This is a genomic window from Ralstonia pickettii (assembly GCF_030582395.1).
Classification (GTDB): Bacteria; Pseudomonadota; Gammaproteobacteria; order Burkholderiales; family Burkholderiaceae; genus Ralstonia; species Ralstonia pickettii_D.
Genome location: NZ_CP104383.1, coordinates 57,672 through 281,697, shown reverse-complemented (window position 1 = coordinate 281,697; position 224,026 = coordinate 57,672). Strand labels below are relative to the sequence as shown.

Genomic DNA, 224,026 nt, shown 5'->3' with positions numbered 1-224,026 from the left:
AAGCGTTCTGTTTGCGCCGGACACTGCCTCCATCCCGGAGGAGCCCTCGGCGCGCATCGGGATTGCGACGGCAGTTGCGAGTCAAACCACGGTCGCGAACATCGATCGCGTCCTCGTCTACGCCGACCGCATGCAAGCGGGCGGTGACGGTGACTGCGCAACGATGATGATCAGCGACGCGATCCGCCGTGACGAGTCTATCGTTTCCGTGCCGGCTTTCATTGCAGCGCAATCCGGCTGGATCGGTGCCGCGATGGACGGCCGGTAAACCGGTTCCCTTTCAAGCAGTACATCCCATGCGGCGAGCTTTGGCTCGCCGCTTTTCATTTCAAGAGGCTATTTCCATGAACATCCTCAACGTTCACGAGCGTGTCATGCTCGCATCCCTTGGCATCTCCGTTTGGCGCGCACGTCGCTTCGATACCCGCGCCACGGAAGAGGTGGAAAAGAACCACGCCACCAAAGACATCGGGCGCTTCAACAAGAAGCTCCTGACCGACGATGCCATTTCTTACAAGAGCGTGTGCAGCATCGCCACGCAAGCACGTGCCTTCTTCAATGCGCACACCCTCGAATACGACCAGCTTGGCGTGCGTTTGCTGCCCACGGCTGTTTACCTAAAGGTCGCTGACCGGCTGCGCGAGTTTCAAGACGAGTTCCGTGAAGCCACGTCAGCCTTTCTCGCCGAATACCCAGCGTTGAAGGAGCAGGCCAAGGGTGCTCTCAACGGGCTCTATACCGAGGCGGACTACCCGACCCTCGAAGCGCTGTCGACCAAGTTCGGTATACGCCTGTCTCCCTTGCCGTTTCCGGACGCAAGCCAGTTCGGCATCAACTTGCCGGCCAACGTGCTGGACGGCATCAAGGCGGATATGGACGAGCGGGTGTTCAGCGCGGTCAAGACGGCCAACGAAGACATCGTCGGCCGCCTCTACGACGCTGTGCAGCACTTCGCCAACCGTCTGTACGCGGGACGCAACGTCCGGCTGGGCGTTGTCGACAAGGTGCGCGAACTGTGTGACCTGCTTCCGACGTTGAACTTCACACAGGATCCGGCATTGACGGACATCCTGAACGAGACGCGCAATCACCTGGCTTGCTACACGGGCGCCGAATTGAAGGATTCGGCCGATCTTCGCCAGAAGGTGGCGGAGAAGGCGATGGAGATCGAGGCGCAGATGGCGGTGTACATGACCGGCGCGCTCAGCACGCCGGCAGCACCGGCACTTGGCGATTCGTCTGCGCTCAGTTTCCTCCTTGCCTCGTGAGGTGTGGCCATGCTCGAACGGATCATCAAGCAGCGTGGTCAACTGGTGCTGAACCACCCTTTCTTCGGGGCGCTGGCGCTTCGTCTGAAGCCTGTCGAAGACCCCACGTGCCACACGTTCTGGGTTGACGGCCGGGCGCTTGGCTACAACGCGCAGTTCGTGGCCACCTTGGACGATCTTGAACTGCGTGGGTGTCTCGCTCATGAGGTGCTGCACCCCGCCAGCGGGCATTGCTGGCGGCGTGGCAATCGCGATCAGAAGCTGTGGAACGCGGCCTGTGACTATGCGGTCAATCCGGTTGTGCTCGCTGCCAACTTGAAGCTCCCGAAAGGCGCACTGCTGGAGGAACGCTTCACTGGCAAGTCAGCAGAGGAGATTTATGCGGTGCTCCGCCAGGAACGGCCACCTGAGGCTCCCCAAGAGCCTCAGGCCCAGGGCGCTCGCGGTACGGGCGCTGGGCTGCCATCGCGCGACCCGAACGCATCCGATGCGGCACAAGGGCAGGGCGCTGCCGAAGGTGGCAACGCCGACGGCAGCCCGACGTATGAGCCCGGCGACATCCGCAAGGATCGCGGCAATGACCAGGCCTCGACGGAGACGCAGTGGAAAGTCGCGGCGATGAAGGCTGCGCAGGTGGCCAAGATGCGCGGCAAGTTCGGTGCGGATCTGCAGACCGTGGTTGACCAACTGGTTACGCCGGCGGTCGATTGGCGTGCGGCCCTCGCGCGCTTTGCAAGCGAGTCGGCCCAAGCCGACTACAGCTGGTCGATACCGAACCGCCGCTTCACGCACCTTGGTCTCTATTTGCCGGCGCTTCATAGCCGGCGGGTGGGGGACGCCGTGTTTGTGCGCGATTCGAGTGGCTCGGTGTTCGATGAAACGCAACGCCAGTTCGCATCCGAGATCCACCGCGTTTTCGATGAAGTGAAGCCATCGCGGCTGATCGTCATCGACTGTGACGCGCGTGTCACGCAGGTGCAGGTGTTCGAGCCCGGTGATGCGCTTGAACTGGCGCCTGTGAAAGGCGGCGGCGGTACCTGCTTCGCACCGCCGTTCGAGTGGGTGGAGGAACAGGGCTTTCGGCCGGCGTTTCTCGCCTATCTGACGGACATGTATGGCACGTTCCCCGAAGTGCCGCCGGAGTATCCGGTGCTGTGGGCCTCAACCACACCGTTGCGCAGAATCCATACCCCGCCATTCGGCGATTGCATCGAGGTCATCGTCTGACCATTGCCCCGGGCCATCCCGGGGCATTTCTTTGCTCCGGCATCGGTTGGTGGGTGTTCCGCCCAATTTGACCGCGTGCCGAAATCGATCAAAATTTTTGTGGCACTCGACATATCTAGTCCTGTGCCCGGAGGAGCAACATCATGATGGACAAAGAAGAGCCGATCGACATCGAGTCTCTTCCTCGCGCGGCCGACCTCGGGTGGATTGGCCGCTGGAAACAGGCTGTAGAAGAGGGTGGTACGGATCTCGGGTTTGACGACTGGTTCGAATCCGCACTGATCGGCGCGGCCGGTGGCCGCGATGGCCAGCCGGTGCAGTATCGACAGGGATCAGTGATCTTCGAACTGCAGCACGGCGCGGATTTCGAGATCGAGCAGGGCGGCAGCGCGAAGCGGCGCTTCCACTGCCTCATGGATGGACACGTACCGTTTGTGTCCTTCTATGGTGATGGCGACGCAGAGCGCCGGCCCTGGATCTCGATCAGCCGGCTGTTCACGGCTGAAGAGTTGCACACGCTCATCCTGGTGCCCGGACCAGCGGCCTGATTTGCGCTAGGCATGGCGAAAGGGCTGATGCGCGAAGCGGCTTTCTGTGGATTTATCCTGAACGCGGTAAACGCGTGTGTCAGAACCCACCCGATGGTGGGGGTGCAAACCAAGGGGGCCAAGTGCCCCCTTTTTCTTTTTCTATCCTGAAGAGCAAGTGCGGCAGCGCCCGCCTCAAAGGTACTCACGCCCTCGAGGGCCATAGGGTTTGGGGTCAGGGGAACCCAATACGTCAAGAACTTCACTGTAGTGCGTGACGACCATGGGTGCACCGGCAGGACCATACGGTAGCGGCATCCAGTCGTTGCGTTCACGGCTGAATTGCAGCAAGTACATGCCGCCGGCGGCATTCGGTAGCAACTGCACCACCCAGACCAGGTACTCCTTATAGGGTGTTTCAGGCGGGGAAGGCTTGCGTTCACGACAATCAATCCAGTCGATCAAGGTGCTCACGGGTTCCACGGCGTCTCCAATGATTTGTTCAACACGATATTCCGACTGGCCCTGTTTTCCGAGCAAAAAACGATGCACGGAGCGATGTACGGTGTGTCTTGTAGGACGAGTCCATCCGGCGCCAGGTTGCTACCCGGCCTTGAGCAGGCGTCGATCGCGCTGCCCGCCCGCTTGGCATGTGAGCACATAGGCCGCTGGCGCGCGCGGTTCCCAGACGATCACCGCAGCGGGTCCTTCCGTGCTGATGCGTGCCTCGGGCATGGTGCAACTCACCGGAATCGGATTCACAGGCGTCCCGTGCGCAGTCACGCGGATCGTAGACCCGCGACCGGTCATGAAATTGCCCTGCAGGCCGGCATACAGGAACGTGACAGTGGGTACGAGCGGGGGTTCGAGACCAGATTGGTCATCAGCCTCGTCGTCGGCGAGCGCGTCGATCTTGGCCTGCAGCCAGTGGCGGTCACTGTCGGAGAGATCGTGGCGGCTGAGCAGCGCCACCAGGAACGCGGTGCCAAGCCATCCCGGGCCGCTGCTTTCACGCTCGCGGATAACCTGCGCCAAATGAGCGGAGGGCTGTGCGCCACCTTCCAGCAGACTGCGGCGTGTGCCGCGCGCCCGCGCGCCTGGCGTGCTAGTCTGCGCAAGGCTGTTGGTCGCTGGTCGGTAGGTGCCGGGCTTGCTGGCGCCGGCAGACCGCGAAATGCCTCCGGCACTACGACTTGCTGTCGAGCTACCGCCAGCGCCACCGCGGCCGGCGTCTGCGACCTGTGCCGCGCTCAAAAGCACGAGGGCAACGGTCAGGGTCGAGATCTTGCGCATGGTGGTTCCCCTAGCGCCCAGCGAGAGACAGCACGGTGGGGTCGAGTGCCGCCTGTTCGGCCTGCCGGATCGCCGCCGTGGATAGGCGGCTGCGTAGCGATTCCGCGTTGACCGGGCGGTAGCCGTCATCAGGATGGCACTCGGCTCGGCAGCGTAACGCCCAAAGGTAGGCGTTGTTCAGGTCATGCAACGAATCGTAGAGCTGCGCGTTGTTCGCCGCTGCGGTCGGGTCGCCCGCCAACCAGGCGCGCGCGAACAACTCTGCCGCCTTGTCGGAGCTACGAATCACGTATTTTCCATCGCGCACGATCTGGCCAGCAACACGCAGGAGCCGACTATTGACTGCGGTACCCGTGGAAGCCTGGGCCGCCGCGAGAATGCGGGGCGCCATGTCGTCGCGTAGGGGCAGCATCGAGTCGCCCTCGAAGTATTCCGCCAGCTTTGCCGGCGTGAGCCGGTCCATCGCTTGCTTGATCCGCGCCGTGCGTGCGTCGTCCAGGTTGGCCATGGCTTGCACAATATCGCCACAGACGACTTCGCAACCAGTCAGGGCATCTCGACCACTACCCTGCAGCGGATCGAGCTTGGCCAGAGCAGAAACCGGGTCGGAGATGGTCTTGGTTGTCTCGATCTCCCGGTTGATCTGCTTGGCTGTATCGGTTGTCTTGTCGCTGCAGGCGGCCAAGCCAAGGCAGAGTGCGGCGACCGGAATGAGGGCGGCGTATCTGGATGCAAGGTGCATGATCGACCTGTCAGTTGGGTTTGTTGGTGCGGCTGGTCAGACAGCCAAAGAGCTGGAAGCGCGGCATCTCGTGTCGATCCATCACGCCGTCGGTGATTTTCATGGTGTTTGCGTCGTGTCGATTTCGCATTGCCGCCATGCTGTGGCGAGAGGCCAGCGTCAGGTACTCGATTCGAGCGCATCTTCGACAGGAGGCGCGGGCGCCGCCGCTGAAAGGCGCGGAATGCGCGTGATGCGACCCTCCAGGTTGGCGTGCGGGCCGAGCCGAATCGTGCCGGCGTAGCGGATCTCGCCTTTGACCGCACCTTCCACCTTGAGAGAGACCTGGGCATTGACGTCGCCTTCGACTGCGCCCTGGATCAATACGAACTGCCCGGTGACCGACCCCTTGATGACGGCGGCCGGGCCGATGTGGAGAAGGCCGCCTGACGAGACGACGTTGCCATTGACGAGACCCAGGATGGAGCCGCCATGGTCCATGTCGACATTGCCGTGAATCGCCATGCCCTCGTTGATGATGCTGATTTCCATCTGCTCTTTCATGGTTTGCTCCTCAGAACATCTTCACGTCGCCGGACGGACGATTCGCTTCCGTGGTGCGTGCCGGTGGTGTAGCGGCGCGCGGTGCCGTGGCGGTTGGTTGGGGTGCCGGCGCGGGCCGCGTAACAGGGGCTTGATCGGGTGCGGTGCGCTCGGTACGCCGAGCAGCGGGCTGAGCCGGGGCTGTTTCGACCTTCTCCGGCGCAGGAACGCGCTCGCGGGGCGCCACCTCGGCTGCGGAAAGGGCGGCTCGCTGTGGTTGAGCCACCGGTGCAGTGGGCGCGGCCGTGACAGATGCTGCAACCGGCGCTGAGGGCGTCGAGCTTCCGATGGCTGCCGGCGTGGCTTGGTTTGCGGCGACTGCAGGTTCCGGCGCCGAGGCAGGGGCGGCCGGCGCTTGCGTCTGTACTGCGTGCGTGACTTGCTCGGGCCCGGCCGCTGCCGCCGAACCCGCCCGGCCCTTCTTGGCGTACAGGTCCCCAAGCCCCAGGCCAGCAATCGTGGCCAGCACGATGAACGCGCAGCAGATCGCAGTAACCTTCAAGGCAGGCTTGTGCTGGTCCCACCGGCGCTTGCCGCCGGCGGCGTAGGTAAGGGCCGGTGCGGCCGCATGATCTTCCGCCGTGCCCATGTCGATCGTGACAGGGGAGTGCGAGTACTGCTGGTGCAATCGGTAGATTTCGCGAATATCCATGGCTCTCTCCAGCGGTTGGGGTGAGGGGGGCGCCTGAGAGGTCGTTTATTCGGTCCGCGATGCCTTCGCGCGGGACGACAATCCCCTCTGGCCTTCGTACCGGCCACTGTTTCGGGCGCCGTGTTGGCTGCTAGGTCGGATATGGCGCCATGCCGGCTGCCATCCCGATGGGTGCGTTGGGTGGTGTGGTTGGCTATCCCGCAGGGGTGTCGCCGTCTTGTGCGCCGTCAGCAGCGAAACGGTCGTTGTCGGGGATGCAGCTCTGGTGGATTGAAGCGATCTTGCTGCCGGCCACTTTCATCGTGCCCTCGAATTCGAGCGCCGATATGGAGTTGGCGACGCGGGCGAAGATGGCGAGCGCGAACAGCCTGTCGTGCTGGTTCAGGAGGCGAATGAGGCGCCCAGACAGCGGATGTGTGACCTGGACCTCAACGGTATCGGTCTCGATGGGGATGGGGGTTTGGCTTTTGTTCGCGTGCCACGCGATGGCTTTTTCGAACCAAAGCTCGGCTTCGCGGAATTTTTCGTCGAGCGCTCGGGTCTTGCCTGACCTGGCGACTGAGAACTTGGAAGAGCAGAAGTTGTACGCGGAGCGCAGGAAATCGCGAACGTACACAGAGGAATAGGTGACTTGAGCACTGGCGGCCGTCTCGGGGACGATCCGCTTAATCCTGTTTTCTCCGACCAGCCGCGCGATCGGCTTGAGTCCGGAGTTGGATGTACTCGGCTGTGGCGCGCCTAATGGCGCCTCAAGTTCCTGGGGGTGTTGGGCAGCGACCATGGTTCATGTGTGGTATCTCATCTCTCACTCGAAATTTTCCGGCACATGAACACGGTGGCTGCTTACAAAAGCCACGCTATTTTGGCGAGCTTTCCGGGATTCCTAATGGATTGTCTGGTGCATACTGCAATCACTCCTCGCGTCATCGACGCATCGAACTGACTCCCTAGCGAGTCCATCTCCTTAAAAAAGTCGTGCCTTGCGCATGCGCCGACCAGTTGGCAACTGGTGTGGAAATCCCCCCTTGTGATGAGTGCTTAGCCAGACACTCCCCATCTATCAGCCGTAATACGCGTTCCCGTGTGTATGACCCTAGGTCATGCCTGTGAACACCGTCTGAGCCCCGGAAATGTGTGGTCTCTCTCTCCAGCGCCTCCGGGTGCAGGACGGTTGTCGTCGACTGATCCGTGAACCTGCGGTGGACGAAAGTCCTAAATGGGTTGTTGTGCGGCGTGAACATGCTGCACGAGAACGACTTTACGTTCTCCCCCCTGAGCGAAGTGCATTGGCACGACGCTCCCTGTGAGCCACGCCCCCGAAAGGGGCGTGGCAGCAGGTTTCTCACAAGAAGCCCGCTTCCGGTTACCGGAGCGGGCTTTTTTTGCTTTTAAGTGAGAGACCCCACACGGAGGAGCTGACCATGGCACTCGAAATGACGTTGCAATCCCAGATCAAGGCGCAGATCGCCGAACTGATCCACGCCCGTCGACCGAAGTACAAGGACCAGCCGTACAGCTGGAAAAATTTTTGCGAGGCGGCGCACGTTGCCAGCCTTTCCGACGCCGCGCGAGCGGCATATCTCAACGAAGTAACGACCCAACGCGGGGCCGACGCCGCCCTGCATCTTGGGGACCGTGCTGAGACCCTTCGTTCCAAAGTCGTTCAGTACCTGAACAACAGGAGCGTTTCATGCACGCAATCCCAACCCACCCAGGCTTCGCGACCCCGCGCAGCATAATTGAGGAGCGGCCCCTGCGGCCGCCCGTCATTGGAAAGATCCGCCCTGGCATCAAGGTCCTCACCAAGAAGGCCAGGGAGAATCCCCAAGCCGTCCAGATTCACGACGCGCTTCTCGCCCAAGGGCTCTCGTTCGAGGACATCGGTTCCGAGATCGAACGAAAAACCGGCCTGAGCTACGCCCTCATCCCCCGCAATACGCCGTACTTCACGTGTCGTGGCAGTGATTTCACGAATCCTGCCATCGCGGAAGAGATCCTGACCCGATACGGGGAGGATCGCGGTGACGGCCTCAAGCTCTGGCGCTTTCCGGTCGTCTTTGCGTTCGACGACTGGTTGCGCAACATCCCCAACGAGCTGGCGGTATTCAACGGCACGGGAAAGGTGTTCTGGTCGCAGTACGGGGCGGATGGTCTTCGTCAATGCAAGACGTACGCACCTGTCGAGCGCAGTGACCGCGCCAGGCGTGCAAAGCGCATCTTCGGCGGCCGCACCATCATCCTGCGCCAGGACGACGCCATTCCCGATGGCGTATGCGACCCGCAGGTCTGCCCGCAATACCAGGACCGACACTGCAACCTCACGGCCAGCTTCCTATTTGCGATCCTTGACATTCGAGGCCTTGGCTTGATTGAGTTGCCCACCAATTCGATCTACGTCCTGCAGAAGGCCCATGCGGCCATGCAGACTGTGGCGATTGCGCGCGGCGGCCGTCTGGTCGGCACCAGGTTCTGGCTCTCCAAGCAGGAAGTGGAGATTTCCCGCATCGACGATAACGGCTTGCCGGTACGCCAGAAACAATGGCTCACCACGCTGGATGCCGAAATCGACCTGGGCGCGCTGCTGGATGGCGCTGACCATATTGGTGCTGCGATCGAGGTGGGTACGCAGACGGTTGCCCTGCTGGAGCACCCCACGACCGAGCCGGCCGCCACTGCCACGCCAACGTCAGGCGAGGAGGGTGGTCAGCCAGGAGCGCAGAGCGAGCCGCCTGTCGGCGGCTCTATCGCCGAGCAGTTTGAACGTCTCATCGTGGCGCTGGGCATGGAGGGGCAGGAAACGCGCGAGCATTTGCGCGTGTACGCACACTCCAAGTTTGGCAAGGGCTGGACCAAGCGCGAGCAGGACATGCGAGCGCTGATCGATGAGATGGGTGTGGCTCTCGTGTCTCCTCCCGCCTTCCGCGAGAAGGTGAAAGCGGAGTTCGATGGCAGTCTGTTCTCAGCTTGACCTGCGCCGGCTTGGCGCCTGGTCGTAGCATCAACGTGCGGCGTCGAGAGTTCCCCCGACGCCGTTTTTCTTTTCTGTTGCTGTGACCGTTCTGGTTGCGGCTATTCCATAGGAGGTGAGCATGCCCAACGATGGCGAAAGCCTTCACGTGGGTCATTTTTCCGACCTGCACTATTCGACTGAGCGGTTGGTGGAAGCGGACCGATGCTTCGGTTTCGCCGTGGAAGATGCGGTCGCGCGTGGTTGCCATGTGGGTATCGTTTCCGGTGACGCAACCGATCATCGGCTCGACGCGCACACGCCGGCACTGCGGGTGCTTGCCGAGCGCATTCATGCGCTGTCGGGCCACATGCCGGTCCTCATGCTGCAGGGGACCTTCTCGCATGAGCCGCCGGGCACGCTGGACCTGTTCCGGCTGATCGGTAGCCGCCACCCCGTCTACGTCGCCGATCGCATTCACCAGGTTGCGCTCGTCGGATCGACGTTCCTGCCATCGGCCGGCCCGCTGTTCACCGTCGAAGAGCTGGAAACGCTGCTGCAGGAGGGCACACCCTCTGCTGTGTTCACCTGCGTTCCGACCGTCAACAAGGCTGTGCTGGCGGGCATCGTGGGCGCCATGGATGCGGCAACCGCGGTGGGCGAGCATCTGACGGTATTCCTGGGTGCCGCCGGCAAGGTGAATCGGCTGTTGCGGTCCAAAGGCATCCGAACCATCGGTGTGTCGCATGGAACGGTCAATGGCTGCTACACCGAGCACGGCGTACCGATGGCCGGGTTCGACCATGAGTTCTCGCTCGGCGCGCTGTTCGAAGCCGAGTGCGATGCCTTCATGCTGGGACATATCCATGCGATGCAGTTGTGGGAACGCGAAGGCCGGCTGGTCGGTTACGCCGGTTCCATCGGGTGCTTCCACTACGGCGAAAAGGGCAAGAAGGGCTACCTGAGCTGGCAGATCAAGCCGGGCCGGGCCGAAGCGGTGCAGGTGGAAACGCCGGCGCGCGAAACGGTCTGTGTCGATTTCGACGGCCCGCCGGATATGGAGCGCCTGGCCAACATCGCCGAGCAAACGCAGGACAAGTTCGTGCGCGTTCGCTGGACCATTGACGAGGAGCATCGCCAGCTGGTCGACCGCGAGGCCATCCGCACGCTGTTCGCCGGCGCCGCGGAGCTGAAGCTGGATCCGCGTGTGTTGCCTGCCGTCAGAAGCCGTGCGGAGGGCATCAGCCGCGCGGCGACTCTCGGTGAGAAGGTTCAGCGTTGGTGCGGTTTGACCGACGTGAAGCCGGACGCGTTGCTGGAGCGCCTGTCCATCCTGGAGGCACTGGAGCCGCAAGACATCGCGGATCGAGTGGTCGCCTCGTTGGAGAGCGGGTCTGCTGCCGACAACGGTGAAACGGTGGCGTCCGCCACGGCTGAGCCGGTGACAGTTCAGCCGGCCTGGCAGGACGCTGACCAAGTTCAGAACCAATCGTCGTTGGATTGGCTGACCGATGACCTTTTCGCGGCAGATGCCGCCCAACCCTTGAACGTGTGAGCCACGTTCCGACAGCCTTCGGGGCTGTCGAAACTCGGTTTTCCCCGCGTCTACGACGCATCGACCAGCAGTACCTATTCCTTTGAACCCGGACGGGCGCACAACCCGTTGGGGATGCGCTTCGCCCAATTTTTGGAGTGCATCATGATTCTCTATCCCGCAGGTTCCCAGTGGACCCGTTGCTTTGAAGCCGATCTGCCGGCCTCCGAGTTGGCCGCGCGGTTGGTGGGCAAGCACGAATTCACTCGTGCGATGCTGTTCCAGCCGTTCGGTCATGGTCGTGGCGCGGTGATCGCCACGCGCGGCCACATGCTCGTCATGGCTGTCGAAACGGACGGTGAGCGCACGGTTTTTACCGTGGCGCCCACGGTCCAGGTGCAGAACCTTCTGTGGTCCCTCTCCAACGGCTACACCAGCCAGTGGAGTGAGGCTGAACTCAAGGCCTTGACCGCATGCACCACCTTTCCGGAGGTGCTTGACCTGGCACGGACGCAATTTTTCGCGGCCGTGCGTTCGTTCGAGCGCGCACTAGCCGGCAAGCCGGAAGTCGACGTCGTCGTCACGTATGACGACTCGCGTGAGGTGCTGGAGATCCCCGGCGACTACTACATGACTGGCTTCAGCGGTGAGGGGGCACCATGCGACCTCTCAAACTGACCCTGTCTGGCTTTCGCGGCATCCTGGATGGGATGCACCGCGACAGTGTGACGGTCGACCTGCGCGAGCTGCCGACCGGACTGATCGCCGTGATGGGCCCTAACGGTGCCGGCAAAACGACGATCATGGACAACCTGCATCCGTATCCGCTGATGCCTAGCCATGCATCGAAGATGTCGGCCGATGCGTTTTCGTACTGGGACCACCTCACGGGTACCCGGGCCGAAAAGGATTTGGAATGGGAGCACGATGGCCAGCAATACCGGTCACAGTTCGCGTTTCGTAATTCTGGCAAGACGCGCAAGGCCGAGTACTACCTGTTTGTGCTTGGCTCGGACGGCGTATGGCAACCGGTTCAACTGGCAGACGGATCGCTGTCTGACGGTAAGGCGGAGACGTACAACCGCTGTGTGGAATCGGTCCTCGGATCATCGGAGGCGTTCTTCACCAGTGTCTTCTCTGCCCAGAACCGACGGCCGATTGCTGGCTACCAGACCTCTGAAATCAAGAAGTTGCTTGCTGAGCTGCTTGGTCTGGAGCGGATGCGTGAGCTGTCGGGCAAGGCTATGGACGTGGCGAAGTGCCTCGGCCGTGCTTTGGATGTCGTTCAGCACAACATCACCAGCCTGGTTGGTCGGCGCGATCGTGTTGCACGACTCTCCTTGGAGATCGAGCAGGCGGAGGCCTCGTTGGTTGAGACCCGCCAGGCGCGTGATCGTGAGCTGGAGGCCAATGCGCAGATGGTTCAGGAGCGTGCGACGCTTGCAGCCAAGCAGGCGAGCAGCACCGTAGCAGAAGCGCGCATGCGTGAGCTTGGCCAACAGAAGGTGGCCCAGGAAGCAAGGCGCCGAACGCTTGACAACGACGAACGGGCTGCCGTGCAACGTACCGAGGCGCAAGCCAAGGAACTGGGGGCCGTCATTTCAAGCCGCCGCGCAATCCTGGCCAGCAGCACCGCCATCCTGGCGGCCGCAACCTCGCGTGATGCTTTGCAATTGACCGTCACGCAGCGACAGTCGGAGGCAATTCGGCTGCAAGAGGGGATTGCTCAGCTCGAAAAGGTTGTGCCTGACCAATCGCGCATCATCGGCGAATTGCAAAACATGGCCGGTCAAGGTGAATCGAAGGCTGTCCTTGAAAAGTCGCTGAAGGGCCAGGCCGACGTCATTGAGTCTGTTCCGTGCCGGGACAATCCGATGCACTCGACGTGCCCATTGCTGGCTCAGGCGCGCAGGGCGAGCACGGATCTCACGGAAGTGCGGATCTCGTTGGCAGAGCTTCGAACCGGCTACCGGGACAAGCTCAAGCTCAAGACGGCGCTCGATGAGCAGCTCGCGCCGTTGGCGGGCCAACGTGCTTCACTTCGAGCACTGCAGGGGCAGGTGGCGGCCGACCAACGGGAGTTGCAACGGCTGACCGAACTTGCTGCGCAGAAGCCATTGCTTGACGACGCCCAAGAGACGCTGGCGAAGGCCGAGCGTGATCTGGTCGAGCTGAACGCCGAAGCTGCCGCCCGAAAGGAGCGATACCAGCGCGACGTTGTTGCGACGGACGATCAGTTGGCCACGATCAACCGGGAGGTTACGTCACTGCAAAGTGCCGACGTTACCGGAAAGATCGCGGACTTTGATCGTCAGGTTGCCAGCTCGCGCGAGCGCATTGCCCAGTTCGAAGGCCGGATTGAAGCACTGATCCGGACTCAGACTGCGCTCAGCACCGAGCGGCAGGGCCTCCTGGTTGATCTGGAGGCACTACCCGTTGTGCAGCGTAAGGCAGAGCGGATCTCCGACGAGATTTCGTCGTGGAAGCTGCTCGGCAAGGCCTTGGGCAATGACGGTGTGATTGCGCTGTCGATCGACGATGCAGGCCCTGAAATCACGAAGAAGGTCAACGACCTGCTCCTGGCGTGCTATGGACCCCGATTCACAATCGGTATCCACACGCAAACGGAGCTGGCCAACGGCGATAAGCGTGAGGGGTTTGAGATTCGTGTCCACGACGCTCAGGCTGACAGCGAGAAGGAGTTCGCGGTCATGTCCGGCGGGCAGAAGGTGTGGATCAACGAATGCCTGACGCGTGGTATTGCGCTATATCGCGCGCAGGGCGCCGGCACCGCCTTCCAGACGTTGTTCACGGACGAGGCGGATGGCCCGCTTGATCCGGAGCGCAAGCGCGAGTTCATGAAAATGAAGCGCGAGGTGTTGCGCCAGGGAGGGTATGAGCGGGAGTTCTTCATCTCGCAAACACCCGATCTGGTCGACGAGGCCGATGCTGTCATCGATGTGGTCGCACTGGCCACTCAGTAGGTTCCACCAACCATATTGGTCCGCTCTCACCAGAGGCGGACCATTTTTTTTTTGAGATATCGAAATGACTACGATTCAAATCTCAGCCGTCGATGCTGAACGGCTTCTCCCACAGAAAAAAAGAAGTGCACACGTTCATTCGCAGTCTGGGCTGGATGGGGGCAGACGTGACGCGCGAGAAGGCGCTCGCAGCCTTCAAGGCCTCGGTCCGCGTTGATCTGTCGGATGAAGCGGACATGTTTGATCACCAACTGGTCGTCGCGATGGATGGCCTGCGCACGTTCGTCGAAACCGATCAGCAGGCGCTGGCCACGTTGTTTCCGCAGTTTGCGGGGTAATTGTCCTTTTCGTGCATTTTCTTACGGTTTCCCCGCAGAGCCTTTATTCATAAGGGCCCCAGGTCTCTGCCGACAATTGTCTGCTGCCCTCCAGTGACTTCGGGAGTACGATATTCGCCCGCGATTTCGGATCGCGCCACCTTGACGGGGGCACAAGATGCCGGGCTTGGAATTTCGCTATGTGGGAAGAGACTCCCTACCCACGCGTCTGCCGGAGTTCGACGTCGAGCATTACTTCGCGTTGACCGCTAGCGATGTCGCCGCGATCAACCAGAAGTTCCGACGCGCCAGCCGCCCTGGAGTCGCCATTCAGTTGGTCTTTCTGCGCGCCAGCGGCCGTACGCTGGACCAACTCAACACACTCCCCCGTCAGTTGCTGCGCTATATCGGCGAAAAACTCGCCGTCGAGACACCAACGATCGCCTCGCTGCGCACCATTTACCAGCGATACCCGACGCTGTATGAGCATCAGGTCTGGGCCCTCCAATATCTGGGCCTGACACGCCTCGATGACGAGCAATGGGCCGGACTCGAAGCCTGGATGCGTCAGGACGCCGCCGAATCGCTGACCGTTGAGGAACTGCTTCAGCACGCGCACTACTGGTTGTACGAACGGCGCATTCTGATCCCGTCGACGCGTGCGCTGCAGGATCTGGCCCGCTCCATCTGGGCGGGCATCGAGCGGGATCTGCTGGCCATGATCGACGTGGTGGTCTCGCGCGAGCAGATCCTGCGGGCCGAGGCTGCGGTGTTTGCCCAGCACGCCACATCGGGCACGACGGTGCTGGAATGGCTCAAGACCCCACCCGCGCGCCACAGCCCGTCAACGATGACCGAGATGCTGGCCAAGATCAGCTTCTTGAAGGACCTCGGCGCGCATACCTGGACATTTGACGCGGTCCCCATCGAGAAACAGCGGGCCTACGGCCAACGTATCCAGGCCCGCCGTCCCGCCAAAATCCGCGAACTCAAAGCGTCGACGCGCACGCTCGAACTGGTGTTCTTCCTGCGTGTCACCTTGCTGGAGTTGACTGACGCCATGGTGTACCAAAGCGGGCGCCGTATCTCAGACCTGGTCCGGCAGGCGTACAACAAGACCACGACGAAGCAAGCCCGCTCGGCGATCGAATACCGGCAGCAACTGGTGGAGATCAAGGCCCTGGTGGACGATACCCGCCGCTCGGCCGAGGACCGACTGGCCGACATCGGCAAGCTGCTTAAGGGTCTGTCCAGTCGGCCGCCGGCAAGTCACGCCGCAAGCGTGCGCGAAACCCTTACCGAAGACCACCACCGACTCCGCAACCTCCTGACACCCTTGCGGGCGTTGGAATTCGCCAGTCACGGTAACGATCCTGCCATGCGCCAACTCGATCTCGTTGGCGGTTTGCACGATCGGGGCATGACGGAGTTGCCGCCAGACTGCAATGTGCCAGTGAGCGCCAGTTGGCGCGACCTGGTCGACGGTGAGGACCGCCAGCGCGCGCTGCGTGCCTTGGAGGCCTCTGCTGTAATGAGTTTGCGCAAGGGGCTGCGCCGCGGCACGGTGTGGATCAACCATAGCCTGTCGTTTCGAGAACGAGACCAGTTGCTGATTCCGCCGGCACAGTGGGAGGTCGACCGCGACCGGCATCTGTCTTCGCTCGGCCTGCCAAGCCAAGCGAGGCTCTATCTTGATCGCCTGACCGAGCATTTGAAGGCGGGTCTCGCTGCGCTGGACGAGGCCCGTGAGGCTGGCCACTTTACGATCGACGCGGACGGCATCCTGCATTTGTCGCCATTGGAAGCGCAGACCACGGATACCACGCCTCAACGCACCCGAGATCTGCTGTTCAAGGACATCGGCAGCGCACAGTTTGCCGACATGATTCTGGAGATGGATGCGCGCACCAATTTCAGTGAAGTGCTGTTGGCGCGCAAGGCGCGGGATGCCCACGAACTCGTCTCCCTTTATGCAGCCCTGATCGCGCACGGCACCGAACTGGATGCCAAGGGCGTCGCGGCGATGATCCCGCAGTTGGACCTCGCGCACGTCTCCACCGCGATGCGCTCCCTGGAAATGCCCGGCCGGCTGCGCCGCGCCAACGAACGTGTGGTGGAGTTCCAGCGCACGCACCCGATCACCGATCTATGGGGCACCGGCCAACTCGCCTCCAGCGACTCCATGAGCCTGGACACGTCCCCACATCTGTTCTACGCGCGCGCTGATCCCCGCCGACGCACGCACGCCGCTGGCGTCTATACGCACGTGCTGGATCAGCATGGGATCGTCTACAACCAGCCGATGGTGCTCAACGAGCGCCAAACTGGCGCGGCGATCGAAGGCGTCATGCGTCACAACGAAACCCGCGCTGACGGTGGGCTGCTGCGGCTCGCCGTCGACACCCATGGCTACACGAACGTGGGGATGGCGGTGGCCAAGCTACTTGGCTTTGACCTCTGTCCCTGGCTGCGCAACCTGTCGGAGCGCAAGCTGTACCTGCCGCGTGCCCTGTCGGTGACGGAGGGATTGTCGGCTGCCGTGTCGCACGAGGTCTCCCTCAAGGCGATCCGCGACGGCTGGGATGGCTTGCTACGCCTGGTGGCGTCCATTCACGCGGGGCGCGTGAGCGCGATCGTTGCGCTGCAACGCTTCGGCAGTGCTGCCCAGGGTGACCCGATCCACCGGGCAGCGGATCACCTGGGCAAGCTGCTGCGCACGCTGTTCCTATGCGACTTTTTCAGCAACATCGAGTTTCGTCGCGAGTTGCGCACGCTCCTCAATCGGGGTGAATCCGTGCACCATCTCCAGCGGGCGATTTATATGAGTAAGGTCCAACACGAGCGCGGTCGCCGCCAGGACGAGATGATCGCGATTTCCGGGGCGCTCTCGCTGCTGACCAATCTGGTGATTGCCTGGAATACCGAGCGGATGCAAACGACGGTGGATACGTGGCAGCGCAAGGGGCAACGGATCGACGATGACTGGCTGCGCCGCATGGGGCCGGCACACTTCGCCCATGTGAATTTCCGGGGCGTTTTGAGCTTCAAGATCCACCAATTTCAGGATGCCCTGTTGGAGGCGGCACCTCGCCGGCGTGCGAGCCAAGCATGAAGTCCTGCTTGGCACGGGTCGGCCGCAATCGCGTTTATTAGAGGTTCATGCAAGGTTACTGCGTCAAAGCAATGGCAGAGGTCCGCCAGACCGGACCTGTCAGACTGCAATGCCCGGCCGGGGTGCGACCGACAGCGCTGTTTCGATCCGATGCTGGGCAAATGGGTCGGCCGCGTCGATATAGCGCATGGCCGAGCGTACGTCCTTCCAGCCGACGTATTCCATCAGCATCTTGAGATCCCACTGGTTCGAGTTCGCCCAGGTTGCAAAGCCCCGTCGTAGTGAGTGGCTGCTGTAGCGGTCCGATTGCGGCAGTCCTGCGCGATGGAGCAGCGCGCGCAACAAAGGCACGATGCTGCTGGCCTGCAGTCCATCGGCTGCGATTCGGCTCCAGCGGTCAATCCTGCGGAACGCGGGGCCCTCGGTCAGGCCGGACGCCGCCAACCAGGCCTCGTAGGCGGCGACTGGGCACAAGCGCGACAACGCGGGCGCCTTGTGGGTCGTACCGACATGGTTGCGGTCCGTCTTGGTGCGCGGCAGGAAAATCGTCATGCCCCGGCCGGGCTCCACCGTGATGTGCTCGATCTGCAGCCGACTCAGTTCGTCCGACCGGAAGCCCCGCCAGAAGCCGATCAGCACCAGCGCCTTGTTGCGGGTATGCACCTGGAGTTGATGGGCGTTGCCCTCAGACGAGGCGGTCGCGATCTGCGCATCCAGCGAGGCAACCAGTTGCTCCAACTGGGCGAGCTGCAATGGCTTGGCGCGCCGCTCCTGCGCGGGGTGCAGTGCCTGGATGCCCTTGAGCACCTTGCGGACGTGCGGTGCTCGCGTGGGGTCGGGAAAGCCCTGCGAAACGTGCCACTGCGCGATCGCAGCCAACCGTTGGCGCAGCGTGTTGATGGAAAGCGTCTGTGCGTGCTCAGCCAGATAGCGTGCAACGCTGTCGGCGCTGGCCGGCAGGAAGCCACCCCACTCTTGCTCGAAATGACGGATGGCGGACTGATAGCTGCGCCGTGTGTGATCGCGGGTCGCTGCCTGCAGATACCTGTCGATATCCGCCATTGAACTCTCAAATCAAGGTAGCGACTACGCTTTGCTCGATGCCTTCTGCGATCGGAGGTTATACGCGAAGCTGAGCACAATGATCAGCAAGATCGCCACCTGTGCGATCACCGTCTGCATGGACGGGTAAATCCCCAGCACGTCAATACGCGGCATCGAAATCGGCGTGATGTGCAGAAAACCAACCTTCTGCAACGCCGCAACGCCCTTGCCGATCAGCACCACTGCCAGGACCGCGACCAGAGCCGAGCTGAAGGCAAAGAACTGGCGGATCGGCAGGCGCGCCGAGGAGCGCAGCAGCACGACGGCGATGATCGCCAGGATCGCAATCCCGGAGCCCAAGCCGGCCAGCAGGTAGATGCCGTTCCCTTCGCTCCACAGCGCGGCGTAGAACAGCACGGTCTCGAACACCTCGCGGTACACCGTCACGAATGACAGCACGAACAGCATGATCGCCGAGCGCTTGTTCAGCGCGGAGGACAGCTTCTGCTTCACATAGGCCTGCCAGCGACCGGCCAGGCTCTTCTGGTGCATCCACATGCCCACGCCGAGCAGGACCACGGCCGCAAAGATTGCCGAGAAGCCTTCGGTCATCTCGCGGCTGGCACCGCTCAAATCCACCAGGTAGGTAGCGACGGCCCACGTCAGTCCACCGGCGGCCAGCGCAACAATCCAGCCGGCATGGACGTATGGCAGCACGTCGGTGCGTTCGGCCTTCTTCAGGAAGGCCATCATGGCGACCACGACAAGCAGTGCCTCCAGGCCCTCGCGCAGCAGGATCGTCAAGGCGCCCAGGAACGTCGACAGCGGGTCGTTGGTGCCACCCAGTGCATCCTGGGCTTCAGTCAGCATCGTCTGCAGATGCTGCGCGATGTCCCGTACCTGCTCGGCCTGACCGGTAGTGATCGCGTTGCGATACAGGCCCATCATTTTTTCGATGTCCTGGAACAGCGACTGGTTCTTGGCGGCCAGGGCCGGTTCGACCGGCTCGAAGCCGTCGAGGTAGGCGGAGAGCGCCAGGCGCGAGGCAGTCGCTTTGTCGCCCTGGTCGAAGGCGGCTACGCTCTCTTTGAGCTTGTCCTTGGCGATTGCGAGACTGTCTGCGTTGGAGGCGTTCAGCACATCCGGCGCGCTTCTCAAATAGGCGGTCAATTGCCGCGCGGCATCCGGGCTGATCGTCTTGGCCAGCAACGCTTCTGGCGTCTGGCTGAGCTTGGCGAGCGTCGGCACCGCGCTATGCAGCTCCGGGCGGGATGCCCACAATTTGGCGCCGGCTTGCCGGTCCGCATCGGAATAGGACAAGGTCGACGCAAAATAGGCCAGTGCCCAGCGATCATCGTCAGTGAGCTGCGCGAAGCTCGGCATCGAGGTGCCCTCGACACCGCGCGTGATGATCTGCTGGAGGGCGAAGACGCTGCGCTCCTGGGCGCGCTGATGATCGGCCAGGGCTATGGGGGGCGGGCTCAGCTTGGCGGCCAGCGGACCATCGGCGTGTCCGGTGTTGCCATGGCAGGACGCGCACTGGCTTTGATACAGCGTAGCTCCATGCTTCAGGTCGGGCACCTTGCTGGGCGCCATCGGCACCGGGTAGGCGGCCAGCAAGCTGTCCGCGAGCTTATGCGCCTGTTCACCGACGACGGTGGGTGCGGCCTTGTCGGCGATGAGCGTGCGCAACGCGCCAGCATCCTTGAGCAAGGCTTGCGTCTGTGGCCCCGCCGGCAACTCGGCAATCTGGCGCTGCGCCGCATGCGCAAACTCCTGCATTTCGGCGTACTCATCGGCATTGGCCACCTGGCCGTCCTTGACGGAGCGACCGTAATCGACCGCCAGATAGTCGAGTAATTGCCAGACCTGCTTGGTCTTGTCTTGAGTGGACAGCGTGTCGGCGTACGCGCTTGAAACCGATGTCAGCAGGTAGAACAGGATGAGGGTGACGACGCGCTGCAGTTGCATGAAGAGCCTACCGGCGAAGCGGGAGAAATGGCTTTAAATGAGAATGATTGTAATTCATGTTTCGTGACGCAGATGTCGCGCTGGTCAAAAAACATGCGGCCGAAGGGGTCACATAGCGAACCCGTTCGGCCATTCCCCTTCGTGTCAGCGGTGCGTGCCGTCTCCAGTGCACGTGCCGCTACCTTCGGACAACCCCTGCAGGATTCCGCAAGCTTCTGCAGCTCGCCCGTCGGAACAGGTCTCGCGCAGCGCGCACAAATGGTGCTTTAACACCCCCAGTGCCTCGATACGCCGCTCGACTTCCTCGATGTGCTTGTCCAGGAGGGTGTTCACCGCGCCGCAATCCTCGTCCGGTCGCTCGCGGTAGCGCAGGAGTGTCCGCACGTCGTTCAGCGGCATGTCCAATGACCGGCAGTGGAGGATGAACTGCAGCCGCTCAATGTGCCGCTCGCTGTACAGCCGGAAGTTGCCCGAGCTGCGGTCCGGCGGCGGCAACAGGCCTTCGCGCTCGTAGTACCGGATGGTTTGAATCGGGCAGGCCGTGCGCTTGGCGAATTCACCGATCTGAATGTTCATGATGTCGGGCCGAAGTCCCTTGACTCTATAGTAGCTATAGAGTGTGTACTTGAGTCCAATCCATTTCAAGCGACAAAGGGAGGTGCTGTGAGTGATTGCGGCTCCAAGGGGTGCGGTTGTGCTGCCACCAACGTGGTGACGCCGGCGGACGGCGATGCGGCGGCTGTTGACCTGAAACGATCCCGCTACCGGATCGACAACATGGACTGCCCGACGGAAGAAACGCTCATTCGCAATAAGCTGGCGGCGCTGCCCGGCGTGGTCAACCTTGAGTTCAACCTGATGCAGCGTTCGCTGGCCGTCCAGCACCGGCTGCCATCCCCGGCGCCGATCGAGCAAGCCTTGGCAGCCGTTGGCATGCGAGCGGTTCGCGCCGATGAAAGCCCCGCCGGGCAGAGCACAGTCCTGACCATTCGTCAGATGGACTGCCCGACCGAAGAAACGCTGATTCGCGGCAAGCTGGCGGGCATGGCGGGCGTGTCAGACATGCAGTTCAATCTCGTCCAACGCACACTCGCCGTTCAACACGCTGCCGATGCGCTACCGCAAGTGCTGGCTGCCATTCAGTCGCTTGGCTTCGATGCCGAGGTGCGCGACCGCTCTGCCGCAGCACCGCTTCCCGAACAAGATGCCGCGCCCACCAAATGGTGGCCGCTTGCCATTGCCGGCGCGAACGCCGTCCTGGCGGAAGTGGTGTATTGGCTCAACGGTGGCAACCATTGGGTGGTGGTGATCCTGGCGCTGGCCGCGATCCTGACCGGCGGGCTGTCCACCTACAAGAAAGGCTGGATCGCGCTCAAGAACCGCAACCTGAACATGAACGCCCTCATGTCGATCGCAGTCACTGGGGCGATGGTGATCGGCCATTGGCCGGAAGCGGCGATGGTGATGGTCCTCTTCGCCTTGGCGGAGGTCATCGAAGCCCGTTCGCTGGACCGCGCCCGAGATGCGATCCGGGGGCTGATGGATCTCGCCCCGGAGACAGCCACGGTACAGCGCAGCGACGGCAGTTGGTCCGACGTCGATGCCAAGACCGTGGCCGTTGGCAGCCGTGTGCGGGTCAAGCCGGGCGAGCGCATCGCGCTCGATGGCACGATTCTGCAGGGGCGGTCATCCGTCAATCAGGCGCCGATCACGGGCGAGAGCCTGCCGGTCGAGAAGGCAGCGGGCGACTCCGTGTTCGCCGGCACCATCAACGAATCCGGGTCGTTCGAATATCGCGTCACCGCAGCGGCAAGCGACTCCACACTGGCACGGATCATTCACGCCGTCGAGGCCGCGCAAGGCAGTCGAGCGCCCACGCAGCGCTTCGTTGACCAGTTCGCCCGGCTGTACACGCCCATTGTGTTCGCGGTTGCGCTTGCGGTGGCCATCGTCCCTCCGCTGGTCTTCGGTGCGACTTGGCTGGACTGGATCTACAAGGCCCTAGTTCTTCTCGTGATTGCTTGCCCCTGCGCGCTCGTGATCTCGACGCCGGTGAGCATTGTGAGCGGCCTGGCGGCCGCCGCGAAGCGCGGCATCCTCATCAAGGGCGGCGTCTATCTGGAAGAGGGACGCAAGCTGAAATGGTTGGCGCTCGACAAGACCGGCACGATCACGCACGGCAAGCCAGCGCAGACGGACGTCGTGGCCTGGAACGGTGCGGACGCGTCCGCCGCCCAGATCCTGGCAGCTAGCCTGGCTGCCCGCTCCGACCATCCCGTCTCCCTGGCCGTGGCCCGCGCGGCGCAGGACCAAGGCCTAGCCCTGCGCGACGTCACCGATTTTGCGGCCTTGCCCGGACGCGGCGTCCGGGGCCATGTCAACGGTGCGCTCTATCACCTGGGCAATCATCGTCTGGTCGAGGAACTGGGCGTGTGTTCGCCGGCATTGGAAGCACAGCTTGCCGTGCTGGAAACCCAGGGCAAAACGGTCGTGATGCTGATCGGCCAGGACGGCGTACGCGCGTTGTTCGGTGTGGCGGACACCATCAAGGACAGCAGTCGCCAAGCGATCAAGGAATTGCACGCACTGGGCATCAAGACTTTGATGCTGAGCGGCGACAATCCGCACACCGCAGAGGCGATTGCGCAGCAGGTCGGTATCGACGAGGCTCGCGGTAATCTGCTGCCGGAAGACAAGCAGCGCGAAATCGAGCGCCGATCCGCACAAGGAACCATCGGCATGGTCGGCGATGGCATCAACGATGCGCCGGCGCTGGCACGGGCCGATATTGGATTCGCAATGGGCGCGGCCGGGACGGACACGGCGATCGAAACGGCCGACGTTGCGCTGATGGACGACGATCTGCGCAAGCTCCCGGCGTTTGTACGACTATCCCGGTCCACGGCCGGGGTGCTGAAGCAGAACATTGCGCTGGCGCTCGGCATCAAGGTCGTGTTCCTGGCACTGACCTTTACAGGCCAGGCCACCATGTGGATGGCGGTGTTTGCCGACATGGGCGCCAGCCTGCTGGTGGTCGGCAACGGGCTGAGGTTGCTGCGCAAATGAATTGGAAGTTCCTCGTGTACGACTGGGGCGGCTGGAACGTCGCGCTATTCCACGCCATCAACTCGGGGATGCCAAGCGCCCTGGACCCGGTGGCGTGGTGCTTTAGCCTGATTGGCAACTACTGGACTGCGCCGCTCTTGCTGCTGGGGCTCTGGCGGTGGTCGATATCAGCGTCGAATCCAGCGCGCGCGTGCGCTGTCAGGCAACGCCTCGTCACGTTTGGGTTGGCCTTCGCGCTTGCCCTGCTGGCCGCTTCCGCCTTGAAGTGGTGGCTGGATTTCCCACGGCCACCGGCGGTACTCGGCCACCTCGTGCACGTCATTGGTGAGCCGGAACTGCACTACAGCCTGCCGAGCGGGCACTCGACGTTCGCAGCGCTTGTGGTCGGGGCACTCTGGCCCTTGGTGGGTTTTCGGGGGCGTCTCGCGTTGGTGTTCTACGCCGCGTTGGTCGGGTGGTCGCGTGTTGCCGCCGGGATGCATTTCCCGGCGGATGTGGTCGCCGGCTGGATGCTCGGGGCTAGCAGCGTCGCTATAGCAGGGTTGTTGCGCTCAGCATTGATGTCACGACAAGGCGCCCTCGTGAAGGGACTTTCTGGCTGATTCCGCAGCATGCAGCGGCGCACGACCGATGGGCCGTGCGCCGCCGAGGGTTTACTTGCTCCGCAAATCGACGACGGTCGGCTGACCGTCGACCATATCAAAGACGGCCCACACCGCTTGGCCCTCCTTGAAGTGCTGCAGTGATGCCTTGTCCTTGACGGCAAACGTCATCGTCATGGCGCCCATGCCGAGATTGTCGATGGCGCCGTGCTTAAGCGTGACCTTGCCGGTGTCGAGGTAGATCTTGCGGACCTCTGCTGCCACGGGCTTGGGCGCCTGCTTGGTTTGACCAGCAGGCTTCATGTCCATACCTTCCATCGGCGTGGCCGCAAAGGCGGCTGGAGTCGACGCCAGCGTCAGGGCGAATACAACAGCGGAAACGTAGTTCATCGTGAGACCTTGTCATGAGAGGGTGGTTGGGGAATGGATTGCCCGCTGCCACGCCTGCGCAGCAGCAGGTAGACAGCAGGAACGACAAACAGGGACAGCAACGGCGCGGTGATCATGCCGCCGACCATCGGCGCGGCAATGCGCTGCATGACTTCGGAGCCTGTGCCGTCCGACCACATGATCGGGAGCAGGCCAGCCAGGATGACGGCCACCGTCATGGCCTTGGGGCGTACACGCAGCACGGCGCCTTCCTGAATCGCTTCCAGTAGCGCTTGGGTAGAAGTTTGACCGTTTTCCTGCCGCTCGGTCCAAGCGTGTTTGAGATAGAGCAGCATGATCACGCCGAATTCGGCCGCCACCCCGGCGAGCGCAATGAAGCCGACGACTCCGGCCACCGACAGGTTATAGCCGAGCAGATACAGCAGCCAGAACCCGCCGATCAGTGCGAGCGGCAGCGTGCCCATGATGAGCAGCGCCTCGTCGATACGGCCGAACACGAGGTACAGCAGCACGAAGATGATCAGCAAGGTGAATGGTACGACCACCTGCAGCTTGGCACTCGCACGCTCCAGGTACTCGAACTGCCCTGACCAGCTCAGCGCGTAGCCCGCCGGCATCGGCACCGCCTTGGTCACTGCTGCCTGCATGTCCTTCACCGCCGAGCGCAGGTCGCGCCCCCGGATATCGACATAGATCCAACCCGAGAGCCGGGCATTCTCGCTGCGCAGCATCGGCGGGCCCTGCACGACGCGGATGTCCGCGACGTCGGACAACACAATCTGCTGGCCCCGGTCAGTGACAATCGGCAAACGCCGCAACTGCTCCACGGAATCCCGATAATCGCGCGGATAGCGGAGGTTGATCGGGAAGCGGGCCAGGCCGTCAACCACCTCACCGACATTATCGCCACCGATGGCGGATGACACGATGCTTTGCACGTCGTCGATGTTCAGGCCGTATCGGCCGGCGGCCTGTCGGTTGATGTCCACGTCGATGTATCGTCCGCCGGACAACCGCTCCGCTAGCGCAGAGGTGACACCCGGCACGGTTTTGACGGTCTCCTCGATCCGAGTGGTCAGTCGATCGATCTCCTTCAAGTCCGTGCCCGCCACCTTGATGCCGACCGGGCTCTTGATGCCGGTGGCGAGCATGTCGATGCGGTTGCGGATCGGTGGCACCCAGATGTTGGACAGCCCCGGCACCTTGACCACGCGGTCGAGTTCTTCCACCAGTTTGTCGGTCGTCATACCGGGGCGCCACTGGTCGTGCGGCTTGAACTGGATGGTGGTCTCGAACATCTCGATCGGCGCCGGGTCCGTTGCGCTGTCCGCGCGCCCAGCCTTGCCGTACACGCTGGCCACTTCGGGAACCGTCTTGATGAGGCGGTCGGTCTGCTGCAGGAGCTGAGCCGCCTTGCCGGCCGACAACCCAGGCAATGCTGACGGCATATACAGCAGATCGCCCTCATCCAGCGGCGGCATGAATTCGCCGCCTGTGCGCAGGATCGGCCAGGCCGTTGCCCCCAGCAGCACAATGGCGATAGCGACCGTCGCCTTGGGATACGCCAGCACCTTGGACAGCATTGGCTGGTAGAGGCGGATCAGCCAGCGGCTGAGCGGGTTCGATTGCTCGCTCGGGATACGCCCGCGGATCAGGTAGCCCATCAGCACAGGCACCAGCGTGACCGACAACCCAGCCGCTGCCGCCATCGAATACGTCTTGGTGAACGCCAGCGGCGAGAACAGGCGGCCCTCCTGCGCCTCCAGCGTGAACACGGGGATGAACGACAGCGTGATGATCAGCAGCGAGAAGAACAGCGCCGGCCCCACTTCTGCCGCCGATTCCCCGATCACGTTCCAGCGCTCGTGGCCTGTGAGTTCGCGGCCGGGGTTGTCCTCGAGCCAATGCTCCAGATGTTTGTGCGCGTTCTCGATCATCACCACGGCCGCGTCGACCATGGCGCCGACGGCGATGGCGATGCCACCCAGCGACATGATGTTGGCGTTGACGCCCTGGTATCGCATCACCAGGAAGGCCGCCAGGACGCCCAGCGGCAGCGAGACGATTGCCACCAGTGCCGAGCGCAGATGGAACAGGAACACCAGGCACACGACAGCGACGACGATGAATTCCTCGATCAGCTTGTGCGTCAGGTTGTCCACCGCGCGCTTGATCAAACCGGACCGGTCGTAGACAGGAACGATCTCCACGCCTTCGGGCAGACTGGTGCGCAGCGTGGCGAGCTTGGCCTTGACGGCTTCGATCGTCTCCAGGGCATTCTTGCCTGAACGCAGGATGACGACGCCACCTGCCACCTCGCCCTGACCGTTCAGTTCCGCGATGCCACGGCGCATCTCGGGCCCGAGTTGGACGGTGGCGACATCGCCCAAATGCACGGCGATGCCCGCATCGTTCGTCATCAGGGGAATCTGCCGGAAGTCGTCGAGCGTCTTCAGGTAGCCGCTGGCGCGGACCATGTACTCGGCTTCGCCCAGTTCCAGCACGGAGCCACCGGTCTCCTGGTTGGCACCCTTGAGCGCTGCCAGCACCTTGGCCTGTGTCAGGTTGAACGCACGCAGCCGGTCCGGCTGCAACACCACCTGGAACTGCTTGACCATGCCGCCGACGGAAGCGACCTCCGCGACGTTCGGCAGGGCCTTCAACTCGAAGCGCAGGAACCAGTCCTGCAACGCCCGCAGTTGGGCCAAGTCGTGCCGGCCGGTCTTATCGACCAGCGCGTATTCGTAGATCCAGCCCACGCCGGTGGCATCCGGGCCCAGCGCCGGTTTGGCCGCCGCAGGCAGGCGGGACTGCACCTGGTTCAAGTACTCCAGCACGCGCGAGCGTGCCCAATACAGGTCAGTCCCGTCCTCGAACAGCACATAGACGAACGAATCGCCGAAGAACGAGTAGCCGCGCACCGTCTTGGCGCCCGGCACCGACAGCATGGTGGTGGTCAGCGGATACGTGACCTGGTTTTCCACGATCTGCGGCGCTTGGCCAGGGAACGGCGTGCGGATGATGACCTGTACGTCCGACAGGTCGGGCAGCGCATCGAGCGGCGTGCTGCGCGCGGCCCACAGACCCCAGGCCGTCAGCATGACGGTCGCTAGCAGCACCAGGAAGCGGTTGCGGATGGACGCGAGAATCAGCCGTGCGATCATGGCTTGCCCCCCTGATCCGCGCCGGCCGGCTCGACCGAGGACAGGACTGCCATGCCATCGTCATGCAGTTGGAACCGGAAGCGCACACGGTCCCCAGGCTTGAAGCGCTTTGGCAGGCCGGAGGGCGGTGCGGCAAAATCCATTGTCATCGCGCTCCAGTGCGCGGACGGAATCGCGCCATGTGAGATCGTCAGGCCTTCGCTGGTGACAGCCTCAATGCGGCCGACGCCTTCATGCTCGATGGCGGCCGCTGCGGGCGCGGAGGCCGCAGGTGGCGATGCCATGCGTTGGGCGGTGCCGCGCAGGCTAGCTTCCGAATCAATCAGGAACTGCCCGGAAACCACCACCTTCTGTCCCGCGCTCAAACCGTCGGTCACTTCGGTCTGCCCATTGGCTTCGGCTCCGGTCTTGACTTCGATGGGGTTGAAGCCGCCATTGCCGGCGTCCACCATGACGATCGTGCGCGTACCGGTGCGAATCAACGCCTCCGTGGGGACCAGCAGCTTGTCCGGGCCGGCTTGCGCGCCAAACCGCACGTTGGCGAACATGCCGGGCAAGAGGCGGCGGTCCCGGTTCTGGAGTTCGACGCGCACCTTGACGGTTCGCGTATTGGCATTGACGTCGGGCAGGATGGCATCCACCTTGCCGGTCAGCGCGTGTCCAGCGATTGCCGTCGCCGTGGCCGTCACCGCCTGGCCCGGGCGGATGGCCGATGCTTGGCTCTCGGGAATCTCCGCCAAGACCCACACGGTGGACAAGTCGGCAATCTTGAAGAGCGTCATGCCGGGTGCGACAGCCATGCCGTCCCGGACCCCGACCTCGGTGATGACGCCATCGATGTCGCTGGAAATCGCCAGCCGTGGCTGTGGCTTGCCGGTGGATTCGACCAGCCGGATCTGCGCCTCCGTCATGCCGGCCTGGCGCATGCGCAGCAACGCTGCGCTGCGCAGGTCCCCCTGCAGGGCGTTGGCCGTACGCGAAACGGCCAGGTACTCCTCTTGTGCGGCGACCCATTCCGGCGCGTAGACGACGATCAGCGGTTGCCCGCGCTTGACCGGGTCTAACGTGGTTTTCGCGTACGCCCGTTCGACAAAGCCGGCGGCGCGCGCTTGAATGATCTCGATGCCGCGCTCGTTGATGGCGATATTGCCGGGCACTTCCAGCATGGCGTCCAGCCGGCCGGTCTTGACCTCAGCCGTGCGCACAGCAAGATTCTGTGCCACACGGCCATCAACCGTGACGGCGGCGCTCCCGCCGGCGCCATTCTCGTAGACGGGGGCAAGCGGCATGTCCATGAAAGGTGATTTGCCTGGTTTGTCGAAACGCTGGCCAGGTGCCATGGGGTCTTGCCAATAGAGAATCCGCTTGCCCGTCTTGGGATCGATGTCGCCCGCTTTGAGCGGGGCATCGGCGGCTTGGGCAGATGCTGCCGCCTGCGTGGGCGCGCTCCGCTGTCCCTGCCTCACGCCAAGGTAGTAGGTGGCGCCCATGCCAAGGCTCGCCAACACCAGACTGGCTGCAATGCGCGCAAAGATGGTTCGGTTCATGGTTGAACTCCAACGTTGGAGGTCGGCTGGTTTGCCGTGGGGAGCGGTTTGAGGAAGGCGAGCTCGGCCCAGAGTTGGGCCGTCGACGCTTCGAGCTTGAGACGTTCCAGCGCAAGGTCGAGTGCCTTGCGGCTTGCCTCGGCGACCGCGGCGAGCGAACCGCTTCCAGTCCGGTAGGACGTTAGCGCTGCCTCGGTTTGCGCGCGCGCTAGCGGGACGGTCGTGGTTTGATAGCGATCCAGGCGGCGTTGGTTCAGTCGCAACGTCTCGCGCTTGCCCAGAATCTGGCCCACCATGTTGCGCCGCAAGACTTCTGCTTGAGCGCGCGCGGCATTGGCTTGCGCCAGCTTGGCCGAGACCTCGCGGTCCTGGCGGTTCTTCTGATCCCAGGGAATCGGCAGGGAGACGTTCAACGACACCATGTTGGCGTAAGCCGGTCCGCGCTGGCTATACATCAGCTCCACCGTCACGTCGGGTGTCTTGGCCGCACGAGAGACACGTCCTTCAGCGTCCGCCATGGCGGCTTGCGCGCTGGCAGCGGCCACATCGGGCAGGGTATCGATGGCCGCGTCGTCCAGCGCGTCGAGCCACTGCGGGACGTCGAACCTGGGGGGCGCGGCGGGCGGGCGGCTGGATGCGTCGCCTACCCAGCGCCGCAGCATGGCCTTGGCAGACGCTTCCGTCGCCCGGGCCTCGTCGGTCCGGTCTTGCAACTGCTGCCGTTCAAGGCGTGCAGCTACGATGTCGGCGCGTGAGCCGCGATTGCCGCGATAGGCCGCCTCGGCTGCCTCGACCTGCAAGGCGACAGAGGCTGTTTGTTCCGCCAGCAGTTGAACGGTACGTGCGGCATACCAGCGGTCAAGCCAGGCTTGCGCTGTGCTGCGCTGGACGGCTGCCAGCGCGGCGACACGCTGTGTTTCGGCCGCGGAGGCCTCGGCGTTGAAACGTTCCGCACGGGCACGGCGCTTCTCGGTCCGCGTGAGCTCTTGCATCACGCTGACCGAGCGCATGGTCATGAAATCGGTGCCGATGGAGAACCGGTCGCTGCCATCGGCGGGAACATTGTTCACGCCGAATTTGAGGACAGGGTCGGGCAGTTGGGCTGCCGCCACGGCCATGTCGAGCGCCGACTGTACACCGGCGCGGGAGGTTTCCGCGTCGGCGGAGCGGGACGATGCCAAGCCGATCGCTTCCTGCAAGGAGAGCGCATCGGTCTGGCTATACGCCAGATGACTGCTTAAAAGCAGCAGGACGGCGAGCGCGAGCAAGCGCCCACCGCGTGGGGGAAAACGCAAAAGCATAAAGCCTCCGGAAAGCAACGACCACCTTGCCGGTTAGGCGGCAAGGCGTGAGAGATACGTCGCTTCGGAGGCTACGTGCGGAAACAGCAGTTCAGGATGGGAATCGGGGGTGGTGGTGCACGGGGCGCCACATCGGCGAGCAAGACCGATTGGCCGTCCGCCATGATGACTGGCTCGGCCGTGATCATCCGGATCAGGACGGGCAGGAAGATGGGAATCTGCGGCGATACGTGATTGGCCGACTTGGTGCCGCTCTGGCAGTGCTCAAGACAGAGGCCGTCATGCTGGTGCACATCCTGCTGCGCCTGCATGGCCATCTCGGGGCACGACTGCACCATGGCACCGGCGTCGGTCGCATCGGCCATGGTGGGCATGACCTCCGCTGAGCCGCGGCTTGCCGCACAGGCGTATGCTGCCGCTGCCAGTTGAACTGTCAGGAAAGCGATGACTAGGAATCCGGCGAACCACGGCCGGCGAAGCGATGCGCGCACGTTCTGCAGATGATGTGATTGGATCGAATGGTAACAGCGGCTACGCGCGATGTGCACGCGGACGCGGCTTATGATCGAACGGGTTGATCTGCCGCAAACGTGCCATCGCGCGATGGGCGTCCTGCCGATAATGCAGAACGCCCCACCGTGTTATTTCGGCGCTTGAATCATGTCTTGGCAGGGCTGCGGCATCGCAGGCATGCCAGCGCTTTTCTGCGCTTGCGCTGCGCGGATCTGCGCAAGTTTCGCGTTGCGAGCTTTCTCGATGACCTGCCAGTCTGGCCCGGCAATGGCCGTCAACGATGTCAAAACAGCCGCCAAGCCGACAGCGGAAAGAATGACCTTCTTCATGGTGATGCTCCAGTGATTTCACGCGGGGCCGGCATGAATGCCGGCTTAGCAATTTGCGTGGCGTATTCGCTTACGCCGCTATACGGATGCCGCACTGCAAAAAGGCGCGATCCGTAAAGCTAAATGGAGCGGGCTCGGGGTGGCCGTTCGAGCGGCACAGGAACTGCGGAAATATAGACAGGCTCCTGGGCGGGAACCAGGATGTGCATCCCCTTGGCGCCGAGCGGCATCGCTGGGCTGGAAAGCGCCCCGATCACAGCGCAGAAAGACACGCAAGGAGCGGTGTCCGTGCAGTCGGAACCACTCTGGGCATGGCCGTCACCGGTGATATGGCAGGGGTGTCCTTTCTCGGCTTGTACGACATCATGCGCTGTCGACAGCCCTGGCAGACCCACAGCGCCGTGCATCTGCATTGATGCCATGGGGAGCCCGCGCGCAGGCAACGCCACGGCAAGCAGCACGATCATCAGCATGCGCCAAAGGGGATTCATCGCGCGCGGATTTTTGTCAGATGTTGCGTAGGTTCAAGCTAACGGTCAGCAGGTATGCGTCACGCACGCCTGTTGACCAATTCTGGGCAGTATTCACCTTCCCACAATGGCAACGTCAAGGTTTCTTTGATGGTTCCTGCTGTTTGAGCATCTGGTCCATCATCATCTGCATCATGTCCATGCGGTTTTCCATCATGTTCATGCGCTGCTCCATGGGCATGCCCGAGCCGCCCATCATCGGCGCCGCACCGCCGGCCCCCATCCCTTGACCGCCCATCATGTCCATCATCATCGGGCCGCCCATACCGTGCATTGTCTGCATCGTGTCCTGCATGGCCTGCATGTGCTCGGCCATCAGACGTTGCCGTTCCTTCGGGTCCTTGGTCTGATGGATCTTGTCCATCTGGGCCTGCATCTTCTTCATCTGCTGACGGGCTTGCTCGAAGCGCTTTTCCGTATCCGCAGAGTTTGCCGTGGCAGGGGCAGTCTTCGCTGGGGTTGCCGCACTAGGCTGGCTCGCTGCGGCGGGGTGGTGCTCGTCAACGGCCCAGACCGATGCACTGGCGATCAGCAGCGCGCCTGCTACAAGAAAGCCAACATGCTTGTTGTTCGTCATGGTGCTGCCTCCTGAAATGATGGGATTTCATTTTGATATGCGATCGGTGGTCGCCAGTTGACGTATCACAACGAATTGCTCTCGCTTGACCCGTATCAACCTCCCGTTCCGGGCGTGGAACACACTGCAATCGTAGTTGTGCCCAGACCTAATCAAGTTAAACAATCAGCACATCCGAGGTTGGCATGCCAAGCGATTCCATCGGACACCATCGTGGCGATCAAGTGGTCGGTCGGCAGAGCGCGCTGCGCATCGCTCAACCGGTCGTCGATGCCGGTCGCGTGCGCGATCCGGTTTGCGGTATGGAGATTTCCCCTGCGCAGGCAGCAGCCAGCACGGAAGTCGGGCATCAGCGCTATTGGTTCTGTTCTCGGCACTGTGAGAAGACTTTTCTCGCTGATCCGGCGCGATATCTCTCGCATGACGCGCATGACGCGCATGACCACGACGGCGCGGCCCATGATCACGCGCCAACCGGAGTTGCTGCGGTGTCCGCAAGCACGAAGCAACTGGCCAAGGACCCCATCTGCGGAATGATGGTTGACAAGGCCACTGCCTTGTCCGCAGAGCGAGGAGGGCGAAAGTACTACTTCTGCAGCGAGAGCTGTCTGCACACGTTTGAGTCGCCGGAGTCCGAACTGAAGGCGATGAAGACGCGCGTCACCATTGCCTTGACCGGTGTGCTGGCGTTGGCGGTGTTACGCGCCGGGGCGTTTCTGGCCTTGGCTGCAGGTGCGACCCTGCTGACTTGGGCGCCCATTCCGGCGCTGCCTTGGTTCACATGGGGAATATGGCTGTTCCTGCTGGTGACCCCCGTACAGTTCATTGGAGGTTGGAGCTTCTACAAAGGCGCGTGGAACGCGGTCCGCACGCGCAACATCAACATGGATTTCCTGATCGCGCTGGGTACGTCGGTAGCGTACTTCTACAGCGTGGTCGTGTTGTTCTTCCCATCCTGGTTGCCGGTGAAGGTGGCCGAACGCGATGTCTACTTCGAGGTGTCCGCGGTCATCATCGCTTTTGTGCTGCTGGGCAAGTACATGGAGGAGATCATCAAAAAGAAGTCCTCCGCCGCAGTCCGTCGCCTGCTTGACCTCAAGCCCGCTGTGGCGCACGTGATTCGCGATGGCAAGGAAGTCGAGATTCCCGCCGAAAGCATCATGGTCTCGGAGCTGGTAGTGGTCCGCCCCGGCGAGAAGATTCCAACCGATGGCAAGGTGACGGACGGGCAAACCAGCGTGGACGAATCGATGCTGACCGGGGAGTCGATGCCAGTTGACAAGAAGCCTGGGGCAACGGTGATCGGCGGTACGCTGAACCGGTCAGGCGCCTTTACGTTCCAGGCGACCCGCATCGGTGCGGATACGGCGCTGGCGCAGATCATCAAGATGGTAGAAGACGCGCAGGCAAGCTCGGCACAGATTCAGCGGCTGGCCGACCAGGTGACCGGCTATTTTGTGCCGGCGGTCGTGGGCGTTGCACTGCTGGCTGTCATCGGATGGACGCTCGCGGGGCATTTCCCGCAGGGGCTGCTCGCCTTTATTGCCGTGCTTATCATCTCCTGCCCGTGCGCTCTGGGTGTAGCGACGCCTGCCGCCTTGATGGTCGGCGTGGGAAAAGGCGCGGACGCCGGCATCCTGATCCGCGGCGGCGAAGTGCTCGAACGCGCTGAGAAATTGACCACCGTTGTCTTTGACAAGACGGGCACGATTACGCGCGGCGAACCGACCGTGACCGATATCCTGCCGCTTGGGACACACCAGGAAGCCGAGCTGCTCAGTATTGCTGCAGCGGTCGAGTCCGGCTCGGAGCATCCGCTGGGCGAAGCGATCGTCCGTGCCGCACAGCATCGTGAGCTGGCGACGCGTAAGGCGAACAACATCCAGGCGCTGTCGGGGATGGGTATTCAGGGGGCCATCGACGGCCAGCAGGCCTGGCTAGGAAACCGGCGCATGCTCGCGCAGCAGGCCATCTCAGTCGATACGATTGAAGCGACGCTGGCCGGGCTGGAGGCTGATGGCAAGACAGCGATGCTGGCGGGGATCGGGCATGAACTGCTTGGCATCATCGCCGTGGCCGATACGGTCAAGCCAGAGGCGTCAGAGGCCATTGCCATGCTCAAGTCGCGCGGCATCAAGGTGGTTCTGCTCAGTGGGGATAACCAGCGCACCGCGCAAGCTATCGGGCGGCAGGTCGGCATCGAGCGCGTAATCGCAGAGGTCATGCCGGAAGACAAGGTCAAGACCATCCAGGGCTTGCAGAAGGACGGCGAGGTGGTTGCCATGGTCGGCGATGGGGTCAACGACGCGCCCGCGCTCGCTGCGGCGGATATCGGCGTCGCTATCGGCTCGGGCTCGGATGTGGCCAAGGAGACCGGCAGCATCATCCTGATCCGCAATGACGTACGCGACGTGGCGGCTTCCATCGAGTTGTCCCGCGCCACGATGCGCAAGATCAAGCAGAACCTGTTTTGGGCCTTCTTCTACAACACCATCGGCATTCCGGTGGCGGCTTTCGGCCTGCTCAATCCCATCCTGGCGGCGGCGGCGATGTCGCTGTCCTCGCTTAGCGTGGTGGCGAATTCGGCCATGCTCAAGCGCGTGCGGCTGACAAGTAAGGCGCAGGAGGTGCCGGCATGAAACCCGCTGTCTGGTTCTGTGCCGCCGTGGCGACGGCGCTGGCCGCCGCCATCCTCTATTGGTACGGAATCTCACTGTTCTCGGTGCTGGTTGCGCTGATTCTCCTGGCCTGTCCGGTCTGGGTGATCTGGATGAGTTTGCGTCTTTCACGGCAAACCAGACGAGAGGTTGAGGCGGCAGTGGAGCGGGAACTGAAATCGCGTAGGAAGTCGTAAGACGGAGGTGGAAAATGACCTGGCTTTCGCAAAACCTGATCTGGATCGTGCTGGGCGGATTGGTGGTGGTGTTCCTTTGGCGCAGCCAAGCGATGCGCTCCAGAGGCGGCGAGGGTGCCGGCATGATGCACGGCGCTCCAGATGCAAACAGTGACCCAGTGACCGGAAACCGGGTTGACCCGACCCACGCCATCACGGCCAATTTTGAAGGGAAGACGTTCTACTTCGAGTCTGAGCAATCTCGCGCGGTCTTTCAGCAGAATCCTTCACGTTTCGTCCACCAACACCATCGCCATCACGGCGGGTGCTGCTAGCCAGCCTTTTTTCAAGCCGATTGCCTGTGGACGAGGAGGCTCGCATGAATGATCAAATGAACCCTGAAGATGGGCCGCACGCGGCGCACAGGACAGTCTTCAGGTCCAGGTGGGTTTTGATAGGCTTCCTGCTTGTGATCGCCTATTTCCTGTTCACGGAACATCGGGCACACGTGATCCCGTTCCTGCCCTTCCTGTTGCTCGCTACTTGCCCGTTGATGCACCTGTTCATGCACCACGGCCACCAAGACGAAGGGGGCGAGCCGTCAACGCACGTACATCCAAAGGGAGAGTAACGATGCAGCACGACACACAATCCGGCTACGGGCTCTGGTCGTTGGTCATCATCAACTCGGCCATCTTCATCATCTTCGCTTTCAGCTTCACCAAGCCAAAGACCTCGCGTGACTGGCGGTCCTTCGGGGCCTTCTCGGCGTTTCTCGTGGCGCTGTTTACGGAGATGTACGGGTTCCCACTGACGATCTACTTGTTGCTGCCCTGGTTGAGCAAGCATTTTCCCGGTATCGATTTCCTCTCTCACGACGCGGGGCATTTGCTGGAGGTGATGTTCGGCTGGCGCGCTAATCCGCATTTCGGGCCGTTCCACATCCTAAGCAACCTGCTGATCTTCGGTGGTTTCATCATGCTCGCTTCCGCCTGGCGGGTGCTGTATCTGGCGCAGCAGCAGCACCGTCTGGCCACCGGTGGACTCTATACCCGCATGCGCCATCCGCAATATGTGGCGTTTGTCCTGATCATGCTCGGCTTCCTGCTGCAGTGGCCGACGTTGCTCACGCTGATCATGTTTCCAGTGCTGGTCTGGATGTATGTTCATCTCGCGCTGACTGAGGAGCGAGATGCGCTGGCCGAGTTCGGCCGGGCATACGAAGCGTATTGTGAGCGCACACCACGTTTCATCCCCCGTTGGAGCAGTGGTGCGTCGAAGGCGTCGTCTCATTGATCACGACATCCTCGGCAGGAGGCAACCCTTCGCAGCCGCTGTAACAGAGTCCGCCACTCTGATCCTCTTCTCCACGTAATGCACGTTGGCTTGGCTGGCGGCGCCCGAACCTTTCGTGGATTTCATGGGCACGCTTTTCCATGGCGTAGATTTCAAGCATCTGCCGGCCAACTGCTCACGTGATGGTCCCTTCTGTATCCCGCCATCATGTTTGTAGTACGGTTCTTTGCGGCGGGCGCCTTCTTTTAGTCGCCGCACAACGGCCAGTTAGGTCAAAGAGAAAGCGCTGCCCGCTGAGGCTCGCGTTGCTAGTGCGCTTGGCCGGCAAATTCGAGCGCCCGTTGATTGGGCCATTGCCCATGTCTGGATCATCACAACCGCCCATTGGATATGCAGCTAAGAGTCGCCGGAAACCTCACCGCACGTCAGTGTCGCAAGCGCTGCAAGCTTGGCGAACCGTTGCTTCTCCAACGTCGCAGTCACGATGGTCTGATGCCGGAATATAAGACTGCGCAAACGAGTAGGGCCAAGATGGCCCGTAAAGCCACTGGAATGCCGTCTCGGCCACCAAGTCGCGCACTGACCGACCTGTCTCAAGTGTGTGTGTCAGCGTGGCGCTAAGCGCTTCTTCCGAAGCGCGCCAGATATTGTCTTCCCCGGCTTTTCGCCTGGAGGCCCTCACGCCCGCAGCCATGGCGGCTACGAGCAACAGCCATGGTTGGAACCGCTCGGACCATGCATAGCGCGTCCAGCGCATCGGATGGCTCCATTTCAGCCATTCAGCGCTCCACGGCGTTGCCAGCGCGCGCACGGTTGGGCTCCAGAACTGGTCATACAGCCGTTCGTTGATTTCCGAGACGGCGCGCACATGCTCGAACAGGGCACGCGGGTATGGGAATTGAATGTCTTCGACGCGACGCGGCTCAAACGTGACCCCGCGTTGGGAGTTGTTCTGTGGCGGCGCATCGGAGTGTTCCGACAGCTTCATCTCGTACAAGCCGGGCGGCAGCGCCTCAATCGCATCGAGGCTTTGCAGGATCGCGCGATGCTCGTGACGCGCCACGCTTGCGGAGACGAAAATGCCGAGGTGTCCGACATGCGGGTTGGTGAGATACACGATTCGCTGGCCGGCGGCGACCAGAGCTTCCGTACTTTCGTACACGACGGGAATCCAGCCGAGCGCCTGGTGCGGTGGCGTGATGTTGTCGCCGTACGAGGCAAAGATGACGATCGGTTTGCAAATGCGCCGTAAGTCGACCGTGCACTTACCGTCGACATGCACTTCGCCGGTTTCCAACTTGTTGCCGACAAAAAGATCCTGGATGGTTGCGACCAGTTCTTCCCGGCTGAGAAAGTAAAAGCCATTCCACCAGCGCTCGAATTCCAAAAACCGGTCACCTTCACCATCCGGATCGGCGAAGACAGTGTAGAGCTTGGTCCAGAGCGCGGACTCAGGCTTGAGTGCCTCGAAGTTCTGTACCAGCCATGCACCGTCAAAACGGCCGTTGCCCAGATCGGCAAGAAAGTTTGCTGACCACACGCCGCCGGTGAACGCCCCGAGCAGGCGCATCGGGTTGACGCCTGCTTCGCCGGACCAGTACGAGAGCGGGGAGCCGTTGAGCACCGCAGGGCAGGCGACGCGCTCGCAGCAGTGGGCAGACAGGAGCATCACTTCCCAGCCGGCCTGGCAGTTGCCGTAGAGCACCGGCGCCTGCCCGTCATGCCGTCGCGCGACCTCCTCGACGAAGGTACGAAGCGCGTTCAGGACGTCGCCAAGGGTCTGTCCGCGGCAGGGGGCCGGGAAGAAGCTGACAAAGTAGACAGGATGGCCTTCGGCGAGGGCCATGCCGACTTCCGAATCGCGCTTGAAGCCCCCAATGCCCGGTCCGTGACCGGCACGCGGGTCGATGACGATGACGGGGGTTGCATCCGCCCGAACCTGTCGCTCCAGGTGGTCGGTGCCACAGCGCGTGATACGGAGCAGGGCATAGTTGGCCGGGCGCTCGAAGGTTCGCGCATCCAGTAGCAATTCGTAGTCGAAATGCAGCGGTGGCGGCAGGCCGGCCTCCTCATGGGCCAACATATTGTTGGCGCGTTGCCGCAGGATATCGATGAACAGAATCCACCGCTGCGTGACATCCACCCAGTAGTCCCACCCTTGCTCAAGAGGGGGCTCGGCAGGTGCCGGCTGTGGCTCGGCCTGGTGGTCCGGTTCGCTAACCAACCGCAGCGCCGGGGCTGCTACACCCGGCGCCGATCGGGCCGGACGTCGTTTGCGCTGTACCGTACGGTCTGTCATCACACCACCTCATCACTTCCTGTGAAAGTCGTGATGTCCGTCACCAGACAGTGCGGACACGGGCTGCAAATCATGCGGTGCAACTGCATGGGCCTTGTAGGCCAGCTTAGCCGCATCGGGCCGAACTTCGTTGTCGCAGGTCAGGTGAATTGAAGCGCGGGCTCTTTTCTGAGCCCGCGCGCAGACTTACTTGGTATCGGGATGGAAATGCTTGGACTTGTCCCTGCCCTTGGTGTCCTCGGCGGGGGCGGCCGCCGGCGCGCTGGCGGCGGAAGCGCCAGCTTTCTCGGCGACGTGCGAATGCGGTTTCATTTTGTGCGCGCCGGAGGCTTCGGATGCCATGGGCATGTCGTTGTCCGTGGCAAATACGCCGGCCGACATGGATGCGGCGGTTGCAAGCAGCAGTGCGGAAAGGATGGTTTTGCGGTTCACGTTGTGTCTCCTAGCGATAAAAGTTGGCGGTTCAGTTTTGCAGTCCATTCTGGGTGATGAGGGGCCACTATTGCACTGACTCCTGCTGGATAGCGACCGTGGCTTGATCCATGTCAAGCCGGATCGGCGCTCCATGTCTCATTTCACCCAGCCAATAGCAGGATGTTTGGTCTCGTACGCCATGCCCCAATGCTCTTGGGCAGGGGCGGTGGGTGCGGGGATGGTTTCCATGAGCGGGGTATCGGCAGTCTGCCAACTGCTTCCCGATGGGAAGCTGACCGGAAGGTGACTTTTCTGTCATGCATTCCAGTTGCTTGATCTTCAGGTGCATGTTTCTGGCACATGGGGGCTGAAATGGCGACGGGTAAGCTATTACCTGCTACGCAATTGGATCGAATATGCCTTGATCCAGGTAAAGCGATGCCGCCCATAAAGGTGTAACGTGAATTGTGCTTGGGGTTACACCTTGGGTTTCACGAGGAGGTGCACGATGATGGTTCACGGGTTCGACATGGCCGGCTATGGTCTCGCTCACTGGATCACGTTTGCCGTCATGGCGGTGGTATTGCTGTATCCCATCGGCCGAATCCTGATGCGGATCGGGTTGTCGCCTTTTTGGGCCATTCTGGTGCTGGTGCCATTCTTCAACCTGATCGGGCTTTGGGTGCTGGCATTTGTCGAATGGCCACGGCAAGGGTCTGGCCGTCCTGGCTAGTCGGATGCCATGAAATCGTTCAGCTGCCCGGATGGCACCATGGTTCGCAAGGCCATTCCCTCTCTGGTGTCCGCGTGCCTTGTGGCGTTTGCTGCCGCATGCATGGTGGGTGGGGCTTGGGCTGAGGAACCAGACGGCCGCACGCTCGTCGATCGCGTCGATACCCTGCTGTGGGGCAAGACGCTGCAAGGCGAGTTCCAGATGACGATCACCACACCGCGCTGGCAGCGCGCGCTTGACCTGCGCGCCTGGATGGAGCGGCCGCGGCGCTCGTTCATCCGCGTTCTGGCGCCGGCCAAGGAGGCCGGTATTGGGTCGCTGCGTATCGGCTCGGAGATGTGGAACTACCTGCCCAACATCGAGCGCACCATCAAGATTCCGCCGTCGATGATGCTGCAGCCCTGGATGGGCTCCGACTTCACCAACGACGACTTGGTCAAGCAAAGCAGCGCCGTGGATGACTACACGCATCGGGTTCTCCGCACGGAGGTGCTGAACGGCGCCGCGTCTTACGTGATTGAATCGATTCCCAAGCCGGATGCCGCCGTCGTGTGGGGAAAGATTCTCTACTGGATTCGGCAAGCGGATACGATTCCGCTCAAGCAGTATTACTACAACGAGCGCAACGAACTGGTGCGGGTCCTGACGTTCTCCGACGTTGGCCCGATGGGTGGCCGCACCATTCCGACCAAATGGGAAATGCGCCCCGTGAATGATCCAGGCCACGCAACCGTGATCGTCGTCAAGGCCGCGCGCTACGACCAGCCGATTGACGACGAACGCTTTACGCAGCGCAATCTGCAAAAGCCATGAATGCTGCAGCCGATACAGTCGTCAAGCTCGTAGGTGTCTCCAGGCTGTATCGGCAAGGTGCCAGCGTCGTGCATGCGCTGCAGCATATCAATCTGGAAATCCGCAAAGGCGACTTTGCGGTGCTGGTAGGGCCGTCCGGCTCGGGCAAGACAACGCTCCTGAACGTGATCGGTGGCTTGGACTCACCCACCGAAGGCCATGTCTGGGTCGACGGCAGCGAGATCGGGACACTGGGTAAAGCCGCGCTTTCGGACATCCGCTTGCGCAAGATCGGCTTCGTCTTCCAGGAGTTCAATCTGATTCCCGTTCTTTCCGCGCTAGAAAACGTGGAATTCGTGATGCTGTTGCAGGGGGTGCCAGAGATGCAGCGCCGGGACCGCGCCATGACGCTGCTCAAGGAACTGGGATTGGAAGGGATGGAGCACAGGCGTCCGCAGCAACTCTCCGGTGGGCAGCAGCAGCGCGTGGCGGTGGCGCGCGCCATCGCGGCCGAGCCGATCATCGTGCTGCCCGATGAGCCGACCGCCAATCTGGATTCCAAAGCCGGCGCCGCGCTCATGGACATGATGAAGGCCATGAATGAACGGCGCGGCGTGACGTTCGTGTTCTCCACCCACGACCCGATGGTGGTCGAACGCGCGCGGCGGGTCATTCGCCTGCGTGACGGCCGGATCGAAGCCGATGAGCGCCGACCGCCATGATGCTGCTGCCACTCGCCGTGCGCAATGTGCTGCGCAACCGCAGGCGTTCCGCCATCACCATCTCGTCGATCGCCATCGGCCTAGCGGCGATGATCTTCAACTGGGGATTCACCGCTGGCATGAACCGCGAGATGGTCGAGAACACCACGCGGTATTTCGCCGGCGATGCGCAGGTGCATCTCAAGGGCTACCACGACGATCCGATCCTTGATCTCGCCATGCCAGACTCGGCCCCCATCCTGCATGCCGTGCGCAACGAGGCTGGGGTGGCAGCCGCCAGCATCCGCCTGGAAACCAAAGCGCTGGCCAGCCGGGGCGACAAGTCGCGCGGCCTCATGCTCGTCGGCGTCGAGCCGGCAGACGAGGCGCAGGTGACGATGCTCTCGGACGCCATCGTGGCCGGGCAGCCGCTGACGACCGGCGCGCCCGGCGTGCTGATCGGGGAGATGCTTGCTGAAGCGCTCGCGGTGCGGCCCGGGCAGAACATCGTGTTCGTGGGGCAGGGCTACGACGGCTCGATATCGAGCGGAAAGTATCCGGTGCGCGGCATCTTCCGCAGCAAGATCGACGATCTCGACGGCTACGTCGCCGTGATGCCGCTGCCTGTTGTGCGGGAGTTTCTCTCCGCGCCCGGTGGCGCCACCGCCATCGCCCTGCGGCTGCGCGAGCGCTCGCGCCTGGAGCCGGTCAGCGCGGGGCTCGCCGAGCGCCTGGGAGATCGTTACGAAGTCGTGGGGTGGCCACGGCTGCTACCGATGGTAGCGGTCAGTTCGCGCTTTCACGAGGTCACGACCTACGTGGTGCTGTTGGTGTTCTTCGTGGTGGTCGTCTTCGCGGTGGCGAATCCTGTGCTGATGTCCGTGATGGAGCGCACGCGCGAATTCGGCATCATGCTTGCCGTCGGCATGAGCCGCACGCGCGTGCTTCGGCTGGTCCTGTATGAATCGATCCTTCTGGGCATCGTTGGCCTGATCGTCGGCAACGCCGTCGGCTGGACAGTGACGGCGTATTTCGCGCGCGCGGGTATCCATCTGCACGGTTTTGAAGCCGGGCTGCGCACGATGCCCGGGCTGTCCGACGTCGTCTATCCGGTGGTGAGCGCCGAGCGTGGCGTCGTGCTGTCAGTGGCGGTCTTCGTCATTGCCGGGCTGGCGGCACTGTATCCCGCTGCCAAGGCCGTGCAGTTGCGGCCCATCGAGGCGATTCGCGGGCTACCCGCTGCCATGCGGGTGTCGTCACGAAACACGGGCGATTCCCGCTTGCCGGTGTTCGTGCTGCTCGCACTGCGCAACCTGCTGCGCAATCCACGCCGCACGGCCCTCATGGCCGCAGGCGCTGCCTTCGGCATCGTGGGCTTTGTCTTCATCCTGGGGTTTTTCGACGGATTCTTCGACCAGACGATCGAGAACTCCACGCGTTATCTGACGGGGCACATCCAGGTCGAACGCAAGGGCTTTCGCAAGGATTATGCCCCCGAGCTTGCCATCGACGATGCCGTCTCGCTGCTGCAAGCCGTCCGGGGCACGCCTGGCGTGATTGCGGCTGCGCCGCGCACCCAGGTCCAGGCGTTGGCCAGCACGGCCTCGAAATCCGAAGGCATCATGCTCATCGGCATCGATCCGGTGGCGGAGGCTAAGGTCACGTTCATTTCCCGCACGGTTGTCCAGGGACGGGCGCTCATACCTGGCGCCGATCGCGAAGTCATGATTGGCCGCAGGCTCGCCGACAAGCTCGGTGTCCGCCTGGGCGAGAAGATCGTCGTCATGGCCCAGGCCGCCAACGGCGAGCTCGGCACGGCAGCCTACGGGGTGGGGGGCATTTTCTCGACGGAAAGTGCCAGTTTCGATGGCGCATTTGCTTTTGTCACGCTGCCAGCGGCGCAGTCGTTGCTTGCGCTCGGTTCACGCGTTTCCACCATCAATGTCCGGCTGGAGGATCGCGCGCACGTGTCCGCTGCCGTTGCCCTGCTACGCGCGCGTATCGGTGGCACCGACGTGACGCTGATACCGTGGCAGGAACTCTTGCCGCAGCTCGAAGACATGGTCCGGCTCCTGCGCGTGGTGAGCAGTATCATCCTGGCGGTGCTGCTTCTGGTGATTACCACGTCGGTCATCAATACCGTGTTCATGGCCGTCACCGAGCGCACGCGCGAGTTTGGCGTGATGCTGGCGCTTGGCACGTCGCCCGCCGCCTTGAGGCGCATGGTCGTATATGAGTCCATCGCCTTGCTGTTGATCGCGTCTGCCGTCGGGTATGGCGCCGGCATTGCGCTGGTGCTGTATCTTGGGCATGCCGGTATGGACCTGTCGAGCTTCTTCGCCGGATATTCCGCCATCCCCGGGTTGACCGGCATCGTTTATCCGCGCATTTTCGGTGCGACGGTGGTCCCGCCGGGTATTGCGCTGTTGATTGCCGGCGTGCTGGTTTCGCTCTATCCCGCGGCCAAGGCGGCGCGGCTCGATCCAGTGCAAGCGATACGCCATGTTTAAGCAAGCCGTGCCGTTCGGACTTCTGGCGGCTCTGGCCTTCGGAGCCTCGGCGCAGGAGACGTCGCAGTCCGGGTTGAAATTTTCCGGTTACTACAAGAGCTTGCTGGAGGAATCGGAAACCATCGTGCCCGGCGGGCAACGCTATCTGCTCGATCTCAATCGCCTGCGGCTGCAGTTGCAGGGCAAGCTCTCCGAGCACGTCGCCGTGGATCTGCAGTACGACAACGAATTGCTGTTCGGCAGCTACCTGCACACCGCACAGTTCGCAAGCCAGAGCAGTCTCGCGCCGGATCAGTACCTGGATCTCGACGGCAATTACCTGCGTGGCGGCTCGTACTACGGCCAGCACCGGCTGTATCGCGGCAACGTCACCCTGTCATCGGGCGACACCGATGTGCGCATCGGGCGGCAGCGCATCGCATGGGGAACGGGCCGTTTCTGGAGCCCGCTCGACCTGCTGAACCCCCTGAACCCGACTGCCATCGAGCGCGAGGAGCGCGTGGGTGTCGACGCGGTGCTGGCCGAGCACAAGCTGGGGCCCATCTCCCGCATCAGCGCTGTGTACGCGCCGGGGCACGGTGGCGCGGACTCCAGCGCGGCATTCAATTGGCACGCCAACACGCATGGCGTGGACTATTCCATTGTCGGCGGGCGCTTCGGCAATGAGCAGGTCGCCGGCTTCGATCTCGCGGGGCAGATCGGCACGGCGGGCATTCGTGGTGAGTTCACGCAAGTGCGTGCCAAGACTGGCTCGACCTATCAACGTGCCGTTCTCGCGCTCGATTATGCGTTTGCGAACACGCTCACGCTTAGCGCCGAGCTCTACTACAACGGCGCCGGCACGACCAATGCCGCCGCGTACGATTTCACGTCGCTGTTGACCGGCAAGATTCGCAGCGTTGCCAAGCACTATGCTGGTGGCTACATGAGCTACGAAATCACGCCGCTGCTCAAGTGGGAGGGCTATGTGGTGGTCAATTTGGACGACCATAGCCGTTTCGTTTCGCCCCTGCTGACCTATTCGATCAAGACGAATCTCGACTGGCAGATCGGCGCCCAGTTCTTTATGGGCAGCAGTGGCAGTGAGTTTGGACATTTCCATCACATCTACTACACGCAGATACAGTGGTTCTTCTAAAACGATAGTGCTTGCCGGCTGTCGACGTCCGGAAAGCTGGGCTCGGATGCGTGCATGGCGCGGCAATGGGGAAGGTGGGCAACGAGGAGAAGGAACATGGGCGTCATAACGCATGCGAATCCCGAACCAGCGGTGCGCGAGCGGGTGCCCGCTGAACTGCCACGGCTCTTGTACATCCTGCGCGCATTGGCCGGGGCAGGGTGGGCGCATTATGTGGAGCGGCTACGGATTGGCCGTGACGCACTCGAAGCTTCAGTTGAGGCGGTGCAAGCGACCGATCAGGATGCAAAGCGGCTGAGAGCTACGCTCGAAGGGCTGGGGCCCGCGTTCGTCAAGTTTGGCCAGCTTCTGAGCCTGCGGCGCGATATGTTGCCGGAGGTCTATATCGAGGAGCTGCAACGGCTCCAGGATGATGTCGCTGTTTTCCCTGGCGAGCAGGCGCGTGAGATTGTCGAGCGTGAACTGGGCAAATCCGTTCACGCGTTGTTCACCAGTTTCGATGAGACGCCCCTGGCTGCCGCGTCGATCGGCCAGGTCCATACGGCGCAGTTGATTGACGGCACCAGCGTGGTGGTCAAGGTGCAGCGCCCCGGCATCGAGCCCATCATTCATGCCGATGTCAGGATCATGCGCTTCTTGGCCCGTCAACTGGAGCGGTATGTGCCGGAGAGTCGCCGATTTGGCCCGGGCGATCTGGTGGAAGAGTTTGCCCGGCTCATCAACGAAGAATTGGACTATCAAGTCGAGGCGCGCAACGGCGATCTCCTGAGGGAGAATTTGCAGGATGATAAGCACGTCTTCGTGCCCCGCATCTTTTGGGAGCAGACCAGCCGACGTGTCTTGACCATGGAGCGCAGTTTCGGCAAGAAGCTTACGCATATTCCGTCGTCCGAACAGGAGAGCCGACGGCGCGTGGCGCAGGCGCTGATGGCATCGTTCTTGAAGCAGGTCTTCGAGGACGGCTTCTTTCACGGCGACCCGCATCCGGGCAACGTATTTTTGCTGGAGGACGGCCGGCTTTGCTTTCATGACTTTGGCATCATGGGACGGCTGTCCGCCTATGATCAGGAAGCCTTGGCCCAGTTGATTCTCGCCGTCAGTTCCGGCGAGGTGTCATGGATGGTGGATGCCTATTTCGAGATGGGGGTGGCGACCGAGGGGGTGGATCGTGAGGCATTTACCCGCGATGCTTCGCAGGCACTTGACGCATACTACGAAGCCGCCGGGAAAGGCTATTCGTTCGGCGAAATTGTCCGCCAGTTTGCGCTGCTCAGCCAGCGCCATCGGATCAAACTGCCGCGCCAGTTTCTGCTGGTCTCGAAAGCGTTCATGCTGGTCGAATCGCAAGCGTTGACGCTCGCCCCGGACTTCAACGCACTCGCGTCCTTGCGGGAATATGCGCCGCATTTGCTCGGCCGCAAACTATTGCAGGGGGCGAATGTACAGACCGAGTTCAGCAGGGGATTCCGCACCTTGCGCGCGCTGCATCACGCCGCCGCCTTGCTGCCCGACATTCTGAACCGCACGGTGGAGGCGCTCAGCAGCGGTAAGGCGACGCTGCATATCAAACACGACCAGTTGCAAGGATTGGAAGCGCATATCGACCGTGCAAGCAACCGGCTGAGCTTGAGCTTGATTATTGCGAGCGTCGTGATTGGCTCCTCAATCGTCATGGCGTTCCACAGCGGTCCGCACTATGCGGGCATTCCAGTGCTGGGGCTTCTGGGTTTCGTCGTCGCCAGCGTGATGGGCCTCGCTTGGGCGGTTGCGATCCTGCGATCAGGAAAGTTCTAGAGGCGCCGCTACAAGCAATGGGGCCTCGAAAGCAACGATGCAGCGCTCCGCTAAAAGACGGCGATGGCACCCGTGGCCAACTCCCGTATCAGCGCTGGAAGCGCCGCCAAATGCTGCGCGGTCAGCTCGCGAACTTGCCGCTGCCGCGCAGCGGAGAACCCACCCGCCGCTGCAAGGTCGATCGCCACCAACTGAGGCTGGTCGACCGGGTGGCCGATTGCCGAGAGCAGCCTGACCGTCACTTCATCCACGCCTTCGATGTCGGCATGAATGCTCGCCGCCAATCGATGTGCCAGCACGTTGTAGAGCTTGCCGACATGCGCGGCCGGATTCTTTCCCGCTGCCGCTTCCAATGACATCGGGCGGTACGGCGTGATCAAGCCGTTGACGCGATTGCCGCGGCCGACCTCGCCATCGTCGCCGTGCTCCGCACTTAACCCGGTCACGGTCAGGTAAATTCCGCTCTCGTCAAGCGTAGCTGGGTCATCCAGGGTGTTGATCCCGATATGGCACGCCGTCGGCAGACACCCAGCCAGGTACGCTGCCAATCGGCCCTTGAGTGTGAAATAGTCTTCAATACTTCCCACGTCTCGGTCGACGAGTGCGAGCGCCACGGTAAGGCCGAAGTGCGCGCCCAGCCGGTGCCCCATGATCTTAAAATCCGCCCCAGCCGCATCAAAGGCGCTGCGAAATTCGTTGGAGCGCAGGACGCGCGCAGCGCAAAGGACCGTGTCTTCGAGTCGGGAGCGGGGTGCGTACCCGACGCCGAAGGAGGTGTCGTTGGCCAGCGGAAGCGCCGCCTGCTGGATAACACGCTGAAGATTCGGCGCCGAAGGCCTCAAAACAAGCTCGATGCCGATGTCATTGCCTGCCTTTCCCAAGGTTGCCACCAGGTATTCGCGGATGGATTGCTCGACGAGTGACGTGGCCGAAGCCGACGGCAACTCGGTCACGGGGCCGCAGACGATCAGCCGCGCGGGACGCAGAACTTTGCCGCCGCCGAACCGTGGCTGGCTGATGCCTCCGATTAACAGCGCCTTATCCAGGTTGAAGTGCTGAATCGCTCCGTATGCTTGCAGATAGGCTCGGGATAGGGCGCAGGCTGCCGCCTCGACGGCGCCATCGCACAGGCTGTCCGGATGGCCGAAGCCCTTGTGCTCGGCAATTTCGGTTTGTGTGGCTTCCAGCGTCGACGTGGTCGAGATGGAGAGTGCAATTTCGCCGACAGTCCGCATGATAAGACGCTCCTGCCCAAATCCGATTGGGTCATTCTATTCACTGGCAGTCCAGTTTGGTATTAAGACCGTCCCCTCGGGGGTCGCGATTGTGGGCCTTGAGCGACATCAACAAATTCGCCGCCCGAGTGACTAGCATGGAAACAGGACACCCGGAGCGGCATGGGCTCTTGTGTGGCAGGAACGGCATGGTTGGCCCATGCGCGGTGTTCCCATGCCTCCGGGGCTAAGAATCTCGAAAATGGAGGTGTCTGATGCGAGCAGCATGGTCAGTCGTTGTTGCGGTAATTTTGGCAATCAGCCTCTCGGGGTGCGGCTATAACACCATTCAAGCGCAGGATGAACAGGTCAAGGCAGGCTGGTCTGAAGTCGTGAACCAATACCAGCGGCGCGCCGACCTGGTACCGAACCTGGTCAACACGGTCAAGGGTTACGCAAGTCATGAGAAAGAGGTGTTGACGGAGGTGACTGAGGCTCGCGCGCGTGTCGGCGCCATCCAAGCCTCGCCTGCGTTGCTCAATGATCCGCAGGCGTTTGCCCGATTCCAGTCGGCGCAGCAGCAGTTGACCGGATCGCTGTCCCGACTCCTTGCCGTGTCGGAGAACTACCCGCAGTTGAAGGCAGATGCTGGGTTTCGCGATCTGCAAGCACAGCTTGAGGGGACCGAGAACCGGATCACCATTGCACGAAATCGGTACATCCAATCGGTACAGAGCTACAACGTGACCGTGCGCTCATTTCCATCGAATCTGACCGCGAAGGCCTTCGGCTATCAGGAGAAGCCCAATTTCACCGTTGCCAACGAGACGGCCATTGCCAAGCCGCCCCAGGTGGAATTCGGTTCGCCGTCCGCCAGTGCGCCGGGGAGCTCCAAGTGAACCTCCTCAAAATCGCGCGTGGCTTGCTTGTGGCAGCGGCTGCGCTCGTCTCTTTTGGGGCGGTTGCCGAAGTTGCCGTGCCACCCTTGACGGCGCGGGTGACTGACCAGACCGGCACACTCACGCCTGGGCAACTAGCAGAGCTAGAACAGACGCTGCAAGCCTTCGAAAACAAAAAGGGCGTGCAGATCGCTGTACTGATCGTGCCCAGCACACTGCCCGAAGCCATCGAACAGTATTCGCTGCGCGTGGTCGAGCAATGGAAGTTGGGGCGAAAGCGCGTCGACGACGGCGCACTGCTGATCATCGCTAAAGACGACCGCACACTTCGCATTGAAGTCGGGTACGGGTTGGAAGGTGTCCTAACCGATGCGACAAGCAAGCGCATCATTAGCGAAGTCATCTCGCCGCGGTTCAAGACTGGCGATTTTTATGGCGGCGTGAAAGACGGTGTTCAGAGTATGCAAGCCGTGATTGAGGGTGAAGCACTGCCGCCCCCCTCACGGTCGACGCGCGACGGAGGCGTATCCGTTCGGTCCTATATGCCTGTCATTCTGGTGTTGACGTTGGTGTTTGGCGGCGCGCTGCGAGACTTCCTTGGCCGTTTTCCGGGGGCGGTTGCAGCGGGCGGCGCCGTCGCCCTAGTCGCTTGGTTGCTTTCGGGCGCCATTTTTGTCGCGTTTACGGCGGGAGTGATCGCGCTCATCTATACGCTATTGGGTCCGGGCATGGTTGGGCACGGAGGCTCTTGGTCTACAGGCTCACGCTCGGGCCGCGGGGGATTCGGCGGTGGCAGCGGCGGTTTCGGCGGTGGCAGCGGCGGTTTCGGTGGAGGCGGCGGTGGTTTCGGTGGTGGTGGTGCCTCGGGAAAATGGTGATGGAAAACATCAAGCGAATTCTTTCCCATCTACTGACGACGCACTGGCGCGTCAGGCGAGCGTTCCCGCGCAAGGCGATGCGGGCCATCGGGCAAGCGATCGCTCAAAGCGAGTCGTCCCATGTCGGGCATCTGTGCTTTGCCGTGGAAGGCGCGTTGAGCTTCTCTGCGCTATGGAAGGGGGTGACGGCGCGGGAACGGGCTCTTGAAGTCTTTTCGCAACTGCGTGTGTGGGACACAGAGCAGAACAACGGCGTCCTGATTTATCTATTGCTGGCGGACCGCAGTGTCGAGATCGTTGCCGACCGTGGCATTCACGCGCGGGTTGGTGCTCAAGGATGGCAGGCGATCTGCAGCCAGATGGAAGCCGCGTGTCGGCGCGCCGAATATGAGCGCGGTGTGATCGACGGGATACGATCCATCACGCTGCGCCTGACGCAGCATTTCCCGGCGCGCGACCGGCGCGAGCAGAGGTTGCCCGGCAAGCCGGTCATCCTGTGAAGACGCAGAAATCTCTGTTTGATATTTGCGAAGTCGCGGTAGGAGGTGAATATGTTGTCTCTGCGCTCATTTGTTCCCTACGCTGCGGTGATTTGTGTCTTGGCGCTGCCGTCGGTGGAAACGCTCGCGCAAGCGCGGCTCGAACGTGAGGGCGTCGTCCTCTACTGGGGGTTGATTCCCGCCGCCATCGCCTCGGAAAGGCTCGACTTGGAGGAGTCGCATGGCGCACCTTCACCGGGAGGCGGCCGCCCTCACCACTTGCTAGTGGCGTTGTTTCGTGCCGACGGCTCCCGTATCACAGATGCCGTGGTGCGTGCGCAACTCAAGGAAGTCGGGATCGTTGATTCGCCGCCGAAGTATCTGACGCCCATGGTTATCAACGGCCAGGTTTCCTACGGCCAGGTGTTCACCTCGGTGCTGAGTGGGCGCGTGTATTTCCGCGTACTGGTGAAACTTGTTGACCGAACGAATGACATCGAATATCGGATTTCGGTCTCGCCTCCGCACATCGGCGGAAGTGAACCTTGATACCGGATGGAGCATGGCCGATACTGTGCCGACCAATGCATCTCGGCGGATTCGCCAAGCCTGTAAGACGATGATTGGACGTCGAAAAGGTCAGCAGCGACCAAGACCTGTCAACTCAGGTTGAGGGCCATGATCGCGTAGACATTTCGTAATGCCTCAACTCGACGAGCCACCGGTGGCCGGATAGCGCGTGTCGCCCGTCCATGCGCCGTCCGAGTAGATCTCAAACTTTCCAGCCTTGGCGCCATCAGTGTACGGATCGCGCGCGTCAGCAGCCCGCGCCCCGTCGGTGTAGACGTCGCGCTGAGCGAGGGCCCCGTTGCTGGAGGTTGCTGCGCTGGAAATGTTCGCGCCGAGAGAAATCAGCGCGGCTGCGATCAAGACGGTCTTCTTGGTGTGGTTCATTGCATTCTCCTGAAGTGGTTGGACTCAAAGGACTTGCTATGGGAGCCACTATAAGAATCCGCCCCTGACCGAGCGATGACGACCACATTACGAGAGCGTCATTCGGGCAAAGGATCGCGCAATAGTCGCGCTGATCCATGTCCTCCTGAATTCGACCATACATCGGAGGGCGCTTGACTCACATCAACCGCGCAAAATTGGCAGGTGCTTAAGCTTGTTCACCCGTTCGTAGGTTCAAAATGTGGTTGTCTGCCCATTTGAGCGTTTCGTAACAACGAAACCGCCATACGGCTGATGACGCTCTGGAGCGTTACTCCCGTTTCCATAGCCAACGCCGGAGGTGCGCATATGGCAAAAGGCAAGTCGAAGAAAAAGACCACTTCATCGGACGCCGAACACGTAACTGGCTTATCGTCCAGCCAGGCGCGAGTCGATGCTGCCAAAGGAGTCCAGGGTCGCGAGGACTACGAGGCGCAACTGCACCTGCTGCAAATTGAATTGGTCAAGCTTCAACGGCATTTCATCGGGTGTGGTGACCGCATCCTTGTCCTGCTGGAGGGGCGGGATGCGGCAGGCAAAGACGGCAGCATCAAACGCATTATCGAATTTCTCAGCCCCCGCGAGACGAGGGTGGTAGCGCTGGGTAAGCCGTCAGATCGCGAGCGCACCGGCTGGTATTTCCAGCGCTACGTGCCCCATCTTCCTCTCGCCGAAGAGTTTGTCCTCTTCAACCGCAGCTGGTACAACCGGGCAGGCGTTGAGAGCGTGATGGGCTTCTGCACTGCTGAGCAGTATGACGAGTTCATGTACTCCGTGCCCCACTTCGAGGAAATGCTCGTCAATTCCGGTATCAAGCTGCTTAAGTACTACCTCGACATCAGCAAAGCCGAGCAAGCTCGCCGACTTGCCGAGCGGCGCCGCGATCCGCTCAAGCAGTGGAAGACGAGCCCGGTCGACGCCGTGGCGTTGAAGCATTGGGATGCCTATACGACGGCACGCAACGCCATGCTGATGCATACGCACACGGCTGCCGCGCCATGGCACATCGTGCTCGCCGACGACAAGCGCACGGCCAGGCTCAACTTGATTCGTCACATCCTGTCGCGGCTGCACTACGCGGGCAAGAAGAACAAGCTGGTCGCTCCCGATCCTGAGGTCGTGTTCGAATTTTCGAAGGAGTGCCTCGATGCGAAACGTCTCGCATCCTGATGCTATCCAGCAGACGCAATCGATAAGGAGGAGACGCTTGAAGGTCGTCTGCGTGAGCGATGAAGGCAACTGAGCAATGCTACGCCTGAGCCTGCAGTCCGGTCTGCTCCGTGCCCTAACCCGGCGGGCCGACTCGCGCGCGTTCCCACTGGTGGTTGCCGGGGCAGCACTGGCGGCGGAACTGTCGATGTCGGTTCCATTTGCCAGCCTGCTGATGGCCGCAGTCCTGTTGGCGCCGCGCCGCTGGGTGTCCATCGCGACTTTGGCCAGCCTGGGGGCCGCTGTTGGCGCTCTCGTGCTGTACCTCGTCTTTCATCACCTGGGGTGGAACCGGTTGTTCGCTGCCTACCCGGACGTGGTGCGATCCACCGCGTGGCGTGATGCGACCCACTGGCTCGAACACTACGGCGTCGTATCGCTTTCGGTCATTGCCGCATTACCGGTGCCTCTCACCCCCGCTCTCATGTTTGCGGCGATCTCGCGACTTCCGGTCGCAGAGGTCATCGCCGCACTGTGGCTCGGCAAGTTGGCGAAATACCATGTTTACGCCTGGCTCGCCTCGCGATTTCCGGATCGGCTTGTGCGCCACGGCCGGCGCCATGTCGATACGTTGCGGGCAGTGCTCGGCAACGGCACGAAGGCTGACGGTGGCACAACCCCCACGCGGGGAGGGCGTCGGTAGCTCAATACACCATCGGGGCGCCTGTCTCACGTGGTGAACGCATTGATTGCCGGCAGCCGGCCGCGCTTTGGCGTGGTTGCGTTCTTGGCATGCCATGGCATCAATCTTCGCTCTATGTGCCTTGCGTTTTTTGGTCCGGTTTCCCCGTTGCAGTTGACTCCTCGATATTCGCGACGGGCTTGGGCGGAGGCATTGGCGTCACCTTCGCTGACAAAAACATGTCCAGGTCTTGGCGGTCAACCACTTCCTTCTCGAGAAGTAATTGGGCCAGAGCATCGAGCTTGGTCCGCTGTCCTTCCAGCGTCGCTTGTACGCGATGACTTGCTTCTGCCAATAGCTTACGGACTTCAGCATCAATCATCTGTGCGGTGCTCTCGCTGTATTCATTGCGTTCGCGCTGCATTAGCCCCGTCCCAGCAAAGAGCGGGTTCGGCATATTCTCGTACGTGGCCAGGCCCAGCTGGTCGCTCATGCCAAACTGGGTAATCATCTGCCGAGCCATGTCGGTTGCGCGCTGCAGGTCGTTCTGTGCGCCCGTGGATACGTCGCCGAAAATGAGCTGTTCCGCAATACGGCCACCGAGCAAGACATCGAGCCGGTCAAGCAGTTCGCTGCGCTTGAGCAGGTAGCGGTCCTCGGTTGGGGTCTGTTGCGTGTAACCCAACGCCGCAACGCCCCGCGGAATGATGGAAACTTTGGAGACACGGTCAGCCAGCGGCCGATGCTCCGCGACGATGGCATGTCCTGCCTCGTGGAATGCGATAGTTTCCTTCTCCTTCGGATTCATCACGCGGTTCTTTTTTTCCAGGCCGCCGACGATCCGGTCAAGCGCCTCGTCGAAATCTGCCATCTCGACCATTTGCTTGCTCTTGCGCGCGGCAAGGAGCGCGGCTTCGTTAACCAAGTTGGCAAGATCGGCACCTGCGAACCCCGGGGTCCGTCCGGCGAGTTTAGTCAGGTCGACCTCAGGAGCGAGGACAACGCCCTTGACGTGAACTTTGAGAATCTGCTCCCGTCCCTTGAGGTCAGGCCGGTCCAGTGCGACGTGGCGGTCAAAGCGACCGGGGCGAAGCAGGGCGGGGTCCAGTATCTCGGGTCGGTTTGTGGCGGCCATGATGATGACGCCTTTGTTGCTATCAAAACCGTCCATCTCGACCAGAAGCTGGTTCAGTGTTTGTTCGCGCTCCTCGTTGCCGCCGACCGCATTCAGTGCTCGCGTCTTTCCGAGTGCGTCAAGCTCATCAATGAAGATGATGCAGGGGGCTTTGGTTTCGGCTTGCTTAAAGAGATCGCGGACCCGTGCTGCACCCACACCAACGAACATCTCGACGAAGTCGGAGCCGCTCATGCTGAAGAATGGCACGCCGGCTTCGCCTGCCACGGCCTTTGCCAATAAGGTCTTGCCAGTGCCCGGGGCCCCAACCAGCAGCACGCCCTTGGGAATTTTTCCGCCCAGGCGCTGGTACCGCTGAGGATCTTTCAGGAAGCTAACAATCTCCGACAGCTCCTCCTTGGCTTCGTCGATTCCAGCCACGTCGGCAAAAGTCACGCCGGTCTCCTTTTGCATGTAGACCTTTGCCTTGCTCTTGCCAATTTCCATCATGCTGCCGGCGGCGCCGCCCACGCGCTTGATGAGAAAGCTCCAGATACCGAAAAAGATGACGGCCGGCACAACCCACGAGAGGATCGTGCTCAGCCATTTGTTGTCGGGCTGCCCGACGAAGCGCACCTTTGCCGCTTCGAGCTCCTGCACCAGCTCAGGATCGGCCACTCGAAGCGTGGAGAAGGCGTGGTCGCCCTTTGCCTCTCGGCGGATTTCCTCGATCTGCTGCTTGGCAAGGAGATTGTCGATACCTTCTGTCGAGAAGGTTCCGCTGATAGCCTGCTCACCAATAGCCACGTCCTTGAGCTTGCCAGCCTTCAGTAGGACCTTGAAATCGCTGTATGGGATCGTCTCGACATGCCCCGACACGAAGAGCGTCTGGATTGCAAGCATGGCCAGTATGGTCACGAGCACGTACCAGAGGGAGAACTGTTGCTGTCGCGGTTCCATGGGATTCTTCTCCAAGTCGACCTTATTGAAAGTGAGTCTGGTCTCCAATGCTGGGAAGGTTGGTGGGCGGCCTGGGTAGGCGCCGGACAACCGCGCATTGGTATGCGTTCCCAGTATTGACGCTTGGAAATCGCCGAGGTTGACCTTCATCAACCCGCGACATTGGGGCCGCGCGCGCGGGCGCAAGCGCCGTGGCTTCTCCATGGTTGTGCCCAGCCGATAGGGGATGTGTCGCGGAAAGCAAACATGACAAATCCATTACGGCGGCATGAGACTCAACAGCAACTTGCGCTGGCGCAAAGTATCGATCGCATACCCACCTAAAGTATTCCCAAGTCGCGTTGCTCATTGAGCATCCACACAGAATCAGAGGATTCCATGGCTGAGGTAACGAAGAACGAGCACCGTAGCGCATACCTGGTTGGCAGCGGCATTGCGTCATTGTCGGCTGCCGTGCTGCTGATTCGCGACGCAGGCTTCAAGGGGGAGAACATCCACATCTTGGAGGAACAGCAGGTGGCCGGTGGTGCGCTCGATGGCTCCGGTGATCCGCACAAAGGCTATGTAACTCGGGGCGGTCGCATGTTCACCGAAGAGACTTATGTCTGTCTGTGGAACGTGCTCGACAGCATTCCGTCGCTGGATGATCCGAAAATCAGTGTCAAGCAGCAGGCCTGGGCCTTCAACGCCGAATGGCGCTCGGATTCACACGCCCGGCTGATCGACGGGCAACGCCGTATCCTCGACGCTGCCGATCTGGGTTTCAACCTCCATGACCGGTTGGAGATCATGCGATTGCTGGCCACGCCAGAAGGGCTGCTGCATACGCTTCGCATTGAGGACTGTTTCTCGCCGCACTTCTTCGAGACCAACTTCTGGGCCATGTGGCGTACGACCTTCGCCTTCCAGAACTGGCACAGCGCGATCGAACTCAAACGCTATATGTTGCGCTTCTTGCAGGAGTTCCCGCGTATCCACACGTTGGCCGGCGTACGGCGCACGCCGCTGAACCAGTATGACGCGATCGTGCGGCCGATGGAGCAATGGCTGAAACAGCAGGGTGTGGTGTTCGAATATGGCACAAAGGTGGAGGATGTCGACTTTGTTGAAACCGGTGACGGCCGGCGAATTGGACTGCTGCGCGTGGTGCGCGGCGGACAGCCGATGGCCTATGACGTGCGGCAAGAGGATCTGGTGCTCATCACCATCGGCTCGATGACCGCCGACGCGTCTTATGGGGACGACCACCATGCACCGGAACTGGTGCGCGACAAACGCGATGGCGCCTGGACTCTGTGGGAGACCATGGCCCGTAAGGAACCTGGGCTCGGGCGGCCGAATGCGTTCTGTGGCAACGTCGACGAAAGCAAGTGGGAGTCGTTCACCTTGACGATGCGCAGCCCGGCGCTTGTGCACCGGATTGAGACCTTTACCGGCAATGCGCCAGGCACCGGCGGTCTGATGACGTTCAAGGATTCGAGTTGGCTGATGTCGATCGTCGTGCCTCACGCGCCGCACTTCGCCGGACAGCCGAAAGACATGTACACCCTGTGGGGCTACGGGCTCTTCGTGGACAACAAGGGCGATTACATCGACAAGACGATGGCCCAGGCAACCGGCCAGGAAATCCTCACCGAGCTGCTGCACCATTTGCATTGCGAGGACATTCTTGACGAGGTCTGTCGTACCACCACTGTGATCCCGGTGATGATGCCGTACATCACCAGCGAATTTGAGCGCCGCGAGCCTTCGGATCGGCCGCCAGTGATCCCGCACGGAGCGAAGAACTTCGCGCTGCTTGGGCAGTATGTTGAGATCCCTCAGGACGTAGTGTTCACCGTCGAATATTCGGTTCGCGGCGCGATGCACGCGGTTTATGGGCTGCTGGGCTTGAAGAACGAGATCCCGGCCATTTACCACGGGATTGCTGACCCAGGCGCTGCGTTTGCGGGCCTGAAGACGTTGTTGAGTTGAACCGTCGGACGGTTTACGGTTGATTTGTATCAACCGGAGGTTGGACATCCGCGCCTAGGCTGACTCTGTGTGACCGTTCCTCTCTTTGGGCAGAAATCATGTTCTTCCACTCCCGACATCTACGCCGCTGGGCAGCTCAAATGCTACTGGTGTGGCTGTTGGGTCTGGCCGTCGGCATCGCAAACGCGTGCGCTGTCGCGGATGCAGGTAAGGCCGCAGCGCCGGCATCTGGCCACGTGTCAGCCCACAGTCATGGACACCATGCGGATGCCGACGATGATGGCTGTGACGATAGCGGCAAGATTGCCTGCCACAGCTTCTGCGAAAAGTCCTCAACCAGCATTCCCCGTGTGCTGTCGGATCATGACAAGCCTCTCATTCCGGTGGCCGTGCCATTACCGATGAGCATGGCATCCACGCCGGAGGTGGACCGCTGCAGTGTGCACCGTCAGTCCAATCCCCGGCCAGCGGACAAGTTCGCGTCTATACCAATCGTCTTCCTCCGGTTGACGCTATAGCGCTCTGTCGCTGTTTGGCAGTGCGCGGCTTTGTCTTACGTATCGCCTTGACGCGCATCCAGTGCGGACACCGCCAAAGGTGCGTTGCAACACGCCGTTCCATCGTCAATGCACTGAACAAAAGCGGCCTTGGTCGGCATTCGCCCCGAGCGTCTCGATTGCGTTCTTTCTCTACTGCCGGAAAGTGTCTGGCGCTGTGTTGAACGCAGTCGCAGTGAGATTTTCAACGTCACCTCCTAAAAGGATTTCTTCCATGGACACTATCGAACTGAAGATCAAGGGCATGAGCTGCGGCTCCTGCGTCTCGTCGGTTACTCATGCACTGCAGCGAGTGCCTGGTGTGGATGCCGTCGACGTGGATCTGGCGCGCGGTATCGCGCGCGTCAGCGGTAACGCCCAGGCCGCGCCCGCAATGCTGGCCGCGCTGGCAGCAGCCGGTTACGAAGCCGAGTCGCTTAGCACTGGCGCCGGAGCGAAGACGGAGCATGCCCACCATGGTGACGTCCCAACCGGCACTGCTCACAAGAGCGGTGGATGCTGCCACTGATAGACCGCTAGGAGGGGCGGCCGGGCAGTGCACCGATCGGCGTCCCTAACCTTGACCTTGCGAAGGAGTTCTCATGTCGTCGCTTCGATCTCTCTCCAGGCACCGCCAGTCGGGCCGCATCGGTTCAGGGGCCATCTTCATTGCGTTTGCGTTGATTGCCCTGTTCTTCCTGTTCACCGAGCACCGGGCACATCTGTTCGGCTGGTTGCCGTTTCTTCTACTGCTGGCTTGTCCGCTGCTGCACCTCTTCCACGGGCACGGTGGCCATGGAGGGCACGCAGGTCACGAGGACCAGCCGCGCGGTTCCGATTCCGGAAGTAGCCGCCCATCGGGGTCGACGGCCAGCGAACAACCGCCCGTTCAGGGCGCTCAGCATCACCACCACTAAGTTCTTCTCAGAGGAGCGCCATCATGGACCAATCGACACCTCCCGCCTATGGCTTATGGTCGCTGGTAATCATCAATTCCCTCGTTTTCATCATCTTCGCGTTCAGCTTCGCCAAGCCACAAAGCCCGCGCGACTGGCGTTCGTTTGGCGCGTTCTCTGCGTTCCTGGTGGCGCTATTCACCGAGATGTACGGCTTCCCGCTGACGATCTACCTCCTGTCGGGTTGGCTGAGCGCGAAGTTCCCCGGCGTGAATTTCATGTCGCATGACGCTGGCCACCTGCTGGAGGTGATGTTCGGCTGGCGCGCCAATCCGCATTTCGGGCCGTTCCATCTGCTGAGCGCTATCTTCATCGGCGGTGGCTTTTGGCTATTGTCGGCCGCTTGGGCGGTGCTTTACCACAACCAGCGGAGCCATACGCTGGCGACCACCGGCGCCTACTCCCGTATCCGGCATCCGCAGTATGTGGGCTTCGTTTTGATCATGTTCGGTTTTCTACTGCAGTGGCCGACCATCCTGACACTGCTGATGTTCCCAGTGCTGGTGGTCATGTACGTGCGTTTGGCCATTACGGAAGAGAAGTGGGCGGAGCGCGAATTTGGGGAGGAGTGGGCGCACTATGCGTCGCACACCCCGCGGTTCATCCCGAATTTTGGCGACAAGCAAGCGGATCGCCACCACCACGCATGACAAAAAGGGGGAGGCGATGAAGCTCAGTTTTCACGGTGCGGCCGGCACAGTGACCGGCTCAAAGTATTTGGTGGAGCATCAGGGGCAGCGCCTGCTGGTTGATTGCGGGTTGTTCCAGGGCTACAAGCAGTTGCGATTGCTGAACTGGGAGCCGTTGCCGTTCAGCGCCGCCGACATCGATGCGGTGGTGCTGACACACTCCCATCTGGACCATGCCGGTGCGTTACCGTTGCTCGTGAAACAGGGCTTCCGGGGCCGGATTCTGGCGACGCCCTCGACAATCGAACTATGCGGTCTGCTGTTGCCCGACAGCGGGAGAATCCAGGAGGAGGACGCCGCCTATGCGAACCGGCATCACACCTCCAAGCACGCCACGGCTTTGCCGCTGTACACGGAGGACGACGCACGTCGCGCAATGGAACAGTTGCACCGATTGCCTTTCGACCAGTGTGTGGACGTCGTCCCCGACGTTACGGTGACCTTGCGCCCGGCTGGGCATATTCTCGGCGCGGCCTCGGCCGAACTGACAGCGGGGCAGACGACAGTGCTGTTCTCCGGAGACGTTGGCCGCCCCGACGACCCGGTGATGCGTGCGCCTGCGCCGGCTCCCAAGGCAGACTACATCGTTGTCGAATCGACTTATGGGGACCGGCTACACGAACCGGTACCCAATGCGCAGGCCGTGCTCGGTGAGGCGATTGCTCGCACAGCACACCGTGGCGGCATGGTCGTGATTCCGGCGTTTGCGGTGGGGCGTGCACAGTTGCTGCTGCATTTGATCCACAAGCTGAAGCAACAGGGCGCGATTCCAGACCTGCCTGTTTTTCTCGACAGCCCGATGGCAATAGATGCAACCGAGATCTATCACCGCCATCACGCCGAACATAAGCTGTCGCTCGAAGATTGCCTCGGGATGTACAAAGCTGCGCGCATGATCAGGACCCCGGAGGAATCGCGGGCGCTGGCTGGGCTGGCCCTCCCGGCTGTGATCATCTCGGCCAGCGGCATGGCCACCGGCGGCCGCGTGCTGCACCATCTGAAGCATCTGGCGCCGGACCGGCGCAACACCATCATCCTGGCCGGTTATCAGGCTGGGGGGACACGCGGCGCGCGGCTGCAGGCTGGTGAGCGAAGCCTGCGCATTCACGGTGAGGACGTCGCCGTGCGTGCCGAAGTGATTTCACTGCAGGGCATGTCGGCGCATGCCGATGCAAGCCAATTGATCGAGTGGCTGGGCAGTGCGCCAGCGGCGCCGCGCTCGGTGTTCGTCACCCATGGCGAGCCGGGGCCGGCTGATGCGATGCGCCAGCGCATCGAGCGGGAACTTGGGTGGTCCGCCAGCGTTCCGTTGTTGGGACAGCACGTGGAGTTCGATGTATGAGGAACCCTCGCCACAGGGCAAGTCTTGCCGTGCGTCGGATGGGCATCGAGACGCAGCAGGAATATGTCGTCTACATGCATCGAGACTGCCATGTTTGCCGCTCCGAGGGTTTCGAGGCGCAGACGCGAGTACTGATTAGCCTGAACGGACGCTCGATCATCGCCACGCTGAACGTTGTCGATCCGACCTTGCTGGAGTTGGGGGAGGCGGCGCTTTCGAACAGCGCGTGGCGAGCGCTGGCGCCCGCGCCGGGCGACCGGATCACGATCTCGCATGCCCCGACGCTGGACTCAATGAGCCAGGTGCGGGCGAAGATCTACGGCCACAGGCTCGACGCGTCGGCTCTGGACTCGATCATTAGTGACGTCGCCGCTGGCAGCTACCCTGGGACACATATCGCCGCTTTTCTAAGCGCCTGCGCCGGCGGGCGGATGGATTTGCAGGAGACGATCGATCTGACGCGAGCGATGCTGGCCGCGGGCAAGCGGCTCGACTGGGGGCATGCACCGATCGCGGACAAGCACTGTGTGGGTGGATTGCCGGGAAACCGCACGACGCCGATTGTCGTGTCGATCATCACCGCGGCCGGGCTCACGATGCCGAAGACGTCGTCAAGGGCCATTACCTCGCCGGCTGGCACCGCCGACGTGATCGAAACGATGACGCCGGTGGCGCTCGATTTGGAGCAGATGCGCCGCGTTGTCCAACGCGAGGGCGGCTGCTTTGTCTGGGGAGGCTCGCTGGCGCTCAGCCCGGCCGACGACATGTTGATCCGCGTCGAGCGCCCGCTGGACCTCGACAGCGACGCGCAGCTCGTGGCATCTGTGCTGTCGAAGAAGATCGCTGCCGGCGCTACCCACTCCGTGATCGATGTGCCGGTCGGGCCGACCGCCAAGGTGCGCAGTGACGCAGACTACGAGTGCCTGAAGCAAATGCTGGAGCAGGTAGCGCAGGCCTTTGATTTGCACTTGCAGGTAGTGCGTACGGACGGGACGCAGCCGGTGGGCCGTGGCATTGGTCCCTCACTGGAGGCGCACGACGTGCTGGCAGTCCTTCAGCGTGCCGAGCGCGCGCCCGAGGATCTGAGCGTGCGCGCTGTCGCATTGGCTGGACAACTGTTGGAATTTTGCGGTCACAGCGAGCCGGGTACTGGCGTCTTGGTCGCTCAGCGGTTGCTTGATAGCGGCGCCGCGTGGGCCAAATTCCAGGCGATCTGCAAAGCGCAAGGGGGCTTACGCGAGCCGCAGCGGGCGCGGCTACGCGAGCCTGTGCTGGCCGAACGTGACGGGATGGTACGTGAGATCGACAGCCGGCGGTTGGCTCGCGTGGCCAAGCTCGCCGGGGCACCGAAGGCACCCGCTGCCGGGCTCGAACTGCATGTCAAGCTGGGGGATCGCGTCGAGCGAGGTATGCCGCTGTTCACCGTGCATGCCGAAGCGCTCGGCGAGTTGGACTACGCGTTCGACTACCTGGAGGCTCACCCGCTGATCGATGTGGGAGATTCGAGATGACGCCACTGATTTTTGCCATGCCGGGCAATGAAGCGATGGCAGAGAAGCTGGCTTCGGCGTTGGGCGCAGAGCGCGGGACTACGACGGTGCGGCGCTTTCCGGATGGAGAGTCGTATGTGCGGGTGGAGTCTGCCGTGGAGGGGCGGCGGGTCGCCATCGTCTGCACGCTAGACCGGCCGGACGACAAGCTGATTCCGTTGCTGCTGTTGGCGGCGGCCGCCCGGGAGAACGGTGCGACCGACGTTGGTCTGGTCGCACCTTACCTCGCCTACATGCGACAGGATAGTTGCTTCCAGCCGGGTGAGACGGTGAGTGCACGGCATTTTGCAGCCTGGTTGTCGCGTGGATTTGATTGGCTGGCAACAGTCGATCCCCACTTGCACCGCATCACCAAGTTGTCGCAGGTCTATGTAATCCCAACGCGTCACGTCCACGCGGCGCCGGCTGTGGCGGCATGGCTGCGCGCCCATGTGACACGCCCGGCGCTTGTGGGCCCTGACGAGGAGAGCAACCAATGGGTGGCCGATGTCGCAAGCAGGGCGGACGCGCCCATGGTGGTGCTGCACAAGGTCCGCAAAGGTGACCGGGATGTCGAGGTTTCGGTGCCGGATGTGGAGCGCTGGCGCGACCACACGCCGGTGCTGGTCGATGACATTGTCTCCACCGGTCGCACGATGGCCGAGACCATTGGTCATCTGCGGCGCGCGGGCTTGGCCGCGCCTGTGTGCATCGCGATTCACGCGGTGTTTTCAGGCAACGCGGTTCAGGATTTGGAGTCCACTGGGGCCGGGCTGGTGGTGAGCTGCGACACGGTTGTCCATCCCACCAATGGAATCTCCGTTGCCCCGGACCTAGCGTCCGCGGTTCGTGAACTCATGCAAGACCCCGGGGGTGCCACATGAGTGCCAAGACTCCGCACGTTCACTTCGAGATAGATCTGGCCGGATTTTGCAAAGCCGCGATTCCGATGTCGGGTTGGCGCTTCATCGTGTCAATTGGCGGAGAGGACCGCGACGAGCCATCAACCCAACGGGAGGGCAAGAGATGAACAGCACCAAGGCATTTATTGGCAGCGTTCCTTCGACCGACACCGAGCCGGCGCTACGCATCCTGCGTCGGTTGCTCGCTGGGATGGAGAAGCCGCCCGCACTGCGGCTGTGGAACGACACGCTGCACGGGCACGATACGGCGGTCGATTTCACGTTGGTGGTGCGGGACCCCAGCCTGTTGCGTCAGTTGGTGGTGGCGCGCAGTCCCCTTTTATTGGCTGACGCGTACTTTCGGGGCGTGCTCGACATCGAGGGAGACCTGTACGGCGCGCTCCGGTTGAAGAACCATTTCGAGTCGATCCAGTTGTCGTGGCGCGACAAGCTCGCGCTGTTAAAGGACGCGTTAATGCTGCCCGCTCCGGACCTGGGTGAGATCAAACCGGATGCGGGCTTCGCATCCCGGGTCGCCCGGCGCTTCGCGCACCGGCATTCGCGCCACAGCGATCGCGCCGCGATCTCGTTCCACTATGACGTGTCCAACAAGTTCTATGGGTTGTGGCTGGACGAGGAGCGGGTGTACTCCTGCGCCTACTTCGAGCAGCCCTCCGATTCGCTGGACACGGCGCAGCGCAACAAGCTTGAGCACGTTTGCCGCAAGCTGCGCCTGCGGCCCGGCGAACGGCTGCTGGATATCGGCTGCGGCTGGGGGGCGCTCGTATGTTGGGCCGCGCGCGAGCACGGTGTGCACGCCCACGGCATCACCCTAAGCGAGCGACAGCTCGAATACGCCCGCGAGCGCATTCGGATCGAAGGGTTACAGGATCGCGTCACGGTGGAGTTGCGCGATTACCGTGATCTGGAAGGCGAGGGTGTCTACGACAAGGTTTCCAGCATCGGGATGTTCGAGCACGTCGGCCTGCGCAACCTGCCGGCCTACTATGCGGTGGTGCGTCGGATGCTCAAGCCGGGCGGCCTATTCTTGAACCACGGCATCACGCACGACGAGGAAGGGTGGAACAAGACAGCTGCCACCGAGTTCATCAATCGCTATGTATTTCCCGACGGCGAGCTTGATTGCATCAGCAACATCCAACTCGGCATGGAGCGCGCGGGCTTTGAGATCCATGACGTCGAGGGACTGCGCCCGCACTACGCGATGACCTTACGGCACTGGGTGCATCGCCTGGAGGCTCAGCGCGATGCGGCGATCGCTGAAGTTGGAGAAGCCGCCTATCGCGTCTGGCGCCTGTACATGGCGGCCTGCGCGTTGGAGTTCGAGGCCGGTGGCTCCGGCATCTATCAAATCCTGGCGTCCAATCGCCACCCGGGTAAATGGCCTGTGCCGATGACACGGCGTGATCTGTACCGCAGTCGACCGCATTGGGATTGGGGGAACTAGCGCTATGTGCTTTTCCGCGACGGCCAGCTTTGGCTCCGGCACGCTACTGCTGGCAATCGGCACCGTGACGCTGCGTATGGCGCGCTGCCCGGCGGAGCGCCCTTATGCCGCCATCCCATTGCTGTTTGCGATCCAGCAGCTTGTCGAGGGGGTGGTCTGGCTCAGTTTTGGTGGCCCCGCTTGGCTTAACTTTGTTGCTACGCAGGTGTACTCATTTTTCTCCCACGTACTGTGGCCGGTGTACGTCCCCTTAGCGGCATGGCTGCTAGAGCCCCGGGGTCCGCGCCGCCGAGGGTTGTTGGCCTTTGTGGTTATGGGTCTGGCTGTGGGTGCATACCTGTTGTACAGCCTGGTGGTCAACCCGATTCAGGCGCGCCCGATGGCAGGCCATGTGGACTACCAGTCCCCGCATTTCTACATTGTCGCGTCGATGACGCTGTACCTGCTTTCCACGACGGTGAGCCTGTTGCTCTCCAGCCATGTTTGGGTCAAGGTGTTCGGGGCGCTCACGCTGGCCGCTTCGTTCACCGCCTACGTTTTCTATGCCCATTGGTTCATTTCGGTGTGGTGCTTCTTCGCCGCGCTGCTGAGTGGCGCTGTCGCACTGCACTTCATCGCACTGCGTTCGATTCCCCAACAACGGATTCCCTCATGAGCACAACCAACACATTCGAGGTGGCAGGGCTACTATCGCCGCTGGCAGCGCGCGGCGTCGAAAAGCACCTAGCGCAGATGCCGGGCATTGAGCATGTCTCGGTCAACGCGGTGGCCGGATCGGCCACGGTGACGTACGACCAGGGGCGCATTGATCCGGAACGCATCCGGGCGGCAATCCAGGACTGCGGGTACCACTGTGCGGGCGAAATGTTGCCCCGGCACATGTGCGGGCCGATGGAGCATGCTGTGGCGCCGGCACACGCGCACGGCCATATTCAGCACGAGCATCCTGAGCGGCACGTACATGCCGCTGGTGGGCCGGCCACAGCGGAGGCGCCCGTCGCGCACGACCACGCCGCGATGGCTCACGGTGGCATGGATGCAATGGCCCACGAGATGGGCCATGGCCCCGGTATGGATGCCAAGGGGATGGCGCGCGACATGCGCAACCGTTTCTGGGTCTGCCTGGCGTTTACGGTGCCGATCTTCCTGTATGCCCCGATGGGCATGGATTTCATCAAGCTGAAGCCACCGTTCGGCTTGGATTTGGGGCTGTGGCTGTTCCTGCTCGCCACCGCTGCGGTGATCTACCCCGCGTGGCCGTTCTTCGTCGCCGCCGCGCGTGCGTTGCGCAATGGCGTGCTCAACATGGCGGTGTTGGTGGTGCTGAGCGTCGGCACCGGCTACGTCTTCAGTGTCGGCAGCACCTTCATTTTCGGCGGTGCGCAGTTCTATGAGGCTGTGTCGGTGTTGCTGGTGTTCATTCTGCTGGGCCACTGGCTGGAGATGCGCGCGCGCGCAGGAGCGTCGGAAGCCATCCGCGCGCTGATGGATTTGGCCCCGCCAAAGGCCACTGTCTTGCGCGCCGGCAAGGAAGTGACTGTGGCGACCGCCGAAGTGCTGCTCGACGACATCGTCCTGGTGCGTCCTGGCGACAAGATTCCGGTTGACGGCGAGGTGCTCGAGGGCGGTTCTCAGGTGGACGAATCGATGCTCACCGGCGAGTCGATGCCGGTGAAGAAGATGGTGGGCGACAAGGTGATTGGCGCGACGATCAACAAGAGCGGCAGCTTCCGTTATCGTGCGACCAAGGTGGGTGCCGACACCGCGTTGGCGCAGATCGTCAAACTGGTGCAGGAGGCGCAGAATTCCAAAGCGCCAGCGCAGTTGCTGGCCGACCAGGCCTCACAATGGCTGGTCGTGATCGCCTTCCTGATCGGTGTGGCCACTTTCGCTGTCTGGTACTTCGTGCTCGGGCAGCCGGTACTGCTGGCACTGACACTCACGATCACGGTGTTTGTGATTGCCTGCCCAGATGCACTGGGGTTGGCGACGCCGATGGCGGTGATGGTGGGTACCGGCCTGGGCGCGATGAACGGCATCTTGTTCAAGAATGCTGCGGCGCTGGAGGACGCGACACGGCTAAATGTGGTGATCTTCGACAAGACCGGCACCCTGACGCTTGGCGAGCCGGAAGTGGTCGATATAGCGGTGGCCCGGGACGTAACGCCAGACGACCTGCTGCGCGTTTCAGGCTCGGTCGAAAAGCTCTCCGAACACCCGCTTGCGGTCGCGATCCTCAAGCGTGCCGGCGCACTGGCCTCCGAAGCGGTGACGGATTTCACCAACATCGATGGGCAGGGCACGCAGGCGGTGGTGGCCGGTCGGCTGGCCCTGCTCGGTAATCGGCGGTTGATGGAGGCCAATGGCGTTGACCTTGGCGCGCTCAAGGCAGATGCCGACCGTCTGCAGGGCCAAGGCCGCACCGTGGTGCACGTCGCACACGGCGGTCGCCTGATCGGTTTGATCGCGATCGCCGACGCAGTGAGGCCGTCTTCGGCCGAGACGATCAAGGCACTGCATGGCCGCGGGGTGCAGGTCGCAATGCTAACCGGTGACAACCGTTCGACCGCTGAGCGCATTGCGAAGGAATTGGGCATCGACATCGTGCTGGCCGACGTGCTGCCGGGCGACAAGGCCGCAAAGGTCAAGGAACTGCAGGGGCAGGGCAAGAAGGTCGGCATGGTGGGCGATGGCGTCAATGATGCTCCGGCGCTGACGCAAGCCGACGTGGGCTTCGCGATCGGTGCGGGCACCGATGTCGCGATGGAGAGTGCCGATGTGGTCCTGATGAAAAGCGATCCGCTGGATGTGGTCGGTGCGATTGAACTGTCCCGCGCGACCTTGCGAAAGATGCATCAGAACCTGTGGTGGGCGATCGCCTATAACGTAGTGGCGTTCCCGTTGGCGGCCGGCGTACTCTACCCATTCACGATCAGCCCCGAGGTGGCGGCGATTACCATGTCGGGCAGCTCTGCGCTAGTGGCGATTAACGCGCTAATGCTCAAGCGAACCCGGCTGACTGGAATCCGACGCGCAAGCGCGGCGACGGTCCACAACGGCGTGACCGCTCCGGTGGCCGCTCACGGCGCGGGCTGAAGGCATCATGCTTAATCAATCGTCCGCCACTCCCGCACCCCTCGATGCGCGGGCCGTCAGGCCAGCGTTGGTCGTGCTGCTTGCTCTGGTATTTGTTGTCTCTCTCGGCTATGGAGTCGGGCTGCCGTTGCTGCAGTTGTATCTGGCGCAGTACCTGCCTGGTGCGACGCGGCAAACGCTGGCGTGGCACGTTGGCATGCTGGGAGGAATCTACACGCTCGCGCTGTTCATCTTTGCGCCGTGGTGGGGCCGCCAGTCGGATCATCGTGGGCGGGCGGCGGCGCTGACTACCGGCTTCGCTATGTTTGTGCTGGGAACCGCGATGGTCGCGCTAATACCCAGTCTCATGGCGATCTATGGCGGTCGATTGATCGCCGGGGCGGGGGCAGCGGCTATCGTGCCCGGTGCCCAGGCCTATGTGACCGACATCAGCAATACCGAGGACAGGAGTCGGCGCTTTGTGCTGATCGGTAGTGCATCGTTCGTTGGCTTTCTCGCGGGCCCCGCGTTCGGTAGTTGGCTTGCCGGGCCGCTGATGGGCATGCCTGCAGGCCAGATGCCCAGTATGGTCAACTGGCCCGCGTTGGTGGTCGCATCGGTCGGACTGCCACTTCTGTTGGCGGTTCGCCGCTGCCTGAGCACGACCAAGCCGATCTTGCTCGACAGCGGCTCGGTGCAGATGACCCGGCAGCGCAAGCGCTTCGTTGCTGTATCGATGCTGTTAGCCCTGCTGGCGTCCTTTGCCGCAGGTACCTTCGAAGTCGGCTTCAGCCTGTTTGGTGGCCAGACACTGCGCCTACCCAACTCGATGATTGCGGTGATGTTTGTCACGTGCAGCCTGGCGATGCTCGCCGCGCAGGCTTTGCTGCTGCTTCCGGCAGTGCGCAAGCATATCGACCATCGCTGGGTTGCCGGCGCATTTGCCGGCTCAGCGGTGGCACTGGGCTTTGCCGCACTGGTGCCCGATGCCGCCGCGCTTGGGCTGCTAATCGCCGTGGTGGCTACCGGCGTCGGCATGATTGGACCGGTGCTGTCTTATGAGTTGCTGGAAGGTGACCGTAGTTTCGCTGGGTCGCTGTTGGCAAGGCAGGCAGCCGCAGGCAACCTGGGGCAGGCACTAGGTTCGGTGAGTGCCGGTACCCTGTTTGGATGGAATACGTTCGCTCCATTTTGGGCAGCGGCGGCTGTGTTGCTGCTTGGTAGTGTGGCTGCACTGCGTTGGTGGGGCGCGGCGCGGCAGGCTGAACGTCAGCCAGAGCAGCGCAGCTTTCAAGCAGAAGGAGAAAGGCAGACGAGGGAAGGGCGGGGCGCATGAACAACAATGAAAATTCCTCGTGCTATGTGCGCGCATTGTGCTTTTGAGGCCGCTTTCCAATGGCAGCGCACCGAACCGGCAATTCGTGGATGGTGTAACACGTGACGGCGGATGTGACCTATCAGCGCCATTTGCTCCTTCCAATTGAACTGGGGTTCAAAGCCGTTATTGCATAGCTCGACAGGCTTGCGCGCATTCCTCACACGCACGTGCGCAAGTTTGACAGTGGTCGTGTGCATGCTTCGCGCACTCTGCGCCGCATTTCTGACAGATGGTTGCGCATAATACGCAAACGGCTTTGGCTTGGCTGCTGCCGCGTGCCATATAACCAACGGCAGTCTGGCACAACTCCGCGCAATCGAGATCCAGGCGAATACAGTCGGCAAGTTCCGCCGGGCTTGGCTCGTTGAGGCAAGCCACAGCACAGTGCAAGCATGTGACCTGACACGCGTTACAGGCGTCGAGACATTCTTGATAGGTTTGGTGAGACATCGTCGTTCTCCTGGGTGGTTGGCGTACCGACATGGCATGCGCACCCACGAGAAAGCAAGGACGGCGCCTTGTGCCAAAGAGGCGGGGCACGTTGAGTCGCAAATGGCCAGATCTGTCCGAACCGTAATCGGACCGCCATGTGGCGGTCATGTGCGCTTTCCGCCAGTGGCCCATGGTGAACCGAAGTGTTCGCGCTCTCGGCGGAATGCGGTCGGCACGTGGAGACGCGCGTGCGCCACGACGACCACAAGGCCATGTCGCGGGGGTGTGCCGGATCGCATTGGGCAGCAAATCACCAACGTAGCAGCGCCACAGCAAAGTGGTCTAGAACTAGCCTCTGGTGGACGGTGTCGAGCCGGTGCCGAACCCGTACACCTCTATGCGTCGTGACATCACCCAGCGGGCGCTACCGCGCGCACCAACAACTTCGGTACGCATTGCCATATCGTGCTGTTTTGGGACACCGATTACCATCTCATCGCACGCTAGTTGCTCGTGGGTGGTCTGACCTGCATCAACAGGCTCCGTGTGCAACGACTTAAGCTAAATGCACATTCCCAAGAAACGGAGGTGCGCCATGTCCGCAAGTCGCCGCGCATTGCGAGGCTCAGTCACCGTCCTGTTCGCGATTCTGAGCGAGATCGCTCTCGGCCATCCAAAGCTGGTTTCATCGAGACCAGCGAACAATTCTGAAGTGGCCGCCCCAAAGCGAATCGAATTGAGATTTTCAGAGGAACTTGTATTCCCGCCTTCGGGAGGTAATCTAGTTATGGCGTGGCTGCCGGGCCGGGCGCTTCACGGGCCGATGAAGATTCCGGCTGAAGTATCGCGTGGCGGAGACGCCAAGACGGTCGTTATTCAGCCGACTCAACCTCTCATGGCTGGTTCCTATCGCGTTGACTGGCAAGCGGTCTCATCCGATGGGCATCCTGTCAATGGCAGGATCGTATTCCGAGTACGATGAAGCGCCGATCCTCATCGTTTGAGTCCATCGGAGTGGCGCGCGAAACCGGCGGCTGTTTCGGTTTGCGACCCAAAATGCCCGCCAAGCCCGGCTTGGCAGTAGTCGCCGCAGTGTGCAAAGAACTATACAGACAATATTGCGGCATCGATGCAACGCGGTAGGCGGATAGAGAACCGTGTGCGCCCGTCAATGCGCGCAACGGTGATGGTGCCGCCGTGCGCCGCAACGATCGCTTTGGTGATGGCCAAGCCAAGGCCGGCACTTTCCGACTCGGGCCGCGCGCGCGATTTGTCCGCCCGGAAAAAGCGCTCGAAGATAAATGGCAGCAGCTGCGGCGCGATCTCGCTGCCGTCGTTGTCTACCGAAACCGTCATGCCGTCGCGATCATCACTGACCGAGACGACCACGCGGCCATGTCGCGGGGTGTGCCGGATGGCGTTGGAGAGCAGGTTGCTCAACGCACGGCGCAGCATGAGCCGGTCTCCTGTGACGTGTCCATCGCCCCGCGTTTCGAGCAGGACAGCCTTGTCTTCTGCAAGCGCGTCATAGAAATCGAACAACGCGCGGATTTCGTCAGCGATGCGGATGTCTTCGGCGCTTGGCAGCGTCAGGCTGTGCTCCATCTTGGCGAGGTACAGCATGTCGGACACCATGCGTGCCAGGCGCTGCAGTTCCTCCGCATTGGAGGTCAGCACATCGCGATACTTCGTGCCCTCGCGCGGCTGGGATAGCACGACCTCCGTCTGCGTGAGCAGGTTCGTGATAGGCGTACGCAGTTCATGGGCGATGTCGGTCGAGAAGTCCGACAAGCGGCGGAAATCGTTCTGCAGGCGCTCCAACATGCCGTTCAGGGTCGCGGCAAGGTCCGCCACTTCGACTGGCACGGTATCAACAGGCATGCGTTCATCGAGCTTGTCGGCAGTCACCGTGCGCGCCCGCGAGGCCATGGTGCGCAAAGGCGCCAGGCCTCGGCGTGCAGCCCACCAGCCGAATAGGCCCGTGGCCAGCGCTGCGACGGCGATATAGAAAGCGAGCGTCCCGCGGAAGGTGTGGAGGAAGTGGGCGTGAATGTCCGTGTTGATCCCCAGCAGGACATCAAGCTCGCCCGATGATCCATCTCGCAGTGGGATGGCCGCGTGCATGCCCCGATATTGCTGACCGCCTTGCGCCCAAACGAGGGTTTCGCTGGTATGCCGCAACTGCGCCAGCGCTTGCGTTGCCGCTTGAAAATCGAAATCCTGGGTTACGTACAGCATGTGCCCGTCCGAACCCTGGATACGAGCTACGAGATCGGTGCGATGTTGGATTGCCTCGCGGATGCGTTCGGGGACCTGTTCGGCGGGACTCGATTCGACAATCTTTTCAATGACGCTGACGTTCTCGCGCAGCGCGGTGTAGTCCTCCACCGCAAAGTGCTGATCCATGGCCAGCGCAATCACCACGCCCAGGCCCAGCAAGACGGCTGCCGAACACAGCGAGAAATACGCGGTGAGCCGAGTGGTCAGGGAGAACTGCCCCATCAGGCCGCGTCCTCGGGCGCTTCCAGTACATAACCCATGCCGCGTACCGTTTGGATCAGCTTCGGCTCGAAGTGGTCGTCGATCTTGGCGCGCAACCGGCGAATGGCGACGTCGATCACATTGGTATCACTGTCGAAGTTCATGTCCCAGACCTGCGAGGCGATCAGGGAGCGAGGCAAGACCTCGCCACGGCGGCGGACCAGCAGCTCCAGCAGGGAGAACTCCTTGCTCGTCAGCGGGATCTTCTGGCCTCCGCGTGAGGCACGACGGCGAGCCAAATCCAGCACAAGGTCGGCCACTTGGATTCGGTCGGACGAGACGGCACCGGTTCCCCGGCGCAGCAGCGTGCGGACCCGGGCTAGCAACTCAGCAAACGCGAATGGCTTCACCAAGTAGTCGTCGGCGCCCATTTCAAGGCCTTTGACGCGGTCGGCCACGCTGTCGCGGGCGGTCAAGAACAACACCGGCACCGCCTGTTCCGCAGCGCGCAACGATTGGACGATCTGCCAGCCATCCACGTCAGGCAGCATCACGTCCAGCAACAGCAAGTCGTAGTCGCCCGACATGGCCAGATGGCGGCCGTCAGTACCGTTGCGTGCCAGATCTACCACAAAGCCGGCTTCGGTCAGGCCTTGCTGCAGATACTCTCCGGTTTTGGGCTCGTCCTCGACGACCAACAGTTTCATATCGCGCCTGAATCACTTCCTATGATTTATGGGCTGTAGAGTACCGCGCTGCAGGCGGCATCACACCAAGATGACGGATTTGTAATGTTTCAGTCAGGTCGGGGTAGCCTGGCGCTGGGTAGCCTGCACCCACCTTTCAGAGTCGGACATTTTGTTAAGGAAATCTCGATCATGCGCAGCAATCGTGCATCCGGCCTCGTGCTACCGAACCTGCCGCGGCGGCGGTTTGTGCAAGGTTTGGCTGCCGGCGGTGTCATCGCCGGTTTGGGCCTGGGTGGTTTCACTTCGGCGGCATCCGCTGCGTCCACCGCGCTGGGGACCGCACCAGTGCTGCGCGGCACCGAATTCGACTTGGTGATCGACGAGACGCCGGTCAACTTCACGGGCAAGCCGGCTATGGCCACGACCATCAATGGCATGCTCCCGGGGCCCACGCTGCGCTGGCGCGAGGGTGACACCGTCACCTTGCGCGTGACCAATCGCCTGCGCGAGCCGACGTCAATCCACTGGCACGGCATTGTCCTGCCGTTCGAGATGGATGGCGTACCGGGCATCAGCTTCCACGGCATTCCGCCCGGCGAGACCTTTACCTACCGCTTCAAGGTGCGACAAAGCGGCAGCTACTGGTACCACTCGCATTCGGGCTTCCAGGAGATGACCGGGGTCTATGGCGCCCTCATCATCGATGCCGCCGGCGGTGACGCGATCCGGGCCGACCGCGATTACAGCGTGCTGCTGTCGGACTGGACCGACGAAGATCCGATGCGCGTCCTCTCCAAGCTCAAGACGCAGGGCGACTACTACAACTACCACCAGCCTACGGTGGTGGACTTCTTCCGCGACGTTTCCAACGATGGCTGGAAGGCGGCCATGGAAAAGCGGGCCATGTGGAACCAGATGCGCATGAACCCGACCGATCTGGCCGATCTCTCCAGTGCAACGCTCACCTATCTGACCAACGGCGTCACGCCGGCCGGCAATTGGACGGGCCTGTTTACGCCGGGCGAGACTGTGCGGTTGCGCTTCATTAACGGCTCCGGCAACACGTTCTACGACGTGCGCATCCCGGGGCTGAAACTCAAGGTGGTTCAGGTCGATGGGCAGAACATCGAGCCGGTCACGGTGGACGAATTCCGCTTCGGCCCCGGCGAGACTTGCGATGTGCTGGTCGCGCCCAAGGACGACGCCTACACCATCTTCTCGCAGTCGATGGACCGTACTGGTTATGCACGTGGCACGCTGGCTGTCTGCCGGGGCTTGCAGGCTGCAGTGCCTGCGCTCGACAAGGTGGAATGGCTGTCCATGGCTGACATGATGGGTGACATGGGCGGTATGGGTGGCATGAGCCACGGTGGCATGTCGGGCATGGACCATGGTGCGATGTCCGGTATGAACCACGGCGGCATGCCCGGTATGGATCATGGCGACATGCAGATGATGGACGACACTGGCATGACCATGATGGACTCCGGCGGCATGCAGATGATGGACCACAGCCAGCATGCGGAATCCGGCGGAGCGGCTAACAGCTTGAAGGTGCCGAGCAAGACAGCACGGCACGCGCGCACGGAATACGGTCCGAGCACCGATATGCACGTCGACATGGCGCGCACCAACCTGGACGATCCCGGCGTCGGTCTGCGCAACAACGGGCGCCGCGTTCTGGTGCTCGCCGACATGCATACCATCGGCGGTCCGATGGATAAGCGCGGTCCGGAGCGCGAGGTGGAACTGCACCTCACCGGCAACATGGAGCGCTACACGTGGTCGTTCGACGGCGTGGAGTTCGGCAAATCGACACCTGTGCACTTCCGTTATGGCGAACGGCTGCGCGTCATCCTCCACAACGACACGATGATGACGCACCCCATGCACCTGCATGGTATGTGGAGCGAACTGGAAGCGCCGGACGGTACGTTCCTCGCGCGCCGGCATACCATCCCCGTCCAGCCCGCCCAACGGATCAGCTTTCTCGTCACAGCGGACGCGCTGGGTCGCTGGGCCTGGCATTGCCACCTGATGTTGCACATGGATGCGGGTATGTTCCGCGAAGTGGTGGTGGTCTGATGCTCGACTTTCACAGCGGATTGATCATGCACAAGCACGTAAGAACACTGTTGACTGTGGCGCTGGCTGCCGCCGGCATCGGCGTTGCCTCGGCCCAGGAAATCCAACTGATGAACGGGGAGACAACCCCGGCGTCCCAATCTGGCGCTCAGAATACTGGCAGCTCAATGCAGGGGATGGACCACGGCTCGATGCAAGGCATGGACCACGGCAGCATGAAGATGCAGGATGGTTCGGCGCCGCCCGACGCACGCGATCCCGATGCTTACTCGGGCGGATACCAGCTCGGCACCGGCAAATACGCACTGGGCGATCCCCGCCACATGATGATGATGGCGGACGCGCACAACTTTGGCTCAGTGCTGGTTGACCGGCTGGAGTGGGTGCACGGTAACGATGCCAATGCAACCGCCTACGAATTGCAAGCCCGGTTCGGCAGCGTGTACAACAAAGCGGTCCTAAAAGCCGAAGGCGATGTCTCAAAGGGGCGCTTCGAAGAGGCGCGCACCGAGTTGCTGTGGAGCCATGCCGTCACAACGTTCTGGGATACCCAGCTCGGTGTGCGGAATGACACGGGTTTCGGCCGACCCACACGCAACTGGGTGGCCTTCGGCGTGCAAGGTCTGGCTCCATACTGGTTCGATGTCGAGGCCACCGCCTATGTGGGCAATAGTGGACGCACGGCATTGCGTCTGTCCAGCGAATACGAGCTGTTGCTGACCCAGCGGCTGATCCTGCAGCCGCGCATCGAAGCCAACTTCTATGGCAAGCGCGATCCCGATCTCGCCGTTGGCAGCGGGCTTTCCAACGCGACGGTGGGCTTGCGGCTGCGCTATGAGTTCAGCCGCCAGTTTGCGCCCTATATCGGCGTCGAACGCAGTCAGGCATTTGGCGGTACCGCCAACATGATCGAAGCGGCCGGTGGGCGCCGCGGCGACACCCGTTTTGTTGCGGGTGTGCGCCTCTGGTTCTAGTTTTCTCAACTCCCAACCACAAGGGTGTTTCTATGTTCACGTCTCGTTTTGCCACCAAGGCCATCATTGGCACGTCCTTGGCGCTTCTGGCTTCGGCCGCGTTCGCGCATCCCAAACTGGTCTCTTCGACGCCCGCCGATCAGGCGGAAGTGACTGCGCCGACGAAGATCGAGCTGAAGTTCTCGGAGACCCTCACGACACAATTCTCCGGGGCCAATCTCGTCATGACGGAGATGCCCGGCATGTCGGGGCATAACCCGATGAAGGTTGGCGCAAAAGTCTCCGCCGGCGACGACGCCAAGACGATGGTCATCACGCCCGCACAACCGCTGACGACCGGGACGTACAAGGTGGAGTGGCGCGCGGTCTCGTCGGATACCCACCCGATGACGGGGAATTTCACGTTCAAGGTGAAGTAAGGCCATGGCGGACGATTGGCTCAATATCGCCCTGCGCTTTGGGCTGTACCTGGACTTGACGATCCTTTTCGGGGTCTCGCTGTTCGGGGTCCAGGCGTTGCGACCCGATCACCGGGCCACGGCGATTGCGCGCCGATACGTCCGTGCCGTCGGAGTCACTGCCGCATTGGGCATCGTGCTGTCGCTCTGGAGCTTCGTTGTCATGGCCAAGGCGATGACGGGGGCCACCGAGTACGCTGAACTCACCAGCCATGTCTTCAGCATGATGCTGACCACCACCGCGGTTGGCCTGGCCTGGATGGCGCGATTGGTGGCCCTGGCCGGATGCTTGGTCGCCGTTGCGCGTTTGCGGAAGCACCCAGCGCCTCACTTCGGCGTGTGCGCCGGGCTGGGTGCGGTGGCTCTGCTAACGGTCACTTGGGCCGGGCATGGGGCGATGGACGACGGTGTGAAGGGATACCTTCATCTCACATTTGATATCGCGCACGTTTTGGCCGCGGGCGCCTGGGTTGGCGCATTGGCAGCGTTTGTGCTGCTGGCGTCGACAAGACAAGCGGCCTCATCGGAAACGGTGGAAATCCTTAGTCACACATCCAATGGCTTCGCGCGTCTTGGGACGCTGATTGTTGCCACGCTGTTTGCGACAGGGACGTTCAACTATTTTTTGATCGTTGGGCCGACGATTAACGGGTTGTTCACCACGCCATACGGGCGCTTATTGTTGATCAAGCTGGCTTTGTTCGCGCTGATGCTCGGACTGGCCGCAGCCAATCGTTATCGGCTGAGCCCACGGCTTGCGGCGGCGGTTAGGGCCGCAGACCACGTCCACGCGGTGATAGCACTGGGGGTCGATTTGTTTTCGTTGTCAAAAGTGACGGTAGGAGATCGAGCACTGGCGTAGGGGTGGTCTGATAAGCCCTTGATTTCATTGGTTTTCCTGTTCACTTTTTCAGGCGTATTGTGTCTGCCCCAATCACCGGAGACACAAGATGCAAAGCTGGCACACAACCTACCTTGGCCTGCGAGAGCTGCCAAGGGAAATCAGCACCTTCGAGCTTCAGTCGTTTTTCACGTACAGCCGTACTGAGCGCGAGCTCATCAACGCCCGCCGAAGCAACGCCCACAAGCTGGGTCTGGCACTGCACATAGGTTTCTTGCGCTTGAGCGGGCGCCTGCTGAATTCGGTGCGCATCGTTCCGACAACCCTGTGGCGCCATCTGGGTGACGAAATCGGCATCACTGCTGTTGAACTGGCATCCCTGCGAGCCCTGTATGTTCGCGGTCGAACCCTCTTTGACCATCAACAACTGGCCTGTGATGTCCTGGGGTTTCATTGGATGACGGAGCACCAACGTCGCGCCCTGGTACGCACCCTGCGCGATGAGGTGGCCCGCTGCGCCGATCGGGATCAATTGCTCGTATTCGCTCGGCGCTGGTTGTATCAAAGCAAGATCCTGATCCTGCGCGACCGTGACATCCGTGTCCTGGTCACAGCGGCGCTGGGACAACTCGAAGAAGAAACAGCCAAAACGATTGCGGCATCTGTGCTGCCCGAACAACTGGTGCGCTGGCGGGATGCCATGGCCGCATTGCGCCCGGATGGGCAAACCCAGCAGAGCTGGTTGTGGTCGGCACCGGCCAAACACTCAACCAAACAAATTGGCGAGGTGTTCGAGCGAATCGAACTGCTGTACGCCCTGAATGTCCACAAACACCTGGACGACCTGTCCGGTCTCATTGTGCGGCGCTATGCACGCCGCCTGGCTTCAAGGCCTCCCTCGGTGGGGGCCAGGATCAAAGAACCCGCTCGCACAGTGGAGGTTGGCTGCTTTTTACGGCACTGCCTGTTTACCAGCACAGACCAAGCTATCTTGATGGTTCAGCGGCGCGTTGCCGATCTTTGGCGCACGGTCGCAGCAGGTGTCACGGAGACGGTCAATTGGGCTGACCTGTACAAGACATTGCTGGCAGAGCTGGCTGGTTTGGTCGCCCAGGGTGAACTTCAAGACGCGGAGTTGCGGGCTCGAATTGTTGCCCTGCTCAGTGCCAGCCAGCAAGGCAAACCACCCAGCCGGGCCTCGGTGGTGCGTGAGCGTTTGTTTGACGCCATACGTCCCGTGCGCTCTTTGCTGGCCGAAATCACCAAGCTGCCCTGGCAGGCCAATAGCGAGCACCCGGTGACCACAGCCTTGGCCCAATTGACGAAACTGTACGCGGGCAAACTTCGCGAACTACCTGCTGATGTCAGCGCCCCTCGCTTGGGTTCGGTCTGGAGCGGCGCGATTGCGGGTGCCGACCGGGAGCGCGCGTTTCGGGCCTTGGAGGTGGCCACCCTGTTTTCATTGCGACGTGCCGTGCGCAACGGTTCGGTGTGGATTGAGCACAGCCTGAGCTTTCGTGGCCGCGCACGCCTGTTCTTCACTGATGCGCGCTGGCAGGAAGAAGCCAAACGGCACTATGCCCGACTGTCACTGCCAGCCAATGCATCCACACTTTTGAAGCCGTTGCTGGCCAAGGTACGCGCCGGCGTGGAGGCAGTGGCCGTCGCCGCGCGCAGCGGTGTGCTGCGCGTGGACGAAGAACTCCACCTTTCAGTATTGCCGGCAGAGGATGAAGATCCAGAGGTGATTAAGTTGAGGGCCAAACTTGACCTGAGGATCGGTGAGGTGCAACTCCCAGAAGTGATCCTGGCCGTTGACGCTCAGGTACGTTTCAGCTGGATCATGCTTGGCCGCGAGCCACGTTCGACAGAAGAGCTGCTGATGGTCTACGCCGGCATCATGGCCCACGGCACCAGTCTGACGGCGGCCGAATGCGCCCGTATGATTCCGCAGTTGTCTGCCACCAGCATCCGTCAGGCCATGCGTTGGGCCGGGGACGAGCGTCGCTTGAGTCAAGCCTGCCACGCGGTGCTGGAGTTCATGCAACGGCACCCCATTGCAGCGACATGGGGTCGCACGGACCTGGCGTCGTCCGACATGATGAGCATGGAAACCACCCAACGGGTGTGGCAGGCCCGACAGGATCCAAGACGCAACACGTCCTCGATTGGCATCTACTCCCATGTGCGTGACCGATGGGGGATCTTCTACGCGCAGCCTTTTGTGCTCAATGAGCGCCAGGCAGGGGTCGCCATTGAGGGTGTCGTGCGCCAAGAATCCATCGAGACCAGCCAGTTGGCGGTGGACACCCACGGCTACACCGACTTTGCCATGGCGTTGGCCCGGCTACTGGGGTTCGATCTATGCCCACGACTGAAGGAATTGAAGCAGCGTCATCTGTACGTGCCGCGTGGCACGATCATTCCACCGGAGATCGCAGCAGTTTGCGAGGCTACCGTCGATACCGCTTTGATTGAGAAGCACTGGGACACCTTGGTCCATTTGGCAGCCTCGGTGATGAGCGGCAACGCCAGCGCAGTTGCAGCGCTGGCCAGATTTGGATCGGCGGCGCGGGGAGACCCCATCTACGAAGCGGGTGTTCAGTTGGGGCGCTTGCTGCGAACTGCGTTCCTGGCCGACTACTTTGTCAAAGACGCCTTCAGGAATGAGCTGCGTCGGGTACTCAACCGGGGTGAGGCGGTCAATGCCTTGAAGCGGGCGATTTATACCGGCAGAGTGAGCCCGGCTCAGGCCAAGCGGGCCGAGGAAATGCAGGCGGTGGCTGACGCCTTGAGTCTGTTGGCCAACATCATCATGGCCTGGAACACAACCCAGATGCAGGCCGTTCTGGACCGCTGGGCCAACCGGCGTCAGGTCATCCCGGCGGAGCTCACGGGGAAAATTGCGCCGACGCGGCTGCAAGGTATCAATTTGAGGGGCGTATTCCGCTTTCCAGTGGAGCGTTATGCCAGTGAAATCCTGCCGTCACAGACCACGCCGAAAACCGGGACCGGCGGTTGAAACCGAGCACGCTTTTGCGCCCTCAAACGGCGATCAAAAAAATCAACAGGAAACCCAATGAAATCAATGGCTTGGCAGGCCACCCCTACGCCAGTGCTCGATCTCCTACCGTCACTTTTGACAACGAAAACAAATCGACCCCCACTGCGCCGCAGTCTGGTCATGGAAACCAGCCTTGCCATACTGATTTTGGCGTTGGTCGCTTGGCTTGGTGTGCTTTCGCCGCCTGGAACCTGATACTGCTTACCTGTTTGCCGGAGGAACCATGATGATGAAATCGCCGACTGCCAAGCCCGTGTCCGCGACAAGACGGTCCCTGATTGCAGGTCTGTTACTGCTGCCTGCCGTAGCCCTGGCGCAAAAGGCCGGATCGAAACCCGTGATCCAGGTGTGGAAAACGCCGGGTTGCGGCTGCTGCAAGGATTGGCTTGCCCACTTGCGGGACAACGGGTTCGACGTGGTTGCACATGACGTCGAGGAAACGGTGGAAGCCAGGCGAAAGGCTGGCATGCCAGAGCGCTATGCCTCTTGTCACACGGGCATCGTGCAGGACTATGCGCTGGAAGGCCATGTTCCGGCACGCGAAATCAAGCGTCTGCTGCAGGAGCGCCCGAAAGCGATCGGGCTGGCGGTCCCCAGCATGCCGCTCGGCGCCCCTGGCATGGATGGGCCGGCATACGGTAATCGGCGCATGCCATACAACGTCCTGCTGATCGGATTGGACGGACAGGCCACCGTGTTCCGCGCATACAGCTGATGGGGTGTGACCGTCTCCTTGGCACCCGCAATCGTGCCACCGGTCAGAGCGTTTTGGCGATGGCTTCAATCGGCTTGATACCTGCGCCGAACCGGGCCATGGTTTCCCGGTGCTCGGTGAGGCTGGTGTAGGGCACATATCGGATGCCAAGTTCCGATACGCGGCTGAAGGCGGGGCGTGCAAGTTGAGCGCGCACGTCGGCCTCTCGTCCATCCGGCGCAACCAGGAACAGGTGTTTCTTCGCCGGCTGTTCTGTGCCCAGGGCTAAATCAAGCAGTCGCACGATGCCTGAGTAGATCGAAGTGGTGTGTTCGACCTCGAAGGCGGCTTCCACCTCCAGCGAAGCAGCGTTCAGCCAAACGACGTCGATAAGGGGCACGGTGTCGGCACCCGCTACCAACAGCGAGTTCGGCAACGTTGCCAGGCAGCCATCGCTGAGCACGCCGCCGTTGTAAGGGCGGCTACGGTCGTTGGTTGCCACCCATACTGCGAAGCCCAGTGCCTTGCCGAGATCGCGCAACCAGCCTTGCACCTCTGTATGGGAGGCATCGTCGGTTCGTCCCGCCTGAAGTTGTTTGGCGAAGGAGGCCGCTTCCTCGCGCGCCTTGGCCAGATTGCTCTCCCACTCAGCGATCGTGGCAGCATCGCCTTCTCGCGGCGGCGCCGGATAGCGCTCCATTCCGATATCGAACAGCAGTCCGGCAACTGCGCCCAAATCGTTGGACAGGAGGTCGCGGTAGCGACCATTCAGGGACAGCACACCCTCGCGCATGGCCAGGTAGTGGTCCCATTTCCCGAGCTTGACGCGAGAACCCGTCAGCGCGTTGTATCCGTTGACGATCGCGGTGTTGAAGGGAACCGCCAGCGTCGGGTGAATGAAGTACAGCAGGTTGGCGACGGCCGGGCCCAGCCCCTTGATGCCGTGTTGGTTCAACTGCTGAATCGCTTGAACCAGTTCTTGTTCGGTGTCGCAGCAATTGCACGTATGCAGCAGCCTGGCGAACGCTCGCTGATGATCGGCATTCTCATAGATGTCCGGGATGCGCAGTTTGGGCTTCCAGAGGAAGGCATGGTCCGCCCCCTTGAAGATCTGGCGCTGCTCTGCAATCGAGGAGACCACGGTTTCGAGGGGGGACCCGCGATAGGCGTTGCCGAATGTCCCAGCTTGAATCTCATTGACGACCGCGCCGATGCCGCGCCGAATGGAGCGGAAGTTCTTGAGGCGCTCCGGCCAGAGAAACCACGTCTGATATGTCCCGTCCCTGTCAGCTTTCCATCGCTCAATGAGCGTTCTTGTCAAATCGGTCATGCACGCCAGTGTTCTTCAAAAGATCGGAGTCTATCTTCTCAAAGAATGCGTTCAATTTGTCGCTCGTATGCGCGTCTTGTTTCGATAACCAGCGTGCTGGTGCCGGGAATGCTGTATGGGCGCAAACTGATTTCGGCGGACACCCTGGAACGTGCACCGCAGGCGTCAGGTGATACCAGTGTGGCTCACTGAGAGCAGGGTCGGTGGCCGTACGGCCAATTGCGAAGGTGTATGTTTTTGAAGTGTACGTTGCCCCTTGAATCCATAGAGGCGCGCTCCACCGCTTGATCCTATGACCTATTTTCTTTTCAAATCAGCACCTTAGATCGGATGTGGCGGATTTTTTACAAATCCCGGCCATCCCTCGCCCTGGCGTCGACGTTCCAGGTCAAGGTGTTGTCCGGTCGAGCCCTGCCGAGTTTTCCCGGCACTCACGGCGATTGCAGTACCGATCTCAAACTGCGGCCTGCCATTGCGTATCGTCGCAAGCTGTTCAAGGCGATCGAGAAGGCTGGTGTTCCGGAGCTTGTTACGTGCATCGGGACGCGATTTGATGAGAGCGCCCGACGGGCGGCCAACATGACCGCTCGCGGCGAGTCTCATGAGCATCCGGTCAGAAACAAGGAAGGCGAGCTGGTGCTCAGTCCGATCTCGGATTGGTCGACCGAAGACGTTTGGGAGGCGATTGCGCTGTACAGCAGCGGGGAGCTGCCCGGCTACTCCGACTTCGAAGACACGAAGCGCATCTACGCCCACTCCGTGGGTACAAGCTGTGCAGTGGTTGCGGACGCCATTCTTGAGGGAAGTGCGCGCAAGCAGGGCAAGTGCGGCGCTCGCCTTGGATGTCACGTCTGCCAAATGGCTGAAGACAAGAGCCTGGCCAACATGGTGGAGTACGACGAGCGGTATGCCTATGCGGCCGGCTTGCAGCGCCTCAACAGGTTCATCCGCAATACTCGGTTTGACTGGAGCCGCAGGCATTGGATAGGCCTGAACGATCAGGGCTGGCTACATCAAGGTCCAACCGGATACCTACCATCCACGGATGCTGCGTGAGATGTTCCGGTACATGCTCCAACTGGACTTCGACGAGCAACAGCGTTCGCGCCGCGCCGGCGAGCCACCGAAGTTCCAGCTTTTGACCAGTGAGATGATCATCGCGATTGATGCAATGCAGTCTCTCAATGGGCTGGCCAAACCGTTTGCTGCATGGGCCGATTTTCGAGACGTGTTTGAGCGTGGCGTTCGCTACGACATCCCCGATGTTGCACCGGTGCCCGCCACTGCGATACCCGAGGCCAAGTTCCTCTTCGTCGGGGTCTCCTCGTTTTCAGTGCAATAAGTGACGGTACGAAAAGCTAGCACTGGCGCGGAGGTGGTGTTGGTAGATCGTTGATTTCATTGACTTTCCTGTTCACTTTCAAATCTGCGATTCGTGGCGTCAAACCGTGGTCGGTTTCATCCATTGGTGCCAGTTATCGATGCATTTGGCCGCGAAGGCAGGATTTGGTCAGCATAGCGGTCAACCGGGAAGCGAAACACACCCCGCAAGTTGATGCTCTCCAGCCTGGTGGGCGCAATCTTCCCGATCAGTTCCGGTGGAATGACCTGGCGGCGGTTCGACCAGCGATCCAGGACCGCCTGCATCTGTGAGGTATTCCACGCCATCACGATGTTGGCCATCAGGCTCAACGCATCGGCCACAGCCTGCATTTCATCGACACGTTTGGCCTGCGCCGGGCTGATCCGGCCGGTATAAATGGCGCGCTTGAGGGCGTTAACAGCCTCGCCCCGATTGAGCACCCGGCGCAACTCGTTCCTGAAAGCGTCCTTGACAAAGTAGTCAGCCAAAAACGCCGTACGCAGCAACCGCCCCAATTGCACGCCAGCCTCATAGATTGGATCGCCCTGGGCGGCAGAACCGAACCGCGCAAGAGCTGCCACCGCACTGGCATGTCCGCTCATGACCGAGGCTGCCAGGTGCACCAGACTATCCCAATGCTTTTCGATCAAAGCGACGTCGACATTGGCTTCGCACACCGCAGCGATTTCTGCGGGCACTTTGGTGCCGCGTGGCACAAAGAGGTGGCGCTGTTTGAGTTCCTTCAACCGCGGGCAAAGATCAAAACCAAGCAAACGGGCATGTGACATGGCAAAGTCGGTGTAGCCATGGGTATCCACAGCAAGCTGGCTGGTCTCCAGCTTTTCTTGGCGGATGACACCTTCAATGGCCACGCCCGCCTGGCGCTCATTGAGCACAAAGGGCTGCGCATGGAAGATGCCCCACCGGTCTTTTACATGGGAGTAGATTCCAATGGAAGGTGTGTTGCGCCGAGGATCAAGCCGGGCTTGCCACACCCGTTTGGTGGTCTCCATGCTCATCATGTCAGAAGATGCCAAATCGGACCGCCCCCAGGTGGCGGCAATCGGGTGTCGCTGCATGAATTCCAGCACAGCCTGGCAGGCCTGGCTCAGACGCCGTTCGTCCCGCGCCCAGCGCATGGCCTGGCGAATGCTGGTGGCAGACAATTGCGGAATCATGCGCGCGCATTCGACCGCAGTCAGACTGGTGCCGTGGGCCATGATGCCGGCATAGACCATCAGCAGCTCGTCGGTAGAGCGCGGCTCACGTCCGAGCATGATCCAGCTAAAGCGCACCTGGGCGTCAACGGCCAGAATCACTTCCGGCAATTGAACCTCACCGATGCGGTGATCCAAAGCCGCGCGCAGCTTGGTCACTTCTGGGTCTTCGTCCTCTGCGGGCAATGGCGACAAATGGAGTTCATCATCCACGCGCAGTACGCCACTGCGGGCTGCAGCGGCCACCGCATCGACACCGGCAGTTACTCTGGCCAGCAAAGGCTTCAAGAAAGTGGCAGCCTTGCTGGGTAACGATAGACGGGCATAGTGTTTCTTGGACTCTGCCTGCCAACGCTCGTCCGTGAAGAACAAGCGCGCACGACCCCGAAAGCTCAGGCTGTGCTCAATCCAGACCGAGCCATTGCGCACCGCGCGGCGCAGGGCAAACAGGGTGGCCACCTCCAACGCCTGAAACGCCCGTTCCCGGTCTGGGCTGGAGATCGAAACCTGCCAGATCATTCCCAGACTTGGTGCCACCACTTCAACTGGCAGCTTTCTGGATCCTTTGAGATATAAAGCTTGCAGCTTGGCAAGGTACTCGATGGCAGGATGCTCGCCGGTGGCCTGCCAGGGCAGCTTTGCAATGGCGACGAGCAACGACCGCACGGGGCGAATTCCATCAATCAATCCCTCGCGGACCAGGGAGGCCCTGCTCGGTGGTTTGCGTTTCTGGGTTTCGGTGATCAAGGCTTCAAGACGGGCACGCAACTCAGCATCTGGCACCGCACCTTGCGCGCTCAAGGCAACAAGTTCGCCGAGCAGCGTTTTGTACATTGCGGCCCAATTGACGGTAGCGGGGACATCGGCGGCAGCCTGACGCCACAGATCGGCGATCCGGCGCTGCACCATAAGGATCAACTGGTCTGTGGTGGTGAACAGGCAATACCGAAGAAAGCATGCGACCTCCACGGTGCGCGCTGGCTCTTTGATCTTGGCTCCGGCTGAGGGCGGCCTGGAGACAAGTCGGCGCGCGTAGCGGCGCAAGATGAGATCGGGGATGTCTGCCAGGTGCTTATGAACGTCCAGCGTGTAAAGCAGGTCGATGCGCTCCAGTACCTCGCTGATTTGGCGGGTTGAGTGTTTCGCCGGTGCAGCCCATAGCCAACTCTGCTGGGTTTGTCCATCTGGGCGCAGCTCTGAAACTGAGGCTCGCCAGCGATCAAGTGTTGCTGGATCAACGCTGGCGGCGATGGCGGTGCCTGTTTCAACTTCAAGCTGGGCAAGTGCCGCCGCAATCAGTGTCCGAATTGCCCGCTCGTGCACGATCACCAGCTTGTTCTTGTACAGCCATTGACGCGCCCGCACGAGTAGCTGATCGCGGTCGGCGCAGCGCGCCACTTCGTCGCGCAGTTCACGTACCAGTGAGCGGCGCTGGTGCTCGCTCATCCACTGGAATCCAAGGACCGTGCAGGCTACTTGTTGGTGATCGAATAGCGTGCGCCCGCGTTCATACATGGCTCTCAGCGAGGCGACTTCTGGTGCTGCAATGCCAAGCTCGTTGCCAAGGTGGCGCCACAAGGCTACTGGAATTACCCGAAAGGCACCGAGCAAACGCCCACTCATGCGCAGGAAACCAATATGGAGCGCCAGACCAAGCTTGTGGGAATCACCTCGGCGTGCATTGATTGCGTCGCGCTCGGCACCATCGAAGGTGAAAAATGCCTTCATCTCGAAGTCGCTGATATCGCGGGGGAGCCCACGCATCCCCAAAAACGTTGTGTGCCAACCCTGCATCGTGAACCTCAAAAGTGGGAGGCCACCATACCCGTTTACAAAGCGAACAGGAAAGTCAATGAAATCAACGGTCTACCCAGACCACCCCCGCGCCAGTGCTAGCTTTGCGTACCGTCACTTATTGCACTGAAAACGAGGAGACCCCAAGACATGCTGGGCTACAAACACAGCGGCTTCTCGGTGGATGCCGGGGTGTGCATTGAATCCCACGACCGTCCAGGCCTTGAGCGGCTCTTGCGCTATTGCGCCCGCCCACCCTTTGCGATGGACAGGCTGCGCAAAGAGGGAAGCAAACTGGTGTACCGCTGCGGCAAGCAGCGCAGCGAACCCACCAGCGACAAGCGCGGTGCCAAGGTTGATGAGCTGCACCTCACACCGCTGGAGCTGATCGACCGCATCGCCGCGCTGGTTCCCCCGCCACGCACCCACCGGCACCGCTACTTTGGTGTGCTGGCACCAAACTCGCCGCTGAGAGCGGCGGTAACGGCGCTGGCTCAGCCTGCTGCGTCGCAACCAGCCACGGTGGAGACTGCACAACCTGGCGCGGGCGTACCTGGGGTGGCGGTGCCGGGCAACGCGGCCACACCCACACCCGAACCTGAAGCACGCCCGAAGCGAGCGGCGCATTACTTGTGGGCGGTGCTGATTGCCCGCATCTACGAGGCATTTCCGCTGCTGTGCCCCATGTGCGGTGGGCAGATGCGCATCATTGCCTTCATCACCCACAGCGCCGAAATCCGCCACATCCTGAACCACATCGGGGTGGAGTCTGCCCCCCCGCACATCACCCCGGCACGCGGGCCACCGCTGTGGGAGGGCTGCGACGCGCCGGTGGATGATGGTGCGCAAGGCGAGCCGGATTGGGATCTGGCAGCTCAACCCGACGAGGTAGACCAGCGCGTCAATTGGTGACCCAGTGAAGCGGCGGTATCCATCGCTGCGGGGAAGCAGCTGCGCGCGCGCCAGGCCCAAATGCATACTGCCTCCCAAGCTCTTGCCATTGAGCGGCAAGCGAGCGCTCAACCTTCCTTGGCCGAACGTGTTTCGAGGCCCAAAACTCGTGCCATACTTGGCCTCATGCGGTTGAATTTCCTATCCGTAAAATCATTGTCCGGTTTTTTTTGTGGTTGAGAGTAGGGGTGAAGCATGCGATTCGATGAGTACCGGCAGCATGATGCCGTAGCGTTGGCGGAGCTGGTGGCGAGAAAAGAGACGACGCCTGAAGAGTTGCTGATGTGTGCCCTGGCGCGGGCGGAGGCGATAAATCCTGATCTCAATGCCATCGTGATCCCGATGCATGACATTGCCCGTGCCAGGGTGAATGACAAGCTGTCCGGTCCGCTGGCAGGCGTGCCGTTCCTGATCAAGGATATTGCCCAGGATTATGCCGGTGTGCCGGCCACATCGGGCAGCCGGGCCTTGCGCAATCATGTGCCATCGACGCATGCCGAGTATGTGGTGCGGGCACTGGCGGCAGGGCTGGTGATCTTTGGCAAGACCAATACGCCTGAGTTTGCCCTCAAGGGAACGACGGAGCCGGAATACTGGGGTGTCACGCGAAACCCCTGGAACCGCCTGCATACCACTGGCGGTTCTTCGGGTGGTGCTGCCGCTGCAGTGGCAGCCGGCATTGTGCCGATGGCGGGGGCCAGTGATGGCGGTGGCTCCATCCGTATTCCGGCGTCATGTTGTGGGCTGTTCGGTTTGCGCCCGTCCCGTGGTCGTGTGCCGGCAGGGCCTCGTTTTGCCGAGTTCTGGCATGGCGCCTCCAGTGAGCATGTCATTACGCGCAGCGTGCGTGACAGTGCGGTAATGCTGGATGCCTTGCATGGTGCTGATGTCGGTGCTCCTTTCCAGATTCGTCCGCCGGTACGGCCATACCGGGACGAGGTGGGGCGTGACCCCGGTCGCTTGCGTATAGGCTATTCCACCCGCTCTCCGCTGGGACTGGGGGTTGATCCGGCGTGCGTGAGTGCGGTGGAGTCCAGCGTGGCCTTGCTGCGCAGTCTGGGGCATGAGGTCGAGGAGGCAGAGCCGGCCATTGACGGTCAGGCGCTGGCCGAGTGCTTTCTGACGATGTACATGGGGCAGACGGCGGCCAACATGGCCGAAGCGCAACGGCTGACGGGGGCCGGTGAAGGCGAGTTCGAGCTGGATACGCGGGCGCTGGCGCTGCTGGGGCGTGCACTCTCGGCCGGGGAGTACACACGGTCCCTGTTCCGGTGGAACGATTTTGCCCGTGCCCTTGGCGCTTTTCACCGCACCTATGACCTTTATCTGACCCCGACCGTTGCGACACCACCAGCCCGTATTGGCGAGCAGGACACGCCAGCCTGGCAACAGGCCGCACTGAAGCCGCTGCTGACGCTGGGGCTGGGCAAGTTGCTGCTGCACAGTGGCCAGGTCGAGAAGATGGCCAGTGAGAGCCTGCGGCGCGTGCCCTTTACCCAGCTGTCCAACCTGACCGGAACCCCTTCGATGTCGGTGCCCTTGCACTGGACGGCGGACGGACTGCCGGTGGGTGTGCAGTTTGTGGCGTCATTTGGTGATGAGTCCACGCTGTTCAGGCTGGCGGCGCAACTGGAGCAGGCCCGGCCATGGTTTGATCGCGTGCCTGCCTGACCGGGCCACTTGTATGTAGCGGGCGCCGGGATTAGTCTTGTACTGTCCTTAAGGCCAGTACTGCGTCATGCCACCGAGTGAATCTCATCCTGTTCGCCGCATCGCCCATCTCGACATGGATGCCTTCTATGCCTCGGTGGAGCTGTTGCGCTATCCGCAGCTGAAGGGCTTGCCGGTGGTTATCGGGGGGAGCCGGCGCAGCGAGGACGAGGTGCTGGTGAGGGCAGCCGAGGCAGGCACCCGTGACCGCATTCCCCTGGAGGAGTTTCCGCGTATCAGGGATTACGTGGGGCGCGGGGTCATTACTACCGCCACCTATGCGGCACGGCAGTTCGGGGTTGGCTCTGCCATGGGCATCATGAAGGCCGCCAGGCTGTGCCCCGATGCCATCATGCTTCCGGTTGATTTTGACGAGTACCGCACGTACTCCCGCCTGTTCAAGGAGCAGATTCTGAGGCAGGATTTGGTCAGCATAGCGGTCAACCGGGAAGCGAAACACACCCCGCAAGTTGATGCTCTCCAGCCTGGTGGGCGCAATCTTCCCGATCAGTTCCGGTTGGGCGTCAACGGCCAGAATCACTTCCGGCAATTGAACCTCACCGATGCGGTGATCCAAAGCCGCGCGCAGCTTGGTCACTTCTGGGTCTTCGTCCTCTGCGGGCAATGGCGACAAATGGAGTTCATCATCCACGCGCAGTACGCCACTGCGGGCTGCAGCGGCCACCGCATCGACACCGGCAGTTACTCTGGCCAGCAAAGGCTTCAAGAAAGTGGCAGCCTTGCTGGGTAACGATAGACGGGCATAGTGTTTCTTGGACTCTGCCTGCCAACGCTCGTCCGTGAAGAACAAGCGCGCACGACCCCGAAAGCTCAGGCTGTGCTCAATCCAGACCGAGCCATTGCGCACCGCGCGGCGCAGGGCAAACAGGGTGGCCACCTCCAACGCCTGAAACGCCCGTTCCCGGTCTGGGCTGGAGATCGAAACCTGCCAGATCATTCCCAGACTTGGTGCCACCACTTCAACTGGCAGCTTTCTGGATCCTTTGAGATATAAAGCTTGCAGCTTGGCAAGGTACTCGATGGCAGGATGCTCGCCGGTGGCCTGCCAGGGCAGCTTTGCAATGGCGACGAGCAACGACCGCACGGGGCGAATTCCATCAATCAATCCCTCGCGGACCAGGGAGGCCCTGCTCGGTGGTTTGCGTTTCTGGGTTTCGGTGATCAAGGCTTCAAGACGGGCACGCAACTCAGCATCTGGCACCGCACCTTGCGCGCTCAAGGCAACAAGTTCGCCGAGCAGCGTTTTGTACATTGCGGCCCAATTGACGGTAGCGGGGACATCGGCGGCAGCCTGACGCCACAGATCGGCGATCCGGCGCTGCACCATAAGGATCAACTGGTCTGTGGTGGTGAACAGGCAATACCGAAGAAAGCATGCGACCTCCACGGTGCGCGCTGGCTCTTTGATCTTGGCTCCGGCTGAGGGCGGCCTGGAGACAAGTCGGCGCGCGTAGCGGCGCAAGATGAGATCGGGGATGTCTGCCAGGTGCTTATGAACGTCCAGCGTGTAAAGCAGGTCGATGCGCTCCAGTACCTCGCTGATTTGGCGGGTTGAGTGTTTCGCCGGTGCAGCCCATAGCCAACTCTGCTGGGTTTGTCCATCTGGGCGCAGCTCTGAAACTGAGGCTCGCCAGCGATCAAGTGTTGCTGGATCAACGCTGGCGGCGATGGCGGTGCCTGTTTCAACTTCAAGCTGGGCAAGTGCCGCCGCAATCAGTGTCCGAATTGCCCGCTCGTGCACGATCACCAGCTTGTTCTTGTACAGCCATTGACGCGCCCGCACGAGTAGCTGATCGCGGTCGGCGCAGCGCGCCACTTCGTCGCGCAGTTCACGTACCAGTGAGCGGCGCTGGTGCTCGCTCATCCACTGGAATCCAAGGACCGTGCAGGCTACTTGTTGGTGATCGAATAGCGTGCGCCCGCGTTCATACATGGCTCTCAGCGAGGCGACTTCTGGTGCTGCAATGCCAAGCTCGTTGCCAAGGTGGCGCCACAAGGCTACTGGAATTACCCGAAAGGCACCGAGCAAACGCCCACTCATGCGCAGGAAACCAATATGGAGCGCCAGACCAAGCTTGTGGGAATCACCTCGGCGTGCATTGATTGCGTCGCGCTCGGCACCATCGAAGGTGAAAAATGCCTTCATCTCGAAGTCGCTGATATCGCGGGGGAGCCCACGCATCCCCAAAAACGTTGTGTGCCAACCCTGCATCGTGAACCTCAAAAGTGGGAGGCCACCATACCCGTTTACAAAGCGAACAGGAAAGTCAATGAAATCAACGGTCTACCCAGACCACCCCCGCGCCAGTGCTAGCTTTGCGTACCGTCACTTATTGCACTGAAAACGAGGAGACCCCTCGTCGGCGACGACTGGGATGCTTCGGCTAACAGGAGCGAATGGTCAGGTTTGCGAGACCCGTATGTCGCAGCGCTCACAGAGGGAGCCGCATGTGAGCCACAGCTCGTGATCGACGCAAAGGGGCGGCATATCCTTGACGCTGTCACAGCGTCGCAATTTGGTGTTGACGCAGAAAGCGCAGCTCTCATCGAGGATTTCGAACTGGACCGTTTGTTGCAGATGCACGATGCAGGTGTGGCGCCAGGCCAAGTGATTGCTGGTTACCGCTGGTACCGGCAGTACGGCTGCCTGCAACTCTCACACTCGCAGCGCGCAGAGCACGATGAAATTGCTCGCCGAACCGCGTTCAAGGATCGGCGGGGATGGACTCTTGAGTACGACATACAGACCGTGCTTTCATCGTCGGTGGCGTATGGCGTGCTGCCGGTTGCTGCGAAAGAGGCGTGGCGACATGCCGGCAAGGCCCAACAAGAGCTTGAACTTGCTGCTGCTTGAACGGAATAGCCTCAGTTGCGAAAGAGCCCCGAACTTCGGGGCTCTTTTTTTTCGAGCCTACATTGCGCGTAGCTTGCGAGACCAACTGGTTTGACCGCTGGAAGCGGAGCCAGAAGCTTCAAGACTGGGTCAAGAGCATCTAAGAGCCGTCAGCGCTCCATCAGCCTTCTGACATCCAGTAGAACTCACCGCCATCGTCATCTTCATCCGGTGCGCGTGTCCTCGGCTCTCCATGCTGTTCGACCGAAGCAAGAGCTCCATTCCCGTACATTCGTCGGCCGACTTTGGGATACTCCACGATAGCGATCACCGGTACCGCGAGCGATTCTTCCTGATTGAATGCGTAGACTTCCCCTTCAACATCAAATCTCAGACTATCCGGAACGTCATTCTCGGCGGAATGACAGCGGCAAGCAGTTGCCCTTTGGCCGTCTGGAAAACCAGCCAATCGCTTCATGTCATGTAGCCGAGAATCGAACGTGTCTTCGAAGGTGAGTTCTGCGGCACGGTGCATGCCACTTATCGTCGTCAGCCAAAACGGAGAAATACCGCTTGGACGAAGCGCCATTGTGGCCTCTCGCCACAGCGCTTGAGACACAGGAAGTCCGAGGTCTGTCGCTCGGGCAAGCCCCGCATCTTCGTCGAACAGGACATAGAGCGGCCGCGTTTGATTCAGGGTCGCGAGATCTGCAGCGCGCAAAGACGCGTAGGTTCGATGGCCAACACAGGCAGCGAGAAGCTGATGCACTTGGCCGAGCTTGATTTTGGGTACGTGCTTGACGAGGAGCGCGTGCGCGACGCCGCTCCAGCGGGAGAACTGGTCCATGGTTGTCTCTCAGAGCACAGCGAACGTTGAGCGTTTAGCGTCCGCCGCCTTGACAATCATGCGACGCGGAAAGAAGAGGTGAATGCGTACCAGTTTAAGCCGCTCAAAACTTGGGCTGGGAGCCCAGGCGGCGATGCGCGCCCACGACGATTCTGCCATCGGGTCGTACCAAACGCAAACGGTGGGCACGCGATCAACGCGCGAACCGGAATCAACCGCTACACGCGGATGCGTTTGGGTATTGTGGCCGCCTACCGGGGCGTGCAGATCAGATGATCAACGCAGGTTTGGCTAGCTGCCGTCGACTCCGATCGGCGACTGACGCGTTACTGCCGCGCAGAAGCACCTCAACGGGGAATTCGGTGAGCGTTTTGACAGCCGCCCGCACAGCTTCAACCGTGCACTTGCCCCTGGATGTCGCATCATCCGGCACGACATCACGCTTGAGCACAGTGTGGACCGCCCGCAGCGCTGGCACTCGCGCAGTGGAGTCGCTTTCGGGGCGAAGGCTGATGCCGGCCGTGGCGTGACAGACCAGACCCGACCCGAGCGCGGTGGAGTCGTACTCGACGACGATCACCAGATCGGCGGCGTCTAGCACCTGGCCGAGGTCATTGGGGATCAGATCAGCGACGGTATCGGCGGTGTTTGCAATCGAGTTGTCGCCGTAGGACGCAACAGTAATGCCACTGGAGGCGCCGGCGGCGAGCATGAGAATAAGAGCGGCTGCAAATCGCTTCATGGGCATCCTGGTTACAAGGGTGGGGGCACGGAGCGCCTTCGTTCCGTTGCCTGTCTGACCTATTCTGACAAGAGCAATCGGTTGTCAATGCGCCGTGCTTTAGCCCCAAAGCCGCCTCGTGTCAGCACGCTTTCGCAGCTTGGCCATGTCCAACTTCCGTCTGTTTATTGCGCTCGATCCCACGCCCGAGACGGTTGCGGTCTTGCGGCGCGCGCAGGTCTGTCTGCGGGACGTTCACTGGAGTGGGGCGCGTTGGCTACCCCCGGAACAATGGCACGCAACGCTACGCTTCTTGGGGGCAACGCCTGAGGATCAGGTGCAGCACTGGAAGCGCACGCTGCAGCAGTTCGACGTGCTCGCCCGGGATGCAGCGCCACTGCCGATCGACGGCGTTGCAATCTGGCCAGCGCCAGCGCACCCCCGTGTGATCGTGGTCACCGCGAAGTACGCCATATGGGCGCAGGATATGGCGACGCGCTTGGAGGCCCGCGCGCGCGCGGCCGGCTATCGCGCGGAAACTCGAGCATTTCACCCGCATGTCACGCTCGCGAGAGTTGGCGTACATGGGGTAATCGTACTTCTCGTGCAAAATCTGGCGGTTTCCCGGCAAAGCCTTTTTTCATAAGGCTTTCCAGGTGATTCCGACTATTGTCTGCTGCCTTCCGGCGTCTTCGGGAGTACGATGTCCGCCCCGCGATTTCGGATCGCGTCACCTGAACGGGGGCGGAAGATGTCGGACTTGCAATTTCGCTATGTGGGAAAGGACTGCTTACCGGCCCGCTTATCCGAGTTCGATATCGATCATTACTTTGCCTTGACCGGCAGCGATATCGCCGCGATTAACAACAAGTTCCGACGGGACGGGCGAGCCGGCGCCGCCATTCAGCTGGTTTTCCTGCGTGCTAGCGGCCGCACCCTCGACCAGCTCAATACCCTACCCCGGCAGTTGCTGCGCTACGTCGGCGACAAGCTCGGCTTGCCAACCCCGACCATTGCGTCACTACGCACAATCTACCAACGCTACAAGACGCTTTACGAGCATCAGGTCTGGGCTTGCGATTACCTCGGCCTGAGGCGGCTGGATGAAGACCAGTGGACGGGCCTCGAAGCCTGGATGCGGCAGGACGCCACCGAATCGCTGTCGCTGGACGAGCTGGTCCAGCACGCCAACTACTGGCTGTACGAACGGCGGATTCTGATCCCTTCCACGCGCGCGTTGCAGGACTTGGCGCGTTCCATTTGGGCGAGCATCGAGCGTGACCTGCTGGCCACGATTGAAGCGGTCGTGCCCATGGAGCAGGTTGCGCGGGCTGAGGCCGCTGTATTTGCCCAGCATGCGGCCTCCAGTTCGACCGTGCTGGAATGGCTCAAGACGCCGCCCGCACGCCACAGCCCGTCCACCATGAGCGAGACGCTGGACAAAATCCGCTTTCTCAAAGGACTGGGCGCGCATACCTGGGCGTTGGATGGCATCCCGATCGAGAAACAACGCGCCTATGGCCAGCGCGTCCAGGCCCGCCGTCCTGCCAAGATCCGCGAACTGAAAACGTCCACGCGCACCATCGAACTGTTGTTCTTCCTGCGTGTGACCCTGCTGGAGTTGACGGACGCGATGGCCTACCAGGCCGGACGCCGCGTCTCCGATCTCATCAGGCAGGCCTACAACAAGACCACTACGAAGCAAGCGCGCTCGGCGCTCCAATACCGGCAGCAACTGGTCGAGATCAAGGGGCTGGTTGACGACGACAGTCGCTCGGCCGAAGCGCGCCTGGCAGACATCGGCCAGCTGCTCGAAGGCCTGTCTGCCAAGCCCACCGCAAGCCATGCCGCGAGCGTGCGCGAAACACTCACAGAAGATCACCACCGCATCCGCAACCTGCTGGCGCCCCTGCGGGAATTGGAGCTGGCCGGAAACGGCAACGAGCCGGTCATGCGGCAGCTTGAGGTCATCGGCAAGCTGTACGAACATGGTGCGACGGAACTGCCGCCCGATTGCAATGTGCCGGTGAGCGCAAGCTGGCGTGATTTGGTCGATGGCGAAGATCGTAAGCGCGCGCTGCGCGCGATGGAAGCCTGCGCGATCACGGGCTTGCGCAAAGCTCTGCGCCGCGGCACGGTCTGGATCAGCCACAGCCTGTCGTTCCGGGAGCGCGATCAGTTGCTGATCCCGCCGACACAGTGGGAATCGGAGCGGGACCGGTATCTGTCCTCGATCGGTTTGCCGAACCAGGCTGACACCTACCTCAACCGCCTCACGGATCATCTGAAGGCAGGTCTTGCGGCGCTGGACGAGGCCCGCGAGGCGGGTCACTTCACGATGGATGCGAACGGTGTGTTGCATCTGTCGCCGCTGGACGCGGCCCCAACCGACGGTGTACCCACGCGTACACGTGATCTGCTCTTCAAGGACATTGGCAGCGCGCAGTTTGCCGACATGATCCTGGAGATGGATGCCCGTACGAATTTCAGCGAGGTGCTGCTCGCACGCAAGGCGCGCGATGCGCACGAGTTGATCTCGCTCTACGCTGCATTGATCGCCCACGGTACCGAACTGGATGCCAAGGGTGTGGCGGCCATGATCCCGCAATTGGACACGGCGCACGTCTCTACTGCGATGCGCGCGTTGGAGATGCCGGGGCGGCTGCGCCGCGCGAATGAGCGCGTGGTGGAGTTCCAACGCACGCACGCGATCACCGAGCTGTGGGGAACCGGTCAGCAGGCGTCGAGCGACTCGATGAGCCTGGATACCTCACCCCACTTGTTTTACGCACGCGCCGATCCGCGCCGGCGCACCCATGCGGTTGGCATCTACACCCACGTGCTGGACCAGCACGGTATCGCGTACAACCAGCCCATGGTGCTCAACGAGCGGCAGACCGGCGTAGCGATCGAAGGCGTGCTGCGCCACAACGAGACCCGTACCGGCGGCGGGCTCCTCCGGCTCGCGGTCGATACGCACGGCTATACGAACGTGGGGATGGCGGTGGCCAAATTGCTCGGCTTTGACCTGTGCCCATGGCTTCGCAACCTGTCCGAGCGCAAGCTGTACGTGCCGCGTGGGCTGCTAGTGAGCGACGGCTTGTCGGCCGCAGCGTCTCACGAGATCTCGCTCAAGACTATTCGTGAGGGCTGGGATGGGTTGCTGCGCTTGGTGGCGTCAATCTATTCGGGACGCGTGAGTGCGATTGTCGCGCTGCAGCGCTTCGGCAGCGCCGCCCAAGGCGACCCCATCCACAAAGCTGCGGATCACCTGGGCAAACTGCTGCGCACGCTGTTCCTGTGCGACTTCTTCAGCAATGCGGAGTTTCGCCGCGAGTTGCGCACCCTGCTCAATCGGGGTGAGTCGGTCCACCAGCTTCAGCGGGCCATCTATTCCAGCAAGGTGGCACATGACCGCGGGCGCCGTCAGGACGAAATGATCGCGATTTCCGGATCGCTGACCCTACTGACGAACCTGGTGATTGCCTGGAACACGCAGCGTATGCAGGCCACGGTCGATGCGTGGCGCCGCAAGGGGCTGCGCGTCGAAGACGACTGGCTGCGCCGCATGGGCCCGGCCCACTTCGCGCATGTGAATTTCCGGGGCATCCTGAGTTTCCCGATCCACCAGTACCAGGACACCCTGCTGGAGGCAGCGCCTCGCCGGCGTGCGGGATAATGGCAATTCGCAAGTCCCAGGCTGATTAGCTCCAGTGGGTATCGGTCACCGGATCGTGCAGCGTCACCTCGACAAAGCAGTTGCACAGGTCCGCCTGGTCGTGCATCTCCGCAATCAGTTCCGCGATGGCCTGTTCCAGTTCGGGGCCAGCGGCAAACGGCATCACGATCTCGTATTCGGTGCGGGGGCCCTCCAGCGGCCGCATTTGGTACTGGGCCAAGCAGCACTGCTCAATCCAGCGACGCGCCTTGGACTTGCCGCGCACGAACTTGCTGTTGCGCTCGATATAGAGGCGCACGATCAAGCGCGTCTGAGCCACGGGCTTGGGCACAGCCATGGGGCGCTGCTCCGTCGATGCGGGTGGGATGGCCCGCGGTGGCATAGGTGCTGCAGGCGGCGCCAGCGCCGATTCGATACGGTGTTGTGCGAATGGGTCTGCCGCGTCAATGTAGCGCATGGCGGAGCGGACATCCTTCCAGCCGACGTACTCCATCAGCATCTTGAGATCCCACTGGTTCGCGTTGGCCCAGGAGGCAAAGCCGCGCCGCAGCGAGTGACTGCTATAGCGAGCCGCCTCGGGCAGGCCGGCTTCCTGGAACAACGTTCGCAACAAGGGCACGACGCTGGCGGCCTGCAGCCCGGCGTCGGCGATCTTCCCCCAGCGATCGATGCGCCGAAAAACCGGACCCCGCGTCAAGCCGGATGCGGCCAGCCATGCCTCGTAGGCCGCCACCGGGCACAGACGCGACAAGGCCGGTGCCCGGTGCGTCGTACCAACGTGGTCTGTCTTGGTGCGCGGCAGGAAGATGGTCATGCCGCGCCCAGGTTCGACGGTGATGTGCTCGATCTGCAGCCGGCTCAGTTCGTCCGATCGGAAACCCCGCCAGAAGCCGATCAGCACCAGCGCCTTGTTACGGGTGTGGACCTGGAGTTGACGGCCCGCATTTGCCACCGTAGCTGTGGCGATCTGGGCATCGAGCCACGCGACCAATCGCTCCAGTTGCATGAGTTGCAGCGGTTTGGCGCGCCGCTCCTGGGCAGGGTGCAGTGCCTGGATGCCCTTGAGCACCTTCCGCACGTGTGGCGCCCGGGTCGGGTCGGGGAAACCCTGTGAAACGTGCCACTGCCCGATCGCAGCAAGGCGCTGACGCAGCGTGTTGATGGCAAGCGTCTGCGCGTGGTCGGCCAGGTAGCGCGCAATGCTGTCGGCGCTCGCCGGCAGGAAGCCTCCCCACTCGACCTCGAAATGCCGAATGGCCGATTGGTAGCTGCGCCGCGTGTTATCGCGGGTCGCGGCTTCGAGATAGCGGTCAATATCCGGCATCGCGCCCTAGTGCGTATGACGATGGTGGATGTCCGGATAATGCGGGTGTTTGTGGACCAGCACCTCATGCTTGTGCGCATGCACGTGTGGCTCCTTGCCATCCCACGGGAAATCGTGCTCATGCTGGTGGTGCTCGTCGTGTCGATGCGCATGCATGTGCTCCATGGGCTCGTGCACGTGCTCATGCTCGTGCCGCTCGCGCAGATGCAGCCAGACCCCTAGCGCCATCAGCGCCGCAGCGATCCAGAACAGAATGCCGGGAACCTCAGGCCAGATGAGGAATGAAATCACGACGCCGAACAGCGGCGCGACCGAGAAGTACGCTCCGGTGCGCGCGGTGCCCAGATGTCGCAGCGCGACCACGAATAGCGCCAGGCTAATCCCATAGCCAGCAAAGCCGACCACCATGGCCGCGACAAGAGGCAACGCAGCCGGCAGCGCATTGCCGGCCACCAGTGCGAAGCCAGTATTGCAGGTGCCGGCCACCAAGCCTTTCAGGCAGGCGATCAACACCGCATCGTTGGACGAGACGTTACGCGTCAGATTGTTGTCGATCGCCCAGCAGGCACAGGCGGCAACGATCAACAAGGCGCCCGGTGACAGGCTCGCCGCATCGGGTTGCCACGACAGCAGCACGCCGCCCGCGACGATGGCGACCATCCCGAGAACGATTTGCCGGTCGGCGTTTTCCTTGAATATGATCCACGCCACCAGCGCGGTGAAAACCCCTTCGACGTTCAGCAATAGCGACGCGGGCGCGGCGCCCGTGTGAGTCAACCCCGTCATCAGGAGTGCTGGCCCCGCCACGCCGCCGGCGACAATCGCGCCCAGCAGCCAGGGAATCTCACCCCGAGGAATGGCAGGCCCAGGCTGTGCCGCCTCGCTGGCTGTCCTGGTCAGCCGCCTGAATAGCAGAACACCCGCCAAGCCAAGGCCACTTCCCAGATAGAGCAGTCCCGCCAGCAGGATCGGTGAAACCGCGCCAGTCAGGGTCTTAGCCAAGGGCGTGCTTGCGCCGAACAGCAGTGCGGCTGCCAGGGCTGGGGTTGCGGAGCGGAGGGACATGTCGACAATCGTGGTTGAGCGCGGGCTCGACTATTGTCGCGCGTTCGGCGTGCGTCAGGTGTCGGGCTTCAAGACACGCATCACCGGATGATGGTCGATGTCCGGCAGGGGAAGATAAATCTCATGCGTGGCGGGATCGATCGCCAAGCTGTGCGCATTCGGCCCCACCCAACCTTCGCCGATCTTGGCCACTCCGGCTGCCTCAACCTTAAAGGGGTCGTCTCAGAAAACGGAAAATAAAGCACGCTAAGGCATAGCCGAACCTGCCAAGCTTGCTCCACCCTGTAGTGACGCGATCAGCGGGCAGGAAACGTTCCCCCTTCGCGCATGGCAGGCGCACACCAACTCAGACAGCACGGCCTCCATGCGCGCCAGGTCAGCCATTTTCTCGCGCACGTCCTTGAGCTTGTGCTCGGCCAGACTGCTGGCTTCCTCGCAATGGGTGCCATCCTCCAGCCGCAGCAGCTCGGCGATCTCATCCAGGCTGAAGCCCAGCCGCTGGGCTGATTTCACGAAGCGCACCCGCGTTACATCCGCCTCGCCATAGCGGCGGATGCTGCCATAGGGCTTGTCAGGCTCCAGCAACAAGCCCTTGCGCTGATAGAAACGGATGGTCTCCACATTGACCCCGGCCGCCTTGGCGAAAACGCCAATGGTCAGGTTCTCCAAATTGTTTTCCATATCGCTTGACTCCGTACATGAGTACGGAAGTAAGGTTACGCTATCCAATTTCAATTCGAAAGGACAAGCGCATGTCTGAACCAAAAACCGGGCGCGGCGCGCTCTTCACTGGAGGGCTTGCCGCCATCCTCGCCTCGGCTTGCTGCCTCGGGCCGTTGGTTCTGATCGCCTTGGGGTTCAGCGGCGCTTGGATCGGCAACTTGGCGGTGTTGGAACCCTATCGCCCCATCTTTATCGGCGTGGCGCTGGTGGCGTTGTTCTTCGCCTGGCGGCGCATCTACCGGCAGGCAGCGGCCTGCAAACCGGGTGAGGTCTGCGCGATTCCCCAAGTGCGAGCTACTTACAAGCTCATTTTCTGGATCGTGGCCGCGCTGGTTCTGGTCGCGCTCGGATTTCCCTACGTCATGCCATTTTTCTACTGATCGGAGTTCACCATGAAGAAACTGTTTGCCTCCCTCGCCCTCGCCGCCGTTGTTGCCCCCGTCTGGGCCGCCACCCAGACCGTCACGCTGTCCGTACCGGGCATGACCTGCTCCGCCTGCCCGATCACTGTCAAGAAGGCGATTTCCAAGGTCGAAGGCGTCAGCAAAGTTGACGTGACTTTCGAGACACGCCAAGCGGTCGTCACCTTCGACGATGCCAAGACCAGCGTGCAGAAGCTGACCAAGGCAACCGCAGACGCGGGCTATCCGTCCAGCGTCAAGCAGTGAGTCACTGAAAACGGCACCGCAGCACAACGGACGTCATTGTCTGGCGCCACAAACGATAAAGGATCTGTTGCATGACCCATCTAAAAATCACCGGCATGACTTGCGACTCGTGCGCGGCGCACGTCAAGGAAGCGCTGGAAAAAGTGCCAGGCGTGCAGTCGGCGCTGGTGTCCTATCCGAAGGGCACAGCGCAACTCGCCATCGTGCCGGGCACATCGCCGGACGCGCTGACTGCCGCCGTGGCCGGACTGGGCTACAAGGCAACGCTAGCCGATGCGCCACTGGCGGACAACCGCGTCGGACTGCTCGACAAGGTGCGGGGATGGATGGCCGCCGCCGAAAAGCACAGTGGCAACGAGCCCCCGGTGCAGGTAGCGGTCATTGGCAGCGGTGGAGCCGCGATGGCGGCGGCGCTGAAGGCCGTCGAGCAAGGCGCGCAGGTCACGCTGATCGAGCGCGGCACCATCGGCGGCACCTGCGTCAATGTCGGCTGTGTGCCGTCCAAGATCATGATCCGCGCCGCCCACATCGCCCATCTGCGCCGGGAAAGCCCGTTCGATGGCGGTATTGCGGCAACTGTGCCTACGATTGACCGCAGTAAGCTGCTGGCCCAGCAGCAGGCCCGCGTCGACGAACTGCGGCACGCCAAGTACGAAGGCATCCTGGGCGGTAATCCGGCCATCACCGTTGTGCACGGTGAGGCGCGCTTCAAGGACGACCAGAGCCTTACCGTCCGTTTGAACGAGGGTGGCGAGCGCGTCGTGATGTTCGACCGCTGCCTGGTCGCCACGGGTGCCAGCCCGGCGGTCCCGCCGATTCCGGGCTTGAAAGAGTCACCCTACTGGACTTCCACCGAGGCCCTGGCGAGCGACACCATTCCCGAACGCCTTGCCGTAATCGGCTCGTCGGTGGTGGCGCTGGAGCTGGCGCAAGCCTTTGCCCGGCTGGGCAGCAAGGTCACGGTCCTGGCGCGCAATACCTTGTTCTTCCGTGAAGACCCGGCCATCGGCGAGGCGGTGACAGCCGCTTTCCGTGCCGAGGGCATCGAGGTGCTGGAGCACACGCAAGCCAGCCAGGTCGCCCATATGGACGGTGAATTCGTGCTGACCACCACGCACGGTGAATTGCGCGCCGACAAACTGCTGGTTGCCACCGGTCGGACACCGAACACGCGCAGCCTCGCGCTGGACGCAGCGGGGGTCACTGTCAATGCGCAAGGTGCCATCGTCATCGACCAAGGCATGCGCACGAGCAACCCGAACATCTACGCGGCCGGCGACTGCACCGACCAGCCGCAGTTCGTCTATGTGGCGGCAGCGGCCGGCACCCGTGCCGCGATCAACATGACCGGCGGCGATGCGGCGCTCGACCTGACCGCAATGCCGGCCGTGGTGTTCACCGATCCGCAAGTGGCGACCGTGGGCTACAGCGAGGCGGAAGCCCACCACGACGGGATCGAGACCGACAGCCGCACCTTGACCTTGGACAACGTGCCGCGTGCGCTCGCCAACTTCGACACACGCGGCTTCATCAAGTTGGTTATCGAGGAAGGCAGCCATCGGCTGATCGGCGTACAGGCGGTCGCGCCGGAAGCGGGTGAACTGATCCAGACGGCGGCTCTGGCCATTCGCAACCGCATGACGGTGCAGGAACTGGCCGACCAGTTGTTCCCCTACCTGACGATGGTCGAGGGGTTGAAGCTCGCGGCGCAGACCTTCAACAAGGATGTGAAGCAGCTTTCCTGCTGCGCCGGGTGAGAAAAAGGAGGTGTTCAATGAACGCCTACACGGTGTCCCGGCTGGCTCTTGATGCCGGGGTGAGCGTGCATATCGTGCGCGACTACCTGCTGCGCGGATTGCTGCGCCCGGTGGCGTGCACACCAGGCGGCTACGGCTTGTTCGATGACGCCGCCTTGCAACGGCTGTGCTTCGTGCGGGCGGCCTTCGAGGCGGGCATCGGCCTCGACGCGCTGGCGCGGCTGTGCCGGGCGCTGGATGCGGCGGACGGCGACGAAGCGGCCGCGCAGCTTGCCCTGCTGCGTCAGTTCGTCGAGCGTCGGCGCGAAGCGTTGGCCGATCTGGAAGTGCAGTTGGCCACCCTGCCGACCGAGCCGGCACAGCACGCGGAGAGTCTGCCATGAACAACCCCGAGCGCTTGCCGTCCGAGACGCACAAACCGATCACCGGCTACCTGTGGGGCGGACTGGCTGTGCTGACTTGCCCCTGCCACCTGCCCATCCTCGCTGTCGTGCTGGCCGGCACAACCGCCGGTGCTTTCCTCGGCGAGCATTGGGTCATCGCGGCGCTCGGTTTGACCGGCCTGTTCCTTCTGTCCCTGTCGCGGGCGTTGCGGGCATTCAGGGAAAGAGAATGAGCGCTTTCCGGCCGGATGGATGGACGACGCCGGAACTGGCCCAAGCGGTCGAGCGCGGGCAGCTTGAACTGCACTACCAGCCCGTCGTCGATCTGCGCAGTGGTGGGATTGTCGGCGCGGAAGCCCTGTTGCGCTGGCGTCATCCGACGCTTGGACTATTGCCACCGGGCCAGTTCCTGCCCGTGGTCGAATCGTCCGGCCTGATGCCTGAAATCGGCGCTTGGGTGCTGGGCGAAGCCTGCCGCCAGATGCGTGACTGGCGAATGCTGGCATGGCGACCGTTCCGGCTGGCCGTCAATGTTTCGGCGAGCCAAGTGGGACCGGACTTCGACGGGTGGGTAAAGGGCGTGCTGGCTGATGCCGAGTTGCCCGCCGAGTATCTCGAAATCGAGCTGACCGAATCGGTCGCGTTTGGTGATCCGGCGATCTTCCCCGCCCTGGACGCCTCGCGGCAGATCGGTGTGCGCTTCGCCGCCGATGACTTCGGGACGGGGTATTCCTGTCTGCAACATCTGAAGTGCTGCCCAATCAGCACGCTCAAGATCGACCAATCGTTTGTCGCCGGGCTCGCCAACGACCGCCGCGACCAAACCATCGTGCACACCGTGATTCAGCTTGCGCACGGGCTGGGCATGGATGTGGTGGCTGAAGGCGTGGAAACATCGGCGAGTCTTGATCTATTGCGACAAGCGGACTGCGACACAGGACAAGGCTTCCTGTTCGCGAAGCCAATGCCGGCGGCGGCATTCGCCGTCTTCGTCAGTCAATGGAGGGGTGCCACCATGAATGCAAGTGACTCGACCACCACCAGTTGCTGCGTGTGCTGCAAGGAAATCCCGCTCGATGCCGCCTTCACCCCGGAAGGCGCGGAATACGTCGAGCACTTCTGCGGGTTGGAGTGTTATCAACGCTTCGAAGCGCGTGCCAAGACAGGGAACGAAACCGATGCCGATCCGAACGCCTGCGACTCGCTACCGTCAGATTGAGGCATACCCTAACTTGGCGTCAGACCATCCGGCGCTAAATCGTCAGAATAGAGTTGCCTTCCGAATTGATTGACATGCGCCGTCAAGGGTCATAGATTTCTTCCTGACACATTTCCCTCAGGAGGATACCTTGCACGGTCAGCGCATCGGTTACGTCCGCGTCAGCAGCTTCGACCAGAACCCAGAACGGCAGCTCGAACAGATCCAGGTGGATAAAGTGTTCACCGACAAGGCGTCGGGCAAGGACACACGGCGGCCCGAACTGGAACGGCTGCTCGCCTTCGTGCGCGAAGGCGACACGGTCGTGGTGCACAGCATGGATCGTCTGGCGCGCAACCTCGACGACCTGCGCCGCCTGGTGCAGGGCCTCACCCAGCGCGGCGTACGCATCGAGTTCCTTAAGGAGCATTTGACCTTCACCGGCGAGGACTCGCCGATGGCGAACCTGATGCTGTCGGTAATGGGCGCGTTCGCCGAGTTCGAACGCGCCTTGATCCGCGAGCGGCAGCGCGAGGGCATCGCGCTCGCCAAGCAGCGCGGGGCCTACCGTGGCAGGAAGAAATCCCTGTCGTCTGAGCGTATTGCCGAACTGCGCCAACGTGTCGAGGCTGGCGAGCAAAAGACCAAGCTGGCTCGTGAATTCGGAATCAGTCGCGAAACCCTGTATCAATACTTGAGAACGGATCAGTAAATATGCCACGTCGTTCAATCCTGTCCGCCGCCGAGCGCGAAAGCCTGCTGGCGTTGCCGGACACCAAGGATGAGTTGATCCGTCACTACACGTTCAGCGAAAGCGACCTCTCCATCATCCGGCAGCGGCGCGGCCCGGCCAATCGGCTGGGCTTCGCGGTGCAGCTCTGCTACCTGCGCTTTCCCGGCGTCATCCTTGGCGCTGATGAGCCACCGTTCCCGCCATTGCTGAGACTGGTCGCCAACCAGCTCAAGGTCGGCATCGAAAGCTGGGACGAGTACGGGCAGCGTGAGCAGACCCGACGCGAGCACCTGGTCGAGCTGCAAACGGTGTTCGGCTTCCAGCCGTTCACGATTGGCCACTACCGGCAGGCTGTCCAGTTGCTGACCGAGCTGGCCATGCAAACCGACAAGGGCATCGTGCTGGCCAGAGCCTTGATCGAGCACCTGCGGCGGCAGTCGGTCATTGTGCCCGCCCTCAACGCCGTCGAGCGGGCGAGCGCCGAAGCGATTACCCGCGCCAACCGGCGTCTCTACGACGCCTTGGCTGAGCCGCTGACGGACGTGCATCGCCGTCGCCTCGACGATCTGCTCAAGCGCCGCGACAACGGCAAGACGACGTGGCTGGCCTGGCTGCGGCAATCCCCGGTCAAACCGAACTCGCGGCACATGCTGGAACACATCGAACGCCTCAAGGCGTGGCAGGCGCTCGACCTGCCCTCCGGCATCGAGCGGCTGGTTCACCAGAACCGGCTGCTCAAGATCGCCCGCGAGGGCGGCCAGATGACGCCCGCCGACCTGGCGAAGTTCGAGCCGCAGCGGCGTTACGCGACCCTGGTGGCGCTCGCCATCGAGGGCATGGCCACCGTCACCGACGAAATCATCGACCTGCATGACCGCATCCTGGGCAAGCTGTTCAATGCCGCCAAGAACAAGCATCAGCAGCAGTTCCAGGCATCCGGCAAGGCGATCAATGCCAAGGTGCGGCTGTTCGGGCGCATCGGCCAGGCGCTGATCGAGGCCAAGCAAGCGGGCCGCGATCCGTTCGCCGCCATCGAGGCCGTCATGTCCTGGGATGCTTTCGCCGAGAGCGTCACCGAAGCGCAGCGGCTCGCGCAACCCGAGGACTTCGATTTCCTGCACCGCATCGGCGAGAGCTACGCCACGCTGCGCCGCTACGCGCCGGAATTTCTCGACGTGCTCAAGTTGCGGGCCGCGCCCGCCGCCAAGGACGTACTCGACGCCATCGAGGTGCTGCGCAGCATGAACAGCGACAACGCCCGCAAGGTGCCCACCGACGCGCCGACCGAGTTCATCAAGCCGCGCTGGCAGAAGCTGGTGATGACCGACACCGGCATCGACCGGCGCTACTACGAACTGTGCGCGCTGTCGGAGCTGAAGAACGCGCTGCGCTCCGGCGACATCTGGGTGCAAGGCTCGCGCCAGTTCAAGGACTTCGAGGACTACCTGGTGCCGCCCGCGAAATTCGCCAGCCTCAAGCAGGCCAGCGAATTGCCGCTGGCCGTGGCCACCGATTGCGACCAGTACCTGCATGACCGGCTGACGCTGCTGGAAACGCAGCTCGCCACCGTCAACCGCATGGCGCTGGCCAACGAGCTGCCGGACGCCATCATCACGGAGTCGGGCCTGAAGATCACGCCGCTCGATGCGGCGGTGCCCGATACCGCACAGGCCCTGATCGACCAGACGGCGATGATCCTACCGCACGTCAAGATCACCGAATTGCTGCTGGAGGTAGACGAATGGACGGGCTTCACCCGGCACTTCGCCCACCTGAAGTCAGGCGACCTGGCCAAGGACAAAAACCTGTTGCTGACCACGATCCTCGCCGACGCGATCAACCTGGGCCTGACCAAGATGGCGGAATCGTGCCCCGGCACGACCTACGCCAAGCTGGCCTGGCTGCAAGCCTGGCACATCCGCGACGAAACCTACGGGGCGGCACTGGCCGAGCTGGTCAACGCGCAGTTCCGACATCCCTTCGCCGAGCATTGGGGCGACGGCACCACGTCATCGTCGGACGGCCAGAACTTCCGCACCGGCAGCAAGGCCGAGAGCACCGGCCACATCAATCCGAAATACGGCAGCAGCCCAGGGCGGACGTTCTACACCCATATCTCCGACCAGTACGCGCCGTTCCACACCAAGGTCGTGAACGTCGGCGTGCGCGACTCGACCTACGTGCTCGACGGCCTGCTGTATCACGAATCCGACCTGCGGATCGAGGAGCACTACACCGACACGGCAGGGTTCACGGACCACGTCTTCGCGTTGATGCACCTGCTGGGCTTCCGCTTCGCCCCGCGCATTCGTGACCTGGGCGACACCAAGCTCTACATCCCGAAGGGCGATGCCACCTACGAGGCGTTGAAACCGATGATCGGCGGCACGCTCAACATCAAGCACGTCCGCGCCCATTGGGATGAAATCCTGCGGATGGCCACCTCGATCAAGCAGGGCACGGCGACGGCCTCGCTGATGCTCAGGAAGCTTGGCAGCTACCCGCGCCAGAACGGCCTGGCCGTCGCCCTGCGTGAGCTGGGACGCATCGAGCGCACACTGTTCATCCTGGACTGGCTGCAAAGCGTCGAGCTGCGCCGCCGCGTGCATGCCGGGCTGAACAAAGGCGAGGCGCGCAACGCGCTGGCCCGCGCCGTGTTCTTCAACCGCCTGGGGGAAATCCGCGACCGCAGCTTCGAGCAGCAGCGCTACCGGGCCAGCGGCCTCAACCTGGTGACGGCGGCCATCGTGCTATGGAACACGGTCTATCTGGAGCGGGCCGCGAACGCCTTGCGTGGCCACGGTCAAGCCGTCGATGACGGCCTGTTGCAGTACCTGTCGCCGCTCGGCTGGGAGCACATCAACCTGACCGGCGATTACCTCTGGCGCAGCAGCGCCAAGATCGGCGCGGGCAAGTTCAGGCCGCTACGGCCGCTGCAACCGGCTTAGCGTGCTTTATTTTCCGTTTTCTGAGACGACCCCCACAAGAGGGAGAAGGGCCACCGCCCCTGCCGCGAGCAACATCAGACTCGATAGAACTTTTTTCATGAATTTTTCGTGGCTACTTCGTGCCGAAAACATACGTTCCGACGACAATGACCACCAACCCAATCAGCTTCCATTTGGCCGGCAGCGAATAGATTGCGCTTCGAATGATTGAGCGCTCAGCTTCGTTGACGACTTGCTTTTCATCAAGCATGTAACCTTCCCTACTCGGCAAAAACTTCCTGCAACGTATTCAAGACGCTCATCAAGGTCTTATCGACCACTACGCCCTCTTTCTTGACCAGGCGCACCTTGTCCACCGCGCGAATCTGGTCCAGCAAAATCAGCCCGCTCTTCTTCATGAACGTGATAGGCACGCGGAACGGCGCTGACCGACCCTTCGTCGTCATCGGCGCGACGATCACCGTGCGCAGATGGTCGTGCATTTCGGGCGGCGAGACGACCACGCACGGCCGCGTCTTCTGAATCTCACTGCCTTTCGTCGGGTCCAGGGCGACCAGCCAAATCTCACCGCGCGCTACCACACCAGCTCCGCGTCGTCAGCGTTGGGGAACTCACCCATCACCAGCGCATCGTCGCCGGCCGCCGCCACCGCTTGGCTGGCCTCGGCCCAGCCCTCGCGAGCCTTCTTCTGCGGTTTGCGAATCACCAGCGCGTCGTCCTCGACAGACATGTCCACTTCATCCTCCAAACCAAGTTGGGCCAGGATCGGCTTGGGGATCAGCACCCCTTGCGAATTGCCCATCCTGCGTATCGTCGCTCTCATAGCATCACCGTAAGCACAATGTTATACCCTCGCGCAGCGAATGGCAACACAATGTTATTACATCTTCCTCGTTGTGTCCTCCCGCTCTTGACTCGGGCTCGTTCGCACGACTACTGTACAAAAACACAGTATTGAGCAAGCCATGAAAGTGCACGTAACACCGCTCAAAATCAAGGGCGTCTTCAAGCAAAAGTGGATGCGCGCCATGGGCAATGCGCGCGGCGTGCTCTATGTGGGCGACCGGCGCGACACCATCAACCAGCGCAGCACCATCGTGGCCGAGCTGCGCGAGACCGACGATCCGGCAAAGAAGGAGTGGATGCTCTTCGACGCCCGCCTGGTGTGGGCAAAGGAATCGATGTTCTTGCTGGCGGGCTATGAGCGACGCATCGAGTCGATTGATACCATCACCGACTATGCCCAGACCTGGCTCGTCAGAATACCCACGCGGGGTGACGGTGAAGTCGATTACGCCACCGATGAGGCTGCCGCGCCTACCGAGCAGCAGGTCGAGGCGGTGCTGGCCGAGGCCGGCGTATGATGGGTCTCCCTGCCTGATCTGGAGGCCACATCATGTGCTACTCGGCCATGGTCCGCGCCAACTACCGCGAGTTTTGTCGCATGTTCGGCGCGACGATCTCGATCCGCGAGTTCGTCGAGCTGTATGTCGAGCGCGCCGACGATGCGAAGCTGCGGCTGCCCAAGGCGATGTCGGCCGCGTTCCTGGACGCGCCGGCTACGGAGGAGGAACGGCGGATTGCCGAGTTGATCCGCGCCTACGATGCCGCGCAAGAGTCGGCGCTGCAGCAGGAGTTGTTCAAGCAGACCAAGCGCCTGGCCGATGCCGAGCGCGCCCTGCAGATCAAGGTCACCAAGAAGGCGAGCGAAGACCAGCGCATTGCCGGCGGCAAGATCGATACGCTCAAGGCCAAGCTGGCGGATCTCGCGCGCACCGAGCTGAAGCCACGCGACGCCCGGATCTTCCCCGGCTGGTATGCGCCCGTGCTGATCGTCGAGAACGGCCAGCGCGTCATCAAGCCGATGCGCTACCAGTGCCGCCCGGCCGGCAAGCCGGCCTTCTACGACGACAAATACCCCGGCACCTATAACGCGCGCCGCGACAATCTGCGCGGCTTCTGGAAGGGCCAGTATGGACACACGCATGGCCTGATCCTGGTCGACAGGTTTTACGAGAACGTGACCGGCGAAGACGGGAAGAACAAAGTCTTGGAGTTCGAGCCGAACCCGGCCCAACTGATGCTGGTCGCGTGCTTGTGGTCGCACTGGAGCACACCCGGCCAACAGGATCTGTGGTCGTTTGCGGCGATCACGGACGAGCCGCCGCCCGAGGTCGCCGCGGCTGGCCACGACCGCTGCATCGTGCCGATCAAGCCCGAGCACGTGGATGCGTGGTTGAACCCGGAGTCGCAAGGCCTGGACGCACTCGATGCGATTCTGGACGACCGGATGCCGGCGTACTACGAGCACCGGATGGCGGCATAGATCAGGGGACGAGCATGGCATCCAAGCCAGCACACGCCTCGTAAAGGTCCTGACGCGACACCTGCAGATACGGCGCGACATGGTCAAGCTCCGCGTGGCCAAGCAGCAGTTGAACGGTCTCGATGGAATGCCCCTGCGCGAGTAGGCGACTGGCGAACGTTCGCCGGCCCGAATGACTACTGAAGCCTGTCCCAAGACCTGCAGCGCGATAGAGCCCAGTGATGTAGCTCTGCAGGCTATCGGCCGCCAGATAGGCCGCCTCTGTCATATCCATCATTTCTCTCTCCGCAATATCCGGCGACATGCCGGTTTCCCCAATAGGGGGTAGTCGTACTTTTCGTGCAAAAACTGGCGGTTTCCCAACAAAGCCTTTATCCATAAGGGCTCCAGGTCTTTGCCGACAATTGTCTGCTGCCCCCAAGTGACTTCAGGAGTACGATATTCGCCCGCGATTTCGGATCGCACCACCTGAACGGGGGCAGAAGATGCCGGGCTTGGAATTTCGCTATGTGGGAAAGGACTCTTTACCCACTCGCCTGTCGGAGTTCGATGTCGAGCACTACTTCGCGCTGACCGACAGCGACGTTGCAGCGATCAACGAGAAATTCCGGCGTGACGGGCGTGCCGGAGCCGCCATCCAGTTGGTGTTTCTGCGTGCAAGCGGCCGCACCCTCGACCAACTGAACACCCTTCCCCGGCAGTTGCTGAGGTACATCGGCGCAAGGCTAGGCACGCCGACCCCGACCATTGCTTCGCTTCGCACGATTTACCAGCGATACAAGACCCTCTATGAACACCAGATCTGGGCCTGCGACTATCTGGGCCTGACGCGGCTTGATGGGGATCAGTGGACCGGGCTCGAAGCCTGGATGCGACAGGACGCCGCTGAATCTCTGACGATCGAGGAACTGCTCCAGCACGCGCACTTCTGGTTGTTTGAACGTCGGATTCTGATCCCTGCCTCGCGGGCGTTGCAGGACTTGGCTCGCTCCATCTGGGCCGGCATCGAGGGGGATTTGCGGGCCGCGATTGAGGCGGTTGTGCCGCTGGCACAGATCGCACAAGCGGAAGCGGCAGTGTTCGCTCAGCACGCAACATCAGGCACGACCGTCCTCGAATGGCTCAAAACCCCGCCAGCGCGGCACAGCCCGTCAACCATGAGCGAGACGCTGGCCAAGATCCGCTTCCTGAAGGATCTCGGCGCGGACCGCTGGGCGTTCGATGCCATCCCTATCGAAAAACAGCGCGCCTACGGGCAGCGCATCCAGGCCCGCCGCCCTGCCAAAGTCCGCGAACTGAAGACCTCCACGCGCACGATCGAGCTGGTGTTCTTCCTGCGCGTGACCTTGCTGGAGCTGACGGACGCGATGGCCTACCAATCTGGGCGGCGCGTGTCCGACCTGGTCCGGCGAGCCTACAACAGGACCACGGCCAAGCAAGTGCGCTCGGCGGTCGAATACCGTCAGCAGTTGGTCGACATCAAGGCGCTGGTTGACGATGCCCGCCGCCCGGCGGAAGACCGCCTGGCCGACATCGGTAAGCTGCTGGATGGCTTCTCTGCCAAACCTCCTGCGAGCCACGCGGCCAGCGTGCGCGAGACGCTCACGGAAGACCAACACCGCATCCGCAATCTCCTCACTGCCCTTCGGGGATTGGAATTCGCCAGCAACGGCTCCGATCCTGCTGTGCAGCAGCTTGAGCTCGTCGGCAGCTTGCACGATCAAGGGGCGACAGAGTTGCCGCCCGATTGCCATGTGCCGGTCAGTGCCAGTTGGCGAGATCTGGTCAACGGCGAAGACCGGCAGCGCGCGATGCGTGCAATGGAAGCCAGCGCCATGATGGGCTTGCGCAGAGGGTTGCGTCGCGGAACAGTGTGGATCAAACACAGCCTCTCTTTCCGGGAGCGCGACCAATTGCTGATCCCGCCAGCGCAATGGGACGCCGAGCGCGACCGGTATCTGTCCTCGCTGGGATTGCCGAACCAGGCGGACACCTATCTCAACCCGCTGATGGAGCACCTGAAAGCCGGCCTGGCGGCGCTGGACGAGGCCCGCGAAGCCGGTCACTTCACCATTGATGCGAGTGGCACGCTGCATCAATCGCCGCTCGATGCAGCGGACACCGACGCCACCCCCGCACGCACCAGAGACCTACTCTTCAAGGATATCGGCAACGCGCAGTTTGCCGACATGATCCTGGAGATGGATGCGCGTACCAATTTCAGCGAAGTATTGCTGGCCCGCAGGGCCAGAGACTCGCACGAGCTGATCGCACTGTACGCCGGGCTCATTGCCCATGGAACCGAACTGGACGCCAAGGGTGTGGCGGCCATGATCCCGCAACTCGACCCCGCGCACGTCTCCACCGCGATGCGCGCTCTGGAGATGCCAGGGCGGCTGCGCCGCGCGAACGAACGGGTGGTGGAATTCCAGCGCACGCACCCTATCACCGAGCTGTGGGGGACGGGCCAACTGGCATCGAGCGACTCGATGAGCCTGGATACCTCGCCCCACCTGTTCTACGCCCGCGCCGACCCACGCCGCCGCACCCATGCGGTTGGCATCTATACGCATGTGCTGGACCAGCACGGGATCGTCTACAACCAGCCCATGGTGCTCAACGAACGCCAGACCGGCGTCGCGATCGAAGGCGTCATGCGCCACAACGAGACCCGCGCGGACGGTGGGTTGCTCAGGCTTGCCGTTGATACCCATGGATACACGAACGTAGGGATGACGGTGGCCAAGTTCCTTGGCTTTGACCTGTGCCCCTGGCTACGCAACCTGTCGGAGCGCAAGCTCTACCTGCCGCGCGGCCTGGAGGTGCCAGACGGTTTGGCAAGTGCCGTCTCGCTCGACATCTCGCTCAAGGCGATCCGGGAAGGCTGGGATGGCTTGCTGCGCTTGGTGGCCTCCATTCACTCCGGGCGAGTGTGCGCCATCGTGGCACTACAGCGCTTCGGCAGCGCGGCCCAAGGTGATCCGATCCACCGGGCGGCCGACCACCTGGGCAAGTTGCTGCGCACGCTGTTCCTGTGCGATTTCTTCAGCAACGCTGAGTTTCGGCGGGAGCTGCGCACGCTGCTCAACCGTGGCGAGTCCGTGCACCAGCTCCAGCGAGCCATCTATTCCAGCAAGGTCCAGCACGATCGCGGCCGGCGCCAGGACGAGATGATCGCGATTTCCGGGTCGCTCACGCTGCTGACGAACCTGGTGATTGGCTGGAATACCCAGCGCATGCAAGCGACGGTTGATGCTTGGCGCGGCAAAGGGCAGCGGGTCGAGGATGACTGGCTGCGCCGCATGGGACCGGCGCACTTCGCGCACGTGAATTTCCGGGGCATCTTGAGCTTTCCAATCCACCAGTACCAAGACACCTTGCTGGAGACGGCGCCGCGCCGGCGTGCGGGCTAGCGCAAATCCGGCAATCCACCGATCGAAGATCATGACGCTGAACACCGATGCCATCGACGAGGTCGTGCTGGCGCTTCTGTTCCTGAACTTGAGCGACGGCAATCACGCCTGGAAAAGCCTGGACTGGGACGCGCTGAACCGCTTGCACGCCAAGGGCCTCATCGGCGATCCGGTTAGCCGGGCAAAATCCGTTGTGCTGACCGAAGCCGGTCTGCGCGAAGCCGAGCGGCTGTGTACCGAGCACTTTGTTCGCCCCGACGGCAAAACCATGCCTCAGGCGCCAGGTTGATCAGCTCCAGTAGGTATCGGTCAGCGGATCGTGCAGCGTCACCTCGATGAAGCAATTGCAAAGGTCCGCGTTTTCGTGCATCTCCGAGATCAGTTCCTCGATGGCATGCTCCAACTCGGGGCCGGCAGCAAACGGCATGACGATTTCGTAGCGGGGGCGCCGCTTCTCGAACACGCGCATCTGGTACGGGGACAAGCAGAACTGCTCGATCCAGCGGCGGGCCTTGGACATGCCGCGCACGAATTTGCTGTTGCGCTCGATGTAGATGTCCACCGTTAACCGCGTTTCCTGCGCGGGCTTGGGCGCGACCGCGAGTGGTAGCGCTGGCGGCGCCACCGGCATGGTGGTGGGTGGTTGTGGCGGTGCTGGCGTCGGCGGTGGTGTCACCGATAGTGCCGTTTCAATGCGATGCTGCGCGAACGGATCGGCTGCGTCGATGTAGCGCATGGCGGAGCGCACGTCCTTCCAGCCGACGTATTCCATCAGCATCTTGAGATCCCACTGGTTCGCGTTGGCCCAGGTCGCGAAGCCGCGCCGCAGCGAGTGGCTGCTGTAGCTGTCGGGCGCCGGCAGTTCTGCTGCGCGGAAAAGCGAGCGTAGCAACGGCACGAAGCTGCTGACGTGGAGCGCTTCGTCGCCAACATTTCCCCATCGGTCGATGCGGCGAAATACCGGCCCCTGCTTCAACCCAGACGCGGTGATCCATGTCTCGAAGGCCGCCACCGGGCACAGGCGCGAGAGCGCTGGCACCTTGAACGTAGTGCCGTGTTGAGCACGGTCTGCCTTGGTCCGCGGCAGAAACACGGTCATGCCGCGGCCTGCCTCGACCTCGATGTGTTCGACGCGCATCCGGTTCAATTCATCAGACCGAAAACCCCGCCAGAAGCCGATCAGCACGAGCGCCTTGTCACGGGCGTGTGTTGCATAGGTCCGCACGTCGCCAGTGGCGCCGGCATGCGCAAGCCGCGCATCCAGCCAAGCGACCAGTTGTTCAAGCTGCACGAGCTGCAACGGCTTGGCGCGCTTTTCGGTCGCGGGGTGCAGCGCGGCAATGCCCTTGAGGACCTTGCGCACGTGCGGCGCTTTGGTCGGATCGGGAAACCCCTGGCTCTGGTGCCATTGTCCGAGCGCTGCCAGGCGTGCACGCAACGTGTTGAGCGACAGAGATTCGGCGTGCTCGGCGAGGTAGCGTGCAACCGCGTCGGCGCTCGCCGGCAGGAAACCGCCCCATTCGACTTCGAAGTGGCGGATAGCGGACTGGTAGCTACGTCGCGTGTTGTAGCGAGTAGCTGCTTCCAAGTACCGGTCGATATCTGTCATGGAACGCCTGCGCAAATGCTGTTGCGCCTGTATTGTCGCTGCTTTGGCGAACCGAAGTTGATGTCCCAGTTGGCATTTGCGCACCGCCGCACGGCGCGATGCTTTGCTGGTCTGCACAACACAAAACTCCTGCCCGAGCGGCCGATCCCTTGCATTCAAGGAAGTGGTGAACTACAAAACATATCTATATCTATAGAAATATCGAGCCTTCAGGCAAACGATATGCCCCCGCGCCGCATGACGCAGGCCCGCTGACGGACGCTGGCAAGGCCACTCTTCCAAACGAAGGGGGAGACCCATGTCCCTGTCTCGCAGGCAGTTTCTGAAGGCCACCGGGGGCGCAGCCGCCACTGTTGGCGCTACCGGCAACATCGCTACGGCGGCCCCCACCACGCAGCCAGTTGCTGATGTGGGGCGGACCACACTGCCATACCCCGCCAAGACGGTCGCGCGCGCTTCTCAGTTGCGCGTCAACGAGCCGGTCGCGTTTCTTTATCCTGACGCCTCTTCTCCGTGCGCGTTGATGAAGATGGGAGCGCCTGTGCCGGGCGGTGTCGGCCCTGACAAGGACATCGTAGCCTTCAGCACGCTGTGCACACATATGGGCTGCCCGGTCGCCTACGATGCCGCCGCACGCGCGTTCAAATGCCCGTGCCACTTCAGCATTTTCGATCCCGAGAAGGCCGGTCAAATGGTCACGGGACAGGCCACCGAGAATTTGCCGAGGATCGTTCTGGACTACAGCGCCAAAGACGGTTCGATCAAGGCCGTGGCCGTCGATGGACTCATCTACGGGCGTCAAGCCAACTTGCTGTGAAAGGAGGCGACTGCCATGGCGACCAATAAGGATCGGGTGGCCCTGCCGCCCGTGAATGCACAGAAAACCAACCTGACGTGCCATTTCTGCATCGTTGGGTGCGGATACCACGTCTTCAAATGGCCCGAGGACACCGAAGGTGGCCGCGCTCCCACCCAGAATGCCCTGGGCCTGGATTTCCGCAAGCAGCTGCCGCCGCTCTCGGTGGTGATGACCCCCAATATGCAGAACACCATCACCGACAAGGATGGCCGGCGCTACAACATCCTGATCGTGCCGGACAAGCAATGCTCGGTGAACCAGGGCTTGTCGTCGACGCGCGGTGGGCAACTGGCCAAGGTGATGTACAACCCCGAGGGCGTGGCCAAGGACCGGCTGCGCAGTCCTCGAGTGTATGTGGCCGACCAGTGGGTTGATACCAGTTGGGATGACGCGCTAGCGCTATATGCCGGGTTGACCAAGCGGATTCTCGATCGCGATGGTCCCGACGGACTGGCGTTCGACTGCTTCGACCACGGCGGCGCAGGTGGCGGTTTCGAGAACACCTGGGGAACCGGCAAGCTGATGTTTACTGCCCTCAAGACACCTCTAGTACGGATTCACAATCGTCCTGCCTACAACTCTGAGTGCCATGCGACGCGCGAGATGGGTATCGGCGAGTTGAACAACAGCTATGAGGACGCTGAGCTAGCCGACGTCATCATGGCCATCGGCTGCAATTCCTACGAGACGCAAACCAACTACTTCCTAGCGCATTGGTTGCCTAACCTGCGGGGCCAGACCGTCGACAAGCGCAAGCAACGCTTCCCCGGCGAGACACCGGTTGCCGCCAAGGTGATCTTCGTCGATCCGCGCCGCACTGCGACCATCGCTGTGGCCGAGCAGGCGGCAGGCAAGGCAAACGTCCTGCACCTGGACATCGAGCCGGGCACCGACATTGCGCTGTTCGACGGGTTGCTGACCTATGTGGTGGACCAAGGCTGGCATGACAAGCAGTTCATCGCCACCTACACGAAAGGCTTTGATCAAGCACTGGCGGCCAACCGGATGTCGCTCGAAGAAACGAGTCGCGTCACAGGCGTACCGGTCGACAAACTGCGCCAAGCCGCCGAGTGGGCGTACAAGCCCAACGCTGCTGGGCAACGGCCTCGCACCATGCACGCGTACGAGAAGGGCATCATCTGGGGCAACGATAACTACTTGATCCAATCTGCCCTGGTCGACCTCGTGCTGGCCACGCATAACGTCGGCCGGCGCGGCACGGGCGTCGTGCGGATGGGCGGCCACCAGGAGGGCTATGCACGTCCGCCGTATCCGGGCAAGGACAAGATCTACGTAGATCAGGAAATCATTCACGGCAAGGGCCTGATGTACACGGCTTGGGGCGCCAATCCGTTCCAGACCACGTTGAACGCCGAGGAGCACCGCGCCGTCATCCTGCGCCGGGCCAACATCGTCAAGGAAGCAATGGCGAAAGTGCGCGGGGTACCTGCTCCGCAAATGGTCGATGTGGTCTATGACGCAGTGCGGAACAAGGGCGGCCTATTTGTCACCAACATCAACCTCTATCCCACCAAGCTGGCGGAAGCCGCGCATCTGATGCTGCCGGCCACGCATCCGGGCGAGATGAATCTGACCTCGATGAACGGCGAGCGCCGCATGCGCCTGTCTGAGCGGTTCATGGACCCGCCGGGAACCGCCCGGCCGGATTGCTTGATTGCCGCCGATATCGCCAACACGCTTAAGAACATGTACGAACTTGAGGGCAAGCGCGACATGGCGGCACGGTTCAGCGGCTTCGATTGGAAGACCGAGGAGGATGCCTTCAACGATGGATTCCGCCAAGCTGGTCAACCCGGCGCTGGCCACATCGACAGCCAGGGCGGCAATTCCGGCAATCTGGTCACCTTCGAGCGGCTACACGCCATGGGCAACAACGGCGTGCAGTTGCCGGTCAAGGAATACCGGGACGGCAAACTGATCGGCACTGAGATGCTCTACACGGACGGCAAGTTCGACACCGCTGACGGCAAGGCCGAATTCAAGCCCGCCACATGGCCAGGCTTACCGAAACCGGTGGCCGACCAGAAAGCCAAGTACCGCTTCTGGATCAACAACGGCCGCGTCAATGAAGTGTGGCAAACGCTCTATCACGACCAGTACAACGAGTTCGTGCGCGGGCGTGTGCCCATGGCCTTCCTGGAGATCAATCCCGACGATGCGCGCTCGCTGGGTATCAGTTCAGGCGACGTGGTGGAGGTCTACAACGACTATGGCTCTACCTATGCGATGGCGTATCTGGAGCCCGACATCAAGCGGAACCAGACCTTCATGCAGTTCGGACACTTCAACGGCGTCATGGGCAACGTGACCACGCCGTGGACCGATCGCAACGTGGTGCCTTACTACAAGGGAACCTGGGCGAACCTGCGCCGCGTGGGCACGGTCCAGGACTTCAAGGAGACTGTGAGTTTCAAGAGTCGCCGAAGCGAAGCGACTTGACTATTCCCGACTGATGCAGCGCGGCGCGACGGCGATTCGATCTCGATCAATCAGCTGTTCGATGTCGCGACGCTGGGCGTCCATCTATTACGTCCATCGGAGCAGGTGCTCGACATGCCGCCCCACGATTCCCATCGCCGGGCGGCACGTGCTACGCGCTTGATTCTCTTAATGCGTCAGAGCCTTCGATGCCACGTCCTTGATTGCGCTGATGACGCTCTCGACGCTGGCACTCGGGTGCGGGCGGGTGATCACGAACAATGTTTGCTCGATCTTGCCGTCACTCGGGATGACGCGTACGTCGGCGCGTTGGCTCGCCGGCAGAGCGGAGCTCATGAAGCCGATGGCGCCCGGTGTTGCCGCGACGACACCAGGAATCTGGTTGGCGAGCTCGATAGTCTTGATGTCGGTCGGGAAGTCCTTTCCGCCGAGCAGGTGGCGGCTGATCTCAGTGCGCATGGCGCCGGTGCCCGCTTCAGAGATGATGACGACGGGCTGATCTTCCCCGCCAACTTCCTTCCAGTTCTTGATCGTGCCGGTCAGCAAGCCGGTGAGTTGGGCTTTCGTGAGATGAGACACCTTGTTGGAGGCGTTCACGACGAAGAGAACTTCCGCGTGACCGAGATTCACCACATTGAACTCACGCTGGTCAATCTTCAGCCCTTTCAGATTGGGGGTCTTGGCGAGTTGGTCAGCAACGTCCTTGAACGGAGCGGAGGTCATGGCGACATCGGAGGAGAAGCCAATGAGGTCAGTCAGGCCCTCGCCGGAGTTGCTGGGGCTGACCTTCAGCTTTTGACCCGACAAGCGCTCAATATCCGCCATGTAGGGCGTGATCAGGACGCTGTTGACGGTCGTCGAGCCGCGGACATCGATCGTATCGGCAAGGGCAGAAAGCGACTGCATGGCAACCAGAGCGATGGCTGCGGTGGCAACAAAACGCTTGAGACGCATGAGCTGAGCTCCAAAGTGGCTAAGAATTGTTCCGGACCTGGGGCGACCCGGCCCGGTGAAATGCTGCGATACTTGCAGCATTCAATTAGTATTGAATTGTTTCGTGAAGGAAATATGTCTTAACTGTTGCGTCACGAGAGGCTTGCGGCTGAGAAGGAATTTCCTCGCATCGAACGAACGCTCGATTAGCATTACGCCCCATGGATAAAAGTACTGCGACCTCCGTCTTCGAGTCCCTCTCGTCAGGTGTCCGGCTGGACGTGTTCCGCTTGCTCGTGAAGATGGGGCAGGAAGGTATGGTCGCAGGCGACATCCGCGACACGCTGGATATCCCCCCGACAAATTTGTCGTTCCACCTCAAGTCCATGGCCCACGCGGGCTTGGTCAGTGCAACGCAGGAAGGGCGTTTTCTGCGCTACCGCGCCAACCTCCCCATGATGCTTGACCTGGTCGCCTATCTCACCGACGAGTGTTGCGGCGGTCAACCGGAGCTCTGTGGGGACCTTGATGCTCAATCCATCTGCCCCGAGTGCGAGGGCCAGCAAGCGCCAGGTTGAAGTCTCTGCCCATCCACTGACATGCGGTGGGGCGTGCTGCGCGGCACCTTTGGGCCACGGCAACGAAATAGGCACCGTATCTACCTTTCCAACTTGCAAGCGGGATCAGGAACGTGAGCGTCACCATCTACCACAACCCGGCATGCGGCACGTCCCGCAACACGCTGGCCATGATCCGCAATGCGGGTATTGAGCCCACCGTCATCGAATACCTGGTAACACCGCCTGCGCGCGAAGAGCTGATCTCGCTCATTCAACGTGCAGGACTCACCGTGCGCGGAGCCCTGCGCGAAAAAGGTACCCCGTACGCCGAACTCGGCTTAGGCAATCCCGAGCTGACAGACGATGCGTTGCTCGATGCGATGATGGCGCACCCGATCCTCATCAACCGGCCGTTTGTGGTGACCCCGCTGGGTGTGCGACTGTGCCGTCCGTCTGAAGTCGTGTTGGACATCCTTCCCCAGCCTCAACAAGGCGCATTCACAAAGGAAGATGGGGAGGTGGTGGTCGACGCGCAAGGCCGCCGCGTGAAGTAAGGCATAGCCTCTGGCCGGGCTCGTTGCAGGAGCCCGGCGAGGCGATAGAGCGCGACGCGTTGACGCTGTAGCGAACCGTCATGTTCACGCAGCAATCAGTCCACTTGGTGTTCGCCAGACGACTCGATGACGTTGGGGTGGTCTCGACGCACCAGGCGTGGTTCCAGCATGCGATGCAGCATCAACCCGATGGCGGCACCAACGCATTGCGCGATGACGAAGCCCGGCACACTCGCCGGTGCGATGCCGGCAAAGCTGTTGCTGAACATCCGCCCGAATGCCGCTGCCGGGTTGGCAAACGACGTGGACGCCGTGAACCAATAGGCCGCGCCAATGTAGGCCGCCACCATAGAAGACGCGCGGCCGCTTGGCGCCCGCAGAATCACCAACAGTAGGCCCGCGGTTGCCACCGCTTCGGCGATCCACTGGCCAGTCCCGCTGCGCACTTTGGTGGAGAACTGCAGGATCGTCATGTCGAACATGGCATGGGCGAGCCATGCGCCCAGCATGGCTCCCACAAGCTGCGCAGCGATGTATGGCACCAACGCCGCCCCCGGTAGCTCACCCTGAGCCACCATGACCGCGCTAACCGCTGGATTGAAGTGCGCGCCACTGACGGGGCCGAACACTTCGATCAGGATATACAAGCCGCCCACTGTGGCCGCGGTGTTGGCCAGCAGCGCCACCGCGACGTTACCGCCCGCAAGGCGTTCGGCCATGATGCCGGAGCCGATAACCACCGCCAGCAGCAACGCCGTTCCCAGGACTTCGGCGGCAAGCCTGTTTCGCAAATCGACCATGGTGCTCAGTCTTGCGAGATGCGTTCGAGCTCGGCCTGCAGTTCGGCATTGCTCAGGGACTCAAGTGGCAGCGCCAACAATTGCAGCATGCGATAGCCGATCGCCTGGCGGGTCAGCTCGAAGGCCTGTCGCTTGCCTTCGTCACCGCCCGGTGCATTGGACGGATCGGTATAGCCCCAGTGCACTTTGACCGGACTGCCCGGCCAGTAGGGGCAGGTTTCCGCAGCGGCGCTGTCGCATACGGTGATGACGATGCGCATCTGAGGTGCGCCGTCCGCAACGAACTCGTCCCAACTCTTGCTACGGTAGTCCGCGGTGTCAATGTCGGCATTGGTAAGTGCTTCCAACGCGAACGGGTTGAGGCGGCCGCTCGGCGCGCTGCCGGCGCTGTAGGCGCGCACGTCTTTGCCGAGCTTCTGCGCCCAGTGGTTCAACATGCCTTCACTCAGGACACTGCGCGCGGAGTTATGGGTACAGAGGATGAGTACGTTGGTGGTCATGGAACAGATGAGGTTATTGCTTGCCGATGTCGCGCACGGCCTTTTGCAGCGCCGCGGCATCGAGCTTCGGAAGCGGTAGCGACAGGAACAACTCGATACGGCGCTTCAGCACGAGCGCAGTTTCTCGGACGGCGTGCTGCTTGTGTTCGTCGCTCCCTTCGACCGCAGCAGGGTCGGCCACCCCCCAGTGCGCGGTCATCGGCTGCCCCGGCCATACGGGGCACACTTCGCCGGCGGCCTTGTCGCAGACCGTGAAGACGAAGTCGAGCTCGGGGGCGCCTGCCTGCGAGAACTCGTTCCAGCTCTTGCTGCGAAACCCATCCGTCGGGATGCCGAACTGCTGCAGGGTCCGAAGGGCAAACGGGTTCACTTGCCCCGTGGGGTGGCTGCCTGCGGAAAAGGCCTTGAAGCGCCCATCCCCCAGGTGGTTCAGCAGACCCTCGGCAAGAATCGACCGGGCTGAGTTGCCCGTGCACAGGAACAGCACGTTGTATTGAGGTTGCTCTACCACTGGATCTCTCCAGGTTGGCCGCAGAAGCAGCGTTGATGTATCGATATCTCTAATATATTGGAAATATTATATCGCAGCAAGCGAGCTTCGAAGCCACTGTAGCGTTAGAGCTGCCCGACCCAAGGCCGTCACAAAAATTTCATCTGCACGCTTCCTTGTCACGGAACAGTCACGACCTAGACTTAGTATCCCGTTATTCATCACATATCTAGATTTATCGAATTGTGGTCACTAACCGAGGTCGATGATGAAAGCGCGGTTTATGCATGCAGTGGCGGGTGGGGTTGCAATGATGGTGGTTTCCATGGCAGCCCAGGCTGTTGAAATCACTGGAGCGGGTTCGACTTTCGTCTATCCGGTCCTCTCGAAGTGGTCTTCGTCCTACAACGAAGCGTCGGGCAACAAGGTCAACTATCAGTCGATCGGCTCTGGCGGCGGTATCGCGCAGATCAAGGCGGCGACCGTTGACTTCGGCGCGAGCGACATGCCGATGTCGGCCGACGAGCTCAAATCCAAGGGGCTGGGCCAGTTCCCCTCAGTGATCGGTGGCGTGGTGCCGGTGGTCAATATCGATGGTGTCGCCCCGGGCAAGATTCGCTTTACCGGCCCGCTGCTGGCCGATATCTATCTGGGCAAGGTTCGCAAGTGGAGCGATCCGGCCATCGCCAAGGTCAACCCGGGCTTGAAGCTGCCTGACGCCAACATCACGGTCGTGCACCGTTCAGATGGTTCGGGCACGACGTTCAACTGGGTCAACTACCTGTCCAAGGTCAGCCCGGAATGGAAGTCGAAGGTGGGCGAAGGCACGTCGGTCGCTTGGCCGTCGGGCGTCGGTGGCAAGGGCAACGAAGGCGTCGCCGCTTACGTCAACCGCCTGAAGAACTCGATTGGCTACGTCGAGTACGCGTACGTCCTGCAGAACAAGATGAACTACGGCTCGATCCAGAACAAGGCCGGTAACTTCGTGGCGCCGAATGCCAAGACATTCCAGGCCGCCGCCGCAACTGCGGACTGGTCCAAAGCGCAGGACTTCGACCTCGTGATGACCGACGCGAACGGCCCGGACGCTTACCCCGTGACGGCGACCGTCTTTATCATCATGTACAAGCAGCCGAAGACGCCGGCCCAGTCCAAGGCCGCGCTCGACTTCTTCAAGTGGACCCTGGAAAAGGGCCAGTCGCAAGCGCAATCCCTGGACTATGTGCCGCTGCCTGACCCGCTCGTCAAGCAAATCGAGACGTACTGGTCGAACAACTTCAAGTTTTAAGCCCACGGTACCAGCCGGGAGGCGCCATTGGCGTCTCCCCGACAGGATCGCACATGCGCACTACCGCTCAAGAGATGCAAGACGATCTATCCGCGGTTCGCCGCACCGAGGCAAGCGGGGCTCATTTAATCCGCCGGGCGCGCATGCGGTTGCTGCCGGATGAACTGGCGGACCGGCTGTTCAAATACGCTGCGGCAGGCGCGGCAATCTTTGTGTTCGTGATCCTGCTTGGCGCTGCGCTGTCGATGCTCTGGGGCGGCCGGCTCGCATTCCAGACCTTCGGCTGGGGCTTTTTCACCAGCACGGACTGGGATGCGGTCGCGCACAAGTTCGGCGCCCTGGTACCTATCTACGGCACACTGGTCAGCTCCTTCCTGGCACTGGTGATCGCGGTACCGATCAGTTTTGGTATCGCAATGTTCCTGACCGAGATCGCGCCTGGCTGGATGCGCGGCCCTGTCAGCACGGCAATTGAGCTTCTCGCCGCCATCCCCAGCATCATCTACGGTATGTGGGGCCTGTTTGTCTTTGCCCCGGTTCTTGCGGACCACGTTGAGCCATGGTTGATCGACAACCTCGGCTCGGCATGGTTGATCGGACCGCTGTTCTCAGGCGCCCCCATTGGGCTGGGCATGCTGCCTGCGGGGCTGATCCTCGGCATCATGATCATTCCCTTCATCACCGCTGTGATGCGCGACGTCTTTGCTGCCACGCCGCAGATGCTCAAGGAGTCGGCATTCGCTCTGGGCGCTACCCGCTGGGAAGTCATGCGTAGTGTGGTTCTGCCGTACACCCGCTCTGCCGTGATTGGCGCGATTTTCTTGGGTCTGGGTCGCGCACTTGGCGAGACCATGGCAGTCACGTTCGTGCTGGGCAATGCGCACGAGTTGGGTATGTCGCTGCTGGACCCGAGCAACTCGATCGCGGCAACGCTGGCCAACGAATTCACGGAAGCCGACTCACCGATCTACCTGTCCTCGTTGATCGCCTTGGGCTTTGTCCTGTTCATCGTCACGTTCATTGTGCTCGCGTTCGCCAAGCTGCTGCTGCTCAGACTCAACCGGATGGAAGGAGCCAAGTAATGTCGACTTTCGACATGCGCAAGTTTCGCCAGCGTCGCATCACGAACAACCTCGTCTTCATCTTCTCGATCCTGTCGACGGCGTTCGGACTGTTCTGGCTGTTCTGGATTCTGGCGACCACCATCTCCAACGGTTTCAGCGCGCTGTCGCCTGCGCTGATCACCAAGATGACGCCGCCACCGGGCGAAGACGGAGGCCTGCTCAACGCGCTGTATGGCAGCTTCCTGATGATCGGCATCGCCACGGCCATTGGCGTACCGCTGGGCCTGATGGCGGGCACTTATCTGGCTGAGTATGCGCGGCGCACCCCCTTGGGGGGCGCTATCCGCTTCGTGAACGATATCTTGCTCAGTGCGCCATCGATCGTCATCGGTCTCTTCACGTATGAGTTGATCGTCCGTCAGGTCGGCCACTTCTCCGGCTGGGCCGGTGCAGTGGCCCTTGCCATCATCATGCTGCCAGTCGTCATCCGTACCACCGACGAGATGCTGCAACTGATCCCGGACAGCATGCGCGAAGCTGCACTCTCCCTTGGGTTGCCGCGTTGGAAAATCAATTCGCGCCTGCTCATGCGGGCGGCGAGCGCGGGCATCGTTACCGGAGCGCTTCTAGCGATCGCTCGCATTAGCGGGGAGACGGCGCCGTTGCTCTTCACTGCGCTGAACAACCAGTACTGGTCAACGACTCCCCATGGTCCGCTTGCGAACATTCCCGTGGTGATATTCCAGTTCGCGATGAGTCCGTATGAGCAGTGGCACGCCCTTGCGTGGGCGGGCGCCTTCATCATGACCCTCTTCGTGCTGGCCTTGGCCATCTTCTCCCGCATGCTCTTGAATCGTGCACATGGCAACCGATAACAGGCTGATACCGCCGCCGGCCAAGACCCGCATCAGCGTGCGGGGGTTGAATTTCCACTACGGAGCGCGGCAGGCACTCTTCGATGTCAACATCGACTTTCCCGAGAAGCAGGTGACCGCCATCATCGGTCCCTCCGGCTGCGGCAAGTCGACGCTGCTGCGCGTGCTCAACCGGATGTACTCAATCTATCCGGAGCAGAAGGCGACAGGCCGCGTCGAGCTCGATGGCGATGACATCCTGGCGAGCCACTACAAGCTCAGCAAACTGCGCCTGCGGGTCGGCATGGTGTTCCAGAAGCCGACCCCGTTCACCATGTCGATCTACGACAACATCGCTCTGGCGATCAGCCATCATGAGTCGTTGAGCCGCGCTGAACTGGACGAACGCATCGAGTTCGCGCTGCGCCAGGCAGCGTTGTGGGATGAGGTCAAACAAAAGCTGCATCAAAGTGCACTGGCGCTCTCCGGTGGTCAACAGCAGCGCCTGTGTATCGCGCGCGCCATTGCGATCGAGCCGGAAGTGCTGTTGCTTGATGAGCCAACTTCTGCGCTGGACCCGGTGGCCACAGCCAAGATTGAAGAGTTGCTGCATACGCTACGCAACCGCTACACCATCATTATCGTCACGCACAACATGCAACAGGCGGCTCGCGCTTCCGAGCACACAGCCTTCATGAACATGGGGCGCCTGGTGGAGGCGGGGCCGACCGAGCGCATTTTCTCGAAGCCGACACAAAAGGCGACCGAGGACTACATCACTGGCCGATTCGGCTAGGAGCGGCAGATGTCCGACAAGCATTTTTCCAGTCAGTATGACAGCGAACTCAGCGAGCTCTCAGGCAAGCTGCTGGAGATGGGCGGGCTCGTTGAAGCGCAGTTGGCGCGTGCGGTGGATCTGCTCGCCCAGTATGAGCCGCGTCTTGTCGATGAAGTGCTGGCCAACGAGAAGACAGTCAATGCGATGGAAGTTGCGATGGACCAGGCGATCAGCAATGTCATCGCCCGGCGCCAGCCCGCGGCCCGCGATCTGCGGCTGCTGATGGCGCTGTCCAAGAGCACGACCAACCTGGAGCGCGCTGGGGATGAGGCGCGCAAGATTGCGAAGAAGGCGCGGCGCATTGCCGAGGATGGACCGGAGCATGCCATCAACATCGCCGAAATCAAGCTCGCTGCCGAGCAGGCTTCGCGCATGCTCTATCGCGCCCTGAACGCCTTTGCTCGCCTCGATGCGGCTGCGGCGGCCCAAGTCATTCGCGACGACCTTGCCATCGACAATGAGTTTCGTACGTTCGTGCGCAAGCTGATCACCTACATGATGGAAGACGCACGAGCCATCGCTGTTGGCCTTGACTATCTCTTCATCGCCAAGGCGATCGAACGCATTGGGGACCATGCAACGAATATCGCGGAGTTGGCGGTCTTCGTAGCACGCGGCACCGACGTGCGTCATATCTCGCTCGAGGACCTGGCGCGGGAAATCTCGGACCCCGACAACTGACGAGGAACGCATGCCCGCCAGTGTATTGGTTGTTGAAGACGAACCGGCAATCGCGGAGCTGCTGACTGTTACGCTGCAGTACGGCGGCTACTATCCCCTGCACGCGCCAGACGCGCAGGTAGCGTCCACGCTCGTTGCCGAAGTCTTGCCGGATTTGATCGTGTTGGACCGTGCTCTGCCGGGAAACTCGGGCATCGAGTTTCTGCGGGCCTTGCGGAGCACCGAGCGCGGCGGCGAGGTGCCCGTGATCATGCTGTCCGCGTTTGGCTCGGAAGAGGATCGTGTCGAAGGTCTGGAGGCTGGAGCCGACGACTACCTGCCCAAGCCGTTCTCACCCAAGGAGCTGCTCGCGCGCATCAAGGCAGTGCTGCGCCGGCGAGCCCCGCAATTGGCTGATGAGGTCGTCAGCGTCCATGGGTTGACGCTGGATTCCGCCAGGCACCGCGTCTACGTCGCGAACGGCAGCCACGAAATTCCGCTGAAGATTGCGCCTACCGAGTTCAAGCTGCTGCATTATTTCCTAACACACCCTGAGCGGGTCCACAGCCGGGCCATGCTGCTGGACGAAGTCTGGGGTGACCACGTCTTTGTCGAAGAGCGGACGGTTGACGTGCACATCAAGCGCTTGCGCACCGTGCTCAAGCCTGCCGGATACGAGTCCATCATCGAGACCGTTCGTGGCAGCGGCTATCGGTTGTCTGCGCAAGGCATGATCGATGCGATCAGGCAAGCCGAGAAAGCGTCACTTCTCAGGGCCCGTGTATCAGCGGCGCCCACTATGTCGCCGTAATGTCATGTCGATGACGTTAGAATCATAGATTCGACCTGACTGTCCTGCCGTCCAATGAAGGAAAAAGACGCCATCAAAGTTCTGTCGGCGCTGGCCCAGTCCACGCGCCTGAGCATTTTCCGCCGTCTGGTGGTCGCTGGCCCGGAAGGTCTGAGCGTTGGTGTCATTCAGGAAGAGCTCGACCTAGCGAGCGCGACGTTGTCCTTTCACCTCAAGGAGCTGACGCACGCCGGGCTGGTGTCTTCACGCCAGGAAGGACGCTTTGTGTATTACGCGCCTGAAATCGAGCACATGAATTCGCTGATCGATTTCCTGACCGAAAATTGCTGCCAAGGCGCCGATACGGCCGCATGCAAGCCCGCCAAGAAGGTCAAGTGCAAGCCGGTCGCCGCCTGAGCGTCTCCGGCTCGCATTCCCCAGAGAATTAGCAGCAGGCGGCTTTGCGCTTGATCACGGCCGGGACTGGCACGGCGGGCGCGCAGCACGCGCTGGCTTCCCCGGCTGGTTCGCGCTGGGCGGCGTCCGCTCCGAAGAGCGGGATTTCTCCAAGCGTGTGGTAGGTCTCCCACGGCACTCCCGCCGGATCTTGTGTCCAGTACTTGTTCGACGATGCGTAGCAGCACTGGGCATCGGGCTGATCCATCACGGGGACGCTGGCAGCAGCCACCTGGGCGCGCAGTTGCGCCAGCTCTTCGTCGCTATCCACCTGGAAGCCCAGGTGGTCAACCCCGACCTCGCCGCCACGCGCAGAGATGGCGAAGTTGATGCGGGGATCCTCCAGCATCCATTTGGCATAGTCGTCTTTCTGGACCGTCGGCGGCGCCCCGAACAAGCCGCTATAGAACCGCACGCTCTCGCTGAGCTCGGGAACGACCACATGCACGTGGAACCGTTTCATTTATGCCTCCATATCGATGGGGGTGGTTGAGCACGCGCGTCCCGCCGCACAGCAGTTTTCCATCAGAAAGCTGACAAGCGAGTTCATGCACGTGTAGTTGGCGCGGTAGAAGATGTGGCGCCCCTGGTTATGGCCGTCGATCAGGCCCGCTTGAGAGAGCTCTTTCAAGTGGAACGACAGCGTGGGAGCGGGAAGCCCGATTTGCTCTGCAATAGCTCCGGGGCTCATGCCGTCCGGACCGGCGGTGACCAGCAAACGAAAGACCGAAAGGCGCCGGTCGTGCGCCAGCGCTGCAAGTGCCTTGACCGCTCGCGTTGCGTCTATCGATTCCATACGGCTCTCCGTTATTGGGCCGGCACTTGCGTTGTCGTCGCCTCCTGATCGGCGATCACCCGCGCAGCCAGCTCACGCACGGGGCTCAGCGGACGGGATTCCTCCAGGCGTTCGCTATACCGGTCAACCAGATAGTCGGCCTTGCCGCGAAGCAGCAAGGTGAACTTGACCAGTTCCTCTATGACATCAACCAGGCGCTCGTAATAGGAAGATGGCTTCATACGCCCGGCCTCGTCGAATTCTTCATAGGCCTTGGCCACTGAGGATTGGTTCGGGATGGTGAACATCCGCATCCATCGGCCGAGCTGCCGGAGTTGATTGACCGAGTTGAACGACTGCGAACCGCCGCTGACTTGCATCACAGCAAGCGTTCGGCCTTGCGTCGGGCGGACACCACCGGCAGACAGCGGCAGATGGTCGATCTGCGTTTTGATGACCCCGGTGATCGTGCCGTGCCGCTCGGGGCTACACCACACCTGACCCTCAGACCAGAGCGACAGCTGCAGCAGTTCCTTCACCTTCGGGTGCTGATTGCCTTCGACTTCGTCGACCAGCGGCAAGCCGCGCGGATCAAAGATCCTGATGTCCGCGCCAAATCGCTGCAACAGGCGCGCGGCCTCTTCCACGAGGAAGCGTGAGTAGGAGCGCTCGCGCAGCGAGCCATACAGCAGCAGGATGCGAACCGGGGGCTCGCCCTGCATGCCCAGGCGTGCGGCGATATCCGTGTCGAGAAACGCTTCCTGTGCTGCTGGCAGCGTGATGCCTTCGCTTATCGAGGCTGCGTGATTTGTAGCGGTCATGATCGTGCGGTAACGTGACATCCTTGATATACATCATATTTCCGGTATTATGGAAATGTCAAATGGAATCGAAGTGCGCCCATGCAGTCCTCCAATCTGCCGTTCGTCGATGCATCGCCAACACCGGTCCCGCTGTCACAGCAGGAGCCGCATGATCTGCTGAAGACGTGGTCGTTGGCCCTTGCTCAACTGGTGTCGTGGGGAACGGTCTACTACTCCTTCTCCCTGTTCGTCGTGCCGATGGAGCATGCAATGGGCTGGAGTCGCGCGTCGTTGAATGCTGCGCTGTCGCTTGGTCTTCTTGTGAGCGGTTTTGCCGCACTGCCGGTAGGGCGTTGGATTGATGCCGGCTACGGGCGGCGGGTGATGGTGGTCGGATCAGCGTTGTCAGGGGCAATGCTGCTGTTGTGGGCCTACGTGAACTGGTTGCCTATCTTGTTTGTCGTGTGGTTCGGACTCGGCCTCTCCATGTCGGCAACCCTTTACGACCCGGTTTTTGCTGTCATCACGCACCGCTATCCGCTGACCTACCGGGCCAAAATAACACTCATCACGCTGGTGGCGGGCTTTGCCAGCACCGTGTTCATTCCGTTGACAGGGTGGTTGGTGAATGTTTGGGGCTGGCGAGCGACGCTAATTGTGCTTGCGGTCGCGAACCTCACTGTTTGTCTGCCGATCCACGCGGCTGCTATGCCGTCCTCGCGTGGCGCGGGCGCCCGCAAGTCGGCCGAGGTGGATCACAAATCGACGGATGCAGTTTCGATAGCGCGAGCACTGAGGTCAATCACCTTCTGGGCGCTCTTGATCTGTTTCACGGCGTACTACGCGGTGTTTGCCGGCATGACGTTTCACCTCGTTCCGCTGCTGAAAGAGCGTGGCGTGCCCACAGCTGTTATGTTGACCGTGATGGCGATGGTAGGCCCAGCGCAGGTTGTCGCGCGCGCGGCGTGGTATGTCTTCGGACGTGCATTGCCCATGACCACCTTGGGCATCATCGTTGTTCTGGCGTTGCCCTTGTCCGTTCTGCTGCTGATGGCTGTTAGTACCTCGGCTTGGGGGCTGATGGGCTTCGCGCTTCTGTACGGCGCTGCCAACGGCATGATGACCATCCTGCGCGGCACGGCGATCCAGGAGCTGCTTTGGACGCAGGGCTATGGGGCGCTGAGCGGCATGCTCTCGATGCCCTCAAACCTTGCCAAAGGGCTAGCGCCTATAGCTGTTGCAGGCGTATGGAGCATCACGATGACGTATGGACCAGCCGAATATGTCTTCCTTCTCCTCGCCCTTGTGGCCACAGCCGCATTCGCGATCGCCGCGCGCTACAGCGGGCGCGAAGTACAGCTTCCCTCGCTTCACCCGACTCGCGATGATGCAGCTCCGCACGCTTGAGCTGTGGCGAGCGCACGGATAGCTTCCCGAATAACCTCGAACCCTCTGCGCAACATAAGGTGGATTAGTGGAGCATGCCCATGGATACCCTTAACTTTCGACCTGCACGCCCCGACGACTATCTTGCCATCCGCTTGCTGCTCATCGAGGAGGGGCTGCCAAGCGAGGATGTTGCGATCGGGCAAGCCAGCCGTTTCCACTTGGCCATACAAGATGACAGCCTTCTGGCCTGTGCCGGATTGGAGCTCTACGGATCAGATGCGCTGCTTCGGTCGGTGGCTGTCGACAAGCGTGCGCGTCGACACGGCCTAGGCCGCATCCTGGTGGACATTGCGGAGCGGGATGCCCGCGCCACTGGCGCGCACCGACTCTTTCTGTTGACCACGACTGCCGCCAGCTATTTCGAGAAACTTGGCTACGCCACTGTCGATCGCAGTGCCGCGCCGACATTGCTCCAGGCGTCGACTCAATTCGCCTCTCTTTGTCCGGCATCGGCGATCTGCCTCAGCAAACAGGTGTGATTGGAGGAAAGGGCTACGCGTTGCCGGGCGCCACTGCGCCAGGCAAGCTCGCGACTTTCAGAGTCCATACCCAGGGATTCTGGCGCCAAGGCGAGTTTGGATAGGTTGCATCCCAAGCCTCGCGAAAGCTATTCAGGGCGATTTTTCCCGGGACGCTAACGTACCCCTGGGCGCGTGCATCGTTTCCTGTCATGGCGTGCAAGCGCACCACGCCCCTGGATTGCACGGCTAGCTGGAGCCGACTCGCGGACCGAGGCATGCTGGCCGCGCCATTCCATGCTGTATCTGCGTCCTGAGCATCATCATCGCTCCCACGCACGCGGTAGCAGAACGAGCCGTCCGGCACCTGAGTCCAATCCTCGCGAACCCATAGGACATCGCCGGGGTTCCCGAATGGACACCGGCAGGTCATTCCGATGGTTGCATCGCTGGGCATGCTGACAAAGAAATCCCCATTTAGCTCGCCGCGAGCGTCGACACACGCATAGGCAAACCGAGGATTGCCCTGCACCGGAAACCGCAACTGGCTGACCGTGCCGTTGAGCAGGCTGCGAACAGTTTCGCTTGGCAGACAAATCGGGATCTCTCGGACCTCTCCCGCGCGCGAGGCGGTGTCCGTGTATGGAACCTTCAAAGCCATGCGCTACGCGTCTTTGCCAGCATCCGGACGGATCAGCTTGGTCAGATCCGGCAGGCGCTTGGCGATCGCGCGCTCGGCATCGCGTTCGATGGCGCGGTACACCTTCAGCACCTGCTTGCCGGTCTCGGTCAGGTGTGCGCCTCCGCCGGCAGTCCCACCGCGTTGCTTAACGACGAGCGGCTCCACAAAGTCCTGATTCAGGGCGGCAACCAACGACCAAACGCGCTGGTAGCTCATGCCGAGCCGTCGGCCCGTCTCGGCGATCGAGCCGGTTTCGGCAATGCCCTCCAGGACATCGGCTTTGCCCGGTCCGATGGCCACCGCGTGCTTGATCTGCACGCGAAAGCGCATGCGTTCGTTGTCGAGGGGGGATGTAGTCAACGTTGGCTTCATGGTGATACCGGTTATCACGGTGGGTGCGCTTCGCTATACTGCACAGGCGATATCTTCCGCGTTAGATATCGGATCCACAACCCCTCAGACTCAAACATCACCATGTTGCGTCGCCGATTCGCCTCGTGGCTCGCCGGAGCTATTGCTGCTGCCGCCCTCAGTTCGCCTTCGTTGGCCCAGACGCCACCGACAGTCGCGGCAGCCGCCGATCTGAAGTTCGCCCTCGAAGAGGTTGCTGCCCAGTTCGAGCGTGAGACCGGTCAGAAGATGCGTCTGGTGTTCGGCTCTTCTGGCAACTTCTACTCGCAGATCGTGCAGGGGGCACCATTCCACCTGTATATGTCGGCCGACGAAGCGTTTGTGTTCAAGCTGGCCGACGCCGGCAAGACGATGGATCGAGGGCGTCTATACGCCGTCGGCCGCATTGGCGTCATCGTGCCGCAAGGCTCGCCTCTCAAGGCGGACGGGCAACTGGCCGACCTGGCGGCTGCGATCAAGGATGGGCGCTTGCAGAAGTTCGCCATTGCCAATCCCGAGCACGCCCCCTATGGAGCGCGAGCCCGTGAGGCGTTGCAGCACGCGGGCCTGTGGGACGCTATCCAGCCCAAGCTGGTGCTCGGCGAGAACATTTCGCAGACGGCCCAGTTCGCCACGTCGGGCGCGACGCAGGGCGGCATCATTGCGCTGTCGCTGGCCAAGGCCCCGGCGATGGCCAAGCTCGGCGACTTTGCGCTGATCCCGGAGAGCTGGCACCAACCTCTGAAACAACGGATGGTGCTGCTCAAGGACGCGCCGCCCGCCGCCCGCGCCTTCTACGAATACCTGTCGACCCCGCCCGCGCAGGAAATCATGGTGCACTACGGCTTCGCCATGCCCAAGGATCGCTAACGGCACGTACCGGCATGGATTGGCAAGCGCTGTCCGTCTCTCTGCAACTCGCCGGCGTCACGCTGGTGATACTCCTGCCGGCAGGCCTGGTGGTGGGCCGCTGGCTTGCTTATACGACATTGGCGGGCAAGGCCTGGATCGAAGCCCTGGTCCTCCTGCCGCTGGTTTTGCCGCCCACGGTGCTGGGGTACTACCTCCTCTCGTCGCTGGGCAGTGCGTCGCTGCTGGGCGGCTGGTTTGCGCGGGCATTCAACGTCCACCTGACTTTCAATTTCCTGGGGTTAGTGCTCGCCTCCATCGTGTTCAACGTGCCGTTCCTGGTGCAGCCGGTGCAGCGGGCGTTCGAGGCCATCCCTGGTCAACTGAGCGAGGCAGCGGCCGTCAGCGGGTTAAGCGGCTGGCAGACATTCTGGCGCGTTGAGCTGCCGCTCGCCTGGCCCGGAGTGCTCTCGGCCATGGTGCTGACGTTCGTCCACACGCTTGGCGAGTTCGGGGTCGTGCTCATGATCGGCGGAAGCATCCCCGGCGAGACCAAGACCATTGCGATCGCCATCTATGACCGCGTGCAGGCGTTCGACCTCACGGCCGCCAATCGCATGGCCGTGCTCCTGGTGCTGTTGTCGCTCGGTGCCGTTGCGACGTCCCTATTCGCGTCAACCAGGTTGACCGCACGCCGATGAGCAACGAGACACCTGCTACCGGGCTGGCGCTCGATTTCGAGATCGAGCAACGCCGCCCCATGCCTCTGACGGGTGCATTCGCCTGCCGAGCGGGCGAACTTCTCGCGGTGGTCGGCCCCTCGGGTGCTGGCAAGACCTCCATGATGCGCGCACTGGCTGGGCTGATGCGTCCGGAAAACGGCCGCATTGCCGTGGGCGGTGAAGTCTGGTGCGACACGGCACGAGGCATCTACGTGCCGGCGCAGCACCGCCATGTCGGCCTGGTGTTCCAAAACTACGCCCTGATGCCGCACTTGAGCGCCGTGGACAACGTCGCCTTGTCGTTGCTGCACCTGCCAAGTCGCACCCGTCGGGAGCAAGCACGCCAGTGGCTTGAGCACATGCACCTCTCGCCGGAACAGCAATCGCGTCGACCAGCAGCGCTCTCCGGCGGGCAGCAACAGCGGGTTGCGGTGGCTAGGGCGCTGGCGCGGGAACCACGCCTGTTGCTGCTCGACGAACCGTTCTCCGCCGTGGACCAGATGAGTCGTCGGTCGCTCTATGCACTGCTGGCCGACCTCAGGCGTGATCTGGCGATTCCCATTGTGCTGGTGACCCACGATCTGGCGGAGGCCCGACTATTGGCGGACCAGCTGGTGGTGCTCGATGGGGGGATGGTCCTACAACAGGGCGCGCCGCACACCATTCACTTTGCACCACGGAACGCGCGCGTCGCCGAGCTGGTTGGGGTGCAGAACCACTTCACAGGCCAATGGCTGGGACCCACGCAATCAAAGGGGTGGGGATTGCTGCGCTGGACCGCTGCCGACGGTGAAAGTGGCGACACACCGTTTCTGACCGTACGTGATAAAGGCCGCATTCCCGCCGGACAGCTCGTTACCTGGGTCATCCCGAACGACGGGATTGCACTCGTGGATGGGCTACCTAGCCAGGCGGGCGACTTCGCCGCAACCGTGCAGGAAGCCCGCCATCTAGGTGAGATTTCGCTTGTCTCGCTGTTGCTCTCGGATATGCCTGCCACCGCTGTGCGGGTGACCCTCTCGGGCCCCATGCGATCGCAGTTGGCGATTGGCCAACCGTGTTGCGTTCGTCTGAATCTCGATCTCATCCACGTGATGCCATTGCGCAACCGGCCATGAATTCGACCGCACCGATCGCCGGCAGAGTCCGGCTCGTCAAAGCGTTTGTGAGTGGCGCGCTGGTCGGCGTATTGGGTGGGCTGGTTGGGCTCGGCGGTGCTGAATTCCGGCTCCCATTGCTCCTTCAGGTGTTCGGCTTCGAGGCGCTGCAGGCTGTCATCCTGAACAAGGCGACCAGCTTGATCGTTGTTGCCTCCGCACTGGTGTCCCGCAGCGGCGCCGTGCCGTGGAGCCAGATTGCAGCGAACTGGACGATTGTCGTGAACCTTTTGGCGGGGAGTCTCATCGGTGCTTGGTTCGCCGCCGGGTGGGCAACCCGCGTCAGCGGCCTGACGTTGCGTCGCGTGATCGCGATTCTGCTGGTGGGGATTGCGGCCATTCTGCTGGGCGGCCACCACACCGGAACGCATGAGCCGCTTGCCAGCGGAGCGCTGCTCGTTGTCTATGGCGTCATTGCTGGGTTGGCAATTGGTTGTGTTGCAGCGCTGCTTGGCGTTGCGGGCGGCGAGTTGCTGATCCCGACGCTCGTGATCCTGTTCGGGGTCGATATCAAGCTTGCGGGAAGCCTGTCGTTGGCCATCAGCCTGCCGACGATGCTGGTCGGATTCGCACGTTACAGCCGTGATCGGAGCTTCGTTGTGCTGCGAGAGAACGCGCTCTTCGTGGTGGTCATGGCGCTCGGCTCGATCATTGGTGTTGCCATCGGGGGCGTCAGTCTCGAGATGGTGTCAGTCGAGGTATTGCTGAAGGGCCTCGCTGTAATCTTGCTCATCTCGGCGTACAAGGCTTGGGGCCACCGTTAGTATGCCGTTCGCGCCGGCTAGCGCGACGTGCATGATGAAAGCCCTGCCGCAATAGCTTCCCGGCTGCCGTGCCGGCAGCCGGATACCGCGTGGTTATCGATGGCGCATCGCCATCACGGTCGGCTTGCTCACTTTGGGGACTGCATCATGCCGGCGCAGGACTGCTTCATCATCTCCATGCACGTCGGCATCATGTTCTGGCACATCTGCGCCATGGAGGCCGGATCGCCGGCCTTTTGTGCTTGTGGGGCTCGAATCTGTGCAAGTTTGGCCTCGCGGGCCTTCTCGATGATTTGCCAGTCCGGTCCAGCAAGAGCGGGCAGCGATGACAGAAGTGCCGCCAGGCTGGCGGTGATCAGAATGGTCGTCTTCACGATGATGCTCCGTTGAGTTTCGGGCAGCGCTGCATTGCACGCGCGTCGCGTGGTAGGTGCCAGGGCTACCCACAGATAGGGCTTGGGAACTGGGGCCCGCGAAAGGGATCGGGTATCGCAGATGGCCACGCCACTGCAGGCGGAGCCCTGCGTCAGACGCCGTGCAATTTAGGCGGGCGCTCCAGGCGCTTTGGCACCCACGAAGTGAAGTCGGACTCGAGAAGGGTGTTGAACACGCCGCCCGCCGCGCCCGCGCCATCATTCGTGGCAGTTGCAACGATGACAACGGCTGCGCACGTCGCCGTGCAAGAGGGATGGGATTCCGTTCAGACTGCCCTTGGCGCGACTGTCGCTCTCGCAGCCGTGGACTGCAACAGCGGGGACGACATTGTGCTGCGCGGCCTGAGCAGCCGGGCCGCCCGTGCCCTCGGCACAGCACGGAACTGCCGGCATCGCGTACCCCCGCATGGGCAGTACGATCAACAGCAGTGCAATCATCAGCAGACGCCACAGAGATTTCATGGAGTTCGACGTCGTTGGTGGTGGGGCAGCCTTTCACCGGCGGTGGTCTGGACTGAGCGGGTACCGGGTGTCTTGGTCGGTCGCCTTGGTCTGGAATATCTCGCTGCATGGCCGGGTAGCTGTTCGCTGGTGCGGACGCAGGAATTTGCCACCAACAAGTAGGCTAAGTCGCTCTGTTCCGGGTGACCCTCCTGCTGGGCGATGAACTCGATGGCGCCGAGCAAATGGTCGGCCAATCCGAATTCCGCTTCCCTGCAAGCTCTCGCAAAAACGCGGAACACCTCCTCGTGCTGAGATGGCTGGATGCGTTTCATGGTGCAACTCTTGGTGGAAGGATGGCCTGAGGTCTTGCTGTATGCCCCGACCAAATCGGAGGGGTGCCCTGTCAATTGCAACTATCGACCTTCCTTTGCGGGGAAGGTCAAGGACTTCGTGCGACCGAAAATGTCGCAACCGGATCGTTGTGCTCGGGCGAGTTGGCCAGCGTGCCGCAAACTTGCCGCTTTTCGGGCCGTACGTACTAAAGACCAGCGCGGCAGACCCTGTGCTGGGCACTCACACGTGATAATCCGCCATTATCACGTGTGAGGAACCGCCTCCGAGGAGCCACCTTGACGCATCGATTTGGTACGTATATACATAGTACGTAATACGGTATCAAATACTAACGCCATGGCCCGTGCCGGACTCAGTCGTATTGACATCAAGCGTGCCCGCGATTCGCTGCTCGCCCAGGGGCAGCACCCGTCGATCGATGCGATACGTATCGCGTTGGGCAACACGGGCTCGAAAACGACCATCCACCGCTATCTGAAGGAACTGGAAGAAGAGGAAGGCGTAGCGCTCAAGCGGGCTGGCACGACCTCCGACGCCATCCTCGACCTGGTCGGCAGATTGGCGGCGCGCCTGCATGAAGAAGCGCAGGCGGTGGTTGACCAGCAGGTTACGGCTGCCACGGCACAACGCCAGCAAGTCCGGGCAGAAGCAGACAGGCTGTCGGCGGACCTCGCCGTGCTTCGCGCCGAGCTGGCGCAGGCTCACGCCACCATTACCAACGTGCGGGCTGCGCTCAGCGACACGCAAGCGGCGCTGCAGCAGCATGCCCTGGAGGCCGAACGGCTGGCGCAGCAGGTCCGGGACCTCACTGAACGGCAAGCCGAGCAAGAAGGCTTCCGGCGCTCACTGGAGGAGAAGCTGCAGCACGCGCACCAGGCGCTGGAACACTTCCGCAACGCCAGCAAGGAGCAGCGCGATCAGGACACGCGGCGGCATGAGCAACAGGTCCAACAACTGCAGGCGGAAATCCGGCAGGCCAACCAGGCGGTGATCGTCAAGCAGGGCGAAATCACGCTGTTGAACAAGGACGGCGCACGGCTGGTTGCGGAAGTTGGAGCGGCAACCAAGCGCGTCCGCGAACTGGAAGCACGCGGCGAGCAAACAGTGGCGGCGCTGAACCAAGCGCGCACCGACCACACGCGGGCGGAAGCAGAACGGGATACGTTGCGCGCGACGGTGCAGGCCCAGGCGGATGAGCTTGCGGCCGTGCGTGCGGAACGTGAGCAGACGGCGACCGAGTTGGCCAGGTTGGCTGCACGGCTCGAAGCCCAGCAGACGCTACTGACTGACTACCGGACACAGCTCGGGGTGGCGGGGCCGGCGGCCTGAAACCGTAAGATTCGGCACGAAAAGGACGTGCTCTTACGAAATCAGCATTTCCCCAACTTATTGATTCACAAGGTAAATTCGAACGAAACCGTAAGAAATTGCACGAAAAGGACGACTACCCCCACGTGGCGAAGTGTTCGACCTCGGCAAGAGCCTTTTCCAGTTTGCCGGCGTCGACGTGCAGGCTGGGCTCCATCATCCAGACAGAGCCCATGTCCATTCCGTTCGCCTCCGCTTCGACGAGTAGCTCGCGCTCGCGATCGTCCAGGAAAAACAAACTGCGGTGCTTTGTGAGTTCAATCGGCGCGTGCGTCGGCCTGACACGCGTCAGGCTCCCTGGGTGCTGTGAGCGGTTCCGCGCCAGGATGACCTGCTCAAGCAGATCCAAGTCTGCGCCGCTGTCCAAGAACTTCACGCCCAGGTGCTCCGCGAAAACAGCCTCGTACCCTCGGAGCCATCCGTGTTTGAACACGCGTTTCCGCACATCTTGGTCGACGTTGATAGCCGAGCAACCGCTGGCGCGTGAGGTCCGAGAGCGGCCCAAGCTCGTGCGCGCCGCACCAGCGCATCAGGCGGCGCAGTTCGGCGCCATAGGCGCGCAACGTGTGGGGCGAGCGCCCGGTTCGGTCGCGCAGGAAGAGCGCCAGCGCCTGTGCATCGTCGGCGGCGCCGAGCGTGTTGGCCGCCGCGTGCGGCTGGGCGAAGCGGCCGGCGCGCGTGAGCCACGCGTGGTCAGCAGGGCCGTAAGCGGCCAGCCACGGGTTCGCCGCGACAGCTCCCCTCGCTTCCGCGGCGGTCGGCACCGTTGCTTCGCTCGCTAAGGCGGCGGTGGACCGGATGCGGCGCCGGTGCGTGTGCAGCAGCCGCGCGAGGACCGTCTCCGGGCGGGGCGCCAGATCCGCCGTCACCGTGCGCAGGCGCCCGCGCTCCCAGTATTCGACTGCCCCATCGTGCGCCAGCAGCAGCTTGAGCACGGTCGGCTGCGCGGCCTTGGCGTCGGCCAGCGAGCCATAGCGGCGCTTGACGCGCGCCAGCGTCCAGTGCGCGTAGACCGGGTGCCCGAGTGCCTCCGCCAGGTAGGCGAGGGCCGCCGCGACGGTGGCCGGCAGTGGGCGCGGCGGCACCGCGCCCGTATCGATCCAGTCGGCCGGCTTCATGACTGGGCGGTCCGCTTGGCGGCCGCCTTGCCCGTCGATCTGGGCACGCGCGTCTTGGCCGCTGGTGGCGCCGCGGCCAGGGTCGCACGCAGCAGCTCGTCGAGCTGGGCGCGCTGGCTGGCGGTGACGGCCTTGAGTGCGCTCGCCTCGCCCGCGGCGGTCTGGCGCGCGGCCCGCTCGCTGGCCAGGTCGGCGTCGAGTCGTGCGCGCTCGTCTTCCAGCGCGGCGATGCGCCGCTCGGCGAATTTGAGTTGGGAGGCCAGTTGCGCGCGCTCGGCCCGCACCGCGTCGCGCTGGTGCGCGGTTTCCTGCAGGAGCTGCTTCGACAGCGCCTCGTAGCGCGCCTGGGTGGTGGCGATCGCCTCGGTGTGGGTGCGCTCGCCCGCCGTGGCGCGCTCCTGGGCGGTCGCCAGCGCCGCCTCGAGCTCGCCCCGGCGTGCGGCTTGCTCATCGGCGCGCGCGCACGCCGCCGCCTGGGCGGCGCACGCTACGGCCAGCGCGGTGTCGCGCGCGGCGAGCTGGCCGCGCACCTCGCTCAGTTCGGCCCGCAGCAGCTCGACCCGCAGTTCGGCCTCGGCGCGGGCGGCCTCGGCGGTGTCGGCTGTGGCTTGCGCCTCGCGCTTCAGGCGCACCACGTCGTCGAGCTGCACCGCGACCGCGGCCTGCCACAGCGCGCGCATCGCTTCGGCGATCTCGACCGGAATCTCGGGCAGGGCGAGGTCGGCCAGGCCCGAGCGCACCACCTCGGCCTCGATCGCGTTGAGCGTACGCGACAGCGTTGCAGGGTCACCGCCGCCCAGGCGGTCACGCAGCTTGCGCACCGACACCACGCGGCGAAAGCGTGCGGCCGTGGGCGGCGCCGCGTCGCCGGCCTCGGTGAGCATGGCCAGCACGGTGGCGCGGATCTGGTCGGGGGTGGCGGCGAGGCGGGGCATGGCAGTTTCCGGAGGCGCATTTCAGCCTATCTTACGCACATACCTAACGTTAGAAAAGCCATTTATGTGTTGCTTGGGAAAACCAAAGACGGATAAATCTAGTTATCTTGCGGAAACAATGGCTTCCAGCCACAGGGCGCGCTTGGCCGCGCGGCGGGGGCGGTCAACGTTCCAAAACCAAGGGGAAAAGGACCAGTCAGCAAGTGACTGATTTGACTAGGGTTTTAGGGTGGGCATCACCCTGGAACCCGCATGGCTGCTACGGGTGGCTACCCCGGTAAATTGCGGCGAAATCAAGGGGACCCCTGATCCAGACATTCGTCTATTCGCTGGCCTGGCCGCATATCCAGTGGGCGGCGATGCTGGTGGTGCGGCTGCGCCCGGGTGCGGGTAACTAGTCGCTGGACGAACTGTAGGGGGCGAGCACTAACCGTCTCGCGCGGCGGCTTGCGAACCATAGGTCGGCCCGCGGCCGGAAAAATGCTTGACCTTCCCTGCCGTGGGAACGTCCATATTAACCATGGGGGACAGAAGCCCCTGCGGCGTGGCAGGACCAAGTCGGCAGAGAGCATCGGATTTTCCGCCGGAGGTTAGTCAAATGGGCGTTCCGGGGCGCACGTTGTATGAAGAGGTCTTTGCGGTGTTCGAAAGGGCATGCCAGGAAAGCGATTTCGAGCTGGCCGAGGACCTCCTGCTCGCCCTAGAAGCGATGGATCGCCGGCAGGAAGCTCATCGGCAACTCGACCGCGCCTACCTGCTGCTAGCCGATCTCTGAGAACGGGAGTCCCCCGACTTTGGTTTCTACCTGCTTGCCATCGGCTGGCCAATGCCCCTGGGGACAGCAGTGGTCCTCTTCCATGCCTTAGCGTGCAATATTTTCCGTTTTCTGAAGTGACCCCTTCTTTACGGAGTCCCGCGTATACCAGTCGTTCTTCTCGACAACCGGCTCTTTGCGATAGTGCCGCATGACCCGAAGAAAGCACTCGAGAGGCTGTTCTTCTTTCGTAACCATCGGGCCTAACGTCGTCGGAGACAATTGCACGTTCCGGCTAATTCGAGAAACATCGTCTATTTTGCAGAAAGCGGCCGCTAACCGATCGAGCGGGGGAGTATCCGAAGGTCTTGCGAGCGCCGAGGCAATTTCTTCCATGTGCGCCGGGCTGCAAGGAAACTCATGTCGATCGGACAGTGCGCTCACTTTGGCTTGCAGAGCCGGGTTCGTGCCCTCGTGAAGGTACGCAAACAGGTTGTAATCCAGGTAAATTCTCATGCGATGGAGTTTGCGTATTGTTAAGCGCGCTCATACGTTTGGGAAATGCTGGCCGAACCTGAAGTTGGCGCATTCGCGCTGCACGTGGCTTGGGAGCAGTGGGAGTCTTACTTCTTCGACATTTGAAGGATTCTGAGCACGATGAGTGCGAAGGCAGTCGCGACGATGGCCGTCACCGCATGGCCCATGCCGGCGGCCACGCCGATCGCGGCAGCAATCCAGATGCTCGCGGCAGTTGTGAGCCCCCTGACGTGTGTCTCATTGTCCGGCTTCAGGATCGCCCCTGCACAAAGGAATCCGATGCCTGACGTGAGACCCTGAAGCACGCGGCTCATGTCGGCAAGCTGCACGCCCGCCTGGAGGGGAACCACGACAAAAACGCATGCCCCCAGCGCGACGAGCATGTGAGTGCGCACGCCTGCGGATTTTCCCGAGCTCTCCCGCTCGTACCCCAGCAAGCCCCCCAAAACGATAGAGACGGTCATTCGAACGACGGCACGTACTGCCTCGGCAGCATTAGCGAGATCGGAGAATTCCGAGCTCAATGTGCGGATGATGTCGTTCATTGCGGAGCGTCTCTGGGTGTGTCCTGAAAATGGCCAAGACAGTCTATGTCGCAGAAGATGACTGTCAGATTGCCGAGCTATGACACAACCGGATTCGCTGGCCCGGGGGCAAGATTAACAACGTATTACATTTCGGCAATAAAGCCTGACAACGGAAGGGCAACCTTAGAATGCCGGCCATTAGTGCTCGTTTTCGCGCCAGTGTGTCCACTCGAAGTGCGCGACATTCTCCTCCAGCCCCCGAACCGCATGACCGATTCTTCAATCTCCCCGTCCCAACCCGCTGGTCTCTCGAGGGCGCTGGACAATTTCCTGACACGCCACCGCATCGGCGTTTGGCGTGTTGTCGTAACGTTTGTCCTGGCAAGTCTGGTCTTTGGCCATTCTCGCTGGGACGGTACCTGGGTGTCGCCGCTGCTGCTGACGCTGGGGATGTTGGGGGTGAGCCTGGCCACGGTCGGGCGGCTCTGGTGCGCGTTGTACATTTCCGGGCGCAAGAACAATACCTTGGTGACCTCGGGTCCATATTCACTGTGTCGCCATCCGCTCTATGTCTGCAACTTGCTAGGCATTATCGGACTAGGGGCGATGACCGAGTCGCTGGCGGTTACCGCAGTCCTGGCGCTCGCATTTGCGCTGATGTACCCGGCTGTCATCCGGACGGAAGACCGCTTTCTGGCTTCCGCCTTCCCGGAATTCGCCGAATACGCACGCCGTACACCAGCGTTCTTTCCCCGTCTGTCGCTGTATAGGGGGGAGTCGACATGGACGGTCCATGTGTCTTCCTTTCAACGCAATATTGCGGACTCGGTCTGGTTTCTCGGCCTGTCGGTGGTCGTGGAGTCGTTTGATTTGTTCCATGACGCCGGCGTCCTCCGGGCGGTCGTGACGCTTGCCTGATGCGGGCAACTCCGCATACACGTACAGCCATGCACTACGCTCACGTCTCCGATTCTGTTGTCGAGAGCATGCTCGTGATGCTGGTCGGCCTGATCGTCCTGTATGTGGGGTTCGCTGTCTATTTGCGGTGGAAGCATGGGCCCGCCCCCAAGCGTAAGACTGATGAGGGGCGAAAGCGGCACCCCAAAACGAGCAGGCGAAAGCGATAATCGTAATCTGCTCTTAATGCTGGTGATCGAGGATTCATGTAAACTTCGGCGACGGCCCAGCCGTTAGTACTTCAACCCCAAGCCCCCCGCACAGTCTCCCAAGGAATGCGACGTTTCGTTCTGATCTTCGTGCTGCTCATTTTGCCGTTCCAGTTTTCCTGGGCGGCAGCGGCACGCTATTGTCAGCACGAGAAAGCCACGGCCACTTGGCACCTTGGGCACCACGAGCATCGTCATCAGCAGCCGGAAGGTAAAACGGATGCCGAGAAAAAGCCATTCGTGGATACAGACTGCGGGGTATGCCATCTGGTCTCCCTCCCGTTCGTCTATGGACAGACGCAGGACGTGTTGATAGCGAATCGGGTAGAAGTGACCGATACTCAACATGCGTCCGAGTTCTCGTCTCTGAATGCCAGGGCTCCCGACCGTCCTCAGTGGCAGCGTCTCGCTTGATCGGCGAGACGACGACTCTTTTTCTCCTTTCGTCTCTCGCCGAATTCTCCTGGTCACATACCTTGGTGCAATTCGATGCGAAGACTATTTCTGCCGCTCGGGCTGGCGGTAGCATTTCTCAGCCCAAACTTTGCCGTAGCGCAATCTGACACCGGCACGTCCATGGTGCCCGTCTTCCCAAGGGAAGCGGCGGGACCGTTGACCCTCGAGGCCGCGTTGTCGCTGGCGGCAGGAAGCAATTTCAACCTGTCCGCCGCCGCCAAGGAACTCGATTCCACAGAAGGTGGGATCATGCAGGCCCGGGTTATTCCGAACCCGGAACTCCAGACGCTGGTCGAGGACACGCGGAAATCCACCCGTACATCCACCGCCCAGATGAATATCCCCATCGAACTGGGCGGCAAGCGCTCGGCTCGTATCAATGCCGCGGAAAGGACGCGCGAACTGGCGCAGGCAACGCTGGCTGGCGTTCGCGGTGACATTCGGGCGCAGGTAATCGAGAGCTTTTTTTCCGTCTTGATCGCACAGGAACGCGTCAAGCTGGCAACTGGCTCCGCGGATATCGCTGCGAGGGGCGCGCAAGCCGCTTCACGCCGCGTCGCGGCCGGCAAGATCTCCCCGGTTGACGAAACTAAGGCACGTGTCGAACAGGCCAACGCCGAACTTGAATTGGCCGAAGCAACGGCGAGCCTGCAGTCCGCCCGTCAGGCGTTGACGGCGTTGTGGGGCAATGCATCGCCGCAGTTTACCGAAGCACAGGGCAATCTGGACGCGCTGCCATCCAGGCCGGCGCCTGAACTCCTTCTGAAGGAGCTGGAAAACTCACCGCTGGTGGCCGCAAGCCGCGCTGAACTTGACCGCCGCCAGGCATTGGTGGGCGTTGAGCGCAGCCGCCAGTATCCGGATCTGACAGTCAGTCTGGGTGCCAAGCGAGATACAGAAGCCAACCGCAACATGGCGGTGATCGGTGTGGCGATCCCGTTGCCGATTTTTGACCGGAATCAGGGCAACTTGTATTCGGCCATTCGCCAGGCGGACAAGGCCCAGGATGAATATCTGGCCAATCGCATCAGCCTGACCCGAAATCTCCTGATGGCATCGAACCAGCTGTCGGTATCGCGCGCCTCGGCACAAACGCTGAAGCAGACCGTCTTGCCAGGCGCCGAGCAAGCCTTCAACGCGGCGACCATTGGCTTCGAGGCCGGCAAGTTCAATTATCTGGACGTCCTGGATGCCCAGCGCACGCTGTTCCAGGCACGCATCCGCTATCTCGGCGTGCTTGGACAAACCTATCAGGCGGCGACCACGATCGATCGCATTCTGGGACGTTAAGACGGGATTCATAAAACATGGCTATTTCGAACAAACAAAAGGCTGCCATTGCGGCCATCGTACTGGTGGGCGGCGTCGCGACTGGTGGCGTTCTGCTGAGCGGGCGCTCTGCGCCGGAAGAGCAGGGTGGGCACTCGGAATCCAAGGGGCATGGCGACACCGAGCACCATGGCAAGCAGGCGGCGGAAGCCGACCACAAGGATGACAAGTCACACGGCGACGGCGAGCATCACGAGGTCAAGAAGGGCCCCAATGGTGGCGCGCTCTTTTCGCGTGATGGCTATGACGTCGAAATTGGCACGGCCGAATCCAAGGGCGAGGCCCGTATTCGGCTCTGGGTTAGCAAGTCTGGGAAGGCGGTGGCAAATGGCGTGGCAGCGACAGGCCAGCTCGTGCGGGCTACGGGCGAGTCTCAAGCGCTCAAGTTCGTGGTGTCTGGCGACGCGCTGGAAAGCCAACAGCCAGTTGCCGAGCCCCATGTCTTTGACGTGACCGCAAATGTGACCTTGCCCGGTTCGTCTTCGCCACTCGCCGTGCGGCTCTCGAAAGAGGAAGGCAAGATTGAGTTGACAGCGGACCAGCTGGCCAAGACAGGGGTAGTGGTTCAAACCGCGGGCTCGGCAAAGGTCCAGGCTGGCGTCCAGTTCCCCGGCGAAATCCGTTTCAACGAAGACAAGACAGCCCACGTGGTGCCGCGACTGGCTGGCGTCGTAGAGAGCGTTCCGGCCAATATTGGGCAACAGGTTAAGAAGGGACAGGTTCTCGCGGTCATCGCGAGCACCGGACTTTCTGACCAGCGCAGCGAACTGCTCGCAGCACAGAAACGTCTGGATCTGGCGCGTGTCACTTATGACCGCGAGAAGAAGCTCTGGGAACAGAAGATCTCTGCGGAGCAAGATTATCTGAGCGCCCGCAACGCGCTGCAGGAAGCGCAGATCAGTGTCCAGAACGCGCAGCAGAAGCTGACCGCCATTGGCGCCAGCAACAGCTCGACGGCACTCAATCGCTACGAGCTGCGCGCACCGTTCGACGGCATGATCGTTGAAAAGCATATCTCGCTTGGGGAAGCGGTGGCGGACAACGCCAACGTGTTCACGCTGTCGGATCTGTCGTCCGTCTGGGCCGAGTTCGTGGTGTCTGCCAAGGATGTCGAGCGGGTGCGCATCGGCGAAAAGGCGTCGATCAATTCGGCATCGTCCGATGTGAAGGCAGATGGCACCGTTTCATACGTGGGTTCGCTGCTGGGCGAGCAGACGCGGACGGCGAAGGCCCGCGTAACATTGACCAATCCACAGATGGCTTGGCGACCGGGTCTCTTCGTCACGGTCGACGTATTCGGTGCTGATGTCGAGGTGCCCGTTGCGGTGAAGACCGAGGCCGTCCAGGACGTCAATGGCGAGAGCGTAGTCTTTGTCGCGGTTCAAGGTGGATTCGTGCCGCAGCCGGTGAAGGTCGGCCGGACAAACGGCAAGGTCATCGAGATTGTCGAGGGCCTGAAGCCGGGCGCACGTTACGCCGCCGCCAACAGTTTTGTTCTGAAGGCCGAACTTGGCAAATCCAGCGCCGAACACGGCCATTGATACGGGGGAAACAGCAATGTTTGAACGTATCATTAGTTTCGCCATCCAGCAGCGATGGCTGGTCCTGCTCGCCGTGTTTGGAATGGCCGGGTTAGGGATTTTCAGCTACAACCGACTACCGATCGACGCGGTCCCTGACATTACCAACGTTCAGGTTCAGGTCAATACCTCGGCACCAGGCTATTCACCGCTCGAAACCGAACAGCGTGTTACGTATCCGATCGAGGTCGTGATGGCCGGCCTGCCGGGACTCGAACAGACGCGTTCCCTGTCCCGCTATGGCTTGTCGCAGGTGACGGTCATCTTCAAGGATGGCACGGACGTCTATTTCGCGCGCCAACTCGTCAACCAGCGCATCCAGGAAGCCAAGGACAATCTGCCTGAAGGCGTTGTGCCGGCGATGGGGCCTATTTCGACCGGCCTCGGGGAGATCTATCTATGGACCGTTGAAGCCGAAGAGGGTGCTCGCAAAGCTGACGGGACTGCCTATACGCCGACAGATTTGCGCGAAATCCAGGATTGGGTGGTACGGCCGCAACTGCGTAACGTGCCCGGTGTCACCGAGATCAATACTATCGGTGGTTTCAACAAGCAGTACCTGGTCGCGCCGAGTCTTGAACGGCTAGCGTCGTACGGGCTGACGCTGACCGACGTCGTCAATGCGCTGAACAAGAACAACGACAACGTGGGTGCGGGCTACATCGAGCGTAGGGGCGAGCAGTATCTGGTTCGTGCGCCGGGTCAGGTTGCGTCCGAAGACGACATCCGCAACATTATTGTCGGTACAGCGCAGGGGCAGCCGATCCGCATTCGCGACATCGGGGATGTGGAGATTGGCAAGGAACTGCGTACCGGTGCGGCAACCGAGAATGGCAAGGAAGTTGTGCTGGGCACGGTATTCATGCTCATCGGCGAAAACAGCCGGGCTGTGTCAAAAGCGGTCGATGAAAAGGTCGCTTCCATTAACCGTACGATGCCGGAAGGTGTGAAGATCGTAACGGTATACGACCGGACACGTCTGGTCGACAAGGCCATTGCGACCGTCAAGAAGAACCTTCTTGAAGGCGCGGTGCTCGTCATCGTAATTCTGTTCCTTTTCCTGGGTAACATCCGCGCGGCGCTGATTACCGCGACGATCATTCCGCTGGCGATGTTGTTCACCTTCACGGGGATGGTGAACTACAAGATCAGTGCGAACCTGATGAGCTTGGGCGCGCTCGACTTCGGCATCATCATCGATGGCGCGGTGGTGATTGTCGAAAACTGTGTGAGGCGACTGGCGCATGCGCAGGAACACCATGGCCGGCCATTGACGCGCTCCGAGCGGTTCCATGAGGTGTTTGCCGCAGCGAAGGAGGCGCGTCGCCCACTGATCTTCGGTCAGCTCATCATTATGATCGTCTACCTGCCGATCTTTGCGCTGACGGGGGTGGAAGGCAAGATGTTCCACCCGATGGCGTTCACGGTCGTCCTGGCGCTGCTGGGCGCGATGATTCTGTCCGTGACGTTCGTTCCGGCTGCGGTCGCCTTGTTCATCGGCGAACGGGTGGCCGAGAAAGAAAATCGTCTCATGCTCTGGGCGAAGCGTCGCTACGAGCCGCTGCTGGAAAAGTCGCTCGCGAACACGGCCGTTGTATTGACGTTTGCCGCGGTGTCAATTGTTCTGTGCGTGGCCATTGCGGCCCGCCTGGGCAGCGAGTTCATCCCCAATCTGAACGAAGGCGACATTGCCATCCAGGCGCTGCGCATTCCTGGCACGAGCCTGTCGCAGTCCGTGGAGATGCAGAAGACGATCGAGACGACCCTCAAGGCAAAATTCCCCGAAATCGAGCGCGTGTTTGCGCGGACAGGTACGGCGGAGATTGCATCCGATCCGATGCCGCCGAATATTTCGGATGGCTACATCATGCTCAAGCCTGAGAAGGATTGGCCAGAGCCGAAGAAAACACATGCCGAACTGCTGTCCGCCATCCAGGAGGAAGCCGGCAAGATCCCCGGGAACAACTACGAGTTCTCCCAACCGATCCAGCTGCGGTTCAACGAGCTGATCTCCGGGGTCCGCTCGGACGTCGCAGTCAAGATCTTCGGCGATGACAACAACGTGCTCAGCGAGACGGCGAAGAAGGTATCGGCCGTGCTGCAGGGCATCCCCGGCGCGCAGGAGGTGAAGGTAGAACAGACCACCGGCTTGCCGATGCTGACGGTCAAGATCGATCGGGAGAAGGCGGCGCGATACGGGCTTAACATGAGCGACGTGCAAGACGCGGTGGCAACGGGCGTCGGAGGCCGTGATTCCGGAACCTTCTTCCAGGGCGATCGTCGTTTCGATATCGTGGTCCGCCTGCCCGAAGCTGTGCGCGGCGAGGTCGAGGCTCTGCGCCGATTGCCGATTCCGTTGCCAAAAGGAGTGGACGCGAGAACGACGTTTATCCCATTGAGCGAGGTGGCGACGCTGGAAATGGCGCCCGGCCCGAACCAGATCTCGCGCGAGAACGGCAAGCGCCGCATCGTGATCAGTGCCAACGTTCGTGGACGTGATATTGGTTCATTCGTGCCCGAGGCGGAAGCGGCTATCCAAAGCCAGGTCAAGATCCCGGCTGGCTACTGGATGACATGGGGTGGCACCTTTGAGCAACTGCAGTCCGCCACCACCCGCCTGCAGGTGGTAGTGCCGGTGGCGCTGTTGCTGGTCTTCGTACTGTTGTTTGCGATGTTCAACAACATCAAGGATGGCTTGCTAGTCTTCACGGGCATTCCCTTTGCGCTGACTGGCGGGATTCTTGCCCTGTGGATACGCGGCATTCCGATGTCCATTACTGCAGCGGTGGGCTTCATCGCGCTGTGCGGGGTGGCGGTGCTCAATGGTCTGGTGATGCTGTCGTTTATCCGATCGCTGCGCGAAGAAGGGCATTCCCTCGACAGCGCGGTCCGAGTTGGCGCCCTGACGCGACTGCGTCCGGTGCTGATGACGGCCCTGGTGGCATCCCTGGGTTTCGTGCCGATGGCCATCGCCACCGGTACGGGCGCTGAGGTGCAACGTCCCCTCGCAACGGTGGTAATCGGTGGCATCTTGTCGTCCACGGCGCTGACCCTACTGGTGTTGCCGGTGCTCTATCGACTTGCTCACCGCAAGGATGAGGACGCGGAAGATACTCGCGAGCCAGTCACTCAGACGCATCAACCGGATCAAGGCCGCCAGCCTGCATGACGTAAATCCTTGGGCGGTCATCGTACCGCCCAATTTTTATAGGAGTTTCTATGGGCGCAGGTCACTCACACGACCATCCCGGTGGCAACGAGCGATCGCTCAAGATCGCCCTTGCGCTGACCGGTACGTTCCTGATTGCCGAAGTGGTCGGTGGTGTCATGACGAAGAGCCTGGCGTTGATCTCCGACGCCGCGCACATGCTCACGGACACCGTCGCACTGGCCATCGCACTGGCTGCTATTGCGATCGCCAAGCGACCCGCGGACAAGAAGCGGACATTTGGCTACTACCGTTTTGAGATTCTTGCCGCGGCCTTTAACGCATTGCTGCTGTTCGGTGTGGCTATCTACATCCTGTACGAAGCCTACCTGCGGCTGAAATCGCCACCTCAGATTGAGTCAACCGGCATGTTCGTCGTGGCTGTGCTGGGCCTGATCATCAATCTCATCAGCATGCGCATGCTGTCCTCCGGGCAAAGCAGCAGCCTGAACGTGAAGGGTGCTTATCTGGAAGTCTGGAGCGATCTGCTCGGGTCGGTTGGCGTCATCGCCGGTGCGATCATCATCCGCTTCACGGGCTGGGCGTGGGTCGACTCCGCCATTGCGGTGCTGATCGGCCTCTGGGTACTGCCTCGCACGTGGATCCTGCTGAAGTCGAGCCTGAATGTGCTGCTCGAAGGCGTACCCGATGACGTGGATCTGGCAGAGGTTGAGAAGCAAATTCTGGCGACGCCCGGGGTAAAAAGCTTCCATGACCTCCACATCTGGGCACTTACCAGCGGCAAGGCGAGCTTGACGGTTCATGTCGTGAATGACACGGCCGTCAACCCGGAAATGGAAGTGCTACCGGAATTGAAGCAGATGCTGGCTGACAAATTCGATATCACGCACGTGACCATTCAGTTCGAACTGGCACCATGCGAACAAGCGGATGCAGCTCAGCATTTCAATGCATCGCCAGCACTGGTCGGATCGAAGTCGCTTGCTGCAGGAGGAAACTAAGGTGCGGGTACTTGTTGTAGAAGACGAACCGCGTACTGCGGAGTATTTGCAGAAGGGATTGTCGGAGTCGGGTTTCGTGGTCGACATCGCGAACAATGGTGGCGATGGGCTCCACATGGCGGAAGAGACCGACTACGACGTCATCATCCTGGACGTCATGCTGCCAGGTATGGACGGGTGGACGGTCATCAAGTCCATTCGATCCAAGTCCGAGACACCCGTACTGTTTCTGACGGCGCTGGATGATGTGGCGGATCGTGTCAGAGGCTTCGAGTTGGGGGCAGACGATTACCTGGTCAAGCCCTTCGCCTTTGCCGAGCTCCTTGCCCGTATCCGGCGTTGCTTGCGCCAAAGCACCTCGAAGGAGTCCGAGCGATTGCGCATTGCCGATCTGGACATCGACGTGCTTGGAAGGCGGGTATTCCGGGGAACTACCCGCATTGAATTGACGAATCAGGAGTTCTCGATGTTGCACCTGCTCATGCGCCGGAGAGGGGAGGTGCTGTCGCGAACCACGATCGCGTCCCAGGTCTGGGACGTCAACTTCGACACGGATACCAATGTCGTTGACGTCGCGATCCGGCGCCTGAGATCCAAGGTGGATGATCCCTTCGATCAAAAGCTGATCCATACCGTACGGGGAATGGGCTATGTCCTCGACCCAGAGCGCGGCCGGTGACGGAATGAGGCCCGGGACTTCGATAACCCCGCTGTCACTGACGAGGCGGCTTGGGCTCTTCTTTGCATTGGTACTGTCTATCGCGCTGGCCAGCATGGGCGCCTTTGCTTACTACTCGCTCGCCGCGCAACTCGAGGCCAGAGACGATGAGGTTGTAAAGGGAAAACTCGAACAGGTCGAGCATTTCTTGCGCGAGGTGGACGGGGTGCAGGGCGTCCCGGCGGCGCAGCATCGCTTCGATGATCTGGTGCGAGGTTACTCGGACCTCATCGTTCGCGTCACGGCGCTGGATGGCCGGCTTTTGTTTCGCACGGGCAACGATGCATTGCTGGAAGGCACTGACCAAGCGGCGGTCACGGGAAAGTCATCGCTCATGTTCCAGTCCGCCGATGCGGTGTTGGGGCGAGACGGTACGCGGGCGACGGTGTTCGTGGCGAAGTCTGGCGAGGACAGGAAGCAGGTGACTGCGCGATTCCGGACGACGCTCGTGCTTGGTACCACCGTCGGTGTGATATTGACGGCCCTGGTGGGGGCGGCCATTACGCGCCGTGAGCTGGAGCCGGCGCACGTACTTATCAAGCAGATCAACCGGATCAGTGTGGAACGGCTGAGCTACCGGGTGGACATGCCACCCAAGCCCACCGAAGTGCGTGATATCGCCTCTGCGTTCAATGCGATGCTGCAACGCCTCGAGGATGGTTATCAGAAGCTGTCGCGGTTCTCCGCCGATCTTGCCCATGATTTGCGCACGCCGCTTAACAACCTCATTGGACATGCCGAGGTCGCCTTGTCACGAGACCGCACCGGGCCCGAGTATGTCGCCTTGGTGGAGGAAAGCCTGGTCGAATACCAGCGACTTGCGAGGATGATCGATGCGATGTTGTTCCTCGCGCGAGCTGACAGTGCCAATGTGGCGCTCGAGTTGACGGAACTCCAGTTGAATGCAGAACTTCGCAAGTTGTCCGCCTACTTTTCGGTGCTTGCAGAGGAGCGAAGCGTCGTAATCAGGGTAAGCGGGGATGCCACCCTGGTCGCTGATGCCATTCTGTTCCAGCGTGCGATCAACAATGTTCTGTCAAATGCGGTCCGTCATGCGTGGCCGAATTCGATGATAGATCTGGTGGTGCGCCGCGAAGCGGCACATTGTTGCATCGACATCACGAACGTTGGAGACCCAATCCCGGAGCGGGAACTTTCCCTCATCTTTGATCGGTTCTTCCGTGGGGATAGGGCGAGATCCAACTCGTCACAGTCCACGGGGCTGGGCCTGGCCATCGTCCTGTCGATCATGGAGCTCCATGGCGGCGACGCGTCAGCCGTGAGCGGCTTGGATGGGAAGACACGCTTTACATTGCGCTTCCCGCTCAACGGTGCTGAAGCCTCAGCGCGGGTTTCGGTGGGTAGGCCGAGTCAGGACCGACCAGTCGTTGGGTAGAGTGGTGCAATGAGCCCGATTGCCTATTTGTAATCGCCGGGCAAGGCTGCAGCATGCGTACAATTTATACACTCGTTTTCATAGATCAACGAAGTCTCTAGAAAGGAGATGACTATGAAAACGAAGAAACACGCCTTGCTGTTTGCGGCGTTGCTGTTGGGTGGGATGTCGGCTTCGTATGCTTTGGAAATGACCGGGTTGAAACCGGGCGTGCCTGCGTCGACGGCGACGGCGCAGGCGATGGCGAAGCGTCACGCGACCTTGTATGGCGATCCAGCCGGCCAATCTCAGGCCAGTCGCATTATCGACGTGAAGCCAGGGATGCGGTATGTCAACGTGGACTCTGGCGAGACGGTGGCGTTTCGGGCCGGCGAGAAGATCGTCGCATGGACCTTCGCCCAGATGGTCAGGGATACGAGTGTGGACCTTGGCTTGTTGATGCCGGATCTGCCGGGTAGCGCTGGCGTGCGCGTCTATATTGATAGAAGCGACCTCTTCACAGGTGGCTGAACGTTGCTGAACCGGTGAACTACAGGCCCCGCACAATGCGGGGCCTTTTTCATCGTCATTGGCGTCGGTTCTGCCGCTTAGCAATACACGAGGCGATGGGAAGTTGTAGCACGCGCCACCGCATCATGAACGGCACCGGATTGACGCCGATGGAGGGAAAAAAAGCTTGCCCTCCGGGGAGGGCAAGCTTCGGAAGCTTTCGCCATCGGGATAAAGCGAAAGAGCACCAAGAGCCAAGCAACTGACGGGTGCCTGGCTCCCCCACAGAGGTCGGTCTGAGTTTCAGGGACGGCTTGCGTCAAATTCCGCGTGCGCCATCGGTGAACACATCACGCGGCCCAATACGCGAGCCGTCGGTAAATACGTCACGCTGGCCGAGGCGTGCGCCGTCGGTGAACACGTCGCGCTTGTCGATGCGTGCACCGCCGGCGTAAATGTCGTTGACTGCGGCGCGTCCGCCGTCGGTGTAGGGGTCGCGGGGACGGTGGATCTGGCCATCAGGGGTAGCAGCGATGGCGGAGCCGGCGGCAGCAATCGTGAGGGCAGCAGCAATCAGGGCAGTGTGAATCGTCTTCATGGAATCTCTCCGGAGTCAATGTTTGTGAGTCTCTAATCGCTCACCGTGTTCACAGTCTAGCTACCGGACCTGCTCCACTGAATTACCCGCGTATTACGATCCTGTCATAAAAAAATGCCTCCCGGTTGGGAGGCACAAACTCTCTTGAATTAACAAGAAAGTGTCGATTCTTTTGAGCTCGCTCAGAACTTGTGGCGTACGCCTACGACGACGCCGGTCTGATCCTTGCCAGGGACAACGTTGGTCGGGCTGCCGGTCGTCGAGTTGTAGCCGTTCATGCCCAGCTGCGAGTTGCCGCGGTTCAGTGCATAACCGACGTTCATATACACATCGGTACGCTTCGAGAAAGCGTAATCTGCCGAGGCAACGAACAGGAACGGGTCTGCGCCAGAATTGCGGCTGTCCGTGTAGTAGGCGGCGCCGGTCAGCGTCAGTGCGGGCGTCAGGCCATAGCGCAGGCCGGCCCAGTAAATGTTAGAACCGTTCGTCGGCAGCGCACCGACATTGCCGTTGTACCAGCGATAACCAATAAATGCCTTAGCCGGTCCGAAAGCGTAGCTCGCGCCAATTAGAGCGCGGCGGTCCTTGCGGTCGGCCGTGGCGACGGTGCTGCCCTGGATCTCGTCGTACACCGCGCCGACAGCGAGGGCGCCGGTTTCATACATGAGCGATACGCCCATGTTTCGATCGACCTTGTAGTTCCCCGGCACTTCGCCGCCGCCGGTGCGGCTAAAGCTGTAGAGGCCGGTGACCGTCAGGCCACTGAAGATGCCACGGTACTTGATAGCATTGTCAGCGCGACCCGCCAAGACGTCATCCATCTTGAAGAGCGAGTAGCGCGGCGCGAAGCCCATCGGGTCGAGTTGCAGCGTGGTGTCATACATTGGTGTCGTTTGACGACCCAACGTCAGTTGACCATATTTGCTACCCAATCCTACGAAGGCACTACGATCAAAAAGACGGGTGCTGTTGTTCTGTGCGCCGGTGTCGAACGAAATGCCGCTTTCCAATTTGTTGGCGCGCAGCTAAATTTGACCCACGGTTTTCATCTAAATTTGACCCACCCCGAGACGGCGTAAAGCGTTACTGCGGTGTGGATAACTCTTCGTTTTCTGCCTCCCTTGAGCCCTTTCGACGGGCTGGCCTAGCCTTCGCCGAGCTGGTCTTGAAGCGCCACGACTCGTTGCCGGTTTCAACGATGTGGCAGTGATGCGTGAGGCGGTCGAGCAGCGCCGTGGTCATCTTGGCATCGCCGAACACGCTGGCCCACTCCCCGAAGCTCAGGTTGGTCGTGATCACCACGCTGGTGCGTTCGTACAGCTTCGAGAGCAGGTGGAACAGTAGCGCGCCGGCGGTCTGGCTGAACGGAAGGTAGCCCAGTTCGTCGAGGATCACCAGATCGACATGCATAAGCCGGTGCGCGAGCTGTCCGTGCTTGCCGGCAGCTTTTTCCAACTCCAGTGTGTTGGCCAGTTCGACCGTCGAGAAGTAGCGCACGCGCCTGCCGTGACGCTGGATGGCCTCGATGCCGATGGCGGTTGCCAGATGCGTCTTGCCGGTGCCCGGCCCGCCGATGAGCACGACGTTGTGTGCGCTGTCGAGGAACTTCATCTGGTACAGATCCCGGATCAGCCCTTCGTCGACACGGGCCTGCGCGAAGTCGAAGCCCTTCAGGTCGCGGTGCGCCGGGAACCGGGCGACGGCCATCTGGTAGGCAATCGAGCGAACCTCGCGTTCAGCACCTTCGGCCATCAGCAATTGCTCCATGAAGCGCTCGGGATCGAACTCGGTATGTCGGGACTGCGCGTACAGTTCAGTCCAGCCGCTGGCCATGCCGTGCAGCTTGAGTGCCTTGAGGCGGGCAACGATCTCATTGGACATGCTGGTTCTCCGGTGCGCGCAGACGTTCATAGCGGTTCACATCCGCGACAGGTTCTTCGGTCAGGCTGAGCGTGGTGGCGGCCACGATCCGGTGCTGCGCCGGCGCTTTCAGCCGGCTCAGCACGTTGAGCACGTGATCACTGCTGGGCCGCCCTGAGTCGAGCGCGGCTTGCACCGCCACCAGCACGGCATCCAGGCCGTGTTCGCGAACGGCGGACAGCACCTGCGTCATCACACGGTCGCCACCGGCGTGCTTGAGTAGATGCCCCTGAAGCTCCTGGAGAGGCTGCGGCATCGTGGCAAACGGCGCACCGTTGCGAAGCGCGCCTGGCTTGCGCTCGACCAGCGTGATGTAGTGCTGCCAGTCGTAGAACGTCAGGTACCGCTCGAAGCTGCGTTCGTGACGAGCTATCTCGCGACCGTCGGCAACGACGCTCAGCAGCGCCGGATAGCACCGCACGCTCACGAGCTGGTTCACGAACTCGGTCGGCACGCTGTAGCGGTTGCGCTGGAAGTGGATCAGTCCCGTCGAGGACACCCGCAGGAACTGCTCGACGTAGCCGTCGAACGGGCGCGGGTTCGGCATCAGCCGGGGGCGTTCGTCCTGCAGCACATCCTCGACCATCAACTCGGGCCACTGCGGATGTGGTGCCCGCCATGCCTGCCGACACTGGTCGGCCACCCAGTCGTTCAACGCCGCCAGGGAAGCCCAGCGCCGTTGGGCCGCTTCGTGCCAGATCTGCCTGCGCCGGTCCTGCACGTTCTTCTCGACGATGCCTTTCTCCCAGCCCGAGGCCCGGTTGCAGAACTCCGGCTCGAACAGGTAGTGGCCGCACATCGCCTCGAAGCGGGCGTTGACCGTGCGCTCCTTGCCACGGCCAACCTTGTCCACCGCCGTCTTCATGTTGTCGTAGATGCCTCGGCGTGGCACACCGCCAAACGCGGCAAACGCCTTGGCGTGCGCGTCGAACAACATCTCGTGGCTTTGCGTGGGATAGGCGACCAGCCAGAACGCGCGGCTGGCGTTCAGCTTCACATGGGCGACTTCAAGACGTCGGCGCAGCCCGCCGACGAAGACATACTCGCAGCTCCAGTCGAACTGGAACGCTTCACCTGGCTCGAAGGCCAGCGGCACGAACGCTTTGCGTCGGGGAGCCTGGGCTTGTTGCTCTCGCCAGCGCCGAGCGAACTCGCTCACCCGCGTGTAGCTTCCGCTGTAGCCCTGTGCCCGGATCGCTTCAAACATGAAGCGCGCCGTGCGGCGCTCACGCTTCGGACGATGGCTGTCGGTGCGCAGCCATTCCTCAAGCTGCCCCGCCCATTCGTCCACCACGCTCGGACTGACCCGCTTCGGGTACTTCGGCTCCGTCGCTTCTGGCTCTCGCAGCCACGACCGCACCGTGTTCCGGGACAACCCCGTTCGCCGTGCAATTTCCCGCAACGGCACCTTCTCGCGGAAATACATCCGCCTGATCTTGGCCAACATGCCCACCGTGATCACCTCCGTATCCCCTGCTCAAAAAATGAGCAGAACATTCAATCACGTGGGTCAAATTTCGATGCAAATCACCCCGCCAGGTGGGTCAATTCTGCTCGCGCGTTAACAGGCAGTACTTACGCTGGTGTTGTCCAGCACGCAGAAATCGAAGGCGGCTGCGGCTGAGGCCGCAGCGCACTAAACAGACCTTCGCCTCTAGTCCTCCCCAAATTTGAATGGAGCACCACATGGATAAGGAAGTTGCCGTTCAGTCGTTGACTGACACCATGGCCAAATTCACTGCCTACATCGGAAAGCGGCTACCCAAGGACGTGAAGAGCAAGCTGGCCGAACTTCGCACGATGGAGACGAATCCTCTGGCCAAGTCCATCTACGATTCGATGGCCGGCAACCAGGAAGCGGCGGACAAACTGGATCGCCCCAGCTGCCAGGATACGGGCGTTATCCAGTATTTCGTGGAGGCGGGCGCCAACTTCCCGCTGCTGGGCGAGTTGGAAGAGGTGTTGAAGGAAGCCACCGCTGAAGCCACCCGCATCGGACCGCTGCGCCACAACGCAGTTGAGACATTTGACGAAAAGAACACTGGTACCAACACGGGCACGCAGATTCCCTGGCTGGACTGGCGCATCGTGCCAGGGCTGGATAGCTGCACCATCGATGTCTACATGGCGGGCGGCGGGTGCACCTTGCCGGGTGCCGCCAAGGTTCTTATGCCGGGGCAGGGCTACGAGGGCGTTGCCGAGTTCGTCATGGACGTGATTACCGAGCGTGGCGTCAATGCCTGTCCGCCGCTTCTGGTGGGGGTGGGTGTGTCCACTTCCGTGGAAACCGCGGCGCGTCTGTCCAAGCTCGCGATCATGCGCCCCGTGGATTCCAAGAGCGAGAACCCGCGCGCGGCACTGATGGAGGAGCTGCTCGAGCAAGGGCTTAACGAAGTCGGCATCGGCCCACAGGGTCTGACCGGCAACAACAGTGTCATGGGCGTGAACATTGAGTCGTCTGCCCGGCACCCATCCACCATCGGCGTTGCAGTGAATACCGGTTGCTGGGCGCATCGACGCGGCAAGATCCGGATCAACGCGGACATGTCCTACGACATCATTTCCCACGAAGGAGTGACCCTGTGAAAAAGATTCTGACGACGCCGATCAAAGACGAAGATCTGCTGAGCCTCAATGTTGGTGATGTTGTCTACCTGACCGGTCGCTTGGTGACCTGCCGTGACGTGGCGCACCGGCGCTTGATCGAACAAGGGCGCGAGCTTCCGGTCAACCTCGAAGGCGGTGCTATTTTTCATGCGGGTCCGATTGTCCGGAAGAAGGACGATGGCGGATTCGAGATGGTGTCCATCGGCCCGACGACCAGCATGCGCATGGAGAAATTCGAGCGCGAGTTCATCAAGCAGACCGGCGTCAAGCTGATCGTCGGCAAAGGCGGCATGGGGCCGGAGACGGCCGCCGGTTGCCAGGAAGGGACGGCGGTGCACGCCATCTTTCCCGGTGGCTGTGCCGTGCTGGCCGCAACGCAGGTTGAAGAGATCGAAGGTGCCGAGTGGCAGGATCTTGGGATGCCGGAAACCCTGTGGATAAATCGGGTCAAGGAGTTCGGCCCGTTGATCATCTCGATCGACACCAAGGGCAACAACCTCATTCAGCGGAACAAAGAGCAGTTCAACGCTAAGAAGCGTCCGGTGCTTGACCGAATCAACAAGCAGCTCAGTTTCATCAAGTGATTTTGTGTCTGGCGGTGGGACGGCTGCAGTTCGCTAAAGCTGTCCCTTTGCGCGCTCAAGTCCACCGTCAATTCCCTGCTGCTTGCTTGGCTCGTCGGAGTTGATGAAGGAGCTGAGCCATCTATGACGGGAGAGGTACCGGTGACGCGGGCGCGCTGGAATCCAAAGACGCCGCTGATTGGTGGGCTGGGGATCGATGCCACTGAAGGCATTACGGGGACGCGGCTGTGGAGCGTGGTTAGAAGGTTTTTTGAGACGGCGGCTGGCACCATCGAAAATGACCATGCAGTGCTGGCTGAGAAGCTTCGCAAGGCCAGTCCACACTGGATGCGGCATACACACGCCACTCACGCCCTGGCGCGCGGCGCGGAACTAACCACAGTGCGCGACAATCTGCGCCACGCCTCTGTCTCGACGACCTCGATCTATTTGCACAGCGATGAGATCAAGCGCGCGCGGCAGCTTGGAGAGGTCTTCGGTGCCCGCAAATGAACGGCCGCCTGGCGCCCCAGAGGTTCGAGGGACTGGCGTTTGTTGTTCAGACCTAAAAAACGAGCCCGCCACAGTAGTCTGTGGTGCTTAAGAGAGATGGTCCATGCGACGACTTGAACATGATTCTATGTCCAGTCGCGAGGCGCCCAAACTTTGTCTCCGTTTGAGAGGTGCAGTAACGAGAGCGTGTAGCCATAGTTGTCACATTGCAGTTTCATCTCGCGCACAACTGCATCGGGATGCGCGTTCTCGAACCAAGTCTTCAGCAGCACGGGCTCGCCCAACCGTGATGACTCTCTCTCAGGATCTACGGCCAGCGAGCCTTCCGGGACGGGAACAACTCGCCCTCGGGTCTTGAAATACGCACCGTTCTTCAAGGCTTGGTCGGAGGAGACGCTCCAGTTCATGAACCCGTCCGTGGAAAGCACGAGAACTGCGCTGTCCTCGGTGAAGCGAATCCATCGCAGAGCAGCCGCGGTTAGGGAAACACCGAACTTGGTCGATGCGCTTGATAGAACATCAAGGTCAATTGATTGGCCAGCAACGCTTGCCCTGAACTGTGTCATCGGCATCAACAGCGTGGACGCGAATTCGTCGGCCTCAGCCTCCATCTGTCTGCTGCCAGCGTCATAGCCGGCTATTTCTGCCTGGGAGCAATGGAACTGGTCTTGCAGGAGCCGGTGCACTAGGAAGTGGCCGAGTTCGTGCGCTTGCGTGAAACGAATCCGCCCTGGTGAAGACAGCGATTCGTTGTAGAGAAGCGCCCATCTGCCCTTTTCAACTTGGAACAACCCACCTTCAAAGCTGTCGAGATTGGCGGCTTGGACGTCGGTAATTTCGTCCCCTAGCCTGAGTTCACGCCCAACGGCTTGGGCCAATTCTCCCACGTCGACCGGGAATCGAGTCGACTCCCCCAGTGCGGCGTCGAGAAGATGGGAAAGACGAATCGCAGCTTTTGCCGGCCTGACCGGCTCGGTTAGCGGCATCTTTATCCACCTGTCTTCTTCAATGCCTCGAGGATGACGCGCAACTGTTCTTTCGTCTCAGGTTTCAGTTTGGAGTAGTTCCGAAAGAACTGTCGGTCCTTCAGGTCTTCCTGCAGATCTTCAATGCTGTCATCGATGAAGAACGCAACGTCGATGTCTAGCGCACCGGCGATTGCCTGCAATTTGTCGAGGGAGGGGCGGGGTGATTCCCGGTTCTCCAATTCCCACAGATAGCTTTTGCTCAGTCCAGCGTCTTTCGCTAGGGCATCTAGGGACTTGCCCTTCTCGGATCTTTTCGCTTTGAGCTTGTCGCGGAGGGTGGCCATTGTCTTAAGCGAATCAGAAAAAGCGAGCCGTATAGTGTACCGGTATACCGAACAGAAGTGGCCGGTATTTTTAGAGTTATTCCTCGTTCACGCGTTCGGTACACCGAACGAAATAGGTGTACTATGTCGACTCATGGGGCATGCCTATGTTTTCGAGCACTGCGACCCATCAACTAGTCGCCGTGCCTGCGGCGAAACCATCAGCGAGGTTCACATGAGCGACGCAGCTCTCGAGAATATGCCCCACGAGGGCAACAGCGATCAACACGATGACACGCACGGCCCGAAGCTTCAGTTCGAGCATGTGGCATCCGTACAGGATGTTTCGTTCCGGGTTTCCTGGAGTGATACGTTGCAAGCCGCGTGGGATATCGCCTATTTGAAGTTAGGCGAGCAGCGGCGCCCGGATGATCGTCTCCAGACCGATGATGGCGTAGACATGATGCCGTTCCTCGGTGAGACGCTCCGCCAGCTTTTCGACAACAAGCATACGAAGAGCCACAAGTTTCAAATCGTCGGTCCGACCGGGGGAGCGCAGTCATGATTGCGCAGATGCTTGTGCAGGACATTCACGCTGGCAGGGAGGCGTTCCAGCGTGACCTTCAACTAGTTCTGAAGGACAGCACCTTGACCGACAGGGGGTGGTCGAAACCGGATGACCTGACGCTGCTCGTGCCCTTGCTTGTCGAAAACGTGCATCAACGCCAAGTCGATCTTTACCTGCTGCGTCTGTTTTTCGATCACTACCCTAAGGGGCCACCCAGTGCGCAGTTCGTCAACCCAATGACGATGACATACGTGTATCCCGATGATGTGTGTTGGGTTCCGAGGTGCGAAGGAGCATCGGATATCGCCTTTCACCCGAACTACAACGGTGGAGGCCAGCTCATCTGCTCGTCGACCACGTTGGAGTTCTATAAGGTGAACCACAGCGTGAATGCCGAGCACGTGTGGAATCCGCAGCGGATGAACTTTTTGGCGACGCTCGCAGCGATCCGTCGTGGCCTAGTCCCGCTGTACTACAAGGGACGAAGCACACCATGAAGGACGAAGCAATGCTGTGGCGACCGCGACCGCCGACGCTGTATGTCCCAACGGGCAAAGTGTTGACGGTGCCGGCTTCTACGCTCGTCCGTACCGCCAGCATCCTATGTGGTGCGGGGATGGTCGAGTCGGCCTGCCTGTGGCTTGGTTCGCTTGATTCCGTTGGAAACGGTCTGGTGAAGGCCGTTGTCGTGCCTATGCAAATCAATCGGCCGCAGAACTACTCGGTACCCGGCGAGGCCATGATGAAGGTCGCGGAACTTGCTCGGGCACAAGGATGGACAGTTGTTGGTGCGATCCATTCGCATCCTGGCGTTGGTGTTGAACACTCCTCTTACGATGACGAGATGACGCCCAGCCGCCGAGCGGTGTCCATTGTCTTTCCGCGATACGGCAAGTGGTCCGGCCCGTGGCCGCGAGGCCTAGGCGTCCACGAATATTTCCAAGGCTATTGGCATCTGCTGTCGGACGAGCACGCGCAGTCGCGAGTTGCGCTTTCCGATGGGCCAGAAGCTCCAATATTTGATCTGCGATGACCGCGATGAAAACAGAATTGGACCAACTTGCTGACCGGCACCTTCGTGCCGACCCTCAGGGCGTTCTCCTTGACACTAGTCAGGCGAAATCAGGCATCGTTCTCGTCCACGTCAGTTCTCGCATGGCTGCGGCTTTAGGCACGCAACATCTTGTCTGGATGCTTGTCAGCCTACTGAGCCGTCAGTTCAAGGTGGTGACGGAGATCATTCTGGACATGCCGAAGGCAACCCTTCATCAGGGCGTGGCGCCGTTCGGCGAAAAGGATACGCTTCTCGAAACGCTGGAAGAGTGCATCCGTTTGATCAGCGGACCTCACATCAGAGCCACCCGGATAGAAGCTGGCTCCGCGCCCGACCTGGCACTGGTGATCGGGTCTGAGGCGGTGGCCTCGCCCCGGCGTCTGCAACTCTATGCAGACGGCTGGAGATATTTTGTGGGCGTCGAGGGGGATGTGCCGGATGTCCCTCCCGTAAGTGACCTTTCCATCGGGCCATATCTGTGCGCGAGCTACGCTGCCGGAGAGGTCTTCAAGCTGTTGCGGGGGATGAAGCCGGGCAAGGGTGACTTCATCACGGCGCATTTCGCCTCGTCTTGGACGAGGTCTAGTGCCAATACGTGGGCGGAACTCATCGACGGCCCAAGTGCCGAGCAATTTGGAGCGTTACCGCATTTCTACTTCGCTGGCGCCGGCGCTGTCGCTCAAGCTGCCGCTCTTTGCCTTGGCACCTCGCGTTTCGCCGGTTCATGCAGCGTCGTGGATAAAGACGAACTCGACCTGACCAACGACAACCGCTACGCCTTGTCGACCCGCAACGACGACGGGAAGTCCAAGGTTGGCCTTATGCAGCGCTACCTGAGGTCAGCGGGGTTCGACTGTCAAGCCGTTTCGGATTGGTGGCAAACCTTCGTTACAAGTCGCGGCAAACATGCTCCCAACGACGATATTCGAGCCTTGGAGCAGGCCTACAAATTTCCCATTGTTCTATCGTGCGTCGATAAGAACGATCCGCGGCATGCGCTTCAAAACGGCCTGCCACGGTTGATTATCGGGGGCAGCGCTGACGGACTCAGCGCAAAAGCAAGCATCTTCGACCTTGGCGCTGGAACCGCTTGCCTGAAATGCCATAACCCGCTGCTGTCGCGAAACGCCATCATTCAGGAACGAATCGCAGCTTTGCGGCAGCTTGATGGTGAGCGTCGGACGGCGCACGCCCGCGAACTCGGCTTGACCGAGGAGGACGTTGAGCACTTGCTCGCCCCCGGTGGTTGCGGGAAGCTTTCCGAAGCCGATCTCGACCGCTTCGCCGCCGGCTCGCCCGAGATGTCGGTGGGATTTGTTTCCGCAGCAGCGGGCGTCCTGCTGGTTGTCCAGTTTTTGCGCTACCTGCACTTGGGTGCGGTTAAATCGATTCAGGATGGCACCATGGCAGTTGCCACATTCGCCAGGGCAAAAATACGTTCCATGAACGTCGCTCTCGAACATGGCTGCGATTGCTCTCAGCACCTGCGAGCCGGCTGGGCCAAGCATTGGTCTGGTTCGTATCGAGCGTAGCTCGCTGCCAGTTCCAGGGAGCGCATCGATTTGTCTTTTCGTGCCGCGCTCGGCAGTGCGTACCCGCATCGCTAGGCCACGCAGCCCAGCGATGCAAGCCCATCCCACCCCCTACACCCCCGCCTCAATCAAATCCGAAATCTGCACCGACGCGCGCGCAAAGTCAGTCAGCGCGCGGGCGCGCTTGTGCCGATAGCTGCCGGCGGAGATGACGACGGGCTCTTTGGCGTCGTCGTGCTGCAGGACGATGAGCATGCCGGTGTAGCGGTCTGCCTGGTAGATGTGTTTGTTGAGCAGTTGCAGCGCGCGCTCGACGTCGGCGGGGTAGAGGCTGGCGAGGTCGGCGGGTGTGCGGGCGGCGGCGGGCGCGGCGTCGATGCACGGTTGTGCCGTGAACTGGCCGGTCTTGCGGATGGCCGGCAGGACGATGGACGTGACCCACTTGCGGAAGCGGTGCGGCACGGTGCCGGGGTTGATTGCGTCGCAGCAGCAGTCCTGATCGGTGACGACGCTGATCGCGTTCGCGGTCCATGCAGCTTTTACCGCAAAATGAGCACTAGCCATGCCGCGACGGCGATTGCCCGAGCATCACTAAGGAACAATGGAGTCCAACCGCCATGAAACCGACTCTTCAGGAACGTCAAGAACTCAAAAAGCTGTTCACGAACGATGTTGACAGGATGCTGCTTTGCTTGAAGAGAACTGGCGTTGCAATCACAGATGACGAGGTTGTCCAAGCGTGGGCGGAATACTCTGACGCGAACCATGCGGATTGGCTGGGGCTTCCCGAAAGTGATGAGACCCTACGCAAACTTCTGATCAAGTACGTGGCAATAGGAAGATCGCGTGTTGTGTGGCGTGTCACCCGCGCCGACGCCGAGGACGGCACTGGCGATTTCATTGTCCCGCTACCGACAGAACTATCCGAACAACTGGGATGGCAGAGCGGGGACGAGTTGTCCATCGAACGGATTGAACCAGACACCCTGCGTCTGCGACGGATCTAGCCCATGACCTCGCTTGGTGCAGCACCAGCGCAGGGAGGACGAAGAAGGAACGCCGATCAACTGTCGACCAGAGTGAAGCAAAGTCGAGCAGTTGTTCCCCACACTTCGGATGTGGTGGACAGGGGAACGGGCTTGCCTCGTGAAAGTGAACAAATTTGCTTCCGTCCGCCATTAACGTCCGCGCCATGCTCCGCGCGGTCTCAGGTCTGTCATTTGTCATAATACTTGTTATGTGATCCATAGTGCACAAATGCGGTTTCATTGCGAATGCTGCGTCCACGTGACGCGCGGCCGCAATCTGTGCTTGAATCGGCACCTGATTGCCCAGGAACCGACCTTCCATGACCAGCTACAAAGACATCGTCAAACAGATTGCCGCCCTCCAGAAGGAAGCTGACGCTCTCAGGCAGCAGGAAATGCAAGCGGCAATCGTGGATATTCGCGAGAAGATCGATCTGTACGGGCTCACGGCATTGGATCTCGGCTTCAAGGGCGATGGCACGGCGAGAAGCAAGCCCCCGGCCAAATACCGGGATGAGGCGGGTAATTCCTGGACGGGACGTGGCAAGAGGCCGGGATGGCTGGTTGCCCATCTGAGTGCTGGCCGCCAGATCGAAGAGTTTCTGACCGCCTAATGTGATCTGGCTGCCGAATGACGTGGGCGCCGGCACCGCCTTCTCGTTGACAAGGGCTTCTTCGCGGCTAGCTTGGTCCAAGAAGACATATGCCCTCCCCTGTGGAGGCGGGGTTTCGGCGAAGCCGAGATGTGGTCGAAGCTGTACTTCAGTATATAGCAGGCCGTAAATTGCGATGGACACACTTTGGCTGAACAATCCGGAACGCGCTTACGCTGATTGGCAGGAGCGGGAGGCCGAAGGCGTCGACGGCCAGCACTTCTCTGCACGCTCGCGTGCCCAGCATCAGGCGATGTTCGAGAAGTTCCTGCGCTACCTTCGCGAGACGGGCCGCGACCTGGCCAACTACGGAGATGAGCACGTAGCGGCATTTTGTGAATCGGTCGGCGCCCGATCGGCCGCGACAAGGATGCGGTACCTGAAGCTCCTTGACCGCGTCGGCCGGCAACTCGTGCGCGCCGATGTACGCGTGTCAAATCCGGCTTCGGAGCAGTTGCGCACGGGCCATTGGCCTGATGAGGATCAGCCCCTGTTCCTCCCCGAAGACAAGGACGCACTGCTCCAGGCCTACACGCAGCCGGCGCCCGATGACGGATTGCGAGAAATCCGAGGGCGTGCGGTCGTAGCGCTCTACCTGGCGACCGGCGTGACACTGTCGGAAGGCATTGCCACTGAGCTTGATGACCTGCAGCTCGATGCCACTCTGCCCTACCTGCACATCAAAGCGAAGGCGGCGCGCGGTGCTCGAACGGTCCCCATCACACCATTCGCAATACCGGCGTTGCGGACGTGGCTCACCCGACGGGCAGCAGAGGGTACCCAGGGCCGAGCCTTGCTCACTTTGCACACTGACGGGGCGCGGATCAATGAGGCTAGTGTCGGGCGAATCGTTAAAGCCGCACTGACCACGATCGATTTCGTTGCACCCGATATGAGCCCGCGCGTCCTGCGCAATACGGTCTGCCGGCGCCTGCTCCTCGATGGCGTCGACTATGTCGAAGTGAACCGAATCCTGGGGCTCTCCAGCGTTCGCACTGTCGATCGGATTGCCGCGACCATTGAGCGCTGAACAGTCCGCCGATTCGCCAGACATCGAACTGGCATTGTTGGTCGAGAATACCGCCGCCTACCCGCACCCCACCGACGACCACCGGAGGCGGCCGAATCATCAGTTCGGGCGAAACTCCATGGTCGCCAGCCTCTCATAGGCTGGCCCCTCCGCCGGCGACCGACTGACAAACAGAGAGACGCTGCCGAACTGCAGGTGCGCGCCATCGAGCGCCCGGGCGGCATTGTCCACCGCGGCCAAGCATCGCGCAGATGCCGCATGTAGGGGTAGTCGTCCTTTCCGTGCAAAATCTGGCGGTTTAGGTGGGATTTCCCTTTCAGATCAACGGCTTGGGAATTCAGCATTTTCCTGGGCGCTGTCCTTTTCGTGCGAAATCTGGCGGTTTCCCTGCGTCGTGGCGACACGGCTCGGCGCTGCAGGTGCCATATTCACTGCGCAGTAAATAAGCCGGTTTCAGCGAAAGTTGGGCCACCGTCTCACTTCGGAGCGCCGGGCGGAGGCGGACATCATCAGTTTGCCGCATCGGCCAGGCCGAGCCTCGCCCGATATTCAGTCAACAACACCTGCTGGGCTTCGAGTCGGGCGTTGCCCTTGGCCAACTCGCCGGCCAGGCGTTCGCGTTCGGCGCGTTCGGTGGCTAGTTCATCCGCCTGCTGTTGCGCCGCAGATCGCAGCGCATCTCGTTCCGCTTCGGTGCGCGCTTGATCGACGCGCGCTTGGTTCAGGTTGACGCGAGCCTGTTCTGCCTGCGTTTCCAATTCTCGGATGCGTTTGCCCGAGGCGGCAAGTTCCGCGACCAGCCGAGCGCTGTCCTTGTTCAGTTGCGTGATCTCCCCCTGCTTGATGATCAGCGTCTGATTGGCCTGTCGGGCTTCCGCCTGCAGTTGCTGGACCTGCTGCTCATGCCGGCGCGCATCCTGATCGCGCTGTTCCCTGCTGGCATTGCGGAAGTGCTCCAGTGATTGATGAGCGTGCTGTAGCTTGTCCTCCAGCGAGCGCCGAAAACTTTCATGTTCTGCCAACCGGGTGCCGAGGTCCTGGACCTGCTGTGCCGAGCGTTCAGCCTCAATCGCGCGCTGCTGCAGCGCTGTCTGCGTGTCAGCGTGCGCGGCCCGCACGCTGGCGAGTGTGCTCTGCGCCTGTTCCAGTTCGGCGCGAAGTGCGACCACATCCGTGGCCAGCTTGTCGACTTCGGCACGAACGAGCTGGCGCTGGGCCGTGGCGGCCGCCGCCTGCTGATCGACCACCGCCTGCGCTTCTTCATGCAACCGCGCCGCCAATCTGCCCACCAGATCCAGGATGGCGTCGGAGGTCGAGCCAGCGCGGTTCAGCGCCGCGCCTTCCTCTTCTTCCAGCTCCTTGAGATAGCGATGGATCGTCGTTTTCGAGCCGGTGTTGCCCAGCGCGATACGTATTGCATCGATGGACGGGTGGTGTCCCTGCGCCAGAAGTGAATCGCGGGCGCGTTTAACATCGAGGCGACTCAGTCCGGCCCGGGCCATGGTGCTCCTACAATTTGATACCGTATTACGTACTATGTATATACGTACCAAATTGCGGCGTCAACGTGGATCGCTGGTTCTTGAATCTAATACGTGATAATGGCGGATTATCACGTGTGAGAGGTGTCATGGCGCCCTGGTGGTCCCCAATCCGGTACGAAACGCGCCGGATGTAGTGATGAAGGCCGCGTATTCTCGGTGCTGCCCAATTGCGGGACGGGGCAGTTGGCCTACCGCGATTGCCGGTGCCTTCTGAAGCCACCCGGGGGTATTTGCATGCGCGAGCCGTATACAGGGCAACCACCAAGGAGATCAGCAATGGCCGACCTCGACCAATGGCTCGCCGACGCAGCCAGGATCACCCATGAAGCACCGTCTGCGGTAAGTACCGCGCGCATCCAGCAACGGCTCGCAGCCGAGCCCGCGCCCGACGTGCTGGTCGCCCGCTATGATGCGCGGCGTGCCATGCTGTGCGCCGCCATCGCTGCGCTGGTGGCCTTCACGGTGATCGACCGCGTGGCGACCGCCGTCTTGAACAAGCCGGGCCCAACCTGGGTTGCCACACCGTCTGCCGCTTCTCCGTTTGGCCTGCTGATCGGTGAATGATGACGCCACGCACCCGACGTCTTTCCCTCTCAACGCTAGCCGGCGCTCTGGTGGGGGTGGCCATTGCCGGCGCCGTCGTCTTCCTGTCGCACCCATCGCAGGAGCACCGGACCGACCTGCACGAGATGCTCCACGAGGCGGTGCCGCTGGACGCCAACGAGCGTGAAATTCTCGACATGAAGGAACAGGCCTTCGCCCAACGCCGCCGGGAGATCGAAACCCGGCTGCGCACGGCCAACGGTCAACTCGCTGACGCGATTGCCAAGAATCCCACGTGGTCGCCAGAGGTCGAGGCGGCCACCCAGGAAGTGGAACGCGCGGCTGCCGATTTGCAGCGGGCCACGCTGGTCCACGTTTTCGAGATGCGCGCGGGCCTGAAGCCCGAGCACCGGCCTGCTTATGACCGCGTGCTGGTTGATGCGCTTCGCCGTGGTTCGCAGTGACCAGTACGGAAGCGGACGGCGTGCTCGCCCGGCGCGCCGCTCGGGGAGATCACCATGCGTTTGGCATCCTGGTGCGGCGGCATAGCCCCGCCCTGGCGCAGGCTGGCCGCAGCTTTGGCATTCCGGAAACCGATATCGACGATGTCGTGCAGGACACCTTTGTTGCAGCTTGGCGCGCGCTGGGGGACTACGACGAGGCTCGACCGTTCCGTGCCTGGCTGTTCCACATCGGGCTCAACAAGATGCGTGACCTGCGCCGTTTCCGGCGCGTGCGGCACTTCCTGTTCGGCGCGGAGGATCTGACGGACCCCGAACGCCCTGCCTTGGCCGATCCAGACCCGGGCCCGGAGCGCCGTGCTTCTGCCCGGCGCGAATTGGCACGCGTCGTGGCTGTCCTGGACGGGCTCGATGCGAACTCGCGGGAAGCCATTGTTTTGACCGCCATCGTCGGCATGTCGCAGCCGGAGGCGGCTGCCGCACTTGGCATGACGCCGAAGGCCATTGAGGGGCGCATTGGCCGCGCCCGTGCCAAGCTGGCTGCCTTGATCGACGCCCGCAGCACCGAATAATTTCGACGGGCGCGAGGGGGTGCCGCGCTGGGCGCCGTATTGACCAATCTGTGCCGTCTTCGGCTTCTGCTTCCCTCAAGAAATCCGGCGATGACCCGCGTGTCCTCTTTCCATACCCTCAGCGTGCTTGCCGCATCGCTGGCCTTGTCCGCCGCATCTGGTTGGGCGGCCGAGGCACCGCCCTTTACAGAATTGCTGCAGCAGTCGCTCGCCCACGCGCCCGCGATGCGCGTGCAGGCCGCCAACGTCTTGGCCGCTGGCGCCGATGCCGCCCAGGCGCGCGCGTGGCCCAACCCTCGTGCGGAGTCGGTGTTCGAGAATCTGGGGGCTCCGCAGAGCGATGGCGTGAGCCAGCGCCAGAACACCTTTTCCATCACACAGCCGATTGAGATCGGCGGCAAGCGTGGCGCACGCATCGAAGCCGGGCAGCGCGGCTTCGCCGCCGCACAAGCGCGCGAGCATCAAACGCAGATCGCGTACGCGGCTGAATTGGCGACCGCCTATGCGACGGCAGAGGCCATGCTGGCGCGAAAGTCCTTGGCTGCGGAAGACCTCGGGCGCGCGCGCGAGGAGCTTCGCGTGGCCCGCGCGCTAGTCCAATCCGGCAAGGAAGCTGCGTTGCGCGTGTCCCAGGCGCAAGCCAGCGTCGCCGCCGCCACTGCGGCTGAACATGCGGCTGGCGCGGACGCGACGCAAGCGCTGGAGCAGTTGGCTGCCTTGGCCGGCTCTGACGAGCCCTACACCCGTCTGGCTGGCTCGCTTCTGTCCACATCGGCGGCACCTCCCGCCTCGTCGGGCGCGGCGGACGAAGCCCCCGCTGTCGTCACGGCGCAAGCCGAGCGAGACGTGATAAGCGCCCAGGTCGAGGTCGAGCGCAAGAAGTGGGTTCCCGAGGTTGGCGTCAGCGCAGGCGTGCGCCGCTACGGCTGGACGAATGCCAGTGGCTACGTCGTGGGCCTGTCGGCCACGATTCCACTGTTTGACCAGAACACGCACGCGGTGACCGCTGCGGTCGAGCGTGCCGCCGCCGCAGAAGCCAGGCTGGACACCGTGCGCCTGGAAGCATCTGCGGCAAAACGATCCGCCCAGGCTCAGGCTGCGGCTTCGGAAAAACGCCTCGCCGCAGCGGCGGAAGGCGAACGCGCAGCCGCCGAAGCCTATCGCCTGGGCCGTCTCGGCTACGACGCCGGCAAGACCCCGTTGATTGAACTGCTCGCCGTCCGGCGCGCGTTGTTTGAAGCAAGGCAACTCACGATTGACGCGCGCCTCGCGCGCGTACGCGCGTTGGCCGCACTGGCACAGGCTGACGGCCGCCTGGCTTTTGAGGAAGCTCGATGATGAAAGACAACCTCCGCTCGGCCAACTGGCCGCTGATCGCCGGGATTGCCGGGGTGGCCGCCCTGGTGGGGTTCGGTGTGGCGCGCGGGCTTGTGCCCAGTCATTCTGCGGCGCCAGCGGCCAAGACAGCCGCCGCGCCCGAAAAAGCCGCCCCCACTGAGGTCAAGGTTCCCCTCGAATACCTGGCCACCGCCAACATCGCGGTCGAGCCGGTGGCCACGGCTGGCGTGGGCGCGGAGATCCTTGCGCCCGCCACGGTGGTCGCCGCGCCGGGCAGCGAGGCCGTGATCATTGCCCGCGCGTCGGGTGCTGTCCAGCGGATCAACCGCCGGCTTGGTGAGGTCGTGCGTGCGGGCGACGTGCTGGCCCTGGTGGACAGCCCGGAGGCGGCCGCGATGGCTGCAGAGCGCCGGGTGGCCGCCGCCAGGGCCGATTTGGCGCGCAAGACCTACGCACGAGAAGCCGCACTGTACGAGCAAGGCGTCACGCCGCGTCAGGAGATGGAAGCGGCCAAGGCCGCGCTCGAAGTCGCCAATGCCGAGGCGCAGCGCGCAGCGACCGTGGCGCAATCCGCGCATCTTGCCAGCGACGGTCGCTCGGTCGCGGTGACCAGCCCCATTGCCGGCAGGGTGACGGCGCAATCCGTCACGCTGGGCGCCTTCGTGCAGCCTCAGGCCGAACTGTTCCGGGTCGCAGGCAGCGGCACGGCACAGGTGGAGGCTTCGGTCACGGCCGCTGATACCGCCCGCGTGGCGGCCGGCGACACTGCGGTGATCTTGCTGGGCAGCGGCTCGCCCGTGCCCGCCGTGGTGCACTCGGTGACGCCGACGGTGAACAGCAGCGCCCGCACCGCGACTGTGGTCCTGACGCCCACGCAAGCGCTGGACAAGCTGGTGATCGGCGAAGGCGTGCAGGTGCGCCTGCAAACGCGCACGAGCGGCCCCGCTGCCCTGTCGGTGCCGGAGGATGCCGTGCAGAACCTGGACGGGCGCGACGTGTTGTTCGTTCGCACGCCGCAGGGGTTCCGGCCCCAGCCAGTGCTGGTGGGCATCCGCAGTGGCGGGTCCGCCCAGATTCTCTCGGGTGCGCGCGCCGGTGAACAGGTGGCGACGCGCAACGCCTTCCTGCTCAAGGCCGAGATGAACAAAGGCGCCGGGGACGACGAATGATCGGCAGCATTCTGAACGGCGCGGTCCGGCTGCGCTGGCTCGTGTTGTTCCTGACGGCGGTGGTGGCGACAGTCGGCGCCTGGCAGCTCAACCTGCTGCCGATCGACGTCACGCCCGACATCACCAACAAGCAGGTCCAGATCAATACCGTGGTGCCGACGCTCAGCCCGGTGGAGGTTGAGAAACGTGTGACCTATCCGATCGAGACCGCGTTGTCCGGCTTGAACGGTGTGGAGAGCACGCGTTCGTTCTCGCGCAACGGCTTCAGCCAGGTCACGGTGATCTTCAAGGAGAGTGCCAACCTCTACTTCATGCGCCAGCAGGTGTCGGAGCGGCTGGCGCAGGCGCGCCCGAGCCTGCCCGAAGGGGCCGAGCCGCAAATGGGACCGGTATCGACCGGCCTGGGTGAGGTGTTCCACTACAGCGTGGAATATGCCCACCCTGATGGCAAAGGCGCAACGATCAAGGATGGGCTGCCCGGCTGGCAGAGCGACGGCAGCTTTCTGACGGACCGGGGAGAACGGCTGACCGATCAGGTCTCCAAGCTCGCCTATCTGCGCACGGTGCAGGACTGGATCGTCCGGCCGCAACTGCGCACCACGCCCGGTGTGGCCGACGTGGATTCCCTGGGCGGCTACGTCAAGCAGTATGTGGTCGAGCCCGACGCGGCCAAGCTGGCGGCCTACGGCATCTCGTATGCTGAACTGGCGCGGGGGCTGGAAGACGCCAACCTCTCGGTCGGCGCCAACTACATCCGGCGCTCGGGCGAGTCGTATCTCGTGCGCGCGGACGCCCGCATCCGCTCGGTGGACGAGATTTCACGCGCGGTCATTGCGCAACGGCAGAACGTGCCGATCACGGTCGGCCAGGTTGCTGTCGTCAAGGTCGGGGGCGAACTGCGCTCCGGGGCAGCCAGCCGCAACGGCTATGAAACTGTGGTCGGCAGTGCGTTGATGCTGGTGGGCGCCAACAGCCGCACGGTGGCGCAAGCGGTGGGCGACAAGCTCAAGCAGATCGAAAAGACGATGCCGCCGGGCGTGGTGATCGTGCCGACGCTGGACCGCTCGCAACTGGTTGTGGCCACCATCGAAACCGTGGCGAAAAATCTGACCGAAGGCGCGTTGCTGGTGGTGGTGATCCTGTTCCTGCTGCTGGGCAACGTGCGGGCGGCGACCATCGCGGCGCTGGTCATTCCGCTGTCGCTGCTGATCAGCGCAATCGGTATGAACGCGCTGGGCATTTCCGGCAACCTGATGAGCCTGGGCGCACTGGACTTTGGCCTCATCATCGACGGTGCCGTCATCATCGTCGAGAACACACTGCGCCGGCTGGCCGAACGCCAGCACCGGGAGGGCCGCCTGCTGACGCTGCGCGAACGGCTGGACGAAGTGGTGCTGTCGTCGCGCGAGATGGTCCGCCCCACGGTCTATGGCCAGCTCGTCATCTTCCTGGTTTTCCTGCCGTGCCTGACCTTCCAGGGCGTCGAGGGCAAGATGTTCTCGCCGATGGTCATCACACTGATGCTGGCGCTGGCGTCAGCCTTCGTGCTGTCGCTGACCTTCGTGCCGGCCATGATCGCGGTGCTGATGCGCAAACAGGTCGCAGAGAAGGAAGTGCGGGTGATCGCGGCCACCAAGCAGCGGTATCGCCCGTGGCTGCAAGCAGCGGTAAGGCGTCCGCTGCCTTTTCTTGGGGCGGGTGCGCTTACGCTCGCGCTGGCCGCCGTGGCCTTTGCCTTCGTCGGCCGCGAGTTCATGCCGACGTTGGACGAACAGAACCTGAACCTCTCGTCCGTGCGCATTCCGTCGACGTCGATCGACCAGTCGGTGGCCATCGACTTGCCGCTGGAGCGGGCGGTGATGACGCTGCCGGAAGTGAAGACGGTCTACTCGAAGGCCGGTACCGCCAGCCTGGCGGCAGACCCGATGCCGCCCAACGCGTCCGACAACTACATCATCCTGAAGCCTAAGGACGAATGGCCGGCGGGGGTGACCACCAAGGAACAGGTGATCGAGCGCATCCGCCAGAAGACCGCCGCGATGGTCGGCAACAACTACGACGTGACACAGCCGATCGAGATGCGCTTCAACGAGCTGATCGGTGGCGTGCGCAGCGACGTGGCTGTGAAGATCTACGGTGAGGATCTGGATGAGCTCGCGGCCACGGCCCAGCGCGTTGCGGCGGTGCTGCGCAAGACGCCGGGTGCGGCCGACGTACGTGTGCCGCTTACCGGCGGCTTCCCGACCTTCGACATCGTGTTCGACCGGGCCGCGATTGCCCGCTACGGCCTGACCGTCAAGGAAGTGGCCGACACGCTGTCGACCGCACTGGCCGGCAAGGCGGCCGGTCAGGTGTTCGATGGCGACCGGCGCTTCGATATCGTGGTCCGCTTGGCCCGCGAGCAACGCGACAACCTCGATGTGCTTGGCGCGCTGCCGGTCATGCTGCCACAGGCTGATGGCCAACCACGCGCATCGGTACCGCTGCGTCAGTTGGTGCAATTCCGCTTCACCCAAGGTCTGAACGAAGTGAGCCGCGACAACGGCAAGCGGCGCATCTACGTGGAGGCCAACGTGGGCGAGCGCGACCTGGGCAGCTTCGTCGACGATGCTGCCAAGCGCATCGCCAACGAGGTCAAGCTGCCGACCGGCTCGTGGATCGAATGGGGCGGGCAGTTCCAGAATCTCCAGGCGGCGACGAAGCGCCTGGCGATCATCGTGCCGGCGTGCTTCATCCTGATCGCGGCCACGCTCTATCTGGCGATCGGCAGCGCCATGCTGACGGCGACGGTATTGACCGCCGTGCCGCTCGCGCTCGCCGGCGGCGTGTTTGCGCTGCTGCTGCGCGGCATGCCGTTCTCGATCTCCGCTGCCGTCGGGTTCATTGCCGTGTCGGGGGTGGCGGTGCTCAACGGGCTCGTGCTCATCTCGGCCATCCGCAAGCGCCTGAAAGATGGCATGGCGCCCGATGCGGCAGTCGTCGAAGGGGCCATGGAACGGGTGCGGCCTGTGCTGATGACGGCGCTGGTTGCCTCGCTCGGCTTCGTGCCGATGGCGATTGCGACGGGTACCGGCGCCGAGGTGCAGAAGCCGCTGGCGACGGTGGTGATCGGCGGCCTGGTCACCGCCACCGTCCTGACACTGTTCGTGCTACCCGCGCTCTGCGGGCTGGTGTTGCGGCGGCAGGCCCGCCGCGAGTCGGGTGACCAGGGGGTACTCGAAGCGCAGCCATAACGGGGGGCAGCCGTATTGATGTAGCGATCTCTACATCATTGCAGCGTCGCATACGGCAATCTAAGCTGCCGTCATGACTGCCCCTCTCGATTCCTGGCTCCTGCTGATCGTCAGCCTGCCAACCGCGAGCGCAACCGCGCGCATGCGCGTCTGGCGCGCGCTCAAGGCGCTGGGCTGTGCCGCCCTGCGCGACGGCGCCTACTTATTGCCTGCCCACGCGGAACAAGCCCCCCAGTTGCGCGAGTTGGCCGACGAAGTCGTACGGGAAAACGGCCAAGCCTGGCTGCTGCACGTCCAGGCCCCAGGGCCGGATGAGGCGGCGATCTATCAGGCCCTATTCGACCGCACCCCTGATTACACGGACTGGTTGGCCGAGCTGTCGGATGCCCGCAAGACGCTCCCCGGCCTGGCCGCGGCGGAACTCAACCGCCTGCACCGTCGGCACGCCCGCACCTATGAGGCCATCCGCAAGATCGACTTCTTCCCCAACGAGGCGTCGATCCGTGCGCAGGCGCAGTGGCGGGACTTTGCGGGCGCCGTCACTGCCGTTCAATCGCCGGGTGAGCCGCATGCGGCCGCCGGCAGCATCCCGCGCCGCGACCCTGCGCAGTATCAGGGCCGTATGTGGGCCACACGCCAGCATCTGTGGGTCGATCGCGTTGCCAGCGCCTGGCTGATCCAGCGCTTCATCGATCCGCACGCGCGCTTTCTCTGGCTGGAGAGCCCCGCCGATTGCCCGGCAGATGCGCTGGGCTTCGACTTTGACGGTGCGACCTTCACGCACGTCGGCGACCGGGTGTCGTTCGAGGTGCTGCTCGCCAGCTTCGGCCTGGACGGCAATCACGGGCTCGCCCGGCTCGGCGCGGTCGTGCACGCGCTGGACGTGGGCGGCACCACCGTGCCGGAAGCTGGCGGCTTCGAAGCCATCCTGGCCGGCGCTCGCAAACGACTGGCCGATGACGACGCGCTGCTGACAGAGATCGGCAGTGTGCTCGATTCCCTCTATGCCCACTTCTCCGGCAGCCGCAAACCAAGCTGACTTCACTGCACAACCATGATGAACACGACCCCATCCACCGCGCCCACGCCACCGCAGCCTCACCACGAACGCCCGTCCTACACGCTCTGGCAACTGGTGCTGTATTTTGTGCGGCTCGGCACCCTGGGCTTCGGCGGCCCCGTGGCGCTGGCCGGCTATATGCGCCGCGACTTGGTGGACGCGAAGCAATGGATCACCGAGGCTGACTACAAGGAAGGCCTCGCGCTTGCACAGTTGGCACCCGGCCCATTGGCCGCGCAATTGGCGATTTACCTCGGCTATGTGCATTACCGCATCCTCGGGGCAACGCTGATCGGCATCGCCTTCGTGCTGCCGTCGTTCCTGATGGTGGTGGCGCTGGGGTGGGCTTATGTGCGCTTCGGCGGCCTGACCTGGATGCAGTCGGTGTTCTACGGGGTCGGTGCGGCCGTGATCGGCATCATCGCCATCAGCGCTTACAAGCTGACGACCAAGAGCGTTGGCAAGGACAAGCTGCTGTGGGCGGTCTACCTGGTGCTGGCGGCCGTCACCGTCATCACGGAATCGGAAGTGGCCTGGCTGTTCCTGGCCGGCGGTGTGCTCGTCTGGTTCTGGCGCGCACCGCCCAAGTGGGTACGTCAGGGCAAGGTGAATGCGCTGGCCGCGACACCGCTGCCGGCGGCCAGCGGCATCTTCAGCTCAATCGACTGGCCGCTGCTGTCGCAGATCGGCGTGTTCTTTGCCAAAGCGGGCGCCTTCGTGTTTGGCTCGGGCCTGGCCATCGTGCCATTCCTCTATGGCGGCGTGGTCACCGAACACCACTGGCTCAACGATAAACAGTTCGTCGATGCGGTGGCCGTGGCAATGATCACGCCGGGGCCGGTGGTCATCACGGTGGGCTTCATCGGCTACCTGATCGCGGGCCTGCCCGGCGCTTGCGTAGCAGCGGCTGGCACGTTCTTGCCGTGCTACCTGTTCACCATCCTGCCGGCGCCGTACTTCAAGAAGTACGGCAAGCTGCCCGCCATCCTGGCGTTTGTCGACGGTGTCACAGCCGCCGCCGTGGGTGCCATTACCGGCGCGGTGATCGTGCTGGCCAAGCGCTCCATCGTCGATGTGCCGACGGTGTTGCTGGCGCTGGTGACGGTCGCGCTGCTGCTCAAGTTCAAGAAGCTGACGGAGCCGGTGATCGTGGCCGGCGCCGCGTTGATCGGCCTGGCGGTGTATCCACTGCTCCACCACTGAATCGGGCGAGACGACCATGACTACCCAAATGAAGCCGCTGGCATGCGATCCGACCAAGCTGTCCGGCTTGTCGGAGAAGCTGATCGCCAGCCACTACGAGAACAACTACGGCGGCGCCGTGAAGCGCCTGAATGCCATCGCGGCGGCGTTTGCGGCGCTCGATGTGACCACGGCTGCGGGGTTCGTGCTCAACGGCCTCAAGCGTGAAGAGCTGATCGCCACGAACTCCATGATCCTGCACGAGGTGTACTTCGACAGCCTTGGGGATGGCGGGCCGTTGGGGGGCAACCTGAAGGTTGCCATCGAACGCGATTTCGGCTCGGTCGAGCGCTGGCAGGCCGAATTCACAGCGATGGGCAAGGCGCTTGGCGGCGGCTCCGGCTGGGTGTTGCTGACCTACTCGCCGCGTGATGGGCGGCTCGTCAACCAGTGGGCAGCGGACCACACCCATACGCTGGCCGGCGGCACGCCAATCCTGGCGCTCGACATGTACGAGCACGCGTACCACATGGACTACGGCGCCAAGGCCGCGGCCTATGTCGACGCGTTCATGCAGAACGTGCACTGGGCGCGCGTCGCCGAGCGTCTGGCCACCGTGCAGCGGTAGTGCCTTTCCATCAACTAATCGCAGCGGAGGTTGTCATGCAGTGGATTACGCGCGAGCGCCCCAAGATCGATCGCATTGCCTGTCCCTGGCTGATCGCCCGCTTCATCGATGAGACGCCGGAGTTCCTCTATGTACCGTCGGGCGATGTGGTGCGCATCGCCAACGAACGTGGTGCGATTCCGTACGACATCCCTGGTGTGGAGCTTACGCATGTCGGCGAGCTGTGCAGCTTCGACGCCTTCCTCAACAAGTACCGCCTCGGCCAGGACGCCGCGCTGCAGCAGTTGGCCCGCATCGTGCGCGGCGCGGATACGTCGCGGCTGGACCTGACGCCGCAGTCCAGCGGGCTGTATGCCATCTCGCTCGGACTCTCGCAGGTGTATGCCGACGACCACGAGATGCTGGAGCACGGGCTGGTGATGTACGACGCCCTCTATGCGTGGTGCCAACGCTGCCAGGCCGAGACGCACAAGTGGCCTCCCAAGATGCCGGCCTGAACCGGCCAAGGAGACGAGCGATGAAGCGGACCCTGCTGATGCCTTGGCTGCTGTTGTTGGCCATGCCGGCGACAGGAGAAACGATCCTGTTCACCCAGGACAAGCCTGGCGCATTGCCTGCGGGATGGGTGGCTGGCGTCACCGGCCACGGCACGCCCAGATGGACCGTTGAGGCGGACGCTGCCGGCACCAACGTGCTCAAGCAGTCTGGCTCCGGCGATTTCCCGTGGTGCGTGAAACAGGGTACCGCCGTCGCCGACGGGTTCGTCGAGGTGAAGTTCAAGCCTGTCGCTGGTCATGAAGATCAGGCCGGGGGCGTCGTCTGGCGCTGGAAGGACGGCAACGATTACTACGTCGCGCGCGCGAACGCGCTGGAGAACAACGTCTCGCTGTACTACACGACGGGTGGTCACCGGCACACGCTTCGCTACCAGGATGCGCCGGTTGCCGCGCAGGCCTGGCATACGTTGCGGGTGGAATTCGCGGGCGATCGCATTCAGGTATCGCTGGATGGCAAGCGCTACATCGACGTGACGGACGATCACATCCGCGGTACCGGCGCGGTTGGGGTCTGGACCAAGGCCGACAGCGTGACCCTGTTCGACGCGTTCTCGTACGGCACCACCGCGAAGTAATACAGAGAGGAGAAAGAAGTGAATTTCAAGTCGGAAGTGGGCGGGACCAAAGGCCGGTTGCCATGCGCAATTGTCTGGGCTGGAATCGCGATGCTATGTACCACCACTTCGGTGCTGGCCGATGAAGGTTTCAAGCACCTGAGCGGTGCTGAACTCAAGAAGGCGATCGTTGGCAAGACCATCACTGATGGCACCCACTGGTCGGACAAGTTCAAGCCCGACGGCACGGTCGAATCCGTCATGCACGGACAGGTCCTAGGCGGCCGCTGGCGCGTGCGGGGCGGCGAGTTGTGCATTGCCGATTCCAACGGCAAGGGCAAGCCCCAGGCCGAGGATTGCTTCGAAGTCTGGCGCCATGGCCACGCAATCGAATATCGGCGCAATGGAAACGGCTTTGCGCAGGGGGATTTGGTCAACAGATGACGTATCGGAGCCCACCATGTCGAATGACGCCCAGCAGCTCGCTGCAATCGTTCTCGCCTGTTCATTAGCCTTCGCGATCGCCGGCTGCAAGAAGAACCCGTTTGGCGAGCGCAGCAGCGAGGTCGTCGGTATTGCGCAAGTCCCGGCGCCAGTCAAAGCGACGATTGATCGGCAGGCGGGCGGGCGGGCGATCGGCGAAATCGAGAAGCAGACGCAGAACGGCCGGGTCCGCTACGAGGTCACGCTCGGCAGTGGAAGCGACAAGTCCACCGTGCTCATCGGCCAAGACGGTCAGCAAATCGCCGACGAAGACGATGACTGAGGCTGTACATCACGGCCTGGCATCTGCCGTGGCCGCCACCCGGGGCCGGCTCACACGCTGGCTTCTGCCGTCGGGCGTTGATGCAGGTGCCTGGTTCATCCTTGTCGGCCGGGCACTGCGCGGTTTTTGCGACGGCTACATCGCCGTGCTGTTGCCGGCATACCTGCTGGCGCTCGGGCTCACCCAGTGGGCCGTCGGGCTCGTTAGCAGCGCCACGCTGATCGGCTCGGCGCTGGCAACGATTCTGGTCGGCATGCTCGGCAGTCGCTTTGCGCCGCGCCGCCTCCTGATGCTGGCGGCCGCCTTGATGGCGGCGACCGGCGTGGGCTTTGCCGGGCTCTCCGATCTCTGGCCGCTGCTGGCCATCGCCTTTGTCGGCACGCTCAACCCCAGTTCAGGCGATGTCAGTGTGTTCCTCCCGCTGGAGCAGGCGCGTCTGGCGGAATCGGCTTTGCCCGATGCCCGTACCGCGCTCTTCGCCCGCTACAGCCTGATCGGGGCGTTTTCCGCCGCCATCGGTGCCTTGGCCGCAGCCCTGCCTGGCTGGCTCGCTACGCATAGCGGCCTGTCTTTCCTGGCGGCGATGCGAGCGATGTTCTTCGTCTACGCATTGATCGGTGTCGCACTCTGGGTGCTCTATGCGCGTCTGCCTCTGCATCAGCCGCAATCAGGCGGGGCTGCAACTCCACTGGGGCCTTCGCGCGGCATCGTGATCCGGCTGGCGCTGCTTTTCAGCGTGGATGCGTTTGCGGGCGGCCTGGTGGTCAACGCACTGCTATCGCTGTGGCTGATGCAGCGTTTTGGCCTTTCGCCCGGGGCCGCAGGCCAGTTCTTCTTCTTTGCGGGGCTGCTGACGACGGCGTCCCAGCTCGTCGCCGTGCCCCTCGCGCGCAAGATCGGCTTGCTCAACACGATGGTGTTCACGCATATCCCGTCCAGCCTCTGCCTGATCGCGGCGGCGTTCGCGCCGTCGCTGGCCTTGACCCTGGGGCTGCTGCTCGTGCGCAGCGCGCTCTCCCAAATGGATGTGCCGACCCGAACGGCCTACGTGATGGCGGTGGTGACGCCGCCCGAGCGCACCGCCGCGGCAAGCCTGACCTCGGTTCCCAGAAGCCTGGCCGCTGCCATCAGCCCGACACTGGCCAGCGCGATGCTCGCCGCCGGCTGGATTGGCGCACCGTTGGTGGCCTGCGGCGTCCTGAAAATTGTCTACGACCTCGCCATCCTGCGCGGATTTCGGCGCGTCGAACCGCTCAACTGACCGAGGCGTTTCCCCGTCCCCCCCCCAACCCTTGGAGTATGAAATGGCTTTGCGAACACCGATTGCTCTTGCCCTGGCTGCAACCGTCAGCGTCTGTGCCATCGCCCACGCGGCGTCGCCCGCGCAGCGAGCCGCCCTGGATACCGCTCGCATCGAACAGGTCACCGGCCTGAAGGGCAGCTTCTCCGAGCGGGAGAACGTCTTCAAGGTGTCGAAGCCGCGCAACGATGTCCCCATCCAAGTGGACGGCGTGGCCATGCCGCCCTTCATGGGACTGACCTCCTGGGCGGCGTTCACGCCAGCCCATGACGGCCACGCCATGCTGATGGGCGACACCGTGCTCTTCGAGGATGAGGTGAACCCGGCCATGAGCGCGGCACTCGACGCCGGGCTGGAGGTCACGGCACTGCACAACCACTTCTTCTTCGACCGGCCTCGGGTGTATTTCATGCATATCGGCGGCATGGGCGACCCGGCCGAACTCGCCGCTGGCGTAAAGAAGGTCTACGACAAAATCGCCGAGATTCGTGCGGCGAACCCAGCTCCCGGGACGGCGTTTCCCGGCAAGATCGCCAGCGAGAACAAGATCACGCCGGCGCCCTTGGACGCCATTTTTGGGACGAAGGGGCAAGCCAGCAATGGCATGTTCAAGGTCGTGATCGGTGCCAAGGGCACCATGCACGGTGTGTCCTTCGGCAATGAAATGGGGCTGAACACCTGGGCCGCGTTTGCCGGCACCGATGACGAGGCCGTGGTGGATGGTGACTTCGCGATGCGCGAAGACGAGCTGCAGCCCGTGCTGAAGTCGATGCGGGCCGATGGCATCAACATCGTGGCCATTCACCAGCACATGACGCACGAGCAGCCGCGCTACATGTTCCTGCACTACTGGGGCAAGGGCAAAGCGGTCGACCTGGCAAAGGGCGTGAAGAAAGCCCTGGACGCGCAGGCCAGCGTGCACAAATCAGTGATGCGGTGAGCGCGGGCCAGCATGTCCGGTCCCCGCGCTTGTCTGCGGTCCTCAAAACTTTGAGAGCCATGCACACCCGATCGCCGATACTCGAAGGCTGCACGTCATTCAGGTGCGTACTCGCACTTGCCACCCTCGCACTCGGTTTGGCACTTACCGTCAGTGCGGCAACGCAAAGGCCGGCCGGGACACTGCCGTTGCGACATGTGGGCGACTATCCGTTACCTGGCGCCACGACGCGCTGGGACTACCTCAGCTTGGACCCGACCAGGTCGCGGCTGTTTGTCGCCCACCTCGGGGATAGCGCGGTGGTTGTCGTGGACACCAAAACCAAAGGGGTGCTGGCCACGATCAGCAACATCCGTCATGTCCATGGCACGTTGGCCGTTCCGGAGCTCGACCGTGTGTATGCCTCCGCGACGGGGACCGACGAAATCGTGGCAATCGACGCCGCGACGCTGAGAATCGTCGCCCGTATTCCGGGAGGCATCTATCCTGACGGCGTCGCCTACGCCCCGGAACTCGGCAAGCTGTATGTTTCCGATGAGACCGGTAACACGGAAACGGTAATTGATGCCCGCACCAGCCAGCGAATAACGACGATCGCGCTGGGCGGCGCCGTTGGGAACACGCAGTATGACCCGGTTTCGAAGCACATCCTCGTCAACGTCCAGGGACGGGGGATCTTGGCCGAGATCGACCCGCGCACCGATCAAGTCGTGGATCGCATCCCATTGCCCGGTGCCGAAGGAAACCATGGGCTGCTGATCGTGCCCAAGCTGCGACTGGCGTTTATCGCGTGCGAGGGCGACAGTCGCTTGCTGGTGTTGAGCCTGAACACCAGACAGGTGGTTGCAAGCTTCGGGGTTGGACAGACGCCCGACGTCGTGGCCTACGACGCGGCGCTCGGATGGTTGTATGTCGCTAGCGAATCCGGCGTCTTGACGATCTTTAAGGGGTCGTCTCAGAAAACGGAAAATAAAGCACGCTAAGCGTGCGTGGAGGCTGGCACCCAGCGGTACAGCGTCGGAATGGACACGCCGAGGTTCTTGGCCACGTCCTTGGGCGGCACCCCGCTGGCCAGCAGCTTCTTGGCCGACTCGATCTTGCTGTCGGTCATCTTCGGCTTGCGGCCGCCTTTGCGGCCGAGCTGCTTGGCGACTTCCAGCCCGGCGCGGGTGCGCTCGACGGTCAGCTCGCGCTCCATTTCGGCAAGGCTCGCCATGACGTGGAAGAAGAACCGCCCGGATGGTGTGCCGGTGTCGATGGAGTCGGTGAGGCTCCTGAACTGGACACCGTGCTTGTGCAGATCGCCGACCAGATCGACCAGTTGCTTGACCGACCGGCCCAGCCGGTCGAGCTTCCAGACGACCAAAGTATCGCCTTCGCGCAGCATTTCGAGCGTCTTGGCCAAGCCAGGCCGGTCTGCCCGCGTGCCACTCACCTTGTCCTCGAAGACCTTTTTACATCCGGCCTTGCTCAAGGCTTCGCGTTGCAGCTCCAGGTTCTGATCCTGCGTCGAGACGCGCGCATAGCCAATCAACATGGCTTGTCTCGCGCCCGGTCGATGCGTTCCTGCATCGCCTGCATCACTTCTTCGTGGGTGTACGATCTGGCGTTGGCGTCGGTGGCTTGCCGCAGGGCTTCCTCAACCTCGCGCGTCATCCGCTCGTAATCCTCCGGCCACAGCGCTTGCTCCATGCGCAGCGACGCCTGACCCAGCAGGTGCAGCAGGCTGAACAGCCGCATGTCGTTGGTGGCGACGATGCGCTCCCGAATCTGCTCCTGAATAGCTTCGCTAGCCCGATGCGCTTGTGGTGTGGCAGTCCCCTCGTAGTCAGCGGGGAATTCCGCTTCCTCGGCAATCCTTGCCCAGGCGCTGGCCAGCGCCTCGATGGTTGACGTGCTCATTTCCGCCGCTCCTGTGCTCTTTGGCGAATCAACCGGCCAAGGGGCCTCGACGCGAAAACCAGCAGCATCACGCCTATCGGATACCAGGTCGAGAAGACCACCAAGGCATCGAAGGCTGGCCGTCCGGTGTTGGTAGGCAGTACGGCGGTCACAGCCATCAACCCGCCGACCGTCCAGATGATGCGCCACACGTAGGGCATCACGCGGGGCACGTAGCCGTCATCGAAAGCGGTCTGGTAGTAGCGGCGCAGGCCGCGCTCGGCAAGCGCCTGGCGCTGCCGCTCCGACAGCGCATCCGTCCGGCCATACCAGCGCCGGAATGGTGGACAGCGCAGCAGCAAAGGGGTGAAGAGGATCATCACCGCCACGATCGCGACACCCCACGCCATGACGGCGCCGGCATCGGGCCGCTTGGCGTTCTCGATCACGGGCGCGAAGACGCCCGGAGCACCGATCATCCAGAACAGCGCAATGTGCTGATGGAAGGAGAGCTTCATTTGCTCATCCACTTGCGCAGCAGGCGCTTTTTCAGGGAGGCGCGTTCTTGCGGGTTGCGTCCCTTGTGATTGGCGATGCGATCCGCCGTGGCGGCCTGGCGCTTGACGGGCCAGTAGGAGCGGCCATCCTTGCCCATCGACCAGACGCTGCTGGCCTGGTTTTCCAGCAGGGGCAGATGGGCGCTCAGGGCTTCGGGCGACGCGCTGGTCAGCGCCGTGCGCTCACGGGTGCGCCAGCGCTGATGCCAGAGCTTCTTGTCCTCGCGCTCGCTGCCGCAGGTCGTGTGCCCGACGATGGGTGTTTTGCGGCGGCTGCGGCTCATAACGTAGTGGTCTCCAAGAACATTCAGGACTGATCCCAGGCGTCGATGGTCAAGACCTGATCGGCAGGACAGGCGGCTACGCGGTCGGGAACTGGATGGTGTTCAGTCTCATGCCGACCCCATTCGATTGATCGCGTCGCTTGCGGCACGCTGCGACGCAAGGAGGTTTGCGACCTGGTTTAGCAGCCGTGTCCGCTGCATGTCTGTTACCTATCTCCCCGACCGCTCATTGGACCAACTCCAGAGATTGGGCTCTATCGCTCAGCCAATACGAAACCGGCATTGGCTGATGCCACAACCGAGACGAACACAAATGGCTCGGTACCTGTATTTCGCGCCCCGTGCACTTGGCCCGGTCTTGCCACGGCTATCTCACCTTCCCTGAGGGCACGAACAATCCCATTGCCCTGAAAGTAATCAGCCATTCCCGACAAAACAGTCCACGTGTCTTGGCCGTGAGGATGAATGTGAGCCGCAATTTCCTGCCCGGGATGGACATGCCAAACCACGATAATTGAGTCTCGGGTTTCAAGCACAACGGAACGAATAGGCTCGCCTTCGGACGGCTGAACATACTCGGCTACAGAAAATATTCTCGATTCAACAGTCATCGGAGATCCCTCTTTCACAGTGCCCCCAGACAGGCTGGATATGAGTTCTAACTCGAATTTGAACGGGAGGCTGGTCGTGCGGTCGTGCAGTTGCCGATGAGCGTGTCGGCTGCTGCCTCCTTGCCCACCAGCGAACTCACGTCCGTTGCGGCCATCCAGAAGGTCTTGCCCGAGCGCGGCTCATAGGTCGCGGGATCGAACACGCCAGAGGGGCCGAACATCGGCGGCTTGATTGGTCATGGCTCCATGCCTTTGTCGTTACGGTCTTCATCGTCGGCATCCTGACGCACGGCGGGCAATTGCTGGAGCAACGCCGGCAGCCATTCCTGTACCGTCTCCCACACCACATCGAGGTTGATGTCGAAATAGCCGTGAGCCATGCGATTACGCATATTGCGCATGCTGCGCCACGGCACGTCGGCATGCGCCTGGGTGAACTCGACGTAGCCATCCATCACCTTTGTGGCCGCCTCGCCGATGACGATCAGGCTCATGATGACGGCCTGCTGGGTGCGCTTGTCGGCCAAGAAGTCGTCCTTGGCCATCCCTTCCACGAAGCTGCGCGCATCGGTTGCGGCCTGCTGAATGTGGTCGAGGTAATCGGGCAGGCGGTTCTCGCTCATATCGGTTGCGCCTCCGCGAGCACCTTGGCCCGGAACTTCGGCGGCAGGTCGCCGGGAGTCAGCAGATCGACGTCAACGCCGAGCAGCGATTTCAGTTCTTCTTCCAAATCGCCCAAGTCCAACAACGTGGCACCGGGCAGCGCATCGACCAACAGGTCGAGGTCGCTGCCATCCCGGTCGGTGCCATGCAGCACCGAGCCGAAGACGCGCGGGTTCGCGGCGCGAAAGCGGCCTACCGCTTCACGCACTGCGCTTCGCTTCATGTCAAGCACAACAGACGGTCGCATGCGCATCCTTTCTTATCGAAACTCGTTGAGATGATATGCAATCAAGAATAGAATTTCAAGAACTATTTTCGAGAATCGCAATGCCTTGATTCCCGTGCCGCGCCTGTGAATTTCACCCGCTCGACGAGCGCAACACCGACGCCGCCTACGCCAAGAACCGGCGAATCGACCTCAAACTCACGAACCGCTGAGCGACGCGTCACCGCGCTGCTGCGCCAGCCAGTCGCGCGGGGCGCAGCCCATGCGCACGCGGAAGGCGCGCGCCAACGCGTTCGGGCTGCCGTAGCCGACGCGGTCGGCCACCACCGCCACCGGACGCCCCTGCTTGAGCAGGGTGCAACTGACGTTCATCCGCCAGTCGGCCAGATAGTCGCCCGGCGTGACGCCCACCGCGTCTTTGAACGCGGCGGCGAAGCGCGCGCGTGACATGCCCGCCTGCGCCGCCAGCGCCTCGAGCGACCACGCGGTCTGCGGCGCATCGTGCATGGCGGTTATGGCGCGCGCGAGTTTCGGGTCGGCCAGTCCCGCCAGCAGTCCGGTGGCGCCAAGCCGCCCATCCATCAGATAACGCAGCAACTGGATCAGTAGCAACTCGCACAAGCGGTCGATGGCGGCCTGCCGACCGCACTGGTCGCGCTCGGCTTCGGCAAACAGCAGCTCTAGCGTCGGCCCGAGGCCGGGCAAGTCCGCCAGCGGAATCAGCAGCATCGACGGCAAGGCCATGGCCAACGGATTGCCCGTCGAAGCGCCCAGATCGACCTCCGCACACAACAGCTCAGCGGTATCGCCGGGGGCGGCGACAAAACGATGCGACGCCACGCGCGGATAAAACAGCAGGCTCGGCTCGGTAACCAGCAGATCTTCATGCACGGGCGAACGCGCCGTAATCGGGCCGCGCCGCACCAGATGGATATAGCCATGCGGCGCCGCGTAATGATGCTGCTCACAGAAGGCGCCGCTGTGAAAAACGCGCGCCGAAAGCGAGTAGTGCCGGAGCAAGCCGGCCAGTCGATCCGCCATTCCACTCTCCATATAAGACGATAGGTTACGTATTTGATACTTTACGTGCCATATCGTACCAAACAAAGGGCGATCATGCCCACTTGCTCTTGCACCTCACCCACTACGGAGATAGACATGACCCAAATCGCCCCCCTGACCATCGACACCGCTGACGCCGCTACCGCTGCCACACTCAAGGCCGTCAAAGCCAAGCTCGGCATGGTGCCGAACCTGCTCGCCACGCTGGCCCACGCGCCGGCAGCGCTCAACGGCTACCTCGGCCTGTCCGAAACGCTGGGCACCGGCCGCCTGAGTGCCACCCAGCGCGAGATCGTTGCGCTGGCTGCCGGTCAAGCCAATCGCTGCCAGTACTGCCTGAGCGCACACACCCTGATCGGCAAAGGTGCCGGACTGTCGGCAGAGGCCATCGCCGCGGCCCGCACCGGCCAGGCGGCCAACGCACTTGACGATGCAATTGCCGGCTTTGCCCGCGCGCTGGTCGAGCAACGCGGCGTGGTGTCGGCCGACGCCATGGCCAACTACCGCCGCGCGGGGCTCGACGACGGCCTGATACTGGAAGTGATCGCCAACATCGCGCTGAACACGCTCACCAACTACACCAACCACATCGCCGACACCACGGTGGATTTCCCCGTGGTCGCCGTCTGATCTCCATAGGCATATAAGGAGAACACAACGAAAATCGCACTCACCGGCGCTCTGCTCGCCAGCGCCCTCGTCCTGCCACTGGCCGTCACGGCCGGCGACTTTTCGCCCTATGTGGACAGCCAGGGCGGCATCAGCCGCCCCACAGACTTCCGCACAAACTTCGTCCACCTGGGCTCATATGCGGTGTTGGACGAAAAATCCGCCTCTCGCGGCCTGCACGATGTGTACACCGAAAAGGCCTCGGCCGAGCACTACCGCAAGACCGGCAAGTTCTTGGACGGCGCCACGCTGGTGAAAGAGATCCGCAAGCTCGAAACCAGCGCCATGACCACTGGCAACCCTGTGGTCTGGGGTTCCGATGCGGCCGTGTGGTTCGTGATGGTCAAGGACGCCAAAGGCCGTTTCGCCAGCAACCCCTTGTGGGGCGACGGCTGGGGCTGGGCGCTGTTCAAGGCCGACGCCCCCGCCAAGAATGTCGCCGTCAGCTACGAAGCCGACTGCATGGGCTGCCATGTGCCGGCGGCCAAGACCGACCGCGTATTCATCCAGGGCTATCCGACACTGACCCAGCACTGACTTGCTGCCGGGTTACGCTTCGCGCAGGATGGCACCTCCGTCCTGCGCGAGCCACCCTTTCCGGAAGCGCGCCATGCCGACACTCGACGCCTTTCTGACCGACGTCCGCGCCTGCACGCGCTGCGCACCGCATCTGCCACACGGCGTGCAGCCGGTCTTCCAGTTTCACCCGAGTGCGCCCATCCTCATCGCCGGCCAAGCACCGGGGGCCCGGGTCCATGCCTCAGGCGTGCCCTTCGACGACGCCAGCGGCGCGCGTCTGCGCGCCTGGCTGGGCGTGGACCGCGACACCTTCTACGACCCTACCCGCATCGCCATTCTGCCCATGGGCTTCTGTTATCCGGGCACCGGCAAAAGCGGTGACCTGCCGCTACGCCCGGAGTGCGCCCCCCGCCTGGCGCGAAGCCTTCATGCAGCGTTTCGAGCGCCTGTCGCTGGTCATCGTGCTGGGCAGCTACGCCATGGACTACCACCTCGGTACTGGCAAGACGCCGCTCACCCGGGTGGTCGAAGCCTGGCGCGAGCACTGGCCGCAAGCGTTCCCCCTGCCTCACCCTAGCCCGCGCAACAATCGCTGGCTGGTGCGCAACCCCTGGTTCCAACAAGACGTGCTGCCCGCGCTGCAAGCACGCGTCCAGGCAGTCCTCACCGCCAACCCCAAGGAAACCCCATGACCGACGACACCGCCGCCATTACCGAGCTGCTGCACAAGTACTACGACACCCTGGCCTGGGCGAACGGAGACAGGCACCGGCTTTGGAGCGATGAACGACGGCTTCAGGTGCGGTAGCTGACGCCTGGGACCTCAATCACCGTATGACCGGGTCGAAAGCGGTCCTTTCTCTGACAACATCGCCCTAGCCCGCACTCAACCCCCACAACACATCCAGCACATGTTGCGTAGGCCGCTCGACGTCCCCACCACGGTGGGCAATACCAAGTTGACGCCACAATAAGGGCTGTAATGGCCGCATGACGATCCTGGTATCGGGCAATGGCGTGGAGGCTTCATGCGGCAACAACGTCGCACCATAACCGGCCGCCACTAGGCTTTTGATCGCATCGTTGTAGTTCAGTTGAATACGCGGCGTGGGCTGCCGTCCATCACTGGCGAACCACTCCGAGGTCAAGCGCGAAAGCCGAGTAGTTTTGTCATTCAGAATTAATGGCTGGGCGGCCAGCCAACCGGGGGTCACAACATCCGGGCATTCCCAGCGAGCCGGCAAGAAGGCCATGACCGGGTCCCGCCGCCATGGCTCGATCCGCAATTCCTTCACCGGGGTCTGTGGCAGCGCGACCAGACCGATCTCCAAAGAGCCCTCGGCAAGCTTCTTCAAAGTTTCCTGCGACGTGAGCACCGCGACCTGCACATCGATAGCGGGATGGCGTTGGCCCAACGTCTCCAAAGCTTGCGGCATCAACTGTGCGATGGCCCCTGTGGAGGCACCCAGCCGCACACGCCCGGCCAAGCCCTGCACCTGACGCTCCACGTCCTCAAGCGCCTGCTCCGCATCCGCCAACAGGCGCCGCGCGCGCTCCACCAGCGTTTCTCCAATCGCCGAAGGCTGAATGCGCCCACGTGTGCGCGACAACAGCTTTCCGCCAACCCGCGACTCCAGGTCGGCAATATGCAAACTGACCGTGGGTGGCGCGAGGTGCAGCACACGGGCCGCCTCGGCAAACGAACCCGGGGTCATGCCAAGATGAGGCCAGTTCGCTATCATAAGCCTTCAAGTAATGAAGGCGGCGCGAATCATACGTTTCAGTAATTAAGGATCACGGCGCTTTCGTCCGCTGGCCAACGCGTCCTGGTGTTGCCTTCTTCAACTCGCTCACCAGCCGGCGCGTTGTTTCCGCTTCGGTTTCGGCGCGCTCAGCCCGCCGTAGCGCCTCCTCCAGCAACGACTGGGTCTGCACCAGTTCTTCGGCCGTTTCACGCTGCCGCGTGGCGGCTCCCTCCGCCTGCTGCCGCACTGCGCCCAGTTCCATGCGCAACGTGCCGATCGCATTGGCATGTGTCACGGCGCTTTCTTGCATCGCGGTACGCGCGGCCACAACCTGCGCACGTAGCTCATCGGCCAGCTTGTCGCTTTTCTGACGGGCGGTGCGCTCCTGGTCGATCTCGCGCAACGCACGTTTCTCGTGGCTGGCGGCACGCTCTTCTGCTGCATCCGCGCGGGCCCGCTCACGATCGAGCTGCGCGCCAAATTCAACCCGAGCCTGTGTGAGCTGCTGTGCCGCCTCGTCCAACTGCCGGCGGGTCTCCTGCAGACGCGCTTCGGTTGCTGCGTGGCCCTGGCGCTCAGCAGACAGCATTTCTTGAAGCGCGGCAAGCTGCCCGCGCACCGAGTCCAGCTGTGCCTGAATGACCGCGGTCGCTTGTCGCGCGGTTTCGCTTTCCGCAGTGGCTTGGTCGCGCGCGGCTTCGGCGGCGTGCGCCTGGTGGCGCGCTTCGGCCCGCAGTGCGGCCAGTTCGGTGGCCGCCGCGGACGAGGCCGCTTGCCAGATGGCCAACACTGCCTCGGCGGCAACCTGCTTCAAGGCCTCGGGGAGATCTGGGTGGTCGATCGTCACCCGTGTTTTGTCGCGCAGGTCCTGCCAGAACCGGTTCAGCACGTGGGAAGGTGTGCTCATGCTGCCCTTGCGCACCAGACTGTAGAGCTTGTTGGCCGTCGGTGTGACGCCATAGCGGAAAAACAGCAGCGCGCAGACTTCGCGGTACAGCTCCCGCGTCTCGGTGAAACGGCCGCGCAGCGCCGCGATATCGGCCTGCAGCGCTTGGTCTTCGGCGGTGGATGCGGGGTCAAGCGTCATGACGGGCCTGGATTTCAGTTCGAATGAGTCAATAATATGCCGTAAACCGCGTGATTTCATAATTTCAAGTACAAACTTGAGACATAAGTACGCTTCTGTCTAGACTATACTGCGCACTGGCCCCGCACAATACGCCTCGCCCGAGGTGACCTCGCAGGCGGTTGATTGTCCTACGTTGAATCACTATGATTGGTTTCTAATCGACATGATTGGATGACGCCGAACCTCATGAATCTCTCCGATATGCCCTCCACCGGTACCGGCTGGGATCGCCTTGAAGCCGCCTTCAAGGAGGAGCGTCCCCTGCAGCCGATCCGCAAGATCGTCGTCAAAGGCTCGGTCGACATGGTGTTCCGGCGCGCGGACACGCCAACGCTGGTCGTTGCCGGCGAAACGGCGGATGCGGTGACCTCGGTCCGGACCGCCTACAAAGGCGACAAACTGGTGATCGAGCGCGAAGGCGTGTCGATCCGCTTCGGCAGCAGCCACATGACCTTCCACGGCACGGTCGGCTCGGTGGTCTTGGGCGACATCGTGAACGGCAAGCCCACCGGGCCGGCCATTTCCCTGCACCAGCCGCGCGCGGTGGTCGGCATCGCGCTGCCCGAGTTCCCGGCGATCAAGATCAAGGGCAGCGGCGATGTCACCTTGCTCGATCTGCAGCAAGACGCCTTGGACCTGGAAATCCCGGGTTCGGGCGATATCACCGCCAGCGGCCACGTCGCCCGCTTGCACGTGCAGGTCGTGGGCTCTGGCGATGTCGATGCCAGTGCGCTGATCGCCGAGTCGGCCGACCTGTCGGTGGCGGGTTCCGGCGACATTGACGCCTTCGTGCGGACCGAGGTGCGCGCCCGCGTGGCCGGCTCGGGTGACATCGTCGTGCGGGGCAACCCGCTGCGCTGGGACGACCACGTGGCTGGCTCCGGCACGATCAAGTTTCGTTGACGGCGGCAGGCCCAGCACTCCGCTGCATTGACCCGATTTCAGGAGGACGCCATGTCCAAAGCCGAAACCCGCGTATTGACCGCACATGTCCCAGTGCCGCTGGCCGAGAAGGTGGACCAGTTGGCCGACCGCCTCGAACGCTCGCGCGGCTGGATCATGAAACAGGCACTGTCGGCCTGGATCGCCCAGGAAGAGGAGCGCGACCGCCTCACCCGCGAGGCGCTGGCCGACGTGGACGCCGGCCGCGTCATTGGCCACCAGGCCGTGCAGGCCTGGGCGGACAGCCTGGGTGCCGGTGAGCCGGTGCCGCGCTGATGGAACTGCAGTGGACCAGCAAGGCGCAGGAAGACCTCACGCGCCTGTATGAGTTTCTCGCGCCGGTGAACAGGCCGGCCGCCGCGCGCGCGGTGCAGGCTTTGGTCAAGGCGCCAGAAATCCTGCTGACCAACCCGCGCGTGGGCGAGCAACTGTTCCAGTTCGAACCGCGCGAAGTGCGGCGCATGCTCGTCGGCCAGTATGAAATGCGCTACGAGATCCGGGGCGAGAGCATTTACCTGCTGCGGCTGTGGCACACCCGCGAAGACCGATAACAGGGAGCAAGACCATGCTGGAGTACCGACTGACGCCGAACCATGCCGGCGTCGCATTGTGGTGGGATTTCGCGGCGCTGGAGCGCCTGCACGGCTTCATCCACTACGTCGTGCAGGAAAGCGTCTACATCGAGGACAAGGAAGGCTTCGTGCTCGGCTTGGCGTACGACGTGCGCAAAGCCTATTCGGGGCAGCGCAGCGTGGACCAGCGCGGCGATACCAAGGACGACCGTTGCCGTATCTACGGCGTCGAAGTCCTGTGGCCCGTACTCCTGACGCAAGTCGGGGTGCTGCGCCAGGCCATGGCCTTCATCCCGACCAACAAGCTGGACCAGTCGATCATGTTCGAGCTGGAGCACGTGGTCGAATCGGCGGTGCGCGCCGCCACGCCGGTGTTGGCCGATGAAGTCATCCACCGCACGCGGTCCGCTGCGAGCGCCACCTATGTCCACCTAGACAGCGTGCTCGATAGCCGCTGCCGGTACTTCATTGCACTGCCGCCCAAACAGCGCCTCAAGATGCTGCCCAAGGTGATGGCGACGTTCGACCCGATGTACGGGATCTTGGCCAAGTCGGATATCACGTTGCGCCCCGATGTCATCCCACCCACCGCCTTCGTCGACAGCGACGAAGACTGGCCGGACTTCGAGTGGTGAAACGCCCGCACGCTAGGACGGCGGCCCTGCATCGATGACCCATCCCGTTCCATCGTTCAACGGTCCCGCGGTGGCCATCGAGCAGTTGCGCATCCCGCCAGCGCTCTCGGGCCTTCACGGCGCCAACCGCGCACGCGAAGCGAGCCGCCAAATCACGGCGGATGACGACCTGGCCGCCGTGGCTGCGTGGCTCGCCCGCTATGCCGGCGTGCCCGGCACGGTCGCCACCTACCGCAAGGAAGCCGAACGCCTGATACTGTGGGCGATTCTCCAGCACGGCAAGCCGCTGTCTTCACTCACCCACGAGGACCTGCTGCTCTACGAGCGCTTCCTGGCCGACCCGCAGCCAGCTTGGCGTTGGGTGATGGCCTCACGCAAGAAGCTGGCGAGAAGCTCGCCCGACTGGCGCCCCTTCGCCGGTCCACTGTCGCCCACGAGCGTGCGGCATGCGATGACGATCCTCAACGCGCTCTTCGCCTGGCTGGTGCAAGCCGGATACCTCGCCGGGAATCCGCTCTCGCTCGCGCGCCGTCGCAGCGCCAAGACAGCCCCGCGCGTGACGCGCTACCTCACGCATGCGCATTGGGACATCGTCAAAGCCACGATCGAAACCCTGCCCGTCGCGACGGAACGCGACCGGCTGCACGCGGCCCGTTGCCGGTGGTTGTTCTCCGTGCTGTATTTGGCCGGCCTGCGCTTAGCGGAAATCGCCTCCACGCGCATGGGCGCCGTGTTCTCTCGCCGGGACGCGGCGGGCGTCGAGCGCTGGTGGATCGAGGTGCACGGCAAAGGCGGCAAGACGCGCCTGGTGCCCGCCACCGATGAACTGATCGCGGAGCTGGCGCGCTATCGGCGCATCTGCGGCCTGCCGCCGTCACCGCAGATCGGCGAAACACGCCCTTTGCTGCTGCCCGTGATCGGCCCGGAAAAGCCGTTATCGCGCGCGGCGATTCACCTGATCGTCAAGGAGGTGTTCAAGCTCGCGGCCGACCGCGTGCGTGCACAGGGTCCCGAGTTTGGCGCGCAGGCTGACGTGCTCGCCAGCGCATCGTCCCACTGGCTGCGCCACACGGCCGGCTCGCACATGTCCGACCAACAGGTGGACCTGCGCTTCGTGCGTGACAACTTCGGCCATGCGTCGCTCGCCACGACGAGTGTCTACCTCCACGCGGAAGATGACGCACGCCACCAGGCAACGCAAGCCAGCCACCGGCTTGGCTGGAACTGAGCGTACCCAATTCTCGATGGCATGCTCCACGCGCGGCGGCTGCCGGCATCACCCACGAAAACGGGCAAATCGCCATGGCAGCCAGCGCATCGAAGGCGCCACCATGAGCTGGCCAACGAAGCGTGGCGACGCCTTCTACGTTGGCTTTCGGGCCGAATGGCTCGGCTAGTCGGCTGGGCTCAGGTGTTCCAGTGGCTCCAATGATTGGCGCATCCGCTCCAGTGCCGCGAGCCAGTCGCCAAGCTCCATCAGCACCGCGTCGACTTGTTCAACCAGTGTCGGTCCATCCGTGCTGTAGGCTAGGCTCGCGTCGTTAATCACGGTATGAGCCATGCCGTGCAGGCGCAGCAGATCGTCGCGCAACCCGTCCGGCGCGCATCGTGCTCGAATCCCATCGAGCAACTCCACCGCATGCAGAATGGTGCGGGTATCGAACGACTGCCGGAGCCCCTGCAATGCTTCGCTGTCGACATCCCCGTAGGGGGTCTTGGTCTCAGGCATGGCGAGCCCTGCGGACAGCGCGGGCGGGTCCCGCGAACAACCCATCGCGAATCCAGGCCTCCGGTACGCGCTCTAGGTGCAGCTTGTAGTCACCAAAGCGCTTGATGTTGTGGGTCAGATAAGGACTCAGGAATTCGATGTCGGCGACGTTCACTTTGATGCCCTCGCTGACCATCGTGCGTAGGGCCTGCATCAGGTCTGCGGTGTTCTGGAGGATCACGGCCGAGGCGATCAGGTCGTTGTAGCGCAGGCGTTTCTGCTGCTCCTCGGGCTCGTTTTCCGCGATCACGTCACCACCGAACGAGAACCACTTCGCAAAGCCGTTGTACGACTCGATCTTGTTGGTGGTGGCGGTCACTTCCTGGCGCAGCTCGCGACTGCCGACCCATTCGAGCAGGTACACGGTGCGCACGACGTTGCCCAGTTCTCGCGCGGCCAGGTAGAGGCGGTTCTTGCGGCTCTCCGAGCCCAATCTGCGCAGCAGCAGCGGCGAAGAGATGGTGCCGGCCTGGATCGACAGCGCCACCTGCATCAGGTCCTGCCAGTGAAAAGCGATCAGATCCCAGTCGACCACCGCCGAGAACAACGAATCGATGTGCTTGTATTTGACGCCGGCATCGGGCTTGTACAGATCCAGTTCCTTCCAGTTGCGAATGCGGGGCATCAGATTGATGCCAAGCAAGTGGGTGAAAGCGAAGACCGCCGCCGACTGCCCCTGCGTGTCGGCGTGCACGGTGTCGGCCTCGACGCTCAGGTTGGCCTTGAGCAGCCCTTCGATGACATAGATGGCTTCCCACACACCAGGCGGGATGAAGTGCCGAAACACCGCGATGTAATTGTCGGCCACATGCCGGTAAGCCACGGCGCCCATCTTGTGGTAACGAAAATGATAGCCGGCCAGCAGATTGTTGTCGTAGAAGTCGTATTGGGTACCGTCGGCGGCCACCGTTTTGCCGTCGCCCCAGTGTTTAGGCAAATCCAGGCGCAGGTACAGCTCGATCAGCTCGCGCTGCGCGGTCTCCAGCTTCTCCAGGCTCATGTGCCGCCGGTTGACGAACGACATCATATGGGGGGTGACGCGATCGCCCATATGGCGCGCAGCTTGAGTGGGTCCGAGATTGCAACCCATCGCGAAGATCGTCAGCAGATAGCGTTCGGCGGCGTTGCGGATCTTAGGATCGTTGCCGGAGAGCGGCCCGAAGTGCCGGGTGAACTGGGTCCAGTGCTCGATATTGGCCAGCACGTCGAGCAGGTTGCGCGTCGGCATGCGGCGGATCAGCGCCTGCTGCAAGGCAACGGCCGAGGGCGGAGTTTCGCGCGCAGCGGTGCGCTTGAGTAAGGGTTCGCCGTCAGCGCTGATGGTGACGTGCTGGCGCTTGTCCGGAAAACTTTTGTCCAGCGTCTGCGCGGCGTCGGCCAGCCACTGCTTGAGGTGCGCGACGAACTCCTGCGCGTTGGCCGGCAGATCCAGCTTGGCGCAGTACTCTGGCAAGCGCCGCTCGCACTCGCGCCACGGCAACAGGTGGCCCCGGTAGTCGGCAAAGGCGTCTGACCCCACCACGCACAGATCACCCGAGCGCAACTCGTTGACCATGTGGGACAGCACGCACAACTCCAAGTAGCGCCGGTTGGTGGGCGGACCCTCGTGGTGCGCTCGCCGGACCAGCTTGCGCCAGCGCTCGGAGGCAAAACTGAGATCGACTTCAGCAGCGATCCACTCCCGGTGCAGTGATTCGTTTTCCAGCGCGACCTCCAGCCCGGCTAACAACGTGCGTGATTGGCTGGTCGACTCCCACTCCAACACGCGGGCGAGGCGCAACATCACCGAACGGTGGGCGCGGAAGTGCCGCCACAACAGCGGCAGATAGTTGTTGCCGCTGAAAGCCCGCACTTCGGCGCAGCGCTCGCGCAGGGGCTCCAGGTCGCCATTGGGAGCCAACAGCTTGCGCACCTGCGCGCCGATTCGGGCATCGTCACCGCCATCGGCGACGATATCGACGACACCGTCCAGCACGGTGACAAGGCCTTCGAGCTTGGCGCGCTGGCGAGACTGGATGTATTCCAGTTCGTCCTGGGCCCGCTTGTGGATCGCGCCCATACGCCGGATAAACATTTCGGCGAGATCGTCGCGACTGCGCACGCGCATGTGAGCAAGCAAGGCCACGATCAACGTATAGCGCTTCTCAGGCAGCGTTTCCTTGAGGTTGGCTGCGTCCAGGCCCATGGCCTGGTTGGCCAGCGAACGTAGCTTGGTGGCAGGCACGCCTTCCAGGACGCCGGATAGGTCGCCAAAAGAATCCAACCACTCCAGATGCTCGATCAGCAGGTTCAGGTGTTTGCGCGAGGGCCGCCGGGCATGTCGCTTGATGTTGTTGTAGGCGGTCTGCCGGTTGGCGAATTCGCGCGTGAGAAGCTTGTCCAGGCGCTGCCGATCCTCTTCAGAGAGCCGGCGTGCGACCCGCCTGAACATTGCGTTTTGGGTGCGGGCATGGATTTGCTCGACGATGGTGTCGAGCGTTGAGAACGCAGGCAGTTCAACCTGCTGCAAGATCAGCGCATCAATAGTCGCGTTGATAATGTCCACCGGCTGATCCATCGTCTCGGCCGCTTCACGTGCAGCGCGGATGGTGACCTCATTGGCGTCGGTGCCAATGTAGGGTTGCACGCCGAGGAATTGCCGCACGACGACGTAATGCCGGAACAGCGTGGGAGAGACTTTGCGGTCGTAACCGAACGGCGTATCGGGGTCCAACCCCGCGCAAACTCGCACGTGATCGACTACGGCGGTGGGAATCGCATCAAGATAGGGGAAATAGTGCAGTTGCTGGAAGATCTTGAGCAGCACCAAGAGACCTAGGCGCGGACTCTGGCCGCGGGTCGAGCGGGTTGCCCAGTCCAACTCCTCAGCGGTCGGCGTGTAGCAGGCCTGCAGCTCTTTCGTGGAGAAGACCTTTGGGAAACGCGGGTAGGCAGTGCGCTCGACGGTGGCCATACAGGGATCTCCACAATCGCTGAAGGGCCGGCCAGTCTAGCCGACGGCAAAGGCGGAAATCCAGAGGCTCTTTATAACCAAGAGGCATGCATGCAAACTTCTACATAACTGGCGGGCTTATGATAGCGAATTGGCCTTATCTTGGCATGACCCCAATAGACCACTTCCGCCAACACGGCGCTGGTGCCCGCAATGGCAAGCGGCCACCATTTGGTGGGCGTGGCATCCTGGGCGGAAGCGGGTGCAGCGGCAGACGTGTCGCGGACCTCGGCCTCAAAGCCGAGCGATTGAATGGCGGCCAGCACTTGCGGCAACGAGCCCGCGGCGTGATGGACCGCGAGCGTGCGCTGGACGAGGTTGAAATCAAGGCCGGTCACACCAGGCAGTCCTGCGAGCTTGCCGCGAATCAGCGTCTCCTCGGTCGGGCAGTCCATCTGGCGGATGGTCAGGACCGTGCTCTGCCCGGCAGAGGTTTCGTCCGAGCGAATCGCTCGCATGCCAATCGCTGACAACGCCTGCTCGATCGGCGCCGGAGATGGCAACTGGTGGTGTACGGCCAGCGAGCGCTGCATCAGGTTGAACTCAAGCTTCACCACGCCGGGCAGCGCCGCAAGCTTATTGCGAATGAGCGCTTCTTCGGTCGGGCAGTCCATGTTGTCGATCTGATAGCGGGATCGCTTCAGGTCGACACTGGCCGTATCGACGTCCGCCGGCGTCACCACGCTAGGGGCAGCACAGCCGCATCCCTTGGAGCCGCACTCGCTCACAGCACCTCCTAATCGCTTGAAATGGACTGGACTCAAGTACACACTCTATAGCTACTATAGAGTCAAGAGACCTTTGCCCGACATCATGAGCATTCAGATCGGTGAATTGGCCAAGCGCACAGCCTGTCCGATTCAAACCATCCGCTACTACGAGCGCGAGGGTCTCTTGCCCTCGCCAGATCGCAGTTCGGGCAACTTTCGGCTGTACGGTGAGCGGCACATTGAACGGCTGCAGTTCATCCTCCACTGCCGGTCGCTGGATATGCCGCTTGATGACGTCCGTGTCCTGCTGCGCTACCGCGAACAACCGGCCGAGGATTGCGGTGGGGTCAACACCCTCCTGGACAAGCACATCCATGAGGTCGAGCGGCGCATCGAAGCGCTGGCGGTGTTAAAGCATCACTTGTGCGCTCTGCGCGAAACCTGTTCGGCCGGGCGAGCCGCTGAGGCCTGCGGAATCCTGCAAGGGTTGTCCGAAGCTGGCTGCGCGTGCGACGCCGACGCCCCTCATCAGGGCTGACGCGTGGCCGATCGGGCGTCATCTCGATTTCGCGCACTGATCCGACGTGAAACAGGTTGCCTTCGCGCTTGCGGGGAGATGCCGATGTCCTTGTTGCGAAACATGAATTACAATCATTCTCATTTAAAGCCATTTCTCCCGCTTTTCCGGTAGGCTCTTCATGCAACTGCAGCGCATCGTTTCCCTCATACTGTTCTACCTGCTGACATCGGTCTCAGGCGCGTATGCCGACACGTTGTCTACCGAAGACAAGACCAAGCAAGTCTGGCAATTGCTGGACTATTTAGCGGTTGACTATGGCCGCTCCGTCAAGGATGGCCAAGTGGCCAATCCCGACGAGTACGCCGAGATGCAGGAGTTTGCGCATGCGGCGGAACGTCAGATTGCCGAGCTGCCGGCCGGGCCGCAGACGCAAATCTTGCTCAAGGATGCCGGCACATTGCGCGCGCTCATCGGCGACAAAGCTGCACCCACCGCCGTTGGCGAACAGGCCCACAAGCTCGCAGACGACTTGCTGGCGGCCTATCCGGTGCCCATGGCGCCCAGCAAAGTGCCCGACCTCAAGCGTGGGGCCACGCTGTATCAAAGCCAGTGCGCGTCCTGCCACGGCGCTTCCGGGCACGCAGATGGCCCGCTGGCCGCCAAACTGAGCCCGCCGCCCATTGCCCTGGCCGACCATCAACGTGCCCAGGAGCGCAGTGTCTTCGCCCTCCAGCAAATCATCACGCGCGGTGTCGAAGGCACCTCGATGCCCAGCTTCGCGCAGCTCACCGATGACGATCGCTGGGCGCTGGCTTATTTCGCTTCGACCCTGTCATATACCAATGCGGATCGGCAAGCCGGCGCCAAGTTGTGGGCGTCCCGCCCCGAACTGCACAACGCGGTGCCCACGTTCGCCAAGCTCAGTCAGACGTCAGAAGCCTCGCTGGCCAAGTCGATCAGCCCGGATGCTGCGCGCCAACTGACCGCTTACCTGAGAAGCGCCCCAGACGTGCTAAGCGCCTCCAACGCGGATAGTCTCGCGATCGCCAAGGACAAGCTGAAAGAAAGCGTGGCCGCCTTCGATAAGGGTGACAAAGCGACGGCCTCGCGCCTTGCGCTTTCTGCCTACCTCGACGGCTTTGAGCCGGTTGAGCCGGCCTTGGCCGCCAAGAACGAGACGCTGTTCCAGGACATCGAAAAAACGATGGGCCTATACCGCAACGCGATCACAACCGGCCAGGCTGAGCAGGTACGGGAAATCGCCCAGCGTCTGCAGACCATGCTGACCGACGCCCAGGATGCGCTGGGCGGCACCAACGATCCGCTGTCGACGTTCCTGGGCGCTTTGACGATCCTGCTGCGCGAAGGCCTTGAGGCGCTGCTCGTCGTGGTCGCCATGATGGCGTTCTTGAAGAAGGCCGAGCGCACCGACGTGCTTCCGTACGTCCATGCGGGCTGGATTGCTGCGCTGGCCGCTGGTGGGCTGACGTGGGCCGTCGCCACCTACCTCGTGGACTTGAGCGGTGCCAGCCGTGAGATGACCGAAGGTTTCTCGGCGATCTTTGCGGCCGTGGTCCTGCTCGGCGTCGGAATGTGGATGCACCAGAAAAGCCTGGCTGGTCGCTGGCAGGCTTACGTGAAGCAGAAGCTGTCCTCCGCGCTGAACAAGCGCTCAGCGATCATGCTGTTCGTGCTGTCGTTCGTGACGGTGTATCGCGAGGTGTTTGAGACCGTGCTGTTCTACGCCGCGCTGTGGAGCGAAGGGAATGGCATCTACCTGCTGGCCGGGTTGGGTTCGGGGATTGCGATCTTGGCGGTCATCGCCGCCGTTCTGCTGCGCTCCTCCGCGCGCTTGCCGATCCGCCAATTCTTTGCCTTCAGCTCGGCCTTGGTTGCTGTGCTTGCCGTGGTGCTGATCGGTAAAGGGGTTGCGGCGCTGCAGAAGGTCGGCTTCCTGCATATCACGCCGATTTCGATGCCTCGCATCGACGTGCTCGGCATTTACCCCTCTGTGCAGACTGTGATTGCTCAGGTGGTCATCTTGCTGATCATTGCTGCCACCGTTGCGTACAACCTTCGATCGGCGTCGAGCAAAGCGTAGCGTCGCCGTCGTGGGGATCAACTCCTACGGGGAGAGGTATTTCGCCATGCAGATGGCGGATGCCGGGCACAGCAAGCGGAATTGCGAACTTGCTTGCAGCGGGCCAGGTGCCTGATCCCTGTCGATGAGCTCGTACCCGAGCACGGTGAAGTAGTCCGCTGCAGTCGTCGTCAACAGAAAGAGACGGCGTACGCCCATCGCGGCGGCATCGCGCTCGGCGATTCCCACGAGGGCGCGGCCTAGCCCATTGCGACGAGCTTGCTTGGCGACGGCGACCGACCGAAGCAACGCATCCGATCCGTATGGCTCCAACCCTGCACAGGCCAGAAGCTCTCCATCCTGCACGACCAGATGAAAACGGCTGGCTTGCCCAACCGCAATATCTTCGCTTGGCAGTCCTTCCTTGATGAGCAACGCTCGGATGCCCGAATAGTCCTCGGGGCGTGCCGGTCGAAAGTCAGGTGTGCTCATTGGTGGAGTCAATCCGCCGGGTGTTCGCCAGAGGACTCGATGATATTGGGATGTCCGTGACGCGCCAGGCGCGGCTCCAGCATCCGGTGCAGCGCGAACCCGAGCGCCGCACCGGTGCACTCGGCCAGCACGTAACCCGGCACGCTGCCCGGCGCAATGCCGGCGAAACTGTTGCTGAACATCCGCCCGAACGCCGCCGCCGGATTGGCAAACGACGTGGAGGCCGTGAACCAGTAGGCCGCGCCGATGTAGGCCGCCACCATGGAAGAGGCGCGACCGTTCGGCGCACGCAAAATCACCAGAAGCAGCCCCGCGGTTGCCACCGCTTCGGCAATCCATTGCCCCGGTCCGCTACGCACCTTGGTCGAGAACTGCAGGATCGTCATGTCGAACATGGCATGCGCCAGCCATGCGCCCAGTAGCGCCCCCACAAGCTGTGCAGCAATGTAGGGGGCCAGAGCCGAACCGGGCAGCTCTCCTCGCGCCACCATGATCGCGCTGACGGCCGGATTGAAGTGCGCGCCGCTGATCGGCCCGAAGACCTCGATCAGGACGTAGAGGCCGCCGACCGTGGCCGCCGTGTTGGCCAGCAGCGCCACCGCGACGTTGCCGCCGGCCAGGCGTTCGGCCATGATGCCGGACCCGATGACAATGGCGAGCAGTAGCGCCGTGCCCAGTGCTTCGGCGGCAAGCCGGCTGCGCAGATCGACCATGGCGTTCAGTCTTGCGAGATGTGTTCGAGCTGCGCTTGCAGCTCGGCGTTGTTCAGGGTGTCGAGCGGCAACGCCAGCAGTTGCAGCATGCGGTAGCCGATCGCCTGGCGCGTCAGCTCGAAGGCTTGGCGTTTGCCGTCATCTCCACCCGGCGCGTTGGACGGATCAGCGTAGCCCCAGTGCACCTTGACCGGGCTGCCCGGCCAATAGGGACATTGCTCGGCGGCGGCGCTGTCGCACACGGTGATCACGATGCGCATCTGCGGCGCACCGTCCACGACGAACTCATCCCAGCTCTTGCTGCGGTAGCCGGTGATGTCGATGTCGGAGTTGGTGAGCGCTTCCAGCGCGAACGGGTTGAGACGGCCGCTGGGTGCGCTGCCGGCGCTGTAGGCGCGCACGTCCTTGCCCAGCTCTTGCGCCCAGTGGTTGAGCATGCCTTCGCTCAGCACGCTGCGCGCGGAATTGTGGGTGCAGAGGATCAGTACGTTAGTGGTCATGGGAGAGAGAGGTTATTGCTGGCCGATGTCGTGCACAGCCTTTTGCAGGGCCACGGTATCGAGCTTCGGGATTGGCAACGAGAGGAACAACTCTATGCGGCGCTTCAGGGTAATCGCCGCATCGCGGATGGCCTGCTGCTTGCGCTCGTTTGAGCCTTCCACCGCTGCGGGATCAGCCACACCCCAATGGGCGGTCATCGGCTGGCCGGGCCACACCGGACACGCCTCGCCGGCCGCCTTGTCGCAGACGGTGAAAACGAAGTCCAACTCGGGCGCACCGTCTTGCGAGAACTCATCCCAGCTCTTGCTGCGGAAGCCGTCGGTCGCAACGCCGAACTGCTGCAACGCGCGCAGGGCAAACGGGTTCACCGTCCCGGCCGGATGACTGCCTGCGGAGAACGCCTTGAAGCGGTTGCCACCGAGATGGTTCAGCAGGCCCTCAGCCAAGATCGAGCGCGCGGAGTTGCCAGTGCAGATGAATAGCACGTTGTAGGTCTTGTCGGCCATCACGGCCCTCCTAGCAGCAGGACGAACCGGACTTCACCGCAATGCCGGTCGGCTTTCCGCCCGGCGCGCGTGGGGCGCAGCAGGCGGAGCCTTCGGTCGCAGCCTCCTCCGGCTTGCCCTCACTGAACACCGGGATGTTGCCGAGCGAATGGAACTGTTCCCACGCGATGCCTTGGGGATCGGTGATCCAGTGCTTGTCGCTACGGGCGTAGCAGCAGGTAGTCTCGCCCTCGTCCAGCATTGCCATGTCCGCGGCTTCGGCGCGTGCCTTCAGCTCGACCAGCTCGGCGGCGTCATCGACCTGGAAGCCGAGGTGGTCCACGCCGACAGCGCTGCCCCGAGTGGAAATGGCGAAGTTGATGCGCGGATCGTCCAGCATCCATTTCGCGTAGTCGCTCTCCACGCGGGTCGGCTCGGCGGCGAACAACTTGGAATAGAAGACGATGCTCTTGCTCAGGTCATCAACGTGGACGTGTACGTGGAATCGCTTCATGGGGAATCTCCGGTCAGCATTTGCATGCGGTGGTGCTGGTTTCCAGGCAGGCTTCGCCCTGGCAGCAGTTGGCAGTGAGGAAGCCCAAAAGGGCATCCATGTGGCGTAGACGGAAATAAATTCGTCACTACTTCGCAAATAAAAATGTCAATTCACGAGGAAGTGTGACGCGACGCTTGTCTGAATCTTGGCTAGAAAGCGGTGTGGTATTGGGTGAGCGTCACTGGAACGTAGCTGGGGCAATTGTCACTTGCCCGCCGAATTGGATTCTTTGCTGGCAACCCGCATCTTCGTCCGAAGCACCACAGGCGCGGGCTCACCGCGCTGCGCCGGCTGGACGCGAGTAGTTTCTGCGTGACGGAGGATAACCTCCATGCTCTTCACTTGCATGGCAACCACCGTCGGTCGTACCGCTTTACGCGCGCTCGTCGCCATCGCATCCTCCGCGAGCCAAGTCGGCCGAAGCACCGGCCCCAAGAAAAAAGCCCGAGGTCCGTCATTCGCACATGACCGCCGACCTGATCCGGGCTTTGCGCGAACGATCATAAAGTCACTCGTTCCGCTTGGTCAAACGCGCTCCGGGCGCCCGCAGCAGACGCATGACTTCCATGCATCATATTCACTGCGCAGTAAAAATGGGCAATTCAGCGAATATTCAAGAACTCGCTTGAGCAGCAGTCCATCGCACCTGCCGACGACGACGCTCAGCGTCGCCCAAACGCAGCCGTAAGTTGCCGCGCTCTCTTTACGTCGTCGCCATGCAGATAGATCGAGGTGGTCGAGATCGAGGCGTGCCGCAGATTGTCCCGTACGGTCGTGAGCTCCGCGCCACGGGCCAACGCGTGCGTCGCGTGGGTATGCCGCATCCAATGCGGGCTCGCCTGGCGCAGTTTCTGCGCAAGCGCCGGATGATCGGGTTCGATAATCTCGGCGGCCGTCCAAAAGAAGCGCCGCACCACGGCCCATAGGCGCGCCGTCGTGATGCCGGTTTCTGACTCCCCTACCACAGCACCAATGAGCCGCACTTGAGGATTCCACCGTGCGACGCTGACCGGCAAGCTTCGCTCCACAAGGTGCCGATCCAGCGCGCTGCGTGCCAGCGGTGGCACCGCGACTTTGCCCGCACGGCGGCCTTTGCCCACGAGGTTCAGCCAGTGGTCGCCGGCCGCATCCACTTCCAGGTCCCCCAGCTTCGACGTGACGAGTTCGCTCGCGCGCAGCCCGGTAGCATAGGAGAAATCGAGCACGAAGCGCAGACGCTGCCCAGCAGGTACAGCCCAGCCATAGGACCACTCCAGCCCGTCAGCGATGGTGCGGACCAGCACCCACTCCCCTTCCGAGAATGCGTGAGAAGTGGCCAACTCGGGTGAGCGTATTGCACCCCGGACCTTCAGACCTGCAAACGGATTGGCCAACACATAGCGCTGCTGGATCAGCCAGCGAAACATGGCGCCCAACACTGACAGCGCATACGCGATCGAGTGCGCCGACAATCCATCCGTCAAGGGCCGCCACTCGACCGAAGTGCGTGGCCGTGCGGGCCCAACCCAGCGTTCACGTGGCGCTGGTCGCCGCAGGAAGCTTCGATATGCAACCGCATCCTCGGTAGTCAGCGAGGACAGAGGTTTGCCACGCTCGATGATCGCCCACAAGATGAGACGTTCCGCTTCCTTCCGGTAGGCGCGCTGCGTCGCTGGCGATTCATGCAGGGAAAGCCATGCCTGCACAGCCTCGTAATCGTCGTCGGCTGAGAGGACGCAGGTCTCTCGTGGCGCCCGGAATTGCCCTCGCGAGCCATCGACCTCGTGTGGTAAGCGCAGTTGCTCCCAGGGCACCACCACTCCGCGAGCTTGCTCGGCGATGAGCGTCCGAGCGCGCTCTGTCAGACGCGGGTGGTCAGCGAAGAAAGCCTCGATGCGCCGCGCGCTGGCCTGGCCCAGCCCGGGAATGACCACCCACCAGCGGCGTCGACGCGGCACGCGCACGGTCAGGTCCGCAAGGGTGTCGATGCCCGCGGCCCGTAGCGCGGCGACGGCGCGTGCATCCAGCCACAGTCCGACGTCATCGCTGATGAGCGGGGCTGGCAGCGGTAGCGTGCGAAGCAGTTCGATTGCTTGGTCGGCTGCCCTGCCCTGTTTTGCACGGTCGGCCGCTGGCATCTCGAACAGCACCACCAGGTCTTCGCGCTGACGCTGGCGCGCAAACGCTGCTAGCTGGCGCCGGATGCGGCCGAGAATGCCGCGCGAAGATTGTCCGAGCGCCCGCCGCTCACCGAGATAGCGTTCGACAGCCTTGCGCGCCGATAAGCCCGCATGCCAGGCGCGCAGCACAGCCAGTTCGGCGGCATCGGGCAAGCCAAGTGGCGCGACAATCGCAGAATCAACGGGAAGCAGACGCGTTTTCATGGAAGGCAGTTTAGTTCTTCCATAAAGCTATTGCGATAAGAAGGATTATCACGTTGCACCGGATTCTGCACCAGAATTAACACCTTCCAGAAGTAGAGATTTCCGGCGTCGTTGATTCGTCAGTCGAGTGGCCGACGGAAGCAAATTTGGCAACGTTCGCTATCTAAATCTGGCGACTTCTCTCTTGTTACTCGAACATTGGCGAAGACTTGTCCATTTTTGCTTCCCGCTGGTCAACCAGTGGTCATGAGTCCTTCGGCTCCGTCGGAACTCCCTGGCGCCCCTCTCCCTTATGGGGTTGTTGACTTACCCGCTACCGAAGTACCGCACCTTTCCTGCGCCGGAGCCCGCCGACCCTTCAGCCACCATTTTCGCTGATCTGCAAGAGGGGCTACGGCGCTTCTTCGGCCCCGTCATCGCCAACCTCGCGTTGCCAGAAGGCGCCCGGGGTCAACGGGACCCAGATGCTGAAGCCTGGCGCTGAACCAACGGGACATCCGCATTTCCGGGTTGACGCTCCGCTGGATCTTGCAGCGCAATATCGAGGAGCCGGCGACACGAGCGCACAGCATGATGGACCGCCCTAGTTCGATCCAAAGCGGTCAATGGGTACACGCCTCGGAGGGCGGCAACGACAAAGAGATTTGGTGGGAGGGCAGAAATCGAACCCGCGATGCTATAAAGCAACGGCTTATCAGGCCGCCACGTCTTCCGCTTCGTCACACTCCCGAACCTTCCTAAGGTCGAGTCGACAGATCATATTTCAAGGGCGAACAGCGGCCTGAGACCTTCACGTAGCTTGAGATGCTGCTGAGTTCTGCTGCGCCCTTCTCGCCGATAGGTACTGTTCTGCCTCAGCAATCCGCCGCTCAAGCGCACAACGTATCTCACCTGCTATTGACTCTTGGTCCTTGGCAAAAGTCGCCTCATCAAACGGCAGCTCCATCTCCTTCCGCAGTTCTGCAAGAACGGGTGGAAACAACGGCCTGATCTCAGCAAGGCGTTTAACCAGTGGTTTTAGCGCATTCAGATAGTAGGTGCTGCGCTCGGTCATGACTACATCCAGCTTGGCGTTCATGCCAGCTATCCGCTGATCGTGAGCCTGGATCACTTCAACTGCTCTCTGGCTTGCCACAGCGTTCACATTGGGTTGCACGTGGACAGTTTGCAGGTGCTTGATCATCGTCTGTCGCAACTCGAATTCAAGCTCCCGCTCTCGCTCAATCGCCTTGCAGCGATCCTGAATTTGGCCAAGTACAACCCTGTGCCCAATGCTTTCGCTCCACGCTAGGCTCAAGGCGCCTACGAGTCGCTGGATGCCCGCTATGGTTGGCGGGGTAGCAACTAGCATTGCCTTGGTGAGACTCGAATGGCCGGCAGCAAAGTCCGCCGCAATTTCGTCTCGCGGCTTCCCGCTTTCCAAAACCATGCTGAGGGCATTAATCGCGCGAGTCGCACCTTCAAACGCCGGAAGAAATACGTCCCGCCGGAGCCCCATCTCCCGTTCGATCCTCTTCTGAAGGACGGTGCTATTGAGGTCCGCCTGGCGCATTGCTCCGCTGTGCAAAGTCGTAAGAATCACGCCACCCAAGGCCACGAGCGCACCATAGACGGCGTCTGGCAGACCACGGTAGAAAATGACCGCTACTAGACCGGCGGCAAAGGCCATAAGTACCAACCAGAACCGCTTTCCCTCGAGCCCCCACATGACGTCCCCTCTTTTTTCAATGAGCGTTTGCGCACACCCGCATACTCTAGGTGCGTAAATCCGCATAAGTCCACTGCCGCGCCGATGCCGGAGGAGAAAAACACACGGCTTCGTAAACTGACAGGCCTGGATCGCATGCACAATTGGGCATAAGGCCTGTTCTCGGTCGCTCCTGGCTTGGAGGATGCAATGGACACCCCGCGTGACGATGACTCGGCTCGGTCGTTGTATGAACTGTTCGAGCCGCCCCTGCGCCGTGAGCGCAAGCTGCAGTGCTTGACGCTTTACGATCCGTCGGGCCGCATGCATCACCTGTACCGGCTCGGCTTGGCCGAGCCTAGTGCCGATTCGCACCTTCGGGGCCGGTCAACGTGTGTGACGCTGAGCACATCGAACAGTCGTTTGGGGAGGACGAAGCATGACCCGCGATGAGCTGATTGCAGCGGTGCCGATCCGGGAGTCCCAGGGCCGTTTGTACGTGCGCATGGACGATGTGCCTGAGCCATGGCGACAGCAATTTGCTGAGGCGATGATAGGCAGCGCGTTCATCGTGGTCCAAGGCGAGACGTGCATCACCCCGCATGCCCACGATTGGGATGCCTGGGTCCGCGACCAGTGGTACAACCGCCCTGGACCAACAGGGCTCTCCAAACGGTGAAAACTCAGTGAATAAGCAAGATCTGCAAAACTTGCTCATGCATCAAGAGGCGGTGCGAATGGTTTGCGCCGATCAGTCGCTAGAGGCGCGGGCACTGGAAATCCTGGGGCGCTGGGATACGGTGGCCTCTACCCGACAGGCGGGATCGGCCAGAAGAATTGCCGCCTTGGTCGCAATCGTCTTTGTCTTGCCTGCGCCTGGGCAGGCTACGGCGACACAGTGCTGGCGTAGCTCCGCCACTTCACGCTGCGACGGATGGTGACCGAAGCGGCGAGACCCGCTTTGTGGCAGGCCTACAAGTTTGGCACTAGCTTTGGACAGTCGGATCAGTGGAGAAGCTGGGGCCTGAGCCAGCCACAATGACCGGCAGATGGGCTCCAGAAGACGAAGAAACGAAGCGAGCCAACGCACTGGGCAGCCTTTAAGACGAAGGGCGCGCTGGCGGAGCTTATGGGAGACAAGACACTGGCGGAACTGGCCCAGCGGGTGATGCAGGCGACGGGCAAGCAATCCGGGAGGTCAACCAGTCGTTGATCGTCAAGCAGGGAGAGATCACGCAGTTGAACAAGGATGGCGCGAGGCTGGTCGCCGAAGCCGGGGTCGCGACAAAGCGCGTTCGCGAGCTGGAGACGCGCGGCGAATTAGCCCAACTCGAACTCGACCAGACGCGCTCTGATCGAACCCGAATGGAAGCTGAGCGTGATGCCCTGCCCGCCACTGTCCAGGCGCAAGCGGATGAACTGGCGGCGGCGCGAACGGAACGCGAGAACTCCATTGGAGAGTTGGCCAAGCTCTCCGCGCCGCTCGAGGCGCAGCAAGTCATGCTGACCGACTACCGGAAGCAGCTCGGCATGGCCGGCCCGGCAGCGTAACGGGCGACTCGCTGCGCGTCAGCGCGGGAGGCGCTGCCAGCGCCAAAGTTCGACGCAAACGGCATATTCACTGCGCAGTAAATATGCCGCCGGCTCCAGCCGGGCCCAACGGGTCAGCGTCGTGAAACCGTAAGAAAATACCGAGATGGACCCGACGCCGCCCGCGGAGGAAACTGACGGGCTCGATCGTTCGTTTTGAGGGAGGTCCGTCATGGGAATCGAAGTCCTCGGCATTGATCTGGCCAAGCAAGTGTTCCAGCTCCACGGAGCGGATCGTCGTGGGCAAAGCGTCCGACATCGCCGAACTGCCCCCGCATCGCTGGAACCCCAGCGTCACCTAACTGGCAAGACGGGTTCGCCGGGCGCTTACCTTCGAGGAGCCCTTGCGTCATATGACCCGCCGGCATCCATCCTTCGCTGGCAGCCTCCTGCTGGTCCGCCTGACGGTTCAACTGGCCGCGGCGGCTTGCGGCTAGTACCGGATGGAAGGGGGGCGCACGAACGCAGCCCAGACCTAATACTCCAGATTTCGCTGTGCCTCTAAAAATTCCGCTCACCCGGCCCAACTCGTTCTGACAACGCTATCCATTGAGTGCGCAGCCTACCGAGTAGTGGTGGATGCGGGAACAGCTGTTTGGTCGCAATCCTGGAGATTTATGTAGACGCGCGCACCTTCGTGCAGCCCACCACCTTGCGGCAGCGGCACGATGACATGACGTTGTTGTGGGCCGCTGTAGAAAAACTTGCCATGGGTCGGCCCAAAGATGAACTGCACATAAGCAAAGCGTGCCGTGCTACTCATTTCCGCAAGCGAGCACATTGCCTCCAAAGGTGCCAGGTCGGTTGGTGTGCCGATTTTTATGATTACACCTGGCCGCCAACCTTTGGCGTAGTCATACTTGCCTTCATAAGCGGTGGTGCAACCACTGACCACGGCCGCCAGCGCCAGCGCGCTGCACGCCCGCAAGGCATACCCACTTTTAAGAGTTACGTCAGAGCTGCTTGGCATTACTCGCTCCGTTTCAGTCCACCGCCGACGGTCAAGCTTGAAGATCGGGATCTGCACGCCTAGCTGCCCCGCCCAAAAAAATGCTCGGTCTTCGTTGTGCACCTTTCACTTTCTCGAGCGGATTGCCTCGAGAACGCAATTGGCGAGCGTCGCTTCACCACGCGTCTCAATGTGACTGATGCTGCCAAGGGGGCACGCGATTCTGATGGGATAGCCCTCGATCGACGGATCAGGTCTCCACGATCTATTATTGATGCCATCGGCCGAGCCTTTGTCGCGTAGCCGGCGCTATCGGACAGATGCACGGCGTTGCCTTGACATACGGCTCCCGCGCTTGGGCGGCGGTGTTGAGCCGTGGCACGTTTCTGGATCGTTTTCCAAAGTGAGGGGCTTATGAACAATTTCACTCGTTTCATCCCAGCACTGATTTTTGTGCCTTTAGTCGCCTTGGGTGCGGCGAATCACCTCGCCGGCCTAGACGCCAATTCCGGCGGGCCCGCACCCAAAGCGGGCCAACCCGGAGATCCTCGAAAGGTGACGCGTACCATCAGTGTGACCATGAGCGATGACATGCGTTTCCAACCGATCACGCTCACCGTCAAAGTGGGCGAGACCGTGCGTTTCGTTGTCAAGAACCTTGGCAAGGTACACCATGAAATGGTGATCGGCACCGCCGCCGACTTAAAAGAGCATGTCGAGATGATGCGCAAGATGCCGGAGATGGACCACACTACTGGAAAACATCTCTCGCTCGAGCCTGGCCAGCAGGGAGCAATCATCTGGCGATTCGGTGAACCCGGCATTATTGACTTTGCTTGCCTGGTACCGGGGCATTACGAAGCCGGAATGATCGGAAAGATTGTGGTCAAATAGGAGAAGGCCACAACCTTCGATATTCGTCAATCGAGGTCTCGCTGTCGTCAAGCTACGATCGGTGATCATCCCATGAATGGGATCCACGTGAAGCGGAGGTTGTGGTCGCGCGCCGTACTGCGGCACTTCGTATCCCCATCACGCCCGATCATCCTGCCCTGTAAAGATTGCTCCGCTCAATAAAAATCACGATGCCCTTGGCCTCAGGAATATCAGGAAAGATTGAGCTCATATCGATTGGCTGTCCACCTCCGATCGTTGGTGCCGTGAACATCCAGCCAATTTTCTTTTCCCCAATCTGGAAAGCAACAGTTTCACCAACGTACACATGTACGTATCTGATGCGTGGAGTCAAAGTAATTGTCCGGCTCGCATGTGCAATTGCGGCTGGGTGCCCAAACTGGGCTGTCGTCGTAGCGACGGATGTGCACCCAGACGCAAAACCTAGCAACAAGAGCATGAGGGCACTTTGGAGAGCCCGCTTTAGGTTCATGATGCGCTTCGCACAAACGCCGAAAATGCGTCCATGCTGTTGCATTTTACACTGCAGACGACGACAACGCCCTGTCGCCGCGATTACAGTTTTGTTAACAAGTACCGAGTTCAACGCAATGTGGTTACCCGTTTTTTCGGGGGTGGCACGCGGAGATTAGCGGTGACTCGGCCGCTTTAACTCGGTCGAATCAACATTGAAACAGCATCGGAAATGCGCGCATGCACTGCCCCGATCGACCAGTGCCACGACAACAACAGTGGGTTTTGCATGACCGATTTAACAAGAGCGCTCATTGAGCGATGGAAGCATGACAGAGACGGGACTTACCAGACGTGGTTTCTCTGGCCCGAGCGCCTCAAGAACTTTCGCTCCATTCGGCGTGGCATTGGTAAGGTGGTCAGCGAGATCCAGACCGGAACATTTGGCAACACCTATCGCGGATCTTCTCTCGAAACCGTGGTCTCTGCGATTGCCGAGCAGCGCCAAATCTTCAAGGGGGCGGACCACGCATTCCTCTGGAAACCCAAGCTGCGTATTCCGGACATCTACGAGAATCCAGATCATCAGCGAGCGTTCGCCAGGATGCTGCATACCTGCAATTGCTGCAACACCGAGCACGAGCTAGTTCATGCGGTTCAGCAGTTGAACCAGCACGGCATCAAGGGGCTGGGCCCGGCCGCTGCCAACCTGCTGTACTTCATCCACCCAACTTTGGCGGTTCCCTTCAACACTGCGATCGTCAACGGATACAACGCGCTGACTGGTTCTCGTGTCAAGCTCGGCAAATGGGACCACTACCTGGCCATGCGCGAGGGCGTGCGGTCCCTGAATGGACGCTACCGCGACCTGCTTTCCAATGATCTGGGTGCGATTGCCGGACTGCTGTTCGATATCGGCATGGAGCGCTATTCGGCTCCGCCGCGAGAGGGGGGCGCCGCCGTGATCGCTGCGTGGGAGAAGGATCTGACCAAGGCCCGCGAGGAAGCTGCCTCTTTCGCCAAGCAACTTCAGGCAGGCCGAACCGACGATGCATCCCATACAGAGGTGCAAGGCTGGTTGCGCGATCTTGGCAGGGCGTTGGGCTTCGCGGTTTGGGTGGCGACCAACGACCGCAGCCGCCCCTACAGTGGCGGCATGCTTAGCGATGGCTGCTTGACGACATTGCCGAATTCACTTTTGGTTTCAGGCGCTGACACCGTACCTCTCATCGATGTCGTCTGGCTGAACGCTGTCTCGCTGGAGGTGGAGGCTGCCTTCGAGGTCGAACATAGCACGTCCATCTACTCGGGCATAGTACGACTGTTGGACTTGGCGTTGGGCACGGAGCAAGCGACAAGAAAACACCTATTCCTGGTGGCCCCAGATTCCAGAGAGGCAGACGTGCGTACCCAACTGGCACGTCCCGCTTTCCGACAGGTTGCAGAACTCGGCATTCGTTATGTTCCCTACACAGGCCTCTCCGAACACCGAGATAGCATTGCTCGTTTTGGTGTGGGGATCAAGCCGATCGAAGCCATCGCTCGAACGCTGTAGTCAGCAGCGAGAGACACCGCGAATGCAGGGCTGTGCATGACGCGAGGCAACCTGGGAGCCACGGCAACTCTTGGGTTTCCTACAGCTTCGCCGCTAAGCGCTTCGACGTGATTTCTTATTACGGCAGCCACAAATAGCGGCACGCGCATTTGCGAGCCGTTTTTCGCCATGTTTGCGGCGCAGATACCAGGCGAAACCCGCCAGAAGAACAATCCATGTGACGAAAACGAGAGCCATTGCTGTCCGCACGCCTGCGGGCAAGTCGGCCACCGACATGTTCCTCACGATCACTTTCGCTGAGCCAACCAGCTATTACGCCAGCGTATCGCCAGATTCGTTGGCGACATACCTGGTGAACCCGTCGCTTTCACGGCCAACGTCTTCTTCTGTTGGTTCAACTGTACGCTTGGAACACGGTGGATGTTCCATCCAAACCGATCAGCAACACGCTGTGCGGCATACGTCGATTACCGTACGCCGGACCGTCCATGCCAGGTGCGCCGATGGGCATGCTGGGGACCGCCAGCCCGATTGCCTTAGGGCGCTCCCGCAGCAGGCGCCTGACTTCGCGCGCGGGCACATGGCCTTCCAAGGCGTAGCCCTGCACGGCGGCCGTATGGCACGAAGCATAGCGATCGGGAATGCCTGCGGTGCGCCGTGCCTCGACGGTGTCCTCGACGTCATGTGCGACTACATCGAATCCGTTGTCCCGCAGGTGGGACAACCAATCCTTGCAGCATCCACAACCCGGCGTCTTCCAAACCTGGACTGTAGGCTTAGGTTCAGACTTCTGCGCCAAAGCTATGGCAGGCAAGAGAGCCAGGCCGACGACCAGGGATCGCCTAGACGTGGATATAGGTTGCGAGCTCAACGGTGTTGTCATGACGCGTGTAAGGCTACACAAAAATGCCGGAATTAGGTCCCGGGCGGAGAAAGCACACCCAGCCAAGCAACCAGAGCCAGTATTATCACGGCAAGGCTGGCCTCCGTGATCAGACTCCGGCGCAATGTCATGACCGCGCCAGCGTGATCGCCGCTGCGCATAGCGATTTCAAGTTGAGGACTCAACAGATAACGATTCGCCGACGCCAGCCCGAGCATGAGCCCGAACATTGCCAACTTGGCCAACAACAGGACGCCGTATGCCGAAGTTGCCAATCCGTCGATTGTCGGGCCCACAATCAACAGATAGTTGACGACGCCTGTTGCAAGCAGCGTGGCAACAATCAACGTCCCAAGACGGGCGAAGCCGTTGGACGTATGGTTGAGGATTTCCACCGACTCCAATGAAGCCGCCTGTGGTGTCCGCGCAAGCAACACAAACGCTGTCAGCGATCCAACCCATGCGCCCGCAGCTAACAAGTGGGCGATGTCGGCGGTGATGTGAACGTATCCACGCGAACCATCGTCCATCGCGCCATGCCCCGCCCAGGCCACTGTTGCCAGCGCTACCGCCCCTAATACGGCAAAAATACTAAAAGGCAGAGTCTGTCGCCTACGCACACACATGGCGATGATTAAACAAGCAGCCAGCGCCGCGATGCGCACCATCCACCCAATGCCAACCGCGGTGCTACTCAGCATCATGCCGAAGACGTGGCTGGTCAACTCCGCATATTTGGCGGCTCCCGTCATCGCTTTGGCCGTCACTACGATACTCCAAAGCGACAGCACGATGCCGGAAGCTGCGGCGACACCAATAGCGCAGACATACCGGCGCGCAATCGCCGAGCTTCGATGGTCGGGGCGCAGAGCGTAGGCACCGAATAACGAGACTCCAAACAGGATCGTCAGATCCACGTATAGCGCAAAGCGCAGGGCGATATTGAGCCAATCGTCTGCCATAACCTTACTTCACCTTGAACGAGAAGTTCCCCGACATCGGGTGCGTATCCGACGAGACAGCACGCCATTCGACCTTGTACGTACCCGTCATCAGCGGCTGTGCGGGCGTGATCACCATCGTCTTGGGGTCATCGCCGGCAGCGACTTTCGCGGCGACTTTCATGGCGTCATGACCGGACATGCCAGGCATCTCAGTCATAACGAGATTTGCTCCCGAGAATTGCGTCGAGAGATTTTCCGAGAACTTGAGTTCGATCTTTGCCGGCGCGGCGACCTCCGCTTTGTCGGCAGGCGTCGAAGACAGCAGCTTAGGATGGGCGAATGCGGCCGTGCTGGCGAAAATGGCCGATGCCGCGACCGCAATGCTTGCGATGTAACGATTGTTCAACATGTCAATACCTCCTGGTGATGTAAAAAGAGAACGGTTAGTACCAAACGCGCAGGCCCGCCACAAATCGGGTCTCACCGCTTCGGCCGCCATCGGCCCGAATCATGTTGGCGGTGTTGCCAAAAGTCTGGTACCGCTCGACGCCGATGTAAGGCGCGAACTGCCGGCTGAATTCGTAACGCAAACGCAGGCCGACGCTAGCGCTGGACAGACCGCTGCCTATCTCCAGAGCCGGATCATTTTTCCCATAGAAGTTGGCTTCCACGCGTGGTTGTAGAATGAGACGCTGGCTCAGCAGCAATTCATACTCCGTGGACAGTCGCAGCGCGGTGCGACCGCTATTACCGACGTATGCGGTGGCCTGGATGTTGAACCAATATGGCGCTAGGCCTTGCACGCCGAAAGCCGCCCAGTTCCGCGCCGGACGTCCCGATCCGACGTCGTTCCGGATCCCAAGCTGGGTGTCCCAGAACGTCGTGATCGCATGTCCCCATAGCAACTCGGTGCGCGCCTCCTCGAGTCGACCTTTTTTCACATCGCCTTCCGCCTTCAGTACGACCTTGTTGTAAGTGCTTCCGTACCACGCTTGGGCCTCATAAGACGCGGCATTGGAGTTGGGCCCCCGCACCCACTCCAGGCGATCAATTAAGAACGATCCGAAATTGTGTTCATCGGCCATCATGAGTTGGCGGGTGTTGCTCAGCGCGTACTTGCCAACACCCAGTTGATATCCACCCGAGTATGCATTCGGATCCCGTGCATCAGGTGGCGCCGAGCCGCCTTGCATTTGCATCGAGCCATGGTCCATGCCCTGCATCGAGCCGTGGTCCATGCCCTGCATCGAGCCCTGATCCATGCCCTGCATCGAGCCGTGGTCCATGCCCTGCATCGAGCCGTGGTCCATGCCCTGCATCGAGCCGTGGTCCATGCCCTGCATCGAGCCCTGATCCATGCCCTGCATCGAGCCCTGATCCATGCCCTGCATCGAGCCCTGATCCATGCCCTGCATCGAGCCGTGGTCCATGCCCTGCATCGAGCCGCGGGCTGCTGGCTGAGTGTCGGCGCCCGAGCTTGGCGCCATGGTGTCGTAGGTCGCTGTAGATTCCTGTGCAGATGCGGCGCTGATGCTGACAAGGGCCAAGGCAACTGCCAGTGCTGTCTTAACGTGCTTATGCGTGGTCATTTGACTTGTCGATCCGGGCTTAGGCGACGATCACTTCACGGAACATACCTGCATCCATATGAAGCATGAGATGGCAGTGCCAAGCCCATCGGCCAAGAGCGTCAGCCGTGACAAGGAAGCTAATGCGCTGCGCGGGCTGCACCGGAATCGTGTGTCGGCGCGCCAAGAATGTGCCGTCCGGCGCCTCAAGTTCGCTCCACATCCCATGCATGTGCATCGGGTGCGTCATCATCGTATCGTTGTGAAGAATGACGCGAAGACGTTCCCCATAGCGAAAATGAACGGGGGTCGATTTGCCGAACTCCACTCCGTCGAGCGACCACGCGTAGCGCTCCATATTGCCGGTCAGATGTAACTCCACCTCGCGCTGAGGGCTGCGGGCGTCCATAGGGCCGCCGATCGTATGCATGTCCTGCAGGACCAGCACACGTCGCCCATTGTTGCGCAGCCCTATGCCGGGATCGTCGAGGTTGGTCCGCGCCATATCGACATGCATGTCGGTGCTGGGACCGTACTCTGTACGCGCATGACGGGCTTTCTTGCTCGGCACCTTCAAGGAGTTTGCGGCATTGCCCGGCATCGCTCCATGCTGGCTGTGAGCCATTGCCATGCCGCCATGGTCCATGCCAGACATGCCAGACATGCCAGACATGCCAGACATGCCTCCCATGTCGCCCATCATATCCGCCATCGTCAGCCATTCAGCCTTGTCGACCGCTGGCACAGGGGCTTGCACGCCCTGGCGCACGGCCAGAGTGCCCCGGGCATATCCGGTCCGGTCCATCGTCTGCGCGAACACTGTGTGGGCCTCATCCGTCGGAGAGACCACTACGTCGCAGGTCTCGCCAGGGCCAAAGCGGAACTCATCGACCGACACCGGTTCGATATCCTGTCCGTCAACCTGCACTACCTTCATCTTCAAGCCCGGAACGCGAACGTCATAGAACGTGTTGCCGGCGCCGTTGATGAAGCGCAACCGTACCGTCTGGCCTGGAGAAAATAGACCGGTCCAATTCCCCGCTGGCGTCACGCCATTCATGAGGTAGGTCAGCGTCGCGCCGGAGAGATCCGCCAAATCGGTCGGATTCATGCGCATCTGGTTCCACATCTGCCGTTTGTTCATGGCAGATGTCCATCCCTCACGGGAGACATCGCGAAAGAAATCGACCACAGTCGGCTGGTTATAGTTGTAGTAGTCGCCTTGGATCTTAAGCTTGGTGAGGACGCGCATCGGATCCTCGTCCGTCCAGTCGGAAAGCAAGACGGTGTAATCGCGATCGGCCCGCACGCGGTCCTCGCCAGCGGGATCGATAACGATACCGCCATATAGTCCTGTCATTTCCTGGAAGCCGGAGTGCGAGTGGTACCAGTAACTGCCACTCTGCTGGACCTTGAAACGATACGTGAATGTCTCGCCCGGGGCGATGCCGGAAAAGCTGATCCCGGGTACGCCGTCCATCTGGAACGGCAGAATGATGCCGTGCCAATGAATTGACGTGGGCTCCGGCAGACGGTTGGTCACCCGGATGGTGACCGTGTCACCTTCACGCCACCGCAACGTTGGGCCAGGCAGCATGCCATTGATGGTAGTCGCCATGCCTGGCTTGCCGGTAAAGTTCACTGGGGTCTCAGCGATCACCAGATCGAATTCGGTGCCCCGCAGCACGGGCGCGGTGCCAAAGGCTGTGCCCTGGGCCTGCGACGCCCGCGCGGGCATCCCGCCCAAGCCCAGGCCAGCGATCACCCCTCCGGCGGCCAAGCCTTGCACAAATCGCCTCCGCGGAAGGTTCGGAAGCACCACGCCCATTGCACGATTGCTGCGCATCTCTTTATTCCTTGCGTAAGTCCCTGATGAGATTTGTACGGCAGGAGCAGCCTAATCACTCCAAGGCTACCTTAACCTGACCGAAACATTACATATTGGTCAGGTTGGTCAGCAACCATGCCGCTCCATGTACGCTACACGATACCGGTCGCACTTTTCGTGCGCCATAAGTAATAAAGAGACAGACATGAAGCTCCTTGTTGTCGAAGACGAATCCAAGACCGGCGAATATTTGCAGCAGGGGTTGTCGGAAGCCGGCTTTGTTGTGGACCTTGCCCGCAATGGCTTGGACGGCCGACATCTTGCAATGACGGGCGACTATGACCTCTTGATTCTTGACGTGATGTTGCCCGATCTCGAAGGGTGGCAGATCCTGCACGCACTGCGCTCAACTGAACTGGCTGTGCCGGTGCTGTTTCTGACCGCGCGCGATAGCGTCGCTGATCGGGTCAAGGGCTTGGAGCTGGGCGCGGATGACTACATGGTCAAACCATTTGCATTTGCGGAATTGCTCGCGCGTGTTCGAACTCTGCTTCGACGAGGCAGTGCGCCATCGCTTGCAGAACGCATCCAGGTGGCCGACCTGGTGCTGGATCTGACTCGCCGTCGTGCTTCCCGTGGCGGTCAGCGAATCACGTTGACCAGTAAGGAGTTCTCGCTGCTGGAACTGCTAGCCCGCCGTCATGGCGAGGTGTTGCCCCGGTCCCTGATCGCCTCCCAAGTCTGGGACATGAATTTCGACAGCGACACTAACGTGATCGACGTCGCCATTCGACGCCTGCGCGCCAAAATCGACGATAACTTCGAACCTAAATTGATCCATACCGTCCGTGGCATGGGCTATGTCCTCGAAGGTCCGGAGGACGGGGAGTAATGAGGCGCCATTCACTAACGGCGCGGCTGACCGCGTATTTCTCCTTGTCATCAGCGGCCATGTTGTTGGGCCTCGGCATTCTGATCGCCCTGGCCATGGAGGAGCATTTTGCAGTGGAAGACTTTACGGCGTTGGGCGAGAACGTGAACGTTATTCGCCGGGTGGTTGAGAGTAGCTCTGCACCCGAGGTCTCTAGTCGGCTCAACGACGTGCTACAGCACCGCACGGATCTGATTGTGCGAGTCCAGGCGCCACAGGGTCAGGCCTTGTTTGCCACCCCCGACTTTGACTTTGCGGAGGTGTTGGCCGTGCTACGCAAGGCAGGCCGTCATTCCGGGGCCCTTGTTTGGCAGCAGGGCGACAAGCAATACCGGGGGGTGCATATGCAAGTGCCGCTGCGCGACGACGGTGCGCTGGATGTATTGGTGGGCATCAATACTGAGATCCATGCGCATTTCCTACGCGCGTTTCGGAAGACGTTGACGCTCTACATCGCATTGGCCGCCCTGGCGAGCGGCCTATTTGGATGGTGGGCGGCCCGGCGGGGGCTGTTGCCGCTGCGCGCGATGGCTTCGCGGGCGAAGTCTGTGACGGCGGACCGCCTGGACGAACGGATGCCGGTCGATATGGTACCGGTCGAGGTTGCCGATCTTGGCGTGACGTTGAACGGCATGCTCGCGCGCTTGCAGGGCGATTTCCAGCGACTCACCGACTTCTCGACCGATATCGCACACGAGCTACGCACACCGATCACCAACCTGCTGACGCAAACCGAAGTGGCTCTCTCACAAATTCGCGAACCTGCAAAGTACAGAGACGTCCTTGCTTCAAACGTAGAAGAGCTGCAGCGTTTGGCTCGGATGGTGTCGGACATGCTCTACCTGGCCAAGATGGAGCACAACCTGACGCTGCCCAGTGCCGAGATGATCGAGCTTGCCGGCGAGGTGCGCGCACTCTTTGAGTTTTACGACGCGTTCGCGGAGGACAAAGCCGTGCAGTTGCAAGTGGAAGGACAAGCGCAACTGCGTGGCGATCGGCTCATGCTCAGACGCGCCTTCAGCAATCTGTTGTCGAATGCGATACGGCACACACCCAGGCGCGGCCGTGTGATCGTTTCCATCACGCCAACCGAGGAGGGCCTCGCCGTGACGATCGACAACGACGGCGAGGCGATTGCTCCCGACGTGCTGCCGTTCATCTTCGAGCGCTTCTTTCGCGCAGACAAGTCGCGTGCGCGCCCAGAATCGGACGGAGCAGGCCTTGGCTTGGCTATCACCAAAGCAATCGTTCTCGCCCATGGGGGAACCATTTCTGCCACACGCGTGCACGATCGCACTCGATTCACCGTCCGGCTGCCGATCCGCTGCTGAACTTTGGGGGGGCACGCTCGCTGACATCATCCGTCAGGTCGGCCCCTATGGCGGCCAATGTGTCGTGCAAGCTGCCCGAAGTCTTGCGTGAGCATGACGCCTTTGAAAGGTTGTGCGTGCATCACAACATGGCGATAACGCTTCCCCGTCAGGGGCCAGGCCCAGGCTTTTTCCTTGCTGTACATGCAGCGTGCCATTCCGGCACGTCGGCAATCAAGGAGAACCCAAATGCCTCACCAACACTTCCAAGCCTGCATCGACGAATGCGCCGCGTGTCGCGTGGCGTGCCTGCACTGCGCCACCGCCTGCTTGACCGAGAAGGACGTTCTGACATTGAGCACCTGTATTCGGCTGGATCTCGATTGCGCTGAGATCTGCGAAGCCGCCGTGGGCGTGATGGCGCGAGGCAGCGCCCAAGCCACTGCAATATGCGAGCTGTGCGCGAAAATCTGTCAAGCCTGCGCCGCCGAGTGTGCCAAGCACTCCCACGAGCACTGTCAGCAGTGCGCGCGTGCCTGCGAGACATGCGCCGACGCCTGTCGTGCCGTGCATTGAAGGTGGCATACCGGATCAATCTCGCTGATCTGTCGCACTTGTAATACGAGGGTCACGTTTCTGTCAGCCCCAGCCTTCTACACTGCATTGGCATAGCAGTGTCTTGTTTCAACTTGAAGAAGGAAAACGCGATGAACATCCTGAAAAAATCCGCATTGGTGGGGGCAGCGTTGCTGGCCCTCGGTGTCAACGTCGCCAACGCGGCGACCGCTACTGGCGCGCGCGACCCATATACCGATGGCGCTAACGCGATGGGCAAGCGCGATCCCTACACCGATGGTGGGCGCGCAGCGCGTGACATCTACACCGATGGCGCGCATTCGATGGGCACCCGTGACCCTTACACGGATGGTGGCCACCAATAAACCAAAGCTCAATCCCGCCCCCCCCCCTTTCCGGGCTTCCCCCTCCCCGGGGGGTTACTCCCCCGGGGCTCTTTCCCGCGCGCCGAGCGGTTTGCTGCGCAGGCTTGTACGATTGCCTCGTCGATTCGCTTCAGGTTTTTTCGTGCCGTACATTCTTGCTCGCGGGGGCACGGTAGCCGTTGTGTCGCTTCCGTCCAATGAACATGTGGAGGGGCACGGCCGCAACAGCAGCAATGCCCAGAACAAGGTGCACAGTCTTCGTAAGACCACTCCAATCTTCGGGCCCGTAATACAGCCCATAAGCGGTGATGGTCAGCAACAAGAACACGATTCCCGTCAACGTACCGGTCACGAGGTTTCGGCGCGCAACCCACGCGAAGCGAATG

The 224,026-nt window shown here is 61.9% G+C and carries 219 protein-coding genes, 1 tRNA gene and 10 pseudogenes (2 of these 230 only partly in view); 140 read left to right on the top strand and 90 right to left on the bottom strand.

Features of this window, described 5'->3' with window-relative positions:
• The 4 genes from N5B55_RS24990 to N5B55_RS24975 all read left to right on the top strand — a co-directional run.
• On the top strand, positions 1-268 hold the final stretch of the coding sequence (locus N5B55_RS24990) for an ATP-binding protein (protein WP_012435701.1). The gene continues 797 nt to the left of window position 1, outside the view; the window shows 268 of its 1,065 coding nt (coding positions 798-1,065); its start codon lies beyond the left edge, outside the window; its stop codon occupies positions 266-268.
• Between the two features lie 76 nt (positions 269-344).
• Complete coding sequence (locus N5B55_RS24985; protein ID WP_012435702.1) at positions 345-1,268, top strand: hypothetical protein; 924 nt, start codon at positions 345-347, stop codon at positions 1,266-1,268.
• Between the two features lie 9 nt (positions 1,269-1,277).
• A complete protein-coding gene (locus N5B55_RS24980) occupies positions 1,278-2,495 on the top strand; it encodes a vWA domain-containing protein (protein ID WP_012435703.1) in 1,218 nt (405 codons plus the stop codon).
• A 143-nt stretch (positions 2,496-2,638) separates the two neighbouring features.
• A complete protein-coding gene (locus N5B55_RS24975) occupies positions 2,639-3,043 on the top strand; it encodes a hypothetical protein (protein WP_021197377.1) in 405 nt (134 codons plus the stop codon).
• A 174-nt stretch (positions 3,044-3,217) separates the two neighbouring features.
• Here the strand turns inward: N5B55_RS24975 and N5B55_RS24970 are convergent, their stop codons facing one another.
• The 6 genes from N5B55_RS24970 to N5B55_RS24945 all read right to left on the bottom strand — a co-directional run bounded on the left by N5B55_RS24970 (position 3,218) and on the right by N5B55_RS24945 (position 7,072).
• The gene (locus N5B55_RS24970; protein WP_231887671.1) at positions 3,218-3,496 is read right to left on the bottom strand and encodes a hypothetical protein; all 279 of its coding nucleotides are present in this window, start codon (positions 3,494-3,496) and stop codon (positions 3,218-3,220) included.
• A gap of 129 nt (positions 3,497-3,625) precedes the next feature.
• A complete protein-coding gene (locus N5B55_RS24965; protein WP_012435707.1) occupies positions 3,626-4,315 on the bottom strand; it encodes a hypothetical protein in 690 nt (229 codons plus the stop codon).
• A gap of 10 nt (positions 4,316-4,325) precedes the next feature.
• On the bottom strand, positions 4,326-5,057 hold the full coding sequence (locus tag N5B55_RS24960) for a hypothetical protein (RefSeq protein ID WP_012435708.1): 732 nt from the start codon (positions 5,055-5,057) through the stop codon (positions 4,326-4,328).
• Positions 5,058-5,216: 159 nt separating this feature from the next.
• Positions 5,217-5,600 carry a bactofilin family protein gene (locus tag N5B55_RS24955; protein ID WP_012435710.1) on the bottom strand — a complete coding sequence of 128 codons (384 nt, stop codon included), beginning with the start codon at positions 5,598-5,600 and terminating at the stop codon, positions 5,217-5,219.
• Positions 5,601-5,610: 10 nt separating this feature from the next.
• Positions 5,611-6,291, bottom strand: a complete 681-nt coding sequence (locus N5B55_RS24950) for a hypothetical protein (RefSeq protein ID WP_012435711.1) — start codon at positions 6,289-6,291, stop codon at positions 5,611-5,613.
• A gap of 193 nt (positions 6,292-6,484) precedes the next feature.
• Positions 6,485-7,072 (bottom strand): hypothetical protein, encoded by a 588-nt coding sequence (locus N5B55_RS24945; RefSeq protein ID WP_012435712.1) that lies wholly within the window; start codon positions 7,070-7,072, stop codon positions 6,485-6,487.
• 640 nt (positions 7,073-7,712) lie between these two features.
• Here N5B55_RS24945 and N5B55_RS24940 point away from each other — a divergent pair.
• The 7 genes from N5B55_RS24940 to N5B55_RS24910 all read left to right on the top strand — a co-directional run bounded on the left by N5B55_RS24940 (position 7,713) and on the right by N5B55_RS24910 (position 17,185).
• Complete coding sequence (locus tag N5B55_RS24940) at positions 7,713-8,030, top strand: DUF7696 family protein (protein ID WP_012435713.1); 318 nt, start codon at positions 7,713-7,715, stop codon at positions 8,028-8,030.
• On the top strand, positions 7,982-9,259 hold the full coding sequence (locus N5B55_RS24935; protein WP_012435714.1) for a recombination directionality factor: 1,278 nt from the start codon (positions 7,982-7,984) through the stop codon (positions 9,257-9,259). The genes N5B55_RS24940 and N5B55_RS24935 overlap by 49 nt, the downstream gene beginning before the upstream one ends.
• A gap of 121 nt (positions 9,260-9,380) precedes the next feature.
• Positions 9,381-10,793, top strand: coding sequence for a metallophosphoesterase family protein (locus N5B55_RS24930; RefSeq protein WP_012435715.1), 1,413 nt, complete (start codon positions 9,381-9,383; stop codon positions 10,791-10,793).
• Positions 10,794-10,937: 144 nt separating this feature from the next.
• Positions 10,938-11,450: a hypothetical protein gene (locus tag N5B55_RS24925; RefSeq protein ID WP_012435716.1), complete on the top strand. Its 513-nt coding sequence runs from the start codon at positions 10,938-10,940 to the stop codon at positions 11,448-11,450.
• Positions 11,432-13,756, top strand: a complete 2,325-nt coding sequence (locus tag N5B55_RS24920; protein ID WP_012755750.1) for an AAA family ATPase — start codon at positions 11,432-11,434, stop codon at positions 13,754-13,756. Before N5B55_RS24925 ends, N5B55_RS24920 begins: the two co-directional genes overlap by 19 nt.
• 125 nt (positions 13,757-13,881) lie before the next feature.
• Positions 13,882-14,094 (top strand): hypothetical protein, encoded by a 213-nt coding sequence (locus N5B55_RS24915; protein WP_068768265.1) that lies wholly within the window; start codon positions 13,882-13,884, stop codon positions 14,092-14,094.
• A gap of 157 nt (positions 14,095-14,251) precedes the next feature.
• Positions 14,252-17,185, top strand: coding sequence for a Tn3 family transposase (locus tag N5B55_RS24910; protein ID WP_012435719.1), 2,934 nt, complete (start codon positions 14,252-14,254; stop codon positions 17,183-17,185).
• Between the two features lie 99 nt (positions 17,186-17,284).
• On the opposite strand, the gene N5B55_RS24905 is transcribed toward N5B55_RS24910, so the two are convergent.
• The 3 genes from N5B55_RS24905 to cadR (N5B55_RS24895) form a co-directional block, all read right to left on the bottom strand.
• Complete coding sequence (locus N5B55_RS24905; RefSeq protein WP_012435720.1) at positions 17,285-18,247, bottom strand: site-specific integrase; 963 nt, start codon at positions 18,245-18,247, stop codon at positions 17,285-17,287.
• A 24-nt stretch (positions 18,248-18,271) separates the two neighbouring features.
• On the bottom strand, positions 18,272-20,200 hold the full coding sequence (locus tag N5B55_RS24900) for an FTR1 family protein (RefSeq protein ID WP_012435721.1): 1,929 nt from the start codon (positions 20,198-20,200) through the stop codon (positions 18,272-18,274).
• A gap of 144 nt (positions 20,201-20,344) precedes the next feature.
• Positions 20,345-20,776, bottom strand: coding sequence for a Cd(II)/Pb(II)-responsive transcriptional regulator (gene cadR / locus N5B55_RS24895; RefSeq protein WP_009277754.1), 432 nt, complete (start codon positions 20,774-20,776; stop codon positions 20,345-20,347).
• A gap of 87 nt (positions 20,777-20,863) precedes the next feature.
• On the opposite strand from cadR (N5B55_RS24895), the gene N5B55_RS24890 reads away from it, so the two are divergent.
• Together N5B55_RS24890 and N5B55_RS24885 are read left to right on the top strand one after the other, a co-directional pair.
• Positions 20,864-23,266: a heavy metal translocating P-type ATPase gene (locus N5B55_RS24890; RefSeq protein ID WP_012435722.1), complete on the top strand. Its 2,403-nt coding sequence runs from the start codon at positions 20,864-20,866 to the stop codon at positions 23,264-23,266.
• Positions 23,263-23,814: pseudogene (locus N5B55_RS24885) on the top strand (phosphatase PAP2 family protein); the annotation flags it as partial. The gene N5B55_RS24890 and the pseudogene N5B55_RS24885, both read left to right, overlap by 4 nt.
• 105 nt (positions 23,815-23,919) lie before the next feature.
• On the opposite strand, the gene N5B55_RS24880 reads toward N5B55_RS24885, so the two are convergent.
• The 7 genes from N5B55_RS24880 to N5B55_RS24850 form a co-directional block, all read right to left on the bottom strand.
• The gene (locus N5B55_RS24880) at positions 23,920-24,258 is read right to left on the bottom strand and encodes a copper-binding protein (RefSeq protein ID WP_004635229.1); all 339 of its coding nucleotides are present in this window, start codon (positions 24,256-24,258) and stop codon (positions 23,920-23,922) included.
• Positions 24,255-27,422, bottom strand: a complete 3,168-nt coding sequence (locus tag N5B55_RS24875) for an efflux RND transporter permease subunit (protein ID WP_004635226.1) — start codon at positions 27,420-27,422, stop codon at positions 24,255-24,257. Before N5B55_RS24875 ends, N5B55_RS24880 begins: the two co-directional genes overlap by 4 nt.
• Positions 27,419-28,969, bottom strand: a complete 1,551-nt coding sequence (locus N5B55_RS24870; protein ID WP_004635224.1) for an efflux RND transporter periplasmic adaptor subunit — start codon at positions 28,967-28,969, stop codon at positions 27,419-27,421. The genes N5B55_RS24875 and N5B55_RS24870 overlap by 4 nt, the downstream gene beginning before the upstream one ends.
• Positions 28,966-30,270, bottom strand: a complete 1,305-nt coding sequence (locus N5B55_RS24865) for a TolC family protein (RefSeq protein WP_004635223.1) — start codon at positions 30,268-30,270, stop codon at positions 28,966-28,968. Before N5B55_RS24865 ends, N5B55_RS24870 begins: the two co-directional genes overlap by 4 nt.
• A gap of 71 nt (positions 30,271-30,341) precedes the next feature.
• A complete protein-coding gene (locus N5B55_RS24860; RefSeq protein ID WP_009277756.1) occupies positions 30,342-30,761 on the bottom strand; it encodes a hypothetical protein in 420 nt (139 codons plus the stop codon).
• Between the two features lie 150 nt (positions 30,762-30,911).
• Positions 30,912-31,112 carry a hypothetical protein gene (locus N5B55_RS24855; protein WP_004635218.1) on the bottom strand — a complete coding sequence of 67 codons (201 nt, stop codon included), beginning with the start codon at positions 31,110-31,112 and terminating at the stop codon, positions 30,912-30,914.
• A 606-nt stretch (positions 31,113-31,718) separates the two neighbouring features.
• On the bottom strand, positions 31,719-32,219 hold the full coding sequence (locus N5B55_RS24850; protein ID WP_004635214.1) for a hypothetical protein: 501 nt from the start codon (positions 32,217-32,219) through the stop codon (positions 31,719-31,721).
• 185 nt (positions 32,220-32,404) lie between these two features.
• On the opposite strand from N5B55_RS24850, the gene N5B55_RS24845 reads away from it, so the two are divergent.
• From N5B55_RS24845 to N5B55_RS24825, 5 genes are read left to right on the top strand one after another with little or no spacing between them, the layout of a single operon-like run.
• On the top strand, positions 32,405-34,858 hold the full coding sequence (locus tag N5B55_RS24845) for a heavy metal translocating P-type ATPase (RefSeq protein ID WP_004635213.1): 2,454 nt from the start codon (positions 32,405-32,407) through the stop codon (positions 34,856-34,858).
• The gene (locus tag N5B55_RS24840; protein ID WP_004635211.1) at positions 34,855-35,073 is read left to right on the top strand and encodes a hypothetical protein; all 219 of its coding nucleotides are present in this window, start codon (positions 34,855-34,857) and stop codon (positions 35,071-35,073) included. Before N5B55_RS24845 ends, N5B55_RS24840 begins: the two co-directional genes overlap by 4 nt.
• A 14-nt stretch (positions 35,074-35,087) precedes the next feature.
• On the top strand, positions 35,088-35,387 hold the full coding sequence (locus N5B55_RS24835; protein WP_004635209.1) for a YHS domain-containing protein: 300 nt from the start codon (positions 35,088-35,090) through the stop codon (positions 35,385-35,387).
• Between the two features lie 44 nt (positions 35,388-35,431).
• Entirely contained in the window at positions 35,432-35,683 is a 252-nt protein-coding gene (locus N5B55_RS24830; protein WP_004635207.1) for a DUF2933 domain-containing protein, read from the top strand.
• A 2-nt stretch (positions 35,684-35,685) separates the two neighbouring features.
• Entirely contained in the window at positions 35,686-36,348 is a 663-nt protein-coding gene (locus N5B55_RS24825) for a methyltransferase family protein (RefSeq protein ID WP_004635205.1), read from the top strand.
• Positions 36,349-36,763: 415 nt separating this feature from the next.
• Here N5B55_RS24825 and N5B55_RS24820 read toward each other — a convergent pair whose 3' ends face one another.
• Positions 36,764-38,647: a DUF3141 domain-containing protein gene (locus N5B55_RS24820; protein ID WP_004635203.1), complete on the bottom strand. Its 1,884-nt coding sequence runs from the start codon at positions 38,645-38,647 to the stop codon at positions 36,764-36,766.
• A 186-nt stretch (positions 38,648-38,833) separates the two neighbouring features.
• Entirely contained in the window at positions 38,834-39,079 is a 246-nt protein-coding gene (locus N5B55_RS24815) for a hypothetical protein (protein WP_004635201.1), read from the bottom strand.
• Positions 39,080-39,569: 490 nt separating this feature from the next.
• Between N5B55_RS24815 and N5B55_RS24810 the strand changes: the two genes are divergently transcribed.
• The 6 genes from N5B55_RS24810 (at position 39,570) to N5B55_RS24785 (ending at position 46,729) form a co-directional block, all read left to right on the top strand.
• Positions 39,570-39,794, top strand: a complete 225-nt coding sequence (locus tag N5B55_RS24810; protein ID WP_004635200.1) for a hypothetical protein — start codon at positions 39,570-39,572, stop codon at positions 39,792-39,794.
• A gap of 39 nt (positions 39,795-39,833) precedes the next feature.
• The gene (locus tag N5B55_RS24805) at positions 39,834-40,607 is read left to right on the top strand and encodes an outer membrane lipoprotein-sorting protein (protein ID WP_004635198.1); all 774 of its coding nucleotides are present in this window, start codon (positions 39,834-39,836) and stop codon (positions 40,605-40,607) included.
• Positions 40,604-41,308 (top strand): ABC transporter ATP-binding protein, encoded by a 705-nt coding sequence (locus N5B55_RS24800; protein ID WP_004635197.1) that lies wholly within the window; start codon positions 40,604-40,606, stop codon positions 41,306-41,308. The genes N5B55_RS24805 and N5B55_RS24800 overlap by 4 nt, the downstream gene beginning before the upstream one ends.
• Entirely contained in the window at positions 41,305-43,797 is a 2,493-nt protein-coding gene (locus tag N5B55_RS24795; RefSeq protein WP_004635192.1) for an ABC transporter permease, read from the top strand. The genes N5B55_RS24800 and N5B55_RS24795 overlap by 4 nt, the downstream gene beginning before the upstream one ends.
• Positions 43,790-44,935, top strand: a complete 1,146-nt coding sequence (locus N5B55_RS24790) for a hypothetical protein (protein ID WP_004635189.1) — start codon at positions 43,790-43,792, stop codon at positions 44,933-44,935. Before N5B55_RS24795 ends, N5B55_RS24790 begins: the two co-directional genes overlap by 8 nt.
• 96 nt (positions 44,936-45,031) lie before the next feature.
• Complete coding sequence (locus tag N5B55_RS24785; protein WP_004635187.1) at positions 45,032-46,729, top strand: ABC1 kinase family protein; 1,698 nt, start codon at positions 45,032-45,034, stop codon at positions 46,727-46,729.
• Positions 46,730-46,779: 50 nt separating this feature from the next.
• On the opposite strand, the gene N5B55_RS24780 is transcribed toward N5B55_RS24785, so the two are convergent.
• A complete protein-coding gene (locus tag N5B55_RS24780) occupies positions 46,780-47,964 on the bottom strand; it encodes a methionine adenosyltransferase (protein WP_004635185.1) in 1,185 nt (394 codons plus the stop codon).
• A gap of 254 nt (positions 47,965-48,218) precedes the next feature.
• On the opposite strand from N5B55_RS24780, the gene N5B55_RS24775 reads away from it, so the two are divergent.
• The 4 genes from N5B55_RS24775 to N5B55_RS24760 are packed head-to-tail and all read left to right on the top strand — an operon-like array spanning position 48,219 to position 50,748.
• Positions 48,219-48,842 (top strand): LemA family protein, encoded by a 624-nt coding sequence (locus N5B55_RS24775; RefSeq protein ID WP_004635183.1) that lies wholly within the window; start codon positions 48,219-48,221, stop codon positions 48,840-48,842.
• Positions 48,839-49,720: a TPM domain-containing protein gene (locus tag N5B55_RS24770; RefSeq protein ID WP_004635180.1), complete on the top strand. Its 882-nt coding sequence runs from the start codon at positions 48,839-48,841 to the stop codon at positions 49,718-49,720. The genes N5B55_RS24775 and N5B55_RS24770 overlap by 4 nt, the downstream gene beginning before the upstream one ends.
• Positions 49,720-50,220 (top strand): TPM domain-containing protein, encoded by a 501-nt coding sequence (locus tag N5B55_RS24765; protein ID WP_004635178.1) that lies wholly within the window; start codon positions 49,720-49,722, stop codon positions 50,218-50,220. The genes N5B55_RS24770 and N5B55_RS24765 overlap by 1 nt, the downstream gene beginning before the upstream one ends.
• A 51-nt stretch (positions 50,221-50,271) precedes the next feature.
• The gene (locus tag N5B55_RS24760; protein WP_009241694.1) at positions 50,272-50,748 is read left to right on the top strand and encodes a hypothetical protein; all 477 of its coding nucleotides are present in this window, start codon (positions 50,272-50,274) and stop codon (positions 50,746-50,748) included.
• Between the two features lie 156 nt (positions 50,749-50,904).
• On the opposite strand, the gene N5B55_RS24755 is transcribed toward N5B55_RS24760, so the two are convergent.
• Positions 50,905-51,153: a hypothetical protein gene (locus N5B55_RS24755; RefSeq protein ID WP_004635173.1), complete on the bottom strand. Its 249-nt coding sequence runs from the start codon at positions 51,151-51,153 to the stop codon at positions 50,905-50,907.
• A 348-nt stretch (positions 51,154-51,501) separates the two neighbouring features.
• On the opposite strand from N5B55_RS24755, the gene ppk2 reads away from it, so the two are divergent.
• Together ppk2 and N5B55_RS24745 are read left to right on the top strand one after the other, a co-directional pair.
• Entirely contained in the window at positions 51,502-52,362 is an 861-nt protein-coding gene (gene ppk2 / locus N5B55_RS24750) for a polyphosphate kinase 2 (protein WP_004635170.1), read from the top strand.
• 76 nt (positions 52,363-52,438) lie between these two features.
• A complete protein-coding gene (locus N5B55_RS24745) occupies positions 52,439-53,044 on the top strand; it encodes a YqaA family protein (RefSeq protein ID WP_009241693.1) in 606 nt (201 codons plus the stop codon).
• 112 nt (positions 53,045-53,156) lie between these two features.
• Here the strand turns inward: N5B55_RS24745 and ftsH are convergent, their stop codons facing one another.
• Entirely contained in the window at positions 53,157-55,097 is a 1,941-nt protein-coding gene (gene ftsH, locus N5B55_RS24740) for an ATP-dependent zinc metalloprotease FtsH (protein ID WP_009241692.1), read from the bottom strand.
• Between the two features lie 378 nt (positions 55,098-55,475).
• Between ftsH and N5B55_RS24735 the strand changes: the two genes are divergently transcribed.
• The 11 genes from N5B55_RS24735 (at position 55,476) to N5B55_RS24685 (ending at position 68,904) form a co-directional block, all read left to right on the top strand.
• Complete coding sequence (locus N5B55_RS24735) at positions 55,476-57,071, top strand: oleate hydratase (RefSeq protein ID WP_004635167.1); 1,596 nt, start codon at positions 55,476-55,478, stop codon at positions 57,069-57,071.
• A 771-nt stretch (positions 57,072-57,842) separates the two neighbouring features.
• Positions 57,843-58,136 carry a heavy-metal-associated domain-containing protein gene (locus N5B55_RS24730; protein WP_004635162.1) on the top strand — a complete coding sequence of 98 codons (294 nt, stop codon included), beginning with the start codon at positions 57,843-57,845 and terminating at the stop codon, positions 58,134-58,136.
• 73 nt (positions 58,137-58,209) lie between these two features.
• Positions 58,210-58,524 carry a DUF2933 domain-containing protein gene (locus N5B55_RS24725; RefSeq protein ID WP_004635160.1) on the top strand — a complete coding sequence of 105 codons (315 nt, stop codon included), beginning with the start codon at positions 58,210-58,212 and terminating at the stop codon, positions 58,522-58,524.
• A 23-nt stretch (positions 58,525-58,547) separates the two neighbouring features.
• Positions 58,548-59,213 carry a methyltransferase family protein gene (locus tag N5B55_RS24720; protein ID WP_004635159.1) on the top strand — a complete coding sequence of 222 codons (666 nt, stop codon included), beginning with the start codon at positions 58,548-58,550 and terminating at the stop codon, positions 59,211-59,213.
• A 16-nt stretch (positions 59,214-59,229) separates the two neighbouring features.
• Positions 59,230-60,594, top strand: coding sequence for an MBL fold metallo-hydrolase (locus N5B55_RS24715; protein ID WP_004635157.1), 1,365 nt, complete (start codon positions 59,230-59,232; stop codon positions 60,592-60,594).
• Positions 60,591-62,105 (top strand): thymidine phosphorylase family protein, encoded by a 1,515-nt coding sequence (locus tag N5B55_RS24710; RefSeq protein WP_004635154.1) that lies wholly within the window; start codon positions 60,591-60,593, stop codon positions 62,103-62,105. Before N5B55_RS24715 ends, N5B55_RS24710 begins: the two co-directional genes overlap by 4 nt.
• Positions 62,102-63,007, top strand: a complete 906-nt coding sequence (locus tag N5B55_RS24705) for a ribose-phosphate pyrophosphokinase (protein ID WP_004635153.1) — start codon at positions 62,102-62,104, stop codon at positions 63,005-63,007. Before N5B55_RS24710 ends, N5B55_RS24705 begins: the two co-directional genes overlap by 4 nt.
• Positions 63,008-63,149: 142 nt before the next feature.
• A complete protein-coding gene (locus N5B55_RS24700; RefSeq protein WP_009241691.1) occupies positions 63,150-64,493 on the top strand; it encodes an SAM-dependent methyltransferase in 1,344 nt (447 codons plus the stop codon).
• Between the two features lie 4 nt (positions 64,494-64,497).
• Positions 64,498-65,148, top strand: a complete 651-nt coding sequence (locus N5B55_RS24695; RefSeq protein ID WP_004635145.1) for a DUF6629 family protein — start codon at positions 64,498-64,500, stop codon at positions 65,146-65,148.
• Positions 65,145-67,589: a heavy metal translocating P-type ATPase gene (locus tag N5B55_RS24690; protein ID WP_304541961.1), complete on the top strand. Its 2,445-nt coding sequence runs from the start codon at positions 65,145-65,147 to the stop codon at positions 67,587-67,589. Before N5B55_RS24695 ends, N5B55_RS24690 begins: the two co-directional genes overlap by 4 nt.
• Before the next feature lie 7 nt (positions 67,590-67,596).
• Positions 67,597-68,904 (top strand): MFS transporter, encoded by a 1,308-nt coding sequence (locus N5B55_RS24685; RefSeq protein WP_004635140.1) that lies wholly within the window; start codon positions 67,597-67,599, stop codon positions 68,902-68,904.
• Positions 68,905-69,069: 165 nt separating this feature from the next.
• Here the strand turns inward: N5B55_RS24685 and N5B55_RS24680 are convergent, their stop codons facing one another.
• On the bottom strand, positions 69,070-69,396 hold the full coding sequence (locus tag N5B55_RS24680) for a four-helix bundle copper-binding protein (protein ID WP_012435756.1): 327 nt from the start codon (positions 69,394-69,396) through the stop codon (positions 69,070-69,072).
• Positions 69,397-69,973: 577 nt separating this feature from the next.
• On the opposite strand from N5B55_RS24680, the gene copC (N5B55_RS24675) reads away from it, so the two are divergent.
• Positions 69,974-70,360, top strand: coding sequence for a copper homeostasis periplasmic binding protein CopC (copC, locus tag N5B55_RS24675; RefSeq protein ID WP_009277764.1), 387 nt, complete (start codon positions 69,974-69,976; stop codon positions 70,358-70,360).
• 122 nt (positions 70,361-70,482) lie between these two features.
• Here copC (N5B55_RS24675) and N5B55_RS24670 read toward each other — a convergent pair whose 3' ends face one another.
• Positions 70,483-71,880 carry a heavy metal sensor histidine kinase gene (locus N5B55_RS24670; protein WP_009241690.1) on the bottom strand — a complete coding sequence of 466 codons (1,398 nt, stop codon included), beginning with the start codon at positions 71,878-71,880 and terminating at the stop codon, positions 70,483-70,485.
• Entirely contained in the window at positions 71,880-72,566 is a 687-nt protein-coding gene (locus N5B55_RS24665) for a heavy metal response regulator transcription factor (RefSeq protein WP_012435757.1), read from the bottom strand. The genes N5B55_RS24670 and N5B55_RS24665 overlap by 1 nt, the downstream gene beginning before the upstream one ends.
• A 171-nt stretch (positions 72,567-72,737) precedes the next feature.
• On the opposite strand from N5B55_RS24665, the gene N5B55_RS24660 reads away from it, so the two are divergent.
• The 6 genes from N5B55_RS24660 (at position 72,738) to N5B55_RS24635 (ending at position 80,685) form a co-directional block, all read left to right on the top strand.
• Positions 72,738-74,633 (top strand): copper resistance system multicopper oxidase, encoded by a 1,896-nt coding sequence (locus N5B55_RS24660; protein WP_009241688.1) that lies wholly within the window; start codon positions 72,738-72,740, stop codon positions 74,631-74,633.
• On the top strand, positions 74,633-75,607 hold the full coding sequence (locus tag N5B55_RS24655) for a copper resistance protein B (protein ID WP_009241687.1): 975 nt from the start codon (positions 74,633-74,635) through the stop codon (positions 75,605-75,607). The genes N5B55_RS24660 and N5B55_RS24655 overlap by 1 nt, the downstream gene beginning before the upstream one ends.
• 32 nt (positions 75,608-75,639) lie before the next feature.
• Positions 75,640-76,026, top strand: coding sequence for a copper homeostasis periplasmic binding protein CopC (copC, locus tag N5B55_RS24650; RefSeq protein WP_009241686.1), 387 nt, complete (start codon positions 75,640-75,642; stop codon positions 76,024-76,026).
• Positions 76,027-76,030: 4 nt separating this feature from the next.
• Positions 76,031-76,927: a copper homeostasis membrane protein CopD gene (gene copD / locus N5B55_RS24645; RefSeq protein ID WP_024541918.1), complete on the top strand. Its 897-nt coding sequence runs from the start codon at positions 76,031-76,033 to the stop codon at positions 76,925-76,927.
• An 88-nt stretch (positions 76,928-77,015) separates the two neighbouring features.
• Entirely contained in the window at positions 77,016-79,928 is a 2,913-nt protein-coding gene (locus tag N5B55_RS24640) for a Tn3 family transposase (RefSeq protein WP_012478196.1), read from the top strand.
• A 268-nt stretch (positions 79,929-80,196) separates the two neighbouring features.
• A complete protein-coding gene (locus N5B55_RS24635) occupies positions 80,197-80,685 on the top strand; it encodes a DUF411 domain-containing protein (RefSeq protein ID WP_021197391.1) in 489 nt (162 codons plus the stop codon).
• A 43-nt stretch (positions 80,686-80,728) separates the two neighbouring features.
• Here N5B55_RS24635 and N5B55_RS24630 read toward each other — a convergent pair whose 3' ends face one another.
• Positions 80,729-81,994: a hypothetical protein gene (locus tag N5B55_RS24630; protein ID WP_009241683.1), complete on the bottom strand. Its 1,266-nt coding sequence runs from the start codon at positions 81,992-81,994 to the stop codon at positions 80,729-80,731.
• Between the two features lie 330 nt (positions 81,995-82,324).
• On the opposite strand from N5B55_RS24630, the gene N5B55_RS24625 reads away from it, so the two are divergent.
• The gene (locus N5B55_RS24625) at positions 82,325-83,050 is read left to right on the top strand and encodes a hypothetical protein (protein WP_304541933.1); all 726 of its coding nucleotides are present in this window, start codon (positions 82,325-82,327) and stop codon (positions 83,048-83,050) included.
• A 13-nt stretch (positions 83,051-83,063) separates the two neighbouring features.
• On the top strand, positions 83,064-83,336 hold the full coding sequence (locus N5B55_RS24620) for a hypothetical protein (RefSeq protein ID WP_304541932.1): 273 nt from the start codon (positions 83,064-83,066) through the stop codon (positions 83,334-83,336).
• A 116-nt stretch (positions 83,337-83,452) separates the two neighbouring features.
• On the opposite strand, the gene N5B55_RS24615 is transcribed toward N5B55_RS24620, so the two are convergent.
• Positions 83,453-86,368 (bottom strand): Tn3-like element IS1071 family transposase, encoded by a 2,916-nt coding sequence (locus N5B55_RS24615; RefSeq protein WP_003049965.1) that lies wholly within the window; start codon positions 86,366-86,368, stop codon positions 83,453-83,455.
• Between the two features lie 144 nt (positions 86,369-86,512).
• Between N5B55_RS24615 and N5B55_RS24610 the strand changes: the two are divergent.
• From N5B55_RS24610 to N5B55_RS24600, 3 genes and pseudogenes are all read left to right on the top strand, one after another.
• Positions 86,513-87,280: pseudogene (locus tag N5B55_RS24610) on the top strand (transposase); the annotation flags it as partial.
• A gap of 234 nt (positions 87,281-87,514) precedes the next feature.
• Positions 87,515-88,990, top strand: a complete 1,476-nt coding sequence (locus N5B55_RS24605) for an amidase (protein WP_304541928.1) — start codon at positions 87,515-87,517, stop codon at positions 88,988-88,990.
• A gap of 67 nt (positions 88,991-89,057) precedes the next feature.
• Positions 89,058-89,444: pseudogene (locus N5B55_RS24600) on the top strand (Y-family DNA polymerase); the annotation flags it as partial.
• Between the two features lie 102 nt (positions 89,445-89,546).
• On the opposite strand, the pseudogene N5B55_RS24595 reads toward N5B55_RS24600, so the two are convergent.
• Positions 89,547-91,262: pseudogene (locus N5B55_RS24595) on the bottom strand (Tn3-like element IS1071 family transposase); the annotation flags it as partial.
• Positions 91,263-91,514: 252 nt separating this feature from the next.
• On the opposite strand from N5B55_RS24595, the gene N5B55_RS24590 reads away from it, so the two are divergent.
• Positions 91,515-91,904: a hypothetical protein gene (locus tag N5B55_RS24590; RefSeq protein WP_304541926.1), complete on the top strand. Its 390-nt coding sequence runs from the start codon at positions 91,515-91,517 to the stop codon at positions 91,902-91,904.
• A gap of 160 nt (positions 91,905-92,064) precedes the next feature.
• On the opposite strand, the gene N5B55_RS24585 is transcribed toward N5B55_RS24590, so the two are convergent.
• A complete protein-coding gene (locus N5B55_RS24585; protein ID WP_012435760.1) occupies positions 92,065-92,730 on the bottom strand; it encodes a hypothetical protein in 666 nt (221 codons plus the stop codon).
• Positions 92,731-92,998: 268 nt separating this feature from the next.
• Positions 92,999-93,472, bottom strand: a complete 474-nt coding sequence (locus N5B55_RS24580) for a hypothetical protein (RefSeq protein ID WP_012435761.1) — start codon at positions 93,470-93,472, stop codon at positions 92,999-93,001.
• A 145-nt stretch (positions 93,473-93,617) separates the two neighbouring features.
• On the opposite strand from N5B55_RS24580, the gene thpR reads away from it, so the two are divergent.
• Entirely contained in the window at positions 93,618-94,097 is a 480-nt protein-coding gene (thpR, locus tag N5B55_RS24575) for an RNA 2',3'-cyclic phosphodiesterase (RefSeq protein ID WP_304541921.1), read from the top strand.
• Between the two features lie 105 nt (positions 94,098-94,202).
• A complete protein-coding gene (locus tag N5B55_RS24570) occupies positions 94,203-97,130 on the top strand; it encodes a Tn3 family transposase (protein WP_024542513.1) in 2,928 nt (975 codons plus the stop codon).
• A 25-nt stretch (positions 97,131-97,155) separates the two neighbouring features.
• Here the strand turns inward: N5B55_RS24570 and N5B55_RS24565 are convergent, their stop codons facing one another.
• From N5B55_RS24565 to N5B55_RS24550, 4 genes are read right to left on the bottom strand one after another with little or no spacing between them, the layout of a single operon-like run.
• The gene (locus tag N5B55_RS24565; RefSeq protein WP_024542514.1) at positions 97,156-98,454 is read right to left on the bottom strand and encodes a site-specific integrase; all 1,299 of its coding nucleotides are present in this window, start codon (positions 98,452-98,454) and stop codon (positions 97,156-97,158) included.
• Positions 98,455-98,460: 6 nt separating this feature from the next.
• Positions 98,461-99,519, bottom strand: a complete 1,059-nt coding sequence (locus N5B55_RS24560; RefSeq protein WP_024542515.1) for a DMT family transporter — start codon at positions 99,517-99,519, stop codon at positions 98,461-98,463.
• A gap of 54 nt (positions 99,520-99,573) precedes the next feature.
• On the bottom strand, positions 99,574-99,711 hold the full coding sequence (locus tag N5B55_RS24555) for a hypothetical protein (protein WP_157774043.1): 138 nt from the start codon (positions 99,709-99,711) through the stop codon (positions 99,574-99,576).
• A 54-nt stretch (positions 99,712-99,765) separates the two neighbouring features.
• The gene (locus N5B55_RS24550; RefSeq protein WP_003131969.1) at positions 99,766-100,200 is read right to left on the bottom strand and encodes a mercury resistance transcriptional regulator MerR; all 435 of its coding nucleotides are present in this window, start codon (positions 100,198-100,200) and stop codon (positions 99,766-99,768) included.
• 71 nt (positions 100,201-100,271) lie between these two features.
• Between N5B55_RS24550 and merT the strand changes: the two genes are divergently transcribed.
• The 8 genes from merT (at position 100,272) to N5B55_RS24510 (ending at position 107,929) form a co-directional block, all read left to right on the top strand.
• Complete coding sequence (gene merT / locus N5B55_RS24545; RefSeq protein ID WP_003131974.1) at positions 100,272-100,622, top strand: mercuric ion transporter MerT; 351 nt, start codon at positions 100,272-100,274, stop codon at positions 100,620-100,622.
• A 12-nt stretch (positions 100,623-100,634) separates the two neighbouring features.
• On the top strand, positions 100,635-100,910 hold the full coding sequence (gene merP, locus N5B55_RS24540) for a mercury resistance system periplasmic binding protein MerP (RefSeq protein WP_003131987.1): 276 nt from the start codon (positions 100,635-100,637) through the stop codon (positions 100,908-100,910).
• 71 nt (positions 100,911-100,981) lie between these two features.
• Positions 100,982-102,667 (top strand): mercury(II) reductase, encoded by a 1,686-nt coding sequence (merA, locus tag N5B55_RS24535; RefSeq protein WP_003156770.1) that lies wholly within the window; start codon positions 100,982-100,984, stop codon positions 102,665-102,667.
• 17 nt (positions 102,668-102,684) lie between these two features.
• Positions 102,685-103,050: a mercury resistance co-regulator MerD gene (gene merD, locus N5B55_RS24530; RefSeq protein WP_000995360.1), complete on the top strand. Its 366-nt coding sequence runs from the start codon at positions 102,685-102,687 to the stop codon at positions 103,048-103,050.
• Positions 103,047-103,283, top strand: a complete 237-nt coding sequence (gene merE, locus N5B55_RS24525) for a broad-spectrum mercury transporter MerE (protein ID WP_003132004.1) — start codon at positions 103,047-103,049, stop codon at positions 103,281-103,283. The genes merD and merE overlap by 4 nt, the downstream gene beginning before the upstream one ends.
• Entirely contained in the window at positions 103,280-104,269 is a 990-nt protein-coding gene (locus N5B55_RS24520) for a DUF3330 domain-containing protein (protein ID WP_024542516.1), read from the top strand. Before merE ends, N5B55_RS24520 begins: the two co-directional genes overlap by 4 nt.
• A gap of 130 nt (positions 104,270-104,399) precedes the next feature.
• Positions 104,400-104,960, top strand: coding sequence for a recombinase family protein (locus N5B55_RS24515; RefSeq protein WP_003124096.1), 561 nt, complete (start codon positions 104,400-104,402; stop codon positions 104,958-104,960).
• Positions 104,961-104,962: 2 nt separating this feature from the next.
• A complete protein-coding gene (locus tag N5B55_RS24510) occupies positions 104,963-107,929 on the top strand; it encodes a Tn3-like element ISPa38 family transposase (protein WP_003100881.1) in 2,967 nt (988 codons plus the stop codon).
• 260 nt (positions 107,930-108,189) lie between these two features.
• Here N5B55_RS24510 and N5B55_RS24505 read toward each other — a convergent pair whose 3' ends face one another.
• The gene (locus N5B55_RS24505) at positions 108,190-108,510 is read right to left on the bottom strand and encodes a type II toxin-antitoxin system PemK/MazF family toxin (RefSeq protein WP_304541906.1); all 321 of its coding nucleotides are present in this window, start codon (positions 108,508-108,510) and stop codon (positions 108,190-108,192) included.
• Positions 108,504-108,752, bottom strand: a complete 249-nt coding sequence (locus tag N5B55_RS24500; RefSeq protein ID WP_304541903.1) for an AbrB/MazE/SpoVT family DNA-binding domain-containing protein — start codon at positions 108,750-108,752, stop codon at positions 108,504-108,506. The genes N5B55_RS24505 and N5B55_RS24500 overlap by 7 nt, the downstream gene beginning before the upstream one ends.
• A 142-nt stretch (positions 108,753-108,894) precedes the next feature.
• Here N5B55_RS24500 and N5B55_RS24495 point away from each other — a divergent pair, with 142 nt between their 5' ends.
• Together N5B55_RS24495 and N5B55_RS24490 are read left to right on the top strand one after the other, a co-directional pair.
• Positions 108,895-109,293 carry a hypothetical protein gene (locus N5B55_RS24495; protein WP_304541900.1) on the top strand — a complete coding sequence of 133 codons (399 nt, stop codon included), beginning with the start codon at positions 108,895-108,897 and terminating at the stop codon, positions 109,291-109,293.
• A gap of 32 nt (positions 109,294-109,325) precedes the next feature.
• On the top strand, positions 109,326-110,255 hold the full coding sequence (locus N5B55_RS24490) for an SOS response-associated peptidase family protein (protein WP_304541898.1): 930 nt from the start codon (positions 109,326-109,328) through the stop codon (positions 110,253-110,255).
• 1 nt (position 110,256) lies between these two features.
• Here N5B55_RS24490 and N5B55_RS24485 read toward each other — a convergent pair whose 3' ends face one another.
• On the bottom strand, positions 110,257-110,634 hold the full coding sequence (locus N5B55_RS24485; protein WP_304541896.1) for a tyrosine-type recombinase/integrase: 378 nt from the start codon (positions 110,632-110,634) through the stop codon (positions 110,257-110,259).
• Between the two features lie 106 nt (positions 110,635-110,740).
• Here N5B55_RS24485 and N5B55_RS24480 point away from each other — a divergent pair, with 106 nt between their 5' ends.
• On the top strand, positions 110,741-113,668 hold the full coding sequence (locus N5B55_RS24480) for a Tn3 family transposase (protein ID WP_304542233.1): 2,928 nt from the start codon (positions 110,741-110,743) through the stop codon (positions 113,666-113,668).
• 31 nt (positions 113,669-113,699) lie between these two features.
• Positions 113,700-113,957 (top strand): DUF6429 family protein, encoded by a 258-nt coding sequence (locus N5B55_RS24475; protein WP_304542230.1) that lies wholly within the window; start codon positions 113,700-113,702, stop codon positions 113,955-113,957.
• Here N5B55_RS24475 and N5B55_RS24470 read toward each other — a convergent pair whose 3' ends face one another.
• The gene (locus N5B55_RS24470; protein ID WP_304542228.1) at positions 113,958-115,277 is read right to left on the bottom strand and encodes a site-specific integrase; all 1,320 of its coding nucleotides are present in this window, start codon (positions 115,275-115,277) and stop codon (positions 113,958-113,960) included.
• Between the two features lie 298 nt (positions 115,278-115,575).
• On the opposite strand from N5B55_RS24470, the gene N5B55_RS24465 reads away from it, so the two are divergent.
• Entirely contained in the window at positions 115,576-116,094 is a 519-nt protein-coding gene (locus N5B55_RS24465) for an arsenate reductase (azurin) small subunit (RefSeq protein WP_304542226.1), read from the top strand.
• 15 nt (positions 116,095-116,109) lie between these two features.
• Positions 116,110-118,596, top strand: coding sequence for an arsenate reductase (azurin) large subunit (locus N5B55_RS24460; RefSeq protein ID WP_304542224.1), 2,487 nt, complete (start codon positions 116,110-116,112; stop codon positions 118,594-118,596).
• A 168-nt stretch (positions 118,597-118,764) separates the two neighbouring features.
• Here the strand turns inward: N5B55_RS24460 and N5B55_RS24455 are convergent, their stop codons facing one another.
• Complete coding sequence (locus N5B55_RS24455) at positions 118,765-119,550, bottom strand: substrate-binding domain-containing protein (RefSeq protein WP_304542222.1); 786 nt, start codon at positions 119,548-119,550, stop codon at positions 118,765-118,767.
• 200 nt (positions 119,551-119,750) lie between these two features.
• Between N5B55_RS24455 and N5B55_RS24450 the strand changes: the two genes are divergently transcribed.
• Both N5B55_RS24450 and arsC read left to right on the top strand, forming a co-directional pair.
• A complete protein-coding gene (locus tag N5B55_RS24450; RefSeq protein WP_304542220.1) occupies positions 119,751-120,107 on the top strand; it encodes an ArsR/SmtB family transcription factor in 357 nt (118 codons plus the stop codon).
• 113 nt (positions 120,108-120,220) lie between these two features.
• The gene (arsC, locus tag N5B55_RS24445; RefSeq protein WP_304542218.1) at positions 120,221-120,643 is read left to right on the top strand and encodes an arsenate reductase (glutaredoxin); all 423 of its coding nucleotides are present in this window, start codon (positions 120,221-120,223) and stop codon (positions 120,641-120,643) included.
• 95 nt (positions 120,644-120,738) lie between these two features.
• Here the strand turns inward: arsC and N5B55_RS24440 are convergent, their stop codons facing one another.
• Genes N5B55_RS24440 through N5B55_RS24430 form a run of 3 tightly spaced genes read right to left on the bottom strand, consistent with a single transcriptional unit; the run spans position 120,739 to position 122,454 of the window.
• Positions 120,739-121,443 carry an aquaporin gene (locus tag N5B55_RS24440; RefSeq protein WP_304542216.1) on the bottom strand — a complete coding sequence of 235 codons (705 nt, stop codon included), beginning with the start codon at positions 121,441-121,443 and terminating at the stop codon, positions 120,739-120,741.
• 5 nt (positions 121,444-121,448) lie between these two features.
• On the bottom strand, positions 121,449-121,943 hold the full coding sequence (locus N5B55_RS24435; RefSeq protein WP_304542214.1) for an arsenate reductase ArsC: 495 nt from the start codon (positions 121,941-121,943) through the stop codon (positions 121,449-121,451).
• A gap of 13 nt (positions 121,944-121,956) precedes the next feature.
• Entirely contained in the window at positions 121,957-122,454 is a 498-nt protein-coding gene (locus N5B55_RS24430) for an arsenate reductase ArsC (protein WP_304542212.1), read from the bottom strand.
• A gap of 244 nt (positions 122,455-122,698) precedes the next feature.
• Between N5B55_RS24430 and pstS the strand changes: the two genes are divergently transcribed.
• The 7 genes and pseudogenes from pstS (at position 122,699) to N5B55_RS24395 (ending at position 128,344) form a co-directional block, all read left to right on the top strand.
• Positions 122,699-123,721 carry a phosphate ABC transporter substrate-binding protein PstS gene (pstS, locus tag N5B55_RS24425; RefSeq protein WP_369812464.1) on the top strand — a complete coding sequence of 341 codons (1,023 nt, stop codon included), beginning with the start codon at positions 122,699-122,701 and terminating at the stop codon, positions 123,719-123,721.
• A 143-nt stretch (positions 123,722-123,864) separates the two neighbouring features.
• The gene (pstC, locus tag N5B55_RS24420; protein WP_304542207.1) at positions 123,865-124,803 is read left to right on the top strand and encodes a phosphate ABC transporter permease subunit PstC; all 939 of its coding nucleotides are present in this window, start codon (positions 123,865-123,867) and stop codon (positions 124,801-124,803) included.
• Positions 124,803-125,660 carry a phosphate ABC transporter permease PstA gene (gene pstA / locus N5B55_RS24415; protein ID WP_304542205.1) on the top strand — a complete coding sequence of 286 codons (858 nt, stop codon included), beginning with the start codon at positions 124,803-124,805 and terminating at the stop codon, positions 125,658-125,660. The genes pstC and pstA overlap by 1 nt, the downstream gene beginning before the upstream one ends.
• On the top strand, positions 125,647-126,435 hold the full coding sequence (gene pstB, locus N5B55_RS24410) for a phosphate ABC transporter ATP-binding protein PstB (protein WP_304542248.1): 789 nt from the start codon (positions 125,647-125,649) through the stop codon (positions 126,433-126,435). The genes pstA and pstB overlap by 14 nt, the downstream gene beginning before the upstream one ends.
• 9 nt (positions 126,436-126,444) lie before the next feature.
• On the top strand, positions 126,445-127,158 hold the full coding sequence (gene phoU, locus N5B55_RS24405) for a phosphate signaling complex protein PhoU (protein WP_304542202.1): 714 nt from the start codon (positions 126,445-126,447) through the stop codon (positions 127,156-127,158).
• A 10-nt stretch (positions 127,159-127,168) separates the two neighbouring features.
• Positions 127,169-127,858 (top strand): annotated as a pseudogene (gene phoB, locus N5B55_RS24400) (phosphate regulon transcriptional regulator PhoB); the annotation flags it as partial.
• A gap of 144 nt (positions 127,859-128,002) precedes the next feature.
• Positions 128,003-128,344, top strand: a complete 342-nt coding sequence (locus N5B55_RS24395) for an ArsR/SmtB family transcription factor (protein ID WP_304542199.1) — start codon at positions 128,003-128,005, stop codon at positions 128,342-128,344.
• 28 nt (positions 128,345-128,372) lie between these two features.
• Here N5B55_RS24395 and N5B55_RS24390 read toward each other — a convergent pair whose 3' ends face one another.
• Genes N5B55_RS24390 through arsH form a run of 3 tightly spaced genes read right to left on the bottom strand, consistent with a single transcriptional unit; the run spans position 128,373 to position 129,979 of the window.
• Positions 128,373-128,846 carry an ArsI/CadI family heavy metal resistance metalloenzyme gene (locus tag N5B55_RS24390; protein WP_304542197.1) on the bottom strand — a complete coding sequence of 158 codons (474 nt, stop codon included), beginning with the start codon at positions 128,844-128,846 and terminating at the stop codon, positions 128,373-128,375.
• Positions 128,847-129,179, bottom strand: coding sequence for an ArsR/SmtB family transcription factor (locus N5B55_RS24385; protein ID WP_369812463.1), 333 nt, complete (start codon positions 129,177-129,179; stop codon positions 128,847-128,849). It abuts the gene before it with no gap.
• An 11-nt stretch (positions 129,180-129,190) separates the two neighbouring features.
• Positions 129,191-129,979 (bottom strand): arsenical resistance protein ArsH, encoded by a 789-nt coding sequence (gene arsH / locus N5B55_RS24380; RefSeq protein ID WP_304542195.1) that lies wholly within the window; start codon positions 129,977-129,979, stop codon positions 129,191-129,193.
• Positions 129,980-130,060: 81 nt separating this feature from the next.
• Here arsH and N5B55_RS24375 point away from each other — a divergent pair, with 81 nt between their 5' ends.
• Together N5B55_RS24375 and arsN2 (N5B55_RS24370) are read left to right on the top strand one after the other, a co-directional pair.
• Complete coding sequence (locus tag N5B55_RS24375) at positions 130,061-131,368, top strand: MFS transporter (RefSeq protein ID WP_304542193.1); 1,308 nt, start codon at positions 130,061-130,063, stop codon at positions 131,366-131,368.
• 80 nt (positions 131,369-131,448) lie between these two features.
• Positions 131,449-131,889, top strand: a complete 441-nt coding sequence (gene arsN2 / locus N5B55_RS24370) for an arsenic resistance N-acetyltransferase ArsN2 (protein ID WP_304542191.1) — start codon at positions 131,449-131,451, stop codon at positions 131,887-131,889.
• Positions 131,890-132,532: 643 nt separating this feature from the next.
• Here arsN2 (N5B55_RS24370) and N5B55_RS24365 read toward each other — a convergent pair.
• On the bottom strand, positions 132,533-132,910 hold the full coding sequence (locus N5B55_RS24365; RefSeq protein WP_367126767.1) for a winged helix-turn-helix domain-containing protein: 378 nt from the start codon (positions 132,908-132,910) through the stop codon (positions 132,533-132,535).
• Between the two features lie 114 nt (positions 132,911-133,024).
• Here N5B55_RS24365 and modA point away from each other — a divergent pair, with 114 nt between their 5' ends.
• From modA to N5B55_RS24345, 4 genes are read left to right on the top strand one after another with little or no spacing between them, the layout of a single operon-like run.
• Positions 133,025-133,810, top strand: coding sequence for a molybdate ABC transporter substrate-binding protein (gene modA / locus N5B55_RS24360; RefSeq protein ID WP_304542189.1), 786 nt, complete (start codon positions 133,025-133,027; stop codon positions 133,808-133,810).
• Between the two features lie 14 nt (positions 133,811-133,824).
• Entirely contained in the window at positions 133,825-134,490 is a 666-nt protein-coding gene (gene modB / locus N5B55_RS24355; RefSeq protein ID WP_304542186.1) for a molybdate ABC transporter permease subunit, read from the top strand.
• Positions 134,487-135,629, top strand: a complete 1,143-nt coding sequence (locus N5B55_RS24350) for an ABC transporter ATP-binding protein (RefSeq protein WP_304542184.1) — start codon at positions 134,487-134,489, stop codon at positions 135,627-135,629. The genes modB and N5B55_RS24350 overlap by 4 nt, the downstream gene beginning before the upstream one ends.
• On the top strand, positions 135,626-136,432 hold the full coding sequence (locus N5B55_RS24345; protein WP_304542182.1) for a sulfite exporter TauE/SafE family protein: 807 nt from the start codon (positions 135,626-135,628) through the stop codon (positions 136,430-136,432). Before N5B55_RS24350 ends, N5B55_RS24345 begins: the two co-directional genes overlap by 4 nt.
• 128 nt (positions 136,433-136,560) lie before the next feature.
• On the opposite strand, the gene N5B55_RS24340 is transcribed toward N5B55_RS24345, so the two are convergent.
• Positions 136,561-136,806, bottom strand: coding sequence for a hypothetical protein (locus N5B55_RS24340; protein WP_304542180.1), 246 nt, complete (start codon positions 136,804-136,806; stop codon positions 136,561-136,563).
• A gap of 1,194 nt (positions 136,807-138,000) precedes the next feature.
• Here N5B55_RS24340 and N5B55_RS24335 point away from each other — a divergent pair.
• Positions 138,001-138,993, top strand: a complete 993-nt coding sequence (locus N5B55_RS24335) for a DNA-binding protein (protein ID WP_012435778.1) — start codon at positions 138,001-138,003, stop codon at positions 138,991-138,993.
• Positions 138,994-139,108: 115 nt separating this feature from the next.
• Here N5B55_RS24335 and N5B55_RS24330 read toward each other — a convergent pair whose 3' ends face one another.
• Genes N5B55_RS24330 through N5B55_RS24320 form a run of 3 tightly spaced genes read right to left on the bottom strand, consistent with a single transcriptional unit; the run spans position 139,109 to position 141,085 of the window.
• Complete coding sequence (locus N5B55_RS24330) at positions 139,109-139,381, bottom strand: hypothetical protein (RefSeq protein WP_024541899.1); 273 nt, start codon at positions 139,379-139,381, stop codon at positions 139,109-139,111.
• Positions 139,368-140,117, bottom strand: a complete 750-nt coding sequence (locus N5B55_RS24325) for a hypothetical protein (protein ID WP_304542177.1) — start codon at positions 140,115-140,117, stop codon at positions 139,368-139,370. The genes N5B55_RS24330 and N5B55_RS24325 overlap by 14 nt, the downstream gene beginning before the upstream one ends.
• Before the next feature lie 29 nt (positions 140,118-140,146).
• Positions 140,147-141,085 carry a DNA-binding protein gene (locus N5B55_RS24320; RefSeq protein WP_004635320.1) on the bottom strand — a complete coding sequence of 313 codons (939 nt, stop codon included), beginning with the start codon at positions 141,083-141,085 and terminating at the stop codon, positions 140,147-140,149.
• Positions 141,086-141,683: 598 nt separating this feature from the next.
• On the opposite strand from N5B55_RS24320, the gene N5B55_RS24315 reads away from it, so the two are divergent.
• Positions 141,684-141,860: a hypothetical protein gene (locus N5B55_RS24315; protein ID WP_004635326.1), complete on the top strand. Its 177-nt coding sequence runs from the start codon at positions 141,684-141,686 to the stop codon at positions 141,858-141,860.
• A gap of 87 nt (positions 141,861-141,947) precedes the next feature.
• Here the strand turns inward: N5B55_RS24315 and N5B55_RS24310 are convergent, their stop codons facing one another.
• Together N5B55_RS24310 and N5B55_RS24305 are read right to left on the bottom strand one after the other, a co-directional pair.
• Positions 141,948-142,355, bottom strand: a complete 408-nt coding sequence (locus tag N5B55_RS24310) for a hypothetical protein (protein WP_004635327.1) — start codon at positions 142,353-142,355, stop codon at positions 141,948-141,950.
• 107 nt (positions 142,356-142,462) lie between these two features.
• Entirely contained in the window at positions 142,463-142,921 is a 459-nt protein-coding gene (locus tag N5B55_RS24305) for an MgtC/SapB family protein (protein WP_004635330.1), read from the bottom strand.
• A gap of 249 nt (positions 142,922-143,170) precedes the next feature.
• Here N5B55_RS24305 and czcN point away from each other — a divergent pair, with 249 nt between their 5' ends.
• The 9 genes from czcN (at position 143,171) to czcE (ending at position 154,228) form a co-directional block, all read left to right on the top strand.
• Complete coding sequence (gene czcN / locus N5B55_RS24300) at positions 143,171-143,821, top strand: heavy metal efflux RND transporter CzcN (protein ID WP_020206397.1); 651 nt, start codon at positions 143,171-143,173, stop codon at positions 143,819-143,821.
• Between the two features lie 314 nt (positions 143,822-144,135).
• Positions 144,136-144,483 (top strand): CDF family cobalt-zinc-cadmium transporter CzcI, encoded by a 348-nt coding sequence (czcI, locus tag N5B55_RS24295; RefSeq protein ID WP_137924345.1) that lies wholly within the window; start codon positions 144,136-144,138, stop codon positions 144,481-144,483.
• Positions 144,484-144,558: 75 nt separating this feature from the next.
• Positions 144,559-145,815 (top strand): heavy metal efflux RND transporter CzcC, encoded by a 1,257-nt coding sequence (gene czcC / locus N5B55_RS24290; RefSeq protein ID WP_004635338.1) that lies wholly within the window; start codon positions 144,559-144,561, stop codon positions 145,813-145,815.
• Between the two features lie 17 nt (positions 145,816-145,832).
• A complete protein-coding gene (czcB, locus tag N5B55_RS24285; RefSeq protein ID WP_004635340.1) occupies positions 145,833-147,395 on the top strand; it encodes a heavy metal efflux RND transporter CzcB in 1,563 nt (520 codons plus the stop codon).
• A gap of 16 nt (positions 147,396-147,411) precedes the next feature.
• Positions 147,412-150,603: a heavy metal efflux RND transporter CzcA gene (czcA, locus tag N5B55_RS24280; protein ID WP_004635342.1), complete on the top strand. Its 3,192-nt coding sequence runs from the start codon at positions 147,412-147,414 to the stop codon at positions 150,601-150,603.
• A 50-nt stretch (positions 150,604-150,653) separates the two neighbouring features.
• A complete protein-coding gene (locus N5B55_RS24275) occupies positions 150,654-151,604 on the top strand; it encodes a cation diffusion facilitator family transporter (RefSeq protein WP_004635344.1) in 951 nt (316 codons plus the stop codon).
• Position 151,605: 1 nt separating this feature from the next.
• Positions 151,606-152,283, top strand: a complete 678-nt coding sequence (gene czcR, locus N5B55_RS24270; RefSeq protein ID WP_012435775.1) for a heavy metal homeostasis two-component system response regulator CzcR — start codon at positions 151,606-151,608, stop codon at positions 152,281-152,283.
• Between the two features lie 4 nt (positions 152,284-152,287).
• A complete protein-coding gene (czcS, locus tag N5B55_RS24265; protein WP_011229349.1) occupies positions 152,288-153,718 on the top strand; it encodes a sensor histidine kinase CzcS in 1,431 nt (476 codons plus the stop codon).
• A gap of 108 nt (positions 153,719-153,826) precedes the next feature.
• Entirely contained in the window at positions 153,827-154,228 is a 402-nt protein-coding gene (gene czcE, locus N5B55_RS24260) for a copper-binding periplasmic protein CzcE (RefSeq protein ID WP_011514820.1), read from the top strand.
• 298 nt (positions 154,229-154,526) lie between these two features.
• On the opposite strand, the gene N5B55_RS24255 is transcribed toward czcE, so the two are convergent.
• From N5B55_RS24255 to istA, 4 genes are all read right to left on the bottom strand, one after another.
• Positions 154,527-154,805 (bottom strand): hypothetical protein, encoded by a 279-nt coding sequence (locus N5B55_RS24255; protein ID WP_008646716.1) that lies wholly within the window; start codon positions 154,803-154,805, stop codon positions 154,527-154,529.
• Between the two features lie 182 nt (positions 154,806-154,987).
• Positions 154,988-155,815 (bottom strand): porin, encoded by an 828-nt coding sequence (locus tag N5B55_RS24250; RefSeq protein WP_304542170.1) that lies wholly within the window; start codon positions 155,813-155,815, stop codon positions 154,988-154,990.
• A gap of 73 nt (positions 155,816-155,888) precedes the next feature.
• Complete coding sequence (gene istB / locus N5B55_RS24245) at positions 155,889-156,686, bottom strand: IS21-like element helper ATPase IstB (protein ID WP_024542409.1); 798 nt, start codon at positions 156,684-156,686, stop codon at positions 155,889-155,891.
• Complete coding sequence (istA, locus tag N5B55_RS24240; protein WP_024542408.1) at positions 156,676-158,178, bottom strand: IS21 family transposase; 1,503 nt, start codon at positions 158,176-158,178, stop codon at positions 156,676-156,678. The genes istB and istA overlap by 11 nt, the downstream gene beginning before the upstream one ends.
• A 233-nt stretch (positions 158,179-158,411) precedes the next feature.
• On the opposite strand from istA, the gene ttdA reads away from it, so the two are divergent.
• The 3 genes and pseudogenes from ttdA to N5B55_RS24225 all read left to right on the top strand — a co-directional run.
• Positions 158,412-159,311, top strand: coding sequence for a L(+)-tartrate dehydratase subunit alpha (gene ttdA / locus N5B55_RS24235; RefSeq protein ID WP_024541909.1), 900 nt, complete (start codon positions 158,412-158,414; stop codon positions 159,309-159,311).
• Positions 159,308-159,916, top strand: coding sequence for a L(+)-tartrate dehydratase subunit beta (gene ttdB / locus N5B55_RS24230; protein ID WP_024541910.1), 609 nt, complete (start codon positions 159,308-159,310; stop codon positions 159,914-159,916). The genes ttdA and ttdB overlap by 4 nt, the downstream gene beginning before the upstream one ends.
• A 132-nt stretch (positions 159,917-160,048) precedes the next feature.
• Positions 160,049-160,408 (top strand): annotated as a pseudogene (locus tag N5B55_RS24225) (tyrosine-type recombinase/integrase); the annotation flags it as partial.
• Positions 160,409-160,533: 125 nt separating this feature from the next.
• On the opposite strand, the gene N5B55_RS24220 reads toward N5B55_RS24225, so the two are convergent.
• Positions 160,534-161,394: an ImmA/IrrE family metallo-endopeptidase gene (locus N5B55_RS24220; protein ID WP_024541912.1), complete on the bottom strand. Its 861-nt coding sequence runs from the start codon at positions 161,392-161,394 to the stop codon at positions 160,534-160,536.
• A 2-nt stretch (positions 161,395-161,396) separates the two neighbouring features.
• Positions 161,397-161,720, bottom strand: a complete 324-nt coding sequence (locus N5B55_RS24215) for a helix-turn-helix domain-containing protein (RefSeq protein ID WP_024541913.1) — start codon at positions 161,718-161,720, stop codon at positions 161,397-161,399.
• Between the two features lie 214 nt (positions 161,721-161,934).
• Here N5B55_RS24215 and N5B55_RS24210 point away from each other — a divergent pair, with 214 nt between their 5' ends.
• Genes N5B55_RS24210 through N5B55_RS24195 form a run of 4 tightly spaced genes read left to right on the top strand, consistent with a single transcriptional unit; the run spans position 161,935 to position 164,853 of the window.
• Entirely contained in the window at positions 161,935-162,264 is a 330-nt protein-coding gene (locus N5B55_RS24210; RefSeq protein WP_024541914.1) for a hypothetical protein, read from the top strand.
• Positions 162,261-162,764: a hypothetical protein gene (locus N5B55_RS24205; protein ID WP_024541915.1), complete on the top strand. Its 504-nt coding sequence runs from the start codon at positions 162,261-162,263 to the stop codon at positions 162,762-162,764. The genes N5B55_RS24210 and N5B55_RS24205 overlap by 4 nt, the downstream gene beginning before the upstream one ends.
• Entirely contained in the window at positions 162,761-163,300 is a 540-nt protein-coding gene (locus N5B55_RS24200) for a Mov34/MPN/PAD-1 family protein (protein ID WP_027987638.1), read from the top strand. Before N5B55_RS24205 ends, N5B55_RS24200 begins: the two co-directional genes overlap by 4 nt.
• Positions 163,297-164,853 carry a ThiF family adenylyltransferase gene (locus tag N5B55_RS24195; RefSeq protein WP_024541916.1) on the top strand — a complete coding sequence of 519 codons (1,557 nt, stop codon included), beginning with the start codon at positions 163,297-163,299 and terminating at the stop codon, positions 164,851-164,853. The genes N5B55_RS24200 and N5B55_RS24195 overlap by 4 nt, the downstream gene beginning before the upstream one ends.
• A gap of 393 nt (positions 164,854-165,246) precedes the next feature.
• On the opposite strand, the pseudogene N5B55_RS25365 reads toward N5B55_RS24195, so the two are convergent.
• A pseudogene (locus tag N5B55_RS25365) lies at positions 165,247-165,342 on the bottom strand (BRO-N domain-containing protein); the annotation flags it as partial.
• A 128-nt stretch (positions 165,343-165,470) separates the two neighbouring features.
• On the opposite strand from N5B55_RS25365, the gene N5B55_RS24185 reads away from it, so the two are divergent.
• The 3 genes from N5B55_RS24185 (at position 165,471) to N5B55_RS24175 (ending at position 167,564) form a co-directional block, all read left to right on the top strand.
• Positions 165,471-165,860: a hypothetical protein gene (locus N5B55_RS24185; protein WP_037021956.1), complete on the top strand. Its 390-nt coding sequence runs from the start codon at positions 165,471-165,473 to the stop codon at positions 165,858-165,860.
• Between the two features lie 341 nt (positions 165,861-166,201).
• Positions 166,202-166,495 carry an H-NS histone family protein gene (locus N5B55_RS24180; RefSeq protein ID WP_004635133.1) on the top strand — a complete coding sequence of 98 codons (294 nt, stop codon included), beginning with the start codon at positions 166,202-166,204 and terminating at the stop codon, positions 166,493-166,495.
• 175 nt (positions 166,496-166,670) lie between these two features.
• Complete coding sequence (locus tag N5B55_RS24175) at positions 166,671-167,564, top strand: tyrosine-type recombinase/integrase (RefSeq protein WP_012435763.1); 894 nt, start codon at positions 166,671-166,673, stop codon at positions 167,562-167,564.
• Between the two features lie 509 nt (positions 167,565-168,073).
• On the opposite strand, the gene N5B55_RS24170 is transcribed toward N5B55_RS24175, so the two are convergent.
• Positions 168,074-169,066: a DNA-binding protein gene (locus N5B55_RS24170; RefSeq protein WP_024542360.1), complete on the bottom strand. Its 993-nt coding sequence runs from the start codon at positions 169,064-169,066 to the stop codon at positions 168,074-168,076.
• Between the two features lie 318 nt (positions 169,067-169,384).
• Here N5B55_RS24170 and N5B55_RS24165 point away from each other — a divergent pair, with 318 nt between their 5' ends.
• The 16 genes from N5B55_RS24165 to N5B55_RS24090 all read left to right on the top strand — a co-directional run bounded on the left by N5B55_RS24165 (position 169,385) and on the right by N5B55_RS24090 (position 184,394).
• A complete protein-coding gene (locus tag N5B55_RS24165; RefSeq protein WP_024542621.1) occupies positions 169,385-169,672 on the top strand; it encodes a CnrY/NccY family anti-sigma factor in 288 nt (95 codons plus the stop codon).
• The gene (locus tag N5B55_RS24160; RefSeq protein ID WP_024542620.1) at positions 169,669-170,115 is read left to right on the top strand and encodes a periplasmic heavy metal sensor; all 447 of its coding nucleotides are present in this window, start codon (positions 169,669-169,671) and stop codon (positions 170,113-170,115) included. The genes N5B55_RS24165 and N5B55_RS24160 overlap by 4 nt, the downstream gene beginning before the upstream one ends.
• Positions 170,112-170,684, top strand: coding sequence for an RNA polymerase sigma factor (locus N5B55_RS24155; RefSeq protein WP_024542619.1), 573 nt, complete (start codon positions 170,112-170,114; stop codon positions 170,682-170,684). The genes N5B55_RS24160 and N5B55_RS24155 overlap by 4 nt, the downstream gene beginning before the upstream one ends.
• 90 nt (positions 170,685-170,774) lie before the next feature.
• Entirely contained in the window at positions 170,775-172,022 is a 1,248-nt protein-coding gene (locus tag N5B55_RS24150) for a TolC family protein (protein WP_024542618.1), read from the top strand.
• Positions 172,022-173,191 carry an efflux RND transporter periplasmic adaptor subunit gene (locus N5B55_RS24145; protein ID WP_024542617.1) on the top strand — a complete coding sequence of 390 codons (1,170 nt, stop codon included), beginning with the start codon at positions 172,022-172,024 and terminating at the stop codon, positions 173,189-173,191. Before N5B55_RS24150 ends, N5B55_RS24145 begins: the two co-directional genes overlap by 1 nt.
• Positions 173,188-176,424, top strand: coding sequence for a CusA/CzcA family heavy metal efflux RND transporter (locus N5B55_RS24140; RefSeq protein ID WP_024542616.1), 3,237 nt, complete (start codon positions 173,188-173,190; stop codon positions 176,422-176,424). Before N5B55_RS24145 ends, N5B55_RS24140 begins: the two co-directional genes overlap by 4 nt.
• A 73-nt stretch (positions 176,425-176,497) precedes the next feature.
• On the top strand, positions 176,498-177,463 hold the full coding sequence (locus N5B55_RS24135) for a chromate resistance protein ChrB domain-containing protein (protein WP_024542615.1): 966 nt from the start codon (positions 176,498-176,500) through the stop codon (positions 177,461-177,463).
• A gap of 18 nt (positions 177,464-177,481) precedes the next feature.
• The gene (locus tag N5B55_RS24130; protein WP_092582997.1) at positions 177,482-178,687 is read left to right on the top strand and encodes a chromate transporter; all 1,206 of its coding nucleotides are present in this window, start codon (positions 177,482-177,484) and stop codon (positions 178,685-178,687) included.
• A gap of 16 nt (positions 178,688-178,703) precedes the next feature.
• Positions 178,704-179,294: a superoxide dismutase gene (locus N5B55_RS24125; protein WP_024542613.1), complete on the top strand. Its 591-nt coding sequence runs from the start codon at positions 178,704-178,706 to the stop codon at positions 179,292-179,294.
• Positions 179,295-179,329: 35 nt separating this feature from the next.
• Entirely contained in the window at positions 179,330-179,791 is a 462-nt protein-coding gene (locus tag N5B55_RS24120; protein WP_024542612.1) for a chromate resistance protein ChrB domain-containing protein, read from the top strand.
• A gap of 20 nt (positions 179,792-179,811) precedes the next feature.
• Positions 179,812-180,426 carry a family 16 glycoside hydrolase gene (locus N5B55_RS24115; protein WP_024542611.1) on the top strand — a complete coding sequence of 205 codons (615 nt, stop codon included), beginning with the start codon at positions 179,812-179,814 and terminating at the stop codon, positions 180,424-180,426.
• A 90-nt stretch (positions 180,427-180,516) separates the two neighbouring features.
• Complete coding sequence (locus N5B55_RS24110; protein WP_024979744.1) at positions 180,517-180,849, top strand: hypothetical protein; 333 nt, start codon at positions 180,517-180,519, stop codon at positions 180,847-180,849.
• A 16-nt stretch (positions 180,850-180,865) separates the two neighbouring features.
• Positions 180,866-181,171 carry a hypothetical protein gene (locus N5B55_RS24105; protein WP_024542609.1) on the top strand — a complete coding sequence of 102 codons (306 nt, stop codon included), beginning with the start codon at positions 180,866-180,868 and terminating at the stop codon, positions 181,169-181,171.
• Entirely contained in the window at positions 181,164-182,432 is a 1,269-nt protein-coding gene (locus tag N5B55_RS24100) for an MFS transporter (protein ID WP_029769034.1), read from the top strand. Before N5B55_RS24105 ends, N5B55_RS24100 begins: the two co-directional genes overlap by 8 nt.
• A 43-nt stretch (positions 182,433-182,475) precedes the next feature.
• Positions 182,476-183,411 (top strand): DUF1259 domain-containing protein, encoded by a 936-nt coding sequence (locus tag N5B55_RS24095; protein WP_024542565.1) that lies wholly within the window; start codon positions 182,476-182,478, stop codon positions 183,409-183,411.
• Between the two features lie 308 nt (positions 183,412-183,719).
• Entirely contained in the window at positions 183,720-184,394 is a 675-nt protein-coding gene (locus N5B55_RS24090; protein ID WP_369812462.1) for a YncE family protein, read from the top strand.
• On the opposite strand, the gene N5B55_RS24085 is transcribed toward N5B55_RS24090, so the two are convergent.
• The 9 genes from N5B55_RS24085 to N5B55_RS24045 all read right to left on the bottom strand — a co-directional run bounded on the left by N5B55_RS24085 (position 184,391) and on the right by N5B55_RS24045 (position 188,674).
• Entirely contained in the window at positions 184,391-184,948 is a 558-nt protein-coding gene (locus N5B55_RS24085; RefSeq protein WP_003100847.1) for a recombinase family protein, read from the bottom strand. The two genes, N5B55_RS24090 and N5B55_RS24085, sit on opposite strands and share 4 nt — an antisense overlap.
• Positions 184,942-185,313: a hypothetical protein gene (locus N5B55_RS24080; RefSeq protein ID WP_003100853.1), complete on the bottom strand. Its 372-nt coding sequence runs from the start codon at positions 185,311-185,313 to the stop codon at positions 184,942-184,944. The genes N5B55_RS24085 and N5B55_RS24080 overlap by 7 nt, the downstream gene beginning before the upstream one ends.
• Positions 185,310-185,810 (bottom strand): hypothetical protein, encoded by a 501-nt coding sequence (locus N5B55_RS24075; protein WP_003100856.1) that lies wholly within the window; start codon positions 185,808-185,810, stop codon positions 185,310-185,312. Before N5B55_RS24075 ends, N5B55_RS24080 begins: the two co-directional genes overlap by 4 nt.
• Positions 185,807-186,133, bottom strand: a complete 327-nt coding sequence (locus N5B55_RS24070; RefSeq protein ID WP_003100858.1) for a hypothetical protein — start codon at positions 186,131-186,133, stop codon at positions 185,807-185,809. The genes N5B55_RS24075 and N5B55_RS24070 overlap by 4 nt, the downstream gene beginning before the upstream one ends.
• Before the next feature lie 254 nt (positions 186,134-186,387).
• Positions 186,388-186,744 carry a cupin domain-containing protein gene (locus N5B55_RS24065; protein WP_003465043.1) on the bottom strand — a complete coding sequence of 119 codons (357 nt, stop codon included), beginning with the start codon at positions 186,742-186,744 and terminating at the stop codon, positions 186,388-186,390.
• A 47-nt stretch (positions 186,745-186,791) separates the two neighbouring features.
• A complete protein-coding gene (locus N5B55_RS24060; protein WP_003154411.1) occupies positions 186,792-186,965 on the bottom strand; it encodes a hypothetical protein in 174 nt (57 codons plus the stop codon).
• A 15-nt stretch (positions 186,966-186,980) separates the two neighbouring features.
• Positions 186,981-187,367, bottom strand: coding sequence for a HepT-like ribonuclease domain-containing protein (locus N5B55_RS24055; protein ID WP_003100872.1), 387 nt, complete (start codon positions 187,365-187,367; stop codon positions 186,981-186,983).
• Positions 187,364-187,654: a nucleotidyltransferase family protein gene (locus N5B55_RS24050; RefSeq protein WP_001247892.1), complete on the bottom strand. Its 291-nt coding sequence runs from the start codon at positions 187,652-187,654 to the stop codon at positions 187,364-187,366. The genes N5B55_RS24055 and N5B55_RS24050 overlap by 4 nt, the downstream gene beginning before the upstream one ends.
• 177 nt (positions 187,655-187,831) lie before the next feature.
• A complete protein-coding gene (locus N5B55_RS24045; protein WP_024542567.1) occupies positions 187,832-188,674 on the bottom strand; it encodes a helix-turn-helix transcriptional regulator in 843 nt (280 codons plus the stop codon).
• 117 nt (positions 188,675-188,791) lie between these two features.
• Between N5B55_RS24045 and N5B55_RS24040 the strand changes: the two genes are divergently transcribed.
• The 3 genes and pseudogenes from N5B55_RS24040 (at position 188,792) to N5B55_RS24030 (ending at position 190,575) form a co-directional block, all read left to right on the top strand.
• Positions 188,792-189,325, top strand: coding sequence for a carboxymuconolactone decarboxylase family protein (locus tag N5B55_RS24040; protein WP_024542568.1), 534 nt, complete (start codon positions 188,792-188,794; stop codon positions 189,323-189,325).
• A gap of 186 nt (positions 189,326-189,511) precedes the next feature.
• Positions 189,512-189,901 (top strand): cytochrome P460 family protein, encoded by a 390-nt coding sequence (locus tag N5B55_RS24035; protein ID WP_073665606.1) that lies wholly within the window; start codon positions 189,512-189,514, stop codon positions 189,899-189,901.
• A gap of 73 nt (positions 189,902-189,974) precedes the next feature.
• A pseudogene (locus N5B55_RS24030) lies at positions 189,975-190,575 on the top strand (uracil-DNA glycosylase family protein).
• A gap of 183 nt (positions 190,576-190,758) precedes the next feature.
• Here the strand turns inward: N5B55_RS24030 and N5B55_RS24025 are convergent.
• The gene (locus N5B55_RS24025; RefSeq protein WP_240480110.1) at positions 190,759-191,598 is read right to left on the bottom strand and encodes a LysR family transcriptional regulator; all 840 of its coding nucleotides are present in this window, start codon (positions 191,596-191,598) and stop codon (positions 190,759-190,761) included.
• Positions 191,599-191,677: 79 nt separating this feature from the next.
• Positions 191,678-192,715: a DNA-binding protein gene (locus tag N5B55_RS24020; protein WP_004637342.1), complete on the bottom strand. Its 1,038-nt coding sequence runs from the start codon at positions 192,713-192,715 to the stop codon at positions 191,678-191,680.
• Between the two features lie 213 nt (positions 192,716-192,928).
• Here N5B55_RS24020 and N5B55_RS24015 point away from each other — a divergent pair, with 213 nt between their 5' ends.
• The 5 genes from N5B55_RS24015 to N5B55_RS23995 are packed head-to-tail and all read left to right on the top strand — an operon-like array spanning position 192,929 to position 196,134.
• Complete coding sequence (locus tag N5B55_RS24015) at positions 192,929-193,660, top strand: head GIN domain-containing protein (protein WP_004637344.1); 732 nt, start codon at positions 192,929-192,931, stop codon at positions 193,658-193,660.
• A 51-nt stretch (positions 193,661-193,711) separates the two neighbouring features.
• Entirely contained in the window at positions 193,712-193,975 is a 264-nt protein-coding gene (locus N5B55_RS24010) for a CopG family ribbon-helix-helix protein (RefSeq protein WP_004637345.1), read from the top strand.
• Positions 193,975-194,250, top strand: coding sequence for a type II toxin-antitoxin system RelE/ParE family toxin (locus tag N5B55_RS24005; RefSeq protein ID WP_004637348.1), 276 nt, complete (start codon positions 193,975-193,977; stop codon positions 194,248-194,250). Before N5B55_RS24010 ends, N5B55_RS24005 begins: the two co-directional genes overlap by 1 nt.
• Before the next feature lie 14 nt (positions 194,251-194,264).
• Positions 194,265-194,906 carry a DUF6904 family protein gene (locus N5B55_RS24000; RefSeq protein WP_004637349.1) on the top strand — a complete coding sequence of 214 codons (642 nt, stop codon included), beginning with the start codon at positions 194,265-194,267 and terminating at the stop codon, positions 194,904-194,906.
• Between the two features lie 34 nt (positions 194,907-194,940).
• Entirely contained in the window at positions 194,941-196,134 is a 1,194-nt protein-coding gene (locus N5B55_RS23995) for a tyrosine-type recombinase/integrase (protein ID WP_004637351.1), read from the top strand.
• Positions 196,135-196,299: 165 nt separating this feature from the next.
• Here N5B55_RS23995 and tnpC read toward each other — a convergent pair whose 3' ends face one another.
• From tnpC to N5B55_RS23980, 3 genes and pseudogenes are all read right to left on the bottom strand, one after another.
• Positions 196,300-196,635 carry a Tn3 family transposase post-transcriptional regulator TnpC gene (tnpC, locus tag N5B55_RS23990; protein WP_012430353.1) on the bottom strand — a complete coding sequence of 112 codons (336 nt, stop codon included), beginning with the start codon at positions 196,633-196,635 and terminating at the stop codon, positions 196,300-196,302.
• Complete coding sequence (locus tag N5B55_RS23985; protein ID WP_004637366.1) at positions 196,628-199,627, bottom strand: Tn3 family transposase; 3,000 nt, start codon at positions 199,625-199,627, stop codon at positions 196,628-196,630. The genes tnpC and N5B55_RS23985 overlap by 8 nt, the downstream gene beginning before the upstream one ends.
• A 152-nt stretch (positions 199,628-199,779) precedes the next feature.
• Positions 199,780-200,394, bottom strand: a pseudogene (locus tag N5B55_RS23980) (cation transporter); the annotation flags it as partial.
• 85 nt (positions 200,395-200,479) lie between these two features.
• Here N5B55_RS23980 and cadR (N5B55_RS23975) point away from each other — a divergent pair.
• Positions 200,480-200,914 carry a Cd(II)/Pb(II)-responsive transcriptional regulator gene (gene cadR, locus N5B55_RS23975; protein ID WP_012435820.1) on the top strand — a complete coding sequence of 145 codons (435 nt, stop codon included), beginning with the start codon at positions 200,480-200,482 and terminating at the stop codon, positions 200,912-200,914.
• Between the two features lie 160 nt (positions 200,915-201,074).
• Positions 201,075-202,997, top strand: a complete 1,923-nt coding sequence (locus N5B55_RS23970; RefSeq protein ID WP_012435821.1) for a cytochrome c/FTR1 family iron permease — start codon at positions 201,075-201,077, stop codon at positions 202,995-202,997.
• A gap of 24 nt (positions 202,998-203,021) precedes the next feature.
• Here the strand turns inward: N5B55_RS23970 and arsN2 (N5B55_RS23965) are convergent, their stop codons facing one another.
• The 9 genes and pseudogenes from arsN2 (N5B55_RS23965) to N5B55_RS23925 all read right to left on the bottom strand — a co-directional run bounded on the left by arsN2 (N5B55_RS23965) (position 203,022) and on the right by N5B55_RS23925 (position 209,755).
• Positions 203,022-203,468, bottom strand: a complete 447-nt coding sequence (arsN2, locus tag N5B55_RS23965; RefSeq protein ID WP_012435822.1) for an arsenic resistance N-acetyltransferase ArsN2 — start codon at positions 203,466-203,468, stop codon at positions 203,022-203,024.
• A gap of 8 nt (positions 203,469-203,476) precedes the next feature.
• Entirely contained in the window at positions 203,477-204,181 is a 705-nt protein-coding gene (locus N5B55_RS23960; RefSeq protein WP_012435823.1) for an aquaporin, read from the bottom strand.
• A gap of 5 nt (positions 204,182-204,186) precedes the next feature.
• Complete coding sequence (locus tag N5B55_RS23955; RefSeq protein ID WP_012435824.1) at positions 204,187-204,681, bottom strand: arsenate reductase ArsC; 495 nt, start codon at positions 204,679-204,681, stop codon at positions 204,187-204,189.
• Positions 204,682-204,693: 12 nt separating this feature from the next.
• Positions 204,694-205,188: an arsenate reductase ArsC gene (locus N5B55_RS23950; RefSeq protein ID WP_012435825.1), complete on the bottom strand. Its 495-nt coding sequence runs from the start codon at positions 205,186-205,188 to the stop codon at positions 204,694-204,696.
• Positions 205,189-205,198: 10 nt separating this feature from the next.
• On the bottom strand, positions 205,199-205,681 hold the full coding sequence (locus tag N5B55_RS23945; RefSeq protein ID WP_012435826.1) for an ArsI/CadI family heavy metal resistance metalloenzyme: 483 nt from the start codon (positions 205,679-205,681) through the stop codon (positions 205,199-205,201).
• Positions 205,682-205,694: 13 nt separating this feature from the next.
• Positions 205,695-205,784: pseudogene (locus N5B55_RS23940) on the bottom strand (transcriptional regulator); the annotation flags it as partial.
• A gap of 601 nt (positions 205,785-206,385) precedes the next feature.
• Complete coding sequence (locus N5B55_RS23935) at positions 206,386-208,086, bottom strand: phage integrase family protein (RefSeq protein WP_012435828.1); 1,701 nt, start codon at positions 208,084-208,086, stop codon at positions 206,386-206,388.
• Positions 208,087-208,731: 645 nt separating this feature from the next.
• Positions 208,732-208,815: transfer RNA gene (locus N5B55_RS23930), tRNA-Ile, on the bottom strand.
• Between the two features lie 61 nt (positions 208,816-208,876).
• A complete protein-coding gene (locus tag N5B55_RS23925; protein WP_248694820.1) occupies positions 208,877-209,755 on the bottom strand; it encodes a hypothetical protein in 879 nt (292 codons plus the stop codon).
• Positions 209,756-210,212: 457 nt separating this feature from the next.
• Between N5B55_RS23925 and N5B55_RS23920 the strand changes: the two genes are divergently transcribed.
• Positions 210,213-210,452: a hypothetical protein gene (locus tag N5B55_RS23920; protein WP_012435831.1), complete on the top strand. Its 240-nt coding sequence runs from the start codon at positions 210,213-210,215 to the stop codon at positions 210,450-210,452.
• Between the two features lie 530 nt (positions 210,453-210,982).
• On the top strand, positions 210,983-211,324 hold the full coding sequence (locus tag N5B55_RS23915; RefSeq protein ID WP_012435832.1) for a hypothetical protein: 342 nt from the start codon (positions 210,983-210,985) through the stop codon (positions 211,322-211,324).
• A 601-nt stretch (positions 211,325-211,925) separates the two neighbouring features.
• Here N5B55_RS23915 and N5B55_RS23910 read toward each other — a convergent pair.
• Positions 211,926-212,333 (bottom strand): hypothetical protein, encoded by a 408-nt coding sequence (locus N5B55_RS23910; RefSeq protein WP_012435833.1) that lies wholly within the window; start codon positions 212,331-212,333, stop codon positions 211,926-211,928.
• Positions 212,334-212,726: 393 nt separating this feature from the next.
• Between N5B55_RS23910 and N5B55_RS23905 the strand changes: the two genes are divergently transcribed.
• A complete protein-coding gene (locus N5B55_RS23905) occupies positions 212,727-213,206 on the top strand; it encodes a cupredoxin domain-containing protein (protein ID WP_012435834.1) in 480 nt (159 codons plus the stop codon).
• A gap of 148 nt (positions 213,207-213,354) precedes the next feature.
• Here the strand turns inward: N5B55_RS23905 and N5B55_RS25345 are convergent, their stop codons facing one another.
• Positions 213,355-213,666, bottom strand: a complete 312-nt coding sequence (locus N5B55_RS25345; RefSeq protein ID WP_257019910.1) for a CzcE family metal-binding protein — start codon at positions 213,664-213,666, stop codon at positions 213,355-213,357.
• Between the two features lie 303 nt (positions 213,667-213,969).
• Between N5B55_RS25345 and N5B55_RS23900 the strand changes: the two genes are divergently transcribed.
• Positions 213,970-215,235 (top strand): hypothetical protein, encoded by a 1,266-nt coding sequence (locus N5B55_RS23900; protein ID WP_024542530.1) that lies wholly within the window; start codon positions 213,970-213,972, stop codon positions 215,233-215,235.
• Between the two features lie 394 nt (positions 215,236-215,629).
• On the opposite strand, the gene N5B55_RS23895 is transcribed toward N5B55_RS23900, so the two are convergent.
• From N5B55_RS23895 to N5B55_RS23875, 5 genes are read right to left on the bottom strand one after another with little or no spacing between them, the layout of a single operon-like run.
• A complete protein-coding gene (locus N5B55_RS23895) occupies positions 215,630-216,118 on the bottom strand; it encodes a DUF411 domain-containing protein (protein WP_012435837.1) in 489 nt (162 codons plus the stop codon).
• Positions 216,119-216,150: 32 nt separating this feature from the next.
• Positions 216,151-217,080, bottom strand: a complete 930-nt coding sequence (gene copD / locus N5B55_RS23890; RefSeq protein WP_012435838.1) for a copper homeostasis membrane protein CopD — start codon at positions 217,078-217,080, stop codon at positions 216,151-216,153.
• A 4-nt stretch (positions 217,081-217,084) separates the two neighbouring features.
• A complete protein-coding gene (copC, locus tag N5B55_RS23885) occupies positions 217,085-217,471 on the bottom strand; it encodes a copper homeostasis periplasmic binding protein CopC (RefSeq protein WP_012435839.1) in 387 nt (128 codons plus the stop codon).
• A 34-nt stretch (positions 217,472-217,505) separates the two neighbouring features.
• Complete coding sequence (locus tag N5B55_RS23880) at positions 217,506-218,651, bottom strand: copper resistance protein B (RefSeq protein WP_182561746.1); 1,146 nt, start codon at positions 218,649-218,651, stop codon at positions 217,506-217,508.
• A gap of 19 nt (positions 218,652-218,670) precedes the next feature.
• Positions 218,671-220,476 (bottom strand): copper resistance system multicopper oxidase, encoded by a 1,806-nt coding sequence (locus tag N5B55_RS23875; RefSeq protein ID WP_304542117.1) that lies wholly within the window; start codon positions 220,474-220,476, stop codon positions 218,671-218,673.
• A 187-nt stretch (positions 220,477-220,663) separates the two neighbouring features.
• On the opposite strand from N5B55_RS23875, the gene N5B55_RS23870 reads away from it, so the two are divergent.
• The 4 genes from N5B55_RS23870 (at position 220,664) to N5B55_RS23855 (ending at position 223,640) form a co-directional block, all read left to right on the top strand.
• Positions 220,664-221,350, top strand: a complete 687-nt coding sequence (locus tag N5B55_RS23870) for a heavy metal response regulator transcription factor (RefSeq protein WP_009241638.1) — start codon at positions 220,664-220,666, stop codon at positions 221,348-221,350.
• On the top strand, positions 221,350-222,720 hold the full coding sequence (locus tag N5B55_RS23865) for a heavy metal sensor histidine kinase (protein WP_012435842.1): 1,371 nt from the start codon (positions 221,350-221,352) through the stop codon (positions 222,718-222,720). Before N5B55_RS23870 ends, N5B55_RS23865 begins: the two co-directional genes overlap by 1 nt.
• 228 nt (positions 222,721-222,948) lie before the next feature.
• Complete coding sequence (locus N5B55_RS23860; protein WP_004635299.1) at positions 222,949-223,275, top strand: four-helix bundle copper-binding protein; 327 nt, start codon at positions 222,949-222,951, stop codon at positions 223,273-223,275.
• A 131-nt stretch (positions 223,276-223,406) separates the two neighbouring features.
• Positions 223,407-223,640 carry a hypothetical protein gene (locus N5B55_RS23855; RefSeq protein WP_004635296.1) on the top strand — a complete coding sequence of 78 codons (234 nt, stop codon included), beginning with the start codon at positions 223,407-223,409 and terminating at the stop codon, positions 223,638-223,640.
• Between the two features lie 130 nt (positions 223,641-223,770).
• On the opposite strand, the gene N5B55_RS23850 is transcribed toward N5B55_RS23855, so the two are convergent.
• A protein-coding gene (locus tag N5B55_RS23850; RefSeq protein WP_004635293.1) for a hypothetical protein crosses the window boundary here: on the bottom strand, positions 223,771-224,026 show its 3' portion. The gene runs 236 nt beyond the window's last position; only the last 256 of its 492 coding nucleotides appear in the window; its start codon lies off the right edge, out of view; it ends in the stop codon at positions 223,771-223,773.

What these genes read in the sequence shown, in the direction of transcription:
- czcN (WP_020206397.1), top strand. Translation starts at nt 143,171, where the DNA reads ATGACCGATTCTTCAATCTCCCCGTCCCAACCCGCTGGTCTCTCGAGG.
- N5B55_RS23970 (WP_012435821.1), top strand. Translation starts at nt 201,075, where the DNA reads ATGCAACTGCAGCGCATCGTTTCCCTCATACTGTTCTACCTGCTGACA.
- N5B55_RS24000 (WP_004637349.1), top strand. Translation starts at nt 194,265, where the DNA reads ATGCTGGAGTACCGACTGACGCCGAACCATGCCGGCGTCGCATTGTGG.
- N5B55_RS24760 (WP_009241694.1), top strand. Translation starts at nt 50,272, where the DNA reads ATGTTGTCTCTGCGCTCATTTGTTCCCTACGCTGCGGTGATTTGTGTC.
- N5B55_RS24125 (WP_024542613.1), top strand. Translation starts at nt 178,704, where the DNA reads ATGACTACCCAAATGAAGCCGCTGGCATGCGATCCGACCAAGCTGTCC.
- N5B55_RS24880 (WP_004635229.1), bottom strand. Translation starts at nt 24,258, where the DNA reads ATGAACTACGTTTCCGCTGTTGTATTCGCCCTGACGCTGGCGTCGACT.
- ttdA (WP_024541909.1), top strand. Translation starts at nt 158,412, where the DNA reads ATGGATAAGGAAGTTGCCGTTCAGTCGTTGACTGACACCATGGCCAAA.
- cadR (WP_012435820.1), top strand. Translation starts at nt 200,480, where the DNA reads ATGAGCATTCAGATCGGTGAATTGGCCAAGCGCACAGCCTGTCCGATT.
- N5B55_RS24715 (WP_004635157.1), top strand. Translation starts at nt 59,230, where the DNA reads ATGAAGCTCAGTTTTCACGGTGCGGCCGGCACAGTGACCGGCTCAAAG.
- N5B55_RS24685 (WP_004635140.1), top strand. Translation starts at nt 67,597, where the DNA reads ATGCTTAATCAATCGTCCGCCACTCCCGCACCCCTCGATGCGCGGGCC.
- N5B55_RS23895 (WP_012435837.1), bottom strand. Translation starts at nt 216,118, where the DNA reads ATGACAACACCGTTGAGCTCGCAACCTATATCCACGTCTAGGCGATCC.
- N5B55_RS24830 (WP_004635207.1), top strand. Translation starts at nt 35,432, where the DNA reads ATGAATGATCAAATGAACCCTGAAGATGGGCCGCACGCGGCGCACAGG.
- N5B55_RS24140 (WP_024542616.1), top strand. Translation starts at nt 173,188, where the DNA reads ATGATCGGCAGCATTCTGAACGGCGCGGTCCGGCTGCGCTGGCTCGTG.
- N5B55_RS24710 (WP_004635154.1), top strand. Translation starts at nt 60,591, where the DNA reads ATGAGGAACCCTCGCCACAGGGCAAGTCTTGCCGTGCGTCGGATGGGC.
- N5B55_RS24395 (WP_304542199.1), top strand. Translation starts at nt 128,003, where the DNA reads ATGAAGGAAAAAGACGCCATCAAAGTTCTGTCGGCGCTGGCCCAGTCC.
- czcE (WP_011514820.1), top strand. Translation starts at nt 153,827, where the DNA reads ATGACTATGAAAACGAAGAAACACGCCTTGCTGTTTGCGGCGTTGCTG.
- pstS (WP_369812464.1), top strand. Translation starts at nt 122,699, where the DNA reads ATGATGAAAGCGCGGTTTATGCATGCAGTGGCGGGTGGGGTTGCAATG.
- N5B55_RS23905 (WP_012435834.1), top strand. Translation starts at nt 212,727, where the DNA reads ATGAACAATTTCACTCGTTTCATCCCAGCACTGATTTTTGTGCCTTTA.
- N5B55_RS24345 (WP_304542182.1), top strand. Translation starts at nt 135,626, where the DNA reads ATGAATTCGACCGCACCGATCGCCGGCAGAGTCCGGCTCGTCAAAGCG.
- N5B55_RS23920 (WP_012435831.1), top strand. Translation starts at nt 210,213, where the DNA reads ATGACCCGCGATGAGCTGATTGCAGCGGTGCCGATCCGGGAGTCCCAG.
- N5B55_RS24850 (WP_004635214.1), bottom strand. Translation starts at nt 32,219, where the DNA reads ATGACGAACAACAAGCATGTTGGCTTTCTTGTAGCAGGCGCGCTGCTG.
- N5B55_RS24765 (WP_004635178.1), top strand. Translation starts at nt 49,720, where the DNA reads ATGGAAAACATCAAGCGAATTCTTTCCCATCTACTGACGACGCACTGG.
- N5B55_RS24495 (WP_304541900.1), top strand. Translation starts at nt 108,895, where the DNA reads ATGAAAGTGCACGTAACACCGCTCAAAATCAAGGGCGTCTTCAAGCAA.
- N5B55_RS24945 (WP_012435712.1), bottom strand. Translation starts at nt 7,072, where the DNA reads ATGGTCGCTGCCCAACACCCCCAGGAACTTGAGGCGCCATTAGGCGCG.
- czcS (WP_011229349.1), top strand. Translation starts at nt 152,288, where the DNA reads ATGAGGCCCGGGACTTCGATAACCCCGCTGTCACTGACGAGGCGGCTT.
- N5B55_RS24900 (WP_012435721.1), bottom strand. Translation starts at nt 20,200, where the DNA reads ATGCAACTGCAGCGCGTCGTCACCCTCATCCTGTTCTACCTGCTGACA.
- tnpC (WP_012430353.1), bottom strand. Translation starts at nt 196,635, where the DNA reads ATGCCTGAGACCAAGACCCCCTACGGGGATGTCGACAGCGAAGCATTG.
- N5B55_RS24615 (WP_003049965.1), bottom strand. Translation starts at nt 86,368, where the DNA reads ATGCAGGGTTGGCACACAACGTTTTTGGGGATGCGTGGGCTCCCCCGC.
- N5B55_RS24475 (WP_304542230.1), top strand. Translation starts at nt 113,700, where the DNA reads ATGACGCTGAACACCGATGCCATCGACGAGGTCGTGCTGGCGCTTCTG.
- N5B55_RS24055 (WP_003100872.1), bottom strand. Translation starts at nt 187,367, where the DNA reads ATGAGCGAGAACCGCCTGCCCGATTACCTCGACCACATTCAGCAGGCC.
- N5B55_RS25345 (WP_257019910.1), bottom strand. Translation starts at nt 213,666, where the DNA reads ATGCTCTTGTTGCTAGGTTTTGCGTCTGGGTGCACATCCGTCGCTACG.
- N5B55_RS24085 (WP_003100847.1), bottom strand. Translation starts at nt 184,948, where the DNA reads ATGTTGATTGGCTATGCGCGCGTCTCGACGCAGGATCAGAACCTGGAG.
- N5B55_RS24080 (WP_003100853.1), bottom strand. Translation starts at nt 185,313, where the DNA reads ATGAGCACGTCAACCATCGAGGCGCTGGCCAGCGCCTGGGCAAGGATT.
- N5B55_RS24550 (WP_003131969.1), bottom strand. Translation starts at nt 100,200, where the DNA reads ATGGAAAACAATTTGGAGAACCTGACCATTGGCGTTTTCGCCAAGGCG.
- N5B55_RS24825 (WP_004635205.1), top strand. Translation starts at nt 35,686, where the DNA reads ATGCAGCACGACACACAATCCGGCTACGGGCTCTGGTCGTTGGTCATC.
- N5B55_RS24975 (WP_021197377.1), top strand. Translation starts at nt 2,639, where the DNA reads ATGATGGACAAAGAAGAGCCGATCGACATCGAGTCTCTTCCTCGCGCG.
- N5B55_RS24070 (WP_003100858.1), bottom strand. Translation starts at nt 186,133, where the DNA reads ATGAGCCGCAGCCGCCGCAAAACACCCATCGTCGGGCACACGACCTGC.
- N5B55_RS24665 (WP_012435757.1), bottom strand. Translation starts at nt 72,566, where the DNA reads ATGAAACTGTTGGTCGTCGAGGACGAGCCCAAAACCGGAGAGTATCTG.
- N5B55_RS24170 (WP_024542360.1), bottom strand. Translation starts at nt 169,066, where the DNA reads ATGGCCCGGGCCGGACTGAGTCGCCTCGATGTTAAACGCGCCCGCGAT.
- N5B55_RS24585 (WP_012435760.1), bottom strand. Translation starts at nt 92,730, where the DNA reads ATGGACCAGTTCTCCCGCTGGAGCGGCGTCGCGCACGCGCTCCTCGTC.
- N5B55_RS24980 (WP_012435703.1), top strand. Translation starts at nt 1,278, where the DNA reads ATGCTCGAACGGATCATCAAGCAGCGTGGTCAACTGGTGCTGAACCAC.
- N5B55_RS24810 (WP_004635200.1), top strand. Translation starts at nt 39,570, where the DNA reads ATGATGGTTCACGGGTTCGACATGGCCGGCTATGGTCTCGCTCACTGG.
- N5B55_RS24150 (WP_024542618.1), top strand. Translation starts at nt 170,775, where the DNA reads ATGACCCGCGTGTCCTCTTTCCATACCCTCAGCGTGCTTGCCGCATCG.
- N5B55_RS24335 (WP_012435778.1), top strand. Translation starts at nt 138,001, where the DNA reads ATGGCCCGTGCCGGACTCAGTCGTATTGACATCAAGCGTGCCCGCGAT.
- N5B55_RS24835 (WP_004635209.1), top strand. Translation starts at nt 35,088, where the DNA reads ATGACCTGGCTTTCGCAAAACCTGATCTGGATCGTGCTGGGCGGATTG.
- N5B55_RS24910 (WP_012435719.1), top strand. Translation starts at nt 14,252, where the DNA reads ATGCCGGGCTTGGAATTTCGCTATGTGGGAAGAGACTCCCTACCCACG.
- N5B55_RS24565 (WP_024542514.1), bottom strand. Translation starts at nt 98,454, where the DNA reads ATGCCGGATATTGACCGCTATCTCGAAGCCGCGACCCGCGATAACACG.
- N5B55_RS24620 (WP_304541932.1), top strand. Translation starts at nt 83,064, where the DNA reads ATGCTCCAACTGGACTTCGACGAGCAACAGCGTTCGCGCCGCGCCGGC.
- merD (WP_000995360.1), top strand. Translation starts at nt 102,685, where the DNA reads ATGAACGCCTACACGGTGTCCCGGCTGGCTCTTGATGCCGGGGTGAGC.
- N5B55_RS24310 (WP_004635327.1), bottom strand. Translation starts at nt 142,355, where the DNA reads ATGAGAATTTACCTGGATTACAACCTGTTTGCGTACCTTCACGAGGGC.
- N5B55_RS24820 (WP_004635203.1), bottom strand. Translation starts at nt 38,647, where the DNA reads ATGACAGACCGTACGGTACAGCGCAAACGACGTCCGGCCCGATCGGCG.
- N5B55_RS24115 (WP_024542611.1), top strand. Translation starts at nt 179,812, where the DNA reads ATGAAGCGGACCCTGCTGATGCCTTGGCTGCTGTTGTTGGCCATGCCG.
- N5B55_RS24440 (WP_304542216.1), bottom strand. Translation starts at nt 121,443, where the DNA reads ATGGTCGATTTGCGAAACAGGCTTGCCGCCGAAGTCCTGGGAACGGCG.
- N5B55_RS24605 (WP_304541928.1), top strand. Translation starts at nt 87,515, where the DNA reads ATGCGATTCGATGAGTACCGGCAGCATGATGCCGTAGCGTTGGCGGAG.
- N5B55_RS24465 (WP_304542226.1), top strand. Translation starts at nt 115,576, where the DNA reads ATGTCCCTGTCTCGCAGGCAGTTTCTGAAGGCCACCGGGGGCGCAGCC.
- N5B55_RS23880 (WP_182561746.1), bottom strand. Translation starts at nt 218,651, where the DNA reads ATGACCACGCATAAGCACGTTAAGACAGCACTGGCAGTTGCCTTGGCC.
- N5B55_RS24635 (WP_021197391.1), top strand. Translation starts at nt 80,197, where the DNA reads ATGATGAAATCGCCGACTGCCAAGCCCGTGTCCGCGACAAGACGGTCC.
- N5B55_RS24570 (WP_024542513.1), top strand. Translation starts at nt 94,203, where the DNA reads ATGTCGGACTTGCAATTTCGCTATGTGGGAAAGGACTGCTTACCGGCC.
- N5B55_RS24040 (WP_024542568.1), top strand. Translation starts at nt 188,792, where the DNA reads ATGACCCAAATCGCCCCCCTGACCATCGACACCGCTGACGCCGCTACC.
- N5B55_RS23865 (WP_012435842.1), top strand. Translation starts at nt 221,350, where the DNA reads ATGAGGCGCCATTCACTAACGGCGCGGCTGACCGCGTATTTCTCCTTG.
- N5B55_RS24435 (WP_304542214.1), bottom strand. Translation starts at nt 121,943, where the DNA reads ATGACCACCAACGTACTCATCCTCTGTACCCATAACTCCGCGCGCAGT.
- N5B55_RS23995 (WP_004637351.1), top strand. Translation starts at nt 194,941, where the DNA reads ATGACCCATCCCGTTCCATCGTTCAACGGTCCCGCGGTGGCCATCGAG.
- pstB (WP_304542248.1), top strand. Translation starts at nt 125,647, where the DNA reads ATGGCAACCGATAACAGGCTGATACCGCCGCCGGCCAAGACCCGCATC.
- N5B55_RS24105 (WP_024542609.1), top strand. Translation starts at nt 180,866, where the DNA reads ATGTCGAATGACGCCCAGCAGCTCGCTGCAATCGTTCTCGCCTGTTCA.
- N5B55_RS24045 (WP_024542567.1), bottom strand. Translation starts at nt 188,674, where the DNA reads ATGGCGGATCGACTGGCCGGCTTGCTCCGGCACTACTCGCTTTCGGCG.
- istB (WP_024542409.1), bottom strand. Translation starts at nt 156,686, where the DNA reads ATGTCCAATGAGATCGTTGCCCGCCTCAAGGCACTCAAGCTGCACGGC.
- N5B55_RS24020 (WP_004637342.1), bottom strand. Translation starts at nt 192,715, where the DNA reads ATGACGCTTGACCCCGCATCCACCGCCGAAGACCAAGCGCTGCAGGCC.
- pstA (WP_304542205.1), top strand. Translation starts at nt 124,803, where the DNA reads ATGTCGACTTTCGACATGCGCAAGTTTCGCCAGCGTCGCATCACGAAC.
- N5B55_RS24690 (WP_304541961.1), top strand. Translation starts at nt 65,145, where the DNA reads ATGAGCACAACCAACACATTCGAGGTGGCAGGGCTACTATCGCCGCTG.
- N5B55_RS24275 (WP_004635344.1), top strand. Translation starts at nt 150,654, where the DNA reads ATGGGCGCAGGTCACTCACACGACCATCCCGGTGGCAACGAGCGATCG.
- N5B55_RS24015 (WP_004637344.1), top strand. Translation starts at nt 192,929, where the DNA reads ATGACGCCGAACCTCATGAATCTCTCCGATATGCCCTCCACCGGTACC.
- N5B55_RS23875 (WP_304542117.1), bottom strand. Translation starts at nt 220,476, where the DNA reads ATGCGCAGCAATCGTGCAATGGGCGTGGTGCTTCCGAACCTTCCGCGG.
- N5B55_RS24935 (WP_012435714.1), top strand. Translation starts at nt 7,982, where the DNA reads ATGCACGCAATCCCAACCCACCCAGGCTTCGCGACCCCGCGCAGCATA.
- N5B55_RS24005 (WP_004637348.1), top strand. Translation starts at nt 193,975, where the DNA reads ATGGAACTGCAGTGGACCAGCAAGGCGCAGGAAGACCTCACGCGCCTG.
- copD (WP_024541918.1), top strand. Translation starts at nt 76,031, where the DNA reads ATGGCGGACGATTGGCTCAATATCGCCCTGCGCTTTGGGCTGTACCTG.
- N5B55_RS24725 (WP_004635160.1), top strand. Translation starts at nt 58,210, where the DNA reads ATGTCGTCGCTTCGATCTCTCTCCAGGCACCGCCAGTCGGGCCGCATC.
- N5B55_RS24500 (WP_304541903.1), bottom strand. Translation starts at nt 108,752, where the DNA reads ATGAGAGCGACGATACGCAGGATGGGCAATTCGCAAGGGGTGCTGATC.
- N5B55_RS24485 (WP_304541896.1), bottom strand. Translation starts at nt 110,634, where the DNA reads ATGGATAAAGGCTTTGTTGGGAAACCGCCAGTTTTTGCACGAAAAGTA.
- N5B55_RS24215 (WP_024541913.1), bottom strand. Translation starts at nt 161,720, where the DNA reads ATGGCCACCCTCCGCGACAAGCTCAAAGCGAAAAGATCCGAGAAGGGC.
- N5B55_RS24065 (WP_003465043.1), bottom strand. Translation starts at nt 186,744, where the DNA reads ATGACTGTTGAATCGAGAATATTTTCTGTAGCCGAGTATGTTCAGCCG.
- N5B55_RS24100 (WP_029769034.1), top strand. Translation starts at nt 181,164, where the DNA reads ATGACTGAGGCTGTACATCACGGCCTGGCATCTGCCGTGGCCGCCACC.
- N5B55_RS24920 (WP_012755750.1), top strand. Translation starts at nt 11,432, where the DNA reads ATGCGACCTCTCAAACTGACCCTGTCTGGCTTTCGCGGCATCCTGGAT.
- N5B55_RS24160 (WP_024542620.1), top strand. Translation starts at nt 169,669, where the DNA reads ATGATGACGCCACGCACCCGACGTCTTTCCCTCTCAACGCTAGCCGGC.
- modB (WP_304542186.1), top strand. Translation starts at nt 133,825, where the DNA reads ATGGATTGGCAAGCGCTGTCCGTCTCTCTGCAACTCGCCGGCGTCACG.
- N5B55_RS24940 (WP_012435713.1), top strand. Translation starts at nt 7,713, where the DNA reads ATGGCACTCGAAATGACGTTGCAATCCCAGATCAAGGCGCAGATCGCC.
- N5B55_RS24775 (WP_004635183.1), top strand. Translation starts at nt 48,219, where the DNA reads ATGCGAGCAGCATGGTCAGTCGTTGTTGCGGTAATTTTGGCAATCAGC.
- N5B55_RS24755 (WP_004635173.1), bottom strand. Translation starts at nt 51,153, where the DNA reads ATGAACCACACCAAGAAGACCGTCTTGATCGCAGCCGCGCTGATTTCT.
- N5B55_RS24730 (WP_004635162.1), top strand. Translation starts at nt 57,843, where the DNA reads ATGGACACTATCGAACTGAAGATCAAGGGCATGAGCTGCGGCTCCTGC.
- N5B55_RS24130 (WP_092582997.1), top strand. Translation starts at nt 177,482, where the DNA reads ATGAACACGACCCCATCCACCGCGCCCACGCCACCGCAGCCTCACCAC.
- N5B55_RS24095 (WP_024542565.1), top strand. Translation starts at nt 182,476, where the DNA reads ATGGCTTTGCGAACACCGATTGCTCTTGCCCTGGCTGCAACCGTCAGC.
- N5B55_RS24865 (WP_004635223.1), bottom strand. Translation starts at nt 30,270, where the DNA reads ATGCTTTTGCGTTTTCCCCCACGCGGTGGGCGCTTGCTCGCGCTCGCC.
- modA (WP_304542189.1), top strand. Translation starts at nt 133,025, where the DNA reads ATGTTGCGTCGCCGATTCGCCTCGTGGCTCGCCGGAGCTATTGCTGCT.
- N5B55_RS24965 (WP_012435707.1), bottom strand. Translation starts at nt 4,315, where the DNA reads ATGCGCAAGATCTCGACCCTGACCGTTGCCCTCGTGCTTTTGAGCGCG.
- N5B55_RS24840 (WP_004635211.1), top strand. Translation starts at nt 34,855, where the DNA reads ATGAAACCCGCTGTCTGGTTCTGTGCCGCCGTGGCGACGGCGCTGGCC.
- N5B55_RS24700 (WP_009241691.1), top strand. Translation starts at nt 63,150, where the DNA reads ATGAACAGCACCAAGGCATTTATTGGCAGCGTTCCTTCGACCGACACC.
- N5B55_RS24845 (WP_004635213.1), top strand. Translation starts at nt 32,405, where the DNA reads ATGCCAAGCGATTCCATCGGACACCATCGTGGCGATCAAGTGGTCGGT.
- N5B55_RS24305 (WP_004635330.1), bottom strand. Translation starts at nt 142,921, where the DNA reads ATGAACGACATCATCCGCACATTGAGCTCGGAATTCTCCGATCTCGCT.
- N5B55_RS24955 (WP_012435710.1), bottom strand. Translation starts at nt 5,600, where the DNA reads ATGAAAGAGCAGATGGAAATCAGCATCATCAACGAGGGCATGGCGATT.
- merT (WP_003131974.1), top strand. Translation starts at nt 100,272, where the DNA reads ATGTCTGAACCAAAAACCGGGCGCGGCGCGCTCTTCACTGGAGGGCTT.
- N5B55_RS24930 (WP_012435715.1), top strand. Translation starts at nt 9,381, where the DNA reads ATGCCCAACGATGGCGAAAGCCTTCACGTGGGTCATTTTTCCGACCTG.
- N5B55_RS23860 (WP_004635299.1), top strand. Translation starts at nt 222,949, where the DNA reads ATGCCTCACCAACACTTCCAAGCCTGCATCGACGAATGCGCCGCGTGT.
- N5B55_RS23925 (WP_248694820.1), bottom strand. Translation starts at nt 209,755, where the DNA reads ATGGCCTTTGCCGCCGGTCTAGTAGCGGTCATTTTCTACCGTGGTCTG.
- merA (WP_003156770.1), top strand. Translation starts at nt 100,982, where the DNA reads ATGACCCATCTAAAAATCACCGGCATGACTTGCGACTCGTGCGCGGCG.
- cadR (WP_009277754.1), bottom strand. Translation starts at nt 20,776, where the DNA reads ATGAACATTCAGATCGGTGAATTCGCCAAGCGCACGGCCTGCCCGATT.
- arsN2 (WP_012435822.1), bottom strand. Translation starts at nt 203,468, where the DNA reads ATGAGCACACCTGACTTTCGACCGGCACGCCCCGAGGACTATTCGGGC.
- N5B55_RS24450 (WP_304542220.1), top strand. Translation starts at nt 119,751, where the DNA reads ATGGATAAAAGTACTGCGACCTCCGTCTTCGAGTCCCTCTCGTCAGGT.
- N5B55_RS24640 (WP_012478196.1), top strand. Translation starts at nt 77,016, where the DNA reads ATGCAAAGCTGGCACACAACCTACCTTGGCCTGCGAGAGCTGCCAAGG.
- N5B55_RS24795 (WP_004635192.1), top strand. Translation starts at nt 41,305, where the DNA reads ATGATGCTGCTGCCACTCGCCGTGCGCAATGTGCTGCGCAACCGCAGG.
- N5B55_RS24390 (WP_304542197.1), bottom strand. Translation starts at nt 128,846, where the DNA reads ATGAAACGGTTCCACGTGCATGTGGTCGTTCCCGAGCTCAGCGAGAGC.
- N5B55_RS24220 (WP_024541912.1), bottom strand. Translation starts at nt 161,394, where the DNA reads ATGCCGCTAACCGAGCCGGTCAGGCCGGCAAAAGCTGCGATTCGTCTT.
- ppk2 (WP_004635170.1), top strand. Translation starts at nt 51,502, where the DNA reads ATGGCAAAAGGCAAGTCGAAGAAAAAGACCACTTCATCGGACGCCGAA.
- merP (WP_003131987.1), top strand. Translation starts at nt 100,635, where the DNA reads ATGAAGAAACTGTTTGCCTCCCTCGCCCTCGCCGCCGTTGTTGCCCCC.
- N5B55_RS24745 (WP_009241693.1), top strand. Translation starts at nt 52,439, where the DNA reads ATGCTACGCCTGAGCCTGCAGTCCGGTCTGCTCCGTGCCCTAACCCGG.
- ftsH (WP_009241692.1), bottom strand. Translation starts at nt 55,097, where the DNA reads ATGGAACCGCGACAGCAACAGTTCTCCCTCTGGTACGTGCTCGTGACC.
- N5B55_RS24195 (WP_024541916.1), top strand. Translation starts at nt 163,297, where the DNA reads ATGACCGCGATGAAAACAGAATTGGACCAACTTGCTGACCGGCACCTT.
- N5B55_RS24470 (WP_304542228.1), bottom strand. Translation starts at nt 115,277, where the DNA reads ATGACAGATATCGACCGGTACTTGGAAGCAGCTACTCGCTACAACACG.
- copD (WP_012435838.1), bottom strand. Translation starts at nt 217,080, where the DNA reads ATGGCAGACGATTGGCTCAATATCGCCCTGCGCTTTGCGCTATACGTG.
- N5B55_RS23960 (WP_012435823.1), bottom strand. Translation starts at nt 204,181, where the DNA reads ATGGTCGATCTGCGCAGCCGGCTTGCCGCCGAAGCACTGGGCACGGCG.
- N5B55_RS24205 (WP_024541915.1), top strand. Translation starts at nt 162,261, where the DNA reads ATGATTGCGCAGATGCTTGTGCAGGACATTCACGCTGGCAGGGAGGCG.
- N5B55_RS24670 (WP_009241690.1), bottom strand. Translation starts at nt 71,880, where the DNA reads ATGGGGCAGTTCTCCCTGACCACTCGGCTCACCGCGTATTTCTCGCTG.
- N5B55_RS24025 (WP_240480110.1), bottom strand. Translation starts at nt 191,598, where the DNA reads ATGACCCCGGGTTCGTTTGCCGAGGCGGCCCGTGTGCTGCACCTCGCG.
- N5B55_RS24870 (WP_004635224.1), bottom strand. Translation starts at nt 28,969, where the DNA reads ATGAACCGAACCATCTTTGCGCGCATTGCAGCCAGTCTGGTGTTGGCG.
- N5B55_RS23900 (WP_024542530.1), top strand. Translation starts at nt 213,970, where the DNA reads ATGACCGATTTAACAAGAGCGCTCATTGAGCGATGGAAGCATGACAGA.
- N5B55_RS24210 (WP_024541914.1), top strand. Translation starts at nt 161,935, where the DNA reads ATGAGCGACGCAGCTCTCGAGAATATGCCCCACGAGGGCAACAGCGAT.
- N5B55_RS24630 (WP_009241683.1), bottom strand. Translation starts at nt 81,994, where the DNA reads ATGACCGATTTGACAAGAACGCTCATTGAGCGATGGAAAGCTGACAGG.
- N5B55_RS24145 (WP_024542617.1), top strand. Translation starts at nt 172,022, where the DNA reads ATGAAAGACAACCTCCGCTCGGCCAACTGGCCGCTGATCGCCGGGATT.
- N5B55_RS24175 (WP_012435763.1), top strand. Translation starts at nt 166,671, where the DNA reads ATGGACACACTTTGGCTGAACAATCCGGAACGCGCTTACGCTGATTGG.
- N5B55_RS24520 (WP_024542516.1), top strand. Translation starts at nt 103,280, where the DNA reads ATGAGCGCTTTCCGGCCGGATGGATGGACGACGCCGGAACTGGCCCAA.
- N5B55_RS24320 (WP_004635320.1), bottom strand. Translation starts at nt 141,085, where the DNA reads ATGCCCCGCCTCGCCGCCACCCCCGACCAGATCCGCGCCACCGTGCTG.
- N5B55_RS23955 (WP_012435824.1), bottom strand. Translation starts at nt 204,681, where the DNA reads ATGACCACTAACGTACTGATCCTCTGCACCCACAATTCCGCGCGCAGC.
- N5B55_RS23950 (WP_012435825.1), bottom strand. Translation starts at nt 205,188, where the DNA reads ATGGCCGACAAGACCTACAACGTGCTATTCATCTGCACTGGCAACTCC.
- N5B55_RS24490 (WP_304541898.1), top strand. Translation starts at nt 109,326, where the DNA reads ATGTGCTACTCGGCCATGGTCCGCGCCAACTACCGCGAGTTTTGTCGC.
- N5B55_RS24010 (WP_004637345.1), top strand. Translation starts at nt 193,712, where the DNA reads ATGTCCAAAGCCGAAACCCGCGTATTGACCGCACATGTCCCAGTGCCG.
- N5B55_RS23855 (WP_004635296.1), top strand. Translation starts at nt 223,407, where the DNA reads ATGAACATCCTGAAAAAATCCGCATTGGTGGGGGCAGCGTTGCTGGCC.
- czcI (WP_137924345.1), top strand. Translation starts at nt 144,136, where the DNA reads ATGCGACGTTTCGTTCTGATCTTCGTGCTGCTCATTTTGCCGTTCCAG.
- N5B55_RS24460 (WP_304542224.1), top strand. Translation starts at nt 116,110, where the DNA reads ATGGCGACCAATAAGGATCGGGTGGCCCTGCCGCCCGTGAATGCACAG.
- arsH (WP_304542195.1), bottom strand. Translation starts at nt 129,979, where the DNA reads ATGACCGCTACAAATCACGCAGCCTCGATAAGCGAAGGCATCACGCTG.
- N5B55_RS24165 (WP_024542621.1), top strand. Translation starts at nt 169,385, where the DNA reads ATGGCCGACCTCGACCAATGGCTCGCCGACGCAGCCAGGATCACCCAT.
- N5B55_RS24200 (WP_027987638.1), top strand. Translation starts at nt 162,761, where the DNA reads ATGAAGGACGAAGCAATGCTGTGGCGACCGCGACCGCCGACGCTGTAT.
- N5B55_RS23910 (WP_012435833.1), bottom strand. Translation starts at nt 212,333, where the DNA reads ATGCCAAGCAGCTCTGACGTAACTCTTAAAAGTGGGTATGCCTTGCGG.
- N5B55_RS24560 (WP_024542515.1), bottom strand. Translation starts at nt 99,519, where the DNA reads ATGTCCCTCCGCTCCGCAACCCCAGCCCTGGCAGCCGCACTGCTGTTC.
- merE (WP_003132004.1), top strand. Translation starts at nt 103,047, where the DNA reads ATGAACAACCCCGAGCGCTTGCCGTCCGAGACGCACAAACCGATCACC.
- N5B55_RS24050 (WP_001247892.1), bottom strand. Translation starts at nt 187,654, where the DNA reads ATGCGACCGTCTGTTGTGCTTGACATGAAGCGAAGCGCAGTGCGTGAA.
- pstC (WP_304542207.1), top strand. Translation starts at nt 123,865, where the DNA reads ATGCGGTTGCTGCCGGATGAACTGGCGGACCGGCTGTTCAAATACGCT.
- arsN2 (WP_304542191.1), top strand. Translation starts at nt 131,449, where the DNA reads ATGGATACCCTTAACTTTCGACCTGCACGCCCCGACGACTATCTTGCC.
- N5B55_RS23945 (WP_012435826.1), bottom strand. Translation starts at nt 205,681, where the DNA reads ATGAAGCGATTCCACGTACACGTCCACGTTGATGACCTGAGCAAGAGC.
- N5B55_RS24455 (WP_304542222.1), bottom strand. Translation starts at nt 119,550, where the DNA reads ATGCGTCTCAAGCGTTTTGTTGCCACCGCAGCCATCGCTCTGGTTGCC.
- N5B55_RS24950 (WP_012435711.1), bottom strand. Translation starts at nt 6,291, where the DNA reads ATGGATATTCGCGAAATCTACCGATTGCACCAGCAGTACTCGCACTCC.
- phoU (WP_304542202.1), top strand. Translation starts at nt 126,445, where the DNA reads ATGTCCGACAAGCATTTTTCCAGTCAGTATGACAGCGAACTCAGCGAG.
- N5B55_RS24655 (WP_009241687.1), top strand. Translation starts at nt 74,633, where the DNA reads ATGCTCGACTTTCACAGCGGATTGATCATGCACAAGCACGTAAGAACA.
- N5B55_RS24705 (WP_004635153.1), top strand. Translation starts at nt 62,102, where the DNA reads ATGACGCCACTGATTTTTGCCATGCCGGGCAATGAAGCGATGGCAGAG.
- N5B55_RS24905 (WP_012435720.1), bottom strand. Translation starts at nt 18,247, where the DNA reads ATGGCGGATATCGACAGGTATCTGCAGGCAGCGACCCGCGATCACACA.
- N5B55_RS24180 (WP_004635133.1), top strand. Translation starts at nt 166,202, where the DNA reads ATGACCAGCTACAAAGACATCGTCAAACAGATTGCCGCCCTCCAGAAG.
- N5B55_RS24135 (WP_024542615.1), top strand. Translation starts at nt 176,498, where the DNA reads ATGACTGCCCCTCTCGATTCCTGGCTCCTGCTGATCGTCAGCCTGCCA.
- thpR (WP_304541921.1), top strand. Translation starts at nt 93,618, where the DNA reads ATGTCCAACTTCCGTCTGTTTATTGCGCTCGATCCCACGCCCGAGACG.
- N5B55_RS23985 (WP_004637366.1), bottom strand. Translation starts at nt 199,627, where the DNA reads ATGGCCACCGTCGAGCGCACTGCCTACCCGCGTTTCCCAAAGGTCTTC.
- N5B55_RS24255 (WP_008646716.1), bottom strand. Translation starts at nt 154,805, where the DNA reads ATGAAGACGATTCACACTGCCCTGATTGCTGCTGCCCTCACGATTGCT.
- N5B55_RS24735 (WP_004635167.1), top strand. Translation starts at nt 55,476, where the DNA reads ATGGCTGAGGTAACGAAGAACGAGCACCGTAGCGCATACCTGGTTGGC.
- czcB (WP_004635340.1), top strand. Translation starts at nt 145,833, where the DNA reads ATGGCTATTTCGAACAAACAAAAGGCTGCCATTGCGGCCATCGTACTG.
- N5B55_RS24185 (WP_037021956.1), top strand. Translation starts at nt 165,471, where the DNA reads ATGAAACCGACTCTTCAGGAACGTCAAGAACTCAAAAAGCTGTTCACG.
- N5B55_RS24855 (WP_004635218.1), bottom strand. Translation starts at nt 31,112, where the DNA reads ATGAAGAAGGTCATTCTTTCCGCTGTCGGCTTGGCGGCTGTTTTGACA.
- N5B55_RS24315 (WP_004635326.1), top strand. Translation starts at nt 141,684, where the DNA reads ATGGGCGTTCCGGGGCGCACGTTGTATGAAGAGGTCTTTGCGGTGTTC.
- N5B55_RS24780 (WP_004635185.1), bottom strand. Translation starts at nt 47,964, where the DNA reads ATGCGGACTGTCGGCGAAATTGCACTCTCCATCTCGACCACGTCGACG.
- N5B55_RS24480 (WP_304542233.1), top strand. Translation starts at nt 110,741, where the DNA reads ATGCCGGGCTTGGAATTTCGCTATGTGGGAAAGGACTCTTTACCCACT.
- N5B55_RS24060 (WP_003154411.1), bottom strand. Translation starts at nt 186,965, where the DNA reads ATGTTCGGCCCCTCTGGCGTGTTCGATCCCGCGACCTATGAGCCGCGC.
- N5B55_RS24075 (WP_003100856.1), bottom strand. Translation starts at nt 185,810, where the DNA reads ATGAAGCTCTCCTTCCATCAGCACATTGCGCTGTTCTGGATGATCGGT.
- N5B55_RS24510 (WP_003100881.1), top strand. Translation starts at nt 104,963, where the DNA reads ATGCCACGTCGTTCAATCCTGTCCGCCGCCGAGCGCGAAAGCCTGCTG.
- N5B55_RS24720 (WP_004635159.1), top strand. Translation starts at nt 58,548, where the DNA reads ATGGACCAATCGACACCTCCCGCCTATGGCTTATGGTCGCTGGTAATC.
- N5B55_RS24925 (WP_012435716.1), top strand. Translation starts at nt 10,938, where the DNA reads ATGATTCTCTATCCCGCAGGTTCCCAGTGGACCCGTTGCTTTGAAGCC.
- N5B55_RS24375 (WP_304542193.1), top strand. Translation starts at nt 130,061, where the DNA reads ATGCAGTCCTCCAATCTGCCGTTCGTCGATGCATCGCCAACACCGGTC.
- N5B55_RS24805 (WP_004635198.1), top strand. Translation starts at nt 39,834, where the DNA reads ATGGTTCGCAAGGCCATTCCCTCTCTGGTGTCCGCGTGCCTTGTGGCG.
- N5B55_RS24800 (WP_004635197.1), top strand. Translation starts at nt 40,604, where the DNA reads ATGAATGCTGCAGCCGATACAGTCGTCAAGCTCGTAGGTGTCTCCAGG.
- N5B55_RS24785 (WP_004635187.1), top strand. Translation starts at nt 45,032, where the DNA reads ATGGGCGTCATAACGCATGCGAATCCCGAACCAGCGGTGCGCGAGCGG.
- N5B55_RS24625 (WP_304541933.1), top strand. Translation starts at nt 82,325, where the DNA reads ATGTGGCGGATTTTTTACAAATCCCGGCCATCCCTCGCCCTGGCGTCG.
- N5B55_RS24695 (WP_004635145.1), top strand. Translation starts at nt 64,498, where the DNA reads ATGTGCTTTTCCGCGACGGCCAGCTTTGGCTCCGGCACGCTACTGCTG.
- N5B55_RS24660 (WP_009241688.1), top strand. Translation starts at nt 72,738, where the DNA reads ATGCGCAGCAATCGTGCATCCGGCCTCGTGCTACCGAACCTGCCGCGG.
- copC (WP_012435839.1), bottom strand. Translation starts at nt 217,471, where the DNA reads ATGTTGAACAATCGTTACATCGCAAGCATTGCGGTCGCGGCATCGGCC.
- N5B55_RS24110 (WP_024979744.1), top strand. Translation starts at nt 180,517, where the DNA reads ATGCTATGTACCACCACTTCGGTGCTGGCCGATGAAGGTTTCAAGCAC.
- N5B55_RS23870 (WP_009241638.1), top strand. Translation starts at nt 220,664, where the DNA reads ATGAAGCTCCTTGTTGTCGAAGACGAATCCAAGACCGGCGAATATTTG.
- N5B55_RS24385 (WP_369812463.1), bottom strand. Translation starts at nt 129,179, where the DNA reads ATGGAATCGATAGACGCAACGCGAGCGGTCAAGGCACTTGCAGCGCTG.
- N5B55_RS24120 (WP_024542612.1), top strand. Translation starts at nt 179,330, where the DNA reads ATGCAGTGGATTACGCGCGAGCGCCCCAAGATCGATCGCATTGCCTGT.
- N5B55_RS24680 (WP_012435756.1), bottom strand. Translation starts at nt 69,396, where the DNA reads ATGTCTCACCAAACCTATCAAGAATGTCTCGACGCCTGTAACGCGTGT.
- N5B55_RS24960 (WP_012435708.1), bottom strand. Translation starts at nt 5,057, where the DNA reads ATGCACCTTGCATCCAGATACGCCGCCCTCATTCCGGTCGCCGCACTC.
- N5B55_RS23935 (WP_012435828.1), bottom strand. Translation starts at nt 208,086, where the DNA reads ATGAAAACGCGTCTGCTTCCCGTTGATTCTGCGATTGTCGCGCCACTT.
- copC (WP_009277764.1), top strand. Translation starts at nt 69,974, where the DNA reads ATGTCCGCAAGTCGCCGCGCATTGCGAGGCTCAGTCACCGTCCTGTTC.
- N5B55_RS24580 (WP_012435761.1), bottom strand. Translation starts at nt 93,472, where the DNA reads ATGAAGCGATTTGCAGCCGCTCTTATTCTCATGCTCGCCGCCGGCGCC.
- czcC (WP_004635338.1), top strand. Translation starts at nt 144,559, where the DNA reads ATGCGAAGACTATTTCTGCCGCTCGGGCTGGCGGTAGCATTTCTCAGC.
- N5B55_RS24350 (WP_304542184.1), top strand. Translation starts at nt 134,487, where the DNA reads ATGAGCAACGAGACACCTGCTACCGGGCTGGCGCTCGATTTCGAGATC.
- czcA (WP_004635342.1), top strand. Translation starts at nt 147,412, where the DNA reads ATGTTTGAACGTATCATTAGTTTCGCCATCCAGCAGCGATGGCTGGTC.
- N5B55_RS24790 (WP_004635189.1), top strand. Translation starts at nt 43,790, where the DNA reads ATGTTTAAGCAAGCCGTGCCGTTCGGACTTCTGGCGGCTCTGGCCTTC.
- N5B55_RS24985 (WP_012435702.1), top strand. Translation starts at nt 345, where the DNA reads ATGAACATCCTCAACGTTCACGAGCGTGTCATGCTCGCATCCCTTGGC.
- copC (WP_009241686.1), top strand. Translation starts at nt 75,640, where the DNA reads ATGTTCACGTCTCGTTTTGCCACCAAGGCCATCATTGGCACGTCCTTG.
- N5B55_RS24875 (WP_004635226.1), bottom strand. Translation starts at nt 27,422, where the DNA reads ATGATCGCACGGCTGATTCTCGCGTCCATCCGCAACCGCTTCCTGGTG.